The organism is Novosphingobium sp. FKTRR1 (assembly GCF_020404405.1).
Lineage (GTDB): Bacteria > Pseudomonadota > Alphaproteobacteria > Sphingomonadales > Sphingomonadaceae > Novosphingobium.
Map to the genome: position 1 here is coordinate 56,494 of NZ_JAIZDA010000002.1, position 227,914 is coordinate 284,407.

General features: G+C 65.2%; 211 protein-coding genes, 3 tRNA genes, 1 pseudogene and 1 riboswitch (2 of these 216 running past the window's edge). Of the genes and pseudogenes, 101 read left to right on the forward strand and 114 right to left on the reverse strand.

Going from position 1 to position 227,914, the window contains the following annotated elements; all coding sequences use genetic code 11:
- Both LDN95_RS02050 and LDN95_RS02055 read right to left on the reverse strand, forming a co-directional pair.
- On the reverse strand, nt 1-4,384 hold the 5' portion of the coding sequence (locus tag LDN95_RS02050; protein WP_226015967.1) for an autotransporter outer membrane beta-barrel domain-containing protein. It extends 872 nt beyond the left edge of the window; the window shows 4,384 of its 5,256 coding nt (coding positions 1-4,384); it begins with the start codon at nt 4,382-4,384; its stop codon lies beyond the left edge, outside the window.
- Between the two features lie 121 nt (nt 4,385-4,505).
- Nucleotides 4,506-7,730, reverse strand: a complete 3,225-nt coding sequence (locus LDN95_RS02055) for a two-component regulator propeller domain-containing protein (RefSeq protein ID WP_226015968.1) — start codon at nt 7,728-7,730, stop codon at nt 4,506-4,508.
- Between the two features lie 323 nt (nt 7,731-8,053).
- Here LDN95_RS02055 and LDN95_RS02060 point away from each other — a divergent pair, with 323 nt between their 5' ends.
- Nucleotides 8,054-10,390 (forward strand): TonB-dependent receptor, encoded by a 2,337-nt coding sequence (locus LDN95_RS02060; RefSeq protein ID WP_226015969.1) that lies wholly within the window; start codon nt 8,054-8,056, stop codon nt 10,388-10,390.
- A gap of 76 nt (nt 10,391-10,466) precedes the next feature.
- Here the strand turns inward: LDN95_RS02060 and LDN95_RS02065 are convergent, their stop codons facing one another.
- Entirely contained in the window at nt 10,467-11,102 is a 636-nt protein-coding gene (locus tag LDN95_RS02065; RefSeq protein ID WP_226015970.1) for a response regulator transcription factor, read from the reverse strand.
- Between the two features lie 329 nt (nt 11,103-11,431).
- Here LDN95_RS02065 and LDN95_RS02070 point away from each other — a divergent pair, with 329 nt between their 5' ends.
- The 8 genes from LDN95_RS02070 (at nt 11,432) to LDN95_RS02105 (ending at nt 18,320) form a co-directional block, all read left to right on the forward strand.
- Nucleotides 11,432-12,262, forward strand: a complete 831-nt coding sequence (locus LDN95_RS02070; RefSeq protein WP_226016284.1) for an alpha/beta fold hydrolase — start codon at nt 11,432-11,434, stop codon at nt 12,260-12,262.
- 8 nt (nt 12,263-12,270) lie between these two features.
- Nucleotides 12,271-12,753: a DNA starvation/stationary phase protection protein Dps gene (gene dps / locus LDN95_RS02075; protein WP_226015971.1), complete on the forward strand. Its 483-nt coding sequence runs from the start codon at nt 12,271-12,273 to the stop codon at nt 12,751-12,753.
- A gap of 44 nt (nt 12,754-12,797) precedes the next feature.
- Nucleotides 12,798-13,475, forward strand: a complete 678-nt coding sequence (locus tag LDN95_RS02080; RefSeq protein WP_226015972.1) for a hydrolase — start codon at nt 12,798-12,800, stop codon at nt 13,473-13,475.
- A 77-nt stretch (nt 13,476-13,552) separates the two neighbouring features.
- Complete coding sequence (locus tag LDN95_RS02085) at nt 13,553-13,801, forward strand: DUF1427 family protein (RefSeq protein WP_226015973.1); 249 nt, start codon at nt 13,553-13,555, stop codon at nt 13,799-13,801.
- A gap of 101 nt (nt 13,802-13,902) precedes the next feature.
- Nucleotides 13,903-15,750: an amidohydrolase gene (locus LDN95_RS02090; RefSeq protein ID WP_226015974.1), complete on the forward strand. Its 1,848-nt coding sequence runs from the start codon at nt 13,903-13,905 to the stop codon at nt 15,748-15,750.
- Nucleotides 15,747-16,190: a DoxX family protein gene (locus tag LDN95_RS02095; RefSeq protein ID WP_226015975.1), complete on the forward strand. Its 444-nt coding sequence runs from the start codon at nt 15,747-15,749 to the stop codon at nt 16,188-16,190. Before LDN95_RS02090 ends, LDN95_RS02095 begins: the two co-directional genes overlap by 4 nt.
- Nucleotides 16,191-16,219: 29 nt before the next feature.
- Complete coding sequence (locus LDN95_RS02100; protein ID WP_226015976.1) at nt 16,220-16,927, forward strand: YoaK family protein; 708 nt, start codon at nt 16,220-16,222, stop codon at nt 16,925-16,927.
- Nucleotides 16,928-16,994: 67 nt separating this feature from the next.
- Nucleotides 16,995-18,320, forward strand: coding sequence for an alginate export family protein (locus LDN95_RS02105; protein ID WP_226015977.1), 1,326 nt, complete (start codon nt 16,995-16,997; stop codon nt 18,318-18,320).
- Between the two features lie 49 nt (nt 18,321-18,369).
- Here the strand turns inward: LDN95_RS02105 and LDN95_RS02110 are convergent, their stop codons facing one another.
- The 3 genes from LDN95_RS02110 to LDN95_RS02120 form a co-directional block, all read right to left on the reverse strand.
- Nucleotides 18,370-19,434, reverse strand: coding sequence for a PLP-dependent cysteine synthase family protein (locus LDN95_RS02110; RefSeq protein ID WP_226015978.1), 1,065 nt, complete (start codon nt 19,432-19,434; stop codon nt 18,370-18,372).
- 183 nt (nt 19,435-19,617) lie between these two features.
- Nucleotides 19,618-19,704, reverse strand: a tRNA-Leu gene (locus LDN95_RS02115).
- Nucleotides 19,705-19,833: 129 nt separating this feature from the next.
- Entirely contained in the window at nt 19,834-20,664 is an 831-nt protein-coding gene (locus LDN95_RS02120) for an MJ0042-type zinc finger domain-containing protein (RefSeq protein ID WP_226015979.1), read from the reverse strand.
- 155 nt (nt 20,665-20,819) lie between these two features.
- Between LDN95_RS02120 and ftsE the strand changes: the two genes are divergently transcribed.
- The 5 genes from ftsE to LDN95_RS02145 are packed head-to-tail and all read left to right on the forward strand — an operon-like array spanning nt 20,820 to nt 25,136.
- Nucleotides 20,820-21,551: a cell division ATP-binding protein FtsE gene (gene ftsE / locus LDN95_RS02125; protein WP_226016285.1), complete on the forward strand. Its 732-nt coding sequence runs from the start codon at nt 20,820-20,822 to the stop codon at nt 21,549-21,551.
- Nucleotides 21,548-22,522, forward strand: coding sequence for a cell division protein FtsX (locus LDN95_RS02130; protein WP_370631635.1), 975 nt, complete (start codon nt 21,548-21,550; stop codon nt 22,520-22,522). The genes ftsE and LDN95_RS02130 overlap by 4 nt, the downstream gene beginning before the upstream one ends.
- A gap of 12 nt (nt 22,523-22,534) precedes the next feature.
- Entirely contained in the window at nt 22,535-23,089 is a 555-nt protein-coding gene (locus LDN95_RS02135) for a YdcF family protein (protein ID WP_226015980.1), read from the forward strand.
- On the forward strand, nt 23,077-23,829 hold the full coding sequence (locus tag LDN95_RS02140; protein WP_226015981.1) for a 1-acyl-sn-glycerol-3-phosphate acyltransferase: 753 nt from the start codon (nt 23,077-23,079) through the stop codon (nt 23,827-23,829). The genes LDN95_RS02135 and LDN95_RS02140 overlap by 13 nt, the downstream gene beginning before the upstream one ends.
- Nucleotides 23,826-25,136 (forward strand): NRAMP family divalent metal transporter, encoded by a 1,311-nt coding sequence (locus LDN95_RS02145; RefSeq protein WP_226015982.1) that lies wholly within the window; start codon nt 23,826-23,828, stop codon nt 25,134-25,136. Before LDN95_RS02140 ends, LDN95_RS02145 begins: the two co-directional genes overlap by 4 nt.
- Nucleotides 25,137-25,151: 15 nt before the next feature.
- Here the strand turns inward: LDN95_RS02145 and LDN95_RS02150 are convergent, their stop codons facing one another.
- The 16 genes from LDN95_RS02150 to LDN95_RS02225 all read right to left on the reverse strand — a co-directional run bounded on the left by LDN95_RS02150 (nt 25,152) and on the right by LDN95_RS02225 (nt 41,370).
- Complete coding sequence (locus LDN95_RS02150; protein ID WP_226015983.1) at nt 25,152-26,084, reverse strand: prephenate/arogenate dehydrogenase family protein; 933 nt, start codon at nt 26,082-26,084, stop codon at nt 25,152-25,154.
- The gene (locus tag LDN95_RS02155; protein ID WP_226015984.1) at nt 26,081-27,217 is read right to left on the reverse strand and encodes a histidinol-phosphate transaminase; all 1,137 of its coding nucleotides are present in this window, start codon (nt 27,215-27,217) and stop codon (nt 26,081-26,083) included. The genes LDN95_RS02150 and LDN95_RS02155 overlap by 4 nt, the downstream gene beginning before the upstream one ends.
- Before the next feature lie 174 nt (nt 27,218-27,391).
- A complete protein-coding gene (locus LDN95_RS02160) occupies nt 27,392-28,804 on the reverse strand; it encodes an ammonium transporter (RefSeq protein ID WP_226015985.1) in 1,413 nt (470 codons plus the stop codon).
- Nucleotides 28,805-28,841: 37 nt separating this feature from the next.
- The gene (locus LDN95_RS02165) at nt 28,842-29,180 is read right to left on the reverse strand and encodes a P-II family nitrogen regulator (RefSeq protein WP_226015986.1); all 339 of its coding nucleotides are present in this window, start codon (nt 29,178-29,180) and stop codon (nt 28,842-28,844) included.
- Between the two features lie 176 nt (nt 29,181-29,356).
- The gene (locus tag LDN95_RS02170) at nt 29,357-30,094 is read right to left on the reverse strand and encodes an endonuclease/exonuclease/phosphatase family protein (RefSeq protein ID WP_226016287.1); all 738 of its coding nucleotides are present in this window, start codon (nt 30,092-30,094) and stop codon (nt 29,357-29,359) included.
- Nucleotides 30,095-30,126: 32 nt separating this feature from the next.
- On the reverse strand, nt 30,127-30,996 hold the full coding sequence (locus tag LDN95_RS02175) for an alpha/beta fold hydrolase (RefSeq protein WP_226015987.1): 870 nt from the start codon (nt 30,994-30,996) through the stop codon (nt 30,127-30,129).
- Between the two features lie 52 nt (nt 30,997-31,048).
- Complete coding sequence (locus LDN95_RS02180) at nt 31,049-32,593, reverse strand: peptide chain release factor 3 (RefSeq protein ID WP_226015988.1); 1,545 nt, start codon at nt 32,591-32,593, stop codon at nt 31,049-31,051.
- A gap of 60 nt (nt 32,594-32,653) precedes the next feature.
- Entirely contained in the window at nt 32,654-32,962 is a 309-nt protein-coding gene (locus LDN95_RS02185; RefSeq protein WP_226015989.1) for a hypothetical protein, read from the reverse strand.
- Entirely contained in the window at nt 32,959-33,840 is an 882-nt protein-coding gene (locus LDN95_RS02190) for an aldose 1-epimerase family protein (protein WP_226015990.1), read from the reverse strand. Before LDN95_RS02190 ends, LDN95_RS02185 begins: the two co-directional genes overlap by 4 nt.
- Nucleotides 33,841-33,908: 68 nt before the next feature.
- Nucleotides 33,909-36,314 carry a phenylalanine--tRNA ligase subunit beta gene (gene pheT, locus LDN95_RS02195; protein WP_226015991.1) on the reverse strand — a complete coding sequence of 802 codons (2,406 nt, stop codon included), beginning with the start codon at nt 36,312-36,314 and terminating at the stop codon, nt 33,909-33,911.
- Nucleotides 36,311-37,399: a phenylalanine--tRNA ligase subunit alpha gene (gene pheS / locus LDN95_RS02200; protein WP_226015992.1), complete on the reverse strand. Its 1,089-nt coding sequence runs from the start codon at nt 37,397-37,399 to the stop codon at nt 36,311-36,313. The genes pheT and pheS overlap by 4 nt, the downstream gene beginning before the upstream one ends.
- 106 nt (nt 37,400-37,505) lie before the next feature.
- Nucleotides 37,506-38,210: a helix-turn-helix domain-containing protein gene (locus LDN95_RS02205; protein ID WP_226015993.1), complete on the reverse strand. Its 705-nt coding sequence runs from the start codon at nt 38,208-38,210 to the stop codon at nt 37,506-37,508.
- Nucleotides 38,211-38,683: 473 nt separating this feature from the next.
- Nucleotides 38,684-39,043, reverse strand: a complete 360-nt coding sequence (gene rplT / locus LDN95_RS02210) for a 50S ribosomal protein L20 (protein ID WP_226015994.1) — start codon at nt 39,041-39,043, stop codon at nt 38,684-38,686.
- Between the two features lie 13 nt (nt 39,044-39,056).
- A complete protein-coding gene (rpmI, locus tag LDN95_RS02215) occupies nt 39,057-39,260 on the reverse strand; it encodes a 50S ribosomal protein L35 (protein ID WP_226015995.1) in 204 nt (67 codons plus the stop codon).
- A gap of 151 nt (nt 39,261-39,411) precedes the next feature.
- Nucleotides 39,412-40,320, reverse strand: a complete 909-nt coding sequence (metA, locus tag LDN95_RS02220) for a homoserine O-succinyltransferase (protein WP_226016288.1) — start codon at nt 40,318-40,320, stop codon at nt 39,412-39,414.
- A 73-nt stretch (nt 40,321-40,393) separates the two neighbouring features.
- A riboswitch (SAM-I-IV-variant riboswitch) is annotated at nt 40,394-40,508 on the reverse strand.
- A gap of 58 nt (nt 40,509-40,566) precedes the next feature.
- On the reverse strand, nt 40,567-41,370 hold the full coding sequence (locus LDN95_RS02225; RefSeq protein WP_226015996.1) for an inositol monophosphatase family protein: 804 nt from the start codon (nt 41,368-41,370) through the stop codon (nt 40,567-40,569).
- Between the two features lie 271 nt (nt 41,371-41,641).
- On the opposite strand from LDN95_RS02225, the gene LDN95_RS02230 reads away from it, so the two are divergent.
- The gene (locus LDN95_RS02230) at nt 41,642-42,586 is read left to right on the forward strand and encodes a helix-turn-helix domain-containing protein (protein ID WP_226015997.1); all 945 of its coding nucleotides are present in this window, start codon (nt 41,642-41,644) and stop codon (nt 42,584-42,586) included.
- 199 nt (nt 42,587-42,785) lie between these two features.
- Nucleotides 42,786-44,879, forward strand: a complete 2,094-nt coding sequence (locus LDN95_RS02235) for a cadherin-like domain-containing protein (RefSeq protein WP_226015998.1) — start codon at nt 42,786-42,788, stop codon at nt 44,877-44,879.
- 66 nt (nt 44,880-44,945) lie between these two features.
- Here LDN95_RS02235 and LDN95_RS02240 read toward each other — a convergent pair whose 3' ends face one another.
- Nucleotides 44,946-45,881, reverse strand: coding sequence for a ribose-phosphate pyrophosphokinase (locus tag LDN95_RS02240; protein WP_226015999.1), 936 nt, complete (start codon nt 45,879-45,881; stop codon nt 44,946-44,948).
- 172 nt (nt 45,882-46,053) lie between these two features.
- Here LDN95_RS02240 and LDN95_RS02245 point away from each other — a divergent pair, with 172 nt between their 5' ends.
- The 3 genes from LDN95_RS02245 to gltX all read left to right on the forward strand — a co-directional run bounded on the left by LDN95_RS02245 (nt 46,054) and on the right by gltX (nt 49,641).
- Nucleotides 46,054-47,721, forward strand: a complete 1,668-nt coding sequence (locus LDN95_RS02245; RefSeq protein WP_226016000.1) for an NAD+ synthase — start codon at nt 46,054-46,056, stop codon at nt 47,719-47,721.
- A gap of 84 nt (nt 47,722-47,805) precedes the next feature.
- The gene (locus LDN95_RS02250; RefSeq protein ID WP_226016001.1) at nt 47,806-48,228 is read left to right on the forward strand and encodes a hypothetical protein; all 423 of its coding nucleotides are present in this window, start codon (nt 47,806-47,808) and stop codon (nt 48,226-48,228) included.
- Nucleotides 48,229-48,294: 66 nt separating this feature from the next.
- On the forward strand, nt 48,295-49,641 hold the full coding sequence (gene gltX / locus LDN95_RS02255; RefSeq protein ID WP_226016002.1) for a glutamate--tRNA ligase: 1,347 nt from the start codon (nt 48,295-48,297) through the stop codon (nt 49,639-49,641).
- A 41-nt stretch (nt 49,642-49,682) separates the two neighbouring features.
- Here the strand turns inward: gltX and LDN95_RS02260 are convergent, their stop codons facing one another.
- From LDN95_RS02260 to LDN95_RS02270, 3 genes are all read right to left on the reverse strand, one after another.
- Nucleotides 49,683-50,243 (reverse strand): YqgE/AlgH family protein, encoded by a 561-nt coding sequence (locus LDN95_RS02260; RefSeq protein ID WP_226016003.1) that lies wholly within the window; start codon nt 50,241-50,243, stop codon nt 49,683-49,685.
- Nucleotides 50,244-50,335: 92 nt separating this feature from the next.
- Complete coding sequence (locus tag LDN95_RS02265) at nt 50,336-53,080, reverse strand: [protein-PII] uridylyltransferase (RefSeq protein WP_226016004.1); 2,745 nt, start codon at nt 53,078-53,080, stop codon at nt 50,336-50,338.
- A 20-nt stretch (nt 53,081-53,100) separates the two neighbouring features.
- Nucleotides 53,101-54,810, reverse strand: coding sequence for a class I adenylate-forming enzyme family protein (locus LDN95_RS02270; RefSeq protein WP_226016289.1), 1,710 nt, complete (start codon nt 54,808-54,810; stop codon nt 53,101-53,103).
- Between the two features lie 151 nt (nt 54,811-54,961).
- Here LDN95_RS02270 and lgt point away from each other — a divergent pair, with 151 nt between their 5' ends.
- The 8 genes from lgt (at nt 54,962) to LDN95_RS02310 (ending at nt 61,487) form a co-directional block, all read left to right on the forward strand.
- Entirely contained in the window at nt 54,962-55,825 is an 864-nt protein-coding gene (gene lgt, locus LDN95_RS02275) for a prolipoprotein diacylglyceryl transferase (protein WP_226016290.1), read from the forward strand.
- Between the two features lie 12 nt (nt 55,826-55,837).
- The gene (locus tag LDN95_RS02280; RefSeq protein WP_226016005.1) at nt 55,838-56,899 is read left to right on the forward strand and encodes a class I SAM-dependent methyltransferase; all 1,062 of its coding nucleotides are present in this window, start codon (nt 55,838-55,840) and stop codon (nt 56,897-56,899) included.
- A gap of 301 nt (nt 56,900-57,200) precedes the next feature.
- The gene (petA, locus tag LDN95_RS02285) at nt 57,201-57,764 is read left to right on the forward strand and encodes a ubiquinol-cytochrome c reductase iron-sulfur subunit (protein ID WP_226016006.1); all 564 of its coding nucleotides are present in this window, start codon (nt 57,201-57,203) and stop codon (nt 57,762-57,764) included.
- An 11-nt stretch (nt 57,765-57,775) separates the two neighbouring features.
- A complete protein-coding gene (locus LDN95_RS02290) occupies nt 57,776-59,065 on the forward strand; it encodes a cytochrome b N-terminal domain-containing protein (RefSeq protein WP_226016007.1) in 1,290 nt (429 codons plus the stop codon).
- A gap of 33 nt (nt 59,066-59,098) precedes the next feature.
- Nucleotides 59,099-59,911 (forward strand): cytochrome c1, encoded by an 813-nt coding sequence (locus LDN95_RS02295; RefSeq protein ID WP_226016008.1) that lies wholly within the window; start codon nt 59,099-59,101, stop codon nt 59,909-59,911.
- 135 nt (nt 59,912-60,046) lie between these two features.
- The gene (locus LDN95_RS02300) at nt 60,047-60,745 is read left to right on the forward strand and encodes a glutathione S-transferase N-terminal domain-containing protein (protein WP_226016009.1); all 699 of its coding nucleotides are present in this window, start codon (nt 60,047-60,049) and stop codon (nt 60,743-60,745) included.
- Entirely contained in the window at nt 60,742-61,374 is a 633-nt protein-coding gene (locus tag LDN95_RS02305; protein ID WP_226016010.1) for a 2-hydroxychromene-2-carboxylate isomerase, read from the forward strand. Before LDN95_RS02300 ends, LDN95_RS02305 begins: the two co-directional genes overlap by 4 nt.
- Before the next feature lie 39 nt (nt 61,375-61,413).
- Nucleotides 61,414-61,487, forward strand: a tRNA-Gly gene (locus LDN95_RS02310).
- Nucleotides 61,488-61,507: 20 nt separating this feature from the next.
- Here the strand turns inward: LDN95_RS02310 and mutM are convergent.
- On the reverse strand, nt 61,508-62,320 hold the full coding sequence (mutM, locus tag LDN95_RS02315; RefSeq protein WP_226016011.1) for a bifunctional DNA-formamidopyrimidine glycosylase/DNA-(apurinic or apyrimidinic site) lyase: 813 nt from the start codon (nt 62,318-62,320) through the stop codon (nt 61,508-61,510).
- A 59-nt stretch (nt 62,321-62,379) separates the two neighbouring features.
- Between mutM and LDN95_RS02320 the strand changes: the two genes are divergently transcribed.
- From LDN95_RS02320 to LDN95_RS02330, 3 genes are read left to right on the forward strand one after another with little or no spacing between them, the layout of a single operon-like run.
- Nucleotides 62,380-63,168, forward strand: coding sequence for a class I SAM-dependent methyltransferase (locus LDN95_RS02320; protein ID WP_226016012.1), 789 nt, complete (start codon nt 62,380-62,382; stop codon nt 63,166-63,168).
- Between the two features lie 13 nt (nt 63,169-63,181).
- Complete coding sequence (gene ubiB / locus LDN95_RS02325) at nt 63,182-64,786, forward strand: 2-polyprenylphenol 6-hydroxylase (protein ID WP_226016013.1); 1,605 nt, start codon at nt 63,182-63,184, stop codon at nt 64,784-64,786.
- On the forward strand, nt 64,783-65,910 hold the full coding sequence (locus LDN95_RS02330; RefSeq protein ID WP_226016014.1) for an acyltransferase: 1,128 nt from the start codon (nt 64,783-64,785) through the stop codon (nt 65,908-65,910). Before ubiB ends, LDN95_RS02330 begins: the two co-directional genes overlap by 4 nt.
- Here LDN95_RS02330 and LDN95_RS02335 read toward each other — a convergent pair.
- Complete coding sequence (locus LDN95_RS02335; protein ID WP_226016015.1) at nt 65,907-66,305, reverse strand: hypothetical protein; 399 nt, start codon at nt 66,303-66,305, stop codon at nt 65,907-65,909. The two genes, LDN95_RS02330 and LDN95_RS02335, sit on opposite strands and share 4 nt — an antisense overlap.
- Before the next feature lie 120 nt (nt 66,306-66,425).
- Here LDN95_RS02335 and coaBC point away from each other — a divergent pair, with 120 nt between their 5' ends.
- Both coaBC and dut read left to right on the forward strand, forming a co-directional pair.
- Nucleotides 66,426-67,622 (forward strand): bifunctional phosphopantothenoylcysteine decarboxylase/phosphopantothenate--cysteine ligase CoaBC, encoded by a 1,197-nt coding sequence (coaBC, locus tag LDN95_RS02340; RefSeq protein ID WP_226016016.1) that lies wholly within the window; start codon nt 66,426-66,428, stop codon nt 67,620-67,622.
- On the forward strand, nt 67,609-68,079 hold the full coding sequence (dut, locus tag LDN95_RS02345; protein WP_226016017.1) for a dUTP diphosphatase: 471 nt from the start codon (nt 67,609-67,611) through the stop codon (nt 68,077-68,079). Before coaBC ends, dut begins: the two co-directional genes overlap by 14 nt.
- A 13-nt stretch (nt 68,080-68,092) precedes the next feature.
- On the opposite strand, the gene purT is transcribed toward dut, so the two are convergent.
- From purT to secB, 5 genes are all read right to left on the reverse strand, one after another.
- Nucleotides 68,093-69,265, reverse strand: a complete 1,173-nt coding sequence (gene purT / locus LDN95_RS02350) for a formate-dependent phosphoribosylglycinamide formyltransferase (protein WP_226016018.1) — start codon at nt 69,263-69,265, stop codon at nt 68,093-68,095.
- Between the two features lie 93 nt (nt 69,266-69,358).
- A complete protein-coding gene (locus tag LDN95_RS02355) occupies nt 69,359-70,033 on the reverse strand; it encodes a DUF4136 domain-containing protein (RefSeq protein ID WP_226016019.1) in 675 nt (224 codons plus the stop codon).
- A 161-nt stretch (nt 70,034-70,194) separates the two neighbouring features.
- Nucleotides 70,195-71,214, reverse strand: coding sequence for a tryptophan--tRNA ligase (gene trpS, locus LDN95_RS02360; RefSeq protein WP_226016020.1), 1,020 nt, complete (start codon nt 71,212-71,214; stop codon nt 70,195-70,197).
- Nucleotides 71,215-71,228: 14 nt separating this feature from the next.
- Nucleotides 71,229-72,806, reverse strand: a complete 1,578-nt coding sequence (murJ, locus tag LDN95_RS02365) for a murein biosynthesis integral membrane protein MurJ (RefSeq protein WP_226016021.1) — start codon at nt 72,804-72,806, stop codon at nt 71,229-71,231.
- Between the two features lie 61 nt (nt 72,807-72,867).
- On the reverse strand, nt 72,868-73,398 hold the full coding sequence (gene secB, locus LDN95_RS02370; protein ID WP_226016022.1) for a protein-export chaperone SecB: 531 nt from the start codon (nt 73,396-73,398) through the stop codon (nt 72,868-72,870).
- Nucleotides 73,399-73,829: 431 nt separating this feature from the next.
- On the opposite strand from secB, the gene LDN95_RS02375 reads away from it, so the two are divergent.
- Genes LDN95_RS02375 through LDN95_RS02385 form a run of 3 tightly spaced genes read left to right on the forward strand, consistent with a single transcriptional unit; the run spans nt 73,830 to nt 76,417 of the window.
- Nucleotides 73,830-74,507 carry a Tim44/TimA family putative adaptor protein gene (locus LDN95_RS02375; RefSeq protein ID WP_226016023.1) on the forward strand — a complete coding sequence of 226 codons (678 nt, stop codon included), beginning with the start codon at nt 73,830-73,832 and terminating at the stop codon, nt 74,505-74,507.
- Between the two features lie 24 nt (nt 74,508-74,531).
- Nucleotides 74,532-75,803, forward strand: a complete 1,272-nt coding sequence (locus LDN95_RS02380; RefSeq protein WP_226016024.1) for a murein transglycosylase A — start codon at nt 74,532-74,534, stop codon at nt 75,801-75,803.
- Nucleotides 75,800-76,417: a Smr/MutS family protein gene (locus tag LDN95_RS02385; protein WP_226016025.1), complete on the forward strand. Its 618-nt coding sequence runs from the start codon at nt 75,800-75,802 to the stop codon at nt 76,415-76,417. Before LDN95_RS02380 ends, LDN95_RS02385 begins: the two co-directional genes overlap by 4 nt.
- On the opposite strand, the gene dapE is transcribed toward LDN95_RS02385, so the two are convergent.
- Entirely contained in the window at nt 76,401-77,540 is a 1,140-nt protein-coding gene (gene dapE, locus LDN95_RS02390) for a succinyl-diaminopimelate desuccinylase (RefSeq protein ID WP_226016026.1), read from the reverse strand. The genes LDN95_RS02385 and dapE overlap by 17 nt on opposite strands.
- Nucleotides 77,533-78,210 (reverse strand): glutathione S-transferase family protein, encoded by a 678-nt coding sequence (locus tag LDN95_RS02395; RefSeq protein ID WP_226016291.1) that lies wholly within the window; start codon nt 78,208-78,210, stop codon nt 77,533-77,535. Before LDN95_RS02395 ends, dapE begins: the two co-directional genes overlap by 8 nt.
- 161 nt (nt 78,211-78,371) lie before the next feature.
- Between LDN95_RS02395 and LDN95_RS02400 the strand changes: the two genes are divergently transcribed.
- A complete protein-coding gene (locus tag LDN95_RS02400; protein ID WP_226016027.1) occupies nt 78,372-80,351 on the forward strand; it encodes a bifunctional diguanylate cyclase/phosphodiesterase in 1,980 nt (659 codons plus the stop codon).
- An 88-nt stretch (nt 80,352-80,439) separates the two neighbouring features.
- Here LDN95_RS02400 and yihA read toward each other — a convergent pair whose 3' ends face one another.
- From yihA to LDN95_RS02435, 7 genes are all read right to left on the reverse strand, one after another.
- Complete coding sequence (gene yihA / locus LDN95_RS02405; RefSeq protein ID WP_226016292.1) at nt 80,440-81,066, reverse strand: ribosome biogenesis GTP-binding protein YihA/YsxC; 627 nt, start codon at nt 81,064-81,066, stop codon at nt 80,440-80,442.
- A 49-nt stretch (nt 81,067-81,115) separates the two neighbouring features.
- Nucleotides 81,116-82,924, reverse strand: coding sequence for a membrane protein insertase YidC (gene yidC / locus LDN95_RS02410; RefSeq protein ID WP_226016028.1), 1,809 nt, complete (start codon nt 82,922-82,924; stop codon nt 81,116-81,118).
- Nucleotides 82,925-83,036: 112 nt separating this feature from the next.
- Nucleotides 83,037-83,249: a membrane protein insertion efficiency factor YidD gene (gene yidD, locus LDN95_RS02415; RefSeq protein ID WP_226016029.1), complete on the reverse strand. Its 213-nt coding sequence runs from the start codon at nt 83,247-83,249 to the stop codon at nt 83,037-83,039.
- A 19-nt stretch (nt 83,250-83,268) separates the two neighbouring features.
- On the reverse strand, nt 83,269-83,655 hold the full coding sequence (gene rnpA / locus LDN95_RS02420; RefSeq protein ID WP_226016030.1) for a ribonuclease P protein component: 387 nt from the start codon (nt 83,653-83,655) through the stop codon (nt 83,269-83,271).
- A gap of 44 nt (nt 83,656-83,699) precedes the next feature.
- The gene (gene rpmH, locus LDN95_RS02425; RefSeq protein ID WP_039336437.1) at nt 83,700-83,834 is read right to left on the reverse strand and encodes a 50S ribosomal protein L34; all 135 of its coding nucleotides are present in this window, start codon (nt 83,832-83,834) and stop codon (nt 83,700-83,702) included.
- A gap of 461 nt (nt 83,835-84,295) precedes the next feature.
- Nucleotides 84,296-85,057 carry a class I SAM-dependent methyltransferase gene (locus LDN95_RS02430; RefSeq protein ID WP_226016031.1) on the reverse strand — a complete coding sequence of 254 codons (762 nt, stop codon included), beginning with the start codon at nt 85,055-85,057 and terminating at the stop codon, nt 84,296-84,298.
- 108 nt (nt 85,058-85,165) lie between these two features.
- Complete coding sequence (locus LDN95_RS02435; protein WP_226016032.1) at nt 85,166-85,945, reverse strand: universal stress protein; 780 nt, start codon at nt 85,943-85,945, stop codon at nt 85,166-85,168.
- A 153-nt stretch (nt 85,946-86,098) separates the two neighbouring features.
- On the opposite strand from LDN95_RS02435, the gene LDN95_RS02440 reads away from it, so the two are divergent.
- Nucleotides 86,099-86,746 carry an HAD-IA family hydrolase gene (locus LDN95_RS02440; RefSeq protein WP_226016033.1) on the forward strand — a complete coding sequence of 216 codons (648 nt, stop codon included), beginning with the start codon at nt 86,099-86,101 and terminating at the stop codon, nt 86,744-86,746.
- Nucleotides 86,747-86,768: 22 nt separating this feature from the next.
- On the opposite strand, the gene LDN95_RS02445 is transcribed toward LDN95_RS02440, so the two are convergent.
- Nucleotides 86,769-87,659: a LysR family transcriptional regulator gene (locus tag LDN95_RS02445; protein WP_226016034.1), complete on the reverse strand. Its 891-nt coding sequence runs from the start codon at nt 87,657-87,659 to the stop codon at nt 86,769-86,771.
- Nucleotides 87,660-87,749: 90 nt separating this feature from the next.
- Here LDN95_RS02445 and LDN95_RS02450 point away from each other — a divergent pair, with 90 nt between their 5' ends.
- The 3 genes from LDN95_RS02450 (at nt 87,750) to LDN95_RS02460 (ending at nt 89,856) form a co-directional block, all read left to right on the forward strand.
- On the forward strand, nt 87,750-88,475 hold the full coding sequence (locus LDN95_RS02450) for a CoA transferase subunit A (protein ID WP_226016035.1): 726 nt from the start codon (nt 87,750-87,752) through the stop codon (nt 88,473-88,475).
- Nucleotides 88,475-89,110: a CoA transferase subunit B gene (locus tag LDN95_RS02455; RefSeq protein WP_226016036.1), complete on the forward strand. Its 636-nt coding sequence runs from the start codon at nt 88,475-88,477 to the stop codon at nt 89,108-89,110. The genes LDN95_RS02450 and LDN95_RS02455 overlap by 1 nt, the downstream gene beginning before the upstream one ends.
- Nucleotides 89,111-89,172: 62 nt before the next feature.
- Nucleotides 89,173-89,856, forward strand: a complete 684-nt coding sequence (locus LDN95_RS02460; RefSeq protein WP_226016037.1) for a glutathione S-transferase family protein — start codon at nt 89,173-89,175, stop codon at nt 89,854-89,856.
- A gap of 28 nt (nt 89,857-89,884) precedes the next feature.
- Here LDN95_RS02460 and LDN95_RS02465 read toward each other — a convergent pair whose 3' ends face one another.
- Both LDN95_RS02465 and LDN95_RS02470 read right to left on the reverse strand, forming a co-directional pair.
- Nucleotides 89,885-90,331, reverse strand: coding sequence for a hypothetical protein (locus tag LDN95_RS02465; RefSeq protein ID WP_226016038.1), 447 nt, complete (start codon nt 90,329-90,331; stop codon nt 89,885-89,887).
- Nucleotides 90,332-90,430: 99 nt separating this feature from the next.
- Entirely contained in the window at nt 90,431-90,739 is a 309-nt protein-coding gene (locus LDN95_RS02470; RefSeq protein WP_226016039.1) for an antibiotic biosynthesis monooxygenase, read from the reverse strand.
- Nucleotides 90,740-90,834: 95 nt separating this feature from the next.
- On the opposite strand from LDN95_RS02470, the gene aroC reads away from it, so the two are divergent.
- A complete protein-coding gene (gene aroC, locus LDN95_RS02475; RefSeq protein ID WP_226016040.1) occupies nt 90,835-91,923 on the forward strand; it encodes a chorismate synthase in 1,089 nt (362 codons plus the stop codon).
- Nucleotides 91,924-91,941: 18 nt separating this feature from the next.
- On the opposite strand, the gene LDN95_RS02480 is transcribed toward aroC, so the two are convergent.
- Nucleotides 91,942-92,715 carry an enoyl-CoA hydratase-related protein gene (locus LDN95_RS02480; RefSeq protein WP_226016041.1) on the reverse strand — a complete coding sequence of 258 codons (774 nt, stop codon included), beginning with the start codon at nt 92,713-92,715 and terminating at the stop codon, nt 91,942-91,944.
- Nucleotides 92,716-92,824: 109 nt separating this feature from the next.
- Here LDN95_RS02480 and LDN95_RS02485 point away from each other — a divergent pair, with 109 nt between their 5' ends.
- Complete coding sequence (locus LDN95_RS02485; RefSeq protein ID WP_226016042.1) at nt 92,825-94,135, forward strand: dicarboxylate/amino acid:cation symporter; 1,311 nt, start codon at nt 92,825-92,827, stop codon at nt 94,133-94,135.
- A gap of 52 nt (nt 94,136-94,187) precedes the next feature.
- Here the strand turns inward: LDN95_RS02485 and LDN95_RS02490 are convergent, their stop codons facing one another.
- The 5 genes from LDN95_RS02490 to LDN95_RS02510 all read right to left on the reverse strand — a co-directional run bounded on the left by LDN95_RS02490 (nt 94,188) and on the right by LDN95_RS02510 (nt 96,795).
- Nucleotides 94,188-94,604 carry a hypothetical protein gene (locus LDN95_RS02490; RefSeq protein WP_226016043.1) on the reverse strand — a complete coding sequence of 139 codons (417 nt, stop codon included), beginning with the start codon at nt 94,602-94,604 and terminating at the stop codon, nt 94,188-94,190.
- Nucleotides 94,601-95,308: an endonuclease III gene (nth, locus tag LDN95_RS02495; protein ID WP_226016044.1), complete on the reverse strand. Its 708-nt coding sequence runs from the start codon at nt 95,306-95,308 to the stop codon at nt 94,601-94,603. The genes LDN95_RS02490 and nth overlap by 4 nt, the downstream gene beginning before the upstream one ends.
- A 10-nt stretch (nt 95,309-95,318) precedes the next feature.
- Nucleotides 95,319-96,047, reverse strand: coding sequence for a 4-hydroxy-tetrahydrodipicolinate reductase (gene dapB, locus LDN95_RS02500; RefSeq protein ID WP_226016045.1), 729 nt, complete (start codon nt 96,045-96,047; stop codon nt 95,319-95,321).
- Between the two features lie 117 nt (nt 96,048-96,164).
- Nucleotides 96,165-96,455 (reverse strand): hypothetical protein, encoded by a 291-nt coding sequence (locus LDN95_RS02505; RefSeq protein WP_226016046.1) that lies wholly within the window; start codon nt 96,453-96,455, stop codon nt 96,165-96,167.
- A gap of 88 nt (nt 96,456-96,543) precedes the next feature.
- The gene (locus tag LDN95_RS02510; protein WP_226016047.1) at nt 96,544-96,795 is read right to left on the reverse strand and encodes a GlsB/YeaQ/YmgE family stress response membrane protein; all 252 of its coding nucleotides are present in this window, start codon (nt 96,793-96,795) and stop codon (nt 96,544-96,546) included.
- 208 nt (nt 96,796-97,003) lie between these two features.
- Between LDN95_RS02510 and LDN95_RS02515 the strand changes: the two genes are divergently transcribed.
- Nucleotides 97,004-98,119, forward strand: coding sequence for an OmpA family protein (locus tag LDN95_RS02515; RefSeq protein ID WP_226016048.1), 1,116 nt, complete (start codon nt 97,004-97,006; stop codon nt 98,117-98,119).
- A gap of 225 nt (nt 98,120-98,344) precedes the next feature.
- Here the strand turns inward: LDN95_RS02515 and LDN95_RS02520 are convergent, their stop codons facing one another.
- Nucleotides 98,345-98,998, reverse strand: a complete 654-nt coding sequence (locus LDN95_RS02520; protein ID WP_226016049.1) for a sigma-70 family RNA polymerase sigma factor — start codon at nt 98,996-98,998, stop codon at nt 98,345-98,347.
- A gap of 369 nt (nt 98,999-99,367) precedes the next feature.
- Here LDN95_RS02520 and LDN95_RS02525 point away from each other — a divergent pair, with 369 nt between their 5' ends.
- Together LDN95_RS02525 and LDN95_RS02530 are read left to right on the forward strand one after the other, a co-directional pair.
- Entirely contained in the window at nt 99,368-100,240 is an 873-nt protein-coding gene (locus LDN95_RS02525; protein WP_226016050.1) for a PhyR family response regulator anti-anti-sigma factor, read from the forward strand.
- 165 nt (nt 100,241-100,405) lie between these two features.
- Nucleotides 100,406-100,585: a NepR family anti-sigma factor gene (locus LDN95_RS02530; RefSeq protein ID WP_226016051.1), complete on the forward strand. Its 180-nt coding sequence runs from the start codon at nt 100,406-100,408 to the stop codon at nt 100,583-100,585.
- 166 nt (nt 100,586-100,751) lie between these two features.
- Here the strand turns inward: LDN95_RS02530 and LDN95_RS02535 are convergent, their stop codons facing one another.
- Complete coding sequence (locus LDN95_RS02535; protein WP_226016052.1) at nt 100,752-100,928, reverse strand: CsbD family protein; 177 nt, start codon at nt 100,926-100,928, stop codon at nt 100,752-100,754.
- A 147-nt stretch (nt 100,929-101,075) separates the two neighbouring features.
- Between LDN95_RS02535 and LDN95_RS02540 the strand changes: the two genes are divergently transcribed.
- The gene (locus LDN95_RS02540) at nt 101,076-101,804 is read left to right on the forward strand and encodes an NAD-dependent deacylase (RefSeq protein ID WP_226016053.1); all 729 of its coding nucleotides are present in this window, start codon (nt 101,076-101,078) and stop codon (nt 101,802-101,804) included.
- Here the strand turns inward: LDN95_RS02540 and LDN95_RS02545 are convergent.
- The 7 genes from LDN95_RS02545 to LDN95_RS02575 all read right to left on the reverse strand — a co-directional run bounded on the left by LDN95_RS02545 (nt 101,793) and on the right by LDN95_RS02575 (nt 110,633).
- On the reverse strand, nt 101,793-102,560 hold the full coding sequence (locus LDN95_RS02545) for a HesA/MoeB/ThiF family protein (protein WP_226016054.1): 768 nt from the start codon (nt 102,558-102,560) through the stop codon (nt 101,793-101,795). The genes LDN95_RS02540 and LDN95_RS02545 overlap by 12 nt on opposite strands.
- Nucleotides 102,561-102,622: 62 nt before the next feature.
- Entirely contained in the window at nt 102,623-104,047 is a 1,425-nt protein-coding gene (gene dnaA, locus LDN95_RS02550) for a chromosomal replication initiator protein DnaA (RefSeq protein WP_226016055.1), read from the reverse strand.
- 539 nt (nt 104,048-104,586) lie between these two features.
- Entirely contained in the window at nt 104,587-104,847 is a 261-nt protein-coding gene (gene rpsT / locus LDN95_RS02555; RefSeq protein WP_226016056.1) for a 30S ribosomal protein S20, read from the reverse strand.
- 173 nt (nt 104,848-105,020) lie between these two features.
- On the reverse strand, nt 105,021-106,433 hold the full coding sequence (locus LDN95_RS02560) for a cytochrome P450 (protein WP_226016057.1): 1,413 nt from the start codon (nt 106,431-106,433) through the stop codon (nt 105,021-105,023).
- 96 nt (nt 106,434-106,529) lie between these two features.
- On the reverse strand, nt 106,530-107,543 hold the full coding sequence (gene hemH, locus LDN95_RS02565; protein ID WP_226016293.1) for a ferrochelatase: 1,014 nt from the start codon (nt 107,541-107,543) through the stop codon (nt 106,530-106,532).
- A 16-nt stretch (nt 107,544-107,559) separates the two neighbouring features.
- Nucleotides 107,560-109,860, reverse strand: coding sequence for a molybdopterin cofactor-binding domain-containing protein (locus LDN95_RS02570; protein WP_226016058.1), 2,301 nt, complete (start codon nt 109,858-109,860; stop codon nt 107,560-107,562).
- 5 nt (nt 109,861-109,865) lie between these two features.
- A complete protein-coding gene (locus LDN95_RS02575) occupies nt 109,866-110,633 on the reverse strand; it encodes an Mrp/NBP35 family ATP-binding protein (protein ID WP_226016294.1) in 768 nt (255 codons plus the stop codon).
- 330 nt (nt 110,634-110,963) lie between these two features.
- Between LDN95_RS02575 and hflK the strand changes: the two genes are divergently transcribed.
- From hflK to LDN95_RS02590, 3 genes are all read left to right on the forward strand, one after another.
- Nucleotides 110,964-112,136: an FtsH protease activity modulator HflK gene (hflK, locus tag LDN95_RS02580; protein WP_226016059.1), complete on the forward strand. Its 1,173-nt coding sequence runs from the start codon at nt 110,964-110,966 to the stop codon at nt 112,134-112,136.
- A gap of 1 nt (nt 112,137) precedes the next feature.
- Nucleotides 112,138-112,992 carry a protease modulator HflC gene (hflC, locus tag LDN95_RS02585; RefSeq protein ID WP_226016060.1) on the forward strand — a complete coding sequence of 285 codons (855 nt, stop codon included), beginning with the start codon at nt 112,138-112,140 and terminating at the stop codon, nt 112,990-112,992.
- 126 nt (nt 112,993-113,118) lie between these two features.
- The gene (locus tag LDN95_RS02590) at nt 113,119-114,675 is read left to right on the forward strand and encodes a Do family serine endopeptidase (RefSeq protein ID WP_226016061.1); all 1,557 of its coding nucleotides are present in this window, start codon (nt 113,119-113,121) and stop codon (nt 114,673-114,675) included.
- Nucleotides 114,676-114,831: 156 nt separating this feature from the next.
- Here LDN95_RS02590 and LDN95_RS02595 read toward each other — a convergent pair whose 3' ends face one another.
- The 6 genes from LDN95_RS02595 to LDN95_RS02620 form a co-directional block, all read right to left on the reverse strand.
- Nucleotides 114,832-114,987 (reverse strand): hypothetical protein, encoded by a 156-nt coding sequence (locus LDN95_RS02595; protein WP_226016062.1) that lies wholly within the window; start codon nt 114,985-114,987, stop codon nt 114,832-114,834.
- A 3-nt stretch (nt 114,988-114,990) separates the two neighbouring features.
- Nucleotides 114,991-116,016, reverse strand: coding sequence for a ribosome small subunit-dependent GTPase A (gene rsgA / locus LDN95_RS02600; protein ID WP_226016063.1), 1,026 nt, complete (start codon nt 116,014-116,016; stop codon nt 114,991-114,993).
- Between the two features lies 1 nt (nt 116,017).
- Entirely contained in the window at nt 116,018-118,147 is a 2,130-nt protein-coding gene (locus LDN95_RS02605; RefSeq protein WP_226016064.1) for a transglycosylase domain-containing protein, read from the reverse strand.
- Between the two features lie 124 nt (nt 118,148-118,271).
- Nucleotides 118,272-118,670: a peptide-methionine (R)-S-oxide reductase MsrB gene (gene msrB / locus LDN95_RS02610; protein ID WP_226016065.1), complete on the reverse strand. Its 399-nt coding sequence runs from the start codon at nt 118,668-118,670 to the stop codon at nt 118,272-118,274.
- Between the two features lie 73 nt (nt 118,671-118,743).
- Nucleotides 118,744-119,427 (reverse strand): hypothetical protein, encoded by a 684-nt coding sequence (locus LDN95_RS02615; RefSeq protein ID WP_226016066.1) that lies wholly within the window; start codon nt 119,425-119,427, stop codon nt 118,744-118,746.
- A gap of 233 nt (nt 119,428-119,660) precedes the next feature.
- A complete protein-coding gene (locus LDN95_RS02620) occupies nt 119,661-120,008 on the reverse strand; it encodes a hypothetical protein (RefSeq protein WP_226016067.1) in 348 nt (115 codons plus the stop codon).
- A gap of 165 nt (nt 120,009-120,173) precedes the next feature.
- On the opposite strand from LDN95_RS02620, the gene LDN95_RS02625 reads away from it, so the two are divergent.
- Nucleotides 120,174-120,665: a helix-turn-helix domain-containing protein gene (locus LDN95_RS02625; protein WP_226016068.1), complete on the forward strand. Its 492-nt coding sequence runs from the start codon at nt 120,174-120,176 to the stop codon at nt 120,663-120,665.
- Between the two features lie 189 nt (nt 120,666-120,854).
- Here LDN95_RS02625 and LDN95_RS02630 read toward each other — a convergent pair whose 3' ends face one another.
- Nucleotides 120,855-121,193, reverse strand: coding sequence for a UrcA family protein (locus LDN95_RS02630; protein ID WP_226016069.1), 339 nt, complete (start codon nt 121,191-121,193; stop codon nt 120,855-120,857).
- A 219-nt stretch (nt 121,194-121,412) separates the two neighbouring features.
- On the opposite strand from LDN95_RS02630, the gene LDN95_RS02635 reads away from it, so the two are divergent.
- Nucleotides 121,413-121,718, forward strand: a complete 306-nt coding sequence (locus LDN95_RS02635; protein WP_226016070.1) for a hypothetical protein — start codon at nt 121,413-121,415, stop codon at nt 121,716-121,718.
- A gap of 91 nt (nt 121,719-121,809) precedes the next feature.
- Complete coding sequence (locus tag LDN95_RS02640) at nt 121,810-122,547, forward strand: metallophosphoesterase (RefSeq protein WP_226016071.1); 738 nt, start codon at nt 121,810-121,812, stop codon at nt 122,545-122,547.
- A gap of 77 nt (nt 122,548-122,624) precedes the next feature.
- Here the strand turns inward: LDN95_RS02640 and LDN95_RS02645 are convergent, their stop codons facing one another.
- On the reverse strand, nt 122,625-123,581 hold the full coding sequence (locus LDN95_RS02645) for a cytochrome c family protein (protein ID WP_226016072.1): 957 nt from the start codon (nt 123,579-123,581) through the stop codon (nt 122,625-122,627).
- A 167-nt stretch (nt 123,582-123,748) separates the two neighbouring features.
- Here LDN95_RS02645 and LDN95_RS02650 point away from each other — a divergent pair, with 167 nt between their 5' ends.
- The 7 genes from LDN95_RS02650 to LDN95_RS02680 all read left to right on the forward strand — a co-directional run bounded on the left by LDN95_RS02650 (nt 123,749) and on the right by LDN95_RS02680 (nt 131,091).
- Nucleotides 123,749-124,639 (forward strand): prephenate dehydratase, encoded by an 891-nt coding sequence (locus LDN95_RS02650; RefSeq protein WP_226016073.1) that lies wholly within the window; start codon nt 123,749-123,751, stop codon nt 124,637-124,639.
- Nucleotides 124,640-124,697: 58 nt separating this feature from the next.
- Entirely contained in the window at nt 124,698-125,369 is a 672-nt protein-coding gene (locus tag LDN95_RS02655; protein WP_226016074.1) for a hypothetical protein, read from the forward strand.
- Nucleotides 125,366-126,688 (forward strand): DUF4350 domain-containing protein, encoded by a 1,323-nt coding sequence (locus LDN95_RS02660; protein ID WP_226016075.1) that lies wholly within the window; start codon nt 125,366-125,368, stop codon nt 126,686-126,688. The genes LDN95_RS02655 and LDN95_RS02660 overlap by 4 nt, the downstream gene beginning before the upstream one ends.
- Nucleotides 126,685-127,641 (forward strand): MoxR family ATPase, encoded by a 957-nt coding sequence (locus LDN95_RS02665; protein WP_226016076.1) that lies wholly within the window; start codon nt 126,685-126,687, stop codon nt 127,639-127,641. The genes LDN95_RS02660 and LDN95_RS02665 overlap by 4 nt, the downstream gene beginning before the upstream one ends.
- Nucleotides 127,642-127,643: 2 nt before the next feature.
- On the forward strand, nt 127,644-128,990 hold the full coding sequence (locus LDN95_RS02670) for a DUF58 domain-containing protein (protein ID WP_370631636.1): 1,347 nt from the start codon (nt 127,644-127,646) through the stop codon (nt 128,988-128,990).
- The gene (locus LDN95_RS02675) at nt 128,987-130,111 is read left to right on the forward strand and encodes a stage II sporulation protein M (RefSeq protein WP_226016077.1); all 1,125 of its coding nucleotides are present in this window, start codon (nt 128,987-128,989) and stop codon (nt 130,109-130,111) included. Before LDN95_RS02670 ends, LDN95_RS02675 begins: the two co-directional genes overlap by 4 nt.
- 86 nt (nt 130,112-130,197) lie before the next feature.
- The gene (locus tag LDN95_RS02680; RefSeq protein WP_226016078.1) at nt 130,198-131,091 is read left to right on the forward strand and encodes an RDD family protein; all 894 of its coding nucleotides are present in this window, start codon (nt 130,198-130,200) and stop codon (nt 131,089-131,091) included.
- A 308-nt stretch (nt 131,092-131,399) separates the two neighbouring features.
- On the opposite strand, the gene LDN95_RS02685 is transcribed toward LDN95_RS02680, so the two are convergent.
- Together LDN95_RS02685 and LDN95_RS02690 are read right to left on the reverse strand one after the other, a co-directional pair.
- Nucleotides 131,400-131,840 carry a hypothetical protein gene (locus LDN95_RS02685; RefSeq protein WP_226016079.1) on the reverse strand — a complete coding sequence of 147 codons (441 nt, stop codon included), beginning with the start codon at nt 131,838-131,840 and terminating at the stop codon, nt 131,400-131,402.
- A gap of 124 nt (nt 131,841-131,964) precedes the next feature.
- Nucleotides 131,965-132,900 carry an isoaspartyl peptidase/L-asparaginase family protein gene (locus tag LDN95_RS02690; protein ID WP_226016080.1) on the reverse strand — a complete coding sequence of 312 codons (936 nt, stop codon included), beginning with the start codon at nt 132,898-132,900 and terminating at the stop codon, nt 131,965-131,967.
- 47 nt (nt 132,901-132,947) lie between these two features.
- Here LDN95_RS02690 and LDN95_RS02695 point away from each other — a divergent pair, with 47 nt between their 5' ends.
- Nucleotides 132,948-133,415: a GNAT family N-acetyltransferase gene (locus LDN95_RS02695; protein ID WP_226016081.1), complete on the forward strand. Its 468-nt coding sequence runs from the start codon at nt 132,948-132,950 to the stop codon at nt 133,413-133,415.
- Here LDN95_RS02695 and LDN95_RS02700 read toward each other — a convergent pair whose 3' ends face one another.
- The 4 genes from LDN95_RS02700 to LDN95_RS02715 form a co-directional block, all read right to left on the reverse strand.
- Nucleotides 133,416-134,288 carry an energy transducer TonB gene (locus LDN95_RS02700; RefSeq protein WP_226016082.1) on the reverse strand — a complete coding sequence of 291 codons (873 nt, stop codon included), beginning with the start codon at nt 134,286-134,288 and terminating at the stop codon, nt 133,416-133,418.
- 92 nt (nt 134,289-134,380) lie between these two features.
- The gene (locus tag LDN95_RS02705; RefSeq protein ID WP_226016083.1) at nt 134,381-135,313 is read right to left on the reverse strand and encodes an electron transfer flavoprotein subunit alpha/FixB family protein; all 933 of its coding nucleotides are present in this window, start codon (nt 135,311-135,313) and stop codon (nt 134,381-134,383) included.
- Nucleotides 135,313-136,059, reverse strand: coding sequence for an electron transfer flavoprotein subunit beta/FixA family protein (locus LDN95_RS02710; RefSeq protein ID WP_226016084.1), 747 nt, complete (start codon nt 136,057-136,059; stop codon nt 135,313-135,315). The genes LDN95_RS02705 and LDN95_RS02710 overlap by 1 nt, the downstream gene beginning before the upstream one ends.
- Before the next feature lie 138 nt (nt 136,060-136,197).
- Nucleotides 136,198-138,219 (reverse strand): acetyl/propionyl/methylcrotonyl-CoA carboxylase subunit alpha, encoded by a 2,022-nt coding sequence (locus LDN95_RS02715; RefSeq protein ID WP_226016085.1) that lies wholly within the window; start codon nt 138,217-138,219, stop codon nt 136,198-136,200.
- Between the two features lie 295 nt (nt 138,220-138,514).
- Here LDN95_RS02715 and LDN95_RS02720 point away from each other — a divergent pair, with 295 nt between their 5' ends.
- Nucleotides 138,515-138,850 carry a GIY-YIG nuclease family protein gene (locus tag LDN95_RS02720; protein ID WP_226016086.1) on the forward strand — a complete coding sequence of 112 codons (336 nt, stop codon included), beginning with the start codon at nt 138,515-138,517 and terminating at the stop codon, nt 138,848-138,850.
- A 35-nt stretch (nt 138,851-138,885) separates the two neighbouring features.
- Here LDN95_RS02720 and scpA read toward each other — a convergent pair whose 3' ends face one another.
- The 4 genes from scpA to LDN95_RS02740 form a co-directional block, all read right to left on the reverse strand.
- Complete coding sequence (gene scpA, locus LDN95_RS02725; RefSeq protein WP_226016087.1) at nt 138,886-141,024, reverse strand: methylmalonyl-CoA mutase; 2,139 nt, start codon at nt 141,022-141,024, stop codon at nt 138,886-138,888.
- 152 nt (nt 141,025-141,176) lie between these two features.
- On the reverse strand, nt 141,177-141,614 hold the full coding sequence (gene mce / locus LDN95_RS02730; protein ID WP_226016088.1) for a methylmalonyl-CoA epimerase: 438 nt from the start codon (nt 141,612-141,614) through the stop codon (nt 141,177-141,179).
- A 1-nt stretch (nt 141,615) separates the two neighbouring features.
- Nucleotides 141,616-142,794, reverse strand: coding sequence for an acetyl-CoA C-acyltransferase family protein (locus LDN95_RS02735; RefSeq protein ID WP_226016089.1), 1,179 nt, complete (start codon nt 142,792-142,794; stop codon nt 141,616-141,618).
- 20 nt (nt 142,795-142,814) lie between these two features.
- Nucleotides 142,815-144,341 (reverse strand): acyl-CoA carboxylase subunit beta, encoded by a 1,527-nt coding sequence (locus tag LDN95_RS02740; RefSeq protein WP_226016090.1) that lies wholly within the window; start codon nt 144,339-144,341, stop codon nt 142,815-142,817.
- Nucleotides 144,342-144,464: 123 nt separating this feature from the next.
- On the opposite strand from LDN95_RS02740, the gene LDN95_RS02745 reads away from it, so the two are divergent.
- Nucleotides 144,465-145,874, forward strand: a complete 1,410-nt coding sequence (locus LDN95_RS02745; RefSeq protein WP_226016091.1) for a short-chain fatty acyl-CoA regulator family protein — start codon at nt 144,465-144,467, stop codon at nt 145,872-145,874.
- A 222-nt stretch (nt 145,875-146,096) separates the two neighbouring features.
- The gene (locus LDN95_RS02750) at nt 146,097-147,347 is read left to right on the forward strand and encodes a CaiB/BaiF CoA-transferase family protein (protein WP_226016092.1); all 1,251 of its coding nucleotides are present in this window, start codon (nt 146,097-146,099) and stop codon (nt 147,345-147,347) included.
- A gap of 44 nt (nt 147,348-147,391) precedes the next feature.
- Here the strand turns inward: LDN95_RS02750 and LDN95_RS02755 are convergent, their stop codons facing one another.
- Nucleotides 147,392-148,630, reverse strand: a complete 1,239-nt coding sequence (locus LDN95_RS02755) for an MFS transporter (protein WP_226016093.1) — start codon at nt 148,628-148,630, stop codon at nt 147,392-147,394.
- 25 nt (nt 148,631-148,655) lie between these two features.
- Nucleotides 148,656-149,705, reverse strand: coding sequence for a LacI family DNA-binding transcriptional regulator (locus LDN95_RS02760; RefSeq protein ID WP_226016094.1), 1,050 nt, complete (start codon nt 149,703-149,705; stop codon nt 148,656-148,658).
- Between the two features lie 91 nt (nt 149,706-149,796).
- On the opposite strand from LDN95_RS02760, the gene LDN95_RS02765 reads away from it, so the two are divergent.
- Nucleotides 149,797-152,358 carry a glycoside hydrolase family 3 protein gene (locus tag LDN95_RS02765; RefSeq protein ID WP_226016095.1) on the forward strand — a complete coding sequence of 854 codons (2,562 nt, stop codon included), beginning with the start codon at nt 149,797-149,799 and terminating at the stop codon, nt 152,356-152,358.
- A 56-nt stretch (nt 152,359-152,414) separates the two neighbouring features.
- A complete protein-coding gene (locus tag LDN95_RS02770; protein ID WP_226016096.1) occupies nt 152,415-155,315 on the forward strand; it encodes a TonB-dependent receptor in 2,901 nt (966 codons plus the stop codon).
- A 90-nt stretch (nt 155,316-155,405) separates the two neighbouring features.
- Here the strand turns inward: LDN95_RS02770 and LDN95_RS02775 are convergent, their stop codons facing one another.
- Nucleotides 155,406-156,410, reverse strand: a complete 1,005-nt coding sequence (locus tag LDN95_RS02775) for a cupin-like domain-containing protein (protein ID WP_226016097.1) — start codon at nt 156,408-156,410, stop codon at nt 155,406-155,408.
- Between the two features lie 67 nt (nt 156,411-156,477).
- Between LDN95_RS02775 and LDN95_RS02780 the strand changes: the two genes are divergently transcribed.
- Nucleotides 156,478-157,212, forward strand: coding sequence for a SapC family protein (locus LDN95_RS02780; RefSeq protein WP_226016098.1), 735 nt, complete (start codon nt 156,478-156,480; stop codon nt 157,210-157,212).
- Nucleotides 157,202-158,725, forward strand: coding sequence for a tryptophan halogenase family protein (locus LDN95_RS02785; RefSeq protein ID WP_226016099.1), 1,524 nt, complete (start codon nt 157,202-157,204; stop codon nt 158,723-158,725). The genes LDN95_RS02780 and LDN95_RS02785 overlap by 11 nt, the downstream gene beginning before the upstream one ends.
- 118 nt (nt 158,726-158,843) lie before the next feature.
- On the opposite strand, the gene sucD is transcribed toward LDN95_RS02785, so the two are convergent.
- Nucleotides 158,844-159,728, reverse strand: a complete 885-nt coding sequence (gene sucD / locus LDN95_RS02790; protein WP_226016100.1) for a succinate--CoA ligase subunit alpha — start codon at nt 159,726-159,728, stop codon at nt 158,844-158,846.
- 3 nt (nt 159,729-159,731) lie between these two features.
- The gene (sucC, locus tag LDN95_RS02795) at nt 159,732-160,931 is read right to left on the reverse strand and encodes an ADP-forming succinate--CoA ligase subunit beta (RefSeq protein ID WP_226016101.1); all 1,200 of its coding nucleotides are present in this window, start codon (nt 160,929-160,931) and stop codon (nt 159,732-159,734) included.
- Nucleotides 160,932-161,167: 236 nt separating this feature from the next.
- Here sucC and LDN95_RS02800 point away from each other — a divergent pair, with 236 nt between their 5' ends.
- A complete protein-coding gene (locus tag LDN95_RS02800) occupies nt 161,168-161,944 on the forward strand; it encodes a 3'(2'),5'-bisphosphate nucleotidase CysQ (RefSeq protein ID WP_226016102.1) in 777 nt (258 codons plus the stop codon).
- Between the two features lie 17 nt (nt 161,945-161,961).
- Here the strand turns inward: LDN95_RS02800 and LDN95_RS02805 are convergent, their stop codons facing one another.
- Both LDN95_RS02805 and LDN95_RS02810 read right to left on the reverse strand, forming a co-directional pair.
- The gene (locus tag LDN95_RS02805; RefSeq protein ID WP_226016103.1) at nt 161,962-162,972 is read right to left on the reverse strand and encodes an aldo/keto reductase; all 1,011 of its coding nucleotides are present in this window, start codon (nt 162,970-162,972) and stop codon (nt 161,962-161,964) included.
- 144 nt (nt 162,973-163,116) lie between these two features.
- A complete protein-coding gene (locus LDN95_RS02810) occupies nt 163,117-163,806 on the reverse strand; it encodes an OmpA family protein (RefSeq protein WP_226016104.1) in 690 nt (229 codons plus the stop codon).
- Between the two features lie 201 nt (nt 163,807-164,007).
- On the opposite strand from LDN95_RS02810, the gene LDN95_RS02815 reads away from it, so the two are divergent.
- Nucleotides 164,008-165,336, forward strand: a complete 1,329-nt coding sequence (locus LDN95_RS02815) for a hemolysin family protein (protein WP_226016296.1) — start codon at nt 164,008-164,010, stop codon at nt 165,334-165,336.
- Between the two features lie 50 nt (nt 165,337-165,386).
- Here the strand turns inward: LDN95_RS02815 and LDN95_RS02820 are convergent, their stop codons facing one another.
- The 4 genes from LDN95_RS02820 to LDN95_RS02835 form a co-directional block, all read right to left on the reverse strand.
- Nucleotides 165,387-165,524 (reverse strand): hypothetical protein, encoded by a 138-nt coding sequence (locus tag LDN95_RS02820; RefSeq protein ID WP_226016105.1) that lies wholly within the window; start codon nt 165,522-165,524, stop codon nt 165,387-165,389.
- 51 nt (nt 165,525-165,575) lie between these two features.
- The gene (locus LDN95_RS02825; RefSeq protein ID WP_226016106.1) at nt 165,576-166,748 is read right to left on the reverse strand and encodes a M14-type cytosolic carboxypeptidase; all 1,173 of its coding nucleotides are present in this window, start codon (nt 166,746-166,748) and stop codon (nt 165,576-165,578) included.
- Nucleotides 166,745-167,362: a DUF4136 domain-containing protein gene (locus LDN95_RS02830; RefSeq protein ID WP_226016107.1), complete on the reverse strand. Its 618-nt coding sequence runs from the start codon at nt 167,360-167,362 to the stop codon at nt 166,745-166,747. The genes LDN95_RS02825 and LDN95_RS02830 overlap by 4 nt, the downstream gene beginning before the upstream one ends.
- A 66-nt stretch (nt 167,363-167,428) precedes the next feature.
- A complete protein-coding gene (locus LDN95_RS02835) occupies nt 167,429-168,157 on the reverse strand; it encodes a DUF4136 domain-containing protein (RefSeq protein WP_226016108.1) in 729 nt (242 codons plus the stop codon).
- A gap of 150 nt (nt 168,158-168,307) precedes the next feature.
- Here LDN95_RS02835 and galE point away from each other — a divergent pair, with 150 nt between their 5' ends.
- From galE to LDN95_RS02850, 3 genes are all read left to right on the forward strand, one after another.
- Nucleotides 168,308-169,342, forward strand: a complete 1,035-nt coding sequence (gene galE, locus LDN95_RS02840; protein ID WP_226016109.1) for a UDP-glucose 4-epimerase GalE — start codon at nt 168,308-168,310, stop codon at nt 169,340-169,342.
- 113 nt (nt 169,343-169,455) lie between these two features.
- On the forward strand, nt 169,456-169,581 hold the full coding sequence (ykgO, locus tag LDN95_RS02845; protein WP_226016110.1) for a type B 50S ribosomal protein L36: 126 nt from the start codon (nt 169,456-169,458) through the stop codon (nt 169,579-169,581).
- Nucleotides 169,582-169,718: 137 nt separating this feature from the next.
- Nucleotides 169,719-170,333, forward strand: a complete 615-nt coding sequence (locus LDN95_RS02850; RefSeq protein WP_226016111.1) for an HAD family phosphatase — start codon at nt 169,719-169,721, stop codon at nt 170,331-170,333.
- An 11-nt stretch (nt 170,334-170,344) separates the two neighbouring features.
- Here the strand turns inward: LDN95_RS02850 and pgeF are convergent, their stop codons facing one another.
- Complete coding sequence (gene pgeF / locus LDN95_RS02855; RefSeq protein WP_226016112.1) at nt 170,345-171,109, reverse strand: peptidoglycan editing factor PgeF; 765 nt, start codon at nt 171,107-171,109, stop codon at nt 170,345-170,347.
- The gene (pepN, locus tag LDN95_RS02860) at nt 171,106-173,718 is read right to left on the reverse strand and encodes an aminopeptidase N (RefSeq protein WP_226016113.1); all 2,613 of its coding nucleotides are present in this window, start codon (nt 173,716-173,718) and stop codon (nt 171,106-171,108) included. The genes pgeF and pepN overlap by 4 nt, the downstream gene beginning before the upstream one ends.
- A 105-nt stretch (nt 173,719-173,823) precedes the next feature.
- On the opposite strand from pepN, the gene LDN95_RS02865 reads away from it, so the two are divergent.
- The gene (locus tag LDN95_RS02865; protein WP_226016114.1) at nt 173,824-174,729 is read left to right on the forward strand and encodes an SDR family NAD(P)-dependent oxidoreductase; all 906 of its coding nucleotides are present in this window, start codon (nt 173,824-173,826) and stop codon (nt 174,727-174,729) included.
- On the opposite strand, the pseudogene LDN95_RS02870 reads toward LDN95_RS02865, so the two are convergent.
- Nucleotides 174,666-175,505: pseudogene (locus LDN95_RS02870) on the reverse strand (DMT family transporter); the annotation flags it as partial. The gene LDN95_RS02865 and the pseudogene LDN95_RS02870 overlap by 64 nt on opposite strands.
- A complete protein-coding gene (locus LDN95_RS02875) occupies nt 175,502-176,518 on the reverse strand; it encodes a low specificity L-threonine aldolase (protein ID WP_226016115.1) in 1,017 nt (338 codons plus the stop codon). The gene LDN95_RS02875 and the pseudogene LDN95_RS02870, both read right to left, overlap by 4 nt.
- Nucleotides 176,519-176,607: 89 nt before the next feature.
- On the opposite strand from LDN95_RS02875, the gene LDN95_RS02880 reads away from it, so the two are divergent.
- Complete coding sequence (locus LDN95_RS02880; RefSeq protein ID WP_226016116.1) at nt 176,608-176,958, forward strand: hypothetical protein; 351 nt, start codon at nt 176,608-176,610, stop codon at nt 176,956-176,958.
- A 74-nt stretch (nt 176,959-177,032) separates the two neighbouring features.
- On the opposite strand, the gene LDN95_RS02885 is transcribed toward LDN95_RS02880, so the two are convergent.
- Nucleotides 177,033-177,107: transfer RNA gene (locus LDN95_RS02885), tRNA-Thr, on the reverse strand.
- Nucleotides 177,108-177,261: 154 nt separating this feature from the next.
- On the opposite strand from LDN95_RS02885, the gene LDN95_RS02890 reads away from it, so the two are divergent.
- The 9 genes from LDN95_RS02890 to LDN95_RS02930 all read left to right on the forward strand — a co-directional run bounded on the left by LDN95_RS02890 (nt 177,262) and on the right by LDN95_RS02930 (nt 185,051).
- Nucleotides 177,262-177,426, forward strand: coding sequence for a hypothetical protein (locus LDN95_RS02890; protein ID WP_226016117.1), 165 nt, complete (start codon nt 177,262-177,264; stop codon nt 177,424-177,426).
- Nucleotides 177,427-177,502: 76 nt separating this feature from the next.
- Nucleotides 177,503-178,189 (forward strand): 2,3-diphosphoglycerate-dependent phosphoglycerate mutase, encoded by a 687-nt coding sequence (gene gpmA, locus LDN95_RS02895; RefSeq protein ID WP_226016118.1) that lies wholly within the window; start codon nt 177,503-177,505, stop codon nt 178,187-178,189.
- A 33-nt stretch (nt 178,190-178,222) separates the two neighbouring features.
- Nucleotides 178,223-178,708 carry a 5-(carboxyamino)imidazole ribonucleotide mutase gene (gene purE / locus LDN95_RS02900; protein WP_226016119.1) on the forward strand — a complete coding sequence of 162 codons (486 nt, stop codon included), beginning with the start codon at nt 178,223-178,225 and terminating at the stop codon, nt 178,706-178,708.
- A gap of 20 nt (nt 178,709-178,728) precedes the next feature.
- Nucleotides 178,729-179,790 carry a 5-(carboxyamino)imidazole ribonucleotide synthase gene (locus LDN95_RS02905; protein WP_226016297.1) on the forward strand — a complete coding sequence of 354 codons (1,062 nt, stop codon included), beginning with the start codon at nt 178,729-178,731 and terminating at the stop codon, nt 179,788-179,790.
- Nucleotides 179,791-180,288, forward strand: a complete 498-nt coding sequence (locus tag LDN95_RS02910; protein WP_226016120.1) for a dihydrofolate reductase — start codon at nt 179,791-179,793, stop codon at nt 180,286-180,288.
- Nucleotides 180,285-181,217, forward strand: coding sequence for a bifunctional riboflavin kinase/FAD synthetase (locus LDN95_RS02915; RefSeq protein WP_226016121.1), 933 nt, complete (start codon nt 180,285-180,287; stop codon nt 181,215-181,217). The genes LDN95_RS02910 and LDN95_RS02915 overlap by 4 nt, the downstream gene beginning before the upstream one ends.
- Nucleotides 181,218-181,258: 41 nt before the next feature.
- Nucleotides 181,259-184,090: an isoleucine--tRNA ligase gene (gene ileS / locus LDN95_RS02920; RefSeq protein ID WP_226016122.1), complete on the forward strand. Its 2,832-nt coding sequence runs from the start codon at nt 181,259-181,261 to the stop codon at nt 184,088-184,090.
- Nucleotides 184,087-184,632 carry a signal peptidase II gene (gene lspA / locus LDN95_RS02925; protein WP_226016123.1) on the forward strand — a complete coding sequence of 182 codons (546 nt, stop codon included), beginning with the start codon at nt 184,087-184,089 and terminating at the stop codon, nt 184,630-184,632. The genes ileS and lspA overlap by 4 nt, the downstream gene beginning before the upstream one ends.
- Nucleotides 184,632-185,051: a DUF3035 domain-containing protein gene (locus LDN95_RS02930; protein WP_226016124.1), complete on the forward strand. Its 420-nt coding sequence runs from the start codon at nt 184,632-184,634 to the stop codon at nt 185,049-185,051. Before lspA ends, LDN95_RS02930 begins: the two co-directional genes overlap by 1 nt.
- A gap of 44 nt (nt 185,052-185,095) precedes the next feature.
- Here the strand turns inward: LDN95_RS02930 and arsC are convergent, their stop codons facing one another.
- The 3 genes from arsC to LDN95_RS02945 are packed head-to-tail and all read right to left on the reverse strand — an operon-like array spanning nt 185,096 to nt 186,776.
- Nucleotides 185,096-185,437, reverse strand: coding sequence for an arsenate reductase (glutaredoxin) (gene arsC / locus LDN95_RS02935; protein ID WP_226016125.1), 342 nt, complete (start codon nt 185,435-185,437; stop codon nt 185,096-185,098).
- 11 nt (nt 185,438-185,448) lie between these two features.
- Nucleotides 185,449-185,958: a (2Fe-2S)-binding protein gene (locus LDN95_RS02940; RefSeq protein WP_226016126.1), complete on the reverse strand. Its 510-nt coding sequence runs from the start codon at nt 185,956-185,958 to the stop codon at nt 185,449-185,451.
- 50 nt (nt 185,959-186,008) lie between these two features.
- Entirely contained in the window at nt 186,009-186,776 is a 768-nt protein-coding gene (locus tag LDN95_RS02945) for a class II aldolase/adducin family protein (RefSeq protein WP_226016127.1), read from the reverse strand.
- Between the two features lie 30 nt (nt 186,777-186,806).
- Between LDN95_RS02945 and LDN95_RS02950 the strand changes: the two genes are divergently transcribed.
- Together LDN95_RS02950 and LDN95_RS02955 are read left to right on the forward strand one after the other, a co-directional pair.
- A complete protein-coding gene (locus LDN95_RS02950) occupies nt 186,807-187,478 on the forward strand; it encodes an SOS response-associated peptidase (RefSeq protein WP_226016128.1) in 672 nt (223 codons plus the stop codon).
- Nucleotides 187,479-187,494: 16 nt separating this feature from the next.
- A complete protein-coding gene (locus LDN95_RS02955; protein ID WP_226016129.1) occupies nt 187,495-188,193 on the forward strand; it encodes a VIT family protein in 699 nt (232 codons plus the stop codon).
- On the opposite strand, the gene panC is transcribed toward LDN95_RS02955, so the two are convergent.
- Entirely contained in the window at nt 188,194-189,102 is a 909-nt protein-coding gene (panC, locus tag LDN95_RS02960) for a pantoate--beta-alanine ligase (protein ID WP_226016130.1), read from the reverse strand.
- Nucleotides 189,103-189,214: 112 nt separating this feature from the next.
- On the opposite strand from panC, the gene LDN95_RS02965 reads away from it, so the two are divergent.
- The 4 genes from LDN95_RS02965 to LDN95_RS02980 are packed head-to-tail and all read left to right on the forward strand — an operon-like array spanning nt 189,215 to nt 194,529.
- A complete protein-coding gene (locus LDN95_RS02965) occupies nt 189,215-190,033 on the forward strand; it encodes a division plane positioning ATPase MipZ (protein WP_226016131.1) in 819 nt (272 codons plus the stop codon).
- Nucleotides 190,030-190,326, forward strand: coding sequence for a molecular chaperone DnaJ (locus tag LDN95_RS02970; protein ID WP_226016132.1), 297 nt, complete (start codon nt 190,030-190,032; stop codon nt 190,324-190,326). The genes LDN95_RS02965 and LDN95_RS02970 overlap by 4 nt, the downstream gene beginning before the upstream one ends.
- A 19-nt stretch (nt 190,327-190,345) precedes the next feature.
- Nucleotides 190,346-192,064, forward strand: a complete 1,719-nt coding sequence (locus LDN95_RS02975) for a phosphomannomutase/phosphoglucomutase (RefSeq protein WP_226016133.1) — start codon at nt 190,346-190,348, stop codon at nt 192,062-192,064.
- Between the two features lie 32 nt (nt 192,065-192,096).
- Nucleotides 192,097-194,529 (forward strand): ligase-associated DNA damage response DEXH box helicase, encoded by a 2,433-nt coding sequence (locus LDN95_RS02980; protein WP_226016134.1) that lies wholly within the window; start codon nt 192,097-192,099, stop codon nt 194,527-194,529.
- 25 nt (nt 194,530-194,554) lie between these two features.
- Here LDN95_RS02980 and LDN95_RS02985 read toward each other — a convergent pair whose 3' ends face one another.
- From LDN95_RS02985 to LDN95_RS02995, 3 genes are all read right to left on the reverse strand, one after another.
- Complete coding sequence (locus tag LDN95_RS02985) at nt 194,555-195,631, reverse strand: acyl-CoA dehydrogenase family protein (RefSeq protein ID WP_226016135.1); 1,077 nt, start codon at nt 195,629-195,631, stop codon at nt 194,555-194,557.
- Nucleotides 195,632-195,680: 49 nt separating this feature from the next.
- Nucleotides 195,681-196,340 (reverse strand): TetR family transcriptional regulator, encoded by a 660-nt coding sequence (locus LDN95_RS02990; protein WP_226016136.1) that lies wholly within the window; start codon nt 196,338-196,340, stop codon nt 195,681-195,683.
- Nucleotides 196,341-196,404: 64 nt separating this feature from the next.
- Entirely contained in the window at nt 196,405-197,106 is a 702-nt protein-coding gene (locus LDN95_RS02995) for a Crp/Fnr family transcriptional regulator (protein ID WP_226016137.1), read from the reverse strand.
- Between the two features lie 84 nt (nt 197,107-197,190).
- Here LDN95_RS02995 and LDN95_RS03000 point away from each other — a divergent pair, with 84 nt between their 5' ends.
- From LDN95_RS03000 to LDN95_RS03015, 4 genes are all read left to right on the forward strand, one after another.
- Nucleotides 197,191-197,664 carry a hypothetical protein gene (locus tag LDN95_RS03000; RefSeq protein WP_226016138.1) on the forward strand — a complete coding sequence of 158 codons (474 nt, stop codon included), beginning with the start codon at nt 197,191-197,193 and terminating at the stop codon, nt 197,662-197,664.
- Nucleotides 197,665-197,940: 276 nt separating this feature from the next.
- Nucleotides 197,941-200,907 carry an adenylate/guanylate cyclase domain-containing protein gene (locus tag LDN95_RS03005; protein WP_226016139.1) on the forward strand — a complete coding sequence of 989 codons (2,967 nt, stop codon included), beginning with the start codon at nt 197,941-197,943 and terminating at the stop codon, nt 200,905-200,907.
- 3 nt (nt 200,908-200,910) lie between these two features.
- The gene (locus tag LDN95_RS03010) at nt 200,911-202,290 is read left to right on the forward strand and encodes a cytochrome P450 (RefSeq protein ID WP_226016140.1); all 1,380 of its coding nucleotides are present in this window, start codon (nt 200,911-200,913) and stop codon (nt 202,288-202,290) included.
- Between the two features lie 18 nt (nt 202,291-202,308).
- On the forward strand, nt 202,309-205,479 hold the full coding sequence (locus tag LDN95_RS03015) for a hypothetical protein (protein ID WP_226016141.1): 3,171 nt from the start codon (nt 202,309-202,311) through the stop codon (nt 205,477-205,479).
- 24 nt (nt 205,480-205,503) lie between these two features.
- On the opposite strand, the gene LDN95_RS03020 is transcribed toward LDN95_RS03015, so the two are convergent.
- The 6 genes from LDN95_RS03020 to LDN95_RS03045 all read right to left on the reverse strand — a co-directional run bounded on the left by LDN95_RS03020 (nt 205,504) and on the right by LDN95_RS03045 (nt 211,039).
- On the reverse strand, nt 205,504-205,788 hold the full coding sequence (locus tag LDN95_RS03020) for a putative quinol monooxygenase (RefSeq protein ID WP_226016142.1): 285 nt from the start codon (nt 205,786-205,788) through the stop codon (nt 205,504-205,506).
- A gap of 94 nt (nt 205,789-205,882) precedes the next feature.
- Nucleotides 205,883-207,454, reverse strand: coding sequence for a TadE/TadG family type IV pilus assembly protein (locus LDN95_RS03025; RefSeq protein WP_226016143.1), 1,572 nt, complete (start codon nt 207,452-207,454; stop codon nt 205,883-205,885).
- The gene (locus LDN95_RS03030; RefSeq protein ID WP_226016144.1) at nt 207,451-208,044 is read right to left on the reverse strand and encodes a TadE/TadG family type IV pilus assembly protein; all 594 of its coding nucleotides are present in this window, start codon (nt 208,042-208,044) and stop codon (nt 207,451-207,453) included. The genes LDN95_RS03025 and LDN95_RS03030 overlap by 4 nt, the downstream gene beginning before the upstream one ends.
- Nucleotides 208,041-208,586 (reverse strand): TadE/TadG family type IV pilus assembly protein, encoded by a 546-nt coding sequence (locus LDN95_RS03035; RefSeq protein ID WP_226016145.1) that lies wholly within the window; start codon nt 208,584-208,586, stop codon nt 208,041-208,043. Before LDN95_RS03035 ends, LDN95_RS03030 begins: the two co-directional genes overlap by 4 nt.
- A 145-nt stretch (nt 208,587-208,731) precedes the next feature.
- A complete protein-coding gene (locus LDN95_RS03040) occupies nt 208,732-209,382 on the reverse strand; it encodes a flavin reductase family protein (RefSeq protein ID WP_226016146.1) in 651 nt (216 codons plus the stop codon).
- A 55-nt stretch (nt 209,383-209,437) separates the two neighbouring features.
- Nucleotides 209,438-211,039 (reverse strand): long-chain-fatty-acid--CoA ligase, encoded by a 1,602-nt coding sequence (locus LDN95_RS03045; RefSeq protein WP_226016147.1) that lies wholly within the window; start codon nt 211,037-211,039, stop codon nt 209,438-209,440.
- Between the two features lie 235 nt (nt 211,040-211,274).
- On the opposite strand from LDN95_RS03045, the gene LDN95_RS03050 reads away from it, so the two are divergent.
- A complete protein-coding gene (locus tag LDN95_RS03050) occupies nt 211,275-212,504 on the forward strand; it encodes an acyl-CoA dehydrogenase family protein (protein WP_226016148.1) in 1,230 nt (409 codons plus the stop codon).
- A 15-nt stretch (nt 212,505-212,519) separates the two neighbouring features.
- Here LDN95_RS03050 and LDN95_RS03055 read toward each other — a convergent pair whose 3' ends face one another.
- On the reverse strand, nt 212,520-213,632 hold the full coding sequence (locus tag LDN95_RS03055; protein ID WP_226016149.1) for a LuxR family transcriptional regulator: 1,113 nt from the start codon (nt 213,630-213,632) through the stop codon (nt 212,520-212,522).
- A gap of 81 nt (nt 213,633-213,713) precedes the next feature.
- Between LDN95_RS03055 and cysD the strand changes: the two genes are divergently transcribed.
- The 3 genes from cysD to LDN95_RS03070 are packed head-to-tail and all read left to right on the forward strand — an operon-like array spanning nt 213,714 to nt 217,341.
- Nucleotides 213,714-214,634, forward strand: a complete 921-nt coding sequence (gene cysD, locus LDN95_RS03060; RefSeq protein WP_226016150.1) for a sulfate adenylyltransferase subunit CysD — start codon at nt 213,714-213,716, stop codon at nt 214,632-214,634.
- On the forward strand, nt 214,634-216,571 hold the full coding sequence (cysN, locus tag LDN95_RS03065) for a sulfate adenylyltransferase subunit CysN (RefSeq protein WP_226016151.1): 1,938 nt from the start codon (nt 214,634-214,636) through the stop codon (nt 216,569-216,571). The genes cysD and cysN overlap by 1 nt, the downstream gene beginning before the upstream one ends.
- Before the next feature lie 14 nt (nt 216,572-216,585).
- Nucleotides 216,586-217,341 (forward strand): 3'(2'),5'-bisphosphate nucleotidase CysQ, encoded by a 756-nt coding sequence (locus LDN95_RS03070; protein ID WP_305082573.1) that lies wholly within the window; start codon nt 216,586-216,588, stop codon nt 217,339-217,341.
- 510 nt (nt 217,342-217,851) lie between these two features.
- On the opposite strand, the gene LDN95_RS03075 is transcribed toward LDN95_RS03070, so the two are convergent.
- From LDN95_RS03075 to LDN95_RS03090, 4 genes are all read right to left on the reverse strand, one after another.
- Nucleotides 217,852-218,295 carry a biopolymer transporter ExbD gene (locus tag LDN95_RS03075; RefSeq protein ID WP_226016153.1) on the reverse strand — a complete coding sequence of 148 codons (444 nt, stop codon included), beginning with the start codon at nt 218,293-218,295 and terminating at the stop codon, nt 217,852-217,854.
- A 74-nt stretch (nt 218,296-218,369) separates the two neighbouring features.
- Entirely contained in the window at nt 218,370-218,897 is a 528-nt protein-coding gene (locus tag LDN95_RS03080; protein WP_226016154.1) for a biopolymer transporter ExbD, read from the reverse strand.
- Between the two features lie 133 nt (nt 218,898-219,030).
- Nucleotides 219,031-219,786, reverse strand: a complete 756-nt coding sequence (locus LDN95_RS03085) for a MotA/TolQ/ExbB proton channel family protein (protein WP_226016155.1) — start codon at nt 219,784-219,786, stop codon at nt 219,031-219,033.
- Between the two features lie 75 nt (nt 219,787-219,861).
- A complete protein-coding gene (locus LDN95_RS03090) occupies nt 219,862-220,521 on the reverse strand; it encodes an energy transducer TonB (protein WP_226016156.1) in 660 nt (219 codons plus the stop codon).
- A 495-nt stretch (nt 220,522-221,016) separates the two neighbouring features.
- Between LDN95_RS03090 and LDN95_RS03095 the strand changes: the two genes are divergently transcribed.
- Both LDN95_RS03095 and LDN95_RS03100 read left to right on the forward strand, forming a co-directional pair.
- Nucleotides 221,017-221,802, forward strand: coding sequence for a hypothetical protein (locus LDN95_RS03095; RefSeq protein WP_226016157.1), 786 nt, complete (start codon nt 221,017-221,019; stop codon nt 221,800-221,802).
- A 120-nt stretch (nt 221,803-221,922) separates the two neighbouring features.
- Nucleotides 221,923-223,239, forward strand: coding sequence for a homoserine dehydrogenase (locus LDN95_RS03100; protein WP_226016158.1), 1,317 nt, complete (start codon nt 221,923-221,925; stop codon nt 223,237-223,239).
- A gap of 59 nt (nt 223,240-223,298) precedes the next feature.
- Here LDN95_RS03100 and LDN95_RS03105 read toward each other — a convergent pair whose 3' ends face one another.
- A complete protein-coding gene (locus tag LDN95_RS03105) occupies nt 223,299-223,712 on the reverse strand; it encodes a hypothetical protein (RefSeq protein WP_226016159.1) in 414 nt (137 codons plus the stop codon).
- A 276-nt stretch (nt 223,713-223,988) separates the two neighbouring features.
- On the opposite strand from LDN95_RS03105, the gene glpX reads away from it, so the two are divergent.
- Nucleotides 223,989-224,990, forward strand: a complete 1,002-nt coding sequence (gene glpX / locus LDN95_RS03110; RefSeq protein WP_370631637.1) for a class II fructose-bisphosphatase — start codon at nt 223,989-223,991, stop codon at nt 224,988-224,990.
- A gap of 85 nt (nt 224,991-225,075) precedes the next feature.
- Nucleotides 225,076-226,224 carry a serine hydrolase gene (locus LDN95_RS03115; protein WP_226016160.1) on the forward strand — a complete coding sequence of 383 codons (1,149 nt, stop codon included), beginning with the start codon at nt 225,076-225,078 and terminating at the stop codon, nt 226,222-226,224.
- A 3-nt stretch (nt 226,225-226,227) separates the two neighbouring features.
- Here the strand turns inward: LDN95_RS03115 and LDN95_RS03120 are convergent, their stop codons facing one another.
- A protein-coding gene (locus tag LDN95_RS03120; protein WP_226016161.1) for a methyl-accepting chemotaxis protein crosses the window boundary here: on the reverse strand, nt 226,228-227,914 show its 3' portion. It continues 116 nt past the right edge of the window; 1,687 of the gene's 1,803 nt are visible here — the last part of the coding sequence; its start codon lies off the right edge, out of view; it ends in the stop codon at nt 226,228-226,230.

Sequence of the window (227,914 nt, forward strand, 5' to 3'; positions counted from 1 at the left end):
CGTTTTCCACGCCAATCTGCAACGCGCTGGCATAAGGTTCAGGGCTGATCCGCCGCAATGCGCCAGCCGACGAGGCGCCTTGTCCATCGACCAGCAGCGGCATGGCCGCCAGCAGTGCTGGCGAAGCGGTTTCCTTGGCGATTGCCGTGTTGAGATAACCCACGATCCCCGCCATCGACGGCGATGCACCGGCAACAGGCGCAAACTGCACCAGCAGATCGACCCCGCTGCCGCGCGTCTTGGCAACCCCGGTCAATCCGATGACCTGGTCGAAGCCGCCGGTCACACCCCCGCTGGCCGATATCAGCGACAGCTTGGTGCCGGGGATCAGCGGGCGGCTGGCGGCGATCGCCAGCGTGCTGCCGGGCTGGATCGCCAGCTTGCCGTTGACCACCAAGCTGTCCGAAACGGTGGGCGCCAGTTCGAACAGGCTGGTCGAACCGCTGGCGAGGGTGACGTCGCCGTACACTGTCATTGTACCGGGCGATGCGCCGGGGCTCAGCGTCCCCTTGACGGTCAATGCGCCGTTGACGACCCCTGCCGAACCGAAGGTGGCACCCGCACCGACGCTGATCGTGCCCGAGGTTATGGTCGATCCGGCAAGGCCGATCAGGCGGCCACCGCCAAGTGTCATCGTGTCGAAGGTACTGGTCCCGGCCAGCGTCGCCAGCCCGCTTGTCTGGTCGTACTGGCCGATACCGCGCACGGTGCCCAGCGCAACCGGCGCCGCAGCGGTGCCACCGGTCACGTGCAGCGTGCTGGCTCCGTCATATACCCTGATATCGCCCGCAAATGCGCCGGCCAGGGTGATAGTGCTGGTCTGCGCGGAAATGCCGATCGAACCGGTCATGTGGCCACTGCTGGCCAGCGAGACATTCTTGCCCCCAAGGAAGACATCGCCGGTGATCGCGCCGGTATTGTTGAACGAAACGGTGCTGTCGCCAGAGGCATAGACCTCAAGCGCCATGCCATCGGCGTACCCCGTGATCGTGCCGCTGTTGGCGAACTGCGCGGTTGTTTGAGCGATCGGACCTGACCCCCAAGACGGCGTCAACCAAGCCTGCACGCCGCCCGCGATGCTGCCGGAGTTGCTGAAGCTGATCGTGGTTGGCGCGTAGCTGTTGATCCGGACCGCGGGCTCGGTCCCATCGTTGGCGATCGTGCCGATGTTGCTCAGGCTTTGCGGCCCCGATCCGAATGTGGTCAACGCGGCCCCTTGGAGCGTCTTGCTGCCGATGGTGCCCGTATTGGCCAGAGACGCCGCATTCAAACCGAGCCAACCGATCAGGCCTGCGTTGGTGAACGACGCCAATTGCGGTTGCGAGGCGTAGTTGTTGAAACTGTACGACGAATTCACCCCACCTGTCGTGTTCACCTTGTTCACGATCGCGCCGCCGCCGAGGACATAAATATCGCTCGAGAGGGTCTTGGCCGCCTGCAAGGTCACCACCGTGTCGGCGCCCAGCGCCTCGGTCGCCTCGGACGTGAAGCCGGTCGGCAAGCTTTCACCAAGCTCGACCGTGGCCGTGCTGCTGCGGCGGTGGACGACCTGATTGACAATGCCGTCGGCAATGATCTGCCCGGTCACGCCAAGCGGCTTGCCGGTTTCGACGAGCCAATTGTAGCCCTTGCCGAACAACAGGTCGCCGTTGATCGTCCCGCCATCGGCCACGTAAATGGCTGCGCCATAGCTGCGCCCATACGGGGAATAGCCCAGATCGACGGAGCCGTTGATCGTCCCGGCATTGTTGAGCGTACCGCCCTGCAAGCTGATCGCCGTGCCAACGCCGCTGATCACGCCCGACGCCAGATTGCTGACGGTCGGGGTACCATAACCATAAAGCGTTGATGTGATCGCCGGTCCATTGGAGCCTGACAAAGTGCCGCTGTTCACCACGCTTGCGTTGCCCAGCAACGCAATCGCCGCGATATCGCTGTTGATCGAGCCCGAGTTGGTCACCGTCTGGCGTATGAGGAACGATCCTGCGACAATGCCATAGGCGCCCTTGCCGACAATCTGGCCGGTATTGGTGATCGAAGCACCGCCGCTGACGACCGTCGATGGCGAGTAGTAATTGCTGCCGAAATCAAGGCTGATCGTGCCGTTGTTGGTCAGCGTGTCATTCTCACCCAGCGACAGCCCGTTGAAATAGGCCTCACCGCCATCCGATCGAGCAGCGCTGAGGGTGCCGTTGTTAACGATCGCAAGGGTTCCAACTGCCGAACTGTAACCTCCAACGCTGACCAGCCCCCGAACGCTTAATGGGGCATCGTCGGTCGTGTCGATGGTGCCGCTGATCGTGATCGCGCCGCTGCCGGCCAAAGTCACGGTGGACCCGATGTGGCCGCTACCCGACAGGGCAAGGCTGGCACCATCCTGCAGTTCGAAACCGAGCGCGGAAAAGCCGCTTGGCGCAATGGTGGTGGTGCTGGCGTTGCCCGCAACACTGTAGATCAGCGCGGAATTGTTGGCGAACACGGAGCCGTTTATGCCGGCAAAGCCGGTGCCAGAACCCAGTTTGGTGATCAACCGGTCGCCCGCGCCAAGTGTCAGGTTGCCGTTGAGCGTGCCGCCATCCTCGGCAATAAAGGTTGAACCACCGCCGTAGTAGTAAGAGGTGGTGGCAATGTTCACATCGCCATTGATCGTTCCGGCATTCTTCACCGTCCCAGCGCCGAATCCGGAATTGGTCGTGATGGCATTGATACCGCCCGAAACGATGCCGCCTGCGCGATTGTCGAGCGTGCCGTGGAGTTCCACTCCGGATACGCCGCCCGTGATCGTGCCGGTATTCTCAAGCAAACCGCCAACGACCGCTCCGATGGTACCACCCTCGATCGTGCCGCTGTTGCTGCTCGAAAAGCAGGAGCACGAAATGCCGAGATTGAGCGCGGTGCCATCGGCCGAACGGATCGTACCGCTGTTGGTGAACCCGGAATTGCCCAGGAAAACCGATACGGCCGTGCCAGTGCCGCTCGCCTCGATCGTGCCGTTGTTGATGAAGCCAAAACCGGCGGACGAGACCACGCTATCGCTGCCGGTGCGGATCGTGCCGTCGTTTGTGAATTGGGAATAGCCGCCCAAGACCAGCTTCACGCCATCAAGCGTCGTCTTGTTGATCAGGGTGCCACTGCTGGTGATGGTCGCAACGCCGCCGAATCCGGCCCCCAGCGTGACCTTTCCGTCACCTTTCAGGTACAAAGTCTGGAAATTGGTGGGCAGAGCCAACGGGCGGTCAAGTGTTACGTCGACCGGAGTGTTCAGTTGCAGCGTATTGGTGCCGCCGCCGCCGTTGATCGAGCCGTTGATCCCGGTGACGATGGCGCCATCGACATAGTTGGCAAAAAGGAGGTCATTGCTGCTCCCGAAACTGACATTGCCGTTGATAGTGCCCTGCGTCGAATCGATCGAACTTGCTTCGTTGTAGGCGCTACCTCCGATGACGATATCGCCGGTGATGGTGCCCTTGTTGGTGAGGTACAGCGCCGTGTTCGCGTTGATTGCACCAGTACCGGCAATCGTGCCGCCTGCTTCGTTGGTGATACCGAAATACGATCCAGAGATTGCCACGCCCCCGCCGCTGTTGGAGATCGTGCCTCGGTTGGTCATGGACAGGTTTAAGTTGCCCGTGCGGATGGTGCCATCCGCCGAGGCCGAGGTGATCGTTCCGCCGTTGTCGATGGTGACGCCATTGAAGCTGTCGGTCGAAGCCACGATCGCGCCGAGCGTGCCGCCGTCGATGATCCCCTCGTTGGTCAGGCCGTCGATCCTGCCCTGAATCGCCCCGATCGTGCCAGTGGCCCGGTTGGTGATCTGCGAGAAATAGGACTTGCTGTCGGCGATCAGGGCTGGTCCCGTGGTGCCGCTGATGGACCCGGCATTGTCGATGCGGGCGATGGCCGGACCGTAATAGTTGCCGGACGTCTGGCTCAGGCTGATCGCTTGCGCACCAGCAATGCGGCCGGTTGCACTTACCTTGATATCCGCCGTCGTCCCGCTGAAATCGTAGTAATATGGCCCCAACGAGCCAGCCGATACCGCAATTGCGGCAGTGGTGTCGGCCAGGATCGCGCCATCGACCGTCAGCGTGGCCGTGCGCCCATAAATGCCTTGCGGCACCGGGATCGACACAATCACGCTTGGCGCAGCGCTGCTCGACAGGGTCGCGTCGCCCACCACCGACAGGGTTGCGCCATTGTCCAGAAGCGATTGCTGGCCGGTAGTCGCGTCGGTGCAGGTCGTGGCCGGTGCCGCGCCGGACACGTCCGTTACGCAGTCGGCATAAGCGTGCGGCGCCAGACCAAAAGCGATTGCCGCCATACAAACGCGCATCGCGGTGCCGGTCTTGAACCGGACCGCACCCAGATTGTTCGCAACTATCACAAGGCCCCCTGTATATCGCACTCCTTCAACAACGGGGCTTGCCGATTGTCTATAGCGGGGCCGGAGTGAAAGTCATTTTGGATCAGATTTTTAAGGCGCGCGGCTAGCGGCATGACAAAGGTCAGTACGGCGGATTGCGTGCGCGCCGTTTGTCTTGACCGAATGGCTTGCCGATCCGCAGCCTGTCGAAGCAGAGACGCTGCCAGATACGGCAATACCATCGCGGTATTGCAGCGTCGGGATAGGCAATCGCACCCGGCACGACGATTTCGACGATCGTGCCTGACGGCGTCCGCCGCCCCAGCGTGAACCGCGCGCCGATGGTCGAGGACCGCTCGCGCATGCCGACCAGCCCGAAGTGCCCATCGCGCCTTCCCATTGCAAGGACGTGCTCAGCAATGCCGACGCCATCGTCCTCGATCAGCAGGTGCAGGTGGGTCGCAGCATAGACCACGGTCACATCGATAAGCGTGCCTTGCGCATGCCTCACCGCGTTGCGGATGGCTTCCGCGCCGATTTTCGCCAGTTCTTCGGCGATCTCGGGATTGACCGCACGGGCCTCCCCCCGCGTCAGGATACGAACGCTGAAGCCGTCGCTTTGGGCAATGTGGAGGGCAATCGCGTGAAGCATCTTGACGAGGTCTTCGCCGAGTTCGATCGATCGCAGATCCTGCACACGGTTGCGGCCCTCGATCAGCGCATCGTCACCGCGTTTCATCGCGCTTTCCAGCTTTTCACGCGCGGGCTGATCGTCCGGTATCGTGTCGGCAACCGACTGGAACAGCAGCATCAGGCCCTGGAATCCCTGAAGCAACGTGTCGTGCAATTCGCGCGCGATCCGTTCGCGCTCGGACAGCCGCGCTTCGTGCTGCGTACGCAGGCGCGCCGATAGCTGGGCCAGCCGCAACGAATAGGCCAGCCACAGCAAGAGCCCCACTGCCAGCGCACACAGGGCCATGAACAAACGCGATTGAACGAATGTCGGTGCGATCACGAAGGTGAAGGTTGCACCTCTGGTGTTCCAGACGCCGTCGCTGTTGGCCGCGATCACGTGGAAACTGTAAGTTCCCGGACCAAGCCGGGTGTAGAATGCCTGCCTGCGGTTGCCGGCATCGACCCAGTCGGGATCGATGCCTTCCAGCTTGTAACGGAAACGGACCCGTTCCGGGATCGACAGGCTGAGCGCGGTGAACTCGATCTCGATGTTCGACGTACCAGCAGCCAGCCTCAGATCGGGCCGCGCCGGATACCTGCGCTCGTCGGCGGTGAGTGAATCGATGACCACATTGGGCGCCAAGGGATTGTGGAACAGGTTGTTGGGATCGATCCAGACCAGCCCGTTGCCCGTGGTGAACCAGACCCGGCCGGTCGCATCGGCTGCCACGCTGCTGCCATAGACCGCACCGTATGGGGCCCCCGGCAAGCCGTCGCGCGAATCCATCAGTTCGAATTGCAGACGTTTCGGGTCGGAATGCGCAAGCGCGTTTTCGAACGAGCTGGTGCGCGCCCGCAAGATGCCTGCCTGCGTGAAGATCCACGTGCTGCCATCGGCGGTATTGGCGATACCCGTCACGCCAGACAGGGCCGGAACGTTGGCCGCACGCAGTGCGTGAAATGCGCCGCCCTTGAAGCTGCCGACGCCGTTCTCGCCCCCGATCACCACGCCGCTTCCCTGCGGCTGGATGAAGGTCACGTCGCCGATGTTCAAGCCGTTGTGCGAGAAGTCGTCGGTCTTGCCGTCTTTCACCCGAAAAAGGCCGCCGCCGGAATAGCGGATCCACATGCTGCCGTCCGGGTCGGGGATCAGCACGCCGGTTGCCCCGACCTTGGATTCAAGCGGGAACCGCCGCCATGCGTTCTGCGACCGGCTGAAAACGCCATGCACGAACGTGGAGATCCACAGCGTGCCCCTGGCATCGTAGGCGGCCGAATAGACGGCTTTTCCCTCGACTTCATCGGGCAGGGCCACTGGCGCGGCCAGTTTGCGGCCGAGCAGTTGCTGGATGCCGTCCTGCGTGATCAGCCAGACCGAGCCGTCGCGGTTGCCGGTGAACATGCCGCGCAAGCGCCCGACGTTTGCCACATAGCGCTCGGGGTCTTGTCCGGGCCTGATCCGGTACAGCGCTTGCGTGCCATCGACCGCGCGACTGGCCGTGCCGGACCAGCCGGTATAGGCGAATATCTGCTTCCCGGCAGCGCCGACGAAACGGGCGCGAAAGCCCGCCGGGACAAGCGTTTCGGTCACGATATTGGCCGGGCGGAAGCGATCCAGCCCAAGGCTGGTGCCTATCCAGATGTTTCCTTCCCGATCTTCGAACAGCGTATGGACGAGGTCGGAGGACAAGCCGTTGGTGGCGACCGAGGGGCCATGGCTGTCGGCGCCCTGATCCAGCATGGTCGCACCAAGGACGGTGCGCACCCGCCTGAGGCCTCCCCCGCCGACACTGCTGCACCACAATGTGCCATCCCGATCGAGCAGGATCGGCCCCTCGATCGCCTTTGGCAGCACCAGACCGGGATTGGCGGAGGGCGGACCGGTCGTCCGAACCCGCGCAAGGTCGGGCATCGGGTAAAGGTGGGCCGCGCGCGTGTCCGTCGTCCACAATCGACCATCGGGCGTGGTGGTGAAGCCCTCGGGCCCACCCACGTAGCCCGCTGCACGTTCGAACCGCTGCTGGCCGGGCTTGAGGTAGAACATGCCACCAAGGTTCTTGGACCAGACGACACCGTCCCGCGCCACCCCGAACGACCAGACACCCCCGCTGCCTTCGCTGAACGAAAAGCCGAAGCTGCCCTGAACGATGACCCACTGCTTGCCGTCAAATCGCAGGATGTTGTCAGGCGTCGATGCCCAGACCGTCTTGTCCGGACCGACCGCGAAAGCGTGGACGCTGGTCGAATTGCGTGAATTGATCCGATAGTTCGTCACTTCCCCGTCGTGCAGATAGGAAATTACCCCGACAGGACGCTCATAACCGATCCACAGCCCCCCCGATGCCGTGGCGGCTAGCGCATGGATACTGGGACTGGGCAGCTTTTCGGCGGCGATCCGTTCGACACGCACCCCGTCGAAGCGATAGAGGCCGTTGACCGAACCCAGCCACAGATAGCCATCGGGGGTCTGCGTGATCGCCCAGATATTGGCGGGCATGCCATCGGCGATGGTCCATGACGTATGGTGGAACTGCGCGATGCTGCGGGTCGGATCGAGCGACAGCGCAGGCGGCGCAAGTAGCAGGCCGAAAAGGCAGACAACAACGAGCATCGCACGCCGAACGCGCGAGGGTTCGCGCCGACTCGCGACGCTGTTCAGGTCAGCGGGCAGGCGGATCGGCGAACGCTTCATCTGTCGCAAGAATGCCTTCCAACGTCCGGAAACACCAGGCGGCGCGGATGCGGGCCCCACACCCGTGGTTGAGCCTTAATCGCGATCAGGCGTGGCGTCGTGGGGAAATTCCACTACAAGCCGCAAGGCGGCGCAGATCGGGGTGTGCGGGGTCTGGGGTGGCAAGCAAGAGTGGACCTTCGTTGAGCCTGCGCACGCGCGCCTTGCGCAGCCTCGGCCTTCGCCGGGCAGCCCTCACCCTTGGGCTCGCTGTTTGGTTTCAACCGGCCACGTGCTTCGCCACGACACCTGCGCAGGCCATCAACGACGGTGGCGGGGACCGGTTGCCCGCAACCGCGGCCGACCCAGCCGACATTCTGGTCACCGCGAACAAGCGCCCCGAGCGCAAACAGGACGTGCCCATGTCGGTGTGGGCACTGTCGGCGCAGCAGCTTGAGCGCGCGCAAGTGCGCGACTTTGACGACCTTGTGCGGGCAGAGCCGTCGCTGACAATCACCAAGACCACCCAGCCGGGCAACAACAGCATCAACATCAGGGGCGTGGGGACGTACGCTTTCTCGATCGCGACCCGCTCCAGCGTCTCGGTGATTGTCGACGACGTGCCACAGGCGTTTCAGGCGCAAGCTTTCCGCGAACTTGCTGACGTCAGCGCGATCGAAGTGCTGCGAGGCCCGCAGAGCACCTTGTTCGGCACTTCGGCGACCGCCGGTGTCATCGCGATCACGACCGCCTCGCCGACCACGACGCTGTCCGCAGGCAGCCGCTTGGGCCTGACGACCGATGCGGAATGGCGGGCAAGCGCCTTCGTCTCGGGACCGCTCGCGCCCGATGTGCTGTTCCGCATATCGGTCAGCGGCAACGACTACCGGGGCAACTTGTACAACGTCTACACAAGGCACTGGGTCAACGGTCAATCCGGTGTCGATGGACGCGCCAAGCTCGTCTGGAATGCCTCCGACACATTCACCATCACCGCTGCGGCGCATCACGACCGATCGCATTCGAGCTGCTGCACCGCGGCCTTTCAGGCGCTGTCGCCGGGGGTCAGGTTCGGCACCTTCGGCGGGGTGCGCGTTCCCCAGAGCGCAATCCTGAACGGCATCACACCGGGCGCCGACAATCGCCGGATTTCGGCCGATATCGATCCGCAAGGCGATGCCACGGAAAACGGTGCAAGCCTGAAGGCCGAATGGACGCGCGCGGGCTACACGCTCACCGCGATCAGCGGCTTGGCCGACTATCGGCTCGATGACCTTCAGGATACCGATGGAACCGCGTTCGACTGGGGACCAGACGGAGCCAACGTCGCCGGTGCAATCGCTGGCGGATCGGCCAATGGCGGCTGGTTCAAGGTTCGCGCGACAACGCAGGAACTGCGGCTCACCTCACTAGGCACGGCACGCTTGCGCTTCGTCGCGGGCCTGTTCCATGGCCAAACCCGCGCGCAGCGCTCGTTCGTCCGGGGCAGCAATTCGCTGGGGCAATATGGATCGCTGACGAGCGTGCCGCCGACCACATCGGCCTATTCCAGCTACGTCGCGCAGGCGCTGGATACCAATTACGCCCTGTTTGCAAATTCGACGTTCGACCTTGCCAAACGGTACGCCATCGTTGCCGGGCTTCGGCTCAACCGTGACACCATCAGCTACCGCCTGACCGATCGCTTTGCCGGCGTCAGCTACGGCGTTCCCGGCTGTTCGACCGTCACACCGAGCGGCTTGAGGGTATCGACCTGCAACACGTTCGATGCATTGTCCGGTCGTTTGGCCCTCGAGTACCGACCATCACCCGCTGTCATGATCTTCGCCGGCTATGACCGCGGCTACAAGGGCGCGGCATACGACCTCACCAGCACCTACACCACGCGCACGTTGGTCACCCAGCCCGGCCCGTACAAGGGCTATCCGATCGCCGACGTCGTCGCGGCAAGGCAACCGGTCCGTCCCGAAACCGTCGATGCGCTCCAGTTCGGCTGGAAAAGCAGGATCTTCGACCGCCTGATCTGGAACGTGACGCTGTACACCGAGACGTTCCACGACTTTCAGGCGCAAAGCCGCGACGAGCTAACCCGGCAGAACATCCTCAACAGCATCGCCCGCGTGACGACCAAGGGCGCCGAGATGGAATTCGCGGCCGACCTGGCGCCCGCTTTCACCTTGCAGGCTTGGGGCACCTATAACGATGCCCGCATCCGGATATTCCCCGATGCGCCGTGCTTTTCCAACCAGACGGCCGCGCTCGGCTGCATTGCTGGTCAGCAGGATCTGGCGGGCAAGCGTCTGCCGAATGCGCCCCGATGGAAGTTCAGCCTGAGCGCGACGCACGACGAGCGCATCGCCGACGATCTTGCCCTCACCCTGATCGCGAACTGGGTTTGGCAATCACCGATCGTCGAAAGCCTGCTGCAGGATCCGAATTCGGTCCAACCCGCCTATGGCCTGCTCGGGCTCGGCATCGACCTGCACAGCGCGCGCAAGAGCCTGCGCATCTATTGCTCCAACCTGCTTGACCAAAGCTACGCCCTGAACCGGGGCCGCGACGGGAACTGGAACATCAACCCCTACGGCGCTGCGGCAGGGCCGCTCAGCGATGCGACGAAGTGGACGCCGGGCCGCGACAGCAGCCGCTATGTCAGGGCCGAGTTCGCCTTGCGCTTCTGAACCGGCACTTGACGCCCTTAGGTGGCGTGGACAAATTCCGCGTGGCCTCATGGAAGGTGTCCACGCAGCCCAGCGCTTAAAGGTCGATGATCCCGCGTTTGGCCGCCGTCGTCACCGCGTGGGTCCGGTCGCTGACGTTGAGCTTGGCGAAGATGCTCTTGATGTTCGACTTGACCGTTTCTTCCGCGACGCCGAGCTTCCACGCCACCTGCTTGTTGGCATGGCCGCCCGCAATCATCCGCAACACCTCGATCTCGCGCGGGGTAAGCGGGTCTTCGATCGCATGGAGTGCGATTTCCTGCGCCACCTCGGGATGCAGGTGCCGTTGGCCGCGATGAACCGCGCGGATGGCGTTGAGCAATTCACGCCGCAAGCTGCTCTTCAGCAGGAAACCCACTGCCCCGGCGCGCATCGCGGCCAGCGCCTTGGCATCCCCTGAATACGTCGTCAGGATGATGATGCGCGCCTCTGGATGGCGCGCCCTGATCGCTTCGACCGCCTCGACCCCGTTCATCTCGGGCATGCGCAGATCCATCAGCACCACGTCGGGGCGCAAGGTATCGAACAGGCTTACCGCGTCGATGCCGGTGGCAGCCTCGCCCACGACGACCATGTCTGCCTGCACACCGATCACCGCCGCCACGCCTTCGCGCAGGATCGGGTGATCGTCGGCGATCAGGATGCGGATCGGGCCTGCGCTTTCAGCGAACATGCGAAACCAGCCCCTTGGCAGACCGAAACCAGCGGCTTTCCCGCCATACCCTCGCCATGACCAAGGTTACCACGCGCACGATGCCAATGGTAGCCACTCGAAATCGGGCCCCATTATACCCCCATCCGGGTGTTCCGCCCAAGGCCGCCCCGGACCATTGTCATCCGGCATTTTCAGGGGGCCGAGACATGACCGACAACCCACCGCCAGGCCTGACGGGCACGATCGTTCGTCGGGAATTCCTGGCGGCAGGCACGCTGGCAGCGATGGCCACTGCCCTGCCGAGCGCAGCACTTTCGCACGCCACATCACCTTCAGGAGACCGCACGATGGGCACGATCACGACCAAGGACGGCACCGAGATCTTCTATAAGGACTGGGGGCCCAAGGACGCCCAGCCGATCGTGTTCCACCACGGCTGGCCGCTGAGCGCGGACGACTGGGACAACCAGATGATGTTCTTCGCGCTGCAGGGCTTTCGCGTCGTCGCGCATGACCGGCGCGGGCATGGCCGTTCGACCCAGACCGCCACCGGCAACGAGATGGACACGTATGCCGCCGATGTGGCGGCGCTGGTCGAACACCTTGACCTGCGGGGCGCGGTCCACGTCGGCCATTCGACCGGCGGCGGCGAAGTGGCGCACTATGCCGCCCGCGCCCGGCCAGGCCGCGTCGCCAAGGCGGTGCTGATCGGGGCCGTGCCGCCGATCATGCTCAAGACCGCGGCCAATCCGGGGGGCCTGCCGATCGAAGTGTTCGACGGCTTTCGCACGGCGCTCGTCGCCAATCGCGCGCAGTTCTTCCTCGACGTGCCGAGCGGCCCGTTCTTCGGCTTCAACCGGCCCGGCGCCAAAGTCAGCCAAGGCCTGATCGAGAACTGGTGGCGCCAGGGCATGATGGGCGGCGCCAAGGCGCACTACGACTGCATCAAGGCCTTTTCGGAAACCGACTTCACCGAAGACCTGAAGGCCATCGATGTACCGGTGCTGATCATGCACGGCGAGGACGACCAGATCGTGCCGATCGCCGATTCCGCGCATCTGGCCATCAAGCTGGTCAGGAAGGGTACGCTCAAGACCTACCCCGGCCTGCCCCACGGCATGGCCTCGACCCATCCGGACATCATCAACCGCGACCTGCTCGCGTTCATCAAGGCGTGATGGCGACGATGACCTACACCAGCCGCAACGACCTGTCCGACCACATCCGCAAGCAAGCCTCTGCCCTGCTGCAGGCGCGCCTGTCCGATGCGCTAGACCTTGAGGCGCAGGCCAAGCAGGCCCACTGGAACGTCAAGGGGCCGCACTTCCTGCAGTTGCACGAGCTGTTCGACCGCGTTCACGACGAGATCGAGCAGTTCGTCGACCTGCTGGCCGAGCGTATCACGGCGCTTGGCCATATTGCCGATGGCCGGGTGACGACCACCGCCAGCGCGACCACGCTCTATGGCTATCCGCTGGAAGCACAAGGCGGCGCGGCGCATTGTCAGGCGCTCGCCGCCAGCCTCGGCGCGTTCGGCAAGCTTGTGCGCGCGGCGATCGATCAGGCGGACTCCATCGGCGATGCCGATACCGCCGACTTGTTCACGCAGCTTTCGCGCGAAACCGACAAGCAGTTGTGGTTCGTCGAAGCCCACCTGCAAGCACACTGACCCCCCATTTATTGACGCCCCATTTGTTGACGAGGAGAGATCCCATGTCCTTCCGATCCCAGAAACTGATCAATGCCGACGATACCCTGTTCATCTTCATCGATCACCAGCCGCAGATGGCCTTTGGCGTCACCAGCATCGACCGCCAGTTGCTGAAGAACAACACCGTGGCGCTGGCCAAGGCCGCCAAGCTGTTCGGCGTGCCGACGATCCTGACCGCCGTCGAAACCGAATCCTTTTCCGGCTACATCTGGCCCGAACTGCTCGACGTGGTGCAGCAAAAGCCGATCGAGCGCACATCGATGAACAGTTGGGATTCCGACGAACTGGTCGCCACCGTCAAGGCGAGCGGCAAGAAGAAACTGGTGCTCGCCGCGCTGTGGACCGAAGCCTGCCTGCTGTTCCCCACTTTGTGCGCGATCGAGGAAGGGTTCGAGATCTATATCGTCACCGATGCGTCGGGAGGCACCTCGCCAGAGGCGCACGATGCAGCAGTGCGGCGCATGGAACAGGCGGGCGCACATTCGCTGACCACGATCAATGCCTTGCTCGAACTGCAGCGCGACTGGGCCCACCGCGATACGTACAACGGTGTCATGGACATCGTGCGCGAACATCTGGGCGCTTACGGCATGGGCGTCGATTACGCCTATACCATGGTGCACAAGGCGCCGCAGCGTGGCGCATTCCCGCACGAAGCGCCGCACCCCGCCGGGCATTGATCCGATCAGCTCCGTGCACCCTTGAGCCGGGGGTGGACGGGGCTCTGCCCGTTCCCGGCCGGGAAGACCTCCTGCCCATGAAACCCTACCTCATCGCGCTGGGTGTCGGTCTGCTGGTCGGCGGCATCTACAGCCTGCTGGGCGTGCGATCCCCCGCACCCCCCGCTATCGCATTGCTCGGTCTGCTTGGCATGTTGCTGGGCGAACAGGCGGTGCCCATCGCGAAGCGGATCGTTTCAGGGCAGGAGGTCGTTGGCTTCTGGCGCCAGACGTGTGCCGAGCGTGTTACCGGCGTGGCGGCCAAGGCGCCGGACAAGCCGCGATGAACCCGACCCGCCGCGCCGCGTTGACAGGTGTGGCCAGCGCGGCGGCATTTGCCGTCTTGCCAAGGCGCGGCTCTGCCACGACCGATCGAAGGACATATCCGATGAGCGACGAACTTGTGATCGTGAATGCCCGGATCACCACGCTCGACCGCGAGAACCCCGTCGCGCAGGCGGTGGCGATCCGTGACGGCCGGTTTCTGGTTGTCGGCAACGAAGCAGAGGCCCGCGCCGCAGCGCCGCAGGCGCCGGTCATCGATGCCAACGGTCGGCGCATGATCCCCGGCCTGATCGACAGCCACATGCACGTGATCCGCGGTGGGTTGAACTTCAACATGGAACTGCGCTGGGATGGCGTGCCCTCGCTGGCCGACGCCATGGCCATGCTCAAGGCGCAGGTCGACCGCACGCCCGCGCCGCAGTGGGTGCGCGTGGTCGGCGGCTTCACCGAGCATCAGTTTGCCGAAAAGCGCCTGCCGACCTTGGCCGAATTGAATGCCGTCGCGCCCGATACGCCGGTGTTCATCCTCCACTTGTATGATCGCGCTTTGCTCAACGCCGCCGCATTGCGCGTGGTCGGCTATGGCAAGGACACGCCCGACCCGCCCGGTGGCGAGATCGTGCGCGATGCAGCGGGCAACCCCACCGGCCTGCTGCTGGCACAGCCCAACGCCACGATCCTGTACAGCACGCTGGCCAAGGGCCCGAAGCTGCCCGAGGATTACCAGATCAACTCCACCCGCCATTTCATGCGCGAGATCAACGGCCTTGGCGTGACCAGCGTGATCGATGCGGGCGGCGGCTTCCAGAACTATCCGGATGATTACCGCGTGATCGAAAAGCTGCATGAGGACCGTCAGTTGACCGTGCGCATCAGCTACAACCTGTTCACGCAAAAGCCGAAGGAGGAACTCGCCGACTTTGCCGGATGGGTGAAGCAGGTCAGCCCCGGACAGGGCGACGATACCTATCGCCACAACGGCGCGGGCGAAATGCTGGTCTATTCGGCGGCGGACTTCGAGGATTTCCGTGTGGCCCGGCCCGACATGCCGCCATCGATGGAAGGCGACCTTGAACCGGTCATCCGCCTGCTGGCCGAACACCGCTGGCCTTGGCGCTTGCACGCCACCTATGACCAGACGATCGACCGCGCGCTCGATGTCTATGAGAAGGTCAACCGCGACATCCCGCTGCAGGGGATCAACTGGTTCTTCGACCATGCCGAGACGATCAGCGAGCGCAACATCGACCGCATCGCCGCGCTGGGTGGAGGCATCGCGATCCAGCATCGCATGGCCTATCAGGGCGAATACTTCGTCGAACGCTATGGCCACCGCGCGGCCGAACGCACCCCGCCCATCGCCCGGATGATCGCCGCCGGGATACCGGTCGGCGCGGGCACCGACGCCACGCGGGTGGCAAGCTACAACCCGTGGGTTTCGCTGTCGTGGCTGGTCACCGGCCGGACTGTCGGCGGCCTGTCGCTTTACCCGGGCGCAAATCGCGTCAGCCGTGAAAAGGCGCTGGCCCTGTGGACCCACGAGAACACCTGGTTCTCCAGTGAAACCGGCAAGAAGGGACGGATCAAGGCGGGCCAACTAGCCGATCTGGCGCTGCTGTCGGCCGATTATTTCACCGTGCCCGAGCACGATATCGTGCATATTCGCGCGGTTTTGACCCTGCTGGGCGGGCGCGTTGTGCATGGCGATGGCGATTATCGCCCGCTCGCGCCCGAACTGCCCGCCCCCATGCCCGACTGGTCGCCGGTCCGTCGCTTTGGCGGGTATCATCAAGACCCACAGGCGACCGCCCGGCTTGCCGCCGCCTGTGGCTGCGCCTCGGCCTGCGCGGTGCACGGCCACGATCATGCGGCGGCGCTTGGCAGCGCGCCGGTGGCAAGCGACGTCCAGACGTTCTGGGGCGCGTTGGGCTGCGGATGCTGGGCGGTATGAGCGGGACTGGAGCCACCGAGCGCGAACCGCGCCTGATCCACGCCGTGCTCGACTGGCCGCCAACGTGGTTCATCGCGCGCCTGCTGCTGGTGGGAGCCTATCTTGTCGGGGCGCTGGCCAAGCTGTCCGACTGGCCCGCCGCCGTGGCCGAACAGGCACATTTCGGCATGAGCCCGCCTGCGCTGTGGGCTGCGATCACGATTGCGGTCGAACTGATCGGGCCGCTGCTGATCCTTGCCGGGCGCTTCGTCTGGCTTGGCGCGGGAATGCTCGGGGTGTTCACGTTCCTTGCGGCGTTTCTCGCCAACGATTTCTGGACGATGGCGGGTCAGGAGCGATTTGCTGCTACAAATGCGTTCTTCGAACACATCGGTCTTGTCGGCGGGTTCGTGCTCGCCGCGCTGGTGGCAGAGCACGCCCGCCGCGAAGGGCGTTTGTGACCATTCCGACGCAGCGGAGCGACATGCCCATGGCCCAGCCCGTTCTCGCCAACCCGGCACCGGCGCCGCTGGTGTGGCTGCTGTTGCTGCTGTCGGCCACCACCGGCATGGTCGATGCGGCCAGCATCCTTGGCATGGGCAAGGTGTTTACCGCGAACATGACCGGCAATGTCGTGTTTCTCGGCTTTGCCGCTGCCGGTACACCCGGCTTCGTGCCCCTGCCCTATCTGCTGGCGCTGGGCGCATTCATGCTTGGCGCGGTTACTGCGGGCCGGATCGGTCGTGCCTCGCGACTGCGCAAGCTGCACCATCAACTGATGGTCGCGGCCGTGATCGAAAGCGGATTGCTCGCGCTGGCCGGGTTGTTTGCGCTGTCGACCGCCTTCTCTGCGGGCGAGGCCGAGGCCCGCGTGTTGCCGATGATCGCCTTGACCGCCGGTGCCATGGGATTTCGCAACGCGACCGTCCGGCAGTTGAAGGTGCCCGACCTCACCACCACCGTGCTGACCCTGACGATCACCGGCATCGCCGCCGATGCGCACAGGGCAGAAGGGGCGGCGCCGGTCATGCGGACGCGATTGGGCGCCGTGGCGATGGTTCTGGCCGGTGCGACATTTGGCGCGGTCCTGTTCGCCAGGTTCGGCATGGCTGCGACGTTGTTCACTACTGCCGCCATCGTTCTGCTGGGCACGCTGGCCTTTGCCAGGCATCCGCACATCATCGCATGGCAGCGGTGATGATCCGGTGATGACCTGCCTTCGACGCATAACGGCAAGGGCCGCGGGCATAGCGCTACTGGGCCTTGTGTTCGCTCAGCCAGCTTCCGCCCAGTCCATCGCCCGCACCAACCAGCGCTATGACGAGGATTGGACGGCGCTTTCGGGCAAAGCCGATACCGGTTGGCAGAGGCTGAAGTTCCTGCCGCTCGATTCCGCCGGAGATGCCAGCATCACGCTCGGGATCGAAGCGCGGGCCCGCTACGAAGGCTTCGAGAACCCTGGCTGGGGTGCGACTCCCGACGATGGCTACCTGTGGCTGCGGTTGATGCCGCTTGCCGACGTCCATGTCGGGCCCGCGCGCGTGTTCGTCCAGCCGATCGCGGGCTATGCGCGCGGAGTGGCTGGCGGCAATGGCCCGGCCGACCAGACCGGCATCGACCTGCTGCAGGGCTTTGGCGAATGGCGGTTTGCACTGGGCAAGGAAAGCGCGCTGACCGTGCGCGGGGGGCGTGAATTGGTGGCGCTCGGGTCCGAACGTCTGGTCGGCTTGCGCTATGGCCCCAACATTCCGCAGGCCTTCGATGGCGCACGCGCCACCATCACGCACAAGGCGCTGAAGGTCGATCTGCTGCACCTGCGCCCGGTGCAGGTCGGACAACGGGATTTCGACGATCGCACATCCGACACCCGGCAACTCGATGCCATTTATGCCACCTGGTCGACCGCCCGGAATGTCGCTTTCGACGCCTACGTACTGGATTACCGCAACAGCGCTGCGCGCTTCGGTGGCGCTGCCGGGGTTGAACGGCGCAGCACGCTGGGCGTTCGCGCATTCGGCAGGGAGGGCAGATTCGCCTGGAACTGGGAGGCCATGGTGCAGCGCGGGCATTTCGCCGGGCAGCGCATCCGGGCATGGTCGCTGGCCACGGAAACCTCGGTCGCGTTTCCCGCAGCGCGCCTCAAGCCCCGCCTGCGGCTGCGCGCCAACTATGCCAGCGGCGACCGCAAGGCGGGTGACGGCACGCTGGGGACGTTCAACGCGATGTTCCCCAAGGGCAAGTACTTCGGCGAACTTTCCCCGATCGGCCCGCGCAACATCATCAACCTGCATCCGGGGCTCGATATATCGCTGGGCAAGAGCGTGAGTGTGGAGATCGCCGGGGTGGCCTTCTGGCGGGCCGCGCTGGCAGACGGGGTCTATGACGTACCCGGACAGGAAATCCGCAGCGCCGGTGGCAGCACGGCCCGGCACATCGGCGATCAGGTCGAATTGAGCGCAAGCTGGAAGGCAAGCGACACGCTATCGTTTGCTGCATCGCTGTCGCTGTTCCGGGCCGGAGCCTTCCTGCGCGAAACCGGTGCAGCCCGCCCCATCCACATGGCGGGGCTCGAAACCATGCTGAAGTTCTGAGCCAGCCGGCCGACGCTTGCTCACGAGATGCGGAATCTGTCCACGCCGTCTAATACATCCCGTCGCGCAGGAAGCCCGCCATCCGCGCCTCGGCTTGGCGGTCGGCGAGGCCCTGCGCCTCAAGCCAGCCGTCGTTGAAATAGGTCGAGGCATAGCGCTCGCCGCCATCACACAAGATGGTGACGATCGAGCCGGATTGTCCGCACGCCGCCAGTTCTACGGCAAGCCGCGCCACGGCAACCAGATTGGTGCCGGTCGATCCGCCCACACGGCGCCCCAGATGCACCGAAAGCGCGCGCGCGGCGGCAATCGATGCGGCATCCTCGACCACTTCCATCCGGTCGATCACGGTGGGCACGAAGCTGGGCTCGACGCGGGGACGGCCGATGCCCTCGACGCGGCAGGGCACGCCGCTGGCCGTGGTGACGGCCGGGTTGGTCCAATGGCGGTGGAACACCGATCCGGCCGGATCGGCCACGCAGATGCGCGTTGCGTGGCAGTGATAGCGCACATACCGGCCCAACGTGGCCGACGTGCCGCCGGTACCCGCGCCGGTCACGATCCAGGTGGGTATGGGCGTCGGTTCGCGCGCCATCTGGGCAAAGATGCTTTCGGCGATGTTGTTGTTGCCGCGCCAGTCTGTCGCCCGCTCGGCATAGGTGAACTGGTCCATGTAATGGCCGCCCAGGTCCTCCGCCAGCCGGGCCGCCTCGCCATAGACTTGTCCGCCATCAGCGACCTTGTGACACCGCCCACCGAGCGCCTCGATGGCCGCGATCTTCTCGCAAGCGGTACTGGCAGGCACCACGGCGACGAAGGGCAGGCCCAGCATACGTGCGAAATAGGCTTCTGACACGGCGGTGGAGCCCGAGGATGCCTCGACGATGGTCATGCCTTGCGCAATCCAGCCGTTGCACAGCGCATAAAGGAACAGCGAGCGGGCCAAGCGGTGCTTGAGACTGCCGGTGGGGTGGCTGCTTTCGTCCTTGAGATAGATGGCGATCGCAGCCAGCGCGGGCAACGACAGCGGGATCAGGTGCGTGTCGGCGCTGCGGTTGTAATCCGCCTCGATCCGACCGATCGCCCAGTTCAGCCAGTCCCGGTTCTCGGTCATTGCGCGACAGTCCTCGTCTGTTGAAAGTCCGGTACGATTGCCGCCAATCGCGGAGACAGGCCATTCCGGGCAAACAGATAAACGTCAAAACCGGTGCTGCCAGCCCCCAGTCGGCACAAACCGACCCAACGCGGGCCACCGATCCGCAAGGTGCCCCCCAAGGGGGTGATTTTCAGGACTGTTTGGTGCGGTCGAGAAGACTCGAACTTCCACGGGCTTTCGCCCACAACGACCTCAACGTTGCGCGTCTACCAGTTCCGCCACGACCGCAAATCGTACGGGCTGCGCACCGCTTGGTGGCGACCCGTCGGGGTAGGAGCGGGCCCCTAGCAAAGGACTAATGACAGCGCAACCGTCTGGACTCGTTTTTTCGCGGGATCTACGCCGCGTGCAGGCAAGTCACTCGGGCTTCCAGCCGATTTCGGCAAAGCGCGCGCTGGTCGGAACGTCGGTGACCGCCTCGTTGATGGTCACGCTTTCACCCGGACGCAGCGTGTCCTTGGGCGGGTTGACGTTCCAAGTATAGACGACGCGGTCCTTGGCATCGCGCAGCACGATCAGGATCGGCGGCACGTCCTTCACGTTCTTGCCGACGTTGGTCACCGTTCCGCTCGCCCCGAAATAGGCGGTGCCATTGGGCAGCGTGCGCCGGTCCTGCCGATCGGCCGGGAACGACAGGACCAATTCGGGCTGGGTCGGCCCGAACGTGGGGCGCGCCACGGGCAGCCAGTCGGGCAGGCCCAGCCAGGCGACCAGGCCGATCAGCAGCGCGACCAGCACCGCAAAGCTGGCCGATGCGATCGTCCAGATCTTGAGCATGTTGCGGCGGGGGCGGAACGGCGGTTCATGCGCAAAGCTGGACCGATCCTCTTCGAACATGCCCGGCGCGGGTGTCGGGCGCGGTTGCTCTGCGCGAAACACCGGCACGACTGGTGGCGCTGGCGGGAGTGGCGCAGGCTCGGCAACAGGCGCAACGACCGGTACCTCTGTCGCCGGGGTCGCAGCAGCGGGTGCAGGTGCCGGTGGCGCTTCCGGTGGCGGCACGACAGGTGCCGAAACAGCAGAGCCTGCTGCACTGGCAGGGGCCGGATCAGGCCGGTTCGGCAATTCGGCGCCATACTGGAACCAGCTATGCCGACACTTGGCGCAACGAACGGTTCGCCCGTCCACGCCGATCGCATTGTCGGGAACGACATAGCGCGTGGAACATGCAGGGCAGGCGATGATCATGTATCGGCGTTAAACAGCGTGTGTCGCCATGAAACAATAGCCACGCAGGTGGAGAAGTGTCGGACCGCCCTTTTTTCCACATGCATTGATGCGTATAGCCCGACATGAAGCGCAAAACCGGGATTACCTGCCAGTTCCATGACTCTGCCGCCAGCATGAACCAGCCTGATCCCGAGATCGTGCATTTCGACAATGTCGGCCTGCGCTATGGCACCGACCGCGAGGTGTTGAGCGATGTCTCGTTCACGCTCTACCCGGGGCGGTTCTATTTCCTGACCGGCGCATCGGGTGCCGGCAAGACCAGTCTGCTCAAACTGCTGTACCTGTCGCAGCGACCATCGCGCGGACTTATCCGCATGTTCGGAACAGATGCCATCACCCTGCCGCGCGACCGGCTTCCCGGTTTCCGCCGCCGTCTTGGCGTGGTGTTTCAGGATTTCCGTCTCGTGCCGCACTTGTCGGCATTCGACAACGTGGCGCTGCCGTTGCGCGTGGCCGGGGTGAGCGAGCGCGATATCGCCCGTCCGGTTGCCGACATGCTCGACTGGGTGGGCCTTGGCGACCGGCGCCACGCCCGGCCCGCCACGCTTTCGGGCGGTGAGCAGCAGCGCGTGGCCATCGCCCGCGCGGTGATCGCCCGGCCCGACATCCTGATCGCGGACGAGCCGACCGGCAACGTCGATCCCGACATGGCGATCAAGCTGTTGCGCCTGTTCGAAAGCATGAACCGGCTGGGCACTACCGTGGTTGTCGCCACGCACGACCTGCATCTGATTTCGAGTATCCAGGATTCGCTGATCATGCGGCTGGACAAAGGGCGCCTGCACGATCCTACTGGCGCGCTGCGCTATCCTCCGCGGCGCAGCGGACCGGCAGGTCAGCCATGAACGCCCCCGCCGACGAACCCGCAACCAGGTGGCCCGCAACCAAGTGGCCCGCAACCAAGTGGATCACGCGTCTGCCGTTCGCCCGCACGCGTGAGGCCGATGCCCGGCTATTGCCGGTGGTCCAGTTTGCCGGGCCGATGCCCTGGGTGATCGCCATCATGATCGCGTTGACCGTGGTCGCCGCGGCCAGCGCGCTGGCCTTGCGCAATGCCGCGCAATCGGCGCGCAGCGAACTTGAGGGCGGCGTTACGGTGCAGATCGTCTTCGCCGAGCCCGACGCGCGCAACCGTCAGGCCGACGCGGCATTGGCAGCTCTGCAGCACGATGGCGCCGTGCGCTCGGCGCGACGCGTGGCGCAGGACGAATTGAACACGCTGGTCGAACCCTGGTTGGGGACGCGCGCGGGTGACGATCTGGATGCCCTGCCGATCCCGGCGCTGATCGACGTGCGACTGGATGGCACGGCAACGCCCGCCCGGCTCGCCGCGCTGCGCACCGCCTTGCAAAAGGTGGCGCCATCGGCCCGGATCGACGCGCAGGCGGCATGGCTGGTGCCGGTATTCCGGGCCATGGCCGCGCTGCAATGGCTGGCGGCAGGGCTGATCGCGCTGCTGGCTTCGGCCACGGTGTTTGCGGTGCTGCTGGCATCGCGCAATGCACTTGGCAACCACCGCGACACGATCGAGATCGTGCACATGCTGGGTGGCACCGATCACCAGATCGCGCGGGTCTTTCAACGCAGCATGGCGATCGACGCAGCGGCAGGCGGCGTGCTGGGGCTGCTTGCCGGACTGATCGCCATCGCCGCGCTGGGCAACCAGTTCGCCGCGCTGGGATCGGGAATGACCGCCGCTGCCGTGCTGGGCTGGAGCGACTGGCTGCTGATTGCCGGAATACCGGTTCTGGGCACCGTGCTTTCGGTGTTGACCGCAAGGCTCTCGGTCCTCGCCGCGCTGCGTCGCTTGCTGTAGACAGGTTGCGTGTTGTCAAAACCACCCGGCCTCTTTCGTCGCATCGCTTCGGCCATCTTGCTGGTCTGGGCGTTGGGATTCCTGTGGTTCGCGCTGGCTTTGCCGCACCCCGCAGGCACGATCAAGACCGATGCCGTGGTCGTGGTGACCGGGGCGGTTGGCCGTATTCCGCGCGCCATCGCCGTGCTGCGCGCGGGCGATTCGCACCGCCTGCTGGTGTCCGGTGTCGCCAGCGAAGTGCGACCGGCCGAATTTGCCGCTGAGTACCGCGTCGATCCCGCACTGATGGCGTGCTGCATCACGCTTGGCTACGAATCATTCGACACCCGCACCAACGGGCTGGAAGCGTCCCACTGGATCACGCGCAACCATGTCGGATCGGTGCGACTGGTGACGACCGACTGGCATATGCGCCGCGCGGCCTTCGACCTGACCGTGGCTGGCCCGCGGGGGCTGGTAATTGTGGAGGACGCGGTGCCCTCGCAGCCAAGTTTGAAGATCCTGTTCCTGGAATACCACAAGTTGCTAGCCCGGGTGATCGCATGGAGCCTGGGATGGAAACGATGAACCCGATGCTGGCCTCGCCGACGAGCGCGGCTGTGCCTGCGCCGATCGACCGCCCGCCGACAGTGCGCGAAGTGGTCGGCAGCCTGATGTTTTACGGCGCATTCTATCTGGGTTCGATCGTGTTCGTGCTGGCAGGCTGCGTGGTGCTGCCGTTCCGCACGCATGCATTGCAGGCCGTGGCCAAGGGCTGGAGCCGCTGGCACGCCGGATGCTGCCGCGCCCTGCTGGGCATCCGAATCGAGCAAGGCCAGCTCCCCGCCCGCTCGGACGTGCTTTATGCGATCCGGCACGAATCGTTCTTCGAGGCGATCGACCTGCCCGCACGTTTTTCCCGCCCGGTCATCTTCGCCAAGGAGGAATTGTTGCGCATTCCCCTGTGGGGAGTGGTGGCGCGCCGCTTCGGCCTGATCGGTGTGGACCGCAGCGCTGGCGCCAGCGCGCTGAGGTCGATGGTGCGGCAGGCGCGTGAGCGTGCCAAGGGCCGACCGCTGATCATCTTTCCCGAAGGTACCCGCGTGCGCCATGATCGCCCTGCCCCGTTGCAGGCCGGGTTTGCCGGGCTTTACAAGCTGCTGGGCCTGCCGGTGGTTCCGGTTTCGGTGCACAGCGGCGCGCTTTACCACCGTCGCTGGAAGCGGGCCGGAACGATCCGCTATGTCGCCGGGCCGGAGATCCCCCCCGGCCTGCCCCGCGCCGAACTTGAAGCGCGTGTGCTGGCCGTCATCGCCCCGCAAGCATGACAAACCGGCACCACGCTGGCCACCCTCACCCGCATGGCACGGACCCCGACGAACCGGTGCAGGGCGACCGCTCGTTGCTGGCGGTGCTCGGCCCCGGTCTGGTCACGGGCGCGGCCGATGACGACCCCAGCGGAATCGGCACTTATAGTCAGGTCGGCGCTCAATTCGGCTATTCACTGGCCTGGGCGATGCTGTTCGGCTTCCCGCTGCTCGCTTCGATTCAGGCGATCTGCGCGCGCATCGGCGCCACCACCGGGCGGGGCATCGCGCACAATCTGAAGCGGCACTACAGCCCGTGGGTGCTGCGCATGGTCGTCGCGCTGCTGGTGGTCGCCAATGTCATCAACATCGGTGCTGACCTTGGCGCGATGGCGGCGGCATTGCACTTGTTGATCCCGGTGCCGATCGCGGCCTTCACCGTCGTGTTCGCCCTGGTCAGCATCGCCGCCGAAGTGCTGCTGCCCTACAATCGCTATGCCAACGTGCTCAAATGGACCACGCTTTCGCTGTTCGCCTATCCGCTGGTGTTGTTCGTGGCGCATGTGCCCTGGCCCGAAGTGGCCCGCGGGGTACTGTTGCCCAGCTTCAGCTTCGACCACGATCACGCCATGGGTCTGGTCGCGATGTTCGGCACGACGATCAGCCCCTACCTGTTTTTCTGGCAATCGGGGCAGGAAGTCGAAGAGCAGCGCCGCCGCCACACCAAGCCGCTGCACGTCAGCCCGCGTCGGTACGTGACCAGCGAATTGCGCCGCATCCGCACCGACACGCTGGTCGGCATGGGCATATCCAACCTGACCGCGCAGGCCATCGTCATCGCTACGGCGGCAACGCTGCACGTCCACGGCATCACCCAGATCACCTCAGCCGATCAGGCGGCCAGTGCGCTGCGCCCGGTGGCCGGGGACTTTGCCTTTGCCCTGTTCGCGCTGGGCATCATCGGCACCGGCCTGCTGGCCGTGCCGGTGCTGGCCGGCTCTGCCGCCTACGTCATCAGCGAGGCATTCGGCTGGACCGAGGGCCTTGACCGGCCAGCACGCGAGGCCCGCGCGTTCTATGGCACGATCGCGCTGGCCACGCTGGGCGGGCTGTTGATCAATTTCATGCCGATCGACCCGATGACGGCGCTCTACTGGTCGGCAGTGGTCAACGGCCTGCTGGCCCCGCCGGTGATGGTGGTGACGATGCTGATCGCGCGGAACAAGGCCATCATGGGCAACCTTGTCATCGGCCGGGGCCTGATGATCGGCGGCTGGCTGTCGACCGCCGTGATGGCGGCCGTAGCGCTGCTGTTCCTGTTCGCCTGACCGCGCGGAAAGGCCTCAGGCAGGCTTGTCCGCGCCGGCGTGATCGCTGCGCCCGAAGTCGGGCCGCGCATCATCCTGACCCATCGCGATGATCCCCCGGCGGATAGCGCGGGTGCGGGTGAAGTGATCGAACAGCGTCTCGCCATCGCCCTTGCGGATCGCTTTTTGCAATTCGGTCAGGTCTTCGGTGAAGCGCTGGAGCATTTCCAGCACGGCCTCCCGGTTGGACAGGAACACATCGCGCCACATCGTCGGATCTGACGCGGCGATGCGGGTAAAATCGCGGAACCCGCCTGCCGAGAACTTGATCACTTCGCTCTGGGTCACTTGTTCAAGGTCGGAGGCAGTGCCGACGATAGTGTAGGCGATCAGGTGCGGCAGATGGCTGGTCACCGCCAGCACGCGGTCGTGGTGCTCGGCATCCATCGTCTCGACCCGGGCACCAAGCGCTTCCCAAAAGCCGACAAGCCGCGCCAACGCCGCCGGATCGACTCCCTCTGGTGGGGTAACGATACACCAGCGGTTGCGGAACAGCGTGGCAAAGCCTGCATCCGGCCCGCTTTGCTCGGTACCCGCGACCGGGTGCGCCGGGATCACCACATGGTCGGGCAGCGCTTCGGCCAGTGCGCGCGCAACGCTTGCCTTGCTGGACCCGACGTCGGTGACGATCGCGCCTGCCGGAAGGTCTCCGGCCAAGGCCGTCGCGGCGGCACCCATCGCCCCCACCGGCACGCACAGCACCAGCAGATCAGCCGCGCGCACCGCATCGCCCGCCGTTTCGGCGACGGTATCGACCAGCCCGATAGCGCGCGCGCGAGCGCGCACCTGGGGATCGGCATCGAAGCCAGTGGTCACCGCATCGGGCAAACAGGCGGCGATCGCGCGCGCCACCGACCCGCCGAGCAGGCCCAGGCCGATCACCGCGATGCGAGAGAACGGAGCGGTCATCGCGCCGTCTCAACCATCTGGCCCAGCGCGAGGGCGATTTCGTCCATTTGCGCCTGCGTGCCGATGGTGATCCGCACACCATGTGGCAGCCCTTGGCCGGGCAACCAGCGGGTGATGTATCCGCGTTCGGCCAGCCCATGATAGGCCGCCTCACCCGTCAGCGCTCCTTCGAACAGGACCAGCACGAAGTTGGCTTCCGACGGAACCGGCCGTACGCCGCGGTTGCCCAACTGGCGCAGCGCCGCGACAAAGTTTTCGCGCACGGCCGTGTTGTGATCGCGTGAATGCGTGACGAAAGCCTGGTCATTGATAGCCGCCAAGGCCGTCGCCTGTGCGCTGTTGCTCAGGTTGAAAGGGCCGCGCAAGCGATTGAGTACCTCGATCAGCTCGGGCGCTCCGGTGCCCCAGCCCACCCGTTCGCCCGCGAGGCCATAGGCCTTGGAAAAAGTCCGCGTTACCAGCACGTTCGCGTGCTTTGCCGCGAGTTCCAGAGCACCGTCATCGTCTTCGGGCGCGACATATTCGGCATAGGCCTGATCGATGACCAGCAGCACGTCCTGCGGCAGACCGGCGTGCAGCCGGGCAAGTTCTGATCGTGGCGTGTAGCGGCCCGTCGGGTTGTTGGGGTTTGCCACGAAGACAACTTTGGTGCGTTTGTTGACGAGCCCGAGCAAGGCGTCGACATCGGTGCCATAGTCGGCATCGGGTGCTGTGACCGGCGTCGCCCCGCAGCGCCGCGCCGCGATATCGTACAGCGAAAAGCCATAGCGCACGTACAGCACTTCGTCGCCCGGACCGGCAAAGGCACTGGCCGAGACGGTCAACAGCTCGCCCGATCCGGTGCCGCACACGATCCGGGCCGGTTCGATCCCGTGCACGGCGCCGATCGCGGCGCGCAAGGCGGTGCTGTCGGGATCGGGATACAAGGCGGGAACCACCGCATGGCTGCGGGCGGCAAGGGCTGCCGGGCTGGTGCCCAGCGGATTTTCGTTTGCCGACAGCTTGATCAACGGACGCCCGTCCGCCCCGACAGACTTGCCCGGCACATAAGCATGGATCGCCTGAATCCAGGGCTTGGGCGTGGGGCGGTCAGCGACGCTGCTGGTGGAGGCGGGTACGTTGCGATCAGTCATGGTGCGCGCGCCTTAGCCGGGTTGTGCGGCCGTGGAAACACCGTCTTGCGGACACAAAAAAGGGCCGGAAGCGGGCTAGCGCTTCCGGCCTCAGTCCGTTCGCAGGAGGAACGTGGTCTGGCGGGTGGGGTGAGAGGGAGAGGATCAGCCCCGCCCCGCCAAGCTCGGGTATTCTTAGTAGTTGTAGGCGCGTTCGCCGTGTTCGGTGATGTCGAGGCCTTCGCGCTCGGCTTCTTCGGTCGGACGCAGACCGATGGTCTTGTCGATGGCGAAGAGCAGAACCGCAGTGACCACACCCGACCACACCAGCGTGATGCCGACCGCTTCAAGCTGCGTCTGCAACTGGACGATCGTATCCCAGGCACCAGCCTTGGACGGGAATACGGTGTAGTCGATCCAGCCCTGACCGCCGAGCGCCGGGTCGGCAACAATGCCGGTGGCGATGGCGCCGGTGATGCCACCGATGCAGTGCACGCCGAACACGTCGAGCGTATCGTCATACTTCAGCTTGTTCTTCACCGTGGTGACGAAGAAGAAGCACAGCGGCGAAACGATCAGGCCCAGCACGATCGAGGTCATCGGCGCACCGTAACCCGAAGCAGGGGTGATCGCGACGAGACCGGCGACGGCACCCGATGCAGCACCGAGCATCGAAGGCTTGCCATGCACGATCTGTTCGATGATCGCCCAGCTGACCGCAGCGGCGCACGTGGCGAGCATGGTGTTGACGAAGGCAACCGCGGCAACGCCGTTGGCTTCAAGGTTGGAACCGGCGTTGAAGCCGAACCAGCCCACCCACAGCAGCGAGGCGCCGATCATGGTCATGGTCAGCGAGTGCGGCGGGGTGGCGTCCTTGCCGAAGCCGACGCGCTTGCCGATGATCAGGCAGCCGACGAGGCCAGCGATACCGGCGTTGATGTGCACCACGGTGCCACCAGCGAAGTCCAGCGCGCCCTTGCCATACAGGAAGCCGGCGTCCGCCGTGTTCGACGACAGGAAGTCCGGGCCAGCCCAGTACCACACCATGTGCGCGATCGGGTAGTACGCGAACGTCGACCACAGCACGGTGAAGATGATCAGCGGGGTGAACTTGATGCGTTCCGCGAACGAGCCGATGAACAGCGCCGGGGTAATCATGGCGAAGGTCATCTGGAACACGAAGTAGCTGAGTTCGGGGATGTAGACGTTGTTCGAGAACGTCGCCGAATACGTCCCGCTGGTCACGCCGGCCAGCAGCGCCTTCGAGAAGCCGCCGATGAACGGCGAGCCGCCAGTGAAGGCCAGCGAATAGCCGTACGTGGCCCACAGCAGGCCCGTGACCGACACGATCATGAACACCTGCATCAGCACGCTGAGCATGTTCTTGGTGCGCACAAGGCCGCCGTAGAACAGCGCGAGGCCCGGCACGCTCATCATGAGCACGAGGACCGACGATACCAGCATCCAGGTGGTATCGCCCTTGTTGACCATGGTTGCCTGCGCGGCAACGTCGGGCGCCTTGACCAGCGCGGCCTGGGCGAAAGCGGTCGAAGCGGCACCGAGCGTCAGCCCCAGCCCCGCAACACCACCGATCATCTTTCGGATCATTTGGGTTCCCTTCATGTCGGAAGTCACAGCCTGACGATCACAGCGCGGTATCGCCGGTTTCGCCGGTGCGGATACGGGTGGCGGACGCAAGATCGAGAACGAAGATCTTGCCGTCGCCGATCGCTTCGGTGCTGGCGGTCTGCTGGATGGTTTCGATGATCTGCGGCGCAAGGTCATCGCTTGCGGCGATCTCGATCTTCACCTTGGGCAGCATGTTCGTGGTGTATTCGGCGCCGCGATAGATTTCGGTCTGACCTTTCTGTCGACCAAAACCCTTCACTTCCGACACCGTCATCCCGGCAACGCCCAGAGCCGACAGCGCTTCACGCACTTCGTCGAGCTTGAACGGCTTGATGATGGCGATGATGAATTTCATTCATGCCCCCTTTCACGACCATTTCCCACCGGACGACCCGCCGGGCTTAAATGATCAATGCAAAGTACATGCCATATTCGTATTGCACCGAAATCCGTGGTTAACCGGAACAAAAGACTCGCAAGCAAAGGGATTTGCGCTCGAATCTTGTGCAGGTTTCTCGAATTGCCTATTTTTTAGGCAGAAGAAGTGCTCGCCGGTGCGCCATGTCGTGCGCCATTCAGGACGAGCCGCGCCCACACCGGCAGGTGATCGGATGCCTGTCTTGCCAGTGCGCTGTCGTGCACTCCGCAACCGGCCACGCCCCAACCATCGCTCACCACGATCCGGTCGAGCATGCCCAACGGGCGGCGCGCGGGAAAGCTGCGGCCCGGCGCCAGAACATGGTAATGCGGCGCAAACGCCGCGAGCGCACCACCGCGCGCCGACCATTCGTTCAGGTCTCCCATTAGCACGCCCGGCAGCGGCTCCTGCCCTTCGGTCATATGCGAACAGATCGTCCGCACTTGCTGGCGGCGCCTAAGCCCCGACAGGTCAAGATGCATGCCCGCCACACGCCAACGGTACCCGGCGTGCGCCAGTGTGGCGCAGACCGCACCCCGTGGCTCCAGCGTGGGCAGGTGCGGGGTGCTGACCCCTTCGACCGTGATCGAGCGGCGGACTAGCAGGACATTGCCGTGCCAGCCCAGGCTTTGCGGGCGATGGCGCGGCGCGACTGGCACCCACGGACTGCGGTCTGCCAGCAACGCGGACGAGAGCACCGCCGCCCGTGCTCCGAAGCGGCGATCGGCTTCCTGCAAGGCGATGATGTCAGCATCCAGTTCGTGAAGGACCGCAAGGATGCGCTCGGGATCGCGCCGCCGGTCGGCCCCCACACCCTTGTGGATGTTATAGCTGGCGAAAGTCAGGTCCAGCGACGCTGCCGATACAGCGCCACCCGCGCCGATCAGAGGAAATCCTTCAAAGTGGCGATGAAGCGATCGAACTGGTCATGATGCAACCAGTGGCCGGCATCGGCGAATTCGATCACTTTGGCGGTGTTGAAATGCTTGATCTGACCGTCGCGCTCGGGGTTGCCTGCCCACGAATCCGCACCATTGAGCAACAGCGTTGGGCAGGTGATCGAGCCCCACAACTCGTGCTTGCGCTCGCTGGAAATGTCATAGGGGTGGTCGATGTGGACGTACGGATCGAACTTCCAGGTGAACGTCCCATCCTCGTTGCGATTGATGCCGTGCGTGGTCAGATGCCGCGCCTGCACGTCGGTGAGATAGGGGTTTTCCGACTTCATGCGCGCATAGGCATCCTGCAAGGTCGGGTAGCGGCGCGGCAGGCGGCCTGCGGCCTTGCGCTTGTCGGCGATGTAATCGCGGATGCGGCGGCCGAACGGCACGTCCTTCATCCGCAATTCCCATTCGGGCGTCGGGAAAATGCCCTCGATCGCCACAAGCTTGCGCACATCTTCGGGAAACAGTCCGGCATAGCGCAGCGAGGCATTGGCTCCCCACGAATGCGAGACGATGGTCACCGGCGCAAGGTTGAGCTGATGCACCAGCTGCGCGATGTCATAGACCAGATCCATGGTGCGGTAGTTGCCGTCCGACACCCACTCGCTGTCGCCATGGCCGCGATGATCAAGCGCGATGACGTGCCAGTCATCGCGCAGCGCTTCTGCCGTCCAGTCCCAACTGCGGCAATGGTCGCGCCCGCCGTGAACCAGCAGCAGCGGCGGTTTGTCGGCATTGCCCCAATCGACGTAGTGGAGCCGCAGCCGTTGCGAAGTGAAGGTGTTCGAAGTCGGGCCAAGCAAAGTCATGATGCTGTCCTGCCGCACCTGCGAACGCGAGGCAAGACCGGCGTTTGCCGAATCAGCGTTCCTTGGTTGCGCTGAACGCCAATTCCGGATTGCGTTCCTGCTGATAACTTACATCCCAGGCTGATCGCGCCATGAACACCGGATCGCCGTCACGGTCCTTGGCCAGATTCGACAAGTTGAAGTCGGCAAAGTTTTTCAGCGCCGCATCGGTCCCCTTGAGCCACCGCGCGGTGTCGAACGGCGATGCCTCTAGCACGGCTTCGACCTTGTACTCCGCCTCAAGCCGCGAAATCAGCACATCGAGCTGCAATTGCCCGACCACGCCGACGATCCACTGGCTGCCGATTTCCGGGTAGAATACCTGAATCACGCCCTCTTCCGACAAGTCGTCCAGCGCCTTGCGCAATTGCTTGGTCTTGGTCGGATCCTTCAGCGCGACCCGGCGCAGGATTTCGGGCGCGAAGTTGGGCAGGCCGACGAAGCGCACGTCGTTGCGCTCGGACAGCGTATCGCCCACGCGCAAGGTGCCGTGGTTGGGAATGCCGATGATGTCGCCCGCCTCTGCGGTGTCGGCAATCTCGCGGTCCTGCGCAAAGAACAGGATCGGCGAATGCACTGCGATCGGCTTGCCCAGCCCCGACGGCACCAGCTTCATGCCGCGGCGGAACGTGCCTGAAACCATCCGCATGAACGCGATCCGGTCGCGGTGCTGCGGGTCCATGTTGGCCTGCACCTTGAACACGAAGCCGGTCACGTCGGCGCGCGAAGGCTCGATCGTGCCCTGATCGCTGGCTTGCGGACGCGGAGGCGGGGCAAACCGCGCGATCGCGTCGATCATTTCGGCCACGCCGAAGTTCTTGAGCGCCGATCCGAAAAAGACCGGGGTCAGATCGCCGTTGCGATAGGCTTCAAGGTCAAATTCGGGATAGCCCGCACGGCCAAGTTCGATTTCCTCGGCAATATCATCGGGAATGGCGCCTGCGCTGCTGTCAGCCGCATCGCGCTTGCCCAGATATTCGCGGCTGTCGCCCTCTGGCCGCGCGATGGTGTTGGTGGCGAAGTCGAGCACACCCTCGAACACGCCGCCCATGCCGATCGGCCACGACATCGGCGCCACGTCGAGCGCCAGCGCATCGGCCACTTCGTCCAGCGTTTCGAAAACGGCCCGCCCTTCGCGGTCGACCTTGTTGACGAAAGTGATGATCGGCACCGAGCGCAACCGGCACACCTCGAACAGCTTGCGGGTCTGCGGCTCGATACCCTTGGCTGCGTCAATCACCATGATCGCCGAATCGACCGCGGTCAGCGTGCGATAGGTGTCCTCGGAAAAGTCCTCGTGGCCCGGTGTATCGAGCAGGTTGAAGACGATCCCGTCCTTCTGGAAAGTCATCACCGAGGAGGTGACCGAGATGCCGCGCTGCTGCTCGATCTTCATCCAGTCGGACCGCGCCCGCCGCGCCTGCCCCCGCGCCTTGACTTCGCCCGCCAAGTGGATCGCGCCGCCTTGCAACAGCAGCTTTTCGGTCAGCGTGGTCTTGCCCGCGTCGGGGTGCGAGATGATGGCAAAGGTGCGGCGATTGGAAACAGCTTCGGACATGGTGAGCGCCCTAGCCGCAGGGGCGCCGCACGTCCATGGGCACGTCCATCGCCAGATGCGTCAGACTGCACCGCCAAGGCATGCCTTGAGCGCAGCGGCTTCGGCCCCGCTCATCGGGCGCCTGCCCGCCGTCAGCAGATCGACACGGCGCGCCTTGCCCAGATCATGGACCAGCACTCTGGCGCCGCCATCCTTTGGCAGCCGCCCGGCAAAGCAGTGCTCCAACTGCGCGGCCGGCACCGCAGAGCGCGCGTAAAGAATGCCGCGCATCGCAGAATCGTGGTGAAGCGCGCCGAACAGCCAGGCCCCGCCGAACAAGGCAAGCACTGCGCCGGTCAGCAAGGCCCAGTTGCGCTGTGGCCCGCTCACGCTCCACGCACCGTGACGGACAGCGCGAAGCGGCGGCTTGCTCCCGGTGCCAGCGTGATCACGCCAGGCTTGGTACTGAACTCGTCGGCGAAGCCCTCCGGGTCGGCGTGCCCGGCCCATGGCTCGATGCAGATGTAGCGTGCGCCTGGCACCTGCCACAGGCCCAGATCGGGCGTATCGGGAAATTCCAGATCAAGCCATGCCCCGCCGTCTGCACCATACGACAGCGCACGGCTGTTCAGTCCGGCCCAGATCAGTGCGTCGGCGGTAAACAGCGATTCATCCAGCGCCAATTCGCGGCCGACGACCGGCGTCGGCTCGCTCGCCGCGCGCAGCAAGCCGGTTGCGGGCGTGACCCGGCGCACGTCCTGCGGCTCGGCTTGGGCAAACACCAGCTTGTGCGCGGCCTTGTCCGCCCCGCCGGGCAGCGGCCAGGCGAACGCCGGATGATAGCCGATGCTGAACGGCAGCGGGTCGGTGCCCGGATTGGTCACCGTCGCCACCGTGTGCAACGTCGCCCCGTCGAGCCGAAAGGCCAGCGCCAGCTTGAACGCAAAGGGAAAGACCGCGTGTGTGGCGTCGCTGTCGGACAGGCCGAACAGCGCGAAGTCATCCTCGGCCACCAGCACGTCGAAATTGCTGCGCCTGGCAAAGCCATGGCGCGGCAGCGGATATTCCGCGCCATCGACCAATAGCCGGTCCCCCGCCAGCGAACCGACGATGGGGAACAACAGCGGCGCATGCCCACCCCAGAACGCCGGGTCGGCGTCGGTCATGTATTGCGCGCCTGCCGCATCGGTCAGCGACCACAGTTCGGCGCCCAACGGGTTGATCTGCGCTGTCAGCGCCCCCGACGAAATCGTGATCAGGTCGGTCATGGTATCCCTTGGCAGTGCAGCGAGCAGCCTGTCTGGCCCTCATGCTGCACTGCGTCAAGGGATGGCCTTCACCCGCGCAAGGTGGCGCCCTGCTTGGCCGCTGCGGCAACGACCTTGTCGGCGATCGCCTTCAGCGCGGCATCGTCATAGCTTTTGTCGACGGGCTGGAGCGTGACCTCGATCGCCAGCGACTTGTGGCCTTCGGGCACGCCTGCTCCACGGAAATCGTCGAACACGCGCGCGGCCACGATGTTGGCCTTGTCCGCGCCCTTCACGCTGCGCAGCAGGTCGCCCGCAGCCAGCGTAATAGGCACGAGGAACGCGAAGTCGCGCGTTACCGCCTGCAGTGCGGGCGGCGCGAAGTGCGGCCGCGCAAAGCCGCTCTGCCCCTTCTTGGCCGGGATTCGATCAAGGAACAGTTCGACCACCGCCACCGGGCCATCAAGATCGAACGCCCGCGCCGTGGCCGGGTGCAGCATGCCGAAGCGCGCCAGCACCGTCTTGGGGCCAAGCCGCAGCGTGGCCGACTGGCCGGGATGGAACTGCGCCCCGGCCTCACCCATCACTTGCAGGTTTTCGACAGGTGCACCGGCCTCGGCCAGCAGCGCCAGCGCTTCGGCCTTGGCATCGAACGCGTCGAAGGTCACCGCCTTGCCCGATTTCCAGCCGCGCGCGATCTTGTCGCCCGCCAGCACCACGCCAAGGCTCAGTCGCTCGTCGCTGGCTCCGGCTTCGCCGCGCAAATAGCGGCGTCCGACCTCGAACAGTCGCACCGACGATGCCCCACGATCAAGGTTGCGCCGCGTCGCGCTGAGCAGTCCCGGCAGCAACGACGGGCGCATCGCCTTCAGGTCTTCGCTGATCGGGTTCGCCAGCACCCATGGAGTCTCGCTGCCATCGGCGAAGGCAGCCGCCTCGGCCTCGGGCAGGAACGACCAGGTAATCGCTTCGTGCAGCCCTCGCGCGGCAGCCGAGCGGCGCACGCGCCGCTCCAGCGTCTGCACCGGGGTCGCCGTCGGCCGGGCCACGCCGTCGGCGCGCGGCAGCGGCGTGGAAGGCACCGCATCAAGGCCATAGACCCGGATGACTTCCTCAACCAGGTCGGGCGCGCCGTCGATGTCGGGTCGCCAGCCGGGAATGGTCACGGTCCACGGCGCATGCACCGCCGCTTCCACGCCAAAGCCGAGCGCGCGCAGGATGCGCCGCTGTTCGGAATCGGCCACGTCCACGCCGCCCAGGCGACTGGTCAACGAAGGCTCGTACGACAAGACCTTGGCTGCGACCGGCGGTTGCCCGGCGCGCACTACTTCGCTCGCCTCGCCGCCGCAGATCTCCAGGATCAGCGCGGTCAGCAGATCGAGCCCGGTGTCGAGGAACGCGGGGTCCACGCCGCGCTCGAACCGGCCGCGCGCATCGCTGGTCAGCGACAGCGCCTGCCCGGTGCGGGCGATCGTGGCCGGATCGAAATAGGCCACCTCCAGCAGCACATCGGTGGTCGTGTCCGAACAGCCCGAATGTTCACTCCCCATGATCCCGGCGATGTCATGCACGCCTGAATCGTCGGCGATCACCGTCATGAACGGCTGCAGGGCATAGTCACGCCCGTTGAGCGCGACGACGCTTTCGCCCTCTGCTGCCTTGCGCGCCACGACCGCGCCGTTCAGCGTGGCAAGGTCATAGGCATGGGCCGGACGGCCATAGCCGAGCATCACGTAGTTGGTAATGTCCACGAGCGCCGAGATCGGCCGCTGGCCGGCGCTCTTGAGCGCATCCTGCAACCACTGCGGGCTGGCACCGTTGGTCACGCCCCTAATGACCCGGCCATAGAAAGCCGGACAACCCGCCGGATCATCCGTGCGGATTTCCACCGGGCAAGCGAAACTGCCGGGCACATGCTCCACGGCAACCGGCTTGAGCACGCCAAGTCCGGCAGCGGCAAGATCGCGCGCGATGCCATAAACGCCCATGCAATCGGGCCGGTTGGGAGTGATCGACACGTCGAACACCGGGTCCGACCCCAGATAATCGGCAAAGCTTGCGCCGATGGGGGCATCGGCGGGCAATTCGATGATCCCGTCGTGCTCCTCACCCAGCCCGAGTTCGCGGGTCGAACACATCATGCCGTTGGATTCGACGCCGCGCACCGCCGCCACTTTCAGCGTCATGCCATTGGCCGGAACGACCGCGCCGGGCACCCCCAGAACGCCGACAAGGCCAGCGCGCGCGTTAGGCGCCCCGCAGACTACTTGCAGCGGTGCGCCGTCTCCGAGGTCAACCGACAGCACTTGCAGCTTGTCGGCCTGCGGGTGTTTGTCGGCCGTCAGCACGCGGGCCACGCGGAACTTCGTCAGCGCGGCAGAGGTGTCCTCCACGCCTTCGATCTCAAGGCCCAGCGCGGTAAGCTTGCGCGCGATCTCGTCGGTGGCCGCTTGCGTATCGAGGTACTGCTTCAGCCAGGACAATGCGAACTTCATGCCCGTGCTCCCACGCCGCCAGAGAGGGTGGGCACATCAAGTGCCGCGAAACCATAGTGGCCGAGCCAGCGGGCATCGCCATCGAAGAACGCGCGCAGATCGTCCATCCCGTACTTCAGCATGGCCAGCCGATCGACCCCGGTGCCAAAGGCAAAACCTTGCCATTCATCGGGATCGAGCCCGCCGAACGCGATGACCTTGCGGTTGACCATGCCGCTGCCCAGCACTTCCATCCAGCCGCCATCGGCGGCATCGCCATCACCGCCGACAACCCTCTTGCCGTTGACCAGGGTGTAGCCGACGTCCACCTCGACCGATGGTTCGGTGAACGGGAAATAGCTGGGGCGCAGGCGCAGCACGATGTCGTCGCGCTCGAAAAAGGCTTTGAGAAAGGTTTCGAGCGTCCACTTGAGGTGGCCCAGATGGATGCCCTTGTCGATGACAAGGCCTTCGATCTGGTGGAACATCGGCGTGTGCGTGGCGTCGCTGTCCGACCGATAGACCCGGCCCGGCGCGATGATCCGCAAAGGCGCGCCTTGCTTCAGCATCGCGCGGATCTGCACCGGCGAAGTATGCGTGCGCAGCAGCATCGAGCGCCCTTCGGCGTCCTTGTCGGGGAAATAGAAGGTGTCGTGCATCGCTCGCGCAGGATGCGTTTCGGGCATGTTGAGCGCGGTGAAGTTGTGCCAGTCGTCCTCGATTTCCGGCCCGCTGGCGACGGCAAAGCCCATGTCGGCGAAGATTTCGGCCAGTTCGTCCATCACCTGACTGATCGGATGGACACTGCCGCGCAGCGCCTCGGACGCGGGCAGCGACAGGTCGACCGTCTCGGCCGCGAGACGGGCATCCAGCGCCGCAGCTTCAAGGCTTGCCTTGCGCTCTGCCAGCGCGGCAGTCACGCTTTCGCGCGCGGCGTGGATCTTGGGGCCCTCGCTTTGGCGTAGGTCCGGGGTCATCGCGCCCAGCGTCTTGAGCAGGGCAGAGACCCAGCCCTGCTTGCCAAGCGCGGACACACGGATCGCCTCGACCAAGTCGGGCGTATCGGCCGCCGCAATCGCGGCAAGGGTCTGTTCAAGCTGTTCCATCGGGGATGCGCGCTAGCGCCAAACGCCAGCGAATCCAAGTGGCCGCAATCCCGGTTGCCCGAATCCGTGGCGCGGATCGATCAGGCGCGATCGGCGAACCGGGTCATCAGTGATCGACCGAAGTGGCCTGACCCGCTGTCGGCAAATGCAGCGCCTGCACCGCCGCACCGGCAGCCTGATGGCGCGCGCGCATCACTTCGGACAGTACCGGCTTGGGCATCGCGGCATAATCGGTCGGACTCATCCCCATGAAACGGTGGAAATCCCGCACGAACTGTGCCTGATCGTGATACTGGCCATCGATCGCATCGATCCACAACGACGTGGGATCCAGCATGTACTGCGCCAGACTGCGCATGAAGCGCTGGCGCCGCAGCAGCAAACGGGGCGTGAACCCGAAGTACCGGTTGCACAGCCGCTCAAGCGTATGTGGCGCAACGCCTGCCGCTTCGCCAAGCGCCGCGACGCTGGCGTTGGCCGGATCGACCAGGGCTGCATGGATGGCAGCGATGCGCGGCTCGTCTGGGCCCGGCTCGCCAAGGCGTCGTTCGAAATGATCCTCGATCCGGGCAAGCTCGGCTGCCGCGTCGGGATGCGCCCCGAACAACCCTTTGATCAATGGCACGAACGGTGACAGCACCGACGCGGCAAGGGGATCGGCCTGCTTGTCGGCAAAATCGCCAGCGGCTGCATCGACAAACCGCGCCCAACCCAGCGGCAGCAGACCAATGCCCCAGATGCGCGTAGTCCCGGTGGCGAAACGGACGGCGCGGCTGGTCGGGCCGGTGAAGATGGCCGGCAGGTCCGCCATCGGCGCCTCTCCGGCAACGTCGGAATCGGGAAAGTCACCATCGAACAAGCGCAAGTTGGCCCATTCAGGCTGCAGGCGATCCGTGACCCGTAGGCCTTTTGCGACCGTGAGCGTGGTGAGATAAAATGTCGTGAAAAACGGGCGCAGCGCGACCGGTGGAACATGAAATTGAACCTCGACGGTACAATCGCCCGTCACCATCTTGCCCCCTTTTGCGACCCCTTAGCTCCGGCATAACCCGCGTAGCCGACAAGGCAAGCGGCAATAAGGGCGAACCGTATTGGCGAGAGCGGGGATAAATGGCGCTCATGCAGATTGCCGACAGCAAGCTACTGAAACGACAATGCAAGCGGCGCAATCATGCGCTTGGCGGTTTGACGCTTGCTGCGCAGCCGCCACGAAAAAGGGCGTCGACCTTGCAGCCGACGCCCGTTTTTCTGCCTGAGCCCACACGAAGCTCAAAGCGTGACCGTTCAGGCCGGCAATGCTGCCTTCGCCTGAGCGATGATGGCGGTGAACACGCCGCCTTCGTTCATGGCAAGGTCGGCAAGCGACTTGCGGTCCAGTTCGATCCCGGCCAGCTTGGTGCCGTGGATGAACTGCGAATAAGTCAGGCCCTCGGCGCGAACCGCAGCGTTGATACGCTGGATCCACAGACCACGGAACGAGCGCTTCTTGACCTTGCGGTCGCGATACGCATATTGTCCGGCCTTTTCAACGGCCTGACGGGCGATACGGATGGTGTTCTTGCGACGGCCACGATAGCCCTTCGCCTGATCCAAAATCCGCTTGTGCTTGGCACGGGTGGTAACACCACGCTTGATACGGCTCATAAGTCAGCGCTCCTCAGTTCAGCCCGTAGGGCGCCCACTTCTTGATCACCCGCGCATCTGCATCGGAGATCACGTCAGTGCCGCGGTTCTGGCGGATGTACTTGCCGTTGTGGCTGATCAGGCGGTGACGCTTGCCGGCAACGCCGTGCTTCACTTTGCCAGAGGCCGTGAGCTTGAAGCGCTTTTTGACGCCGCTCTTGGTCTTCATCTTGGGCATTTTGGTCTCCTTGACTCAGGTACGTCCGACAAGCCGTGGCAGCCCTTGATGGCCAGGCGAGTCATCCGAATCCGTACCGGTGAAGCGGGGCGCATAGGGATGGTCGCCGCTAAAGGCAAGCTTTGATGCCCGCCCGCCTCTCGATTGGCCCTCACCCCCGGCCGATGTCGTTCAGATCGAACGGGGTGGTCTGGTAGACCTGGTTGATCCAGTTGCCGAACAGCAAGTGGCCGTGTCCGCGCCAGGTGTTGACCGGCTCGGCCTGCGGGTCATCGCCGGGGAAATAGTGGCGCGGCACATATTGCCCTTCGTCGCGGGCGTACTCGCGGGCCAGCGTCAGCGTGTCATATTCCAGATGGTTCAGCATGTGCAGGGCACGCGACGATGGGTCGTCGACAAGGCAAAGGCCCGACTCGTCGCTTTGCGCCAGCACCGCCAGACCGCGTCCTGCGGGCAAATCCTCGGCGCGCAGTTCGCTCCATCGCGAGACGGGCACGTCGAAGCGATCGGGAAGCCCACGGGTCCAAACCGATCCGGGCTGGCAATTGCGGTGGGGAAACACCCCCGATGCCTTGTCGGCCAGCGCATGCTTGGGCACGCCATGAAAGTGATGAAGCGCGGCCATCGCCCCCCAGCACAGCGTCAGCGTATGGTTCACATTCGTCTGTGACCAGTCAAGAATGCGCCGCAACTCGTCCCAATAGCCGACATCTTCGTAGGGTAGCGTCTCCACGGGGGCGCCGGTGATGATCAGCCCGTCGAACTTCTCGGCCACGACATCGCACCACGGGCGATAGAACGCAGCGATATGCCCAGCGGCCGTGTTCTTGCTGACATGGTCGGAAATGCGCAGCAGTTCGAGATCGATCTGCAACGGTGTGGCCCCCAGCAGACGCGCGATCTGCGTCTCGGTGGTGATCTTGTCGGGCATAAGGTTGAGCAGCGCGATCCGCAGTGGCCGGATGTCCTGACGGCCCGCCTCGGTCTCGCTCATCACGATAACACCCTCGGCTTCGAGGGTGCGGCGGGCGGGCAGCGTATCGGAAATGCGAATCGGCACGGCGGCGGTCTTTCCAGAGCATGCGGCCACCGGACGGATGGCACGCGCCGCACAATCGACACGGGAAGGGACGAGGGCTCCGCTTGGTTGCCGCTTCGGCCACATCCCCTCCGGTGCGGAAGGCGCCACCTTGCCCGGAAACCGGCAGGTTGGCGTCGGGGATCGCTCCCCAACTCTTGATGCTGCCGACGAATTAGGCGCAGTGCAGCCAGATTGCAACCGTGCCCGCTACGCCATCTACCCGTTTCAATGCCCGCAGGCGAGCGCCTCGATCACATCGTCGAGACGGGCCGGGTCACCCAGCGCGATGACGTGGCCGCTCGATCCCTGCCGCAGCGGATCGCCGTTCCAATCGGCCATTGTGCCGCCCGCGCCTTCGACGATCGGCACCAATGCCGCCCAATCATGCAGCTTCAGGTTCGATTCGCACACCACATCAAGGTGCCCACTGGCGAGCATGGCATAGTTGTAGCAGTCGCCGCCCATGACCATGCGCTTGTGATCGGTCTGCGCGGCCAGCGCCATGAAGTGCTCGCCATCGTGGTTGCTGAAGTAGTGCGGACCGGTGGTGGCGATGGCCGCCTCTGCCAGCGCCGGACAGGCGCGGGTACGCACCGGCTGACCGTTGAACAGGGTCGGACGCCCTGCCGCGCCGACCCAGCGTTCACGCAGGATCGGCTGGTCGATCACGCCCAGCACCGGAAAGCCCTCGACCACCAGCGCGATCAGCGTGCCGAACAGCGGCCGCCCAGCGACAAAGCCGGTGGTACCGTCGATCGGATCGAGTACCCATGTCCTCCCCGAAGTGCCCAAGGTGGTGCCGAATTCCTCGCCGATCACGCCGTCGTTCGGTGCCTCGACCGCCAGAACCGCGCGCATCGCCTCTTCGGCGGCGCGATCCGCAAGTGTCACCGGCGTGGCGTCGCCCTTGCGCTCGGCAGTCACCTTGCGGAAATGGGGCCGGATGGCGGCACCGGCGGCTTCGGCGAGGCGCTCGGCCAGGGCGATGTCGGCATCAAGCTGGGTGCGAGAAGGTGTGGGAGAGGTCATGCCGGCAGCATTGGCCCGACCGTCTGCACCGGTCAAGCGCTCCTGACGGTAAGGCGACACAGCCACCCAGCCAGGCCACGGCCGCCCCCCTGCGAATGGCCGCTCATGGGCCAAACCATGCCATGCCCGCCCCGAACGAACCGCAACGGCCCGGCGAACCGGGCAAGTCTGTGATGAATGGTTCGTCTTTCGCGTGACGAGGCGCACAGTTATTGGCGCCGCCTTGCCCTACCCAGATAGCATAACCGGGGCGGGCAACAGGGGCTTGGACATGTACAAGATCAGCAGACCGGGCATTGACCGGTCGATCGCGTCCGCAAGCGGAGCAACCCGTGACGGCCAGCCACTTTCCTATAACCGCGCGCCGTCCGGTGACCTCGCCCCTTGGGTTGCGCGGTGCTATGTCACCATCGTAGATGCGCCCGCAAACCACCACCTGTCCTGCGGCCTGTTCAACGACACGGCCTGCCTGCGCATCCAGTTGCGTGGCAAATGGACCGCACAGACCGCTGATGGCGTCGAGCAGATGGAACAGGCCGCGCTTTATTTCGGGCCGCACTCCCGCCGCATGCCGATCAGCGTGACCGGCAGTTTCATCAGCGTCGGCGCTTCGCTGCGGCCGGGCGCGGCGCACGCGCTCGGCGGTGCGGCCACGAGCGAACACGTCGATCGACTGACCCCGATCGAGGCGTTGGGGCTGTTTTCCGAACGCTGGCTGCGCCTGTTCGATCCCGCCGCCGATGCTGAAAGCTGGATTCAGGCCATGGAGCATGAATTGCGCCGCCAGTTCGTTCGGCGCGGCGCGGCAGAACCGGACCCCTTTGTCGGGAAACTCGAGGCCGCCGCCTTTGTCGATCCCACGATCAGCGTGAAGCGCTTTGCCGATGAAGCCGGGATCGAGCAGCGGCGGTTGGAGCGACTGGTCAAGCGCGACTTCGGACTGACGCCCAAGCAGGTCTTGCGCCGCGCTCGCGCGCTCGACATGGCCAGCCACCTGCGCGGAGTGGCCGACCGCGAAGAGGCCGAATCGTTGGCGCTGCGCTATTATGACCAGAGCCACCTGATCCGCGATTTCGGTGCACTTTTCGGCATGAGTCCGCGCCAATTCGTTGAGCGCTCGCAACCCTTGCTCACCCTTGGGCTTGAAACGCGCCAATCCTGCCGCCTCGAAATGCTCGAAAGGCTGGCACCCGGTGACATTCGCCCCTGGCAATAAGGTCTCTGCGGTTCGCCCATACTGAGATTTACTCAGTCGCTTACCCGAAATATCTGCGCGAATGTAACGCAGCTTACGCGGAACTCTGACTAATTCTCTCCCGGAGTGGGCTTCAAGCCAGCACAATCAGCAAGTGACCCACCTCGCCTTTCGCAACCAGGTGGTGGAGCTGGCTGATCCATCATCGGGGGTAATGACCATGGCGAATCACAATCCTGCCCTGACCGGCACGTTGGCGATCCTGCCGCACGCGACCGCCGGGCACAGCTATTTCATCTCGAACGCAACGCTGCTTGCCGGGGTCACAGACCCCGACGTCGGCCAGACACTGTTCCCGGGCAACCTCATCGCTCCCAATTGCTGGGTCACGAACACCGGAGACGGCTGGTTGTTCGTCCCTGCCGAAACCTTCACCGGCCCGGTCAGCTTCACTTATGCGGTGACGGATGCCAATGGCGGCGCGCTGGTACTTTCGCAGTCCTTCACGGTCGATACACCAACCGCCCCGGCCCCGCACTTGGTGCTGTCGGGCACGCACACCGTCGCCGAAAACAGCGCCGAAGGCACGGTCATCGGCACCGTCTCGAATGCGGGCGCAGCCGTCGCGGGGCTGACATACTCGTTGCTTGACAACAACGGCGGCACGTATGTCATCAACCACCTGACCGGCGTGGTGACCATCGGTGCCGGTGCTGCCGAGATCATCGGCGGGCCCAACGGCGGTGCGCTCGACGGCAACCGACTCGACTATGAATCATTCCCGCACCAGCAAATCGTGGTGGTCGCGACCGCAGCCGACGGCACCAAGTATTACAACGTCATCGGCATCGACCTGACCAATGTGTTCGAGAACCACCAGCTTGAATTCGGCCCCGGCAACGACACCTTTACCGCGCCCAATGATGAGAACTGGCGCCTGCTTGGCCAAGGCGGCACCGACACGCTGACCGGCGCAGGCGGCAACGACACCTTCTATGGCGGCACCGGCAATGACACCATGGTTGGCGGCGGCGGCAACGACACGTTCGAGATCGGCAGGCGTGCCGGCTTCGACAGCATCGACGGCGGCACCGGCACCGACACGATCAAGGCGGTCGAGGACAATGTCGCGATCGGCCTGACCACGTTTACCGGGATCGAGGCGATCACCGCCGACGGCCATGCCGGGGTTACGATTTCGGGCACCATGAATGCCGACACGCTGGACTTTACAGGCGTGACGCTGACCGGAATCGCCGCCATCCTTGGCAGCAAGGGTGCCGACACCATCACCGGCAGTGCGGGCGACGACACCATCGTTGGCGGTTATGGCGACGACGTGCTGGCCGGTGGGCAAGGCAACGACACCTTCCTGATCGGGGCGTCCGCGGGCAAGGACAGCATCGACGGCGGTGCAGGCACCGACACGATCAAGGCCACCGCCGACAACCTCAAGCTGAGCTTCAGCGCGCTGAACTCGATCGAGGCGATCACCGCCGACGGCCATTCGGGGATCAAGATTGTCGGGACCAGCGGCGCAGACACCCTCGATTTCAGCGCCACCACGCTGACCGGGATCGTGTCGATCGAAGGCGGTGCGGGCGCCGACACCATCACCGGCAGCGCGGGCAACGACACCATCGTCGGCGGCACCGGCATCGACGCGCTGAACGGCGGACAGGGCAACGATACTTTCCTCGTCGCGCTGGGTGCTGGCGCTGACAGTTACAACGGCGGCGCCGGCACCGACACGATCAAGGCGGCCGTCGACAACGTCAACCTCTCGTTTACCTCGCTCACCTCGATCGAGGCGATCAGCGCGGATGGCCATTCCGGCGTCACCATCGTCGGCAGCACGCTGGCCGACACGATCGATCTGACCGGCATCACGCTGACCGGCATCGCCGCGATCACCGGTGGCATGGGCGATGACACGATCAAGGGCAGCGCGGGCAACGACACGATCATCGGCGGCGCCGGCGCCGATACGCTGACCGGCAACGGTGGCAGCGACACGTTCGCGTTCACGGCGGTGTCGTCCAGCCTCACCGGCGTGAAAGCCGATCACGTCACCGACTTTGCGACCGGCGACAAGATCGACCTGTCGGCCATCGATGCGGATGCGGTCACCGCTGGCGTGCAGCACTTCAGCTTCATCGGCACGGCCGATTTCACAGGTCTTGGTCAGTTGCGACTGGGAACCGACGGCGGCCATGCGGCGTTGTACGGCAATACCGTCGGCAGCCTGAAGGCCGACTTCGAGATCGTGCTCGACAACAATGCGACGATCCACTTGGCCGACCTGGTGCTTTGACCGGTCAGCCGCGCGGGGGGCGAGCCGTCTGGCCGGCCGTCCCCCTGCGCTTCATGTGTTAAACGCTCAGTCGAACAGGCTCGAAACCGAGCTTTCGTCGGCGATGCGCCGGATGGCTTCGCCGATCAGCGGGGCGATCGTCATCACGCGGATGCGGTTCGAATCGCGCGTCGCCTCGGTCGGCAGGATGGTGTCGGTGATCACCAGTTCCTTCAGCGCCGAATTGGTGACGCGGGCCACCGCGCCGCCCGACAGGACGCCGTGCGTGATGTAGGCGGCAACGCCCTTGGCCCCGGCATCCATCAGCGCTTGCGCCGCGTTGCACAGCGTACCGCCCGAATCGATGATGTCGTCGATCAGGATGCACATGCGGCCCTTGACCTCACCGATGATGTTCATCACCTCGCTCTGGCCGGGCCGGTCGCGACGCTTGTCGACGATCGCAAGCGGCGCATTGTCGAGCCGCTTGGCCAGCGCGCGGGCACGCACCACGCCGCCGACGTCGGGCGAGACGACCATCAGCTTTTCCGCACCATATCGCGTCTGGATGTCCGCCGCCATGACCGGCGCAGCAAACAGGTTGTCGGTCGGAATGTCGAAGAAGCCCTGAATCTGCCCGGCGTGCAAGTCCACCGCCAGCACGCGGTCGGCGCCTGCGGTGGTGATCAGGTTGGCCACCAGCTTGGCCGAGATCGGTGTGCGTGGCCCCGGCTTGCGGTCCTGCCGGGCATAGCCGAAGTACGGCACCACTGCGGTGATCCGCCGGGCCGACGCGCGGCGCAGCGCATCGATGCAGATCAGCAGCTCCAGCAAGTTGTCGTTGGCCGGATAGCTCGTCGACTGGACGATGAACACGTCCTCGCCACGAACGTTCTCGTAGATTTCGACGAACACCTCTTCATCGGCAAACCGGCGGACCGATGCCTCGGTCAGCGGGGTTTCGAGATAGGCGGCGATGGCACGGGCGAGCGGCAAGTTGCCGTTGCCGGACATGATCTTCATGAGGCTTTCCGAGTCCCTAGCATGGCAAGCTCTGACGCGCGCCTTAGCCCAAGATGACAGCTTTGCAACCTTGCGCGATGGCACTGTCCACCGACGTGACACTTGCACCTTTCCCGCATGGGCGGAAAACCACCCCTTGATGCGGCGCGAACTTGGCTCCAAGTGTCGGGTCATGGCCGACAAACTCATCATCACGCTCGCGCAGTTGAATCAGAACGTCGGCGATCTGGCCGCGAACGTGGCAGGCATGCTCGCCGCACGCGCCGCTTCGCCGCACAGCGACCTGATCGTGTATCCGGAAATGCAGTTGATCGGCTACCCGCCCGAGGATCTGATCCAGAAACCGGCGCTGATCGAGCGCGCCGCCGCTGAACTGCACAAGCTGGCGGCGGTCACCGCCGACGGCGGGCCAGCCATGCTGGTGGGATCGGTGTTCGTGCGCGACGGCGCGCTGCACAATGGCGTTGCCCTGCTCGAAGGCGGGCGGGTGGCGGCGACCCGCTTCAAGCACGAATTGCCCAACTTCGGCACGTTCGATGAAAAGCGCTATTTCCTGCCCGGCCCTTTGCCAGAACCGGTGCTGTTCAAGGGCGCGATGCTGGGTCTGCCGATCTGCGAGGACATCTGGCACCCCGACGTCTGCCGCCATCTGGCGCAACTGGGCGCGGAAATTTTCGTCTGCATCAACGGCAGCCCCTACGAGATCGACAAGGACGTGCTGCGGATCGACGGCGTGGCCAAGCGCCGTGCGATCGATACCGGCATCCCGCTGATCTACCTCAACCGCGTGGGCGGGCAGGACGAGGTGGTTCACGATGGCGCCAGCTTCGTCGTCGGCCCCGAAGGCGCGCTGTGGGTGCAGATGCCCGACTGGGAAGAGGCGATCGAAGACACGGTGTGGCGCCGTGTGGCATCGGGCAGCGGCCACCGCTGGCGGTGCGAGGCGGGCGCGGTCGCCGAAACCACCGAGCACCCCGAGGACATCTATTGCGCCATGGTGCTGGCCTTGCGCGACTATGTCGACAAGAACCGCTTTCCCGGCGTGGTGCTGGGGCTGTCGGGCGGCATCGACTCCGCGATCTGCGCGGCCATCGCGGTCGATGCGCTGGGGGCGGAGCGGGTGTGGTGCGTGATGATGCCCAGCCGCTACACCAGCGAGGAAAGCCTTGAGGACGCCGCAGGCTGCGCCGAACTGTTGGGCGTGCGGCTCGACACGATCCCGATCGCGCCTGCCATCGACGGCTTTGCCGACATGCTCGCCCCGGTCTTTGCCGGGCGCGAGCCCGACCTGACCGAGGAAAACCTCCAGTCACGCATTCGCGGCACTACTCTGATGGCGCTGTCGAACAAGTTCGGGCCGATGCTGGTGACCACCGGCAACAAAAGCGAGATGAGCGTCGGCTATGCCACGATCTATGGCGACATGAACGGCGGCTACAACCCGATCAAGGACGCCTACAAGACCACCGTCTTTGCCATTTCGGCTTGGCGCAACACAAAGAAGCCCAAGATCGGCCTTGGCCCCGATGGTCCGGTCATGCCGCAGCGGGTGATCACCAAGCCGCCCAGCGCCGAATTGCGCCCCGACCAGAAGGATTCGGATTCGCTGCCCGATTACCCGGTACTCGATGCGGTCCTGCTTGGGCTTGTGGAGCACGAAAAGAGCGTCGACCAGATCGTGGCCGAAGGCTTCGATCGCGCCACCGTGGTGCGGGTGGAGCGCCTGCTGAACCTCGCCGAATACAAGCGGCGTCAGGCCCCGCCGGGCGTCAAGCTGGGCAGCCGCAACTTCGGCCGCGACCGGCGCTATCCGATCACCAACGGGTTCAGGACCGCCTAGCCGGGTTTTTGCGAGCGATTCTCATTGACGCAGGCGTGGAGCGCCCATAACTTGCGAATCGTTCGCAACAAAGGAGCCCCGCCGATGCCCGCTGCCTTGGACCATGCCGCCGCCACCATCGCCGCGTTGGGCCGTTCGCCAGACTTGCGCGCGCTGTCGCTCGTTGGCGTAAAAGTGATTACCGCACTGCGCCTGTGCGCGCTGGCAGAGCGCGACGGGCTGGACCCGGCCCCCGATCTGGCGCGGCGTTTTCACAATCTGGAGGCGGCCTTTGCCGTGGTCGATCTGGCGCAGACGATGGCGCGGGTGTGGCCCGAACCGATCATGGTCAACCGCCCGTGTTGCCTGTGCCTGTCGCCGGACGAAGCGACACTGGCCAACATGCTCCGCGCCGCCGCACGCGCCGATCGTGCAGGGTTCGGCGATGCGATGGCCGGCTTCATCCGCGCCGACCGGCATGAGGCGCTGTGGAACGCCTGTGTGCATGTGATAGCGCTGCTGGCCTGATCGTTCGGTTCTGCGACCCGATGCGGTTGGCCTTGCCGCACCGGCCACCGCCGCTATTAGGCAGGCATGACCGAACCCAGCCAAACCGTCGTCACCCGTTTCGCCCCATCACCCACGGGTCGCTTGCACGTCGGCAACATCCGCACGGCGCTGCACAACTGGCTGCTGGCCAAGCGGCACGGCGGGCGATTTCTGCTGCGCATCGACGATACCGATGCCGCGCGCAGCAAGGAAGAACATGTCGAGGCGATCCGCGCCGATCTGAACTGGCTGGGCCTGATCCCTGAAAGCGAAGTGCGCCAGTCGCAACGCTTCGCGCTGTATGAAACGCGCTTTGCCGAACTGGTCGCCGCAGGGCGCATCTACCCTTGCTATGAAACCGCGCAGGAGCTTGATCTGCGGCGCAAGGTGCTGCTGGGGCGGGGCCTGCCGCCGATCTATGACCGTGCCGCCCTGAACCTGACCGAGGCGGAGCGGGCCGAGAAGGAAGCGGCCGGGACTGCCCCGCACTGGCGCTTCCTGCTCGACCACGACACACCGATCACGTGGGAGGACGGCATCCGGGGCACCCAGCATTTCGATGCGCGCCAGATGTCCGATCCGGTGATCCGCCGTGCCGATGGTTCGTGGCTCTATATGTTTCCCTCGGCCATCGACGACGTGGACATGGCCGTCACCGACGTGCTGCGTGGCGAGGATCACGTCTCCAACACTGCCACGCAAGTGCAAATGTTCGCCGCGCTGGGCGCGACCGCCCCGCGCTTCGCCCACGCGGCGCTGCTGACCGGAGCAGAGGGCAAACTGTCCAAGCGCCTCGGTTCGCTGGGTGTCGAGGACTTGCGTGCCGAAGGAATCGAGCCCGAGGCACTGGTTGCGCTCCTTGCCCGGCTGGGCACGTCCGATCCGGTCGATGCCGCGCTCGATGCCGATGCGCTGGCCGCCAGCTTCGACCTGTCGCGCTTTGGCCGCGCGCCCGCGCGATTTGACGAAGCCGAATTGGCACGCGTCAACGCCACCGTGGTCCACCACCTGCCCTTCGCTCGCGTGGCGCACCTGCTGCCCGCAGGCATGGGCGAAGCGGCGTGGGAGGCGATCCGCCCCAACCTGTCGCACATCGGTGAGGCGGCGGAATGGTGGCAGGTCATCACCGGCCCGGTCACACCACCCGCGTTTGACGACGAAACCCGCGCTTTCCTGAATCAGGCCGCCACCGTGGCCGCCGGACTCGATTGGGGCGCCGATCCGTGGAGCGCGCTGACCACGTCGCTGAAGGAGGCCACCGGCCGCAAGGGCAAGGCGCTGTTCCTGCCGCTGCGTCAGGCGCTGACCGCCATGGACCACGGCCCCGACATGAAAACGCTACTGCCGCTGATCGACAAGCACGAGGCGGTGGCGCGGCTGGTTCAGGACTAAGACCCCTACCCCCGTCTCGGCGGGGGCCGGATTGCCCGCTCTCAAGCCCTGCCGGTCTGGGCCACCAGGTGACTGGGGTCGATGCCTTCGGCGCGCCAGGTGGCGGCCCAGCGGGCTTCGGTCGGCGTATCGAACAGGATCGCGCTGCGTCCTTCGGCGGCAAACCAGCCGTGCTGGCGCATTTCGCCTTCGAGCTGCCCGCCGCCCCACCCGGCATAGCCGAGCGACACCAGATAGCGCGACGGCCCCGTCCCCGCCGCGATCGCGCGCAGCACATCGAGCGAGGCGGTCAGCGCACCCAACGGGTTGACCGTCATCGTGCCCGCTCCGCCCCAATCGTTCGAATGCAGCACGAATCCGCGCGATTGCTCGACGGGACCGCCGTTGAGCACCGGCACATCGCGCGCAACGCCCGGATCGATGCCGACATCCTCAAGCAAGCCGTGCAGCGTCAGCGTGTCGCGCTGATGGCCGATGCCGATGCCCAGTGCGCCGTTTTCATCGTGCATGCACATCGCCAGCACTGCACGATCAAAGCGGGCGTCGCCCATGCCGGGCATGGCGAGCAGGATTCGCCCCGAAAGGTATTGCGCTTGCATCATCCCCTTGAACATAGGGGAGCGGATGGCCGCTGCCTAGCACTGCGGACACAAGGGCAGCGGGCATTCAACAGCGCGGCACCCCGACCATCCGCCTAGGCGGCAATGCGCGCGCCGCGATCCTCCGCTGCCTCGACCAGTCGACGCTCGATAGCGCGCAGGCGGCCATCGCCGGTCACCTTCTCGCCCAACAAGTCGGTGACGTAAAAGGTGTCGACCGCGCGTTCGCCATACGTCGCGACATGCGCCGAATGGACGATCAGCCGCGAATCGAACATCGCCCGGCCCAAGCGGCTGAGCAGGGCAGGACGATCGCGCGCACCGACCTCGATCACCGTGAAACGGTTCGAAGCCTTGTTGTCGAAGATCACGATCGGCTGCACCTCGAACGCGTCGGACCGCGCGCGCACAGGCGGACGCTCGGCCAGTTGCGGCAGCAGGCGGACCTGATTGGCCAGCGTCTCGGCGATCGCGTTCTTGAGCCGCTGGATCTGCGAGGCTTCCTTGAGCGGGCGGCCAAGTGGATCCTGCACCAGAAAGTTGTCGACCGCGAGGCCGTTGCGCGCGGTGTGAATGCGCGCGTCGATGATGTTGCCGCCGGCCAGGTGGATGCCCCCGGCGATGCGATAAAACAGGCCAGGATGGTCGGTGGCCAGCACCGACACCAGCGTTGCCCCGCGCGCCGGATACCACAGCGCATCGACGCTGAGCGGTTCGCCCAGCGCGCTGTCCATGTGCTGCAGGTTGAGCGCGATGATGTCCTCTGGCTCGGCGATCCAATAGGCGTCGCCCAACTGGCGACCGACCGTGCCGATCAGCACGTCGCGCTCCTTCAGCAGCCCGCCAACCGCCTTCTTCTTTGCCGCGATCCGTTCGGCCCGGCCATGCTGCTTGTGGCCCAAGCGCAGCATTTCTTCGGCCGCGACGAACAGATCGCCCAGCAACTGGCGCTTCCACGAATTCCAGATGCCCGGCCCCACCGCGCGAATGTCGACCACGGTCAGCAGCAGCAGCAGCCGCAGCCGCTCCTGACTTTGCACCACGTTCACGAAGTCGGCGATGGTCTTGTAATCGGCCAGATCGCGCTTGAACGCGGTTGCGCTCATCAACAGGTGATGCCGCACCAGCCAGGCGACCATCTCGGTTTCGGCTGCGCTCATCCCCAGCCGCGGACACAGCTTCATCGCCACTTCGGCGCCCAGCACCGAATGGTCGCCGCCCCGGCCCTTGGCGATGTCGTGCAGCAAAGTAGCGACATAAAGCACCCGGCGCGAGGCGACCTTGGCGATCACTTCGGTGGCGAGCGGGTGCTGGTCGCTTTCGACACCCTTTTCGATCTGCGCGAGCAGACCAATGGCGCGAATGGTGTGCTCGTCCACCGTGTAGTGGTGGTACATATCGAACTGCATTTGCGCCACGACCCGCGCAAAATCGGGCACGAAGCGCCCGAAGACGCCCGTCTCGCTCATCCAGCGCAGCACCGTTTCGGGGTTGTGTCGACTGGTCAGCAGATCGAGGAACAACTGGTTGGCTCGCGGATCCTTGCGCAAGGCGGCATCGACCAGCGCGGCATCGCGCCGGGCCTGCCGCGCAGCATCGGGGTGAATCTCCATCCCCTCACGATCGGCCACGACGAACAGTTCGATCAGGCGCACCGGATCCTTGGCGAAGAAGTCGTCGCCATCGACGCCCAGCCTGCCCGCCACCACCGGGAACTCCCCGATCTTGCGCTTGCGCCGGGCCTTGAGCTTGGCGAAGAAGCCTTGCCGGTCCTTGGCGAATTGCTCATCGAGCTGGGCAAGGAACACGCCGGTGAGCGAGCCAACCTGATTGGCCTGCAGGAAGAAAAACTGCATGAAGCGTTCGACCGCGCTTTTGCCCGGCCGGTCGGCAAAGTTCATGCGCAGCGCCACCTCGCGCTGAAGGTCGAACGTCAGCCGATCCTCGGCCCGGTTGGTGATCGTGTGCAGGTGACAGCGCACCGCCCAGAAGAAGTTCTCGGCGCGGCGGAATGCACGATACTCGACCGCGCTGAGCAGGCCGACGTCGACCAGTTCGCTGGGATCGCGCACTTTGTGGATGTACTTGCCGATCCAGTAGAGCGTGTGCAGATCGCGCAGCCCCCCCTTGCCTTCCTTGACGTTGGGCTCGACGACGTAACGGCTGTCGCCCAGCCGCTTGTGCCGGTCGTTGCGCTCGCCCAGCTTCTCGGCGACGAACTGCCGCTCGCTACCGGCCACGACTTCAAGCCAGAAGCGGCGCGAGCCTTCTTCATAGAGGTCGCGGTCGCCCCACACATAGCGCCCTTCCAGCAGCGCAGTACGGATCGTCAGATCCGACTTGGCCATGCGCACCAGATCGTCGAGCGAGCGGCTGGAATGGCCGACCTTGAGCCCCAGATCCCACAGGAAATAGAGCATCGCCTCGATCACCTGCTCGCACCACGAGGTGGCCTTGATCGGCGTAACGAAGGCGATATCGACGTCCGAATGCGGCGCCATTTCGCCCCGGCCATAGCCGCCGACGGCGACGATCGCGATGCGTTCTCCGGTCGACCGGTTCGACGCGCGATAGACGTTGCCCACGACGTAATCGTGGATCACCCGCACCAGCTGGTCGACCAGAAACGACTGGCCCTGTGCGCATTCGTAGCCTTGCGACGGCCGTGTCTTGAGCCGCCTTGCCAGTTCCGTGCGCCCGGCAGTCAGCGCCCCGCGCAGCAGCTCGACCACCACCGGACGGGCCTTGTCACGGTGCTCGGCCACCGCTGCGGAAATCTGTTCGGCCAGTGCGCGCCGATCGATAATCGCGCGCTGGTTGGCAATCCTGGGGAGAGTCATGCCAACGCTTTAGCGCAGGTTCACTTTACAGTCTCTGTCCATTCCTGGCGGTAACGTTCCCGCAACGCCCTTTTGTCCACCTTTTCGGTGCCAAGGCGCGGCAGAGCCTCATCCACTTCCCAGAACTTCACCGGAATCTTGAACGGCGCGATGTGCGCCTGCAGGAATGCGCGCAGTTCGTCGGCGTGGACCGCGCTGCCCGGCTTGGTCAGGAACACCGCCGCCGGCACTTCGCCGTAGGTTTCGTCAGGCAGACCGAACACGCTCGCTTCGGCCACGGCCGGATGGGCATAGATCGCGCTTTCGACCTCGATGCAGCTGATGTTCTCGCCGCCGCGGATGATGATGTCCTTCTTGCGGTCGACGATGAACAGGTAGCCTTCGGGATCGAGATAGCCAAGGTCTCCGGTGCGGAAATAGCCGTCGGGCATGATCGCGGCGGCGGTCGCCTCGGGATTGTTCCAGTAGCCGAGGAAATTGGCGACCGAGCGGATCGCCACTTCGCCGATATCGCCCTGCGGCAGGGCGTTGCCATCGTCATCGAGGATGGCAAGATCGACCAGCGGGCGCGACGCCGCGCCGGTGCTGCCGGGCTTGGCCATGTAGTTTTCGTTGAAGTTGCCGCAGCCCACGCCGTTGGTTTCGGTCAGGCCATAGCCGATGATCGGGAACGCATGAGGCAGCGCCTTGCGCAGGCGGTCGACATGCTCGATCGGGCGCGGCGAACCGCCAGCGGCAAAGGTGACACAACTTGTCAGGTCGTACTTGTCGTGATCGGGATGCGTGGCGATCTGAAAGCTCATCAGCGGCACGCCAACGAAATAGGTCACCCGCTCGCGCTCGATCAGCTTCATCGCCTCCACCGCGTCCCACTTGGCCATCAGCACCAGTTTGCGGCCAAGCGCGAACGACTGCAGGAACACCGGAACCTCACCGGTGACATGGAACAGCGGCACGTTGAGCAGCGCGATCGGTTGCGATCCTTCACCCGGCGCCTCCCCCCGCTCGGTCAGCAAGGTCAGCACCATGACGCTGGTGGCGATGTAGTTGAAAGTGCCTTGCACCACCCCGCGGTGGTTCGAGTAGGCGCCCTTCGACGCGCCGGTCGAGCCCGAGGTGTAAAGCACGGTCGCCAGATCGTCGCCGGTCAGTTCGGGCAGCGCGGTATCGGCACCGCCGCCCTTGGCGGTGAGCGCGGCCAGACCGATAGCAGGCTCGCAATCATGAAGCAGCGGCAGCACTTCGGCGCCGTGGTGCAACCCGGCGAGCCGCTCGGCCCGCTGCGGATCGGCGATCACGAAGCGGCAGCCGACAAGGTCGACACCGTGCTGGAGTTCCTCGCCCGACCACCAGCCGTTGAGCAGCACTGCGCAGCCACCGGCCATCAGCACGCCCATGTAGGCCACCGCCCAGTTGAGCGAATTGCGCGCGGCGATGCCGACGCGTTCGCCCTTCTGCAGGCCGTGTCCTTCGACCAGCCCCCCCGCCACCACGCGGGCAGCGGCATACGTCTGCGCGAAGGTGTAGCGCAGCGGTCCATCGACGATGAACTCCTTGTCGCCCTGCACCGCGCAGAAGTAGGCAAAATAGGCAGGCAGGCTGGGCGGCGCTGCGTCAATGATCGGCAGATCGCGGTCAAATGCGCGGAACGGGCGAGTCTCGAACATGCCGCCTGCCCCCTGCAGGCTGTCCATGATCCGCGAAAGGTCCGTGTCGAGCTGGGTCTGCATGGCTGGCATCACTCTCCGTTACACCCCTTTTGGGGTTTGCCTTAAGGCTTTGCCCTGTGCCAGTAAGGCGCCCGCACGGCCGCCCCGCTCCGGTGGTACAGGTCCAATTCCACACCGAAACCGTCAGGGAGTTCGGCGCTTGCTGTCACTTATGGCTACGGCCTCGGTCGATTTTCATCAACCACTTAATTGGGCCGATCTGGGCTTGTCCCCGATCGCGCTCGATCTCGGCTTCTTCACGATCAAGTGGTACTCGCTGGCGTACCTCGTCGGCATCATTCTGGGCTATGTCCATCTTTTGCGGATGATCCGCCAGCCCGGAGCGCCGCTCGGTCAGCGCCATGCCGACGACCTGTTCTTCTATGCCACGCTGGGAATCATCGTCGGTGGCAGGCTGGGCTATGCGGCGTTTTATGCGCCCGAACTGTTCGTGCATCCGGCCGACCTGCTGAAGCTGTGGCAGGGCGGGATGAGCTTCCATGGCGGATTGATCGGCACCGCCGCCGCGATCGGCTTCGTGTCGTGGCGCAACCGCCTCGATTTCCTGCGCGTGTGCGACTACATCGCGCCCTGCGCGCCGCTCGGCCTGTTCTTCGGCCGTTGCGCCAACTTCGTGAATGGCGAGCTGTGGGGCCGCACCACCGATGCGCATCTGCCCTGGGTCATGGTGTTCCCCGGTGCCGGACCGATGCCCCGCCATCCCAGCCAGCTTTACGAAGCCCTGCTCGAAGGACTGCTGCTCGGCCTCGTCCTGTTCGCCGTGTTCTGGCGGACCCGCGCACGCTGGCGTCCGGGCGTACTGACCGGCGTGTTCGCGCTGGGCTATGGTCTGGCCCGCTTCACCGTCGAGTTCTTCCGCGAACCCGACGCGCAATTGCACGACTTTGCCCTGCGCACCGGACTTTCGATGGGCCAGTGGCTGACCGTGCCGATGATGGCGCTGGGGCTGGCTTTGCTGGCGCGCGCCCTGACGCGTCCACCGCTGGCGGTCACCGTGCAATCGCTGCCGGATTGAAGGCACCACCAATTGCCCGCCGCTGCTCCCAAAGATGACTTGCGTGCCCGCTTTGCCCGACTGATCGCCACCTCGGGGCCGATCAGCATCGCGCATTACATCGCCGAATCGAACGCCCGCTATTACGCGTCGCGCGATCCGCTGGGGGTGACGGGAGACTTCACCACCGCGCCCGAGATCAGCCAGATGTTCGGCGAGATGGTCGGCGTTTGGCTGGCGGACATCTGGCAGCGCGCCGGAGGTCCGGCTCCGGTCGCCTATGTCGAACTCGGCCCGGGACGCGGCACGCTCGCCCGCGATGCACTGCGCGTGATGGAGCGTATCGGCCTTGTGCCGCAAGTCCACCTTGTCGAAGGCAGCCCGGCCCTGCGCGCGGTGCAGGCCATGCTTGTGCCGCAAGCACAGTGGCATGACGACTTGTCCACCTTGCCCGATGACCTGCCGCTGCTGGTGGTCGCCAACGAATTCCTCGACGCCCTACCGGTGCGGCAACTGGTGCGCACCGCAAACGGCTGGCGCGAACGGATGGTCGGCTGGGATGGCGAACGGCTGCTTCCAGTGGCAGGCGACCGCCCGATGGATGCCGCCATCCCGCCCGAACTTGCCGACCTTGCCGATGGCGCGATCGTGGAGACCAGCCCCGCCGCGGCCACCGTTACAGGCGAAATCGCCCGTCGCCTTGCCGCGCAGGGCGGAGCCGCGTTGCTGATTGATTACGGCCATGCGCAACCGCGCATCGGCAGCACCTTGCAGGCAGTGCGCGCCCATGCCGGAGTCGATCCGTTTGCCCATCCGGGCGAGGCGGACCTGACTGCGCACGTCGACTTTGCGGCGCTTGTTCCGATAGTGGGGCAGTTCGGTTCGCGTTGGCTTGGCACGGTCGCTCAGGGCGCCTGGCTGCAAGCGATGGGAATCGAACAACGTGCGCAAGCGCTCGCCAGCCGTTTTCCAAGCCAGGCAGAAGCCGTCGCTGCGGGGCTGCAACGACTGGTTGCACCCGATGCCATGGGAGATCTGTTCAAGGTGATGGGCCTTGCCGCGCCGCCTTGGCCCGACGGCGCCGGATTCGCTTGAGTCCAAACCACGCGGAAACCTGTTGTTTCCCAAGCCTTTTGCGAGTGCCTCGCAGCCTTCGGATGCGCTTTGCCGTCCTTGTGCATGGAGCGCCTTCGCTAGGGCAAAATGCCTGTTGGCAAAGCGGCGGATTTGCGTCTATCTGGCCCGCGAACTGGGGTCGGCTGTCCTTGATTTGCGATGGATCGACCCTGCGGCGTCCGGTATGCCCGCAAGGGATATGTACCGAGCTCGTCGATCAGGGGGCACGTTAAACCGCGTCCGGCTCCCCGGGCGCGGTGTCAGCAAGCAGGGATTTTAAATGGCTGAAGAGGCGATCATCGATCCGGCGCACGAAAGTGGCGAAGGCGTTCGCCGTCGCGATTTCATCAATATCGCGGCAGTGAGCTTTGCGGGAGCGGGCGGCATTGCCGTGCTCGTCCCGCTGATTTCGCAAATGGCCCCTTCGGCCGACGTGCTGGCCGAAAGCTCCACCGAAATCGACATTTCGGCGATCCAGCCGGGTCAGGCGATCAAGGCCGTGTGGCGCAAGCAACCGGTGTTCGTGCGCAATCTCACCGCGCCCGAAATCAAGGAAGCCGATGCGGTGCCCGTGGCCTCGCTGCGCGACCCGCAAAGCCTGTCTGACCGGACCAAGGCGGGCAAAACCAACTGGCTGATCACGATGGGTGTCTGCACCCATCTCGGCTGCGTGCCGCTGGGCGCTGGCGAAGGCGAAGTGAAGGGCGAGTTCGGCGGATATTTCTGCCCCTGCCACGGATCGGTCTACGATACCGCCGCACGCATCCGCAAAGGCCCGGCACCGAAGAACCTTGAGGTGCCCCCCTATGAATTCACTTCCGACACTGTCGTGAAGATCGGCTGAGGACTGACACGATGAGCTTTCCCTGGGCGAAAGAGTATAACCCGAGCCAGCCGTTCATGGTGTGGCTTGACGAGAAGCTGCCGCTGCCGCGCTTTGTCTACAATGCGATCGGCGCGGGCTATCCGGTTCCCCGCAACCTCAACTACATGTGGAACTTCGGCATTCTCGCCGGGTTCGCGCTGGTGCTGCAGATCGTCACCGGGGTCATCCTGGCGATGCATTATGCCGCCAACGCCGGCGTGGCGTTCGACAGCGTCGAACACATCATGCGCGACGTGAACTGGGGCTGGGCGCTGCGCTATGCCCACGCCAACGGTGCCTCGGCATTCTTCGTGGTGGTTTACACCCACATCTTCCGCGGCTTCTTCTACTCGTCGTACAAGGCCCCGCGCGAGATGATCTGGCTGCTGGGCGTGGTCATCTTCCTGCTGATGATGGCAACCGCTTTCATGGGCTATGTTCTGCCTTGGGGCCAGATGAGCTTCTGGGGCGCCAAGGTCATCACCGGCCTGTTCTCGGCCATTCCGCTGATCGGTGAGCCGCTGCAGCAGTGGCTGCTTGGTGGCTTCGCTCCCGACAACGCTGCGCTCAACCGCTTCTTCAGCCTGCACTTCCTGCTGCCGTTCGTGATCTTGGGTGTCATCATCCTGCACGTCTGGGCGCTGCACATCCCCGGATCGTCCAACCCGACCGGCGTGGAAGTGAAGACGGAATCGGACACCGTGCCGTTCCATCCTTACTACACCGCCAAGGACGGCTTCGGGCTCGGCCTGTTCCTGCTGATCTACTTCGCGGTGGTGTTCTTTGCGCCTAACGCGCTGGGTCACCCGGACAACTACATCGCGGCCAACCCGCTGTCGACGCCGGCCCACATCGTGCCCGAATGGTACTTCTGGCCATTCTACGCGATCCTGCGCGCCTTCACCGCGGACTTCTTCTTCATCCCGGCCAAGCTGATGGGCGTGCTGGCGATGTTCAGCGCGATCCTCGTGTGGTTCTTCCTGCCCTGGCTGGACACCTCGCCGGTGCGTTCGGGCCACTACCGCCCGCTGTTCCGCAAGTTCTTCTACCTCATCGTCATCGACGTGCTGGTGCTGGGCTATTGCGGTGGTTCGCCGGCCGAAACCAAGTACGTGCTGATCTCGCAGATCGGCGCGACGTATTACTTCCTTCACTTCCTGGTGATCTTGCCGATCGTTTCCTCGATCGAAAAGCCCGCGCCGCTGCCGTTCTCGATCACCGAGTCCGTGCTGGGCAAGGACGAAGGCGCCGTGCTCACCGCCAACCCTGCTGCTGCCTGAGCGCGCGCAAGCGATAGAAAGAAAGAGAACCCCATGGTCCGTCTTTTTGGCCCTCTGGTCGGCTTGTTCTTCGCCGTCGCCCTGCTGTGGTCGTTCGGTGTCGGCCTGGTTCAGGCGATCCGCGAACCCGAAGCTGCCACCGCGATCCAGCTGTTTCACAAGGCTCCCGAAGAAGCCGACTTCTCCTTCAACGGGGTATTCGGCAAGTTCGAACGGCCGCAGTTGCAGCGTGGCTTCCAGATCTACCAGCAGGTCTGCGCCAACTGCCACTCGCTCAAGCAGGTTGCTTTCCGCGACCTCGCCGCGCTTGGTTATAACGAAGCCGAAGTGAAGGCGATCGCCAAGAACTGGCCGACCAAGGCCAAGACTTTCGATCCCAAGACCGGCGATGCGGGCGAACGGGCGAATACCCCGGCCGATCACTTCCCGCCCGTGTACTATGCCGGTACCGGCAACCCGCCCGATCTGTCGCTGATCACCAAGGCACGCCACGAAGGACCGGAATACGTCGCTTCGCTGCTTCAGGGCTACACCGAACAACCGGCTGCGCTGCTCAAGCAATTCCCGGATGCCAAGACCCCGGAAGGGCTGCACTACAACCCCTACTTCGCCAACCTGAACATCGCGATGCCGCCGCCGCTGACCGATGATGCGGTGACCTACAGCGATGGCACCAAGGCCACGCTGAAGCAGGAATCGGAAGACGTCGCCGCGTTCCTGACCTGGACCGCCGAGCCCAAGCTCGAAAAGCGTCGCCAGACCGGTTGGGCCGTGGTTGGCTTCCTGCTCGTCGCCACTGTTCTGGCCTACCTCGCCAAGAAGAACGTCTGGGCAAACGCCCACTGATCGGTTCACCTCGGCGCAGACCAACAGAAAGGCCACCGGCGACGGTGGCCTTTCTTGTATCCGCCTCAGACACACCGCAGGCCCTTGCCGACAGAGCCCGGCTGTGCTCCCATCCGCAATGGGAGAGCAAACGGCATGATCGAACTGTATACCGCACCCACGCCGAACGGGTGGAAGATTTCCATCATGCTCGAGGAATGCGGGTTGCCCTACCGCACCCACTGGGTAGACATCGGCAAAGGCGAACAGTTCGCGCCTGAATTTCTGGCAATCAGTCCCAACAATCGCATCCCGGCCATTGTCGACAGCGATCCGGTCGATGGCGGCGTTCCGGTGTCAGTGTTCGAAACCGGCGCGATCCTGCTCTACCTTGCCGATAAGACAGGGCAATTCATCCCCGCCGATCTGCGCGGCCGCACGCTGGTGCTCGAATGGCTGGCATGGCAGATTGCCGGACTCGGCCCGATGCTGGGGCAGCACGGCCATTTCGCGCTCTATGCGCCCGAGCGCTTGCCCTACCCCACCGAGCGATACCGGCACGAGACGCTGCGCCTATACGGTGTGCTCGACCGGCGGTTGACGGGGCGAGAATACATCGCCGCCGAAGAGTACACGATCGCCGACATTGCCTGCTGGCCATGGGTCCGTACATGGAAGGCACAGGGCGTACCCTTGGCCGACTTCCCGGCAGTACAAGCGTGGTACGACCGGCTCAAGCTGCGTGACGGTCTGCGGCGTGGCGTCGCCCTTGGCGCAGACCGCGTTCGCCGCCGCCCGCAAGACGATGCCGAAGCGGCGCGGACCTTGTTCGGCTTTCATAAGGATCAGGCATGACCGTGACTGTGGAGTTCTTCTTCGACCTGTCCTCGCCTTGGACCTACCTCGCGTTCAATAACCTGCAACCGATCGCGGCGGAGACCGACGCCGAAGTTCGCTGGCGCCCGTTCCTGGTCGGTGGAGTATTCAATGCGGTCAACCCGCGCGTCTACGCCATGCGCGCAGATCCCGATCAGACCGCAATGAACCGCAGCTTCGGCTGGTTGAAGGAATGGGCCCGCCTTGCCGGACTGCCGCTGAACTTTCCCTCACCCCACCACCCGGTCAAGTCGGTGCTGGCGATGCGCTGCTGCTGCGCGCTTGAAGATGATCAGCAAGCCCTGTTCCACTTTGCGGACGCCGCCTTCACCGCCTATTTTGCCGAGGCGCGCAACATCGACGATCCCGCCGTGCTCGCGCAGGTTGCCGATGCGCTAGGCCTCGATGGCGCCGCGCTGATCGAACGCGCCGGTCAGCCTGCGGCCAAGGACCGCTTGCGCGCCAATACCGACGAAGCCATCGCGCGCGGTGCGTTTGGTTCGCCGACGATCATTGTTGGCGGCAAGCACCTGTATTTCGGGAACGATCAGTTGCCGCTCGTACGCCAGCGCATCGCGGAATCGGTCAAAATCGCAAACGAGAGTTGACGCGAACCGCCCAGCCGTGGCAATCGCGCACAATCACGAGCGGGTATAGCTTAGTGGTAAAGTCCCAGCCTTCCAAGCTGGTCATGCGGGTTCGATTCCCGCTACCCGCTCCACTTCCTCTTAAATTGAACCTTCAGCGCTGGCACTTGCGGCAGAAGAAGGTCGAGCGCCCGCCTTGGACGACGCGCTCGACAGCGCCACCGCAAGCGCATTGCTCGCCCTCGCGCCCGTAGACGCGCCAGTCCTTGGCGAAATAGCCCAGTTCGCCGTCGGGGCGGGCATAGTCGCGCAAGGTCGATCCGCCCGCCGCGATCGATTCTTCCAGCACATCGCGGATCTGAGGTACCAGCCGGTTGAGCGCAGCGCGGCTGACTTTGCCCGCCTCGCGCTCGGGATGGATTCCGGCCCGATGCAGCGCCTCGCACACATAGATGTTGCCAAGCCCCGCCACGATGCGCTGGTCGAGCAACAACAGCTTGATCGCGGCAACCCGGTCCTTGAATGCGGTGGCCAGATGCGCGGATGTGAGGCCCGGACCCAGCGGTTCTGGCCCCAAGGCGGCAAACGCGGGCCATTGATCCAGCAGCGGCGTGTCGACAAGATCGACCGAGCCGAACCGGCGCGCATCGTTGAGTGCCAGCACGTGGCCGCGTCCTGTCTCCAGCACCAGATGGTCGTGCTTTTCGATGGCGGTCGGATCGATTCGCCAGCGCCCCGACATGCCCAGATGAAAGATCATGGTCGCATCGCGGTCGGTATGGATGAGCCCGTACTTGGCACGGCGCGACAGCCCGGTGACGCGCGCGCCGATCAGCACTTGCGCGAGGTCAGGCGGAAACGGGCGGCGCAGATCGGCGCGGTTGACGGCAACGCCGGTCAGCACGTCGTCCTGCAAGACGCCGGCAAGGCCGCGGACGGTGGTTTCTACCTCTGGCAGTTCGGGCATGGTGCACTGACCCCTATCAGGCTTTGCGGTGCGGGCAATTCCTCACTAAAGGCCGGATGATGACCGCCACAGCAAGCGCGCCCTCGGGCGAATCCACCGGCACACCCCACGACCTCGGCCCGCAGACCGTCTCGTTCGGGTATGAAGAGGTTCCCGCCGCAGAGAAGGAAGCGCGCGTCGGCGCGGTATTCTCCAGCGTGGCGCGCAAGTACGACGTGATGAACGATGCCATGTCGGTCGGCATGCACCGGTTGTGGAAGGACCGCTTCGTGGCGCGGGTCAAGCCGCGCGGTGGCGAGACGATCCTCGACATGGCCGGCGGCACCGGCGACATCGCATTCCGCATGGCCAAGGCGGGCGCCGCGATCACGGTGTCCGACATCAATCAGGACATGCTCGACGTCGGTATCGAACGCGCCGAAAAGCGCGGGATCGAAGGGCTTTCGTGGTCGCGCCAGAACGCCGAGGAACTGTCGTTTTCGGACCGCACCTTCGATGCCTACACCATCGCGTTCGGCATCCGCAACGTGACCCATATCGACCGCGCGCTGGCCGAGGCGCATCGCGTGCTCAGGTTCGGCGGGCGGTTCTTCTGCCTTGAATTTTCGACCACCGAATGGCCGGGTTTCGCGCAAGTCTATGACGCCTATTCGCACCATCTGGTGCCACGCATCGGCAAGGCGATCGCCGGTGATGCTGATTCGTATCGCTATCTGATCGAATCGATCCGCCGCTTTCCGCCGATGCCGCAGTTCGAGGCGATGATCCGCGACGCCGGGTTCCGTCGCACCCGGGTGGAGCCGATTCTGGGCGGTCTGGTCGCGATCCATTCGGGCTGGAAGGTCTGATCGGCACCGCGCCATGACTTTGCCCGCAACCCATATCCGCCGCTTGCTCGGCTGGGGCCGCATTCTTGGGCGTTACGGCGCCCTGCGCGGTATCGAAAATGACCGCAACACCCCCGCGGCCGTCCGGCGGCTGTGCCGGATCGCCCGATTCGGCGCGCGCCAGTCGGTGGTGCCCGATTATGCCGGAGCCTTCCGCGCGATCGGGCCAGCCGCGATCAAGCTGGGCCAGACGCTGGCCACCCGCCCCGATCTGGTGGGCGAGGAAGCCGCGCGCAACTTGCTGTCGTTGCAGGACAAGCTGCCCCCGGTGCCGTTCGCGCTGATCCGCGCCGAGATCGAGGGCAGCTTCGAGCGCCCGCTCGAAAGCCTGTTCAACCACTTCGAGGAAGAGCCCGTTGGCGCCGCCTCGGTCGCGCAGGTCCACCGCGCGGTGACGACCGAGGGCCGCAAGGTTGCGGTCAAGGTGCTACGTCCCGGTGTGCGCGAGAAGTTCGCGCGCGACATCGATACCTACGAATGGGCCGCCGCGCACCTTGAGGCGTTGGGCGGCGAGGCATCGCGGTTGCGTCCACGCATGGTCATCGCCAACTTCAAGCGCTGGTCGATGCGCGAGCTGGACTTGCGACGCGAAGCTGCATCGGCCTCGGAACTGGCCGACCTGATGCGCGCCTATCCCGGATACCGTGTGCCGGGGATCGACTGGGACCGCACCAACGGCCGGGTGATGACCCTCGACTGGATCGACGGGGTCAAGATCAGCGAAGTCGGCGCGCTGACCGCGATGGGCATCGACCGCAAGGAACTGGCCGGGCGGCTGGTACTCGCCTTTCTGACGCAGGCCATCAGCGGCGGTTATTTCCATGCCGACATGCACCAGGGCAACCTGTTCGTCGAAGCCGACGGCACGATCGTGGCGATCGATTTCGGGATCATGGGCCGGATCGACCGCCGCGCCCGGCAATGGCTGGCCGAAATCCTCTATGGCCTGACCACCGGCAACTACCGCCGCGTGGCCGAGATCCATTTCGAAGCGCAATACGTGCCGAGCTACCACTCGGTCGAGGAATTCGCCACGGCCTTGCGCGCGGTGGGCGAGCCGATGCGCGGCCGTCCGGTCAGCGAGCTGTCGGTCGGGCAAATGCTCGACGGACTGTTCGCGATCACCCGCGATTTCGACATGCAGACCCAGCCGCACTTGCTGCTGCTGCAAAAGACCATGGTGATGGTCGAAGGCATCGCTACCCAACTCGACCCGCAGATCAACATGTGGGACGTGGCCGCACCCTTCGTGCGCAACTGGATCCGCGATGAACTGGGCCCCGAAGCCGCGATTGCCGAACGCATCAAGACCGACACCGCCACGCTGCTGCGCGTGCCCGATCTGATTCGCCGCATCGAGGATCGCTTCCCGGCCAAGGGCGGCGCTCCCGAAGCCCCGCCGCTGCCCGAGATCGAGCTGTTGTGGGAGCGCAAGCGCAAAGGACGGGGCTGGGCGGGCTATCTGGCCGCCGCATTGGCCGGCGCGGCGCTTCTGGCCTTGGGGCAGGCCACGCTGGGTCACCATGGGCATCATCGCTGGGACCACCCAGACTTGCCGATGCAGGCAAACGAACAGTGACATCCGCGCCACGTGCCAAGCCGTTGCCGGGCCTGCGTCTGGGCAAGCGCCATTTCAACGCGCTCGACATTTCGCGGCTGTTGGCGGCCTGCCTCGTGCTGTTCTGGCATTACCAGCACTTCTTCGTGCCGCCGGTCGACTTCCAGTTCCATGTCCGCCGCTCGGCCGTCTCGCCGCTCTATCATCAACTGGCCTGGGCCTATGACTACGGGCACGTGGCCGTGCAGTATTTCTGGGCGGTTTCGGGCTTCGTGTTCGCCCATGTCTACCTTGCCGACCCTGCCGCCAACAGCCGCTTCTGGATCGCGCGGGTGGCGCGGCTGTGGCCGCTGCACTTGCTGACGCTGGTGCTGGTTGCCGCGCTGCAGGCGACTTATGGCGGCATTCACGGCACCGACTTCATCTACCATACGCAGGACTGGAAGCACTTTCTGTTGAGCCTGCCGCTGGCCCAGTATTGGGGCTGGCAGGACAACCAGTCGTACAATGGCCCGTCCTGGTCGCTCTCGACCGAGGTACTGGCCTATGGCGCATTCTGGCTGCTGCTGCCCGCGCTGCGCCGCGCGCCGTTGCTGTTGTCGCTGCCGATCGCTGCAGGCATGTTGTGGCTGTTCTTCAGCGGCGCGCCGGACCAGCCGGTCCTGACCTGCATCGGTTATTTCTTTGCCGGTGCTGCCGTCTACGGCGCAGCGCTGCGTGGCTGGCTACGCTTGCCGGTGCTGTGCGTGGCAGGCGTGGGACTGGTCTTTGCCGCTTGGTATCTGTCGCATTACACGCGCCACTGGCTTGAATCGGCCACTTTGGCGGGCACGTTCGGCATGCTGTTCCTGACATTGGCGATCGACCTTGCCGACCGTAACGATCTGCTGCGCGCAGGCCGCCAGTTGGGCGATGCGTCCTACGGCGTCTATCTGTGGCATTTTCCGCTGCAACTGGCGCTGGTGCTGCTCATCGACGCCACGCTGGGCAGCCGTGCCATTGCGCGTCAACCGGCGTTCATGCTGTTCTTCGTGGCGCTGTCGGTGGTGGTCGGCTTCGCCTCGAACCGCTGGATCGAACGGCCCGCGCAACGCGGCGTGCTGAAACTGGCGCAGCGCTGGCGTGACAAAGCCGGAGCCGCCTAACCCGCGATTTCCTCGATCCTGTGGTGCGGCAACAGCCGCCAGGCGGTGCCCAGCAGAATCACGTGGAACGCCTCCACCGTCATCGCGAACGGCCAGCCGGGATAAGCCCCACTGACCGCCAGATCGACCGCACGGCCAAGGAACGACACGCCGAACAGCAGTGTCGGCACCAGCAGCAGGTCGCCATTGCGCCGCCATGCGCCCCACATCATGCAGAACGCCGCCACGCCGAAGAACGAGGTGAAATCGGCGCGGATCGTCGAGGTACCGATCTGTGCGATGGCCGCCACCCCCAGTCCACGCCCGGCGTCGGCCGGGCCGATCAGGAACGTCAGCGCCAGGAACAGGTCGAACAGCCCTGCCAGAAAGATCAATGCCGTAAGGATGAAACGCATGGGCCCTCTCCGTGATTTTGCGCAGAGTGCCCTATGCCTTCCCCATGCGCAAAGAGATTGCGCGACGAGATCGGCCGAGGGGGATTGCGCTGCGCTTCCACCCCATGCACAAGCGCCAGCATGGACAGCCCCAAGCGTATCCTGCTGATCGTCGGCGGCGGTATCGCCGCGTACAAGGCCTGCGAACTCGTCCGCCTGATCCGCAAGGGCGGCGCGCAAGTGACTTGCGTGCTGACCGAATCGGGCGCGCGCTTCGTCACCGCAATGACGCTGGCGGCGCTGAGCGAGAACCCCGTTCACACCACGCTGTGGGATCTCAAGAACGAGGTCGAGATGGGCCATATCCAGCTTTCGCGGCAGGCCGATCTGGTGGTCGTGTGCCCGGCCACTGCCGATTTGCTGGCGCGGATGGCGGGCGGCCATGCCGATGATCTGGCCACCACGCTGCTGCTCGCCACCGACAAGCCGGTGCTGGCCGTCCCCGCCATGAACGTGCGGATGTGGCAGCATCCCGCCACCATACGCAACGTCGCTACGCTGCGCGGCGACGGTGTCACCGTGATGGCGCCCGACGAAGGCGCGATGGCTTGTGGCGAGTTCGGCCCCGGCCGCCTGCCCGAGCCTGAGGCGATCTGGGCGGAAATCCAGCGCCAGTTGGGCCATCATCACCCAAAGCGTCTGGCTGGCAAGCACGTGCTGGTCACCGCCGGGCCGACGCATGAACCAATTGACCCGGTGCGCTACATCGCCAACCGGTCGAGCGGGAAGCAGGGCTTTGCGATTGCTGCCGCCGCCGCTGCGGCTGGCGCGCGGGTCACGCTGGTCGCAGGGCCGGTCACGCTGCCGACCCCGCCCGGCGTCACCCGTGTGGATGTGGAATCCGCGCGCGAGATGGCCGCCGCGGTCGATGCCGCGCTGCCGGCCGACGTGGCGGTGATGGTCGCCGCCGTGGCCGACTGGCGCGCCGCCGACTGCACCGGGCAAAAGCGGAAGAAGGACGGGTCGGGCCAAGTTCCGCCGCTCGAACTGGTCGAGAACCCCGACATTCTGGCAGGGCTCGGCCATTCAGCGCGCAAGCCTGCACTGCTGGTCGGCTTCGCGGCCGAGACCGAGCACGTCATCGCCCATGCGCAGGCCAAGCTGGGGCGCAAGAGCGCGGACTGGATCGTCGCCAATGACGTATCCGGCGACGTAATGGGTGGCGAGCGCAACGCCGTGCACATTGTCAGCGCCAGCGGTGTCGAAAGCCTGCCCGAAGGGCCCAAGCACGCGGTCGCTGCCGCGCTGGTCGAAAGGATTGCCGATGCACTCGCCTGATCCCGTGTCCTTGCGCGTCAAGCGTCTGCCCCACGGTGAAGGGCTGCCGCTGCCAGCCTATGCCACGGCAGGCGCCGCCGGGATGGATGTGGTCGCGGCCGAGGACGTGGACCTTGCGCCGGGTGTGCGCCATGCCGTGGCCACAGGCCTCGCTCTGGCCATCCCGCACGGGTTCGAGGTGCAAGTGCGCCCGCGCTCAGGGCTGGCGCTCAAGCACGGCATCACCGTGCCCAACACCCCGGGCACGATCGATTCGGACTATCGCGGCGAGTTGAAAGTCATCCTCATCAACCACGGCACCGATGTGTTCGCGGTGCGCCGTGGCGACCGTGTGGCGCAACTGGTGCTCGCGCCCGTCACCATCGGGACTTGGCTGGAGGTCGATGAACTCGACAGCACCGCGCGCGGCGAAGGCGGCTTCGGCTCTACCGGAGGCCTCTCCGCCCTGCCGGGGTAAGCAGCCGTCGGGATTAATCCGGGTAAACGATCCGCAATTTCCCCGCCACTTCTGCCGCAATCTTGCGCGCCTCGTCCGATGTTGCGGCACGGGCCAAGGCGACACCCATGCGGCGGTAGGGCCGCGTCACCGGCTTGGCGAAAATGCGCACGTCGACGGCTTCGCCCGACACACTGAGCGCCTCGGCCAACCCTTCAACGTGGAAATCGGCGGCATGGCGGTCGGCCAGGACGACGGCGGAGGCGCTGGGGCCGCGCAAGGTGATTTCTGCAGGGATCGGCAGGCCAAGGATGGCACGGGCGTGCAAGTCGAACTCGGTCAGGTCTTGCGAGAGCAGCGTCACCATGCCGGTGTCATGCGGACGGGGCGAGAGTTCGGAGAAGATCACTTCATCGCCGCGCACAAAGAATTCGACGCCGAACAGGCCATAGCCGCCCAGATCGTCAACCACCTTGCGCGCCATGGCTTGCGCATCGGCGATCGCCTGATCCGACATCGGCGTCGGCTGCCACGATTCCTGATAGTCACCGCGCTCCTGGCGGTGCCCGATCGCCGGACAGAACGAAACGCCGCCCCGGTGGCGCACGGTCAGCAGCGTGATCTCGTAGTCGAAGGCGATGAATTCCTCGACGATTACGCGCCGACGGTCGCCGCGCATGTTGGCCACGGCATAGTCCCACGCAGCTTCGAGCCCGTCGGCGTCGCGCACCGTGCTCTGCCCTTTGCCCGATGACGACATGACCGGCTTGATCACGCAGGGAAAGCCGGTGTGCGCGGCACCTTCGCGCACTTCGTCGAGGCTTTCGGCATAGCGGTAGCGCGAAGTGCGCAAGCCCAGATCGACGGCGGCGACTTCGCGGATGCGGTCGCGGTTCATCGTCATGATCGTGGCGCGGGCAGAGGGCACGACGTTGAAGCCCTGCGCCTCGAACTCGGCGAGCACTTCGGTGCGGATCGCCTCGACCTCGGGCACGATCAGGTCGGGCTGAACTTCGGCGATGGTGGCCGCCAGCGCTTGCGCGTCGAGCATCGAGAATACGCGGCGGTCGTCGGCCACCTGCATGGCAGGCGCATTGTCATAGGCATCGCAGGCCGTGACATGGCAACCCAACCGCTTGGCCGAGATGACGAATTCGCGACCCAGCTCGCCCGAGCCAAGCAGAAGGATGCGTGCGGTAAAGGCCATGGCGGCGGCACTCCGATAGCGGATGATGCGGGCCGCTTTGCCCTGCCCGGCTGCGCATGGTCAACCGGACAGGGGCGATTTTGGTTGAAAGTGTTACTTCTTCTTTTCAGGCGGAACCGAGATCTTGATCGTCTCGCCGCTCTTGCCCGGGAAGTTGGTGAACATCGCCTCGACCAGATTGGGCACGAGGTAAGGCAGACGGTTCGAGGTCGATGCCGCCTCGGCCTTGCCTTCGAACAGGCGCTGGCCATCGGCGTGGCGCTCGATCTTCACCTCGATGCCGCTGGTATAGACGGTCACCACATCGACGCTGTTGCCGAAGCCCGGACCACGGAACCACGGATCGTACCAGCCCCAGCCCCAGCCGTGGCGGCCATAGAATCCGGGCCGGCCATAAAAGCCGCCATAACCGGGGCCATACCAGCCGCCCCAGTAAGGATCGGCAGGACCGGTGGCCTGAACGCGGTCACGTCCCTTGTCGACGCCATAGTCGAACTTGACCAGCAGGTCGGCGGTCTGCGGATTGCCGGGAACGTAGCCGACCTTCTGCAACTGCGCGGCGACAAGGCTGGCGTATTGCGAGAATTCGAGGCCACCGGCATTGTGCGGGTCATCGGCGACGACGGCAAAGGTCTGACCCGCAGGCGCCGGCAGTTCACGCTGGAAGCGCGAGACGCGGGCGTCGAACGCAGTGGCGCAGGCCGACAGGGACAGCAACAGGGGAACTGCAAGGGCAATAAAGCGATGACGCTTGGGCGCATTGGTCATTCTTGGCGACTCCTCATGGCGGCCCATCCATGTCCCCGTAAAGACAAGCCTTACCGATCTGGTAACACGCCTTCGGCGTAGGAGCGAGGGGGTGAACGGACGTTGAATGAACGCGCCGTCCACCGAAAACCTTCTGCCCCCCGGCTAATTCTGCCGCAAATTCAGCCGCGCACCAGCCCCAGCGCTGCATAAGTGGCGTTGAGCGTCGGGATGGCAAGTTCGCGCGCCTTGTCCGCACCCTTGCGCAGAATTGCATCCAGCGCGGTACGATCTTCGCGCAAGTCGCGATAGCGCGCGGCCATCGGCGCAAGCTGTTCGACCAGCAGTTCGGCCAGCGCGGGCTTGAACGCGCCGAAGCCCTGCCCGCCGAACCGGGCGAGGATATCGTCCACGCTTTCACCCGACATCGCCGAGTAGATGCCCACCAGATTGCGCGCTTCGGCCCGGCCATCAAGCCCCGCCGCTTCGGACGGGATCGGCTCGGGGTCGGTCTTGGCCTTCTTCACCTTTTGCAGGATCATGTCGGCATCGTCGGTCAGGTTGATGCGGCTCATGTCCGAGGGGTCGGATTTGCTCATCTTGGCGCTGCCATCGCGCAGGCTCATGATCCGGGCGGCCTGCGGCGGGATGATCGGATCAGGCAGGGTGAACACCGGCGCATCTTCGGACGCGAAGTCGTTGTTGAACTTCTGCGCGATGTCGCGCGCCAGTTCGAGATGCTGCTTCTGATCCTCGCCCACCGGAACATGGGTGGCCTGATAGAGCAGCACGTCGGCGGCCTGCAGCACCGGGTAGGTGTAAAGCGCCACTGAAGCGCCTTCGCGGTTCTTGCCTGCCTTGTCCTTCCACTGCGTCATGCGGTTGAGCCAGCCGGTGCGCGCAGTGCCGTTGAGCAGCCATTGCAGTTCGGCGTGGGCGGGCACTTGCGCCTGATTGAACAGGATCGAGCGGTCGGGGTCGATCCCGCACGAGACCAGCGCGGCAACCATCTCGCGCGTGTTGGCCGCCAGATCGGCAGGCACATGCGGCATCGAGATGGCGTGAAGGTCGGCCAGAAAATACAGGCAGGTACCGCCCTTGGCGGTCCATTCGTCCTGCATCGCCACCCAGTTGCGGATCGCCCCGAGGTAGTTGCCAAGGTGGAGATTGCCGGTGGGCTGGATGCCGGAAACGATACGCATGGGACTGCTATGCCTTAGCCTTGAGTGGTGCGCCTGCGTCGCACGAGAAGCCGCAGGTCATCCTGCGAAAACGCGCCGAGCAGGACGGTGGCGAGGCCATAGACCACCATTCCGGCCGAGACCAGCGCCACCAGCGCGGCAAACCGCACCGGCCAGCTGCCGTGGACATAGGGGGTCAACACGCCTTGGGTCAGCCACAGCACGCCGCCCATGGCCAGCGCCGCCAGCGCCAGCCGGGGCGCCCGCCGCCGCAGTTGTGCGTCCGCCACGAAATGCCCGCGCTTGACCAGCGTGGCGTACAGCAGGCCGACGTTGACGCTCGACGCGATCGCGGTGGCCAGCGGTGGCCCGATGTGCTGCAACGGCACGATCAGCAGCAGGTTGCCAACCAGGTTCACCACCATCGACACGGTGGCATAGCGAACAGGCGTTTTGGTGTCCTGCCGCGCATAAAAACCGGGCGTCAGCACTTTGACCAGAATATAGCTGGGCAGGCCGATCGAAAACGCGGCCAGCGCCTGCGCCGTGAAGTGCGTGTCCGCTGGCGTGTAGCGGCCATAGCCGAACAATGCGGCCGCGATCGGCTCGCCGCACAGCACCAGCGCCATCGTGGCAGGCAGCGTCAGCAGCAGCGCCAGTTCCATGCCACGGTTCTGCGTTTCCATCGCCGCCGCATCCTCGCCCGCACCCAACTGGCGCGAGATCGTCGGCAACAGCACGGTGCCAAGGCCGATGCCGATCAGCCCCAGCGGCAACTGGTTCAGCCGGTCGGCCATGTAGATGTACGTGACCGAGCCATGCGCCAGCAGTGAGGCGGCCAGCGCGGTCGAAATGACCAGATTGATCTGCACCGCTCCGGCACCGGCAGCGGCGGGCCAGATCAGCGCCAGCAGCCGCTTCACGTCGGGGTTGAGGCGCGGGCGCCGCAGCTTCAGGCTTACCCCGTTGCGGCGGCAGGCCAGCGCCAGCCAGAGCAGCTGCAGCGCGCCCGAAACCGACACCGCGATCGCCTGATTGCGCGCGGTGACGAGCGGATCGGTATTGTGGAACAGCAAAAGCGCAGCGATCAGCGTCAGGTTGAGCAGGATCGGAGCGGCAGCGTTGACCCAGAACTTATGCAGCGAATTGAGGATGCCGCCGAACAGCGAGACCAGACTGATCAGCATCAAGTAGGGGATCGTCAGCCGCGACAGCGTGACCGCAAACGCGAACTGATCGTGGCTGACGCCGTTGAACTTGCCTGACAGCAACAGCGTGACCGGCCAGGCAAAGATCTCAAGCAGCAGCGTCATGACCAGAAGCACCGGCAGCAGCACCGCCAGCGCCTGTTCGGCAAAGTCGAGCCCCTCGGGCAGTCCGCGCCCTTCGGGATCGCCCACCTTGCGGTTGAACATCGGGATGAAGGCCGAGGCGAACGCGCCTTCGGCGAACAGCGCGCGGAACATGTTGGGCAGCCGAAACGCGACCAGAAACGCGTCAGAGGCGAATGAGGCACCGATGTAGCGCGCGAACAGGCTGTCGCGCACCAGCCCCAGCACGCGGCTGGCCAGCGTCAGCCCGCCGATCGTGCCGGTCGCTTTCAGAAGATTCATCGTCGAGTCCCCGAAGCGAACGGCATGATCGGATGGGTCAGCAGGTCAGGCCGTCAGAAAATCAGGCCTGTCCGGCGACGCCGGAGGCCAGCTCGTCGGCCGCCTGCTGCTGCAACTGGGCCAGATACAGACCGTTGAAATCGATCGGTTCGAGCATCAGCGGCGCATAACCTGCATCGCGCACGGCATCGGCGATGATGCGGCGGGCGAACGGGAACACCAGACGCGGCGCTTCGGCAAACAGGAACGGGTGCGCCTGATCGTCGGGCACGTTGCGCATCGCGATCAGAGCGCCATAGGCCAGCTCAACGATATACGCGATGCCCGAGGGCGCGCGCGCGGTGACGGTGACCTTCAGCTCGATCTCGTGCACATCGGGGCCCAGCGTGCGCGCGCCGATGTTGAAATCGACCGCGACTTCGGGGGTCTCGGTCCACTGATAGCTGTCAGGCGCATTCGGGTTCTCGACCGAAAGATCCTTCACATACTGCGAGACCAAGCCGATCGCGGGCGCCGTATCTTCGCCGTTCGGCACAGGGCCGACCGGCTGATCGAGGTTGAGATCGGTGATGATGTTGCCTTCGTCGGCCATTGCAGGTGCTTTCCTGACGAGATGGTTGCGTGGGTGCGCTTTGCGCGTGATCGGCGCCAACGCGTTATGGATTGGCGCGGCGCCTAGCAGGTGCAGCCGGTGGCGGCAATCGTGCGTTGCCCACCTTGGGCCGACCTTGGGCCGACCTTGGGCCGACCTTGGGCACTACGGGCATCCACCCCGTTCGGAGTGCGGTTCATCGCAGCGCCCCCGGAATGTGCCCCCAAGGGCATGGTGAAAAACCCCTGAGAATGCCAACAAGGGTTCATCCATGCGTTGTTCATTTGTAAATCGTACTTATTTGTTGCAGTGTATGAAGCTGCCTGAGGGACTCCGGCAAGACGACCTCGGCAAGATTATACCGGTCCGCGCGGGCGAAGGGGTAACCCCGAATTCCGCCAACCGACACCATCGTTGCGGGATGATTGCTTGTGGTTGTTGAGATTGTGATCCTGGCGATGATCGCGGCCTTTCTGGGCCTGCGGCTCTACGCCGTGCTCGGCCGTCGTCCCGAACAGAACGAGGAACCAGTGCGCGGGCGGGTGGAACAACCCGACCCTGCAGCCGCCCCTCGCCCGCTGCAACCACGCCTTGCCGAAAATCCCGCCCAACCGCCACGTCCGATCGCCATCCCGGCAGAAGCCACAGGGTTCGAGCAGGAAGCCGAGGCGGGCGTGCGCGCCATCATCGGTGCCGACCGCCGCTTCGATGTCAGCCTGTTCCTCATCGGCGCCAAGAGCGCTTATGGCATGGTGCTCGAAGCGTTCTGGCGCGGCGACAAGGACGCGCTGGGCCAGTTGTGCGATGCCGACGTGTTCGAAAGCTTTGCCGCCGCCATTGACGCGCGAGTCGCTGCGGGCGAGCAGCTCGATTCGCGGCTTATCCGCATCGAGGAAGCGAAAATCGTTGCGGCAAGGTTCGATGCACCGATCGCGCTCGTCACCGTGCGCTTCGTGGCAGACATCGCCTCGATCACGCGCGACGCCAATGGTGTGCTGATCGCCGGATCGCTCAACGATGCCATCGAGTCGCGTGACTTGTGGACCTTCCGCCGCGACCTCACCTCGCGCGATCCCGACTGGGTGCTCGACGAAACCGACGAAGGTTGAAGTCGGCAAGAGGCTGAAACCAGCATGCCGCCCGCGCGTGGTCCCGTCGCAAGCGCGCACATTGCAATTTGTCTGCTGTTGCTGGCCGCGCTTGCCGCCTGTGGGCAACTGATACCGCCCGCTGGCCCCGGGCCTGCCACGCCGGCTCGTCCTGCGCCCGGCTACCCCACACAAGTTCGCCCGTCTGCGCCACCAGTGCTGCGCAACGCAGTGCTGGCAGGGGTCACTCCCGGCCCTTCGGTTGCCAGCCTGCGGTTGAGCCCGAGCAATGCGCAGACCAGCTTGGCCGCCTTTGCAGCCTCGTGCCCCCGGCTGATCCGGCGTGGCGATACAAGCGGACTGACCCGCGCGGATGACTGGACCGGCCCCTGTACCGCCGCCGCAACCTGGCTGGCGAGCGACGCAGCAACCTTCTTCGCAACCTGGTTCGAAACCGCGCAAGTTGCCGATGGCACGACTTACGTTACCGGTTATTTCGAACCCGAAATCAGCGGCGTCCGCACACGCCAGCCGGGTTTCGATGTGCCGATCTATCGCTTGCCGCCCGATCTTGTGCGCGCGCGGATTGGCGATGCCCCGCCCAACCCTGACGGCACACAGCCGCTGGGGCGCTATGATGCCAACGGCGCCTTCACGCCCTATTGGGATCGCGGCCAGATCGCCGATGGCGCGCTCGCCGGACAAGGCCTCGAGATCGGCTGGGCGGCCGATCCGGCAGAGCTGTTCTTTCTGCAAGTGCAGGGATCGGGCCGCTTGCGCGCGCCCGACGGCACGATCATGCGGATCGGCTATGCCGGTGAAAACGGCTGGAGCTACACCGGCATCGGTCAGGTCATGCGCCAGCAAGGTCTGATCGGCACCGGCCCCGGACAATACCCCGGATCGATGCAGGGCATCCTGCGCTATATCCGCGAACATCCGGTGGAAGGCCGCGCGCTGATGCGCACCAACCGCGCCTATGTGTTCTTCCGCGATACTACCGGCAACAACGCCGCCGCAGGGCCGGTCGGCGCGCTGAGCGTACCTGTCACCCCGCGTGTGACGCTGGCCGCAGACCCAGCGTTCGTGCCGCTCGGCGCGCCGGTCTGGCTCGCCACCGACAACCCCGCCGTGCAAGGCCTGTGGGTGGCGCAGGATACCGGCGGCGCGATCAAGGGGGCCAACCGCTTCGACAGCTTCTGGGGCAGCGGCACCGAAGCGCGCACCGTGGCCGGCGGCATGAGCGCACACGGCCGTGCGCTGCTGCTGTTGCCGCGCGGGGTGCTTGCCCGCCTTGCCGGACAAGTCGGCCGATGACTCCGCCAAGGCCGCACGGGCGCGTCCCGCAAGGTTTGAGCGCGGACGAAGCCGCACTGTGGCGCAAGGTGACTGAAACCGTCACGCCGCTACATCGTCCGCACTTTGCCAAGCCACCATCTGCAGCGAACCCGGCCCCGTCGCTATCGCCGCCCGTACCGGTATCGATGGCCGAAGCGTTGCAACCACGCCCGCCGCGCGGCCGCATCCCGCCACCGCGCCCGGCGCCCACCCCTCCGCCCGCGCCGCCGCGCCCGCTTTCCGCGCAGGGGCTGGACGGCAGTTGGGATCGCAAGCTCGCGCGCGGGATCGTCGAGCCCGACGTGACGATCGACCTGCACGGCATGAACCTCGACACCGCGCATGCCCGGCTCGGCGCCGGTCTGACCCAGGCGCTGGCGATGGGCGCGCGGGTCATCCTGCTCATCGCGGGCAAGCCGCGCCCGGTCGACGAACACGACTTGCGCGGGCAGCGGCGCGGGGCGATCCGCGCCAAGTTGCTCGACTGGCTGGCCCACAGCAGCCACGCCAGCCGGATCGCCGCCGTGCGGGGCGCCCATCCGCGCCATGGCGGTGCGGGCGCGGTCTACATCGTGCTCAGGAAAGCGCGCTGAGCGCGATGCGGCCGTAAATCCGGGTCAGCACGTGCAAATCGGCGATGGACACCGCCTCGTCGGTCTTGTGCATCGTGGCGTTGCACAGGCCGAATTCGATCACCGGGCACAGCGCACGCAGGAACCGCGCGTCCGAGGTGCCGCCGGTGGTCGACAGTTCGGGCACCAGCCCGGTTTCCGCTTCCACCGCGGCGCTGACCAGCGCCGAGAAATCGCCCGGCAAGGTGACGAAGCTTTCGCCCGAGATCACCGCGCGCACCTGCGTGCCATGGCGTGCCGCGATGGCGGTGACCCGGTCGACCAGCCCCTGTCCGGTGTGCAGATCGTTGAAGCGGATCGACAACCGCGCGCGCGCCTGCGCCGGGATCACGTTGGTCGCCGGATTGCCGACGGTGATGTCGGTGACTTCCAGATTGGACGGCTGGAACCATTCGCTACCCTGATCGAGCACCAGCGCATCAAGTTCCGCCAGCAGCGCCACCAGTCGCGGGATCGGATTGTCGGCAAGGTGCGGATAGGCCACGTGGCCTTGCGCGCCATCTGCGGTCAGCCACAGGTTGACCGAGCCGCGACGGCCGATCTTGACCATATCGCCCAACCGCGCGACCGAAGTCGGCTCGCCCACCAGACACAAGTCGGGCAGCGCGCCAACCGCGCGGGCATGTTCGATCAGCGGCACCGTGCCGAACCGCGCAGGGCCTTCCTCGTCGCCGGTAATCAGGAAGCTGATCGTGCCCGCCTCGGCCGGAATTTGCGCAACAGCGGCCACCATCGCCGCGATCGAACCCTTCATGTCGACCGCGCCGCGGCCATAAAGCAGTTCGCCACGCCGTTCCGGACCGAACGGAGCGCTGCTCCAGCCCTCGCCCGGAGGCACCACATCAAGGTGCCCGGCAAAGGCGAAATGGCGACTGCCCGCAGGCCCGCTGCGCAGCGCGAACAGGTTTTCGACCGGCCCGTCGGGCGCTTCGCCCGCCACGAAGCGATGCACCGCAAAGCCCAATGGTTGCAACATCGCCTCAAGACAGTCGAACACCGCGCCGGTGGCAGGCGTCACGCTGGGGCAGGCGATGAGTTGTTCGGCCAGTTCGACCGGATCGAGACAAATCGTGGGCTCAGACATGAACGGTCGCCAGTTCCGGTGTGTCGAAGCTGGCAATTGTCCAGCTTTCCTGTGCCGCGCCCGCAACCCACGCACGCAGCCAGTCATGCTCCCACAGCGCCTCGGCATAGGCGCGGGCGAAACCGGGCAACGGCACCTGATAGGACAGGAACCGCGCGACAACCGGTGCAAACGCGATATCGGCTGCGCCGAAGCTGCCGAACAGGAACGGGCCGCCAGCGCCAAAGCGCGAGCGCGCCTCTGCCCAAAGCGACAGGACGCGTACAATGTCGGCTTGTACCGCATCGGGCAAAGACACCTCCGCGTGATGGCGCAAATTCATCGGCAGATGGCTGCGCAGCGCGGTGAAGCCGGAATGCATCTCGGCCACCATCGAGCGCGCCAGAGCCCTTGCCGAGCCATCGCGCGGCCAGAACCGGTCGCGGCCGACGGTGTCTGCCAGATGCTCCAGAATGGCTAGACTGTCCCAGACCACCGCATCGCCATCCCACAGCACCGGGACTTTGCCGGCAGATGGCTGCAGCAGCGGATGGGCGCGCTTGGTTTCCTCCCAACCCGGACCGTACAGCGGCATCACCGTGGTGGTAAACGGCAGGCCCGATTGGCGGCAGGCCAGCCAAGCACGCAACGACCAGCTTGAATATGTCCGGTTACCGATGACGAGGTGCAGCACGCTGTTTTCCTTCTGCCAAGGCTGGCGCGCCTAAACGTTCATGATCAGGCTGTCGAGGCTGAACCGCAAGCGATCGGTTAACCCGCTCGGCCGACTCCGTAACTTTACAGATGGCGCGCTAGGGCCATGCAAGGCTGATCGACGCTAAGCCAACCGCAATGCCCTTTGCGTCGGCCTTTGCCCCATCTGCCCTGACACCCACCGATCAGGCACGCGACATCGCTTTGGCGCAATACGCCAATCTGCGACGGCAAATTCCGCCGCTTTACATCGTGTTGATGCTCAACGCCGGGGCGCTGGCCTTTGCCTATATCGGCGTTGCGCCAAGGCTGCTGACCATGCTGATTCCGGGCGTGCTCATCGCCGCCTGCATCGTCCGGCTGATCCAATGGATGATGCGCGAGGACAAGGCGCTGCACGATATCGATGCAGCGCTTGGCCAGATGCGCCGGACCGAGATCCTTGCAGGAGTCGTATCGGTCGGGTTCACGTTCTGGGCATTGGCGCTCGATCAGTACGGCAATGCGTTCCAGCACAGTCATGTCGCGGTGTTTCTGGCGATCACCGTGATGGGCTGCATCTTTTGCCTGACCTACTTGCCGCGGGCCGCCCACATCGTCTGCGTGATCGTGTTCGGTGCGTTCCTGATCCACTATCTGCTGGTGGGCAATTTCGAGGCCACCTCGATCGCGATCAATGTCGGTCTGGTCGGTGCGGTCGTGCTCAAGGTCTTGCGCGATTCGTTCATCGCCTTTGTCCAGTTGCAGCAATCCCAGCGCGCTTTGGTGGAGGAGCGCGCGCAGGCCCAGCTGCTTGGCGAAGAGAACGCGCGCCTTGCCCATTCCGATCCGCTGACCCAGTTGCCCAATCGCCGCTACTTCTTCGCCAGGCTCGATGCCGTGTTGGCGCGTGCCCGCCCCGAAGATGTATTCTGTATCGGGGTGCTCGATCTCGACCGGTTCAAGCCGGTCAACGACTCGCTCGGCCACGCGCAGGGCGATCGGTTGCTGCAAGAGATCGGCGCGCGGTTGCAGCGCGCCTGCGGCCCCGAGGTGACGATAGCCCGATTGGGTGGCGACGAGTTCGGCATTATCGTCGAGGCCGATATCGAAGGCGCACAAGCCATCGGCCAGTCACTGTGCGACTTGATTCAGGTGCCGGTGAATTTGCGCGATTCGCAGGTTTCGGTCGGGTGTTCGGGCGGCCTTGCCGCCTGGCCCGATGCCGGGCAGACCGCGCACGACCTGTTCGATCGCGCCGACTTCGCACTCTATCACGCCAAGAAGCGGGCACGCGGCAGTTGCGCGCGTTTTTCGACCGAACTCGAACACATGATCCGATCGGAGCAGGCGCTGGAAAGCGCGCTGCAAACCGCCAACCTCGGCGAAGAAATCGCGCTGGTCTACCAGCCGATCGTGGATTCCCGGTCGTTGGAGCCTGTCGCCGTTGAAGCTTTGGCGCGCTGGACGTCGCCCGCGCTCGGCCCGGTGCCCGCAGAAATGCTGTTTGCCACGGCCGAGCGTCTGGGCATTGCCCGCACGATCACCCTGACGCTGTTCGACAAGGCGCTGGAAGCCTGCGCATCGCTGCCGTCGTCGATCCGGCTGTCGTTCAATCTGGCCGCGCCCGACATTGCCGATGCCGAGACGATATCAACCCTGCTCGCGCGCATAGCCACTTCGGGCATCGACGCACGGCGGTTGACGTTCGAGATCACCGAGACATCGCTGATCGAGGATTTCGACACCGCGCGGGCAGCGCTGGAAAAGCTGCGCACCTGCGGGGTCGAACTGGCGCTCGATGACTTCGGCACCGGATATTCCAGCCTCAGTTCGCTGCACCTGCTGCCGCTCAGCACCGTCAAGATCGACCGCAGCTTTGCCACAAGGCTGGACGATCCGGTCGGCCGACGGCTGGTCAACGCGATCCGCAACCTTGCGCGTTCGCTCAATCTCGATTGCGTGTTCGAGGGCATCGAGACCGACATGCAGCTGATGGAAGCGACGCTGGCCGGTTTCAACTTCGTGCAAGGATACCTGATCGCGCGCCCCGGTGCGCTGGCCGATGTGCTGGACTTGCAACTGTTGTCCGGCCCCGGTCCGCAGCGACGCCACGCAGGAGGCTACAACCGCCCGTAACGAAGCAGATTTCGCCCATCAAACACTGGCCATCAGACTTGGCCAGTAAGGCTAGGCCAGTCAGGCTAGGCCAGTCAGGCTAGGCCCGTCAGACTTCGGCGTCTTCCAGCACGGCGGCACGCAGTTCGGCAATGCCCATGCCCTTGTCCGCCGAGGTGACGTGGATGTGCGGGAACGCGGCGGTATGCTTGCGCGCGGCCGCTTCGGTCGCGACGCGCACTTCGGCCAGTTCCTCGGCGCGGATCTTGTCTGCTTTGGTCAGCACCAGCCGATAGCCCACGGCTGCCTCGTCGAGCATCTGCATCATCTCGGTGTCGACCGGTTTGATGCCATGGCGCGAATCGATCAGCACCAGCGTGCGCTTGAGCACCACGCGGCCGCGCAGAAAGTCGCGCACCAGCCGACGCCATTGCTCGACCACCTTGGGCGGGGCCTTGGCAAAGCCATAGCCGGGCATGTCGACCAGCCGGAACTGCGTCGGCGTGCCGACTTCGAACCAGTTCAGTTCTTGCGTCCGCCCCGGCGTCACCGAGGTGCGGGCGATCGACTTGCGCCCGGTGAGCGCGTTGATCAGCGACGATTTGCCGACGTTGGAACGACCGGCAAAGGCGATCTCCGGCTCGGCCGGATCGGGCAGGTGCTGCAGCGACGGCGCCGACTTGAGGAACTCGACGCGGCCCGAAAACAGGGCGCGCGCGCGTTCCTCCAGCGCCATCAGGCGAACGGCTTCTTCATCGGGTCCGACTTTGCTCAACGAATCATGCTCACCGCTTGGGGCTCTTGGCTGGGCCCTTGGTCTTGATATCGCGCGCCACCGACCGGTCGATGTTCTGCTGATCCTTGGCGGCTTGCGCCTTCAACTGCGGATGGCGTGCATAAAGGTAGCGCTGCTGGCCGATGGTCAGCAAGTTCGACGTGATCCAGTAGATCAGCAGCCCGGCCGCAAACGGGGCCATCACGAACATCATCATCCACGGCATGATCGCCATGACCTGCTGCTGCGCGGGGTCCATCGCGGCGGGTTGCAGCTTGAACTGCAGCCACATCGTGGTGCCCAGCGCGATCGCCAGCACGCCGATGCCGAGAAAGCCGGGCGGGTCGAACGGCAACAGCCCGAACAGATTGAGGATGTGCAGCGGATCGGGCGCGGACAAGTCCTTGATCCACAGGATGAAGGGCTGGTGACGCATCTCGATGGTCAGCACCAGCACCTTGTACAAGGCGAAGAACACCGGGATCTGTAGGAAGATCGGCAGGCATCCGGCCAGCGGATTGACGCCTTCCTGCTTGTACAGCGCCATGATCTCGCGCTGCTGGGTTTCCTTGTCATCCTTGTAGCGTTCCTGGATGACCTTCATCTTGGGCTGGATGGCCTTCATCGCGGCCATCGACTTGAACTGGCGCTGGGCCACCGGGAACATCATCCCGCGCACGATCAGCGTCAGCAGGATGATGGCGAGGCCGAAGTTCTTGACCGAACGGAACAGCGAATCGAGCAGCCAGAAGATCGGCTTTTCGAACCAGCGGAACCAGCCCCAGTCGATCGACAGCGACAGGTTGGTCACGCCCTGCTTCTCGTACGCCTCAAGAACCGCGTTCTCTTTGGCCCCGGCGAACAGGCGCACGCTCTGTCCGGCGGTCTGCCCCGGCGCGACGCTGACCGATGGCCAGACCAGATCGGCGCGGAACAGCCCGTCACCAAGAGCGCGGTAATCGCCCTGCGCCTTGATCTTGCCATCGGGAATCAGCGCCGACAGCCAGTAGATGTCGGTAAAACCGATCCAGTTCGGCGCTCCGGCCGGGCTGACTTGTCCGGTTGCGGCCACGTCCTTGTAATTGGTGGCGAACGAGACGGTGCCGTCAAACGCGCCAAGCGGACCGGAATGGAGCGTCCAGGTGTCGATGCTTGCGGTCTTTTCGGTGCGCTTGACCAGCGCGAAGGGCTTGACCGTGATCGCGGCGGCGCCCGCGTTGCGCACGCCTTGCGTAGCGGTGATCAGGTAATTGTCATCGATCGCATAGCGGATCGTGAACGTCTGCCCAGTCGGGTTGGACCAGCTAAGCGTCACCGGCGTTTGCGGCGTCAGCTTGCGGCCATCGGCCTGCCACAGCGTGTCGGCGGTCGGTGCCTGAACGCCATTCTCACCCACCCAGCCGATCTGGGCGAAGTGCTGCGCCGGGGTGCCGGCAGGCGAGAACAGCCGCACCGGCGCGCTGTCCTTGGCGATCGATTCGCGGTGGCGCGCCAGCAGCAGGTCATCGACCAGACCGCCGGCCAGATTGATCGAACCCTTGAGACCCGGCGCATCGATGGCGACGCGGTTGGGCGAGGCCAGTTCCTGCTTCAGATCGCGCGCTTCGAGCGCCATGTCGGCCGGAGCCTGCAATCCGCCTTCGCGGGTGGGCTTGGCCGGCGCGGCATCGGCGACCGGCGTGGCCGAGTTGGGCGAAGTGGATGCAGCAACCACCGGCCGCACCGGCTGGGGATAGAAATAGTGCAGCCCCGCGTTCCAACCGATGAGGATGACCCCCATCAGCACCACGGCCCAGATCAGGTTGCGCTGGTTTTCCACTCTGCCTCGCGTTCGTTGGTCACTATCGGCCGTTGGTCACTATCGGCGTCGGACTATGCCGGGAAAGAAAATGGCCGAAAAGCAGAACGCCCCCGGACCATCACCACATGCGTCAGGGCACCGGATCATAGCCGTGCCCGCCCCATGGGTGGCAGCGCAATAGCCGCTTCACCGCCAACCAGCCACCCTTAATCGCACCATGCCGCTCCAGCGCTTCGATCGCATATTGCGAACAACTCGGGGCATAGCGGCAGGATGGCGGCAGCACGCGCGACGGGCCGAGTTGCCAGCCGCGCGCAATCAGAATGAGCACGCGCTTGATCATGCGCCGCAACCGGCCAGAGTCATTTGCGCGGCCCGCGCGGGTGGCGGCGCGGCGGATCGCCCTTGCCGGCGGCGGCGCGGCTCAACGCCTGAACCAGTTCGCTGCGCAACAGGGCAAAGTCCCGCTCGACCCCGCCTTCGCGGCCGATCATCACGTGGTCCGCACCGGCCAGACCGCTGTGGGGCAGAATCTCGCGCAGCAAGGCCCGAAACCGACGTTTCATGCGGTTGCGAACAACCGCGTTGCCGATCTTCTTGGTGACGGTCACGCCAAAGCGCAACGAGCCGTCCGCCCGATCACGAGGGTTGACCAGCAAGACAAATCCGGGCCTTGCGACCCGGATTCCGCGGTTTGCAGCCAGGAAATCCGCGCGCTTGGCAATGATCGACAGCGCGCCCCGGAGCATGTCCGGGGTTGCTGCGTCATCGACTGGCGCGCCAGCAGGCTCGCTCAGGCCGACAGCTTCTTGCGACCGCGTGCACGGCGGGCGGCAAGAACCTTGCGACCGCCGACGGTGGCGGTGCGGGCGCGGAAGCCGTGACGGCGGGCGCGAACAAGGTTGCTGGGCTGGAAGGTGCGCTTCATTGTGAAATCTCTTCGGTTCGAATCGATGATGGCGTCCCGCACCCTGAGGCGTCAGGAAACCGGAAACAGGGCGTGGCCGTTACGCGAGGCGCCGCCCAACGTCAAGGGATTCGCCGCATTGCGCGCCGAACCGCGCCTGATTGCGACCCGCACCCGCCAGTTTCCCCGGCCCTGGGCAAAAAAAGGGCCCGACCGTTGCCGGCCGGGCCTTTGAAAGTTTGGGAGAGGATGCCTGAAAGGCAGGTTCTAAGTGCCTTGAACCCCGCAATATTGCAAGTGCGAAATGAAGATTCGTTCTTGCAAAAAATGCAACTACGGCACCAACCTGCGGTTTTCCGCCCCTTATTTCCCAACCATCCGACGCGCTTTCCTGAAACGCCGAAGAGGCAAACCATTGCGCACAATTCCAGCGGTTGCGTCGCAACAAATCCCTGTCCGGCTTGGAGCTGCCACCGTGACGCCTAAAGCGGACGGCGGAACTTCAGCACGAACCGATCGGTCTTGCCGCGCACCGATGCGTCGAAAATGGGCAGCGTATGGGGATCGTCGCTGCGCGCCAGAACCGCGCTTTCGCCATCGAACACGAAGCCCGCCTGCGCCATGTCGGCGCGAACCCGCGCCGGGTCGATGCGGTGCAACTGCCCGGCCACCACACGTGGATCACCCGCAGGCCCCGCATGATCGATGATGATCACGCTGCCGCCGGGTTTCAGCGCGGCAAACCAGTTGGCCAGCACGCGGGGCACCTCGCGGTGGGGATAATCGTACTTTTCCGATTCCCAATAGAGATCGTGATATTCGAAGTTGGCAAATATCGCGTCCAGACTGGCCGGCGCCAACGCTTGCGCCAAGGGTGGCACCGCAAGGACGCGCAAGGCCGGGTGCGCCTTCAGCGCCGGTTCCCATTCATCCGCCTTCCAGCGCGAGCCGTTGACCACGGCATAGACCCGGCCCTTGGGCCCGACCACGTCGGCCAGCATCGCCGAATAGTAACCACCGCCCCAGTCGGCGATCACCTGACCGGGTTTGAAGGCGGCGAAGGCCAGGATTTGCGCGGGCTTGCGCCCTTCATCCAGAGCCCGGTCGGCCTCGCTGCGGGTCTTGTCCGCCACGGCAGCCGCGATCGGATCGGGGCTGGCGCCACCGCTGCCGCGCGCAGGAGCATCGACCGGAATGGCCAGACCAGCCACGGCAAGCATGAACAGAACAGCAGATCGCTTCATGAAATCCCCCTCGTTGGCACGGCTAGCGGCAAGGATGCTGACTGCTCTTGCCGCTGCCCCGCCGAGGAGGTCGATGATAACGCCGCTTCTGTTCGGCGAACAGAACCTTCAATGTGCGAGGAACAGCGGCAATTGCGCCGTGTCGAGCAGTTCGCGCGATACACCGCCCAGCAGCAATTCACGCAGGCGGCTCTTGCCGAACAGGCCCATCACCACCAACCCGGCGCCAAGGCCGCTGGCCTGATCGGCGATCGTGTGCGCAATCGAACCGTTCCGCTCGACCTCGTGGCATTCGGCGTGAATCCCGTGGCGCGAAAGGTACTCGGCCGCATCGCCGGCCGGGTAGCTGTCGGCCTTTTCCCGTACCGTCAGCAAGTGGACGCTGGCGGCCCGCTGCAGCAGTGGCACCGCCGCGCGCAAGGCGGCGGCCGCTTCCTGGCCGCCATCCCAGCTTACCAGCACCGGCACGTTCAGCTCCAGCAACGGCTTGCCGCTGGGCAGCGCCAGCACCGGACTGCGGGTGCCCAGCGCGATTTCCTCGAGCGCCGGGTCTTCCAGACTGGTCACGATCAGATCGGCAAAGCGAGAGGCCGCCGCAATGCCCGATGCCCGCCCTTCATCGACGACGACGACATCGAACGCCACATCCTGTCGGGCCAGCCGCACGTCGAGATCGGTGGCCAGCTTTTCGTCGGATTCGCGTACCTGGTTGATCGCTTCGGCGGTGATCGCAGCGCCACCGAACGGTTCCCACAGCGCCAGTTCGGCAAAGGGCGTGGCGATCTGGAAAGTGGCGTGGCCATCGAATTCGCGGGCCAGCGCCAGCGCGGTTTCGACGCGATCGTCCAGCGTGACGGACTTGTCGGCGGTAACGAGAATGGAGCGCATGGGGATCCTCCTTGTTCAGGCTTCCCCGCCTTCATTCCTCTTACCACCCGGCGCTGCCATGATCCAAGTCAATTCCACCTGCCGGGAATCGCGGCTTGCCCGCCTTAACCGTGCCGTTAAGACGGTGCCCGATAGTGAAGCGAGAGGGTGACGATGGCATTTGCGGCGGTGATTTTCGACTTCGGCGGCGTGATCACGTCGTCTCCGTTCGAGGCGTTCAACCGGCTTGAGGCCGAACGTGGCTTGCCGCAGAATTTCGTGCGCCGAATCAACGCAACCAACCCTGACAGCAACGCATGGGCGCTGTTCGAGCGCGCCGAAATCGACGCGGCCCGATTCGATGCACTGTTCGCCGAAGAAGCCCGCGCCCACGGACATCATCTGGAAGGCAGCGCCGTATTGGCGGTGCTGGCAGGCGCTGTCCGCCCGGCGATGATCCGCGCGCTCGACCAACTGGCAGCGGCCGGATACCGGCTCGGCTGCATCACCAACAACGTGCCGACCGGCCATGGCGCGGGCATGGCGCGCAGCAGCGACCGAGCAGACGAGATGGAGCAGATCTTCGCCCGCTTCGAACACGTGATCGAAAGCAGCAAGGCCGGGGTGCGCAAGCCCGATCCGCGCATCTACACGATGATGTGCGCGCACCTCGGCCTTGCCCCGGCACAATGCGTCTATCTCGATGATCTGGGCATCAACTGCAAACCCGCCGCAGCGCTGGGCATGCACGCGATCAAGGTGACCAGCGGCGAACAGGCACTGACCGACCTGTCGGCGGTGCTGGGGCTGGCGCTGGGCTGAACCACCCTGAACCCCGGCGCGCTCAGCCCTGCGCTATCTGTGCCGGATCGATCTGGAGCGCACCGGCGCGGCGGAACAGTTCAAGGATCAGCGGGTCGCGCTCGGTGGCACGGATCGCGGCCTCGAAACGGATCGTGCGCACCGGGCGCGGCAGCACTTCGGTCAGATCGCCTGCCGCCAGCAACCGGCGTACCATCGTTTCGGGCAGCAAGGCGGCACCTGTTCCGGCGCGCACGATGTCGATCAGCGTGCGCACGTTGTCGCACGTGCCGATCCGGCGCCGCTCGATGCCATGGGCAGCGAGGCTTTCGACCGCCGCACCATGTAGCGGCGAGTTTTCGGGCAAGGCCCACACCGGAATGTCCCGGTCAAATCCGCCCGCCGCAACCGTCGCCGGACTTGCCGCCCAAACAAGCGCGACCGAACCGATCGGCGCGGTGCGGATGCCCGGTGCCGCGACCGGCCCGGCCAGAAATGCCAGATCGCTGCGCCCGGCGAGCAATTGCTGAAGCATCCGCGCGGTCAGATCGAGTTCGAGTTCGAGCGTCACCCCCGGCAGATCGCGTTCAACATCGCGGACAAAGCCCGGAAGGCAACTGGCCGCCGCGATCTCGCCCGAGCCGACGCGGACCACGCCGGTCGCCCCGGCAAAGTCGCTCGCCTTGAACAGCGCCGCTTCGAACCCCGCCCACAGCGGCTCGAAATCCCTGACCAGATCGCGCCCGCGCGTGGTCAGCACCATGCCGCGCCCCTCGCGCCGGAACAGCGCGACGCCTAGTTGCTCCTCGATCTCGCGCACGCGGGCCGAAATCGCGGGCTGCGTGGTGTTGAGCCGCTCTGCCGCAGCGCGGAACGTACCCAGCCGCGCGATCCACGACAGCGTTTCAAGGTGGTAGATGGCCAGTCGTTTCATAGCCAACTCTTATCATATAGGATAAAAAACAAACGCTATTTTCAATGTATGGATTGGCTTACGCTGCCTGCATTCCACTGGGAGGGATTGATGGCCGGAAAGCTTTATCCTGATGCCGCAGCCGCGCTCGACGGGCTGTTGCGCGACGGGCTGCTGATTGCGTGCGGGGGCTTTGGCCTGTGCGGGGTGCCCGAGCGGCTGCTTGATGCGGTGCGCGATTCGGGCGTCACCGGCCTGACCTTTGCCAGCAACAACGCCGGCATCGACAACGAAGGTATCGGCAAGCTGCTGCGTACGCGGCAGGTGAAGAAGATGATCTCGTCCTACGTGGGCGAGAACAAGGAATTCGAGCGGCAGTACCTGTCGGGCGAGCTTGAGGTGGAATTCTGCCCGCAAGGCACGCTGGCCGAGCGGATGCGCGCAGGCGGCGCGGGCATTCCCGGCTTCTACACCAAGACCGGCGTCGGCACGTTGGTGGCCGAGGGCAAGGAAGTAAAAGCATTCGACGGACAGGACTACATCCTCGAACGCGGCATCTTTGCCGATCTCGCGCTGGTCAAGGCGTGGAAGGCGGACGAGACCGGCAACGTCGTGTTCCGCAAGACCGCGCGCAACTTCAACGTGCCTGCCGCCACGTGCGGCAAGGTCTGCGTGGTCGAGGTGGAGGAAATCGTGCCCGTTGGCAGCCTCGATCCCGATGCGATCCACTTGCCGGGCGTCTACGTCCAACGGCTGGTGCTGGGTGCGCCTTATGACAAGAAGATCGAATTCCGAACGGTCAGAGAGCGAATTGGTCGCGAAACGGAGGCAGTGTAATGGGCTGGACCCGCGATGACATGGCCGCCCGCGCCGCGCGCGAATTGCAGGATGGCTTCTATGTGAACCTTGGCATCGGCATCCCGACGCTGGTGGCCAACCACATTCCCGCCGGGATGACGGTGACGCTTCAAAGCGAAAACGGCATGCTGGGGATCGGCCCGTTCCCCTTTGCCGGGGAAGAGGACGCCGACCTGATCAATGCTGGCAAGCAGACGATCAGCGAGCTGCCGCAATCGGCCTATTTCGACAGCGCGCAGAGCTTTGCGATGATCCGCGGCGGGCATATCGACCTGACCGTGCTGGGCGCGATGGAAGTGGCCGAAAACGGCGACATCGCCAACTGGATGGTGCCCGGCAAGATGATCAAGGGCATGGGCGGCGCGATGGACCTTGTCGCCGGGGTCAAGAAGATCATCGTGGTGATGGAGCACTGCGCCAAGGACGGCAGCCCCAAGTTCATCCCCGCCTGCACCCTGCCGCTGACCGGGCGCGATGTGGTCGACATGGTCATCACCGACCTGGCCGTGTTCGCGCGGGCCGATCATTCGTCACCCTTCCGCCTGATCGAGCTTGCGCCCGGCGTGACGGCAGACGAAGTAAAGGCGAAGACGACCGCGCATTACGAGGTTTGAGACGGGGACGCGCGGCCCCCGCCACGCCAAGGCATACGGCCAAGGCATAAGGAAGGCCGCGCATGACTTACACGCTGATCACCGCCAACCGGAACTATTCGAGCTGGTCGCTGCGCCCCTGGCTGCTGATGAAGGCGCTGAACATTGCGTTCACCGACCGGCTCGAACCCTTCACCAAGCCGGTGAACTATGACGAGTTCCGTGCCTTTTCCCCCACCGGACAGGTGCCCGCGCTGATCGATGGTGAGGCCACGATCTGGGATTCGCTGGGCATCACGCTGTACCTGGCCGACCGGCACGAAGGCGTGTGGCCGACAGATCCCGCCGCGCGCGCCTTTGCCCAATGCGTGGTCGCCGAAATGCACGGCGGCTTTTCCGCACTCCGCAACGACTGCACGATGAACGTCGGCGTGCGGGTAAAGCCGCGCCCCTTGCGCGACGCGCTGGTGCGCGACGTGGCACGCATCCGCGAGATCTTCGAGACCGGCCTTGCCCGCTTCGGCGGACCTTGGCTGGCGGGCGATAGCTTCACCGCCGCCGACGCGTTCTATGCCCCTGTCGCCTATCGCGTGCGCACCTATGGCCTTGATGTGGGCAAGGGGCAGGCGTGGGTCGATGCCGTGCTCGCCCACCCCGCCGCGCTGGAATGGGAAGCCGCCGCGCTGGCCGAATCATGGCGCGAGGAAAGCCACGAGGCCGATCTTGCCGCCTGTGGCGAAATCATCGCCGATTACCGGGTCGGGTGAAGGAGAAGCAATTCGCTCAACGTGGACGTTAGATTGCGGGTGCCCCCGGCTTCTTACGTAGGGTGCTAGGCTGGGATTTCGTACACGCCAAAGCTTGATGCCCCCATCTGCCTACAGAAGAAATCAATGCCATAGACATACCTATTCCACTTGTAACAAGACTTAGGACAACCAACCCCATTGTAAGTTTCTGAAAAAATCCATGAGATTGCCAAGCTGCTGAAGCACCGGACTTCATATGATTTGCATAGCTAAGTTGAGAAAAGTATCCTGAGGCAAATGCGCAAACGGAACAAAGAGCTCCGATACCAAAAAGCACGACGGCAAGAGCATATTTATCACCACCCCCTCCCTGTGAGGTAAGCGCAATTAGCGCAGTTGCAGCCCCGCCGTTCAAAATGAACAAATTTTTCAGGCCTTCAACAGCGATCTGAACGGCCAGTTCAAAATGGTGATCGCTGCTGTCACTTGCCATCGGATGCTCCTCAAAAATCGAATAAGCTAAACGTGGCTTTCCACCTCGAAATTAGTCAATTGAAAAGTCTCTATCCACTGGCAAGCTGGCTAAAAATGCTCAGCCCTCGCGCCCGAAGCGATGCACCCGCGTCGGGGTTCCGGCGAACAGGGTGTAGCTCTCGTAGTAGTCGCTGCGCCCCCGACCCTGCACCTCGGCGTGGTCGGACTGCCGCCGCCAGTCATGCGCGGCGGCCTCGCTCTCCCATTCGGACAGGGCGATGACCTCGCCATCGGCGGCGGTGTAGCTCTTGAACGACAGGAAGCCGGGCTGCGCGCGGGCCAAGGCCTCCATCGCATCGGCATCGGCGCCATAGGCTGCGGCATCGATGTCGGCCCGTTTGCGGTTGCGAAAGACGACAAGGTACATGGGCTGAACTCCGGTATGCCTGGCGCCCAGCCCATGCAGGACCGGGCACGGGCTGGGCAATGGACTTTTTGCCCCGGTTGCGACATGGCGCAGCCATGAGCTTCAATTCCTTTGGCCACGTCTTCCGTTTCACCACCTGGGGCGAAAGCCACGGGCCTGCGCTGGGCGCGGTCGTCGACGGGTGCCCGCCCGGACTGCCGCTGAGCGAAGCGGACATCCAGCCCTTTCTGGACGCGCGCCGCCCCGGCACCTCGCGCTTCACCACGCAGCGGCAGGAACCCGATCAGGTGAAGATCCTGTCGGGCGTGTTTGAAGGCCAAGATGGCATCCAGCGGACCACAGGCACGCCGATCAGCCTGATGATCGAGAACGTCGACCAGCGGTCCAAGGACTATGGCGACGTGGCCAAAGCCTATCGCCCCGGCCATGCCGACTATGCCTATGACGCCAAGTACGGTTTCCGCGACTATCGCGGCGGCGGACGATCGAGCGCGCGCGAAACCGCCGCGCGCGTGGCAGCGGGCGCAGTGGCGCGGCTGGCGATCCCCGAGGTCAGCATCTTGGCATGGGTCAGCGCGATTGGCGGCGACGCCATCGATCCGGCCAACTTCGACGCCGCCGAAATCGGCAACAACCCGTTCTTCTGCCCCGATGCCAAAGCGGCGGCGCGCTGGGAAGAACTGGTCGACACGGCACGCAAGGCCGGGTCGTCGCTGGGCGCGGTTGTCGAATGCATTGCCACCGGGGTTCCCGCCGGGTGGGGAGCGCCGCTTTATGCCAAGCTCGACGCCGAACTGGCGCACGCGATGATGGGCATCAACGCGGTCAAGGGCGTGGAAATCGGCGATGGCTTTGCCGCCGCCGCCAATTCCGGCGAAGGCAATGCCGATCCGATGCGACCCGGAAACGAAGGCGTGCCGATCTTCACCGCCAACCACGCGGGCGGCATCGCCGGGGGCATCTCCACCGGCCAGCCGGTCAGTGTGCGGGTGGCGTTCAAGCCGACCAGTTCGATCCTCACTCCCATGCCCACGATCACCCGAGACGGTGAGGCGACCGACCTGTTCACCAAGGGCCGCCACGATCCGTGCGTGGGCATTCGCGGCGTGCCGGTGGTCGAGGCGATGATGGCGCTCGTGCTGGCCGACCAGAAGCTGCTGCACCGCGCCCAGACCGGAAGGTAGGTAGCGGTCCCGCCTGAATCAGCGCCCCTGCCACACTGGCGGGCGCTTTTCGGCAAAGGCGGTCGGCCCTTCGCGCGCATCATCGCTGGCACGCCATGCGGCAAACGCGGGATAGCTTTCTTGCGCAGCCATGGCGGCGGCCACGCCCGGCTCGTCCAGCCCGCGCATCACTGCCTGCTTTGACGCGCGGATCGACAGCGGCGCGCCCTTCAGGATGGTTTCCACCCAGCGCTCGGTCGCCGCTGCCAGTTCGGCATCGGGCACGACTTGTGTCACGAAGCCAAGCCGTTCGCCTTCGCGCGCATCGACCGGCTCGGCCGACAGGATCATCCCCATCGCGCGCTTCAGCCCGATCTGCCGCGCCAAGCGGTGCAGCCCGCCCCCCAGCGCGACCGCACCGACGCGCGGTTCGGGCAGGCCGAAGCGCGCGCTCTCGGCGGCAATGATCAGATCGCAGGCCAGCGCCACCTCGAACCCGCCGCCCAGCGCCAGTCCGTTGACCGCCGCGACGATCGGCTTGTCGCAATCGAAGCGCTCGATCAGCCCGGCATAGCCATGCGCCGGATAGGGCCGATGCCCTTCGGCCACCACGGCTTTCAGATCGCTGCCCGCACAGAACGCGCGGCCCTGTCCGGTGATCACGGCGAGCCACTGGTCATCGTCGGCGGCAAAGGCGTTGAACGCGGCTTCCAGTTCGGCGTGCATCTGCGCGTTGATGGCGTTCAACTGCTGCGGCCGGGCCAGCTCGATCCGCGTGACGTGGCCGTCCTGTTGCACGGTGATATGCTGCATCTGCCTTGTGCCTCTCCTGTCGCGCGCCGGACCTTCTTGGGGCGTCCGTTGCCGAGACGGGTCATGCCAGCTAGGTTGCGCGCCGACAACCGTATGGGGAACCCGCACCGTGGCGAAACGCCTGACGTATTACATTCTGATCGCCATGGTTGCAGGCATCGCGCTGGGCCACCTGCTGCACCAAAGCTACCCCGCCGACAGCAAGGTGCTGGCGCAGATTGCCGACGTTCTCAAGCTCTTGCCCGAGGTGTTCCTGCACCTGATCAAGATGATCATCGCGCCGCTGATTCTGGCGACGCTGGTGACCGGGATCGCCAGCATGGGCGACAGCAGCGCGCTGGGCCGGATCGGCGGCCGGGCGCTCGGCTGGTTCATCACCGCCAGCCTGATCTCGATCGGGCTGGGGCTGGTGCTGGTCAACTTCTTCCAGCCCGGCCACGGCTTGCAGTTCACCGCCGCTGCGCCGGTGGGCGATCTGGCCACCGCCGACTTCACCTTGCGCCACTTCGTGCTGGAGATCTTCCCGACCAGCGTGTTCGAGGCGATGGGCAAGAACAATGTCCTGCAGATCCTGGTATTTTCGCTGTTTGCGGGCGTGGCGCTGTCGGCGATCGGCGATGAGGGCAAGCCGCTGGTCCGCGCGGCCGAGGCGCTGGCCACGCTGATGCTGACGATCACCGGCTATGTGATGAAGGCCGCGCCGCTCGCGGTGTTCGGCGCGCTGGGATCGGTGGTCGCGACCAAGGGTCTGGGCATCGTCGTGACGTATGGCGTGTTCGTGTCCGAGTTCTATTTCGGGCTGCTGCTGCTGTGGGTACTGCTGTTCAGTGCGGGTTTCGTGTTCCTCGGCAGGCGTGCATTCCTGCTGGCGCGGTACATCCGCGAGCCGGTGCTGCTGGCGTTCTCGACCGCCAGTTCGGAAAGCGCGCTGCCCAAGCTGTTTGAACAGCTTGACCGGTTCGGCGTACCGCGCCGCATTTCGGGCTTCGTCCTGCCGCTGGGCTATTCGTTCAACCTTGACGGGTCGATGATGTACACCAGCTTTGCCACGCTGTTCATCGCGCAGGCTTATAACATTCATCTGTCGGCGGGGCAGCAGGTCGCCATGCTGCTGACGCTGATGATCACGTCAAAGGGCATTGCCGGGGTGCCGCGCGCCAGCCTGGTGGTCATCGCCGCCACGCTGACCCAGTTCGGCCTGCCGGTGGAAGGCGTCGCACTGCTGCTGGGGGTGGACACCTTCCTCGACATGGGGCGCACCGCCACCAACGTCGTCGGCAACGCGATGGCCACCGCCGTGATCACCCGCTGGGAGGGCATGCTCCAGCCGCCGCTCGATCCCGACGCCGATGTGCCGCTGCCCCCGCACGATACCCCCGAACAGGGCCGCAAGGGGCTCAACCTCGATCCTGGCGTTTGAACCGACCTCGGCGTACGCGGGGGGCGCAGGGCCCGAGGCGCGGCGCGCGGAGTTACTTGGCCAGTTCGACCGGCTGGAACTGGCCAAGTCCGCACGACCCGCGCGGGGCGCCACCGCCGCCTTGCTGGATCACCGTGATGATGTCGGTGCTGCACAGTTGCGATAGCGAGGTGGCATAGGAAAACGCGCGTTCGAACCCCAGCCCCGAACAGCGGTTGGGCAGGTTGACGCGGTACCATTTCCTCACGCCGACGCGGAAGTCGATGGTCCAGTCGTCGCGCACCCGGCTTTCGCTGATCTGGCCGAGCGAAATGCAACTGACCGGGGCGCCGGTCGGGCGCGCGGCGGGCACATCGGCGCGGTGGCCATCGTTGCCAGCGGCTGAGGTACCGCCGGTTGCGGCAGCGCATGCGCCGGTCAACAGCAATGCGGCGGTGATCGAAACGAGCGCGGTGGGCCTGATCGTCATGGCTTGCTCTCCTTGCCCGCGCCACCGGGTTTGCGGCGAGTCGCAGGCGCTGGTTTGGGTTTTGCCCCCTTCTCGACGATCTTCGCCTTGTAACCGCAAAGGTCAACCACCCCGCAGTGCCAGCATTCGGGGCTGCGCGCCTTGCAGATATAGCGGCCATGCAGGATCAGCCAGTGATGCGCGCCGACGCGAAAGGGCTGCGGCACCTTCTTTTCAAGCTGCTTTTCCACCGCCAGCGGGGTCTTGCCCTTGGCCAGCCCCGTGCGATTGCCGACGCGGAAGATGTGGGTGTCGACGGCAAACGTCTCTTCGCCAAAGGCGCAATTGAGCACGACATTGGCGGTCTTGCGGCCGACGCCGGGCAGCGCGGTCAGCGCATCGCGATCGGCGGGCACTTCACCGCCATGTTCGCGCACGAGGATCTCGGCCATGGCGATCACGTTCTTCGCCTTGGAGTTGAACAAGCCGATGGTCTTGATGTGCGCCTTCAGCCCCTCCTCGCCCAGATCGAGCATCTGTTGCGGGGTCTGCACCAGCGCGAACAGCTTGCGCGTCGCCTTGTTGACGCCAACGTCGGTCGCCTGCGCCGACAGCGTTACGGCAACCAGCAACTGGTAGACGTTGCCATATTCCAGCTCGGTCTGCGGATCGGGATTGGCCTCGGCCAGCCGCTGGAAAAACGCGAAGATGTCGGCGCGGGTCATGCTGCGGCGCTCAAAGATCGAGCACCTCGGCCATGGTGTAGCGCCCCGGCGCCTTGCCCAGCAGCCAGCCCGCCGCGCGCACTGCACCGCGCGCGAAGATACCACGGTTCTCGGCCAGATGCGAAAGGCTGATGCGTTCGTTGTCGGCAAGGAAATAGACGGTGTGATCGCCCGAGACCGAACCGCCGCGCAGGCTGGCAAAGCCGATGGCGCCTTCCTCGCGCGCACCGGTCACGCCATCGCGTCCGCGCTGCTCGACCTCGCGCAGCGACACGCCGCGCCCCTTGGCCGCCGCCTCGCCCAGCAGCAGCGCGGTGCCCGACGGCGCATCCACCTTCTTGCGATGATGGGTCTCGACGATCTCGATGTCCCAGTCCTCGCCCAGCCGCGCGGCGGCTTCGTGCACCAGATGGGCAAGCAGGGTAACGCCAAGCGAGGTGTTGCCGGTCTGCAGCACCGGAATGCTTACCGCCGCCGCATCGATCAGCCAGTGGTGACGCTCTTCCAGTCCGGTGGTGCCGACCACGATGGGTATGCCCGCGTGGATGGCGGCATCGAGGCTGTTCTCCAGCCCGGCGGGGGCCGAAAAATCGACCAGCACATCGGCGGTGGTAGCAAGAGCGGCAGGATCGTCACCCTTGTCCACGCCACCGGCATAGACGTGGCCAGCGGCCACGATGGCTTCCTGAAGCGCCTGGCCCATCCGTCCCTGGCTGCCCACCACTCCGATTCGTGCCACGTGTCCTGTCCCTTGCCCGGGCGCGGCCCCGCGAAGGAATCCGCACAATGCATCTGTCTCAGGGCCAAGTCCTTGCGGCACAATTGCGCCGCTGCCAAGGGGGTGGCGCGGCAGAAGTCAGTCCTTGAGCGCCTCGCCCACCTTGTGCGCCTTTTCATCGACCTTGGCGGCCGCCTTGTCGGTGGCCAGCTTGGCGTCGCGCAGTGCCTGTTCGCCGGTGGCCTTGATGCTTTTGGCGGCATGATCGGCTGCATCGCCCAGCGCCTGCCCACCGGTGGCAAGGTCGGTACTGGCCGCATCGGCTTCGACATCGGCGCGGCGTTCGGCCGATGTGTCGGGCGACTTGCTGCAAGCCGCCAGCGGCAGCAGCAGCACTGCACCCAACATCAGGAAGGGGATCGGTTTCATGTGCAGTCTCCTGGGGGGGCGGCATCATGGCGATCCGCTCCCGATGTTGCCTGATGGTGCCTGATGTTGCTGATCGGCGGGTGCCGGTTCAGCGCAGCGTGCCGCGACGGAACAGGTTGGCCACCGCCAGCAGCAGCACAGCGCCGATCAGCGAGACCGCGAAGGTGTTCACGGTCAGCGGGCCGTTGTTGATGCTGCCATGCGAAAAGATCAGGCCGCCGATGAACGCGCCGGCGATGCCGACCACGATGTTGCCCAGAATGCCATAGCTCTCGCGCATGATAAGGCCTGCCAGCGCGCCGACGACGGCCCCGATGACCAACCACAGAATGATACCCATCTTGCAACTCCTCTCTTTGTCCTGCGGGATAAACCGGGCACTTGCGCAGTTGTTCCGAGCGCCGATCGCGGCGGGGCACGATTTATTCGCCCGCACCCGGAACCTTGACGAAACCTTTTGCCCGCTCATGACTTCTCTGCGGTGACGGCCGGTCGCTTTGTCTTCCCCCGCCGAAGCGATCGGCCGCACCTGAGGAGGAATTTCCAACATGAGAAAACTGTTTCTTGCCGTGGCCCTTGCCACGACAGCGCTGGGCGCGACCGCCCATGCCGAAGGCGCCGGACCCTATGTCACCGTCGAAGGTGGTGTGGTCCTGCATGACAAGGCCAAGGTCTATGGTCCGTCCGACACTTTCGAACGGCTCGACCGGTTCAAGACCGGCTGGGAAGCCGGCGGCGCGCTGGGCTATGATTTCGGGGGCTTTCGCCTTGAAGCCGAAGGCTTCTACAACCGCGCCTACCTGAAAAGTCAGGATCGCGCCCCGTCGGTGATCGCACCGTTCGGCTATGTCGACGGATCGAATGGCCTGCGCGGACGGACCACCACGGTCGCCGCGATGGCCAACGCCTTGTTCAGCGTCGGCAAGGTCGGCGGCGTCAAGCTCTATGCCGGTGGCGGCGCCGGCTGGGCGCGGACCTCGCTCAAGGAAGACCTGCCCGGTGCCGATCCGGTGCGCGGCCGTTCCAACGGGTTTGCCTGGCAGGCCCTGGCCGGCCTGACCGCGCCGATCAGCGACCACATCGACCTTGGCGTCAAGTATCGCTACTTCCGCCCCGACAATGCCGACAAGTTCTATCGCGGCACCGGTTTCGAACAGACCGCCAAGCTGCGCTCGCACTCGGTGCTGGCAACGCTGACGTACAACTTCGGCGGCCCCAAGGTCGAGCCCATCGAAGAACCGGTCGCAGCACCGCCGCCGCCCCCGCCGCCTCCGCCGCCTGCTCCGCCGCCGCCCCCGCCGCCTGCAGTGGTGTGCAACACCGGTCCGTACATCGTGTTCTTCGACTGGAACAAGTCGGACGTCACCGCCGAGGCTGCTACCATCCTCGACAATGCCGTCACGGCTTATGGCAACTGCGCCAGCGTGCCGATCATGGTCGCAGGTTATGCCGACGCTTCGGGCAGCAAGACCTACAACGTCGCGCTGTCGAACCGTCGTGCGGACGAAGTGCGCGGTTATCTGACCTCGCATGGGGTCACGGGTTCGGCCATCACCACCAAGGGCTTTGGTGAGGACAACCAGCGGGTGCCCACCGCCGACGGTGTGCGCGAATTGCAGAACCGCCGCGTCGAGATCACTTATGGTCCGGGCGCAGGGATGTAATTCCCGACGCACCAAGACTGCAAAGCCTTACGTCGAGGGGGGGCCGGAGCGATCCGGACCCCCTTTTCGTTGTTCGCACTTTTCGCCGTTCAGGTGTGGCGATGGCAGCGGCGTTTGCAGCAGCGCCGTTTGCCAGAAAAAAGCCCCGGAAACGCTTGGCGGCGTTTCCGGGGCTGATCGTCATTCGATCGTGGGGTCATCGTCGCCCTGATCGGGCGACGAATTTCAGGCTGCAGCGACCTGCGTCAGGTCGTAGTTGCTGGCGACTTCGTGCAACTGGGCGAAGAAGGCGTCGAGCACTTCGCCTTCGAGCACGAAGTTGTGCCGGTTGTCGGGCATCACCCCGTTTTCGAGCATGGCCGACATCGTGGCGCGGGCGCGGGCGATCCGGCTCTTGACGGTCCCCAATGCAACCCCGCAGATGTCGGCAATATCTTCATAGCTGACATTGCCCACGGCCATCAGCACCAGCACTTCGCGCTGGGCGGCCGGCAACGTGCCAAGCGCGCGCAATACGTCGGTGGCCTCGATCCGGCTTTCCTGGCCGCCGCTGGTGACCAGAATCCGTTCGGCCACCGCTTCGTCATATTCACCGACGAAGCGGTTGCGCCGGACCAGCCCGTAATAGTGGTTGCGCAAGATGGTGAAGGTCCAGGCGCGAAAGCTGCTGTCGGCGACATAGCGGTCGCGCGCGGCCCACGCCTTCATCAGCGTTTCCTGCACCAGATCGTCGGCGCGATCGCGACAGCCGCACAGCGACCGGCCAAAGGCGCGCAAGTGCGGGATCGAATCGGTCAAAAGCTGATGGAACTCGGCATCGGACACACGCTGGTGGGGCGGAAAGTCGTCGTCGGGCATGTTCGTGGAATCGACGGTCATGATATCCTCCGCGTAGACGTACGTTACTCGCCAATGGTCCCGAAAACAAAAGGTTCCGTACGGCACCCGACTTATTTCGCCCTATCGCGGTCGTTTCAGTCGAAACGGTCGCGGCGTACGGCCAAGCGCATCGGCGAAGTGAAAATCGCCGCGAAAATATTTGCACCGGCCCGGAACAAAACCGCCGCTCGGCCACATAGCTAAGGTGGGTTCCGGCATGGCCCCGGGTCTTGCCGCTGACGAACTTGTCCGGCCATCTAACCGGCCCGGCCCGTCGATTTATCAAGGGGGTAACGTCGTGACAGTGTATGGCAAAGTGGCGGCCCGGACAAAGGCTGAAACACCGACCTTGCTGGGGATCACGCGATCATGATGACTGCTGCGACAACACCGACCGCACCGACTACTCCGCTGCCGGGGTCAGGACCGCTGACCGGCACGGGTGCGGTGAACGCGCCGGTCACGCCAAACGACCGGCTGACGGCGGCGTTGCCCTTGCTGCGACGCTATGCGCGGGCGGTGGCCGGGTCGCAGGCCTCGGGCGACGCCTTTGTGCGCGCCACGCTCGAAGCCGCGCTGGCCGATCCGGCGATGCTGGCACAGATCACCGCCAGTCCGGTCGGACTTTATACCGCCTTCACCAAAGTGTGGACGTCGGGGCACGAGACCACCGCCGACCACACCGCCGAGCCGACGCAGCGCCATGGCTCGCAGCTTGAACGCATCCCTTCGCGCCAGCGCCAGGCGCTGTTGCTCAACCAGCTCGAAGAGTTTCCGATCGCCGACACCGCCGCGATTCTGGGGCTTGAAGAAGCCGAAGCGCAGCGGCTGGTCGATGCCGCTCTGGTCGAACTGGCGGGCGACCGCATCGCCAGCTTGCTGATCATCGAGGACGAGCCGCTGATTTCCAGCCACATCGCGATGATCATCGAGGAAGCCGGGCACACCGTGGCCGCAACCGCCACCACTGCCGCCGAAGCACGCGCCGCATTCGACAGTTTCCGCCCCGACCTTGTGCTGTCCGACGTGCAACTGGCCGATGGCAGCACCGGGATCGAGGCGGTCGACGCCATCCTCAGGATCAGCCCGGTGCCGGTGATCTTCATTACCTCGTTCCCCGAGATGCTGCTGACCGGCGAGCGCCCCGAGCCGGTGTTCCTGATCAGCAAGCCGTTCCGCGAAGAAACGCTCAAGACCGCCATCAGCCAGGCGCTGTTCTTCGGCGGAAACTATGGGCGTTGAACGGTCCAAAAAGGGTGCGATTGCGCACAAAATCCCGATGGAACCGATAGGTTTTGCAAACGTTCTTGGTTATGAACGGCTCCTGTACTCCGGCAGGAGCGCGGCGCCGGGCAGCCTTTCCCCGGTGCCTTGCCCGGCCCGCAGTCATTTCTGGATAGTCGCCCCGTGTCCGAGAACCAATCGCCCTTCTCCCGGCCCGAGCCTTCGGCGGTGACACCGCAAGGCCCCAGGCCGCCCCATTGGGCCGAAGACATCCGCAAGTTCTATGACGACGCGGCCAAAGAACCGGTACCGGAAGATTTCCGCGCGCTGATGGAACAACTCGCCCGCCAGATCCAGAAATAGGCTCGGTCGGGAAACACGGATCTGCGTCAGCGCGGCGCAGATCCTTTCGATTGGGCGCTTTGCGGCCACCAAGCAAAAGGGCCCCGCCGTTCCCGGCAGGGCCTTTTCACTTTTCCGGAACGGCAATCGGGCACCTGCTTCGCGCAACGCCCGACACCTTCGGGCGTCACTCGCCCAGCGCGGCCTTGGCCTTGCCGGCGGCGGTCTGCGCCTTGCCCTTGAGGTCTTGCACCGCGCCCTTGGCGGTCAGTTCGGCGTCGCCGGTTTCCTTGCCGATGGCTTCCTTGGCCTTGCCGATGGCCGAATTGGCCGCACCGGCCAGGCGATCCGAGGTCGAACCCATGATCTGTCTCCTTCATCTGGTTGTGCCGAAGCGCGTCGCTTCAACTGACCAACGATCGCCACGGCTCGCGGTTCCCGCGGTTTGCGACGAACCGTGCCCCATCGGCGGGCTTGCGATGGACCATGTCCGCCGGATAGACCTCGGGCCATGACCATCAGCGGCAACATCGTGATCCTGACCGGCGCAGGCGTCAGCGCCGAAAGCGGCATCGACACCTTCCGCGCGGGCGCCAACGGTGGCCCAAGCCTGTGGGAGCAGCACCGGGTGGAGGATGTCGCGACGCCCGAAGCCTTTGCCCGCGATCCCGAGCTGGTGTTGCGGTTCTATGACATGCGCCGCGCCGCCATCCAGACCAAGCAGCCGAACGCCGCGCACATTGCGCTGGCCCGGCTGGAGCGTGAATGGCCGGTGCGGTCGGGCGGCGGCTCCGTGCTGATCGTCACGCAAAACGTCGATGACCTGCATGAGCGCGGTGGGGCGACCAACGTGCTGCACATGCATGGCGAGCATCTGAGCGCTTGGTGCACGGCGTGCGACACCCGCCACCGCTGGACCGGCGCGCTGATCGAGCGGCCGCCCTGCCCGGCGTGCGGCGCGCCCGCGCTGCGCCCCGACATCGTGTGGTTCGGCGAAGTGCCCTATCGCATGGAGGACATCTATCAGGCGCTGGCGCAGGCCAGCCTGTTCGTGTCGATCGGCACTTCGGGCGCGGTCTATCCGGCGGCAGGCTTCGTGCGGACCGCGCGCGAACTGGGCTTGCAGACGCTCGAACTCAACCTCGAACGCTCGCAAGGTTCGGCCTGGTTTCACGAGACGCGGCTGGGTCCGGCCACCGCTACCGTGTCAGGTTGGGTGGAAGGCCTGTTAGAGCGCTGATCGGCAACCCGAGCACTCCGGGTCCGCCGCGATGCGCATCGTGCGCAGAGCGGGCTTGAGGCCGTCGAGCACGTGCAGCTGGCCCCATTGCGGATCGCCCAGCGTCGCCGCGCCCTCCAGCAGCACCCGCAGCGCGTGCATCGCGGCAAACGTGCCGACCATGCCCACCATCGCCCCCAGCACGCCCAGATCGGCGCAAGTGTCGCAATCTTCGGCGTCGAAGGCATCGCCGACGAAACAGCGGTAGCAGGAATGCGCCTCGCGATGCCCGGCGAAGTTGGCGACCTGCCCCTGAAACCGGCCGAGCGCCGCACTGGTCAAGGGGATGCCCGCCGCCACGCAGGCGTCCGAGACCGCCAGCCGGGTGGCGAAGTTGTCGCAGCCATCGAGTACGACATCCGCCCCGGCGATCAGGCTGCGCGCGGTGTTGCGGGTGACGCGGGTGTCATGCGCGGTCACCACCAGCGCCGGGTCGAACCGGCGCACCCAATCCGCTGCCGCTGCGGCTTTCGAGCGGCCGATGTCGGCGGGAGTGAAGATGGTCTGGCGCTGCAGGTTCGACGCCTCGATCACGTCATCATCGATCAGCGTCAGGCGCCCTATGCCCGCCCCGGAAAGATATTGCAGCGCCGGGCTGCCGATGCCGCCAAGCCCGACCAGCACCACGTGGCTGGCGACCAGCCGCGCCTGCCCCGCCCCGCCCACTTCGGGCAGGACGATGTGGCGGGCGAAGCGGTCAAGGCGGTCAGGTGTCATGCCAGCCAGTTAGGAAGCGGTGGCCGAAAATGCGAGGGCAATCGCCCTCAAGGATACAGGCGTCAGTCTTCCAGCTGGCGCAGCAGGGTGCGCACGTCGCCGTCCATGTCGGCGTCGCGGGTGCGCAGTTCCTCGATCAGGCGGACCGCGTGGATCACCGTCGAATGGTCGCGGCCACCGAACTTGCGGCCGATCTCGGGGTAGCTGCGCGGGGTCAGCACTTTGGCAAGATACATTGCCACCTGCCGGGGGCGCACCACCGCGCGCGCGCGGCGCTTGCTGGCCATCTCGGTGCGGTCGACGCGGTAGAACTGGCAGACCGTGCGCTGGATTTCATCGATGGTGATGCGGCGGCGGTTGGCCGACAAGATGTCGGTGAGCTGTTCTTCGGCCAGTTGCAACGACACTGGTTGCCCGGTGAGCTGGGCATAGGCGATCAGCTTGTTGAGCCCGCCGACCAGTTCGCGCACGTTGCGGTTGATGGTGCGCGCCAGAAAGTCGATCACATCGGCCGGCACATGGGTGCTGGCAAAGCGACCGAGCCGGTGTTCGAGGATCTTGCGGCGCAAGTCGATGTCGGCCGGCTGAATATCGGCGACAAGGCCCATCGACAGGCGCGAGAGCAGCCGCTGTTCCACGCCGTCGAGCGCCTGCGGGGCACGGTCGGCGGCAACCACCAGCCGCTTGCCCGCACTCAGCAGCGCGTCGATGGTGTGGAGGAATTCCTCCTGCGTGCTCGACTTGCCGATGATGAACTGGATGTCGTCGACCAGCAGCAGATCGAACCCGCGCAACCGCGCCTTGAACTCGATCATCTCGTTCTGGCGCATGGCCTGCACGAACTCGATCATGAAGCGTTCGGCCGAGCAGTAGAAGATCCGCGCGCCCGGCCGCGCCGCGGCATAGGCATGGCCGATGGCGTGCAGCAGGTGCGTCTTGCCCTGCCCGGTCGAGGCCTTGAGATAGAGCGGGGCAAACTGCGGGGTTTCGAGCGCGGCCATGCGTTGCGCCGCGTTGACCGCCAGCACGTTGCCCGTGCCGGACACGAATTCGGGGAACGTCAGCGAAGGATCGAGCCCGCTGGCTTGCGGATCGGTTGCCAGCGGTGCCGGAGCCGCCACCGCCGCGTTGCCGGCACCCGATGCGACCGTGCTGCCGCCACCAAGGCGCAGTTCGGGCATGGCACGGCGACGGGGATGCACGGTGATCCGCACTTGCCGCACTTCGGCGCGCGCGATCTTCCATGCGAGGCTGAGCCGGTCGGCAAAGCGGTCTGCCACCCAGTTGGCCGAAAACTCGGTAGGCAGGAACAAGTCGAGCGTGCCGGTGTCCTTGCAGAATGCACCAAGCTGGATCGGCTTGATCCACTGGCTGTGGAGCTGCGAGCCCAGATCCTTCTTCAGCCCCTGGCTGATGTCGGCCCAGTCGGCCGCCAGATCGAGTGCTTCCTGATCGTCGGTCGGTGCATTGTCACGGGCAGTTGCCATTTCGCGTCCCTTGCGGGTGGCTGCGGGATCAAGGCCGGCTTTCGCCGGTCCACGCCCATTCACACCACCGCTGAATTCGTCCAGTTTCACGCGTTACGGTCCCGTTACCCCGATGCCACCGATCAGCCGACCGACGGCACAAACTCTTCCTTGCCGAAAAGCGCTGCAAAGCGCCCTTCCGGCTTCGACCCGATCCATTTTCATGACCCCCAGCGGCCACGCAGCCTTCCGTTGAAGAAGAGGCGAACGAAGCCGGGAACCCATCTGTATTGGCTGAGCCGCAAGATTCGCAAGCAATGGATTTTAAAAAAACTGAAATAATCCGGCTTGACTCAGCAAGACTGCGGTTCCCGCATAATTTCATTGTTTTTATTGGATTTTTTTGAATTTTGACAACCGAATCGCGATGTTTCCGTGACTTGGCCATTCGGGGTGTGACAGATTTGAGCCATAAACGACAAAGCGGCCGACGTGTGATACGTCGGCCGCCTTAGTTCTGTTACGCTTGATGCTGGTCCCTCCGCGAACGGAGGCGGGTCTCAGAGCGAGGCGACTCGCTTCGAGAGACGCGACAGCTTGCGCGAAACGGTGTTCTTGTGGAGCACGCCACGGGCCACGCCACGCGCGAGTTCAGGCTGTGCAGCCTTCAGCGCTTCGGCGGCTTCCGCCTTGTCGCCACCGGCGAGCGCGGTCTCGACCTTCTTCACGAAGGTGCGGATGCGCGAAAGACGGTTACCATTGATTTCGGCGCGACGTTCGTTGCGACGGATGCGCTTGCGGGCTTGCGGCGTATTGGCCATGTCTGTCCTGTTTTCTGTCCTCTGCCGGGCCGCGTCAGCAGCCCGATCGATCGGTGTGGTTTGCTCGACAAAGGCGGGCAAACCCGCCGGAAAGCGCGGCCCTTAGCGGTGGAGGGGCGAATCGTCAACAGATTCGACAGCTCCACCGCAAGGGTGGATCATTATCTGACCGATCAGGCAATGCGCTGCAACGTCAGCCGCAGGCCATCGCGCGGCTTGGGGATCGGCCATGCCTGCCAGCGCGGCGCATACCCCGGCTCAGCCGTGATCCGATAGCGGGTGAGGATGTGGTTGACCAGAATGCGCGTCTGCATCGTGGCAAAGTGCAGCCCCAGACACATGTGCGCGCCGCCGCCGAACGGCACCCAGGCGTACTTGTGCCGCGCCGCCACTTTGTCGGCGGTAAAGCGCGTGGGATCGAAACGTTCGGGATCGGGCCACAAGGCCGGGTCGGCGTGGACCGAGGCGGGGCTGATCCCCACGGTCGTGCCTGCCGGGATGCGATAGCCGCCGAAGGTAAAGTCGCGCAGGGCCCGGCGCGGCAACGAAGGCACCGGCGGCATGATTCGCAGCGCCTCCTTGAAGGCGAGTTCGGTCAGTTCGAGCTTGCCCAGATCGTCATAGCCGATCGCCCGGGCATCGCCGCCTGCCACCGCGCGACATTCGGCGCGCAGCCGTTCCTGCCAGTCCTGATCCTGCGCCAGATGCCAGAACAGCGTGGTGGCCGAACTGGTGATGGTGTCGTGCGCGGCCATCATCAGAAAGATCATGTGGTCGACCACCAGATCTTCGGCCAGCAACTGTCCATCGTCGCGCGTGGCCAGCGCGAACTGGCTGAACATGTCCTGCCCCGGCGATGCCCGCCGCTCGCGCACCAGCCGGGTAAAGTACTCGACCATGAAGCGCCGCCCGGCGACGCCCCGACCCATCGCGGTGAACGGCAAGGGACGGCGAATCGGCGCGACCGCAGCCTGCACCATGTCGACGAACGCGCGGTTGAGCTTGTCCGCCTCAGGCCCGAACGGCAGGCCGAGGAAGCTGGTGGCCGCAGTCTGCAGCGTCAGCGCCTTGATCGCGTTGTAGAAGCGGATCGGGGTTTGCGCCGCACCGGGCTGCCCCCATGCTTCGACCCCGCGCGCGATATCGGCGTCGAGTTGTCCGGCATAGGCGCGCATCGGCCCCGGCTTGAACGCGATCGACAGGGCGCGCCGGTCAAGCCGGTGCGAATCGTGGTCCATCAGCATCAGCCCGCGCGGGAACAGCAGGTTGAGCAGCGGCCCCCAGCCCTGTTCGCTGGAAAACAGCTTGTCGCGGTCGAACAGCACCAGTTCGTTGGCATCGGGCCCGATCAGCGTCACCCCGCGCCGGCCAAAGCTTTTCGCGCGATAGATCCGGCCGTGGGTGCGCTCCATCCGGCTGCCGAAGCCCAGCGGATCGGACAGTTGCATGAACGTGGTGCCGACCAGCGGCCAGCCATCCTCGCCGGGGATGTGATCGAGCGCGGCATCGCCGGGATGCCCGGTCCAGTGCGGATTGCCGCGTTCGTTCTGAATTTCCGCTGGCGCGGCTGGAGCCAGGCTGGCCATGACACGTCATCTCCCGGGGTGTTGTTAATCGCCCGATTAATGACACATATGTCAGCAGCACGTAAAGCCCTCACTGGTGCCTTTGCGCAAAGCCCCTCAGAGCCACCCCGCCAGTTCGCGCCGGACCAGATGTTCGAGCATGTCCATCCCCTCGTCCCCGGTGTTGAGACAAGCGAGCGCGGCAAAGTGCGTGCCACCGGCGCCAAGGAACTCCTCCTTGCCGCGAATCGCCAGTTCTTCCAGCGTTTCAAGGCAATCGGCCGAAAAGCCGGGCGCTGCGATGGCCAGCTTGCGCGTTCCGGCGCGGGCCTGTTCGACCAGCACCGCATCGGTCGCCGGTTCCAGCCACTTGGCCCGGCCAAAGCGCGACTGGAAGCTCGTGATCACCCGCAGCGACGGGTGGCTGGCGGCAAACGCCTCGCCCACCAGCCGCGCGGTCTTGCGGCAGTGGCAGTGGTACGGATCGCCCAGATGCAGCGTCCGTTCGGGCATGCCGTGAAAGCTGAGCAGCAGCGCCTCGGGCTCGAAATCGAGCGCCGCGATCTGGCGGGCAAGATCGCGGTGCAGAGCGGCGATGGCCACCGGATCATCGTGATAGGGCGGCAGCGTGCGCAATGCGGGCAGGCGGCGGCGGCTGGCGATCCACGCGGCCAGCCCGTCGAGCGCGCTGGCCGTCGTCGCCGCCGAGTACTGCGGATAGAGCGGGGCGAACAGGATGCGCTCGCACCCGGCGGCCAGCAGCGCGTCCAGCTCGATCGCGATCGCCGGGCTTTGATAGCGCATGGCATGGCGCACCACGGCGGCATCGCCCAGCCGCGCCTGCAAGGCGACAGCCTGCGCGGCGGTGATGGCAGCCAAGGGCGAACCATCGGGCGTCCACACCTGAGAATACGCGTGTGCCGACTTCTTGGGCCGGGTGTTGAGGATGATCCCGCGCAAGATCGGCTGCCACAGCAGCCAAGGTATCTCGACCACGCGGCGGTCGGACAGGAATTCGCCCAGATAGCGCTTCACCGACGGCGCATCGGGCGCGTCGGGTGTGCCCAGATTGACGAGCAGCACGCCCAGCTTGCCGGTGGCTATCTGCGGGTGATCGGCGGGACGTTCCATCATGGCCTTTCGGGCGTCACAGCCCTTCGGAAAGCAGCGGCAGGCGGCGGAACCGCACTCCGGTTGCGGAAAACAGGGCGTTGGCGATGGCAGGCGCTGCGGCAACCATGCCGAGTTCGCCGGGATCGAACGGGTGTTCGCTGCTGTCGGCAAATGCAACATCGACCTTCGGGCAATCGGCCAGCAAGGGCAGGCCCAGCGCGGCCACTCTCCCCGCCTGTGGCACCCCGCGCTGCCACTGCGTCGTGCCGCCAACCGCGAGCGCCAGCCCGGCCACCAGCGCGCCTTCCACTTGCTGGCGGGCGATGTCGGCGTTGATGATGCGGCCGATGTCGCAATAGGCCGAGAGCCGCTCCACCCGTACCGCATCGGCCTCTTGCCGGGCGGTGGCGACAACCGCGACGAAACCGCTGCGCAGCCCTTGCGCGGTGCGCAAGTCCATGCGGTGACAGGCGATGCCCTGCCCCGAGGCATCGCGCCCGCCGCCCCATTCGGCCAGCCGGGCAACGCCTTGCAGGCACGCCGCCAGACGCGGTTGCCCCGACAGCAGCCCGATGCGGAACGCCAGCGGCTCGACGCCCGCAAACTGCGCGCATTCATCGATGAAGCATTCGGTCAGGTAGGCACCTACCGCATGGGCGTTGCCGCGCTGGCGCCCGCTCGGCAGCGACAGGTCAACCGGCACATGCTCGACCGCGCGCTCGGGAATGGCATAGAATGGCAGCGCGCCTTCGCAGGCCATGGCATCGACCCGGCCCCGCGCGGTGGCCAGCGCGGCAGGTGCGGACTTGCCATCCAGCAAGCGCGCAGCCGCCTCGATCGCGCTGGCCGGTTGCGCCAGCCGCGCCCGCCAGCCCAGCAGCAACCGCCGTTCGGGACCGAAAGCGGCCGCCATCTGTGCGGCAACCGGCGCGCGGGGAAAACCGGCGAGCGTTTCCTGCCAGCGCGACCACATGAGCTGGACCGGCCGCTTGACCGCCTTGGCCAGAATGGCGGCCTGTTCGGCCACCCGCACGTCGAGCCGCGCATCGAAGCTGCCGCCGGCGTGCAAGGGATAGATCACCACATCGCCGCGCGACAGGCCAAGCGCGCGAGCCGCCGCCATGGCCGCCTGATCGGGCGCCTGTGTGGCGAGCCACAGCTCCAGCCGCCCGTGTGTCAGCCGCGCCGTGGCCGTGGCGGTTTCCAGCGGCACGCACTGCGCCGGTTCGATGTCGTAGCGCGCGCTGAGCGAAGGCTTTTGCAGCAAGGCGGCGGGATCACCGACGGCGGCAACGGTGGTGGCATCGCCCCGGCGCAGCGCCCGGTCGAGCGCGGCCTCCATCGCGCCGCTGTCGACCACCCGGCCCTTCGCGCGAAAGCGCGGGTCCATCGCCGTCAGCGCCTTGTCGGCGGCGTACCAGGTGGTGCCAAGCGCGGCCAGCCAGCGCTCGGCGTTGACCACTTCGACCACGCCGGGAACGCTTGCGGCGGCAGCCCGATCGAAGCTGGCAAGCACCGCATCGCCCTGCGGCGGCTGCGCGATGGCGGCATGGAGCATCCCCGGCAGGCGCACGTCGCCGGCAAACACGAAACTGCCATCGACTTTGGCCGGAAGGTCGAGCCGGGCAAAACGCGGCAAGGCCCCGGGCGCCAGAGCGGCGCCGCCTTCACGCGCGGGCTCGGCGCGCAGCACCGGCGGGTCGGGCGGGGTTATCGCGCGCGCCTCAGGCAGAAGCTCGGCGAACGTGGCGCTCTGCGTGCCGTGGCTGATGCGATGGTCGCGCGCCTCGCACGTCTCCCAGCCAACGCCCCAGCGCGCGGCGGCGGCTTGCGTCAGTTGCGCGCGCAAAGCGGCAGCGGCGGCGCGCAAGGGCGCCTCGAACGCGGCCAAGGCGGTGCCGTCGGCGGTCATGGTGAAGGGCGTACGCTCCGCCGTGCGCTGCGCCAGCGTGCCGGTCGGATCGGCGGCGAGCCCTCCGGCCAGCGAATCGAGTCCGTACGGCAGCCATAACGGCGCCCAGTGCGCGGCCAGTACGGCGTCGGCATAGAATGGCCCGGGCGGCGCCGATTCAACTCCGATCCGGGTGCGATCGGCACCCAGTTCGACCGCCACGATCTGCGCGCACAAGGTGGTGATGCCCTGTCCCATCTCGCACACTGGCACCGCCACGGTGACCGCGCCATCGGCAGCGATCCGGACGAAACCATCGACCACAAGTTCATCGGACCCGGCCTGCAACGGCGCGGCATAGCGGTGCGGCCACAAGGCAAAGGCGGCAACCAGCGCCCCGGCCGCGCCTGTGCCGACCAGCACGCTGCGCCGGGTGCGTTCCACCGCGATCAGCCGACCGCGTCGAGCGCTGCCAGCACCGCGCGGGCGATGGCGGTATACGCGTCGGCCAGCGGACCGGTTCCGGCAGCCGGGGGATCACCCGCATCGCTCTGACGGCGGATCGCGATATCCAGCGGCACCCGGCCCAAGAAGGCGATGCCGCGCTCGCGCGCCGCCGCCTCGGCCCCGCCATGGCCGAACGGATCGCTCTGTTCGCCGCAATGGGGGCAGATATAGCCGGCCATGTTCTCGACCAGCCCGAGCAAGGGCACCTGTCCCTGTTCGAACAGGCCGATGGCGCGGGTGGCATCCATCAGCGCCAGATCCTGCGGAGTGGAGACGATTACCGCGCCTGCCGGTTTATACTTCTGCAGCATCGTCAGTTGCAGGTCGCCGGTGCCGGGCGGCAGATCGACCACCAGCAGTTCGGCATCGCCCCACTGCGCATCGATCAACTGGCCGAGCGCGTTGCCCGCCATCGGTCCGCGCCAGGCGATGGCTTGTCCGGGCTGGACCAGATGGCCCATCGACAGCATCGGCACCCCGAACGGGCTTTGCACCGGGATCAGTTGCTTGCCTTCGGATTCGGGACGGCGACCTTCGGTGGCGAGCAGGCGCGGCTGCGATGGACCATAGATATCGGCATCGACCAGCCCGACCTTGCGACCCGAACGTGCCAGCGCGACCGCCAGATTGGCCGACAGCGTCGATTTGCCGACCCCGCCCTTGCCCGAACCGACCGCGATGATGCGGCGCTGCACGCGGTCGGCGGTCATCGCCACGCGTACGTCGGCGGCGCCTGCCTTGCGGGCGGCATCGCGCAAGGCAACTTCCAGCCGGTCGCGCGCGGCGCGGTCCAGCCCGCCGACCTCGACAACAAGGCTGACGATATCCCCGGCGTCGCCGGTCAGCCGCAGTGCCTGCAACCGGCCCTGTGCCACCGCCTCAAGTGCTTGCTTCAGCGCGGTTTCATCCACCTTCACACCATCCGTCCCGTCAACATCGAAGCCATTGTGGAGCAAATGCCCCATCGGGCGGCTCCCTAGCAGAGGAATTTTGGCAGGGTGACCCTGTTTTTAACCGCCAAGCCTTCCTATAACCCTCTCATGATTGATTTTGGCGACCGGATCTCGCGCATCCGCCCGGCCCTTGCCGGCCTCCTGCCCTCATCCGGCCTGTTCCGCTCGTCCCGACGAGGGGATGAGGCAGCGCCGGTACTGGACATGGCCGAGGGGGATGGCGACAAAGCCTCTGGCAACGACCGGCCCGGCGACAAGCCCGGCCCGCGCAATCCCTGGCAACCGCAAGCGGGCGCGGGCGACAACCGTCGTCCTCCGGCGATCGAGGACATCTTCCGCAAGCGCGGTGGCGGCGGCGGCGGTGGCGGCTTTCCCGGCGGTCCCCAGTTTCGTATACCCCAAGGGCTGGCCGGAACCTCGTGGGCCTCGCTCGCGGTCGGCGCAGTGGTGCTGCTATGGCTGGGCACGACGATGGTCCACCGCATCAGCCCGCAGGAAAAGGGTGTGGTCACCACGTTCGGCTCCTATACCCGGCTGATCGATTCAGGCATGGCCTTGACCCTGCCCTGGCCGATCCAGTCGGTCTCGACCGAGGACGTGACCTCGATCCGTCGCGAATCGATCCCCGAAGGCGATGGCGAAAAGCTGATGCTGACCGGCGATCAGAATCTGGTCGATCTGACCTATCTTGTGCGCTGGAGCATCAAGGATCTGAAGCTTTACAAGTTCCAGCTTGCCGACCCTGACCAGACCGTGCGCGAAGTGGCCGAAGCGGCGATGCGCCAGTCCATTGCCGAAGTGCAGCTGAACGATGCCATGGGTTCGGGCCGCGCCACGATCGAACAGCAAGTGCGCGAACGGATGCAGCGCGTGCTCGATGCCTATCGCGCGGGCGTGACCATTCAGGGGGTCGAAATCAAGAAGACCGATCCGCCGACCAAGGTGGTCGATGCCTTCAAGGAAGTGCTGGCCGCCCAGCAGGAAGCGCAAAGCGAGATCAACCGGGCCGAAGCCTGGGCGCAGCAGCTTACCGCCAGCGCGCAGGGCGAAGCCGCCAGCTTCGACAAGGTCTATGCCCAGTACAAGCTGGCGCCCGAAGTGACCCGCCGCCGCATGTATTACGAAACGATGGAGCGGGTGCTGAGCCAGACCGACAAGGTGATCGTCGAGGCGCCGGGAACCGTGCCGTTCCTGCCGCTGCCGCAGATGATGCAACAGCAGGCTTCGCCGCCACCTGCCAAACCGCAGGAGGGCCGCTGACATGCCGACCGTGCTTGAGGAAATCTGGCAGCGCTACCGGCTGCTGATCGTCGCTGTCGCGGCGCTCGCGATCGTGCTGTCGAGCTGCGTCACCGTGGTGGACGAAACCGAACAGGCGGTGATCGTGCGGCTGGGCGATCCCAACCGCGTGGTCAACCGCTTCCGCCCGAACACCGATTTCGGCAAGACCGGGGCAGGCCTCGTCTGGCGCATCCCGTTCTTCGAACAAGTCGTCCGCATCGACAAGCGCGTGCTCGACGTGTCGCTGGAACGCCAGCAGGTGACCAGCGCCGACCAGCGCCGGCTTGAAGTCGATGCCTTTGCCCGTTTCCGCGTGATCGACCCGGTCAAGATGTACCAGACCGCCGGGACTGTCGACCGCGTGTCCGAACAGTTGCAGCCGATCCTCAACTCGGTGCTGCGGCAGGAACTGGGCAAGCGCACGTTCGGCTCGCTGCTGACCGCCGATCGCGGACAGGCCATGGCCAACATCCGCAGGGGGCTGGACCGCGAAGCGCGCGAATATGGCGCACAAGTGATCGACGTGCGGATCAAGCGCGCCGACCTGCCCGACGGCGCGCCGCTGGAAAGCGCGTTCACCCGCATGGCCACCGCGCGCCAGCAGGAAGCCGCGACCATCCGCGCGCAAGGCCAGAAGGCCGGGCAGATCATCCGCGCACAGGCGCAGGCCAGCGCGTCCAAGACTTATGCCGACAGCTTCGGCAAGGATCCGCAGTTCTACGATTTCTATCGGGCGATGCAGAGCTACGACAAGACGTTCGCGCAGAAGGGCTCGCAGACCTCGATCATCCTGTCACCCGACAACGATTACCTGCGCCAGTTCCGCGGCAAATGAGTATCGGCGGATGATCCGGCAGCGCGCCATTCAAACACCATTCAGGCGCGCTGGGGTGAATCCGCCAACGGGACAGGCAGCGGTAGCGATACCGCCCACATTGTTTTGCAAAGAGGACTAGGCCACGTGCGATATGCTTACGGAGTGACTTCGGCGCTGCTCCTCGCCGGCAGTGCGCTGACGCTGGTGACGGGGCTTCCCGCCGGTGCCCAGGTGGCACAAAACGAAACGGCTCAGATCCAGGCCATCGTGCCCCGCTCGGGCGCGCCCGCCAGCTTTGCCGACCTGACGCAGCAGTTGCAGCCCGCGGTGGTCAACATCTCGACCCGCCAGCGGGTCAAGGTGCAGCCGCAGAACCCCTTTGCCGGCACCCCGTTCGGCGATCTGTTCGGCGGCGGTCAGGGTGCGCCCGGCGGTCAGGGCGGCCAGACGCGTGAGGCGCAGTCGCTCGGCTCGGGCTTCGTCATCTCGGCCGACGGCTATGTCGTCACCAACAACCACGTGATCACCGCCGACGGGCAGGGTGAGGTCGAATCGATCACCGTGACGATGACCGACGGCACCGACTATCCCGCCAAGCTGGTAGGCAAGGACGCCGCATCGGACCTTGCCGTGCTCAAGATCTCCAGCCCCAAGCCGCTGCCGTTCGTGCGCTTCGGCGATTCGAGCCACGCCCGCGTCGGCGACTGGGTCATCGCCATCGGCAACCCGTTCGGACTTGGCGGCACGGTGACGCAGGGCATCATCTCTGCGGTGTACCGCAACACCGGTTCGGGCTCGGCCTATGACCGTTACCTGCAGACCGACGCGTCGATCAACCGGGGCAACTCGGGCGGGCCGATGTTCGACATGAAGGGCAACGTGATCGGCATCAACAACGCGATCTTCTCGCCCACCGGCGGCAGCGTCGGCATCGGCTTTGCCATCCCTGCCGAAATCGCCGCGCCGATCGTCGAAAAGCTCAAGAACGGCCAGGCCATCCAGCGCGGCTATCTGGGCGTGCGCATCCAGCCGCTGTCGGACGATCTGGCCGCCTCGCTGGGTCTTGCCAAGAAGCGTGGCGAGTTCATCCAGTCGGTCGAACCCGGTCAGGGCGCGGCCAAGGCCGGTCTGCAGCCGGGCGACGTGGTCACCCGCGTCGATGGCAAGGACGTGTCACCCGAACAGACGCTGTCGTTCCTCGTCGCCAACACCGCGCCGGGCAAGTCGATCCCGATCGAAGTGGTCCGCGACGGCAAGCGGCTGACGCTGAACGCGCTGGTCGGCAAGCGGCCCAGCGAGGAAGAGCTGGCCAAGCAGCAGACTTTCGACCCCGATCAGCCGGGTGATGAGGATGACAACGGCTTTGCCAAGCCGGGCGCCAACAAGCCTTCGGGCCCGATCGTGCAGCAGGCGCTGGGCGTTGCCGCGATTCCGATCACCGCGCAGATCGCCCGCCAGCTTGGCGTCAGCGAGGACATCAAGGGCGTGGTCATCACTGCCGTCGATGGTTCGGGCGATGCCGCCGCCAAGGGGCTGCAACGCGGCGACATCATCCTGTCGGCCAACTACAAGCCGGTGACCACCGCCGCCGAGCTTGAAGCCGTGGTCAAGCAGGCCAAGGCCGAAAACCGCGAAGCCGTGCTGCTGCGCATCCAGCGCCGCGGCCAGCCGCCACTTTACATGCCGGTCCGCCTGCGCTGAGCCAGCCCGAAGCTGGCATGACAAAAAGGCCGGCGCGCTCAAGGGCGTGTCGGCCTTTTTTGGTGGCTGGACGATGGCCCCCCGCTACCAACCCCGAACGGATCGGTTGGCCGGCGGCTAGAAAAAAGAGCGCCAGCGCCCGGACAATAAGTGACCCTACCCCGCCTTCTTCGCCTTGTGCGCGGCGAGCAGGCCGTCGAGTTCCTCGATCCGCAGGCGCTCGGGCGTGCCCTTGGGCAGGCCTTTGAGGCGGCAGGCAGCCCACAGGCTCTTGCGTTCGGCTTCCAGCGCCTTGAGGTACAGATCAGCCATCGGTCACTTCCCTTTTCTTGCAGCGGGGCGGGCGCGGGCGCGACGCTGAGCCAGCGCGCCGGTGTTGGTGTCATCTTCGAGCGTGAGCTTGGTCCAGCGCTGCAAGCGATCGGCCGTCAGCGTGCCGGCCGCCAGCGCATCGCGGATCGCGCAGTCCGGTTCGGCCACGTGGGTGCAGTTGGTGAACCGGCAGTCGAGCGTCAACGCCACGATGTCATCGAACACCTCGGCAAGCCCGGTCGCCGTATCGGACAACTGGAACTCGCGCATTCCCGGCGTATCCATCAGCCAGCCGCCCCGATCCAGCCGGTGCATTTCGCGCACGGTGGTGGTGTGGCGGCCCTTGCCGTCCTGTTCGCGAACGGCCTGGGTCAGGATCGAGTCCGATCCGCGCAAGGTGTTGACCAGCGTCGATTTGCCCACCCCCGACGAGCCCAGTAGCGCCACCGTCTGGCCCTTGCCGCACAGTGCCGCCAGCCGGGCGACGCTGGCGGGATCGCGCGCGTTGACGCATTCGACCTGCAGGCCGGGCTCCAGCGCCTGCGCGGCGTCGCGGAACCGTTCGGGCGTGTCGGCAAGATCGATCTTGGTCAGCACGACCACCGGCCGCACCCCCACCTCGCGCGCCAGCACCAGATAGCGCTCCAGCCGCGCCACGTTGAAATCCTGATTGCACGACGCAACGATGAACAGCGTGTCGACATTGGCCGCGACCAGTTGCAGCGCCCGGTCGTGCCCCGGCGCGCGCCGCTTGAACAGGCTGGCCCGGTCAAGAATGCGGACGGGTTCGTGGCTGGCGCGGTCGATCAGCAGCCAATCGCCGACCGTTGGGCGATCTTCCTCGCCGGTGGAGGACGCCAGATGCGAGGGCACCATGCCTTCGAGGTCAGCGCCCGCCACCGCCAGCATGCCGCGATGCACCGCCATCACCCGGACCGGGAGGCAAGTCAGTTCGTCCTGCGCCGAAACCTGCGCGCTGAAGTGCGCGGTGTATCCAAGGTCGTCGAGGGTGGGGTGGAGCGCGTCCATCTCAGTTCGGATGTTGCGTTGCCCCCTGCGGCCGGGTGCGCGGCGCGGGCTGGCCCTGTCGCCCTGTCGCACGGTCAAGAAAGTCGTCGTTGGCCGCAGCTGGTCCGGGCGCATTGCCCGCATCGGGCACGATCACTTCGCCGGTGACGGGATCGCGCTGCTCGGCTTGCGGCTGTGAACGCGCGCCGGGCTGAACGATATCGCCGTTGGGATCGACGAAGAAGTAGTCGTTGGGATTGGCCTGACGTGCTTCATCATCGGGTTCAAGCTGCCATTGCGGCAGTTGCAGCTGGGTATCGAACTGCTCGACCGGACGCTTGGCAGTGACCGCCTTCATGTACGTGGCAAAGGCGCGCGCAGGCGCCGTACCGCCCTGCAAGCCGGGCACGGCGTGGGCATCGTCGCGTCCCATCCACACCCCGGTGGTGATGCCGCTGGAAAAGCCGAGGAACCAGCCGTCCTTGTTCGAACTGGTGGTGCCGGTCTTGCCTGCCACCGGACGGCCGATCTGCGCGGCGCGGCCGGTGCCGATGTTGACCGCGGTCTGCATCAGGTCGGTCATCTGCGCCGCGACATATTCGGGCACCAGTTGCTGCGCCGGATCGGGCTTGTGGCTGTAGAGCACTTCGCCGTCGTTGTTGGTGATCTTGCGGATGCCATAGGGCATGACGACGCGGCCCTTGGCCTGCACTTCGGCAAAGGCGCGGACCATGTCGATCACCCGCACATCGCTTGACCCCAGCACCATCGAGGGCAGCGTATTGATCGGCGTAGTGATGCCGAACCGCCGCGCCATGCTGGCCACGGCCGGGAAGCCGACCTCGCTGCCCAGTTGTGCGGCAACGGTGTTCTTGGAATAGGCAAAGGCGGTGCGCACGTCGATCTCGCCCGCATATGTCCCGCCCGAATTGCGCGGGCTCCAGCCCTGGATGGTCACGGGTTCGTCGCGCACTTTGTCCTCAGGCTTGTAACCCCGTTCGAGCGCGGCGAGATAGACGAACAGCTTCCACGCCGAGCCCGGCTGGCGCACCGCATTGGTCGCACGGTTGTAGTTGCTGGTGACGTAGTCGGTGCCGCCGATCATCGCCAATACCGCGCCATCGCGATCGACGCTGACCAGAGCGCCTTGCGCGTCCTTGGGCACATGGGTCTGGATCGCGTCGGTGGCGGCGTGTTGCGCGGCAGGATCGAGCGTGGTCCACACCTCGATCGGCTGATCGTTGTCGGGCAGCAGCAGATCAAGCTGCGGCAGCACCCAGTCGGTGAAATAGCGCGCAGAGTTCTGGCCCTGCTCCTTCGCCAGCTTCACGCCCTTCAGATCGACCGCTGCGGCCTCGGCCGGGGTCAGCGCGCCGGCGTCCTGCATCGTTTGCACGACGACCGCGGCGCGATCGACCGCCGCTTGCGCATCGGCGGTGGGTGAATAGTGCGACGGTGCCTTGACCAGCCCGGCGATGATCGCCGCCTCGCCCAGACTCAACTGCTCGCCCGAATGGCCGAAAAACTTGCGCGCGGCCGAATCGACGCCATAGGCGCCGCCGCCGAAATAGACCTTGTTGAGATAGAGTTCGAGGATCTGGCCCTTGCTGAACCGGGTTTCCAGCGCCAGCGCCAGCACCGCCTCGCGGATCTTGCGGTCGAACGTGCGGCTGTTGTTGAGGAAGATGTTGCGCGCCAATTGCTGCGTGATCGTCGAGCCGCCCTGCCGCCAGTGGCCGCGTTCGAACCGCACCATGACCGAACGCGCGATGCCGATCGGGTCGACCCCCCAGTGATCGCGGAACCGCCGGTCTTCGACCGAGATCATCGCGTCCTGCATGGCGCGCGGGATGCGCTCGATCGGGATCCACTTGCCATAACTCGGCCCGAGTGTGACGATTTCCGAGCCATCGGCTGCGCGTACGACGATGGTTTGCCCGGTCTGGGTCGACTTCAGCCGTTCGAAGCCCGGCAAGGACCGTGCGGTGACCAGCACCGCCGCGCCCACGCCGAGCGCAGCCAGCAGCAGCACCGCGCCGCTCCATACCGCAATGCGGCGGAGCCAGCGGCCAAGGAACGACTGCCCTTTCGGCTCATCGCGCCTCGGTTCATCGCGCCTGTCGGGGCGGCGGGAAGTGTCCCGTCTGGCCATCGCTGTTCAATCGTTCCCTAGTTGCGCGTGCGGCACCATGCCGCGCGGAAGCGCAGGTCGCGCCGCCCAAACGGGCCTGTGCATAGGCTATTTGGAATGGAGGGTTAACCGCGAACTTGCGCGCTCAATCTTTTGGGGAAAAATCGAGCGAGGCGCTGTTCATGCAATAGCGCAAACCGGTGGGCTGCGGCCCATCGGGGAACACGTGGCCCAGATGCCCGTCACACCGCGCGCAACGCGCCTCGATCCGCACCATTCCGTGCGACACGTCGCGATGTTCTTCCACCGCGTCGGCGGCCACCGGAGCGTAGAAGCTTGGCCAGCCCGAGCCGCTGTCATACTTGGTGTCAGAGGTGAACAGCGGCGCCCCGCAACCGGCGCAATGGTATTCGCCGGTCTGCTTGTTGCGTTCGTACTTGCCGGTGAAGGCTCGCTCGGTACCGGCCTGACGCAGGATCTGATACTGCTCGGGGCTCAAACGTTCGCGCCATTCGGCATCGGTCAGGTTCAGCTTGTCGGTCATCAGCGAGATCTCCTTGGCCGATGATATGGGAACCGGTGGCCCGGGTGCAATCACCAAGCTGGCGGCGCACTCGTCAATTTTGCGATTTTTCCGCAGCGGCGCCCAGCGCGGTGCAATGGTCGAAATCATAGCGGTCGAGCCCGTCGCCCGATCCTTCCTTGATATCACGGGCCAAGGCGGCCTGCGTCGCGACCAGCCCCGCATCGGCCTGCTGCGGCGTCTGCCCGGCGTCCAATGCCAAGCGCCGCGCCCGTCCGGCCAGAACCGCACCCAACTGGTCGAGCGCGCGCGCCGCAGCGGTGTCACCCTCGCTGGCGCGCACATCAGCCGCACCAAGCGTGGCAAGTGCGGCGCATTGGGCCACATCGGGCACGATCAGCGGAGCGATGGCAGCATCGAGCCGTGGCTGGCAACGGCCAAATGCGGCGACCATCGCCGCATCGGGATTGGCCGCACCCGCCTTGCGCTGGGCCAGCGCCTCGGCGGCTAGCGCGTCGCGAACCTGCTCCTGGCTTTGGCCGGTTGCCGCGACCAGACGGTTGCCAATCAGCGCGAAATAGCGGCGACCCCGGTTGGCCATCGGCGGCAGCGCAAGCGCGCGGCGGTTACCCCGGTCCTGTTCGGCCGCGACGATGGCGATCGTGGCGGCGCAGCGCAGGTCCGCTGCGGGATCTGGCGCGGCGCCGCGCGCAGGAAGGTTGACCGGAGCTTGGGTATCGGCCGGAACGGCAAGCGCCAGCACGGCAAATGCAGACAATGTGCGAAACATGGAAAGTGTCTAGGCGCATGGCGCCACGCCGTCACCGTTGTTCGCGCGCACCTCTGGCAAAAAGGTGCTCCCGACAAGACCGGGGCCACAAGACCGGCGGTACAAAAAATGGGCTGCAAAGGGACCAGGGAAGGCCCTTTGCAGCCCGTTCAGTCGCAGCGTAGCCTGGAGTGCAGGGTCGTGGCGTCAGGGCTTACGCTGGAAAAAAACCGCGTACGGCATCAACCCTTGGTGCCGTTGCAGCGGGCAAGGTCTTCAGCCGCAATATCGCCCTGCGGCGTGGCGAAGTGCGTCACCGGGCCCAGCGAGCGGACCAGCCGCGCACAGACCACCGCCGGGCGCGAGGTACCGCGCGGGGCGGTGCATTCGGCACCGGCGCAATGCCACAGCAGTTCGTCATGAATCACCGTCTTGGGTGCAGCCAGCGGGGTCGCGAGCGCGGCGGTGTAATAGCTGGTACCTTCGGCATGGACTGGCATGGCGGTCATGGCAAAGCCGGTGGCCGACAGCACAAGCGCCAAGGCAGCAGGCAGGATCTGGCGCAGCGCGCCGGTTTGATTGACGTTCATGGTACTTCCCCTGTGCAAGCAACACGAAATCAGACATGGGTGGAAGCCCGAAGACATTCCTGGAGAGGATGCGATTTCCGTTGCGAATCGATACCTATCCGATTAGGTTGCAGGTTGCAACTAGAAACTTACATTGTCCTCGCAACTGGAGTACGGTGACGCACCATGAACAAGATGCACGAACCGCTCGCGGAAATCGCCCAATGCGGGCTCCCTCTGGCGCTTGAGGCAATGGGTGAGCGCTGGTCGTTCATGATCTTACGCGCCTCGTTCAATGGCGTTCGCCATTTCGAGGACTTCCTCGACGTGCTGGGCATCGCCCGCAACATCTTGTCCAACCGCCTGTCGCGGCTGGTCGAGGCGGGCATCCTCAAGCGCGAACATTGCGCCGATGATCGTCGGCGCATCGAATATCGGTTGACTCCCAAAGGCTTCGATCTGCTGCCGGCGATGCTGGCGCTGCGCCAATGGGGCGAAAAATGGGCGCTGGGAGTGCCGGCCAATCCGGTGCTGTGCGACACGCGCGACAACCGCCCGATCGCGCCGATCACCATCCGCGCGCACGATGATCGGGTGTTGGGCTCGCAGGATCTGACCTGGCGCGATCTGGGTGATGTAACCCCGGCCAGCGCCGAATCCGTGCGACTGGTGCGCTGATCCTCTGATTGCGGCGCGGCCTCGCTCAATCTGCGAGGCGAATCAGCGGTAGCAATCGTCGGCAAGTGCGAACCCGGGGGCACGGGGACTGGCTGTGATCGTCCCCCCGGGTCCGGCCCACCAGCACCGTGGGGCGGATGCTGATGGGGTTGGCGTTGGTTCGGCGGCTCGACACCGCGAACAATGTCATCAACGGCGGCTCAGCACCTTGCGATATTGCGCCGAGGCGAGCGTCTGCTGGGCAGTGCCGAGGGCGCGGGTGTAGCACTTGCGCGCATTCAGTTCCTCGCTGAGCGGCATGGGGCCGAACGAGGCGCCGCATACCTTGCGCGCAGCCTGGCGCAGGCGGGCATCGAGCTGGTCCTGACCCTGCGCGCTGGCAAGGTTGAGATCACCATAGCGCACTTCGATCGAGGCGACTTCGACACCGGTTGCCGGTTCGGCGGCGTGTGCAGCGGGAGCGACCAGAGCGATCGGCGCGATGAGGGCGGCAACGAGGCTGGCAGTGAAGATCGACTTGCGGTTCATGGCAGGGCCTTTCGGACAAGGAGGGTGAAACAAGAATGCGGCAACTTCTGACTGTCGGGGGCGGCAATTCGTTGCCGTCTGAACATTGTGCTACGCGCCATTAAACTGAAGTTCACCCTTGCATCGACAAGCCCTTATCTTGGGCCGACCAGACGTTAAGCATGGCGACGAACCGCCTTGTCTATCCGCTGAACGACAGGAACCACCCTTTTTACCGCGATGACAGCGATCGGGATGCGGCCTAACCTGCCTGTGATTATGGCGTTCTTTGTCATCTTTCTGCTTGGTGTCGCCAACTTCGCGATGCACGGCGCCGTGCTGGCCAATGCCCATCCGCTGTCGGGACCGGCTGCGTGGTTTCGCAACCGATTCAACCGGCGCATGTCGCTCGGGCTGGAGTTTGCGATGCTGCTGGTTGGCTTGGTACTGGTGGCAAATGAGCAATGCTGGGCAGCTTTTGCCTACATCGGTTATTCCGGATTGAATGCTGTTTCGGCGTGGTTAATCCTTTACCGCCAAATGTGACGCCCAAGGTAACTCCAAGTGTGCCTGCACCGCGGTTGCAAAAGTGCAGCACCCTGTCACTAGACGGCGTGGAAGGAACCTTGGCTCACCGATGACTCGCCTGTTTCACGTCAGCGATCCGCATTTCGGAATGGAAGACCGCCGCGCACTGGCGTGGTTTGCCGAAGCCGTTGCGCGCGAGCGCCCTAGTGGCATCGCGCTGACCGGCGATCTGACGATGCGCGCCCGCGCCAGCGAATATGCTGCCGCCCGCGCGTGGATTGCCGCGTTGGCAGCCCCCACCGCAATCGACGTGGGCAACCACGATCTGCCCTATTTCAACCTGATCGAGCGCTTCACCGCCCCCTATCGCCGCTTTCTGGGACTGGAAGGGGCAGCCGAACGACCGGTGACGCTGCCCGGAGTGGCGCTGGTTTCGATGCCCACCACGGCACGCGCGCAATGGCGGCTCAACTGGTCGAAGGGCCATGTCGCCCCGCGCAATCTTGCCCGCGCACTCGCCACGATCGATGCGTTGCCTTCCGGCACCCGCGCCATCGTCACCTGCCATCACCCGCTGGTCGAAGCCGGAACGCGCGGCAAGGCGCTGACTCGTGGCGGCGCCCATGCGCTTGACGAACTGGCGCGCCGCAACGTGCTCGCCGTGCTGTCAGGGCACGTCCACGATCCGTTCGACCTGCTCCATGAAACCGCGAACGGCCCGATTCGCATGATCGGTGCGGGTACGCTGTCGCTGCGGCTGCGTTCGACCCCGCCCAGCTACAACGTGCTGACGATCGACGATGACGGGCTTGCGCTCGACGTGCGGATGCTGCCTGAACCGACCTGATCCGCCAGGAACCCATTAGCAAACAGAAAAGGGCGCCCGTTGCGGGGCGCCCTTTTCCTTGTTCGAAGGTTGAAACCTTACTTCGCGGCCGCAGCCGGGGCCGCAGCGGGCGCACCAAGCTGGAGTTTGCCGCCCTGCGCGTTGAGGTAAGCGATCACGTCGGCGCGCTGCTTGGCATCGGTCAGACCGGCGAAGGTCATCTTGGTGCCCGCAGCGAACTTGGCGGGGCCAGCAAGCCACTGGTCGAGCGTTGCGGCATCCCACACGCCCTTGTGCGCCTTCAGCCCGTCGGAGAACGCGAAACCGCCGCGCCCTTCGGCGATGGCATCACCGGCAACGCCGTACAGGTTCGGGCCAATCCCATTGGCTCCGCCGTTTTCGATGGAGTGGCAGGCCTTGCACTTGGCAAAGACCTTTTCGCCCGAAGCCGCATCGCCAACGATGACGGCAGCCGGGGTCGCGCCAGCAGGAGCAGCCCCGGCAGCGGGAACCGCTTCAGGCGCGGGCAACGGCAGGTTCGAACCCTTGGAATTGAGATAGAGGATCACGGCAGCGCGATCTTCGGGGCTGGCAAGACCGGCGAACGACATCTTGGTGCCGTCGGCAAACTTCTTGGGGTTGGTCAGCCATTCGTCAAGCGAGGCAAAATCCCACTTGCCGCCCTTGGCCTTGAGCGAGTCAGAGAACGCGAAACCGCCGCGACCTTGCGCCATGGCTTCACCGACAACGGCGTACAGGTTGGGGCCGATACCATTGGCCGCGCCCTGATCGATCGTGTGGCAGGCCTTGCACTTGGCAAAGATGGCTTCGCCCTTGGCCACGTCGGCAGTGGCCAGACGGTTGGCGATCGGCAGGACTGCCGCAGCAGCGCCAGCGCCGCCTTCGGCTTCCACGCCTTCAATGGCATAGCCAGGCTTTTCAGGCCGTTCAGGCTTGTCGGCGCTGAAATAGTGGCTCGAAATGCTCGAAAGCCCAAGCGCCACGATCCCGCCGAACAGTGTCCAACCTGCGATGGTATTGAAACGGTCGTCCATTCCTTGCCCCATGCTGCGCCCCGCCGGCACCCACCGACCCCGCGCCTTCTTGACCGTCGCTCTAGTCAGCCCCCTGCCCGCGCGCAAGTGCGTTTGCAGCCCTATCGCTGCACCGGTGCCGAAAGCTGCTTGCCGGGGCGCTGCGGGGGCCCTAATCGCTCGCGCCCATGCAAAGCTATCCCGCACCCGCGCTCGCCCTTGTTCAGGCGCTGTCCGAAGCCGCCGCCGCCGATCCGGTGCACGCGGTCGCGTTTCAGGGCGCTCCGGGCGCGAACTCGCACCGCGCCGCGCTGGAGGCCGTGCCCGATGGCGCACCACTGCCGTGCTTTTCGTTCGAGGATGCGCTCGATGCGGTCAAGGACGGGCGTGCGGGCCTTGCCATCATCCCTATCGAGAATTCGCAGCACGGCCGCGTTGCCGACATCCATTTCCTGCTGCCCGAATCCGGCCTGTCGATCGTGGGCGAGCATTTCATGCCGATCCACGCCTGCCTGATGGGGCTGGGCGATGGGCCGTTCACCGCTGCCTATAGCCACCCGCAGGCGCTCGGCCAGTCGCGACATTATCTGCGCGCACGCGGGATCGTGCCGTTGAGCCATGCCGACACCGCCGGTGCCGCCGCGCATGTCGCCGAACTGGGCGATCCGGCCATCGCCGCTCTGGCCCCGAAGATCGCCGCCGAGCTTTATGGCCTGAAGATCGTGGCCGAAAATGTCGAGGATGCGCCCGACAACACCACCCGCTTCGTGCTGCTTTCCCGCACGCCGCTGGACCCGGCCACCATCGCCGGTCCCGCCATCACGACCTTCGTGTTCGAAGTACGCAACATTCCCGGCGCGCTGTACAAGGCGCTGGGCGCCTTTGCCACCAATGCGCTGAACATGACCAAGCTGGAAAGCTATCAGCAAGGCGCCAGCTTTGCCGCGACCCGGTTCTATTGCGATGTGGTGGGCAAGCCGGGTGAGCCGGGACTGGATCGCGCGCTTGATGAGCTGCGCTTTTTCGCCACCGACGTGCGCGTGCTGGGCACCTATCCGCTGGGCCGCGAGCGCGGCTGACGCCAATGTCGAGGCGCTCCGGCTTGCGGCCCGCCCGACAACGTGCGACGAGGTGCGCGTGGGGACAGCAGGCGGACCGGTGACGGCTCATTCCGGGGCTCAATCAGCCGAACAGGCATGGCGCGCGGCGCGTGACCTGGGCGATATCCAGTTCGCACCCGCCCCGCCCGACCCGGTGATTCCTCCCAATCCGCCGCCCGAATGGTTGCTGAAGACGCTTGAGTTCATCGGCAAGCTGCTCAAACCGCTCGGCCAGTTGCTGGGCCGCGGGTGGAGCGTTATCGAACTGCTGCTGCTGGCAGGCGCCGTGATCGGTATCGCGTGGATTGCGTGGACCTTGCTGTGGCCGCTGTGGCGCGATCGTGCCCAACGCCGCCGCACCCCTGCGCCGGAGTGGGCGCCGACGCGCGAAGCGGCGCTGGCCCTGCTCGAAGATGCCGACCGATTGGCCGCCGAAGGCCGCTTTGGCGAGGCGGCGCACTTGCTCTTGCAGCGAAGCGTCCACCAGATCGCCAGCGCGAGGCCCGACTGGCTTTCCCCTTCCAGCACCGCGCGTGAGATCGCCACTTTGGGCGCGCTGCCCGCCGCCGCCCGCACCGCCTTTGCGGTGATCGCGCGCGAGGTGGAGCGCAGTCTGTTCGCGCTGCAGGGACTGTCGGCCGAGGACTGGACCCGCGCGCGCGCCGCCTACGCCGACTTCGCGTTGCAGCGGCTGGGCACTACGGCATGAGCGGCGGCCCCTCGCCCTTCGCGCGCGGCACGCTGATCGGCATGGTGCTGATCGGACTGCTGGCATTCGTGGCACTGCTCTATGCGCTGGGCAATCAGGGCGGGCCGCTCAACAACGGCGGCGGCCATGCCGGTGGGCGCGGGCTCAACGGCTATGCCGCGCTGGCCGCCATGCTCGAAGCCGACGGCATGCAAGTGCAGCGCATCCGTTCCAAGCAGGCGCTGGCACAACCGGGCCTGCTGGTCCTGACCCCGCCCGCCGACGCCGATGGCAGCAAGATCGCGCAGATCGTCGAAGCGCGGCGGCGGATCGGGCCGACGCTGGTGGTCACCCCCAAATGGCTGGTGCTGCCGGTGAACCGCAAGAACTGGTTCGACCCGCAACGGCGCAAAGGCTGGACCCGCACCGCCGGCACGGACGCGCCCGAGTGGAAAGGCTTTGCCGACAACGTTACCGTCAGCATCGGCCGCGCCGCCGACAAGGGCCTCTGGCAAAGCGTCGACAAGAGCACAGGTACAGGCTCAGGTACAGGTACTGGCACAGGCACACAATCCGGCCACCTGCCCGCACCGGCCACAGTCGAGACCGGCAGCGGCAAGGGGCTGATCCCGCTGGTCACCACGGCGGACGGACGCATGCTGGCCGCCTATGCCGAAGATGCCGGGGCCTATCCCGCACTCGATTCCTGGGCCAACATGCAAGGCGGTGAGGACACCGACCTCTATCCGCTGGTCTATGTGTTCGAGCCCGACTTGCTCGACAACTGGGGCATGGCCGACCGGGCGACCGGGCTGCTGGCCTATCGCCTGATCATGGCCAGTGCGATGACGCGCACCCAGCCGGTGATGTTCGATCTGACGCTCAACGGCCTTGGCGCCAATCGCAACCTGCTGACGCTTGCGTTCGAACCGCCGTTCTTGGCGGCAACGCTGTGCCTGCTGCTGGCGCTTGTAGCGGTGGTGTGGCGCGCGTTCCTGCCGTTCGGCCCACGCCTGATCCGCGCGCGCGAGATCGCGGCGGGCAAGACCGCGCTGGTCGGTACGAGCGCGGCGCTGGTCCGCCGTGCAGGGCGGTTGCACCTGATCGCCGCCCCTTATGCCGACGCGTCGCGCGAACGGCTGGTGCTGGCGCTGGGCCTACCGCGCGGTCGATTGCGCACCCAGTCCGAAACCGCGATCGATGCTGCCCAAGCCAGACGCGGCATCCCCGGTCCACGGTATTCCGATCTTGCCGCGGCGCTGCGCGCGGCGCGCCACCCGCACGATCTGGCCCGCAGTGCCCGTGCCTTGCAGAATCTTGAAAAGGAACTGGTGCGATGACGCTCGACGATGTGCGCGATCTGGCAGGTGCGATCCGCGCCGAAGTGGCCAAGGCGGTGGTGGGTCAGGACGCGGTGGTCGATCACCTGCTGACCGCGCTGTTCGCCGGTGGGCACGTGCTGCTCGAAGGGCCTCCGGGCACGGCCAAGACTTTCCTTGCCCAGACTTTCGCCACCGCGCTCGGGCTCGATTACGGCCGCATCCAGTTCACGCCCGACCTGATGCCGGGGGACATTCTGGGGTCGAACCTGTTCAACTTCCAGACCAGCCAGTTCACCCTGACACGCGGGCCGATCTTCCACGAGCTGCTGCTGGCGGACGAGATCAACCGCACCCCGCCAAAGACGCAGGCCGCGCTGCTTGAAGCGATGCAGGAGCGCCGGGTGACGCTCGATGGCGCGGTCCACGCACTCTCCGACCGTTTCATGGTCGTGGCCACGCAAAACCCGATCGAAAGCCAGGGTGTCTATCCGCTGCCCGAAGCGCAATTGGACCGCTTCCTGTTCAAGCTGCTGGTGCCCTACCCCTCGGTGGCCGAAGAAGCGCAGATCATTGCCCGCTATGGTCAGGGACGCGGGGCGCCCCGTCCGGCCGATCTGGGCGTCGTCGCGGTGGCCGATGCTTCGCGGATCGCTGCGGCCAATGCTGCCATCGCGCAAGTGACGCTGTCGGACAGCGTGGTCGACTATGTCGTGCGGCTGGTGCGCGCCACGCGCGAAAGCCCCGATCTGGTGAGTGGTGCCTCGCCCCGCGCCGGGGTCGTGCTGGCCGGAGCCGCCCGCGCCCGCGCCGCACTCGATGGCCGCGACTATGTGCTGCCCGATGATGTAAAGGCGCTCGCGCTTGCCGCGCTGCGGCACCGCATGCTGCTCTCGCCCGCCGCCGAGATCGAGGGACGCGAGGTCGAAGCGATCGTCAGCGGGCTGATCGAGCGGACCGAGGCGCCGCGCTGAGCGTGGCAATCCGCCTGCGCCTTCAGGCCATCCCGGCCTTTCTGCCAGCGCCGCGCGCGGTGCTGGCGCTGGCATTGGCCGCGCCCGCGGCATTGGTGCTGGCAGCGTTCGCGCCAGGCCTGTGGATCGTGGCCCCGGCACTGGGCGGCGCGCTGAGCGTGCTGGTGCTGCTCGATGCGCTGTTTGCCGGAACGCTGGCCGACTTGCGCGTGATCGTGCCGGCCGATGCCGAAGTGGGCGAACCGCTGCGGATGAGCGTGCTGGCCGAACTTGCCCGCGCCGGTGCCCGTGCGCGACCGGTCGTGGCGTTGGCGCTCGATCCGCGCCTGCTGAAAGGCGGACGGCTTGAACTGGCGTTGCAACCAACGCCCGGTGGCTGGCAGGGCAACGCCGAACTGCGCCCGCTGTTGCGCGGCACCGCTGCGGTCAGCCGCGTGTGGCTGCGCTGGCGCGGGCCGCTGGGACTGGCCGAACGGATGGTCGCGCGCCCGCTCGACCTGACGATCCGCGTGCGCCCCTCGCTTGCGCCGCTGCGCAGCCCGGCGCTGCAACTGTTCCTGCGCGATTCGAGTTTCGGCCTCGTCGCGCGGCGCATCCGCGGCGAAGGCACCGAGTTCGAGGCGCTGGCCGATTACGAGCCCGGCATGGATCGGCGACGGATCGACTGGAAGTCCTCGGCCCGCCACGCCCGGCTTTTCGCGCGCGAATACGAAACCGAACGCAACAACCAGATCGTGTTCGCCTTCGATTGCGGTCAGGCCATGTGCGAGCCGGTGGCCGGAGTCTCGCGGCTTGACCGGGCGATCACCGCCGGACTGACGACCGCGTGGGTCGCGTTGAAGGCGCAGGACCGCATCGCGCTGTTCGGCTTTGCCGCGCGGCCGCAAGTGCTCACCCCGTTCATTACCGCCTCGCGCGATTTTGCCCGGCTGCAGCAGGCCGCCGCCAGTCTTGACTACCGCGCCGAGGAACCCAACTTCACACTGGCCATTGCCACCCTGACCGCGCGGTTGCAGCGCCGCTCGCTGGTGGTGATCTTCTCGGAATTCACCGACCCGACCAGCGCCGAAATGATGATCGAGACGGTGCGCCGTCTGGTCGACAGGCACGTCGTGGTCTTCGTGGTGCTGGCCGATGCCGAGCTGACCGGCCTTGCCGGCGCGACCGTCGACAGCGTTCATGACGCGGCCATGGCGGTGGCGGCTGGCAGCCTGCAGCGCCAGCGCGCGCTGGTTCTGCAACGGCTGCGCCATCTGGGGGTACGGGTTATCGAAGCCCCATACGACGTTGTCGGCACGCGGCTGCTCGACACCTATCTGGCCATCAAGCGCGAAGGGGCGATCGGATGAGCACGACTGAAGGCTCGTCTGCAAGCTCGTTGGCCGGAACGCTGGCAGGATCGCTTTCCGGCACCGTCTCGGGCTGGTTCGGCCGCTCGCGCGCGGCTGCCGTGGCCGATATCGAGACCGCAGCACTGCGCTCCGACCGCTTCCGTCTGGCGCGCGAGGGCGACTGGCAACGGCTGGAGGCCATCGTCGCGCGGATCGAGCGCGGACGGCTGCGCGGCCTGTCGGACGACGATCTGCTGGCGCTGCCCGTGCTGTATCGCACCGTGGCATCCAGTCTTGCAATCGCGCGCGAAACCTCGCTCGATCAGGCGACGCTCGCTTATCTTGAAGCGCTCGTGCAGCGCGCATGGTTCGTCGTCTATGGCCCGCGCGAAGGACTGGGCGCATGGGTCCGGCGCTTCTTCGGCGGTGGCTGGGGAGCATCGGTCCGCGCGCTGGGCAGCGACGTGCTGATCGCATTGGCACTGATGGTGGCCGGAACGATCGCGGGCTACCTGCTCGTAGCGGGCAATGCCGACTGGTACTATGCGCTCGTCCCCGGCAGCGATGGCGACGCCCGTGTCCCCGGCGCCAGCCGCGCCGCGCTGTTGGCCACCCTGTTCGGCCAGCAGAAGCAGGAAGGCCTGTCGATCTTCGCCGCCTATCTGTTCAGCAACAACGCGCAAGTATCGATCCTTGCCTTCGCGCTCGGGTTCGCGTTCGGCCTGCCCTCGATCCTGCTGCTGGTCCACAACACCGCGATGCTCGGCGCGCTGTTGTGGCTCTACCATGGGCAAGGGCTGGACCTCGAAATCGTCGGCTGGCTGTCGGTTCACGGCACGACCGAGCTGTTCGCGATCCTGCTGGCAGGCGCCAGCGGCATCCACATCGGCCGCGCGATGGCCTTTCCCGGCGATCGCTCGGTACTCGACGCTGCGGCGCAGGCCGGACGGCGCACCGCGCAAGTGATGGTCGGCGTCGTGTTGATGCTCATCGTCGCTGCGCTTCTGGAAGGATTTGCGCGGCAACTGCTCGATTCCACCGCCTCGCGGCTGATCGTCGGCGGGTTCATGCTGGTGTTCTGGATCGGTTATTTCTTCGCCTGGCGGCGCGACCGGCTGCCGCTGGGAGAGGACCGCTGATGGCATGGTTCGCGTTTCGCCGGGCCCGCACAGGTGCGGACCCCGCGCCCCGACACCAGTGGACACCCTCTGACCGGCGGCTGCGGATGATCCTGACGCCCGAGGGCGTCAGCGTGCCGCTGATTGTTGCCTCGCGCGGCGCGCGTGCGGCGGCCCTGCTGATCGACCTGTTCCTGATCTCCGCGACGATGATTGCCACCACGCTGCTGCTGATCTGGCTGGGCGCGGGAATGTCGACAATCCGCGATGCGAACAAGGAATCGGCGCTGGGCCGCGCGATTCAGGCGCTGATCGTGTTGTGGTTCATCGCGATGTTCCTGTTCCGCAACGTGTGGTTCATCTGGTTCGAGCTTGGCCCGCGCGGCGCCACGCCGGGCAAGCGCATCGTCGGCATCCGCGTCGCCGGGCGCGCCTCCGATGGTGGCGGCGGACGGCTGACGACCGAGGCGGTGATCGCGCGCAACCTGCTGCGCGACATCGAATTGCTGCTGCCGCTGACGTTCATCATCGGCGCGGTTTCGGCGGGAACCGATGTGGAACTGGCCGGTTGGGCGGGCGCACTATGGTTCGCCATCTTTGCGCTGTTCCCGTTCTTCAACCGCGACGGGCTGCGCTGCGGCGACGTGATCGCGGGAACCTGGGTGGTCGAGGCACCCCGCCGCAAGCTGGCGCAAGCGCTGTCGGTCAGCGCAGCGGCCACCGCTGGCCGCAGCACCACCACCGGCGCGCAGTACCACTTTGCCGAGGCTGAACTGGCGATCTATGGCGAATACGAGTTGCAGGTTCTCGAACAAGTGCTGCGCGACAACCGCCCCGAAGCGCTGGCCGAGGTGGCGGCGGCGATCTGTCGCAAGATCGGCTGGAACGCGGGCAGCGGCGACGAACGTGCCTTTCTCGACGCTTATTACACCCAGCTACGGGCCCGACTGGAAAGCGGCATGCGGTTCGGCAAGCGCAAGGCCAGCAAGTTCGACGGGTGAATGAAACGGGGCCGCGCAACCGCAACGGCCCCGGCAATCTAGGTCGTAAACTCATAAATGGCGCCTTCGAGGCACCCGAACGGCGAAGATATCGGACGGAAGCGACCGCCGGGAAGGCTGGTTGCCTTTCCAAGGTTGCTTTCGTTCGAGATCGAAGCCGTTCGGGTGTCCCTTCGGGATTTGACCAAAACGGCCCATTGCAGCGTCGGAAAGGCTTGAGATATCGACATATCCCTGCGCCTTCCCTCCTTGCACTGAGCCGTTTTGCCTCAAACCTCGAAGGCGCGATTTATGAGTTTACGACCTAGTCAGTTACGCCATTTCCATGAACGCAACAGTGTCGAGCCCATCTGATGGCGGTACTTCGCCCGCTCGGCCGACGCCGCTTCCATCTGCGCATTGGTCGACTGCATGAAGTCGTTGTAGGCCTTTTGCCGCTTTTCACCCTCTGCGGGGTCTTCGAACCGGGCAAAGCGCGTGATCAGGTAGTAATCGGGTTCGCCCGGCCGCTTGAACTCGTTGCTGAGGATCTCGTAGCCGGTGATCCAGCCCTGCTTGACGGCAAAGTCCTGACCCTTGCGCCAGATTCCGGCAAGATGGTTGATGTAGTCAAGGTCATGACCATCATCGACCGAAATCATTGACACCGAGACGTAGTCACCCGGAACAACCGGAATTTCCTGCGCGTGGAGCGGGGCAGCAAACACAAGTACAAGGGCCGCTGTGGCAGCCAGACGAATGCGCTTCATCATCAGATCTCCCGAAAATCGGGGCGCGGCTTTTACCGTGCCCTCTGGCTTGTTGCCTCGATGCCGGTCGACCCACATGCTCTTACATCGAGCACGCTTAAGTTGCTCGTCTTGCCCGGTACTGTCAATCGAGCGCGAAGATCGCGACCTCGCGCCGTCCGGTGCTGTCGCTGCGCGCGCGGAACATGCCCGGCGTGGTCAGCGCGAACACCGTCTCGCCCGCAGGCGTCACCATGATGATCCCGCCGACGCCGCCCATCGCGCCGACTTCGGCCAGCACCGCATCGGTCGCCGCTTGCGCGCCTTGCCCGCCAAGCCTGATCCGCGCGCAGATCTCGTGCGCCACCCCGGCGCGGATGAACTGCTCGCCCGAGCCGGTACAACTGACCGCCGCCGCCCGGTCATCGGCATAGGTACCTGCGCCGATCAGCGGCGAATCGCCGATCCGGCCCCAGCGCTTGCCCGTCAGCCCGCCGGTAGAGGTTGCTGCGGCAACATGGCCTGCCTGATCGCGCGCGACCGCACCGACCGTGCCGTACTTCAAGCCTGCATCGAACCAGCCGGACTTTTGCGCCTTCAGCTCCTCCAGTTGGCGGAGCCGTTCGGGCGTGGCGAACCACGCCGGATCGATCGGATCGATCCCGTGGTCGGCGGCGAATTCCTCCGCCCCCGCGCCGCTGAGGAACACGTGCGGCCCGGCTTCCATAACCGTACGCGCCAGTTGCACCGGGTTGCGGATGCGGGTGAGTCCGGAAACGGCCCCGGCTGCGCGACTGGCTCCGTCCATGATCGCGGCGTCAAGCTCATTGGTGCCGTGGTAGGTAAACACCGCGCCGCGACCGGCGTTGAAGTGCGGATCATCCTCAAGCACCGCGACCGCCGCCGCTACGGCCGCAACCGCGCTGCCGCCTGTGCGCAGCACTGCCTCACCCGCTTCGAGAGCGGCCGACAGCCCGGCCTCGTGCACGGCCACGGCGGCGGCGTCCATCGTTTCGGGGGTCATCGCGCCGGCCCCGCCATGGATGGCGATGGCCCATTGCTGGGGGGTTGTTTCCTGCATGGCACTGGCGATAGCAGATGGCGCCGGTTTTTGAAGGGTGCCCCCACATGCGCGATGGATTGACGATTACCGAGGACGATCTGGCGGGCGACGACATCCGCGATCTGGTGGCACTGCACCTTTCCGGAATGCATGCCGAAAGCCCCGCCTGCAAAGTCAACGCCCTGCCTCTCGACAAGCTGCGCCAGCCCGGCGTCACGTTCTACGTCGCGCGGGTGGATGGTGAGTTGGCGGCGATGGGCGCGCTCAAGCACTTGTCGGCCACCCACGGCGAACTGAAATCGATGCGCGCCGCCCCGAACTGGCGCGGCAGGGGCGTGGGCGAGGCGATGCTTGTGCACCTGCTAAGCGTCGCCCGTGAACGCGGCTATACCCGCGTCAGCCTTGAAACCGGACGAACCGAGGCGTTTGCGCCCGCCGTGACGCTCTACAAGAAGCACGGCTTCGTCGAATGCGCGGCCTTCGGCGACTATGTGGTGGACGATTTCAGCCAGTGTTTGTCGCTGGCGTTGTGATTATCTCGACGCCATCCACCGCACCGCATTCCGATAGTAGCTTGCGATGGGCTGTCCATCCTCACCGATCGCCGGTTTGAATTGCGCACGGGCCAACAGCAGTTTGCATGTCAGATCCTTCAACGCAGGCGATTTGGTGGCCAGCTGAATGTGGCATGCCGTTGCCTTGCCTGTTGCATCGACCAGCAGGCGGAAATTGACCCACGCGCTCTCGCCCTTCGAAAGTGCGGCGGACGGGTAGTCGTTACTGGTAACCCAGTTCCCCGGCTTGCCCAAAGGTACCGGGGCGGAGCGTCGCCGCTCCTGCTGTGCCGGATTCAAACCCCACGCCTTTACCAAATCCCCGGTGCATTGGCGCAGGGCCTCCATCGGTGCCTTGAACGAGCCGGTTTTCAGCAAAAGATGCGTAATCCGCATGCGAATCTCAAATTCGCTGGTCGCGGCCTCTTGCTCTGCGGTCGGACCAGAACCTTTCGCGTCATGATAGGTGCGATTGAGCAAATCCAGTTCGCCCAGCATGAGCATCGGAACCTTGTCTGGCCCGATATTTCCGGACACCGCTTCGTCTTTCTTCACGAGCGGGCGGTCCGGCCCAAAGCCGAAGGTCACCGGCTGATACAGATTACCATCCCCGGCCAACGATTTCCCGATCACGCGCGCATCCACTGTGCGATCGGGCGCGAAGGACTCCAGAACTAGCAGAACCTGCTTCGCATCCGTGCCGAACGGTCGAGCGAGCCGACAACTGTCTTCGGAATAGTCCAGATTCCACGGGGCCGATGGCTCAAGCACCAAGGGCTCGGCCTGTGCCGACACGGCAGGCGCAATCGCAATCAGGAACAGGAACAGGCTGCGCAGATACCGGTGAAGCATCCGATTATCCTATCGCGCCGATCCCGCTCCGCAACGCAAAAAGGCCCCGCTTGCGCAGGGCCTTTTCACATATGTTTATATCGGAATGACCGTCAAAGCTTGCCGGTCAGTTCCGGCACCAGCGTGAACAAGTCGCCGACCAGACCGATATCGGCGACCTGGAAGATCGGGGCGTCTTCGTCCTTGTTTATGGCGATGATGGTCTTGCTGTCCTTCATCCCCGCAAGGTGCTGGATCGCGCCCGAGATGCCGACCGCAACGTAGATTTCCGGCGCAACGATCTTGCCGGTCTGGCCGACCTGATAGTCGTTGGGCACGTAGCCTGCGTCAACCGCGGCACGGCTGGCGCCGATGGCGGCGCCGAGCTTGTCGGCCAGCGGCGTGATCGTGGCGGCGAACGTGTCCGCATCCTTCAGCGCACGACCACCCGAAACGATGATCTTGGCGGAGGTGAGTTCCGGACGCTCGCTCTTGGCGATTTCCGAGCCGAGGAAAGTCGACAGGCCCGAATCCGCGCCCGCCGCAATCGCTTCGACAGCGGCGCTGCCGCCGGTGGCTTCGGCCTTGGCAAAGGCGGTGCCGCGCACGGTGATCACCAGCTTGGCATCGGTGCTTTCGACCGTGGCGATAGCGTTGCCGGCATAGATCGGACGGGTGAAGGTCTTGGGCCCTTCGACCGAGAGAATGTCCGAAATCTGCGCGACGTCGAGCAGCGCGGCAACGCGCGGCGCCACGTTCTTGCCGGTGGTGGTGGCGGGCGCAACGAAGGCGTCATAGCCTGCCAGCAGGCCCGCGATCAGCGGCGCGACGTTTTCGGCCAGCGCATTGGCATAAGCCGCGTCGTCCGCCGTCAGCACCTTGGACACACCGGCGATCTGCGCAGCGGCAGCCGCCACGCCATCGACGCCCGCGCCTGCGACCAGCGCGGTCACATCGCCCAGCGCTGCGGCGGCGGTAACGGCCGAAAGCGTCGCATCCTTGACGACGGCGCCATCATGTTCGACCCAAACGAGTACGTTTGCCATCAGGCTACTCCCAGTTCCTTGAGCTTGGCGACGAGCGTGTCGACGTCAGGCACCTTGATGCCGGCGCTGCGCACGGGCGGTTCGCTGACCTTGAGCGTCTTGAGACGGGTGGTGGTGTCCACGCCGTAATCGGCCGGGGTCTTGTTCGCGAGCGGCTTGCTCTTGGCCTTCATGATGTTGGGCAGCGACGCATAACGCGGCTCGTTCAGGCGCAAGTCGGCGGTGATGATCGCGGGCAGCGCCAGCTTCACCGTTTCCAGACCGCCATCGACTTCGCGCTTCACGATGACCGAATCGCCATCGACGCTGATCTCGTTGGCAAAGGTGCCCTGCGGGCGCCCCAGCAGTGCGGCGATCATCTGACCGGTCTGGTTCGAATCGTCGTCGATCGCCTGCTTGCCGGTGATGATCAGGCCGGGCTGTTCCTCGTCCGCGATCGCCTTGACGATCTTGGCGACGGCCAGCGGCTCGACTTCATCGTCGGTCAGCACCAGGATGGCGCGGTCCGCACCCATGGCGAGCGCGGTACGCAGCGTTTCCTGCGCCTTTTGCGGGCCCACCGACACTGCCACGATCTCGGTCACCACGCCTTTTTCCTTCAGGCGAATGGCTTCCTCGACCGCGATTTCGTCGAACGGGTTCATGCTCATCTTGACGTTCGCGAGATCGACCCCCGTGCCATCCGCCTTCACGCGCGGCTTCACGTTGTAGTCGATCACGCGCTTCACCGTGACCAAGGCTTTCATCGTTTCCGGGCCTTTCTGTAAACTGCTGCTCGGCGCATAATTCGCGCTTACGTAAACGTCAACCGACTCAAGAGGCAATCGTCTTGCGCCGGTGTGGTTGCCCGACGGGTCGTAACCCGCCGGGCCGCCCTCTCCAACTCATTCAAGTTCAAGAATGATCGCGTCAACCGCCAGGCTTTCCCCGGCTTTTGCATTCACCGCCTTGATCTTGCCCGACTTTTCGGCGCGCAAAATGTTTTCCATTTTCATTGCTTCTACCACTGCCAGCGGCTGCCCGGCCTCAACCGCATCGCCTTCCCTGACGTGCAGCGCCACCAGCAGGCCCGGCATCGGGCAGATCAGGTACTTCGAAAGATCGGGCGGGATCTTTTCGATCATGTGTCGGGTCAGCCCGGCCAGCCGCGCTTCGAGCACCTGAACGGTGTGAATCGCGCCGCGCGTGGTCAGCTTGAACCCGGCGCGAAACAAGTCGACCTTGACGCTGAGCGGCTTGCCGTCGACTTCGGCGTGCACCATCCGGTCGCCGGGGGTGTATTCCATCGCCAAGCCGATGACCGCGCCATCGACGCTGACCTCGTCCTCCGACAGTTCCACTTGATAGGTCACGTCATCGATCTTGACCGCCCAATCGGACGGTGGCCGCAATCTGCCACCAAGCTGGTCGTCGATGCGCCGCGCCCGGTCGGCCCGCGCGGTGGCGAGGAACCCGGCGATGGCCGCCAGCGTGCGCTTCAACTCGTCAGAGGTGGCCGCGCCATGGAATCCTTCGGGATATTCCTCGGCAATGAAGCCGGTGGTCAGGTTGCCCGAACGGAAGCGCGGGTGCTGCATGATCGCGCTGACGAAATCGATGTTGTGGCCCAGCCCCTCGATCTCGAACGCGTCGAGCGCCTCGACCTGCTTGTCGGCGGCCTCGTCGCGCGTGGCACCCCAGGTGATCAGCTTGGCGATCATCGGGTCATAGAACATGCTGACTTCGCCGCCTTCATAGACGCCATCGTCCACCCGCACGCCATCGACGCCACGGCGACCGTTCTCGGCGCCATCGTCTTCCCAGCCATCGACCGGCGGCTGATAGCGGATCAGACGCCCGGTGGAGGGCAGGAAGCCGCGATAGGGGTCTTCGGCATAGACGCGGTTCTCGATCGCCCAGCCGTCGATCTTCACGTCGTCCTGCGTGAAGGCCAGTTTCTCGCCATAGGCGACGCGGATCATCTGTTCGACCAGATCGATGCCGGTGATCGCTTCGGTAACCGGGTGTTCCACCTGCAGACGGGTGTTCATTTCAAGGAAATAGAACGATTCGCCGCTGGGGTCCGCGCCCGAGACGATCAGTTCGACCGTGCCCGCCGAGTAATAGCCGACTGCGCGGCTGAGCGCGACGCACTGCTCGCCCATCGCCTTGCGCATCTTGGGCGTGACGAACGGCGAAGGCGCTTCTTCGACCACCTTCTGGTGGCGGCGCTGGATGCTGCATTCACGCTCGTTGAGGTAGAGGATGTTGCCGTGCTTGTCGCCGAGGATCTGAATCTCGATGTGGCGCGGGTTGAGGATGAACTTCTCGATGAACACGCGGTCATCGCCGAACGAGTTCAGCCCCTCGCGCTTCACGGCTTCAAAGCCTTCGCGCACGTCCTTTTCGGTGTAGGCAAGGCGCATGCCCTTGCCGCCGCCGCCGGCCGAGGCTTTCATCATCACCGGATAGCCGATCTCGTCCGAGATGCGCACGGCATGCTCGGTATCCTCGATCTCGCCGACGAAACCAGGGACAACGTTGACGCCCGCAGCCTTGGCCAGCTTCTTCGATTCGATCTTGTCGCCCATCGCGGCGATGGCGTTCACGGGGGGGCCGATGAAAGCGATGTTCTCGGCGGCCAAGGCTTCGGCAAACGAGGTGCGTTCGGACAGGAAGCCATAGCCGGGATGGACCGCTTCGGCCCCGGTCTGCTTGCAGGCCGCGATGATCTTGTCCGCGATCAGGTACGACTGCGCGGCGGGCGAGGGGCCGATATGCACCGCCTCATCCGCCATCTGCACGAAGGGCGCACGCGCATCGGCGTCAGAATAGACCGCCACGGTCTTGATGCCCATCCGGCGCGCGGTCTTGATCACGCGGCAGGCAATTTCGCCACGGTTGGCGATGAGGATTTTCTTGAACATCAGTTCACCTTATCTCGAAAGCGCATACCAAAGGCTCACCACAAGCGTGCTCGGCCCAATGTAAAGTTCAGCCAAAACTTGAGCGGTTCGTCTCGTCGATGACTGCGGCCACCGTCAGAGCCCTGCAACACGCCGAGCCACAGAGCCTGAGTCAATTTCAGGCCCATGCCTATCGACCAGACCCAAGCGACGACTTTCCAACCATCCAGCTCGCTTCCAGTCATATGAACGGCCGCCAAAATTGACCGTCACCCTGAACTTGTTTCAGGGTCCATCTTTCGGCAAACACGGAGCCATGCGGGACGAGCGCCAGCCTTGCGTCTACATCCTTGCGAGCCAGCCGCGTGGGACGCTCTACATCGGCGTCACGTCCAACCTCATCGCGCGCTTGTGGCAGCACCGCGAAGGGACGACACCCGGCTTCACCAGCAAACACGGCGTCAACCGGCTGGTCTACTTCGAACGGTTCGACCACATGGAACCGGCGATCCTGCGCGAGAAGCAGCTCAAGCGATGGCACCGCCAATGGAAGATCAACCTGATCGAAAGCGCCAACCCAGATTGGCATGACCTTGCCCCGGGGCTTGGGCTTGGCCCGATTGCTCCGCGCAGGCCGAGCCATGGACCCTGAAACAAGTTCAGGGTGACGGATTGAGGAGTGGGCCGTCACTCCGCCGCGTCCAGTTCGCTGCCCAGTGGCGGCATGTTGTGACCAAGCAGACGCAGCATGTCGGCTGCGCATTCCACCACGTTCGAACCCGGGCCATAGATGCCCTGCACCCCGGCTTCGCGCAGGAAATCATAGTCCTGCGGCGGGATCACGCCGCCGGCCACGACCTTGATGTCGGGGCGACCTGCGGCCTTGAGGTGGCCGATCAGTTCGGGGACCAGCGTCTTGTGCCCGGCGGCCAGCGACGAAGCGCCAACCGCATCGACGCCGTTGTCGAGCGCCAGCTTGGCTGCTTCCTCGGGCGTCTGGAACAAAGGCCCGCTGGTAACGTCAAAGCCCATGTCGCTGAACGCGCTGGCGATGACATTGGCACCACGATCGTGGCCATCCTGCCCCATCTTGGCCACCAGCATGCGCGGGCGGCGGCCAAGGCGGCGGGTCACGGCCTCGACGCCATCCAGCACCTGCTGATAGCGCGAGTCGCCAGCATAGGCCGCGCCATAGATGCCCTTGACCGGAGTGGGGAAGGTGCCGTGGCGGCCGAATACCGCCTCCATCGCGTCCGAGATTTCACCCAGCGTTGCGCGCTGGCGGGCCGCTTCGACCGCGAGTTCGAGCAGGTTTCCGGTGCCTTTGGCACCTTCGGTCAGCGCGGCCAGCGCAGCGCGGCACTTGGCCTCGTCACGGTTTTCGCGCACCCACTTCAGCCGTGCAATCTGGCCCTGACGGACCTTGTCGTTGTCGACTTCCAGTGTTTCGAGCAGGTCTTCGCTGGCAAGACGGTACTTGTTGACGCCGACGATCACGTCATCGCCCTTGTCCACCCGCGCTTGCCGTCCGGCAGCGGCTTCCTCGATCATCGCCTTGGGCCAGCCAGCCGCCACGGCCTTGGCCATGCCGCCATCAGCCTCGACGCGCTCGATGATTTCCCACGCCTTGTCGACCAGTTCCTGAGTCAGCGCCTCGATGTAGTACGACCCGCCCAGCGGATCGACCACCTTGGTCATGCCGGTTTCTTCCTGGATCACGATCTGGGTGTTGCGGGCGATGCGCGCGGAAAAGTCGGTCGGCAGCGCGATGGCTTCGTCGAGCGCGTTGGTGTGGAGCGACTGCGTGCCGCCCAGCATCGCCGCCATCGCCTCGATCGTGGTGCGGATCACGTTGTTGTAGGGGTCTTGCTCCTGCAGCGACACGCCCGAAGTCTGGCAGTGAGTGCGCAGCATCTTGGAGCGTTCGTCCTGCGCACCCAGATTGGTCATCACGCGGTGCCACAGCACGCGCGCGGCGCGCAGCTTGGCCACTTCCATGAAGAAGTTCATGCCGATGGCGAAGAAGAAGCTCAGCCGCCCGGCGAACTTGTCGATATCGAGGCCCGAGGCCACGCCGTACTTCACGTATTCCTGACCATCGGCGATGGTGAAGGCCAGTTCCTGAACCTGCGTCGCGCCCGCTTCCTGCATGTGATAGCCGGAAATCGAGATCGAGTTGAACTTGGGCATCTCGCGGCTGGTGTAGCCGAAGATGTCCGAGATGATCCGCATGCTGGGTTCGGGCGGGTAGATATAGGTGTTGCGGACCATGAACTCCTTGAGGATGTCGTTCTGGATGGTCCCGTCGAGCAGCTTGCGATCGACACCCTGCTCCTCGCCCGCCACGATGAAGAACGCGAGGATCGGGATAACCGCGCCGTTCATGGTCATCGACACGCTCATCTGATCGAGCGGAATCCCGTCGAACAGGATCTTCATGTCCTCGACGCTGTCGATCGCCACGCCCGCCTTGCCGACATCGCCGACCACGCGCGGGTGGTCGCTGTCATAGCCGCGGTGCGTGGCGAGGTCGAAAGCGACCGACAGACCCTTCTGCCCCGCAGCCAGATTGCGGCGGTAGAAGGCGTTCGATTCCTCGGCGGTGGAGAACCCGGCGTACTGGCGGATGGTCCAGGGGCGCCCGGCATACATGCTGGCGCGCACCCCGCGCGTGAACGGCGCATAGCCCGGCAGGCCGGGGTCAACGGTCACGTCCTCTGCGGTGTAAAGCGGCTTCACGGCAATGCCTTCGGGCGTGTGCCAGGTCAGGTCTTTACCTTTGACCTCCTTGGCCGCCGCTTTCTGCCAGTCTTCCAGATTCGCCATGCTTCACCTCTTTGCCCTCCCCCCATCAGGGGTGAGGATGCGAAGGTCGGGCGCGATTGCGCCTGACCGAAGTTGGAGAGAGGCCTTGGGCGCTGCCTTGCGCGAGCCCCGCTCCCGACCCTCCTCCCCCTGACGGGGAGAGGGCTTTGAATTCAATGCGCGCCCTTGGGCGTTTCCATGATTTCGGTCAGTTGCCCGCCCATGTCCTTGGGGTGGACGAAGAAGATCAGGGTGCCGTGGGCGCCGATGCGCGGCTCGCCCAATACCTTCTTGCCCTTGGCCTCGAACCAGGCCTTGGCTTCATGAATGTCGGGCACTTCGTAGCAAATGTGGTGCTGACCCCCGAGCGGGTTCTTCTGGAGCCACTTGCCCACCGCGCTGTCGGCCACAGTAGGTTGCAACAGCTCGATCTGGGTGCCTGCGGTCCCGTTCTCACCCGGCGTGTTGACGAAGCACACCCGCACCTGCTGGCTTTCCAGCACGAACGGTTCGGTGATGTCCTGCGCGCCCATCACATCGCGATAATAGGCGATCGCGGCATCGAGATCTGGCGTGGCGACGCCGATGTGGTTGAGCCTTCCCAGTTTCATCTCAGACCCTTTCGATGACCATGGCGATACCCTGCCCGCCGCCGATGCACATGGTGATCAGGCCATAAGTGCCGCCGGTGCGGTGCAGTTCGTAGGCAGTCTTGATCGTCAGGATCGCGCCGGTTGCGCCGATGGGATGGCCCAGCGAAATGCCCGAGCCGTTGGGGTTGGTCTTGGCCGGATCGAAGCCCAGTTCCTTGGCCACGCCGCATGCCTGCGCCGCGAACGCCTCGTTGCTCTCGATCACGTCGATCTGGTCGAGTGTCAGCCCTGCCCGCTTGAGCGCGATTGGCACGGCCTTGACCGGGCCCAACCCCATCACGTTGGGTTCGACCCCCGCATGGCCCCACGCAAGGATCCTGGCGAGCGGCTTCAACCCGTGTTCGGCCACCGCCTTGCCGCTGGCCAGCACGACCGCGCCGGCGCCATCGTTGATGCCGCTGGCGTTGCCGGCGGTGACGCTGCCGTCCTTCTTGAACACCGGACGCAGGCCCGCCATCGCCTCGACGCTGGCATCGGCGCGGACGTGTTCGTCGGTGTCGAACACGGTTACACCCTTGCGGGTCTTGACCTCCACAGGAACGATCTGGTCCTTGAAGTACCCGGCGGCAATGGCGGCGGCGGCGCGCTTGTGGCTTTCCACGGCCAGCGCATCCTGCGCTTCGCGGGTGATATCCAGCCGCTCAGCGATGTTCTCGGCGGTCACGCCCATGTGGATGTTCTCGAACGGATCGTGCAGCGCGCCCAGCATGGCGTCCATCAGCACCTGATCGCCCATCTTCTGCCCGTTGCGCGCGGTCAGGATCATGTGCGGCGCGTTCGACATGACTTCGGCGCCGCCGCCGATGGCGATGTCCTGTTCGCCCAGCGCAATGCCCTGCGCCGCCGAGATGATCGCCTGAAGGCCCGACCCGCACAGCCGGTTGACGTTCATCGCTGGCGCCTCGATCGGAATGCCCGCGTTCACCGCAGCCACGCGGCTGACATAGGCGTCCTTGGGCTGCGTCGGTACCACGGTCCCGATCACCACGTTCTCGACCTTGTCCGCGCTGATCCCGGCGCGGGCGATCGCCTCCTTGATCACGATGGTGCCAAGGTCGGCCGGGCGGAACGAAGCCAGCGAGCCGCCGAACGTGCCGATGGCCGTGCGCGCGCCTGAAACGATGAAAATGTCGGTCATGACCTGTCCTTGCGACCCGCTTACAGCGGAATGTTGTCGTGCTTCTTCCACGGGTTTTCGAGGCTCTTGTTGCGCAGCTTGCGCAAGCCCAGCGCGATGCGGCGGCGGGTCGAGTGCGGGTGGATCACCTCATCGACAAAGCCCTTGCTGGCCGCCACGAACGGATTGGCGAAGCGGTCCTCGTATTCCTTGGTCTTGACCGCCTGTTCTTCGGTGGAAAGGCCGCGGAAGATGATCTCCACCGCGCCCTTCGCGCCCATCACCGCGATTTCGGCGGTCGGCCAGGCGTAGTTGAGGTCGCCGCGCAAGTGTTTCGACGCCATCACGTCGTAGGCGCCGCCATAGGCCTTGCGCGTAATCACGGTGATCTTGGGCACGGTCGCCTCGGCATAGGCGAACAGCAGCTTGGCGCCGTGCTTGATGATGCCGTTGTGCTCTTGCGCGGTGCCCGGCAGGAAGCCCGGCACATCGACGAAGGTCACGATCGGGATCTCGAACGCATCGCAGAAGCGCACGAACCGCGCCGCCTTCTTGGAACTGTTGATGTCGAGCACGCCTGCCAGCACCAGCGGCTGGTTGGCGACGATGCCCACGGTCTTGCCCTCGATCCGGCCAAAGCCGATCAGGATGTTGCCAGCATGCTTGGGCTGAATTTCGAAGAAATCGCCCTCGTCCACCACCTTGCGGATGACTTCGTGCATGTCATAGGGCTGCGCGGCCGACGCCGGGATCAGCGTGTCGAGGCTCGGCTCCAGCCGGTCCCACGCATCGCTGGTGGGCCGTTCGGGCACGCCCGACTGGTTGGACAGCGGCAGGTAGTCGAAGAATTCGCGCGCCAGCAGCAGCGCCTCGATATCGTTTTCGCACGCCAGATCGGCAACCGAGGTCTTGGTGGTGTGCGTAACCGCGCCGCCCAGTTCCTCTTGCGTGACGACCTCGTTGGTCACCGTCTTGACCACGTCGGGACCGGTGACGAACATGTAGCTGCTGTCCTTCACCATGAAGATGAAGTCGGTCATCGCAGGCGAATAGACCGCACCGCCAGCGCAAGGCCCCATGATGAGGCTGAGCTGTGGCACCACGCCGCTGGCGTTGACGTTGCGCTGGAAGATTTCGGCATAGCCGCCAAGGCTGGCCACGCCTTCCTGAATGCGCGCGCCACCGCTGTCGTTCAACCCGATCACCGGCGCACCGACCTTTAGCGCGGTGTCCATGATCTTGCAGATCTTCATCGCGTGGCGTTCCGAAACGGCGCCGCCGAACACGGTGAAATCCTGCGAAAAGACAAAGACCAGACGGCCGTTGATGGTGCCGCTGCCGGTGACCACGCCATCGCCGGGGATGGTGGTTTCGGGCATCCCGAAATCGACGCAATTGTGCTCGACATAGGCATCGACTTCTTCGAAGCTGCCTTCATCGAGCAGCACTTCGAGCCGTTCGCGCGCGGTCAGTTTGCCCTTGGCATGCTGCGCATCGATGCGGCGCTGGCCGCCACCCATATGCGCCGCCTCACGACGCTTTTCCATCTCGGCAATGTTTGCGGACATCCTGTCGCCCTTTTTCGCCCCAAGCGGGGTCATAACTGCCCTGCACTGGCTTAACACACCGGGCCTGTCCAATGTTAATCTGCAAATTTGCAAACCTCAACTTTGCAAACTAGACTGCAGAATATGGCGACCCGACGGATCTTTGCAGGTGAAACGTTGCGCGCGCTGCGCCAGCGGCGCGCGCTGCGCCAGGCCGAGATGGCGCAAGTGTTGGGGATCAGCGCGTCGTACCTCTCGCAGCTCGAAAACGACGAACGGCACCTGACGCCGACACTGACCGATGCGCTCCATGCCGCCTTCCCCCTCGACTGGGCCGATCTAGCCCCGCAAGCCGCCGACGATGCCGCCGAAGCGTTGCGCGCCGCGTTGGCCGATCCGCTGGTCGACGCCAGCCTGCCGGGCGAACAAGTGGAGCGGCTGGCGCGGCAATTTCCGGCTTTCGCCCGCGCGTTCGTGGCGCTGCACGAACAGCACGCGCGCAGCCGCCAGCGGCTGGAAATGCTCGACGAGGCGATCGGCGCGAACCTTGCCGCAGGCGGCCGCCTGCCGTGGGAGGAAGTGCGCGACTGGTTCCATCTGGCCAACAACTACGTCGATCTGGTCGACCGCGGCGCCGAGGCGCTGGCCGAACAGATTGCCGGTAGCGAAGCCTCGCCTCGCGTCCGTTCGATGCAGGCCTGGCTGCGTGCCAATGGTGTCCGTGTGGACTGGGTCAGCGGCGGCCCGATGCGCCATTACAACGCCGACACGCGGCGGCTGCAGCTCGATTCGGCCCAGCCGATCGAGTCCGGCCGGTTCCAGTTGGCTTATCAGGTGGCCGCACTGGCGCTGTCCGACCAGATCGCCGCCATCGTGGCACAAGCGCCGCTGCAGACCGATGCGGCGCGCCACCTGCTGACGGTGGGGCTGGGCAACTACGCCGCTGGCGCGCTGCTGATGCCGTACGAGCGCTTTCGCACCGCTGCGCGCGGCCTGCGCCACGATATCGACCGGTTGCGCCAGCAGTTCCACACCAGCTTCGAGCAATGCTGCCACCGTCTGTCGACGCTGCAACGCCCGCAGGCGCGCGGGGTGCCGGTGTTCTTTTGTCGCGTGGACATGGCCGGGAACATCACCAAGCGCCATTCCGCCACGCGGCTGCAGTTCGGCCGCTATGGCGGGGCCTGCCCCTTGTGGGTGGTACACGAGGCCGTCGCCATCCCCGACCGCATCCACGTGCAACTGGCCGAAATGCCCGACGGCGTGCGCTATGTCTCGATCGCCAAGGGCTTGGTCAAGCCGTCGGGCAGCTACTACCGCCCGCCGCGCCGCTATGCCGTGGCGTTGGGGTGCGAGGCCGCGCTGGCCGACGAATTCGTCTATGCCGACGCGCTCAACCTGAAAAGCGATGAAGCGGTGGCGCGAATCGGGGCCTCGTGCCGCATCTGCCCGCGCGACTCGTGCGACCAGCGCGCTTTTCCGCCCAGCGACAAGGCAATCGACGTCGATCCGAGCCAGCGCGATCTCGTCCCCTACCAGATCGTCGAGCGTTGAATTGTCCAGCGCTGCCAGTTTGCCGGGGAAGATCAAAGGGAAACCGCGAATCCGACTGCCCTTTGTGACATTTGCAACCAATGCGTACAATTTCGCACTTGCAAAACATCATGGTGCGATGCACAAAGGTGACGCCTTTCAGGCATCCTCTCCCAAACTTTCCGGGCCGGTCCATTGGATCGGCCCTTTTTTTGTGTCCGCTGGCACGATACCGCCGGGACCATGACACAAGACACCATCGCTCCATCCCCCACAGGTCCGCTTGCGGGCCTTCGCGTGCTCGATCTGTCGCGGGTGCTGGCCGGGCCGTGGTGTTCGCAGATCATGGGCGATCTGGGGGCCGAGGTGATCAAGGTCGAACAGCCGGGACAAGGCGACGATACCCGCCGCTGGGGTCCGCCGTTCCTTGACGACGGGTCGAACGATTCGGCCTATTACTTGTGCGCCAACCGCAACAAGCGCTCGATCGCGATCGATATCGCCCAGCCCGAGGGCGCCGCGCTGGTGCGCCGCATGGCCGCAGACGCCGACATCGTGATCGAGAACTTCCGCGTCGGCGCGCTGGCCAAGTACGGCCTCGACTACGCTGCTCTTTCGGCGATCAATCCGGCGCTGATCTATTGCTCGATCACCGGCTTCGGCCAGACCGGACCGATGAAGGACACCGGCGGCTACGACTTTCTGGTGCAGGGAATGAGCGGATTGATGAGCGTGACCGGCCGCCCCGATGGCGAACCGGGCGCGGGGCCGCTCAAGGTCGGTCTGCCGGTGAGCGACCTGCAGACCGGCCTTTACGCTGCGATCAGCGTGCTCGCCGCGCTCAACCACCGCCACCGCACCGGAGAGGGTCAGCACATCGACCTTGCCCTGCTCGACGCGCAAGTGGCGCTGCTGGCCAACCAGTCATCGGGCTGGCTCAACGGTGGCGTTGCGCCGGTTAGGCTGGGCAACCAGCACGCCGCCGTGGTGCCGTATCAGGACTTCGCCTGCGCCGATGGCGATGTGCTGGTGGCGCTTGGCAACGATCGCCAGTTCCGCCAGTTCATGACGTTGCTGGACCGCGCCGATCTGGCGACCGATCCGCGCTTCGCAACAAGCCCGTTGCGCAGCGCCAACCGTGCGGTGCTGCTGGCCGAGATGGGTGCCACGATCGCGCAATGGCAGGCCGCCGACCTGATCGCGGCGATGCAGGCCGCGGGGCTTCCGGGGGGCAAGGTCAATTCCATCCCCGAAGCGCTGGCGCACCCGCAGATCGCCGCGCGCGAACTGATCCACACCCTTCCCCGGCAGGATGGCACCGAGGTCGGCTTCACCGGCTTTCCGGCCAAGCTCTCGGCCAGCCCCGCCAGTTACCGCCACGCCCCGCCGCGTTCGGGCGAGGATACCCGCGCGGTGCTGGGCGATGTGCTGGGGCTTGATGAGGCCGAGATCGAGCGCTTGCTGGCAGGCGGCGTGGTGGCCGACCGGTTGTAAGCTTCAGGGCCCGAATTTCAGGGCCCGAATTTCAGGCCCGCGTTTCAGGACGAAGGCTTGCTCGCTACCCTGATCGCTGCCGCCAGCGCTGCCGCCAGCACGCAACCGGCAGCGCAGGCCAGCAGCAGGCGCGGCATCCCGGCGTCGAGCGCGGTCTGCTTCGTTGCTTCCAGTGCCAGACCGGCGGTGACGATGGCGGGGAACGTGTTCGACAGGTTCATGATCCCCAGCAGCCGCCCGCGTGACGGAGAAAGGGCAACCATTTCAGCCACGAACGCGGCCTCGACCGAAAAGAACGCGGCGAGCGACAAGTGGAACAACGCAAAGCCCGCCGCCAGTACCGGCCAGTCGGGCGCCAGCGCCATTCCCGCCAGCGCGGCAGCGGCAGTCAGCGCGCTCGCGATCAGCAGCTTGCGCCGATCCGCCAGCAGGTCCGAGACATGGCCGATGACGACGGCCCCGCCGCATGCCGCCAGTCCGGCTCCCAGCGAGAGCCAGCCGACGACCGCATCGGCCCGAAACCCGCGCATGACCATCGCCCCATGGAGCAGATAGGCCACATAGGAATAAAGGTAGTTGGTCAGCAGGACCGCGCCCAGTTGCAGCAGAAACCGCGACCCCCATGCCAGTGCGATGTTGCGGACGGGAAGAGGCGCGGGGTGAGACGCAGACGCAGGCAGGGGCACATATCCAGCTGGAATCGCGCGCCGCTCAACGGTGCCGAACGGCCACAACACCAGCAAGGGCAGGACGCAGCCGACGATGAGCGCAGCGGTCGCCACGAACCCGCTCAGCCCGTCGGTCGGCGCGGCCCACGCGATCAGGGCGACCGAGCCGCTGGCAATCGGCTGCCCGCAATTGAGCAGGCCCGCGATGCGGCCCTTGCGGTTGTCGGGAATGTGGTCGGCAATCAGCGCGCCGATCGGTGCGAACAGCAGATTGACCGCGATCTGGAACGCGATCACGCCCGTTGCCAGCACCATGGGCGCATGCGCCAGCGCCAGCAGTACATAGCTGGCCATCAGGCAGGCCAACCCTGCGCCGATCGCCTGACGCCGGTTGCCGGTGCGCGCCAAGGCGCGGTCGCTGGCATGACCAGCGGCGATATTGGCCAGACTGGCGGTGATCCCGCCGACCAGTACCAGCGCGCTGAGCAAGTGCTCGCCGCCGCCACCGGGCAGGCCAAGCGCCACCACCCGGCGCGGCAACAGCAGCACCAGAAACGGCATGAACGAGATATTGGCGCCGATATAGGCGAGCACATAAAGCGCTTCGCCCGGCACCAATCGGCGATCCGGCTTCACAGCGCTAGGCGCGCGGCGCGGCGGTGCTGGCGCGCACGACGAATTCGTAGGGCAGTTCGAAGGCGCCAAGCCCTTCTTCGCCACGGCTGATGGCGATCAACTGGGCGCAGGCCTTGCCGATCATCGCTGCGGTCGGCTGGCGAATGGCGGTGAGCGGTGGCACGCTGAGCCGCACAGCAGGCGTGTCCTCGAAGCTGACGACCGACAGATCGTCGGGCACACGCAAGCCGCGACTGGCGGCGACGTGCAGCGCGGCAAAGGCCATCTTGTCGTTGTCGGCGATGATCGCGGTCGGTGGTTCGGGTGAATCGAGCATCGCTTCGAGCACGCCGACCGCCATGTCGAAATAGAAATTGCCCGCGCCGACCTGGCCCGCCGCAGGAGGCAGACCGGCCTCGTCCAGCGCCGCCTCGAACGCACTGCGGCGCTGTTGCGATGGCCCGTAACTGGGCGGCCCGGCGAGGAAGCCGATGCGCCGGTGACCAAGCGCCAGCAGGTGCGCGGTCACTTCGCGCATCGCTCCGGCATCGTCCATGAACACATCGACATGCGCCCCGCCTTCGCGATGGCCAAGCCGCGCGCTGGCAATGCCCTGCCGCTCGAACCAGCCGACCAGCGCGGGGTTGTCGCAATGGGGTGGGGTCAGGATCACGCCGTCGGGACGCAACGAGCCGACCACTCGGGAAATCTGCGGGATGGTGGAATCGCTGTCGGTGTCGATGAGTTCGAGCACGATGTGATAGGAATGGCGCTCGCACTCGCTCATCCCGCCGTACAGCATCTGATCGACCCAGTCGTTGCCCCGGCCCGATTGCCAGTTCTCGAATGTTCGCGCCCGGTCGTTGATCGACAGGATCAGATAGGACCGCGCACCCCCCATGCGTCGCGCCGAGATGTTGGGGACATAGCCCAGCCGCTCGACGATCGCCTCGATCCGCTGGCGCACGGCGGGCTTCACGTTGGGGCCGTTGTTGATCACGCGCGATACCGTCTGACGCGACACCCCGGCGGCCGCAGCGACATCCTCGATCGTGACTTTTACGCGCTTCTGCATCGTATCCCCTTTGGGCACGGTTATTCACGGAACCTTGCTGCACCACAAGAACTTTGGGAACGCTCACAAAATGAATTGTGAACGTTCATAATTGGCGCTATCGGCATTCCAGCAGGATGATTCGCCCCACCAGTGGGCAACATGGGAGAACGTGATGGAGGGGCATGGCAGCCGCTGGCGGATGGTACGCGGATCGTTGCTGCGCCATCTTTGCCTTGCCGCCCTGGCACTGCCGGGCGTGGCCCCAGCACTGGCTCAGGCTCAGGCCGTCGCGCCCACCGCGGCCACCACAAGCGGAACTGTGCCGTCCTTGGCCAATCCGGCGCTCGAGCGCCGCATCACCGAACTGCTCGGGCGCATGTCGATCGCGCACAAGGTGGCGCAACTGGTCGAGCCCGACATCGGCGCGATCACCCCTGACGACATGCGCCGCTATCGCTTTGGCACCATCCTGAACGGCGGCAACAGTGGTCCGGGCGGCAATGACAAGGCGCTGGCTCCGGCATGGTTGGCGCTGGCCGACGCCATGTACCGCGCAGGGACTGAGCCGCTGCCTGATGGCGAGCCGGTGATCCCACCGTTCTGGGGCACCGATGCGGTCCACGGCCACAACAACATCATCGGCGCCACGTTGTTCCCGCACAATGTCGCGCTGGGCGCGGCGCGCGACCCCGACCTTGTGCGGCGGATCGGTGCCGCCACCGCGGTCGAGATCGCCACCACCGGCATCGACTGGGCGTTCGCGCCGACGCTGGCGGTGGTGACCGACACGCGCTGGGGCCGCTCGTACGAAGGCTATTCGGAAGATCCAGACATCGTCACCGCGCTGGGCGTGGCCGAAGTCGAGGGCCTGCAGGGCATTCCCGGAACCCCCACCTTCCTTGACCAGCATCACGTGCTGGCCAGCATCAAGCACTTCCTTGCCGACGGCGGCACCGGCGGTGTCGATCAGGGTGACACCCGCGGCGACCTGAACACGATCATCGCCACCCACGGCAAGGCCTATGGTCCCGCCATCAGGGCTGGTGCGCAGACGGTCATGGCGTCGTTCTCGGGCATCAATGGCGAGAAGATGCATGGCAACCGTGCCCTGCTGACCGGCCTGCTGCGCGAGAAGCTCGGCTTTGACGGCCTGCTGGTGGGCGACTGGAACGCGCATGGTCAGGTGCCGGGCTGCAGCAACACCGATTGCCCCAAGTCGTTGCTCGCCGGGCTCGACGTGTTCATGGTCCCCAACGACTGGCGCGGCCTGTACGACACGCTGCTGCGGCAGGTGAACGACGGCACGATCCCGCTGACCCGGCTGGACGAGGCGGTCGGTCGCATCTTGCGGGTGAAGCTGCGCGATGGCCTGTTCGACAAGCCTGCCCCTGCCGCGCGCGAGCTGGCCGGGCACTGGGACCAGCTCGGATCTCCCGCCCACCGCGCCTTGGCGCGCGAGGCAGTGGCCAAGTCGCTGGTACTGCTCAAGAACGATGGCGTGCTGCCGATCCGCGCATCGGCCCATATCGCGATTGCCGGCCGCGCCGCCGATCAGATCGCACAGAGCGCCGGAGGCTGGACGATCACCTGGCAGGGCGGCGGCGATCTGACCAACCGCGAGTTTCCGGGCGCCACCTCGATCCAGGCCGGCCTTGTCGCCGCGATGCAGGCGGGCGGTGGCAGCGCCACGCCGACCATCGATGGAACCTTCACGGCCAAGCCCGACGCCGCGATCGTGGTGTTCGGCGAACAGCCTTATGCCGAATTCGTCGGCGACCGTCCCGACCACGCCCTGCACGATGAGGAAGGGCTGGCACTGCTGCGCAAGTTCAAGGCGGCGCATGTGCCGACCGTCGCCGTGCTGCTGTCGGGCCGCCCGCTGTGGATGAACCGCGAACTGGCCACCGCCGACGCGTTTGTCGCCGCATGGCTGCCGGGCAGCGAAGGCGCCGGGCTGGCCGACGTGCTGATCGGCGACGCCAAGGGCAAGCCGCGTCAGGACTTTACCGGACGGCTGGGTTTCCGCTGGCCCGCACTGTGCGACACCAACCAGAAGGCGTTGTTCCCGCTGGGCTTTGGCGGCAGCTATGCCCACCGCCCGGCCCCGCTGCCAATGCTTGACCAGACTTGTGCGGCGCTGACCGCAAGCGCCGCCGGGACGGTCGAGATCTTCCACAAGCGTCTGGCGGGCGGTGTCGAGGCTGCAATCCGCGAAGGCACCGAGGAAGTGCCCTTGCACGGTTTTGTCGGCACAGGCCCGCACGACGCCTTGCGCGTGCTCGGTTTCGATTACGCCGCGCAGGAAGACGCCCGCCAGTTGATCTGGAAGAGCGCGGCCGAACTGCGCTTCACCTGGCCCGTCGCCGCAAACCCCACCAAGGGCAGCGGCCCGGCCGAAATCGTGCTGCGCTACACCATCGATCAGGCACCGCACGGCAAAGTCGTGCTGCGCGGCGATTGCGCGGACTGCGGCACCGGCGTCGATCTGGTGCCGACGCTGACCGCAGCGGCCGGGCGCGGATGGCAGAACGTGCGCATTCCGCTCGCCTGCCTTGGCGGCAACACAAGCGGCGGGATGAGTCTGGCGGTCGATGGACCGCTGGAGATGAAGATCGCCACCATCGAACTGCGCCCGGGCGGGCAGGCAGGAAGCTGCACCGGGCCGCAATAGGCCCGGCGCACAAGGCAAGTAGCCAAGAACAATGGTTTTTTGACAGGAGGGTGTTCATGAGGACCAATTTCAAGACAGCAACGTCGCTGGCGGGTATCGCCATCGCACTGGCTTGCGGCCCCACGGTCGCGCAGGCCCAGGTCGCATCGACCGCAGCAGCCCCGGCCGAGGAAACCGACGCAATCGTCGTCACCGGCCTGCGCAAGTCGCTTGCCGATTCGGTCAACATCAAGCGCAACACGCAAGGCGTGGTCGATGCGATCACGTCCGAAGACATCGGCAAGCTGCCCGATACCAACCTTGCTGAATCGATCCAGCGCATCCCCGGCGTGTCGATCGACCGTGCCAACAACGAAGGTTCGCGCGTGACGGTTCGTGGCTTCGGCCCCGAATTCAACCTCGTCACGCTCAACGGCCGTTCGATGCCGGGCAGCGGCGTCAACGGCACGCGCTCGTTCGACTTCGCCAACATCTCGGCAGACGGCGTTTCGGGCATCGACGTGTTCAAGACCGGTCGCGCCGACGTGGCGTCGGGTGGCATCGGCTCGACGATCGACATCCACACCGCACGTCCGTTCGACTTCAAGGACTTCAAGGCCTCGCTGCAAGCCAAGGCGACCGACGACACCTCGAAGTCGGGCTTCCACCTGACCCCGGAAGTGTCGGGTCTGGTCAGCAACACCTTCGCCGATGGTCGCATCGGGCTGCTGCTCAACGGTTCGTACTCCGAGCGCGACAGTCAGTTGCAGTCGGCCTACACGCGCGGCTGGCTCGACAACGTCGATCTGGGCACCGCCAAGGTCGTCAACAACAACAAGAACCCCTCGGGCAACTACTGGGCACCGCAGGACGCCAACTGGGCGGTCGAAAACCACCACCGCACCCGCCTGAACGGTCAGGCCGTGCTGCAGTTCAAGCCGACCGACACGCTCGTCGGCACGATCGACTACACGTATGCCCTGTACAAGGACCACGCGCTCAAGAACAGCTTCGGCGCATGGTTCGGCTATGGCGGCAGCCTGACCAGCGCCACGATCGACGGCAACGGCACGATGACCAACCTGGTCGATGCCGGGTCCGACCTTTCGTACACCGGCACTGCCGACAACCAGCGCAACGAGCTGAGCTCGCTCGGCGGCAACCTCAAGTGGCAGCCGCTCGACAACCTGACGATCGTTGCCGACGGCCACCATTCGGTCAACACCTCGACCGACGACGCGCAATTCTACATCGTCGGGCAGGACCAGAACTACTCGATCGACAAGATCTTCGATTCGACCAAGACCGGTATCCCGACCACGACGTGGACCTTCAAGTCCCCGCACAACGTCGGCAATCTCGACACCTCGTTGATCACGCCGCTGTTCGGCCAGCACAACTTCAACCGCCAGCGCACCGCTGTGGATGAAGGACGTCTCGAAACCGAATGGCGCAACAACGGCGACAGCGGGCTGCGCGCGATCAAGGTCGGCGTCGATTACAAGAGCACGCAGACTGCGTTCACCGTCTATAACAGCGGCAACATCTCGAACGGGTATTACGACCCCCGGCTCGATGGCAAGCTGCCGTCCTCGCTGTTCACCAAGGTCAGCTCCTCGTCGATCCTCAGCGGTCTGTCGGGCGGCGGCAAGGACATTCTGGTCCCCTACTTCTACAGCTTCGACCCGCTCGCCGTGTCGCAGGCGCTGGCCGGACTGCCCAACTACAACGGCACCGGTCCCGCTCCTTCGTATCCGGCTGGCTACGGTTATGGCACCGTGCCGACCACCGACAACCTGATCAAGGAACGCACCTTCGCCGGTTATGCGCAGTTGCAGTTCGATGGCGAATTCAACTCGATGCGCTTCAAGGCGCAGGCGGGCGTGCGCTACGAACACACCAGCGTCACCGCAGCCAGCCTGCAGCAAACGCCGGTTTCGGTCACCTGGAACAATCCGACCGAGTTCCAGACCCAGTTCCAGCCCGGCGCGCAAGTCTATACCGTCAAGAAGTCGTATGACGACTTCCTGCCGAGCATCGACGCCAGCCTGCAGATCACCTCGAAGCTGATCGCCCGCGCATCGTACAGCAAGACGATCACGCGGTCCGACCTGAACTCACTGGTGTCGACCCAGGTGGTCAATGCCAACCCGCACGTGGGCAACCGCACGATTTCGGCGGGCAACCCTGGCCTCCTGCCCTACACCTCGCAGAACTTCGACCTGACGTTCGAATACTACATCAAGAACAACAGCTACTTCTCGGTGAACTTTTTCACCAAGCAGGTGTCGAACTTCCTGACGCAGACCACCACCACCACCACGCTGCCGGGTCTGACCGACGCCTCGCTGGGCGCCATCGCCCAGAAGGCGACAGCCGAAGTGCTGGCCGCAGGTCAGCAGGCATCTGCGCAAAACGTCTTTGCGCAGATGGTGGCCGATACCGGCAAGTCAGCGTTCGTCGGCCAGCCGGGCGACCCGCTGATCGTCTGGCAGATCACCCAGCCGAGCAACGCCAACACGGTCAACATCCATGGCTTCGAAATCGCAGGCCAATATGTGTTCGGCGATACCGGGTTCGGGGTGCAGGCCAACGTGTCGTTGCCCGCAGGCGGAGCGCGCTACAACAACGCCCAGACCGGTATCCAGTTCGCGCTGCCCGGCCTGAGCAAGTCGTACAACCTCGTCGCCTTCTACGAAAAGCACGGCTTCCAGACCCGTCTGGCATGGACCCATCGCGGTGCATTCCTGTCGGCGCTCTCGCAGCCGCTCTACGCCAACGAGCCGACCTATACCGCCTCGTATGGCCAGCTTGACGGCAGCGCCAGCTATGACGTGACGCCGCAGGCAACCGTGTTCGTCGATGCGGTCAACATCCTGGGTGCGCACCAGAACCAGTACGGGCGCTACTCGAACCAGTTCGTCTTTGCCGCCAAGGGCTATGGACGATACCAGGCCGGTCTGCGCGTCAAGTTCTGACGCGCCACGCCTGAACCTGACCGGAGCCGCCGCTTCCCTCCCTCCTCCCTCGAAGGATGAGGCGGCTCCGGACTTGGTTGAAGTTCCAGTTCAGACTTGCGATCGGGAGAGGAGGTCGCGCAGATGGGCCGCGTTGCCTCGGGTCAGATCGCCCAACACGCCGCGCGCGGGCACCGGCAGGTGCTCGGCAGCCGGGCCATTGGCCTCGAACACCAGGTTGTCGAACACCACCTTCCAGCTATCGCGCTGGCCCTTGGGCAAGTCGCGCAGGCTCAGCAGGGCATGGAGCAGGGCGGTCATCGGCGAGCCGAACCAGCCCGGCACATCGCGCCACCAGGTGTTGACCATCACGTTCACCGGACCCAGCGATTCGACCCCGTGCCACCACAGCGTGGGAATGTAGATCGCATCCCCCGGCTCCAGCGTGGCGACCAGCGCCTGTTCCTGCGCTTCGCGATAGCGGGGAAAGCGCGCGAAGTCGGGCTCGCGGATGTCGACCAGACTGATCGGCTGTCCGGCCGGGGTCAGGTCGAGCGGACCGACGTACAGATTGGGGAACTGCTCGATCGGGAACAGCGTGAAGCGGCGCCGTCCGGTTACCACGCAGGCGATGTTCTCGACATTGTCGAAGTGCGGCGCGGTCAGCGTATGGTTGCCGATCCACAGCGATTGCAGGAACTGGCTGGCCGAGATGAAGCCGTCGAGCCGGTGCGTTTGGGCAAAGCCCGGGAAGAAGCCCCCCAGCGCCAGCGATCCGGCGAACAGCGCGGTCGGCGCGGGACTCTGCGCCTCATGCCGCAACCGCGCGACGAACTCGGCAAAGCTTGCCTGTTCGTGGCGGTAGTTGAAGGCGGTACAGTCGGGTACATAGAAGAACCGCCCGCGCCATTCAGGATCGCAGGCAAAATAGGGGATGGGCATGCCTGAGGCCGTGGCGACAAGATGGTCGAGCAAGTCATCGGCACTGTCGGCGCCAAGTTTCACCACCGGCCATTCGGAGACCAGTCCTTTCAGGACGGCAGGCCGGGCAGCAGGCTTGATCTCTTCGGCAAATATTTCGGGCGTAACGTGACTGTATTCTGGAATATTCTTCATAATATTCTCGTTCGCGACACATATTTTTCAAAAGCCTATTTGCACTTCAATCGTGGGTCAACTCGGAATGACTGATTTCGTTTCACTGGATTTTGCGCAACACAAGTTGCTGCGGCTGGCCAACCGGCACGGCGCCGAGCTTGGCGACGCGCTGGGCATGGTCGGCGCAGTCCCGACCGAAATCCCCGCGCTGGCGGCCTCTTATCCGCTGTTCTTCCGCAAGGCGCCGGGCAGCGGGCGCTTTGAACTGGCGGCCATGCTGGGCTTCACCGCGACGCAGAACCTGTTCCTCGATGGCGAGCGCTGGGATGCGGGTTATGTCCCGCTGGCCTTGCGCTGCGAACCCTTTGCCGTGGGGCAAAGCGCCGCCACGCCCGATCGCAACACACTGCTGATCGACCTCGACAGCCCGCGCCTGACGCGCAGCGATGGCGATGTGCTGTTCTTTTCCGATGGCCGTCCATCCGAACGGCTGCAGGCGATCGTCGATGCACTCGAAGCACTCGTCACCGGCGCGCAAGTGGGGCGCGACTATGCCACAGCGCTTGAAACGCTCGACCTGATCGAGCCGGTCGATGTGCGGGTGGAGGCAGAAGATGGCCCGCCGCTGACCCTGTCGGGCCTCTACACCATCGCGCAAGACCGCCTGAACGCGCTGCCCGACGCCGCGCTGCTCGACCTGCGGGCGTGCGGTTTCCTGCCGTGGATCTATCAGCAGGCGGCTTCGGTGGGGCAGATCGCCAACCTAATCGTCCGCCGCGACCGAATCCGCGCCACGCTGCGAGCCAGCCATGGCGCCTGATCGCGCGCGCTCGGTCGTCATCGTCGGCGGCGGCACCGCGGGCTGGCTGACAGCGGGAATTCTGGCCGCGCGGCGCGGGGACGACAACCTGACGGTCACGGTGGTCGAATCGCCGGGCGTACCGATCCTGGGCGTGGGCGAAGGCACCTGGCCGACGATCCGCCGGACGCTGCAGACGCTGGGCGTACGCGAAGCGGACTTCCTGCGCGCCTGCGATGCCACCTTCAAGCAAGGCTCGCGCTTTGTCGGCTGGCGCAACGGCACACCCGCTGCGCCGCACGCCTACACCCACCCGTTCACCCTTCCCCACCGCTTCGGCGAGGTCGATCTGGCTGCGGCGTGGCTGGCGCAGGCGGCGCCCGACGGCGCCGGATTTGACGAGGCGGTCTGCTTCCAGACAGCGCTTTGCCGCCTTGCCCTGTCGCCCAAGGCGCGGTCGAGTGCGGAGTATGACGGGCTGGGCAACTATGCCTACCACTTCGACGCGGGCAAGGTCGCCACCTTCCTCAAGGCACATTGCACCGAAAAGCTGGGCGTGCGCTACATCCCCGACGATATCACCGGCTGCACGCAGGATGCCGAAGGGGCTATCACCGCGCTGCACACCGCCAACAACGGGCCGCTTGAGGGCGATTTCTTCATCGATTGCAGCGGCGGCCATGGCGTGCTGATCGACAAGGTCTATCATGTGCCGATGGTCGAATGCCGCGACGTGTTGTTCGTCGACCGCGCGCTGGCGATTCAGGTGCCCTATGACAGCGCCGACGCGCCGATCGCCTCGGTCACGCTGGCCACGGCGCAGGCGGCGGGCTGGATCTGGGACATCGGCCTGACCACCCGACGCGGCGTCGGTTATGTCCATTCCAGCGCCCATGCCTCACAGGACGAAGCCATCGCGACGCTGGACGCCTATGTCCGCGCGATTTCGGGCAAGGGCTTGCCGGGTACCCCGCGCTCCATCGCCATCAATGCGGGCTACCGCAGTCGCTTCTGGGTGCACAATTGCGCGACAGTGGGGGTGTCCTCGGGCTTTGTCGAGCCGCTGGAGGCATCGAGCATCGCAATGATCGAGCTGTCGGCCAACCATCTGGCCGATAACCTGGCCTTCGAACGCGATGCGATGGCAGCCGAGGCGCATCGGTTCAACACCATGCTGGATCAGGTCTGGCGCGATGCGATCGACTTCCTCAAGCTGCACTATGCGTTGAGCGATCGGCCCGAACCGTTCTGGGCCGCCAATCGCGCATCAGCATCGTGGCCGCCATCGCTGCGCGACAAGCTGCAGATTTGGCAGCACCGGCCCCCCGCCGCGAGCGATTTTCCGCACGCTTTCCAGTTGTTCGGCCCGGCGAGCTATCAGTACGTACTCTATGGCATGGCCGACCGCGCCGCGCTCGCCGGTGGGACTGCAGCGGCAGCGGCGGAACTGGCCGAAGTGCAGGCGTTGACCGCCCGCCTGACGCGGATGCTGGCGCCCCACCGCGATTCGATCGGGGCCATCGTCGCCGCCTGATCCGGCGTACGACGTATGAGGAGCGGCGAGCGGCGCCCAGCGGGGGCGTAGCCACGAAAAAGGGCCGGAAGGTTTCCCCTCCGGCCCGTTTTTCTTTCCGGCAAAGCGTAGTGAGGGATCAGCCCTTCAGCACTTCTGCCAGCGTTTCGCCGAGCAGCGACGGCGAAGGGGAAACGCGGATGCCCGCTGCTTCCATCGCCGCGATCTTGTCTTCGGCGCCGCCCTGGCCGCCCGAAACGATCGCGCCAGCGTGGCCCATGCGGCGTCCCGGAGGCGCCGTGCGACCGGCGATGAAACCGGCCATCGGCTTGCTGCGACCGCGCTTGGCTTCGTCCTTGAGGAACTGCGCCGCTTCTTCTTCGGCACTGCCGCCGATTTCACCGATCATGATGATCGACTTGGTTTCATCGTCAGCCAGGAACAGTTCCAGCACGTCGATGAAGTTGGTGCCGTTGACCGGGTCACCACCGATGCCGACAGCCGTGGTCTGGCCAAGGCCGATGGCCGAGGTCTGGAACACCGCTTCATACGTCAGCGTGCCCGAGCGCGATACGACGCCGACCGAACCCTGCTTGAAGATGCTGCCCGGCATGATGCCGATCTTGCATTCATTCGGAGTCAGCACGCCGGGGCAGTTCGGGCCGATCAGGCGCGACTTGGAACCCTGCAAGGCGCGCTTGACGCGGACCATATCGAGCACCGGGATACCTTCGGTGATCGCCACGATCAGTTCGATCTGCGCGTCGATCGCTTCGAGGATCGAGTCTGCCGCGAATGGCGGCGGAACGTAGATCACGCTGGCGGTGGCGCCGGTGGCATGGGCGGCTTCGGCAACGGTGTCATAGATCGGCAGGCCAAGCAGGCTTTCACCGCCCTTGCCCGGCGTGACGCCGGCCACCATCTGGGTGCCGTAAGCCAGCGCCTGTTCGGTGTGGAACTTGCCGGTGTTGCCGGTCATCCCCTGGGTGATGACCTTGGTGTTCTTGTTGATCAGGATCGACATGGTTCAGGCAACCTTCTGAACTTCGGCGACGATCTTCTTGGCCGCATCGCCAAGGTCGTTCGCGGGAACGATGGGGAGACCGGAATTGGCGAGGATGTCCTTGCCCTGCTGCACATTGGTGCCTTCCAGACGCACGACCAGCGGAACCGACAGGTTCACTTCCTTCGCCGCGGCAACGATGCCGTCAGCGATGATATCGCACTTCATGATCCCGCCGAAGATGTTGACCAGAATGCCCTTAACCGACGGATCGGACAGGATGATCTTGAACGCTGCGGTGACCTTTTCCTTGGTGGCGCCGCCACCGACGTCAAGGAAGTTGGCAGGGAACATGCCGTTCAGCTTGATGATGTCCATCGTCGCCATGGCAAGCCCGGCGCCGTTGACCATGCAGCCGATGTCGCCATCGAGCTTGATGTAGGCCAGGTCATACTTGCTGGCTTCGATTTCGGCCGGGTCTTCCTCGGTCTCGTCGCGCAGGGCAACGACATCGGGGTGCCGGTAGAGCGCGTTCGAATCGAAGCTCATCTTGGCGTCGAGCACCAGCAACTGGCCATCGGTGGTTTCGACCAGCGGGTTGATTTCGAGCATCGAGGCGTCGAGCGCGACGAATGCTTCGTACAGCTGCTTCGAAATCTTCTGCGCCTGCTTGTTGAGGTCACCCGACAGCTTGAGCGCGAAGGCAACCGCGCGGCCATGGTGCGGCTGGAAGCCCTGCGCCGGATCGATCACGATGGTGCTGATCTTTTCGGGCGTGGAGTGGGCCACTTCCTCGATGTCCATGCCGCCTTCGGTCGAGACGATCAGGGCCACCCGGCCGGTGCCGCGATCGACGACCAGCGACAGGTAGTATTCCTTGGCGATGTCGACACCGTCGGTCACGTACAGGCGGTTGACCTGCTTGCCCGCATCACCGGTCTGGATAGTGACGAGCGTGTTGCCGAGCATTTCCTGCGCGTGCGATGCGACTTCGTCGATCGACTTGGCAAGACGGACACCGCCCTTGGCATCGGGACCGAGTTCCTTGAACTTGCCCTTGCCGCGGCCACCCGCGTGGATCTGCGCCTTGACGACATAGATCGGTCCGGGAAGCTGCTTGGCTGCAGCAACCGCTTCTTCGACGGTCAACGCGGGAATGCCCGCTGGAATGCTGACGCCATACTTGGCGAGCAGTTCCTTGGCCTGATACTCATGAACGTTCATGCAGATTCCCCGCTGTGACAGAGTGGGAGGAAAGCGCCGGACAGAGGGGACCGCCCGGAGAGTCCCGCCGCCTAAAGCACAGGCAATCCCGCTTGAAAAGCCTTTCAATGGTCCGGCTAAGGCAAAGGTGAGGGCGATGGCTCCGGTTTCGCGCATACGAATGAGCGACAGATGCCCCGAACCCCGAACAAAGGTGGCACTTGCAAGCTTGCCCGCCAGAGCGCATCGCCCGGCAGATGATCGATTACCAGCGCCTTTCGGACATCGTGCGCGAAGCAGGGCGCATGGCGCTGGCGCTGTGGCCGGGCCATGGCCACGCACCGAAAGTGTGGGACAAGTTGCCCGGAAACCCGGTGAGCGAAGCCGACATCGCGGTCGACAGCTTCCTCAAACGCGAACTGCATGCACTGCTGCCCAGCGCGGGCTGGCTGTCCGAGGAAACCGTCGATCACCCCGAGCGGCTTGAGCGCGGCCTGTGCTGGCTGGTCGATCCGATCGACGGGACACGCGATTTCGTGCGCGGCCGCCCCGGTTGGTGCATTTCGGTGGCACTGGTCAGCGCCGGACGGCCATTGATCGGCATGCTCGATGCCCCGGCGCGCGGCGAATTCTGGCTCGCCACCGCCGGACAGGGCGCCAGCCGCAACGGCCAGCCGATCCACGCCAGCGATCGCACCACGCTTGCCGGAGCGCGGGTGCCTGCCGATTCGCTGCCCGGGCCCGACAGCGATCTGGTGATTGTGGACAAGCCCAACTCGATCGCGCTGCGCATCGCCATGGTTGCCGCGAACGAGGCCGATTTGCTGGCGACGCTGCGCTGGGGCTATGAATGGGATATCGCCGCCGCTGCGCTGATCGCGCGCGAGGCGGGTGCATCCGCCAGCGATGCTTTTGGCCAGCCGCTCGATTACAACAAGCGCGATCCGCGCGCGTTCGGCCTGCTTGTTACGGCCCCCGCCATCCACGCCGCTGCGGTCGAGCGTCTGGCCGACAGGGCGGCAAAGCTGGCCTGAACGCCCGCCAGCAGGGCTCAGGCCGCAGCGAAGTCCTCGGTGTCGATGGTTGCCTGCATCGCCTTGCCATAACGGTGCCCGGCAACGGTCTGGTGGTTGATCAGCGCGTCGACAGCCGCGGCGACTTCGGCAGGGATCGCCCAGTCGCTGCGGGCAAGGTTCTCTTCCAGATGATCGATCCGCGCGGTGCCGGGAATGGCCACGACATGCTCTCCCCGGCCAACGACCCAGCCGAGTGCCAGTTGTGCGGGCGTGACCCCGGCGTCCACGGCAATCTGCGCAAAGCCGGCTACGAGCGCGCGGTTGGCCGGGAAATTTTCGTCCTGAAAGCGCGGCATCGCGCGGCGAATGTCGGTTGTCGGCATGGCTGCCACATCCAACGCCGGATCGGCCAGCAACCCACGTCCGACCGGTGAGAACGCGACGAATGTGATGCCCAGTTCACGGGTTGCTTCCAGGACCGCGATCTCGGGATTGCGGGTCATCGGCGAGTATTCGGTCTGCAGCGCCGCGACCGGGTGCTCGGCATGCGCGCGGCGGACCGTTTCGGCCGACATTTCCGACAGGCCGATACCGCCGATCTTGCCTTCCTTCACCAGCCGCCCAAGCTCACCGACCGATTCCTCGATCGGCACGGTGAAATCGCGCCGGTGCAGATAGTACAAATCGATGAAGTCGGTCTGCAGCAGCCGCAGCGAAGTTTCGAGCGCGCCACGGATGGTTTCGGGCTTGCAGTCGATCCGCCGCTTGGCGCCATCGACGATGATGCCGGTCTTGCTGGCAAGGAAGAACTTGTCGCGACGGCCTTTCAGCGTTTTGCCGATCAGCGTTTCGTTATGCCCGTCGCCATAGATCCGCGCGGTATCGAGATGGTCGTAGCCCAGATCGATGGCATGATCGAGCAGGCGCGCGCCGTCCTCGTCCGAGGGCGGAGTGCCATAGGCCCAGCTCAAAGACATGCAGCCAAGTCCGACCGGCTTGACCGCACGGCCAGCGATGGAACGGGGAGAAACGGGCGTCTGGGTCATCGTCACGAGCCTTCCGATTGCAGTGGACCGATGCCGTCCGGCGCGGCCCGCGTCAACCGGCGCAACGGACGCACGCATGAAAACAGCGGCCGGTGGATCGCTCCACCGGCCGCCATGATTCAGGTCGTGTCTGGCAAAGTCTTGTTACTGGCCGCGAGCGCGCGCCACGTCGTCCTGCGTCACCGGCACGATCTTGATCTCGACGCGACGGTTGGCCGAGCGACCCTCCACCGTGTCGTTCGAGGCGACAGGTTGGGTCTTGCCGTAACCAGTGCTGCGGATGCGCTGCGGAGCGATCCCGCGCGAGGACAGGTAATCGGCCACGGCGCGCGCGCGGTTTTCGGACAGGGTCTGGTTATAGGCGTCAGAGCCGGTCGAATCGGTGTGGCCGTACACATCGACCAGCGAGTTGGGATACTTCACCAGCGATTGCGCCACGCGGTCGAGCGTGTCGCGGAACGTCGGCTTGATCAGCGTGCTGTCGGTATCGAAGGTCACGCCATTGGGCAGGTTTACCAAAATCGCCTGACCGTTGTCGGTCGGGGTCACGTCGACGCCCGAGCCAGCGGTCTGCTCCTTCAGTTCGCGGATCTGCTTGTCCATGGTGTAGCCGACCGCCGCCCCGGCGATGCCGCCGATGCCGGCGCCGATGATGCGCCCGGTGCCACCGCCGATCAGACCACCCAGCAGGATGCCCGCCAGAGCGCCGCCGCCAGCACCAAGTGCGGTGCGCGAAACCTTCTGTTGGCCGGTGTTGGGATCGGTCACGCAGGCCGACAGGCTGACAAGCGACACGGCGCACAGGCTTGAAACGATAACGCGACGGATCTTCATCACAGGTTCCCCTAAATCTGCGGCACCGCTCGGACCGCACGGTCTATCGACAGTGGTACGCGTGGTGCCTCAAGTCGTTCCATTTCGCCACCCCTGGCTTAACCGCACCAGAACGCGCCCGCGCCCAAGTCCGCCAGCCCTAGTCCAAAGCGGACCTTGTCCGCTTCGCTTGCGGACGGAAACGTGCTAGCGGCTGTTGTCGTGACACCGTTTCCCTGGCCAGATACCCTCGTCATCGTTGGTCTCGTCGTACTCAACGGCCTGTTTTCCATGTCGGAACTGGCGATCGTCTCAGCGCGTCCTGCGCGGCTGAAGGTGCTTGCCGAGGCCGGATCGACCAGCGCGAAAGTGGCGTTGCAACTGGCTTCAGATCCCGGAAAATTCCTTTCGACCGTGCAGACCGGCATCACCCTCGTCGGCGTGATCGCCGGTGCTTATTCGGGATCGAGTCTTGGCGGACCGGTCGGCGAACGGCTGGCCGCGCTTGGCGTGCCCGCGCGCTTTGCCGACAACGCCGGATTCGCGCTGGTCATCGCGGTGACCACGTACCTCAGTCTTGTGGTCGGCGAACTGGTGCCCAAGCAGGTGGCCTTGCGCGCGGCCGAACCGATCGCGCTCGTCGCCGCGCAGCCGATGCGGTTTCTGGCGCAGGCCACGGCTCCCGTGGTGTGGAGCCTGAACCAGTCGTCCAAGCTGTTGCTGCGCTTGCTGGGGCTGCATCGCGGCAGCGAGCAGGAAGTCACTGCCGAAGAACTGCAGATGATGTTCGCAGAGGCCACGCGGTCCGGCGTCATCGAGGAAGAAGAGCGCGCGCTGATGACTAGCGTGATGCGCCTGGCCGACCGTCCGGTGCGCGAGGTGATGACCCCCCGTACCGAGCTCCACTGGATCGAGGCGACAGCGAGCGAGGCCGATTTGCGCGCCGCCATCGCCGACAGCCCGCATTCGCTGCTGCTGGTGGCCGACGAAACACCCGACCACATCGTCGGCGTGGTCAAAGTGCGCGAAGTGCTCGCCGAGCTGCTGCGCGTGGGTCATGCCGACCTGCTGCAATTGATGCGCAAGCCGGTGATATTGCCCGACCACCTCGACACCATGGACGCGCTGCGGATGATCCAGCAGGCCGAAGTGGCGCTGGCACTGGTCCATGATGAATACGGCCATCTTGACGGGATCGTCACCGCCGCCGACTTGCTGTCGGCGATTGCAGGCACGTTCGTGTCGCACAGCGACGATGGCGATGGCCCGATGATCACCGAGCGCGAAGATGGCTCGCTGTTGCTCTCGGGTGCCCTGCCAGCCGACGCCATGGCCAGCCGCATCGACATCGACCTGCCCGAAACGCGCGATTACGCTACCGCCGCCGGGTTCGTTCTGTCGGTTCTGCGCAAGCTGCCGGTCGAAGGCGAACACTTCGTCGAACAGGGCTGGCGCTTCGAAGTGGTCGACATGGACGGGCGCAAGATCGACAAGCTGCTGGTCGCCCGGGCCAAACCGCAGCCGACTGTGACCGCGCACGCAGACGCCTGAATGGCGCGTGCGACGGTATTGCACTCGGCCCGCGGTGCAGCCTTGTCAGATCAGAACGGAAGCGCTTTGCCGGCAAGGATCAGCGCAAGCGCGCAGCCAACAACCAGCCCACTGCGCACCGCAGCGCGCGCCAGCACGGGCATGGACCGGCCATCCAGACCGAGTTCGACAAGGGTGCGCGGGTGCATCATCGCGCCTTCGATGCACCCGCCACTCCTAAGAAACGGTAAAGCGTGGGCTCAGTCGGACGAACCGAGCCATTCCCACAGCGCCGCCAGACAATCGCGACCCAGCAGCGCACTGCGTTCGGGGCTCCACCCATGCTCGGCACAAGGCAGATCGTCGTTGTCTTTGAACGGCATTTCCAGCGTCATCGCCACCGCGCCGAAACGTTCGGCCACCTGATTGGTCGACATCGAGAGGTTGGCGGTGCCGGGGCGTGCTTCGGGATAGCCGCGCCGCGTCTGAAAATCGGGGGTCCGCCGCTCCAGAATCGCACGGTAGCGGCGATAGGCGGCGCCTTGCGCCTCGGTCCACGACGGGATGCCCTCGAAACCTGCGACGAACACGTGGGGGATCGCCTCATCACCATGCACGTCGATGGCAAAGTCCACGCCGGTGGCGTCCATCGCGTTGCGGATGGCCAGCACTTCGGGCGAGCGTTCGGCAGTGGGGGAGTGCCATTCGCGGTTGAGGTTCACGCCCGCCGCGTTGGTGCGCAGGTGGCCACGTATCGATCCGTCGGGGTTAGCATTGGGCACCACGTGAAAGCGGCACGTCTGGCGCAGGCTGCGCGCGTGCGGGTCGGCTGGATCGGTCAGCATCGCCAAGGCGCCGTCCATCCACCACTCGGCCATCGATTCGCCGGGGTGCTGGCGGGCATAGAGCCACACTTGCCTTGACCCTTCGCCCAGTTCCAGACAGTCGATCGGCCGACCGTCCAGACTATGCCCGAGCACGCGATGCGACACACCGGGGCTGGCTGCGGTACGCGACACCAGATCGTTGTGCCGTTCGAGCGAATAGGGCGCGAAATAGGCAAACCACGCGGTGTCCGCCGCCGGGGTATGGCGGATGGTCAGCGTGCCGCCGTCCTCGCTTGCGTCCCACTGGGTCGTCGTACGGCGCCAGACCTGCCGATCCTCGGACACGGCGGCACGATAGCCCGGCCAGCCACCGGGATAGGCCGAAGCGCCAAGTCCGGTGATCTTCAGCTCAAGTTCGCGGCCCGCTGCCCCGCTGACGCGGAAATGGAACCATTGGAAGAAGTCCGACCCATGGTCCTTGCGGATCTTGAGCCGGGCGGCGCTGCCCAAAATCGACAACACTGCGATATTGCCACTGTCAAACGCGGCATCGATTCGGATCGAAGGGACAACAACGGGCGAAGGGTTCATGGTGGTTTCGGTCATTTCACGCTGATAGTCGCGCCCGAGGTACCGGGGAAGCCTGCGAACAGGGCATGGGCAAGACGCGGAGCTGCGGCAGCCACCTGCACTTGCGGTGACTTGGCTGATTCGCGGGCCTCGGCGCGCCCTTCCCACAAGGCTTTGCCGGTCGCGCGCTCGCGCAGCGTCACCGCCAGGCGTTGCCACACGATCTGCCGCGGGCCGCCGCCGAAGCTGAAGCCCAGCCCCAGTCCGACGCCCGAATGATAGCCTCCGGTCGATCCGCCTACCCCGACAGAGACCGGCTCACGGCGCTGCGCCCCGGTCTGGGCTGTCTCGCTTTCAAAGCGCACTTCGGCCACGATGTCCGCCGCATTGGGCGTCGCCGCGCCAAAGCCCAGCGCCGCCAGTTCGCGCGCGACGGCTTCAAGCCAGACCTGCGTTTCCAGATTGGCGGGGTCGATGCCCGGCCCCGCGCTCAGCGTGACCGCGCCATGTCCCAACGCGCCAAGCGATTCGGGCGTATGGAAGCGGGTGACCGCAACCGGAGCGGCCCGGACCGGCGCAACAGGAACCATAATGGCGGCGGTCGCCAGAATGACGCCGAGAAGGCCCGAAGGAATCGAACGTTTGGTCATGCCGCGAATGTGGGCGCTCAAACCGCTTGCGGCAATATCCCGAATTGCGCCCGCAATCGCTTCAGATCAGCGGCTGGCGAGCGGCACGATCTGACCTTCGGGGAATTTCGCAAACAAGGCGGCGGCCAACCGGGCGGCAACGGCCCCGTTGTCCAAGCCTACGTCGCCTTCGCGCGATTGTCCTTCGGCGCGGCCTTCCCAAAGCACTTTGCCGGTGGCCTTGTCGCGTATGCGAACATCCAGCCGAGTCGCCACGATCGCCTTCTTGGGCTTGGTGAAATCGAGCGCCAGCGCCATGCCGAAGCCGGTGCCGCGATTGCTGACGGTGGTGCTGACCTCGCCGCTCACCGGCTTGTGTGGCGCTTCTTCGGGCACCACCGTCTCGTGACTGACACCCACTTGCGCGATCTGCCCCGGATCGGCGGCAGTCGCCGTGTCATAGCCGCGCCGGGCCAGTTCATCGACCACGGCGGCCTCATAGACCGGCAGCTTCCATTCTTCTTCTGCGCCATCATCGGCGGCGATGACGATGCGCCCCCTGCCCAGCGCATCGCCCGCATCGGCTGCGCGCCAGGCATCGACGCTGATCTTCTTCGAAGGCTCGGCACTGGTGCGCGCGCCACCGGCCCGCCCGCCATCGCGCGGGTCGCCCCAACGATCGCCGCCGCCCCGGCTCCAGCCGCCCGGACCATCCCAACCCGGCATGCCTTGCGCATGCGCTTGCCCGACCGGAATGCAGGCAAGGCCGATGATGGCCGATATCACGGAGGCGAAGATGGGTTGGCGGCGGATCATGCTGATGGTCTTTCCTGTCGCGCGCGGGGCTTGGGTGGCTCCTGCGCGGGCGGTGCTGTCATTGCACTGAACGGATGGGATTGCGATTCCCTCCATCGACCGGGGTGCTAGGTGTGCTGCTGCAATGCAGCAGGGGGGGTGATTCGCGCGATGGCCAGTGGTTCGACAAGTCCGGCTTCCGTCCAGAAAGGGCCGGTGCTGGTCACCGGCGGAGCCGGGTATATCGGCAGCCACGCCGTACTTGCGCTTAAAGATGCCGGCTGGCCGGTGGCGGTGATCGACAATCTGGTCACCGGCTTCCGCTTTGCCGTGCCCGAAGGCGTAGCCTTTTATCATGGCGACATCTCTGACGAAGCGCTGCTGGCCAGGATCTTTGCCGAACAGGGCACGCAGGCGATCATGCACTTTGCCGGATCGGTGGTCGTGCCAGAATCGGTGGTCGACCCGCTCAAGTACTATCGCAACAACACCGGCAACACCCGCACGCTGATCGCGGCGGCGGTGGCAGGCGGCGTACCGCACTTCATCTTCAGCTCCACTGCCGCCACTTATGGGATACCCGAAGTCTCGCCGGTGACCGAGGATACGGCGCAACGTCCGATCAACCCCTATGGCATGTCCAAACTGATGAGCGAGTACATGCTGGCCGACACCGCGCGGGCGCATCCCATCAATTATGGCGCGCTGCGTTATTTCAATGTCGCCGGCGCCGATCCGCAAGGGCGCACCGGCCAGTCCACCGCCGGGGCCACCCACCTTATCAAGGTTGCGGTAGAGGCGGCGCTGGGCAAGCGCGACGGCGTTTCGGTGTTCGGCACCGACTTCGCCACGCCCGACGGTACCGGAGTGCGCGACTACATCCACGTCTCCGACCTCGCCCGCGCGCACGTTCTGGCGCTTGAGGCGCTGATTGCCGAGCCAAGCCGCTCGATGACCTTCAACTGCGGGTATGGCCGGGGCTTTTCGGTGCTTGAGGTGCTCGATGCGGTCGATCGCGTCACCAACCGCAAGATCGAGCGCAGGCTTGAGGCGCGGCGTGCGGGTGACCCCGATTCGCTGATTTCCGACAACCGCCGCATCCGCGCCGCGCTGCCGTGGGTGCCGCAATATGCCGACCTTGACACCATTGTGGCCCACGCGCTGGCATGGGAGCGGCGCCTGACCGAGATTCTGGGTAAGGAATGAGCTACTGTCTGGGCCATGGGTATCCTGCGCACATGGTTGACTTTGCCCGGGGCCGCCATTAACGGCCCACCTTCAGTTTCGCGCCCGGTCGTGTTCGGGCAAAGGGATTCGTCATGAAGATTCGCAACAGCCTGAAGTCGCTCAAGGACCGCCACCGCGAAAACCGCGTGATCCGTCGCCGTGGGCGCACCTATGTCATCAACAAGACCCAGAAGCGCTTCAAGGCCCGCCAGGGCTGATCTGGTCGGCTGCGCCTTGGCGTAGCCGCCGGTGCTTCGGTTTCCTCGTCACAGAGGATCGGTGCCCCCGCCCAACAGCGGGGGTTTTACCGTTTGTACTTTGGCGAACCGGTCCCAGCGAACTGGAGCGACGCGCGATGGAACGGCAAGTTGACGCGGTTGTCTGGGACATCGGTCGGGTGCTGGTGCACTGGTCGATTCGCGCGCTTTACGACACGCTGATCCCCGATCCGGCGCAGCGCGACTGGTTTCTGGCGCACGTCATCACCGAAGCGTGGCACCTGCAGCACGACACCGGCGTTCCGCTCGATGCGATGATCGAGGAACGGGTGACCGCTTTTCCGCAGTATCGCGCGCTGATCGAAGCCTATCGCAGCCGCTGGCTGGAAACGCTGCCCGGGCCGATTGCGGAAAACCTAGCGCTGATTCGCCGTCTCGCCGCGCGGGGCGTTCCGCAATTCGCGATCACCAACTTCGGCGTCGACACCTGGGCGATGTTCCGTCCGACTTTCCCGATTCTCGACTTGCTCGACGACATCGTGGTGTCCGGCGTCGAACGGCTGGTCAAACCCGATCCGGCGATTTTTGCGCTGGCGGCAAGGCGATTCGGCCATGCGCCCGACCGGATGATCTTCATCGACGACAACGTCGCCAATATCGCCGCCGCCCAGGCGCTGGGCTGGCAGGTGTTCCACTTCACCGGCGATGCGCTTGCGTTGGAAGCCGAACTGACCCGGCTGAGCGCACTTTAATCAGGCCAAACTCACCTCAACCCGATCAGCGAGATCTGGCGGCCATAGCCCGGCTCGCCGCGATGGGTGGCACGGCGGAACGAAAAGAACTGGCTCTCCTGCGCGTAAGTATCCTCGCCCAGCATCGCCACCGTGCCGATGCCTGCCGCCTGCAACCGCGCGGCGACATAGCCTTCCAGATCGAACCATGCATGGCCGGGTTTGCCGGTGCGGAAGAAGCGCTCGTTCTGCGGCGCGGCCTCGCTGAAGCGCCGCTCGAAAGCGTCATCCACTTCGTAGCTTTTCTGCGCGATGCACGGGCCGACGACGGCAGCGATGCGCGCCCGCTGCGCCCCCAGCGCCTCCATCGCCGCGATGGTGGCGTCGGTTACTCCGGTGAACGCCCCTTTCCAGCCGGCGTGCGCCGCGCCGACCACGCCGGCATGGGCATCGTGGAACAGCACCGGGGCGCAATCGGCGGTCAGCACGCCCAGCAACAGCCCCGGCCTGTCGGTCACCAGCGCATCGGCGCGGGGACGGTCGGCATCGGCCCAAGGCAAGTCCACGGTGACGACCTCGGCTGAATGGATCTGGTAACAGGTCAGCAGACCCGCGCCCGGCAGCACTGCCTCGCCCGCGCGGCGGCGGTTCTCGGCGGTATGAACGGGGTCGTCCTCGCTATAGCTGACGTTTAGCCCGGCATGGATGCCGGTGCTGACGCCACCCTTGCGCCCCAGAAACCCATGCGCCGCCCCGGCCAGCGCCGGATGGGTCAGCGCTTCGACCGGCGCGCTCATCCCTCCAGGCTCTTGCTCACCTGTTCGCGCACATCGCGTGACAGGCCGGGCAGCGCGGCGATGCGTTCCAGTTCGGCGCGCATCAGCGCGGCGCGCGCCGGTTCGATCTTGCGCCAGCGTCCCAACGAGGGGACGAAGCGCGCCGCGATGCTGCCGTTGATCGGATCGAGCGTCGCGATCAGATCGCCGATGATGCGATAGCCCGACCCGTCGGCAGCGTGGAAGGCGCCAAGGTTGGCAGCAAAGGCCATGTAGAGCGAGCGCACCCGGTTGGGATTGGTCAGCGTGAAGTCCGCATGATTGGCCAGCGCGCGCACTTGCCCGATGACATCGCGGTGTAGCGATCCGGCCTGCAACGAGAACCACTTGTCGATCACCAGCATGTTGCCTGCAAAGCGCGTCTGGAAGTCCGCCAGCGCCGCGCCGCGTTCGGGCCGGTCGAGCCCGCACAGCACCATCAGCGCGCCTTGCCGGTCGGTCATGTTGTCGGCTGCATCGTATTGCGCCTTGGCCCGTGCGGCCGCTTCGGCCGGATCGGCAGGGGCAAGATAGACCAGCGCCTGCGTCTTGAGCTTGCGCGCGCCCCGCGCCTCGGCGTCGAGGCTGAACGGCACCGCGCTGGTGCGGTCATGCAGCGCAATCCATTCATCGCGCAAGGCAGCGCCCAGCCAGCCCTTCAACGCCTCGCGCTCGTTGCGGATCGCCACCGGATCGACTTGCGCGATCTGCTCGGCCAGATAGCCTTCGCCGGGCAGGATCACCAGTTCGCCGCGCATCAGGTCATCCAGCGCCAGGTCGGTCAGCACCGCGTGGAACGCTCCGACGATCGCGGCACGCCCGGCTGTCCGGTCGGCCTCGGTCAGTTCGCCCTTCACCGCCGCCACCAGATGCTGCACGACGAGTTGCTGCATCGCCTCGTACCGCGCGAACGGATCGTCATCGTGCGCGGCAAGGAACACGAGGTCGTCGTTGGTTGTCGGATTGGCAATCGCCACCGGGGCGGAAAAGCCGCGATTGATCGACAGCACCGGGGCTTGCGCAAACCCGGTGAAGGTAAAGCTTTGCTCCGTCTCGGTCAGCACCAGCAGATGTTCGCCGCCATGGGTGCCGGTGGCGCGGTCGAACAAGGCGGTGCGCAACGGGATCACCATCGGCAGCTTGTCGGGCTGGCCCGGCGTCGAAGGCACCGTCTGGCGCAGCGTGAGCGTGACCGTATCGCTTGCGTGCGCCAGCGCCACGTCGACGCGGGGCGTGCCGGCCTGTTCATACCAGCGGCGGAACTGAGCAAGGTCGAGCCCGGTGCCATCCTCGATCGCGCGCACGAAATCCTCGCAGGTGGCGGCCTCGCCATCGTGGCGGTCGAAGTACAGGTCGGTACCCGCACGGAACCGTTCGGGGCCAGCCAGCACGGTCATCATGCGGATCACCTCGGCGCCTTTGTTGTAGACGGTCGCGGTGTAGAAGTTGCTGATTTCCTGATAGGAATCGGGCCGAATCGGATGCGCGAGCGGGCCCGAATCTTCGGGAAACTGGGCTGCGCGCAGCACCCTCACATCCTCGATCCGCTTCACCGGCGCGCTGCCGCGATCGGCGCTGAACTGCTGGTCACGCAGCACGGTGAAGCCTTCCTTCAGGCTCAACTGGAACCAGTCGCGGCAGGTCACGCGGTTGCCCGACCAGTTATGGAAGTACTCGTGTGCGACCACGCCTTCGACCGCGTCATAGTCGCCGTCGGTGGCGGTTTCGGGATCGGCGAGGATGTAGCGCGTGTTGAATACGTTGAGCCCCTTGTTCTCCATCGCCCCGGCATTGAAATCGGACACAGCGACGATGTTGAACAAGTCGAGGTCGTATTCCCGACCATAGACCTGCTCGTCCCACGCCATCGAGGCGATGAGGCTGCGCATGGCGTGGCCGGTGCGGCTTTCGTCGCCAGCGCGGACATAGATGGCAAGGTCCACCTTGCGGCCCGAACGCGTTGTAAAGCTGTCGCGCGTGGCGACCAGATCGCCCGCAACCAGCGCGAACAAGTACGAAGGCTTGGGCCAGGGATCGAACCACTGGGCCCAATGAGTGCCGCCCGGTCCGGTCCCTTGCGCCACCGGATTGCCGTTCGACAGCAGTACCGGGAAATCGGCGGCGCTGCCGCTCATCCGTACGGTGTAGACGCTGAGTACGTCGGGCCGGTCCGGGAAGAAGGTGATGCGCCGGAACCCTTCTGCCTCGCACTGGGTGCACAGCATGCCCGAACTGGCATAGAGACCCGAAAGCTGGGTGTTGGCGACCGGGTTGAGCGCGGTCTCGATTGTCACGACATGGGCATCGGCGGGGAGCGCGATCACCAGATCGTGGCCGTCCATTTCCCAATCGTTGTGCGACTTGCCATCGACCAGCACCGTGCGCGCGGCGATGCCATCGCCGTTGAGCCGCAGCGGGGCACCCGCCTGCCCGGCCGGGTTGCGCGCCACCGTCAGATCGGCGCGGACGCGCGTGGCATCGAGCGACAGCGCGAAATCGAGCGCGATTTCGGGCACCAGCCAGTCGGGCGCGCGGTAATCGCTGCGCAAGATCACGGAGGGCACGGCGGGCGGGTTGGACAGATCGTTCATGCCCCCGTCTTAGGCTGCGCAAGCGCTGGCGAAAACGGCAAACTTTGCTTGACACAAAGCAAGGCGGACGATCACCGCCACAGCCTGGCGACAAGGAAGCGGCGCATGAACCTGTTCATCTTCGGCATGGGCTATAGCGCGCAAGTGCTGGCGCACCGTTTGCGGGCGCAAGGCTGGAGCGTCGACGGCACCGGGCGCGGCGGCGAGATCGACTTTGCCGACCGAGCAGGGGTTGCAGCCGCGCTGGCACAGGCCACGCACGTGCTGTCATCGGTGCCGCCCGCTCGCACCGGCGGCGATCCGGTGCTCGATGCCTATGCCGAACTCATCGGCAAGGCTCCGGCCATGTGGATCGGCTATCTTTCCTCGACCGGGGTCTATGGCGATACCGGCGGGGCGTGGGTGGACGAAAGCGCCCCTATCGGACACGGACGCCGCAGCGCGCGCGCCGCAGCCGATCTGGACTGGCAGGCGCTGGATGCAAGGGTCCGCGTGTTCCGCCTGCCCGGCATCTACGGCCCCGGACGCAGCGCGCTTGACCGCGTGCGGCAGGGCGTGGCGCACCGCATCGCGCTGCCCGATCAGGTGTTCAGCCGGGTTCACGTGGACGATATCGCGAGCGGGGTGATCGCCTCGTTCGAGCGCGGGCCGGCGGGGGTCTACAATCTGGCCGACGAGGCACCGTGCAGCCAGAACGCGGTGATCGAGGAAGCGGCGCGGCTGCTGGGCATGGCCCCACCGCCATTGCTGACGCTCGAGCAGGCGAACCTCTCGCCAATGGCCCGCGCGTTCTATGCCGAAAACCGACGCGTAGCGAACGGCAAGGCCGCGCGCCTACTCGGCTGGCGGCTGCGCTTCCCGACTTATCGCGCGGGCTTGCGCGCCCTCAACGCCAGCACCAGCCCGACCAGCGCCAGCGCGGCTCCGGCCACGGTCAGCGGCGACCAGCGGAACCCTTCGAACAGCGTCGAAAGACCCATCGCCACCACCGGCACCAGCACCCCGTTATAGGCCGCGCGCCCCGGCCCCAGTTCGCGCAGCAACAGGTTGTAGAGCGGGAAGGTGAGTACCGAACCGAACAGCGCCAGATAGGCGACGCTCAACCCATAGCGCGCGGTCCATTCGAACACTGGCGGGCCCGAGAGTATCCACGCCAGCGCAAAGTCCGCCAGCGCGCCCAGCAGCAGCGCCCACGCCAGCAGCACGAAGGCCGAGACGCCGCGCAAGGCGGGACTTGCCTGCAGGACATTGCCCAGCGACGCGCAGGCCAGCGCCAGCAGCACGAGCCCAGCGCCCAGCGGCACATTGCCCCCTTGTGGCGCCACGCGGTATTCGTGGAGCATCAACAACGCGATCCCCAGCAAGGCCACCGCCGAGCCGCCCAGAAAGCCGCGCGTGATCGGCTGGCCCAGCAGCAGCCGCGCCAGCACCGCGTTGGGAACCATCAGCAGCGCGAAGATCACCGCGACCAGCCCCGATGTCAGATAGCCTTCCGCGCGGTAGACGAACTGGAAGTTGCAACAGAATGTCGCCACGCCGATCACTGCCGCCAGTCGCACCACCGCCCAGCCCGGCCAAAGCCGCTCGCGCCGGACAAGGGCCAAGGCGAACATGCCGATCGTCGCCCCGGCAAAGCGCCAGGTCACCGACCAACTTGGCGGAACCGTACCCAACTGACCCTTGATCACCAGCCAGGTCGAGCCCCAGATCAACGCGGTCAAAAGGAACGGCAGCGCGATCCGCGCCTCAAGGAACGAGGCGCTGCCGGGCGGTTGTGAACCCTTCACAAGGCAGCGATGGCACGGGCCAGCGCAGCGACATGCGTCGCATCGCTGTTCCAGGCGGTGACGAAACGCGCCGCCCCGGCAGCGCCAGCGGGCGCCGGCCAATCATAGAAATCAAAACCCTGTGCTTGCAGAGCGGCCTGCTCGGCAGACGACAGAACGACGAAGATCTCGTTCGCCTCGACCGGGTGGATCAGTCGTTGGCCGCAAGCATCCGCGATTTCGGCGGCGGTGGCATTGGCAGCGCGAGCATTGGCCAGCCACAGTTCATCGTCGAGCATCGCCAGAATCTGCGCCGCCAGATAGCGCCCTTTCGATTGCAGATGCCCCGCCCGTTTGCGCCGATAGCGCACCACATCGTGCAGCCCGTCGGCAAAGAACACGATCGCCTCTGCCCCCAGCCCGCCGTTCTTGACGAAACCGAAGCTCAGCGCCGAGACGCCCGCCTCCACCGTCACCGCCGCCGGACTGACGCCAAGGTGCGCCACCGCATTGGCGAAGCGCGCGCCATCCATGTGCAGGCCAAGACCCCGGGCCTGTGCCAGCGCACCGATCGCGGCGACTTCGGCGGGGGTATAGACCCGGCCATATTCGCTGGCCTGCGTGATCGAAATTGCGTGCGGTTGCACCTGATGCACATCGCGGCGGATCGGATCGATCACGCGGGCGATAGCGTCCGGGGTCAGCTTCGCGCCATCTCCGTCGGCCAGCAGCAGCTTGGCGCCGTGGGTGAAGAAACCGGGCGCACCGCCTTCGTCCACCTCGATATGCGCCTCGCGGTGGCAAACGACACCGCCATGCGGGGGCACCATCGCCGACAGTGCAAGGCAATTGGCCGCCGTGCCCGTTGCCACCCACAGCGCAGTGCATTCGGTCCCGAACAGCGCCGAGAACGCGGCATCGAGCTGGCGCGACAGCGCATCGCCATCATAAGCGGTGTCGGGCACATCGGCGGCCTGCATCGCGGCCCACACGCGGGGGTGGACGGCGGCGGCATTGTCGGAGAAGAACTTCATGGCGCGCATGCATGAAAGGCCGCACGGCAGCGGTCAAGCGGCGCTGATGAACGACTGACTTGCAGCCCCAATCAGGCTATGCTGATTTGATGACGCAGTTTCTGTCCCTGCTAACGGCATTTGGCCTCGGATCGATCATCACCGCGCTTGTTCAGGCATTTCTGGCGAGAAGTTCCCAAAAGGACGAACGAGCCTTTCGGGAGAAGCAAGCCGCCTATATCGGGCTGCTTGAAGCCTTTCACAAGGCCGCAGTTGAAGGCTCACCTGAAGCAGGAAACGCCTTCGTTTATTGGCAGATGCGTTGCGACCTTGTGGCTACGACTTCGGTCCGAGGCGCAATTCGCCTGATCGTCGAAACCAACGATGACCGACCGGCGCGGGAAGTAGCAATCGAAGCCATGAAAGCAGCGATGCGAGCTGATTTGGGAATCAGTGATTAGAACACTCACAAGAGCCTGAAGTGCCATCCCGACTGATCTGGCAAGAACATCGCGGGACCGGCCCCTTGCGGAAATGGTGCTGCTGGGGAGGATTGAACTCCCGACCTCAGCCTTACCAAGGATGCGCTCTACCACTGAGCTACAGCAGCACACCATTTCCGCTAGTGCCCTCCGGTCAAGCAGACCGGCGGCGGGCAGGGGCGCGCTTTGGCGGCGAGGCCTGCCTTTGTCAAGCGCCGGAATCGCTGCTTGGCAAATCATCAGCCCCTTGCAGGCAGCAGCGGGGGGCGGCAATGCAGCATGATGACCAAGCCTGACACTCCCCTTTCGCGCGCGGATCGGCTGGCGGCGCGGTTGCGCGACAACCTCCACCGGCGCAAGGCGCAAGCCCGCGCAATCGACCAGCGCCCGGATTCGCCAGCACTTCAGGCCAAAAGCGACCTTTCCAAACCCGAGGACGAGCGCTAGGGGCCTCGTTTTCCGGTCATTCCATTCCGACCGTCCAACATCCCGTTGCCATCATCTAGTTGAGGGAACCGCCACGATGCCCCGCCTGATCCTGATCCGCCACGGCCAATCGCAATGGAACCTCGAAAACCGCTTCACCGGCTGGTGGGACGTGGACGTGACCGAAAAGGGCGCGGCAGAGGCATTTGCGGCGGGCCAGTTGCTCAAGGACAAGGGCGTGCTGCCAACGGTGGCGTTCACCTCGTTGCAGACCCGCGCGATCAAGACGCTGCATCTGGCGCTTGAAGCGGCCGGGCGGCTATGGATTGCCGAGGACAAGGACTGGCGCCTGAACGAGCGTCACTATGGTGGGCTGACCGGGCTGGACAAGGCCGAAACCGCGGCCAAGCACGGCGACGATCAGGTCAAGGTGTGGCGCCGCAGCTTCGACATTCCGCCGCCGCCGCTGGAAGCGGGCAGCGCATTCGATCTGGCCAGCGACCCGCGCTATGCCGGGATCTCGGTTCCCGCGACCGAAAGCCTGAAAGACACGATCGCGCGCGTGTTGCCCGCCTATGAGGAAAAGATCGCGCCTGCGCTGCGCGCCGGGGAAACCGTGATCGTGTCGGCGCACGGCAACTCGCTGCGCGCGCTGGTCAAGCACCTGTCGGGCATTTCCGACGACGATATCACCGGGCTGGAAATCCCCACCGGCCAGCCGATCGTCTACGAACTCGATGCCGATCTGGCCGAGATCGAGCGCTACTATCTGTCGGAACGCTGAGCGCGGGCGGACGACTGCAAAGAGGACCATCGGATGAGCGATACGCCGCAAGTGGCCATCATCATGGGCAGCCAGTCGGACTGGGAAACCATGAAGAACGCCTCTGCCGTGCTGGAGCGGCTGGGCGTGGCACATGACACGCGCATCGTTTCGGCGCACCGTACGCCCGACCGGCTGGTGGCCTTTGCCAAAAGCGCCCACGAAGAGGGGTTCAAGGTGATCATCGCCGGGGCCGGTGGCGCGGCCCACCTGCCCGGCATGGTCGCGGCGATGACGCACCTGCCGGTGCTGGGCGTGCCAGTCGAATCCAAGGCGCTGAAGGGCATGGATTCGCTGCTGTCGATCGTGCAGATGCCCGGCGGCATTCCGGTGGGCACGCTGGCCATCGGCGTTCCGGGCGCAACCAATGCCGGCATTCTTGCGGCATCGATTCTGGCCACCGGCGATGCCGCGCTGGCCGAACGGCTGATCGCGTTTCGCACCGCGCAGACCGATTCGGTCGCCGAACGGCCGTCCTGAGGTCCGGCATGATCGCACAGATGATTCCTCCGGGTGAAACCATCGGCATCCTGGGTGGCGGTCAACTGGGCCGGATGATGGCGCTTGCCGCCGCAACGCTGGGCTATCGCTGCCATGTCTTCGCGCCCGAAGCCGATCCGATCGCGGCCGATGTCTGCGCCGCCTTCACGCAGGGAGACTTTGCCGACGAAGCGGCGCTGTCGGCTTTTGCCGCGCATTGCGCGGTAGTAACCTACGAATTCGAGAACGTGGCCGCAGCGCCGCTCGCAGCGATCCTGCCGCATGCGCCGCTTTACCCACCGGCGCACGCGCTCGAAGTGGCCCAAGACCGCGCCAGCGAGAAGGCGTTCGTCGAGCAACTCGGCGGCCGTCCGGCACCATGGGCGACGGTCGATTCGCCCGACGATCTGGCCGCCGCCATCGCGCGAATCGGCACGCCCGGCATCCTCAAGACCCGGCGCGATGGCTATGATGGCAAGGGCCAGTGGCGGATCATGACCCCCGCCGATGCCGAAGCGCTCGATTGGCCCACCGCCACGCCGCTGGTCTACGAAGGGTTCGTCACCTTCGATGCTGAATTTTCGGTGATTCTGGTGCGGACCGCCAGCGGCGAAGTGCGCTTCTGGGACAGCGCCGAGAACGTGCACAAGAACGGCATCCTCGACCGCTCGACCATTCCTGCCTCGCCCGCCATTGCCGCGCACATCCCCGCCGCGCGGGCGCTGGCCGCCAAGCTGGCCGAGGCGCTCGACTATGTCGGCGTGCTGACTTGCGAGTTCTTTGCCACCGCGCAAGGCCCGGTGTTCAACGAAATGGCGCCGCGTGTCCACAATTCAGGGCACTGGACGATCGAAGGCGCGCTGACCAGCCAGTTCGAGAACCACATCCGCGCCATCTGCGGCTTGCCGCTGGGCGCGACCGCGCTCGCGTGCAAGGGGGCGGTGATGGACAACCTCATCGGCGATGACGCGCACGACTGGCCCGCCATCCTGTCCGACCCGGCCAACCACCTCCACTTGTATGGCAAGGCGGCGGTCCGCCCCGGCCGCAAGATGGGCCATGTCACGCGGCTGGTGCTGTAGATGGTGCCACAGATCGTGCTGATCCTTGCGCGGGCCAGCAATGGCGTGATCGGTCGCGACGGTGCGCTGCCGTGGCACCTTCCCGCAGACCTCAAGCGGTTCAAGGCGCTGACCATGGGCAAACCCATGATCATGGGGCGCAAGACCTTCGACAGCTTTCCCGCGCCACTTCCCGGCCGCCGTCATATCGTGCTGACCCGCGATGCCGGCTGGAACCGTCCGGGCGCCGAGGTCGTCCACGATGTCGAGCAGGCGCTGGCGCTGGTCGATGACCCGAACGGCGAGGTCGCGGTGATCGGCGGGGCAGAGATCTATCGCCTCTTCGGGCCGCTTGCACATCGCATCGAACTGACAGAAGTCCACGCGGACATGGCCGGTGACACTTTTCTGGACGCCCCCGATGCGGGCCTGTGGTACGAAAGCGCGCGTGACGATCACCCCGCCGCCGACGGGCGCCCGGCCTTCAGCTTCGTGACGCTGGAGCGGCGGGCATCATGATTCGGCTCGATTCGCGCGAACGTACGCCCGATGCCTTGCGCGGCGCGGTCATCGCGCTGGGCAACTTCGACGGCTTTCACCTTGGCCATCAGGCGGTGGCGGGCGAAGCGGTACGCCGTGCGCGGGACGAAGGGCGTCCGGCGATCATCGCCACGTTCGACCCTCACCCCGTCCGCCACTTCGACCCGGCCGCAGCGCCGTTCCGGCTGACCACGCTCGACCAGCGCGAGGAACTCTTCGCCGAGGCCGGAGCCGATGCCATGCTGGTGTTCCACTTCGATGCCGACCTTGCCGCGACCAGCGCCGACGATTTCGTCCGCGCGCTGTTGATCGAACGGCTGGGCGCGGCGGCGGTGGTCACCGGCGAGGACTTCACGTTTGGCCACAAGCGCGGTGGCAACGTATCCGTATTGGCGCAAGTCGGCGCGCAAAACGGTCTTGCCGCGCACGCCGTCGGCCCGGTGATCGCACGGAACGAGGTCGTATCCTCCAGCCGCATCCGCACCGCGCTGCAAGCGGGCGATTGCGCCACGGCTGCGCGATTGATGACCCGGCCTTTTGCGGTGCGCGGGATCGTCCAGCATGGTGACAAAGTCGGCCGGACGATCAATTTTCCTACCGCCAATCTGGATATGGTCGACTACTTGCGCCCGCGTTACGGAATCTATGCCGTTACCGGACGGCTGCCCGATGGGCGCGTGTTGCAGGGTGCCGCGAACATCGGAATCCGCCCAACATTTGATCCGCCCAAGGAGCTGCTTGAGCCGCATTTCTTTGATTTTTCAGAAGATTTGTACGGCCAGTCGATCGAAGTCGCGTTTCACCATTTCCTGCGGCCAGAGGCCAAGTTCGACAGCCTTGACGCGCTTGTGGCGCAGATAGAGCGCGATTGCGCCCAAGCAAAGCGGTTGTTGTTAGCCACGCCCTGAGGCTTTCCCCCAGCCGCGCTTTGCTCTAACGACCGACGGCCATGACTGAACAGCGCGATTACCGATCGACCGTCTTCCTGCCGAAGACCGATTTCCCGATGAAGGCCGGCCTCCCGCAAAAGGAGCCAGGCATCCTTGCGCGCTGGCAGGAGATCGACCTGTATCGCCGCCTGCGCGATGCCCGCGCCGGTCGCGAAAAGTTCATCCTCCACGATGGCCCGCCTTATGCCAACGGCGACATGCACATCGGCCATGCGCTGAACCATATCCTCAAGGACATGGTCGTGCGCACGCAAAGCCTGCTGGGCAAGGACGCGCCCTATGTGCCCGGCTGGGACTGCCATGGCCTGCCGATCGAGTGGAAGGTCGAGGAAGAATACCGCAAGAAAAAGAAGAACAAGGATGAGGTTCCCCCGCGCGAATTCCGCGCCGAATGCCGCGCCTATGCGCGCAAATGGGTGGACATTCAGCGGGACCAGCTCAAGCGGCTGGGCATCAATGCCGATTGGGACAACCCCTATCTGACGATGGACTTCGCCGCCGAGGCGACGATCGTCGGTGAACTGCTGAAATTCGCCACCACCGGGCTGCTCTATCGCGGGGCCAAGCCGGTGATGTGGAGCCCGGTCGAAAAGACTGCGCTGGCCGAAGCCGAAGTCGAGTACGAGGACATCACCTCGACCCAGATCGACGTCGCCTTCGAACTTGTCGATGTGCCCGACACTCCTGAACTTGCGGGCGTGAAGGCAGTGATCTGGACAACCACGCCGTGGACGATCCCGGTGAACCAGGCGCTCGCCTATGGTCCGGCGATCGATTACCACGCGATCGAGATGAAGGGCGGCGACCACGCCGGCGAAAAGTTCCTGATCGCCGAACCGCTGATCGAGGATTTCGTCAAGCGCGCTGGCGGCAACGGCTTCAAGGTTCTGATGTGGATGAAGGGCGCAGCGCTTGAAGGCGCTACCGCCCGCCACCCGATGCACCATCTGGGCGGGTTCTACGCCACGCCGCGCCCGCTGCTTTCGGGCGAATTCGTCACCACTGATTCGGGCACCGGGCTGGTCCACATGGCGCCCGACCATGGCGAGGACGACTTCCTGCTATGTCGCAGCCACGGCATCGAACCCGTGTTCGCGGTCGAGGGTGATGGCAAGTACCGCGCCGAATGGGGCTGGCTGGGCGGTGAAGGCAGCGTCATCAATCCCAAGTTCAACGCGCCTGACGGGCCGATCTGCACCGCCTTGCGCGAAGCGGGCGGCCTGATCGCGGCCAGCGCCGACTTCCGCCATTCCTATCCCCATTCCTGGCGATCCAAGGCCAAGGTCATCTATCGCTGCACGCCGCAATGGTTCGTGCCGATGGACAAGGAGCTGTCGGTCAAGCGTACTGGCCCCGGCTCGGAGTTCGACGACTTGTTCCCGCCGACGCTGCGCACTGCCGCCAAGGATGCCATCGGCGCCACCCGCTTCGTGCCCGAAAAGGGGCGCAACCGCATCGGCGCGATGGTCGAAGGGCGTCCCGACTGGGTGCTCAGCCGCCAGCGCGCGTGGGGCGTGCCGATCACGCTGTTCGTCGACCGCCGGACGCAGGCGTTCCTGACCGACCCTGCGGTGAATGCGCGGATCATCGCCGCCATTAACGAGGAAGGCGTCGATGCTTGGTCGGATGAGCGCGCGCAGGAATTCCTCGGCAACGACTACAGCGCCGACGATTTCGAACGCGTGACCGACATTCTCGACGTGTGGTTCGATTCGGGTTCGACCCACGCCTTCGTGCTGGAAAGCGGCCGCTGGCCCGATCTGGTGCGGCCCGAAGGATATGAAGGCCCGCCCGCCGACCTTTATCTTGAAGGCAGCGACCAGCATCGCGGCTGGTTCCAGTCGTCGTTGCTCGAATCGTGCGCCACGCGCGGCCATGCGCCGTACAAGGCGGTTCTGACCCACGGCTTCACCATGGATGCCAAGGGCATGAAGATGTCCAAGTCGCTGGGCAACACGATCAGCCCGATCGACCTGATGCGCGACTATGGCGCCGATATCCTGCGTTTGTGGGCGTTGTCGGTCGATTTCACCGAGGACCACCGCATCGGCAAGGAAATCCTTGCCGGGGTGGCCGACCAGTATCGCAAGTTGCGCAACACCTTCCGCTACCTGCTGGGCGCACTCGACGGGTTCACCGAGGACGAGCGGGTGGCCGACGTGGCCAACCTGCCCGAACTCGAACGCTATGTGCTGGTCCTGCTCGAAAGGCTCGACGGCACGCTGCGGCAGGCCGTGGCCGACTTCGATTTCAACACCTACGTCCGCGCACTGACCGAGTTCTGCAACGAGGATCTGTCGGCGTTCTTCTTCGATATCCGCAAGGACAGCCTCTATTGCGACGCATCGGGCGATGCCACGCGCCGCGCCTATCGTACCGTGCTCGACACGCTGTTCCATGCGCTGATCCGCTATGCCGCGCCGGTGCTGGTGTTCACCGCCGAGGAAGTGTGGCAATCGCGCTTCACCGGCAGCGACAGTGTGCACCTGACCGAATGGCCGGTGCTTCCCGCATCGGTGGTCGACGAGGACCGCTGGGCGGCGTTGCGCGCACTGCGCCAACAAGTGAACGAAGCAATCGAGCCGCTGCGCCGCGAAAAGGTGCTGGGTTCGGGGCTTGAAGCCACCGTTTCGGTGCCCGCCAATGCGCCGGACGCCGATCTGGCCGAGTTGTTCATCACCGCGACAGTTGTGCGCGGCCATGGTGACGCTGTGACCGTCACCCGAACCACCGACCACAAATGCGGCCGTTGCTGGCGCCACTTGCCCGACGTGGTCGAGGATGGCGCGCTGTGCGGGCGCTGCACCGCCGTAGTGGAGACTCAGGCGTGAGCGCTGACCACGGCCGAGGTGAATGGCTGACCCGCAATCGCCTGATCGCGTTCGGCGTCGCGCTGATCGTGTTTGCGATCGATCGCGGGGTGAAGGCGCTGCTGATGGGTCCGGTGGACTTGCGCAACACCATCGCCATTCCGATCCTGCCCGTCTTCGACTTGCGCTACACCCAGAACTTCGGCGTCTCGCTGGGCATGTTCGCGGCCACTTCGTCAGAGATGCGGCTGGCGCTGCTGGCGGTGACAGGGGCAATCGCGCTGGGCGTTGTCGTGTGGATGCTGCGCGAAAGGCTGCTGGGCGATCTGCTTGGCCTGGCGCTGGTGCTGGGCGGTGCATTGGGCAACATCTATGACCGCTTCATCCGTGGCTATGTGATCGACTATGCCGATCTGCACTTCGGCGAATGGCGTCCATTCCTGATCTTCAACATTGCCGATGCCGCAATCACGTTCGGCGTGCTGATACTCCTTGCCCGATCGCTGCTTTCGCGCGAAAAGCCCGGCGATGCGGGCCAACCTGCCTCCACGGAGACCATTTGATGCGTAAAGTCGCCGCCCTCTGCCTGCTCGCCACTTCTGCGAGCCTGCTTGCCTCGTGCGGCGCGGGCGGTTCGCTGTTCAACCGCGCCCGCCCCGATGAATTCGCGGTCACCCGTCAGGCTCCGCTGGTGGTGCCGCCCGACTTCGCCTTGGCCCCGCCCAACCCCGGCGCGCCGCGTCCGCAGGACGTCGATTCCAGCCGTCAGGCGCTCGATGCGCTATTCGGCGGTCCCGCTCCGCGCAGCGCCGTGGAATCCGATACTCTCGGTCGTGCCGGCGCTTCGGCGACCGGGATTCGCAGCACGGTCGGTGATCCCAAAACGCGCACTGTGGCCAAGGGTTCGGGCCTGCAGACCATCCTCGCCGCCCCGCAAGGTGACGGTGCCGAGGCACAGGCCAACATCCCCACTCAGGGATGATATCGGGCAGGCGGGGCTGACCGGCCCCGCCGCCGCATTCCTACTTACAGAATTTCGAGCACGCGCTCTTTCGGGCGGCACAAACGCACGCCCTTTGCGGTTTCGACCAGCGGGCGCTCGATCAGCTTGGGCGCGGCGACCATCGCGGCCAACACGCTGGCATCATCGGCTTCGGGCAAGCCGCGCTCGACCGCATCGGTGCCCTTCACGCGCAGCCCCTGCTGCGGCGTGATCCCCGCGTCGGCATAGAGCTGCGCCAGTTTTGCCGCGGTCGGCGGGGTTTTCAGATACTCGATCACGGTCACGTCCGCGCCTGCTTCGTGCAGCAGGGCCAGCGTGTTGCGCGATGTACCGCATCCGGGATTGTGCCAGATCGTGGCCTTCATCGAATCGTTCCTTACAGGACAGGTGTGGTTGAAACAGCCGGTGCGGGAAGCGGTATGCCGCGTTCCTCGCCGCGCAGGATGCGTCCGGCCCGCTCGATCGTGCGCATCAGCCGGGGATAGACTCCGCAGCGGCACACGTTGGTAATGGCGGCGGTGATGTCGGCCTCGGTCGGGCTGGCGTTGCGCGCCAGCAAGGCGGCCGCAGCCATCACCAGACCCGGAGTGCAAAAGCCACACTGGATCGCCTGCTCGGCCACGAAAGCCTGCTGTACCGGATGGCTGCGGTCGCTCGACAGCCCCTCGATCGTGGTAACATTGCGTCCCTCGGCCTCGGCCAAGCGCAACGTGCAGCTGGGCATCGCCTGCCCGTCGACGATCACGGTGCAGGCTCCGCATTCGCCGGTGCCACACCCGTACTTGGTGCCGGTCAGGTTGGCCGCGTCGCGCAATGCCCACAACAACGGCGTGTCACCCGGCAGACGCAGTTCGATGGGCTGGTTGTTCACAGTCAGGCGCGCCATCGGACTTTGCTAGCCCGATGGCGCGGGAAACGCGAGCCTCGCCTTCGTGACTATTCGCGCCAGCTGCGATCGATCCGGTCGATCTTGCGTGTCCAAGCGGCAAAGTCGGTCTCACCCGGACGCGATCCGGGCACCTGCACCTCGCGCAAGTCGCGCTGGTGGATGGCCACGACCTCGTCGGAAATGCGGATCGGTGGCCGCCCTGTGGCCAACGTGGCGAGCTGGATCTCGCACGCGCGTTGCAGCGCCCACTGCTGGATGAACATCGATTCGAGAGTCGGCGCCAAGACCACCGGACCATGGTTGCGCAGCATCAGGATGTTCTTGTCGCCAAGGTTGGCCAGCAACCGCTCGCCTTCTTCGGCCCGCACGGTGACGCCTTCGAAATCGTGATAGGCCAGCCGCCCGATGAAGTTGCAGGCATAGAAGTTGATCGGCATCAGCCCTTCTTCCATGCTGCACACCGCCATCGTTGCCGTCGTGTGGACATGCGCGATGGCGTGCGCCCAGGGCAGATGCCGGTGGAAATAGCCGTGTTGGGTGAAGCCCGCCTTGTTCACCGGATACTTCGAGGCGCCGATGTTGTTGCCCTCGATGTCGATCTTCACCAGATTGCTGGCGCAGACTTCGGAATAGAGCAGGCCATAGGGATTGATCAGAAACGCCCCATCCTCATCAGGCACCTTGAGCGAGATGTGGTTGTAGACCGATTCGGACCAGCCCAGCAGGTCATAGATGCGGTAACACGCCGCCAGTTGCAGCCGGGCTTGCCATTCGGCATCGCTGCAACCGATATTGGGACGAATCTGGGTAGCCATGGTGCCCTCTCCAACAGGCGATCAGTGGTTATGTGCAACTTGTACCGCATGACCGGCAGCGCGCAAGCGATCGCGCAATTGTTCGCCACCGAAACCGGTGGGAGCAACCTGCCCGCGTTCCCGGCCCTCTATCCCGAGGCGCAGGCCCCGGTGATCGTGGCCCGCGATGGAGTGCGCCAGCTCGACATGATGCAGTGGGGCTGGCCTGCGTTCGGCGAGGTGAAGCGCCCGGTGACCAACGTGCGCAACCTTGCCTCGCCGTTCTGGCGCAGCGCGCTGGCCGATCCGGCGAGGCGCTGCCTGGTGCCGGTCAGCGCGTTCTGTGAATGGTCGCAAGCGCCCGATCCGCTGACCCGGCGCAAACGCCAGCACTGGTTTGCGCTGACCGACAACTCCGCTAGCGCGGGAGGGCACGGAACCGAAACCGGGGATGATCCGTTGTTCGCCTTTGCCGGGCTGTGGCGCCCTACCGCAGAGGGGCCGCGCTTTGCCTTCCTGACGTGTGAAGCCAATGCGCTTGTCGGCCGCGTCCACCCCAAGGCGATGCCGGTCATCCTGCGCCCCGGCGATGACACCGACCGCTGGCTGAACGCTGACGGACCGACAGCCGCGGCGCTGCAACGCCCCTTTCCCGATACGCTGATGCGTGAACTCGAACACCCCGCAACCATCGCTTCGCCCGTTCAGGGTACACTTCTTTGACGAAGGACAATCGACAATGGCCCGCACTCACAAGGAAAAGCATCTTGTCGAACGGATCGGCTGGTTGCGGGCGGCCGTACTTGGCGCGAACGACGGCATCCTGTCGACCTCCAGCCTGATCCTGGGCGTGGCCATTGCCACCCCGGAGCGCGACGCCATCCTGTTGACCGGCGTCGCCGGACTGGTGGCGGGGGCGATGTCGATGGCGGCCGGCGAATTCGTCTCGGTCAGCTCGCAAGCCGATACCGAGGCCGCCGACATCAGGCGAGAATCACGCGAATTGGCGACGATGCCGGGTGCCGAACAGGAAGAACTTGCCGCGATCTATCGCAAGCGCGGACTTGACCCTCAACTGGCCGAGCAGGTCGCGGTGCAAATGACGGCAAAAGATCCGCTGGAAGCGCACTTGCGTGACGAATTGGGGCTGGTCGAACACCTGGCGGCCAATCCGGTGCAGGCCGGTTTGTCCTCGGCCGCGTCTTTTGCGGTGGGCGCGGCGCAACCGCTGCTGGTGGTGGCGCTGGTGCCGGTTGCCGCGCTACTCTGGGCGATCCCCGTATCATCGCTGCTGTTCCTTGCCGGGCTGGGCGCGGTGGGAGCACAAGTCGGCGGAGCGCCGGTCGTCAAGGCGGTGCTGCGCGTGGTGATCTGGGGCGCGGTGGCGATGGGCATCACCGCCGGGATCGGCCACCTGTTCGGAACGACCGTGGCCTGATCAGCCCTGAGCGGTGAAAACGGGCTCCACGGCCATGTTGTCGAGCAGCCGTGCCTTGCCGATGTGCGCGGCGACCAGCAGCCGCGCAGGCCTCCCCACGTCATGGCGCGCCAGCTCGACAAGCGTTTCGGCATCGCGCAAGTCGGCATAATCCACCTTGTGGAACCCGGCATCGCGCAACTGTTCGCGCAAGTCGGCCAGCACCGGCCCGGCATCCTCGCCGCGAACGATCCGATCGATCGCGCCTGCCATTCCCCGGTTGAGTGCGCCCGCGGCAATCCGCTGATCGGCCGAAAGGTATTTGTTGCGGCTGCTCATCGCCAGTCCGTCCGCCTCGCGCACGGTCGGCACGCCGATGATCGCCTCGGCACGGGGATGCGCAAGGTCAAGGTCGCGCGCGCAGCGGCGGATGATCGCCAGTTGCTGCCAGTCCTTCTCGCCAAAGAAGGCCATGTCGGGCTGCACCTGGTTGAACAGCTTGGTCACCACCGTTGCCACGCCATCGAAGTGACCCGGCCGCGCGGTGCCGCACAGCATGGCGTCCAGTCCGCCGACCGACACCGTCGTGGCGAACCCGGCGGGGTACATCTGCTCGACCGTTGGCGCCCACAACAGATCGGCACCGGCCGCGCGTAACAATCGTGCATCGGCTTCAAGCTGGCGGGGATAGGCGTCAAGATCCTCGTTCGGGCCGAATTGCAGCGGGTTGACGAAGATTGACACGACCACGTGATCGGCCCGCGCCTTCGCCGCCCGAACCAGCGCGATATGGCCATCGTGGAGCGCCCCCATGGTCGGCACCAACGCCACGGTGCGGGGACCATCCGCATTGGCATTGCCGGGTTTTCCCCCGTTTTTGAGCGCCGCCACGGCAACGCGCAGCGTGTCCAGTCGAGAGATGGTTTGCACCTGAGCGGCCACTCCTTTAAGCCTGAGATCAGTCCCGGCGCGCCTGCCCTAGCCTTGCCCCTGCACGGCTTCAAGCGCGCGCTTAAACCATACTGACAAGTGAGAAGTCCCTGTGTCGACCGGCCCACACCGCATCGTCTTCGCCAACGAGAAGGGCGGCACCGGCAAGTCGACAACGGCGGTGCATGTCGCCATCGCGCTGGCCTATCGCGGTGCGCGCGTGGCGGCCATCGATCTGGATTCGCGCCAGCGCACGTTGCACCGCTATCTGGAAAACCGCGCCGAGACGAGCCGCCGCCGCGCCATCGATCTGCCCAATGCGGAATTCGCCGTCTATGGTGGCGAAAGCATCGAGGAACTGGACGCGCTGGTCGAGGACATGGGGTCGCGCGCCGATTTCATCGTGTTCGACACTCCCGGCCGCGACGATCTGTTGGCCCGGCATGTAGCCACGCGCGCCGACACGCTGGTCACCCCGCTCAACGACAGCTTCGTCGATTTCGATCTGATCGGTCAGGTCGATGCCGAAACCTTCAAGGTGCGCCGTCTGTCGTTCTATGCCGAACTGATCTGGGAAGCGCGCAAGAAGCGGGCGATGACCTCCATCCGCGAGGCACGGCGCGAAATGGACTGGGTCGTGGTGCGCAACCGCACCGGTTACACCGAAGCGCGCAACCAGCGCCGCATCGATCAGGCGCTGACCGAGCTGTCCAAGCGTGTCGGCTTTCGCATTGCCAGCGGCTTGTCCGAACGCGTGATCTATCGCGAACTGTTCCCCAGCGGGCTGACCCTGCTCGACAAGGGCCATCTGGGCGAATTGGGCACCAGCCATCTGGTGGCGCGGCAGGAATTGCGCACGCTGGTGGCGGGGCTGAACCTGCCTGCGCAATCCACGTTGCCCGGCCCGGTCGATCTTGAAGGGGTCGCATGATCCGCCTGATCGAACTGGCGCTGCTCGGCTGTCTGGCGGTACGCCTGCTATCGGGTCGCTGGCCATGGGAACTGTGGCGCGATGACGAGCGCAAACGCGTGGAGCGCAAGGCCCGCAGCCTGCTGGGCGTGACGGTTGAGGCTGGGCGCGAAGATATCATCGACGCCCACCGCCGCCTGATCACGCAAGTCCACCCCGATCGCGGGGGCAGCAACGAAGCCGTACACGAAGCCAATGCCGCACGCGACGTGCTGCTGGCCCGGCTGGGCGCCCGCAACGCCCCGCGCGCCTGACGCATCGGCCCGCAACCCCATGCCGGGCCACCACTTTCACCCCAGCCTGCTGCGCGAATACGATATTCGCGGCGTGTTCGGCGAAACGCTGTTCGTCGAGGATGCCTGGGCCATCGGCCGCAGCTTTGCCGCGATCCTTGCGCGCGATAAGGCATCAGCCGAGACGCCATCGCCAGACGGAACGCCACCCGATGAAACGGCGTCCGATGAAGCCCCCTTTTGGGTCGCGGTCGGCTACGACGGCCGTTTGAGTTCGCCCGCGTTGGAGGCTGCGCTGGTCGAAGGATTGCGCGCAGGCGGGGTCAACGTCGTACGGATCGGGCTTGGCCCCACGCCGATGCTCTATTTCGCCGAAGCGGAACTGGGCTCAGGAGCGCAAGAAGCAGGACCGTTCGATTCCAAGGCACGCGGTTCCAACAGCGTACAATCAGAGCCTGCGCCCTCAAAAACGGCGGCCTCGGGAACGCCGGACCTCGCGGAAGCCGGGTCGGACGCGCGGGCAGCGGCTCGGCCAATATCGGCAGTCACGGCAAGGCACCACGTCGGCCCGGCAACCGCCGGACTTGGGGCCACAGGGCCATCCGTGCTGGACTTGGCAGCGCTAAAACAGGTGCCAGCCAAAAAGGTGATAGGCGGCATTCAGGTAACCGGCAGCCACAATCCCGGCGATCACAACGGCTTCAAGATAGTGCGGGCGGGGCGTCCGTTCTTCGGTCCAGACATACTCGATCTCGGCCATGTCGCCCGAACCGGAGACTGGGGCCCCGCCGACAGTGGCAACGTGACCGAAATCGCCGTGATCGACGCTTACGTGGAGCGACTGGTGCAGGGGTTGGGCGATGCCGAACGTACCGCGCTGAGCGGATTGCGGATCGCCTGGGATGGCGGTAACGGCGCCGCCGGCCCGGTCATCGAGCGGCTGGTCCGCCAATTGCCCGGCCAACACACGCTGCTGTTTACCGTTGTCGATGGACATTTTCCCAATCACCACCCCGATCCGTCTGAGGCATCCAATCTTGACGATCTTCAACGTGCTGTCGCGCAAGGACGTCTCGATTTCGGACTGGCTTTCGACGGCGATGGCGATCGACTGGGTGTGGTCGATTCCAAAGGGCGCATCCTGTGGGGGGATCAAATCCTGCTGATCGCGGCGCAAGACGTGTTGGCAAAGTACCCCGGAGCCGGGGTCATTGCCGATATCAAGGCGAGCAAGACCCTGTTCGACGCCGTCGCGCAGATGGGCGGCGTGCCCGAAATGTGGAAAACCGGCCATTCGCACATCAAGTCCAGAATGAAACAATCTGGCGCACTTCTGGGCGGCGAGATGACCGGCCACTTGTTCTTTGCCGACGACTACTACGGGTTTGACGATGCCCTGTACGGCGCGGTGCGGATGCTGGCGGCCACGGCGCGGCTGGGCCGGTCGCTCACGCAGTTGCGCGATGCCATGCCAGAGCCGTTCAGCACACCCGAACTGCGCTTCGTCGTGGCAGAGGAGCGCAAGTTCGCGGTGATCGACGAAGTGCTCGTCCAGCTTCAGGCGGAAGGGGCGGACTTCGTGGCCATCGACGGCGCGCGCGTGACCACACCCGATGGCTGGTGGCTGCTGCGCGCCTCGAACACGCAGGCCATGCTCACTGCCCGCGCCGAGAGCGACACGCCTGAGGGGCTGGAGCGACTGTTGGCGACGATCGACGCGCGCCTCGCTGCCTGCGGAATTGTCCGCACGCGCACCTAGGTTCGCACCCAAAAGCGCTTATGTAAGGGGGAATGACCGTTCCCCCCGAAATCACCGGCTGGTTCGCGGGCCGTGGCTGGCAGGTGCGCCGCCACCAGACAGGAATGCTGGCAGCGGCCGATGCGGGGCAGCATGCGCTGCTCGTTGCCGATACCGGCGCGGGCAAAACGCTGGCCGGGTTCCTGCCGACGCTGGCGGCGTTCACGCCTTCGCGCCTGAACGGAGAACCTGCGCCCGAAGGGCTGCACACGCTCTATGTCTCGCCCCTGAAGGCACTGGCGCACGACGTACAGCGCAACCTGCTGGCCCCGATCGAGGAACTGGGCCTGCCGATCCGCGTGGAAACCCGCAGCGGGGACACCCCCTCCGACCGCAAGGCGCGCCAGCGGGTGCGTCCGCCGCATGTGTTGCTGACCACGCCCGAATCGCTCTCGCTGCTGCTCAGCTATCCCGAAAGCGCTGACTTGTTTGCAGGGCTGCAACGCATCGTTATCGACGAAGTCCATGCCTTTGCCACGGGCAAGCGAGGCGATCTGCTGGCGCTCGCATTGTCCCGCCTGCAAGCGATCAGCCCCGGCCTGCAACGCGCGGCGTTGTCGGCGACAGTCGCTGATCCGCAAGCGTTCCGTGCGTGGCTGGCACCATGGGGCGACCTTGATTCGGTGGCGCTCGTCGAAGGCGAGAGCGGCGCTGCGCCCGAGCTTGAAATCCTGTTGCCCGAAGGGCAGCGCGTGCCGTGGGGTGGCCATGCGGCGGCATGGGCGGTGCCGCAGTTGTATCAGGCGATTCGCGACAACCGCACCACGCTGATCTTCACCAACACGCGCTTTCTGGCCGAATACATCTTCCAACTGCTGTGGGAGGCGAACGACGACACCCTGCCGATCGGCATTCATCACGGCTCGCTGAGCAAGGAGGCGCGCCGCAAGGTCGAAGGCGCGATGGCACGTGGCGAGTTGCGCGCGCTGGTCTGCACCGCCAGTCTGGACCTCGGCGTCGATTGGGGCGATGTCGACCTTGTGGTGCAGATGGGTGCGCCCAAGGGTTCCTCGCGCCTGTTGCAACGGATCGGCCGCGCCAATCACCGGCTCGATTGCCCCAGTCGCGCGTTACTGGCGCCGGGCAACCGCTTCGAGTTTCTGGAAGCCACCGCCGCGCAGGATGCGGTGCGCGAAGGCCAACGCGATGGCGAAGACTTCCGCCCCGGCGCGCTCGACGTGCTGGCCCAGCACGTGATGGCCTGCGCCTGCGCCGGACCGTTCGGCGAAGCGGACCTCTTGGCACAAGTCCGCTCGTCGCTGGCCTATAGCTGGGTGGATGAGGCGGTATGGACCCGCGTGCTCGAATTCGTGGCGACCGGCGGCTACGCCCTGCGCGCCTATGACAAGTTCCGCCGGATCGTGCGGAATGCCGATGGAACATGGCGACTGACGCACCCCGAACAGGCCGCCCGGCATCGGCTCAATGCCGGGATCATCATCGATTCCGAAATGCTGGAAGTCCGCTTTCGCAACGGTCGTTCGCTGGGCCGGGTGGAGGAGGACTTCGGCGCTGGCCTGAAGCCCGGCGACACCTTCCGCTTTGCCGGGCTGGACCTTGAGGTCGAGGGTTTGCGCGATCTGGAGCTGATCGTGCGCGCGGCCAAGAAGGCGGGGCAGATCCCCAGCTACAACGGAGCGCGCATGCCGTTGACCACGCATCTGGCCGACCGGGTGCGCGGGCTGATCGCCGACCGCGCAGGCTGGGGCCGCTTTCCCGACGATGTGCGCGAATGGCTGGAAGTGCAGGACTGGCGCAGCCGCCTGCCCGGTCCCGGCGAACTGCTGGTCGAAAGCTTCCCCCATCGCGACCGCGAATACACCGTGTATTACACGTTCGAGGGGTGGAACGCGAACCAGTCGCTGGGCATGCTGATCACCCGGCGGATGGAAGCCGCGGGGCTTGGCCCGTTGGGCTTCGTTGCCAACGATTACTCGCTCGGAATCTGGGGCCTGAAGGCGGTGGACGATCCCGCAGCGCTGCTCAGCCCGGAAATCCTCACCGCCGAATTCGTTGAATGGGTGCAGAATTCCTATCTGCTGCGCCGCGCGTTCCGCGAAGTGGCGGTGATCGGCGGGCTGGTGGAGCGCCAGCACCCCGGCAAGCGCAAGACCGGACGGCAAGTCACCTTCTCGACCGACCTGATCTATGACGTGTTGCGCAAATACGAACCCGACCACGTGCTGATCGAGGCGGCCTGGGCCGACGCGCGCACACGGATGACCGATGTCGGTCGCCTGGGCGCGCTGCTCGACCGCGCTGCCGCGCAACTGGTCCATGTCCGGCTCGACCGGGTGACCCCGCTGGCGGTGCCGGTGATGGTCATGATCGGGCGCGAGACGATGCCGCAAGGCGCCGCCGACGATGACTTGCTGGAGGAGGCAGAAACGCTGGCCGCAGCGGCGATGCGACCGACGCGGGGTTGATCCCGCGCCCGCCGTTCAAGCCCGATTATGCGACCTTCAGCGCCACATAGCGCGCCAGATGGCGGTCGGCGTCGCCGAACTGGTTCTCGATGGCGGTGGTGCGCCGGAAGTAGTGGCCCACGCGCAGTTCCTCGGTCATGCCCATGGCGCCGTGCAATTGCACCGCCTGCTGGCCGACAAAGCGCACCGCGTCACCGATGGTGGTCTTGGCCGCCGAGATCACGGCCGGATCGCGCGGCTTGAGCGCGGCAAGCAGCGCAGCGGCGGCGGCCTGTTCGATCTGCATCCGCATGTCGACCATGCGGTGCTGCAACACCTGAAACGACGAAAGCGTCTGGCCGAACTGCTTGCGCTGGCGGGTATAATCGATGGTATCGGCCAGCAGCGTGCGCATCAGCCCGACCGCTTCGGCGCAGAGGGCGGCGGTGGCGGCATCGACTGCCAACACCAGCGCAGCGGCAACCGCATCGCCCACCGCCAGCAACTCGCCAGGCTGGCCGTCGAGCACCAGATCGGCAGCAGGGTGATCGTCGATCAGGCGATAGGTCGTGAGCGCGAGCGGGCCAGTCAGGCGGAAAATCGCCGGACCCTGCGTGGTCTGTGCTGTGACGAGCACCGTGTCGGCCTCAGCCGCCCAGCGCACCGCGCGCTTGGTGCCGGTCAACGTCCAGCCGCCACTTGCGCCTTGTTCGGCCGTGGTGCGCAACGACAGCGGTTCGCCCCGGCTTTGCGCTTCTTCCCAAGCCAGCACGGCCAGAGCTTCGCCCTTGGCGATAGCCTGACCCAGCGCATCGTGTCCCCCCAGTTCGGTCAGCAGTGTGCCGACCAGCACCGCGCTGTCGATGTAGGGCAGCGGGGCCAGCGCGGCACCGGCTGCCTCCATCACCACCATGTGCGCTGGCGCGCCGCCGCCAAAGCCGCCCAGACTTTCGGGCAGGCCCGCCCCGGCCACCGCCAGCGCGCCCTGAAATTCATCCCAGAATGCGCGCTGCGCCATACCGCCACGCAAGGCGCGACGTCTGTCGAACGGCAGATGCTGAGCCAGCCAGCCCGACACCGAGTCCGCCAGCAGACGCAGATCATCATCGAGTTCAAGGTTCACGCCGCACTCTCCCACACCGATTAGTTATCAGGTGTGATAGCGAGTAACGCTACAGAAGCAAGCCTCGCATCAGCGTGTCGACCGTATGATCGCGATAGCGCTCATGCAGTTCTGGATCGGCGAAGGGCTTTCCGCCGAATACCGCCGACAACGTGAAGCGGTTGGAATACAGTCCATCCGCCGCTCCTACGGTGTTGAAATAGAACAACTTGGGATCGACCGCGCGGAACTCGCCGGCGGCCACTCCCGCATCAATGATCCGCGCTTGCGCATTGGCGATCGGCTGCAGCAGTTCCTCAGCGATATGGCGCACCCGATCAGGCCCCGCCTCGCGCACCATCACCTGGATAAGCCGGTTGAGGTAGGGGATCTGGTAATAGGTATCGAGGATGCCGCGCAGGTGGATGCGCATCCGCTCGGTCGGGGTCACCTCGAGCGCGAACAATCGTTCAAGCTGGTGGATGCGGCGATAGACGTCGCGATCGAGCAACGCGAACAGCAACCCTTCCTTGCTGCCGAAGAAGTACCGGATCATCGCATGATTGACCCCGGCGCGGGTGGCGATGTCGACGATCCCGATCTCGACCGTATCAAGCTCGCGCATCAGGGCGCTGGCGGCATCGAGCAATGCGTCGCGGCTGTTTTCGCGCCCGGCCTTCGGCGTGGAACGGGCAACGGGGCTGCGAAGGGACGGGCGTGACTGGTTCATCGACTACCTAGTTCCGCTTGCGCCGGGCAAAAGCAAGCCGAAAGCCTTAAACCGCTCCGATCGCTCAGATTGACGGTGCGTGCGCATCCAGCCGCGCGACAAGGCGTTCGAGCGAGGGCACGACGATCTGCCGGCCCTTGCGCGCGATCAGGCCGCGCTCGGTCAACAAGGTCATTTCGCGGGTCACGGTTTCGCGGTTGGTGCCGATTCGCGCGGCCAATTCGGCCTGCGTTGGCGGGCGGGCGATGATCGCACTGTCATCGTCTGCAGGCTGTTCATTGGCCAGCCGCAGCAGTTCGGCGATCAGACGAGACCCCACCGACATGTTCGACAGCTCGAACACCTTGCTCGTCAGATAGCGCACCTGCTGTGACAATTGCTGGGTGATCCAGCGCGCGATCTCAGGCGTCGTTTCGATCAGGCTCAGGAACGTTGCGCCGGGAATCAGCGCCAGACGGCTGGCTTCGGCCGCAACCACGTCGGCCGAGCGGACATGGCCATCGATCGCGGCGAGTTCGCCAAAGATCTCGTCCGGCCCGATCGAGCGCAACACCGTCTCACGCCCCTGCGGCGATATCAGCGATACCGACAGCCGTCCTTCGAGCACCAGAAACACGTCATTTGCGGGCAAACCGACCGAGAGGACGATCTGCCCCTTGCGCACCCGCAGGATGCGCGCGTTGTCGAGCAGGATGGCGCGCACGTCGGTTGATACCGGCGCGACGCTGGTTGCGACCACGGAACTTGACAAAGCATCGATCTGCACGACCGCCACGCTAGCGAACGTGATGAAAATCACAAGTTCAACGTGTCCTGGCCGACCGACAAACCGCTCCAAAGCGGTAATACGGTGGCGATGACGTTCATGACGCCGAATCCGGTAGCCGCTTCGCACTACAAGATCTGTCGGACAGGCCCGGGGGGTCTTGCCGTGGAGGTCATTCCTTTGGGCAATGCTGTCCTGTTTCCCTCGCTCTCGATCATTGCGCCGGGCGAAAGCACGCCGGTACGGCGCGAGGACAATGCTGGGGTCGCCCGTTTCCTGCTTGCGGCTGATCAGGTCGAGCGCATGCTCGCTGCGCCGGGACTCGACCGATCGCCTTATCTCGGGCTGTTGTGCGACGCTTTCCTTTCGGTCAACGCCGATGATCGTGTGTGGGGCTATGCCTTGCGGATCAACCGCAGTGGTGTCGTTCTGCCGATCCACGATGCCGATGGTGTGGCGATCGAGACCGACGAAGCGGGTTTCTCGCAATGCGTTCTGCAACACTTTCCCGCTCACAAGGGGGTGGCGCGTGGGCATGACATACTTTGCCTGGTCTGACACCAAGACCTCGGTGGGGTCAGCGCGGTCAGGGGCCGCGCGAGCCGAAAGGCGGCATCGCCGGTATCGCCGATCCGGCAAAATAGTCCACCACGCGAAGGCTATAGTGCGCTATGCTGATACAAGCCCCGCCCGGTTCCGGCAACCTGTCCGGCTCCGGCAAGGGGCAACGTGTCGCGTTGTAATAGCGTGTCGTGTCGCAATAACGCGCGATCCCTGGGCCGGGATTCGCGATGCAGCGCTGGAAGGGGGCTTCCGGCAGGGGATGGAGCACCGGTGAAACGCGGTTCGGATCAGGCACACCCGGCAATCGCGGGTGAACAGGTCCGGTTCGCGACAATCCTGTTTGCCGACATCGTCGGTTCGACCCGGCTACTCGGCGCGCTCGATCCCGAGGATGTACGCGATGTGCTCGACCGCGCGCTGCGTATCGTCAAGGATGCCATTCACGCGATGGGCGGTCTGGTCCTGCGGGTACAAGGCGATGGTGTGATGGCGGTGTTCGGCTTCCGGCCGGCGGTCGAGGACCATGCGCTGCGCGCGGCGCTGGCCGGTCGCCAGATCGTCGAAGAAATGCGCCATGGGCTGTTGGGCATCGTGCCATCGCCCAGCGTGCGCGTGGGCATCCATTCCGGATTGGTCCTGCTGCGCTGGCAGGAAAACGATTTCGGCACGATGCTGGACGTGGTCGGTCATGCGGCCAACGTGGCGGGGCAGGTCGAACGGCGCGCTGGCGAAAACGGCGTGGCGATCAGCGCCACCACGCTCGACCTGATCGGTGAAGCGTGTGAAGTGCATCCGATCGAGGCCATCTCGATCAGCGAGACTGCCGCCCCGCTGACGGTGTTCGATCTGAGGCAGATCGACATGGCGCGCGGCGATCAGGTCAATGTGAAGGGTTCGGCCCGCCATCCGCTGATCGGGCGCGAAACAGCGATGGCCGCGCTGAACGATCTGGTCGGCAATGTCGCGCGCGGTAACGGTCAGGCGCTGGCGATCGTCGGCGATGCCGGCATGGGCAAGAGCCGGCTGCTGGCCGAGACCGCCGAGGTCGCCGAAGCGCAGGGCGCGCGGTTCGTCACCGTGCGCGGCAGCGAACTGACCGGGGACGTGCCGTTCGGCTGCCTTGCGCCGACGATGCGCCATTTGATCGAGCTGTTGGGGCGCGACAACTCCGACATCGCGCTCGAAGCCAGATTGACCCATGACGAGGCGGAATGCCTTGCCGGGCTGGCTGCGGGCAACCAGACATGGCTGAGCAGCGCCTCGCCGGGTGAGCGTAGACGGATAGCCATTGCCACCGCCCGCACCGTGCTGCGCATGGTCGCGCGCGAGATGCCGCTGGTGGTGCTGGCCGACGATTTTCAGTACATTGATGGCGAAACGCAGGATCTGTTGCGCAGTCTGGCTGCGGCAGTGCGGCTTTCGGGGCTGGGGTTGGTTCTGGCGTCGCGCCCGGCACCGGACCTGTTCCTCGACGATGTCGTCGAGCAGACCATCGGCCTCGGCAACCTGTCGCCCGATCAGGCGCTTGTCCTGATCACCCGGATCGCGGGGGAGCGGGCCTTGTTGCCCGAACTGGTCGAGGAAATCGCCAATCGGTCTGCCGGATTGCCGTTGGCCGTCACCGAGTTCACCACGGCGGCGATGCTGCGTTCGGTCGATGCTCGCCAGCGTGGGGACGAACCCCTGCCCTCGCGGCTGGAAAGCCTGTTCACCCTGCGGCTCGATGGGCTGGAAGGCGAGGCCGCGAGGCTAGCCTATCTGTGTGCGGCGCTGGGGCCGACGATCTCGAACGAGCGACTGCACCGGATCGGGTCGGCACTGCTGAACAATGTCGACGAAGCGATCGCCCGGCTGGTCGAGCACCGCATTCTGGTATTCGACCACCTCAGCCAGGCGCGCTTCACCCACCAGTTGTTGCAAGAGGCGGCCTATCGCACTTTGTCGCGGGTTGAGCGTCGCGCCTTGCACGCCTCAATCTACGCCGAATTGGCCTCCGACAGCGCCGTTTACGGGCCATCCGATGCCACGCAGGCCGAGCTTGCAGCCCATGCCGAGCGCGCCGACCTGTTGTCCGAAGCGTTGCGCCACTTGTGGAAGGCCTGCGGGCAAGCGGTGGCACTGGCCGCTATCGAATCGATTCCGCGGCTTTACGAAAGGGCTTGCACACTCGCCGACCGCCTTGGCGGTACCGAAGGTATCCGCCAGCGCGCGCGCTTTGCGCTGCTTGCCTTCGATGCCCTTCAGCAATTGTCGCAGGAACAGGTCACGCGCCCCGACATGGAAGCTGTGGCGCGAGGCGACTTCGATATGGGTTCCGATCAGCGCACGATCGCGCGGATCAACATGGCACTGCTCGACTGGATCAACGGCGCGCCAAGGCTTGCGCGCGGCTGGCTCGATCAGGCGGAAGCCGATCTGGCTCAAGATTTCAGCATGCCGCGCCGGGTCTATGCCGATATCACCGGCACCTATATCGCGTATTCGCTGGCAGAGCCTGATGACGCGCTCGATCGGGTCCGCCGACTTACCGAGGGTTTGCGCGGTGGTCATGCTGCCGAAACGTTCGGGGCGGTGGTGGTGATCCCGCATATCCTCGCCCTGTCGTTCGGCGGGTGGTATGCCGCCGACCTCGGGCAGACGGAACTGGCGCAGGCGTGGATCGACGAAGCGCTGGCGATCTCCTACGCCCATCAGCACAACTATTCGCGCCTGCTGGCAGATCTGGCGAACGGATTTCAGCATTACCGTTCGGGCAGGATCGATATCGCGCTGGACATCCTGACCAAGGCGCACGACCATTGCCTGCGTCACCGCTTCCTGGGGTTTGAGCCGGCAGCGGTCAGCTGGCTGGCCTTGTGCCTGATCGAAACGGGTGACATCGGTGAAGCGCAGCGCGTCCTCGATGCCTCGATTGCGCGCGGCAATTTCCTGCGGATCCGCACGTCGGCGACATATTACCACTATGAAGCGCGCACCCGGCTGGCCCTGACGCTGGGCCATCACGAGGTGGCGCTCGATCTGTCTGCGCAAGCGCTGGCACACTGTCGCGATTGCGGCGAAGCGATGCACCTGCATCACGCCCGCGTCCTGCGCGAGGAAGTGCTGCTAGCCACCGGGACGGCCCAGCCGCACGAGCGCGAGCGCGAACAGGCCGAGCTGATGCAGGCGCTGACAGAGCTCGGGCTGGTGCCGCTCCAACGCAAGCTGGCCGCATTGCAACTGGTGCCGGGAGCCTGATCGATGACAACTGCGGACGCCATCGCAAAAGCCGTTACCGCACTTGCGGCCGATGGCGCCCCGCCGTTGCAGCGCGCGCCCGAACTCGAAATGAAAAACGCACCGAGCGTGCGGGTGTTCGTGGCCGCACACCACGCCGCGATCAATGCGATCCTGTGCGACGAGGAGCGGTTCTCGCTACGCCACTACGATGAATTGCTGGCGCAAGTGGCTGGGCCTACCCGCTATCTGGTGGGCGAAAACGATGATGCCCGCAAACTGCGCCTGCGCCTGCTCCACGCGGCGCAAGGACACGTCGATGCCGTGCGCAGACCGGCGGCCGTGCCGAACGATCCGCTGCCCCCCAACCTTGCGCTGGGTTATCGCGATTTCATCGCCACCATCGCGCGGGACGAGGCTTCGCGCATCCTCAAGGTGCTGGCGGTTCGCGGACAGACCGGCAGTCCGGTCAACTTCGCGCGCGAATACGCCTTCCTGCTGGCCTATCGCATGGCGCGGCGGGTGGTCGGCGTATCCGGCCCGGACAAGGCGCCGCTGCTGGTGTGGCTGATGATCGCCTACCGCAACTGGACCCAAGCTGGCCCCAAGGTCAGCCTGAAGGGCGAAGCAGGCACGGCCACCACGATGCTCGCCCTGCTCCACCCGCTGTTCGGGCACGTGTTCGGCACCGTGGTGAAAAGCACTGCCGTGATGCGCGCAATCACCGCCAACACGGCGAGGCACGCGCTGGCCAGCTTCGACCTTGCACTCGACAAGCCGCATCTCGCCCCACCCCAAAGCCTGCTGGCCGGACTGCATGCGGTACGTGGGCAGTTTCCCGAAGTGTCGGATGAGCACTACCGGGTTCAGAGCCGCAGCGTGTTGTTCGAACTGGCGGGTGCGCTGGTGTTGATAGTGGGCAAGTCGTTGGGTGAGATCGCAGGGTTTGCCGTATCGCCGCAGGGCCATGCCGCCGGGATCGACTGGCCCGGGCTGGTCGAGCGGCTTGCCGTCGATGATCCCACCCGCACCAGCCATGACGCCGTGATCAACGAGATGCTGCGCCTTGGCAGCAGCAGCCAACTGGTGCGCACGGTGCGCAACGACTGCACGTGGCAGGGCGTTGCGCTCAACGCCGGCGATCGCGTGCTGTTGCATATCGACCAAGCCTCGCACGATCCGGCCGCGTTTGCCCAGCCCGAGCGCTTCGCGCCCGCGCCCGACCGCCCGTACATCACGTCGGGTCCGCTGCAGGGGCCACACGTCTGCTATGGCCGGGCGATCGCTTGGACGATCATGCGCGAAGCCATCGTGGCCACGCGCGGGCAGATCGACCCGGTAAAAGGCGCCAGCCTTTCCGCTTTTCTTGCCCTGCCCGACAATCTGGCTTTCACCGCCGCCTGATCGAAAGACCCCCCGGCCATGACTGTTGCGCAGGATTTCGTCACGATCGTCATCCCGTTCACCGACGATACCGCGTGGTCGCCGCTACGGATGGCCGACGTCGAGCGGGTGCTGTATCGCCTCGGCAATCCGGCCGAAGTCGACATTGCAAAGCGGCTCGACGGTACCGGGATCATCCACTTCCTCAGCATCAATGTGATTGCGCCCGAACGCGAGGGCACGGCGCCGCACCTGCTGATCGAGGCCACGGTCGATGGTGCCGCACAAGATGCCGTACCGGCGATTGCCGAGGCGCTGGGCGATGCTTTGCTCCCCGCGTTGCGCATCGTCACCGGCGTGACCGATGCCGATGCGGTGCCCGACCTGCTGCGGCACCACGCCTCCAGCATCACGTCGAACCCGCTGCGTCTGCCGCGTCAAGTCATCGGACTGCCTTTTTGCGGCACCCCGGGGGTGAGCGTAGCGGCGATTCGCGACAACCAGCGCGTCGTCGATGCAGCGCGCGACCTGATCGCCCGCGAGTGCCTGCGCCAGCCTTCGGCCGATGCACAAGCCCTGCTCGGTCATGTCGCGGCGAACCTGCCCAGTCCCGAACAGGCGATCGTCTGCCAACCGCAGCCCGAACTGGCCTTCGTCGACCGACCGGACGCGCCATGGCGCGATCCCGCGCTGACATCCTGGGGACTTGCCACCTTCTGGCGGATCGCCTGCTATCACCGGCTGCTGCTTTTGGCGCTGCTGGGGGTGCCTTACGCGCTGCTCGTGGCGCTGCTGCGGTCGGGCGGTGCCGGGCTCGGAACTGCGTTTGCCGCCGCATTGGTGCCCGCACTGATCGCGGCAGGAGCGGTCGTCGGGCTGTTCGTCTGGCTGCTGCGCCGCGACGAGCTGGCCAATACCCCGATCGATACCACGCCCGATCCGCACGCCATCGCCGCCATGCTCGCGCGCGAGAATGAGCCCGGCGTGGTCCAGAACCACATGATCAGCGTCACCCGCTTGCGCCCCGCAGCGATCCGCCGCCTGTCACTTTCCGTTGCGTTCAAGGCAGTGGCGACGCTGATCGGCACGCAGTTGATGCGTCCGGGGTTTCTCAGTTCGATCGGCACGATCCACGCTGCGCGTTGGGTGGTGCTGCCGGGAACCCGCCAATTGGTGTTCCTCAGCAATTTCGATGGTAGCTGGGAGAGCTATCTCGAGGATTTCATCAAGAAGGCATCGGAAGGCGTCAGCGCGGTATGGAGCAACGCGATCGGCTTTCCCGCCACGCGGCTGCTGTTCATGGGCGGCGCTGCCGATGGCGATCGGATGAAGCGATTTGCCCGCAATTCGATGCAACCGACCGCGTTCTGGTACTCGGCCTATCCCGGCCTGACCTGCGGCGCGATCCGCAAGCACGCGATGATCGTGTCCGGGTTGCGCCATGCCGCGCGGATGGCTCCGGTGCCTGCCGATGCCCAAGCCTGGCTCGACCTCATCGGCGCCGTCCCCCGCCCTGCTGAAGCGCTGCAGTATGCCGAGATTCAGGCGATTGCCTTTGGCGGACTGCGGCACCATCCGCGCAGCCGCATGATCGCGCTCGACTTCGGCGCGCCCCAAGCGACCGATGTCGGCAACGGCCATCCCTATGCGCATGTCCAACGCTGGCTGGCCGATCTTCATGCGCACGACCTGATCCTGTTCGGCGACCGGCCCGTTCCGTCGCTTGTCGCCAACATCGCGTTTTCGGCAGCGGGACTTGCACGGCTCGGCCTCGATGCTGAGGTTGACGGAGCCGCACAAGGCTTCCCCGGCGTGTTTGCCAGTGGCATGGTCTCGGACGGACGCCGTCGCGCGCTCGGCGATCCCGAGGCGCTGCAATGGTCCGATGCCAGTGTTCACGCGGTCCTGCTGCTGTATGCGCGCCCGCCCGCCGACAGCAGCGATGCCGGGGCAGATCTTGCTGCCAAGACCGCCTTCGATGCCGAAGTCGCGCGCGCCGAACATTTCGGCCTTGCGGTGCGGGCCAGCCTCGACACCGGGCTGACGACGTTTGACGCCGCCAAATTCGCCAAGGACTGGCGCAACAGCGCCCTGCCGGACACTGCCGCCGCGCCGAACAAGGACGATGGCGCCGACGATCAGGACAATGCCGACGGGCTGACGGTCGAACCATTCGGTTTCGTCGATGGCGTATCGCAACCGCAAGTGCGCGGTTTTCCGGGGCGCAACGGCGCTGGCGACCCGATTCATGCGGTGGAGCCCGGTGAATTCATCCTCGGCTATACCGACAATCTGGGTTTCTATCCGCCCTCGCCGCTGGTGACGCGCTCGCTTGCCAGCATCGGCATGGCGCCCGAGGTGCTGCTCGATGCACCGGCCGCGCACCAGCCGACAAGCTTCTGCGATTTCACCGGAGAGGTCGAACCGGCACGCGATTTCGGACGCAACGGCAGCTATCTGGTGATCCGCCAACTGGATCAGGATGTTGCTGCCTTCAATCAACAACTTACCGACAAAGCGGACGCATTGGCCCGGCAGCATGCCGTCGGCAATCCCCATCCGGGCAACCTGCACCGCACCCGCGAATGGATCGCGGCCAAGCTGGTTGGTCGCTGGCGCGATGGCTCACCGCTGATCGAACATCCCATCCAGCCGGTGCTCGATGGGGGACAGACGGCTCTGGCAAGCAATGGCTTCGCGCTTGGCAGCAGTGACCCGCAAGGCCAGCGCTGCCCGTTTGGCGCGCACATCCGCCGCGCCTTCCCGCGTGACAGCCTGTCGCCGGGCGATCCGCTGGGGCTTGCCGTGACCAACCGGCACCGCATCCTGCGACGCGGACGGCCCTATCGCGACGCCGAGGGTAACCCTGCCGGAACGCTGTTCATGTGCCTGAACGCAGACATCGAGCGGCAGTTCGAGTTCGTCCAGCAGACCTGGATCGGATCGCCGACCTTCCATGGACTTGAGGGTGAGCGCGACCCGTTCACGATGCATGTCGGAACAACGCCGATTGCGCCGGGCGGCGACCGGCTGACCATCCCCGGACCTGCCGGGGGTTGCGTGATCGATGGGCTGGCCCGCCATGTAACCGTACGCGGGGGCGGATACTTCTTCCTGCCCGGCCGCCGCGCACTGCGGTTCCTTGGCGGCCAGCCGTGGGCCGAGGCGCAGCGCAACACACCATCCGCTGCGCCAGCATCAGCGGCGTGAAGCGCCGCCGACCGCCAGAGCGATTTACAGATACGTTTCGTAGGTGCCTTCAGGGGGCCCGGCCAGTGCGCCCATGACCCCGGCCAGCGCTTCGGGTGGCAGGCTGCCCAACACCGCCTGATGCGCTTCGACCGAATCCCATTTTTCGATGAACAGGAAGCGGTTGGCGTCGGCATCGTCACGCAGCAGGTCGATGCCGCTGCAACCCGGCTTGGTCAGCACGAGTTCGCGCAATGCGGCCAGCGCGCCAGCCAGCACGTCGCCTTGCCCTTCTGCAGCGGTCATCCTGTAAACGCGGCCCACGGTCATCGCATGTTCTCCCGTCCGGCGGGTCGGGTTGCCCGCTCCACTCCACCAACTGTGGCAACAACCGGCAAAAGGTCAAGCGAGCGGAAGGGCGCGATCAGCGAATCAGGCGGGCGCTTTGAATTGTCAGCGCAAAGAGCGCCGACAATGCGTTCGAAATGTTCTCGTCAGGGCTGACGGTATAGACCAGCGGCGTGCCGTCGGACGAGGTCGACGCGCACGATTGCAACGCGGGCAACACATTGGACAGGTAGGGCGCAACGTTTGCTAGCGACCATGAATCGCCGACCAGAACGTCAGGCAGATACTCTGTGTACAGGATCGCGATCTTGATCCCGCGGTTCTTGATGGTGGTGCATGCGGCCAGATCCGGCGTGCCCAGTTCGCGATTGCGCCGCGAACCGCCGCTCAATTCATCCACCACCCCATCGGTGATCAGCAGCATGACTTCTTGCGGCGTGCCGCCCGGAGCCCCTGATCCGGGGGCGGCCATCACGGAATTCATCGCGGTCAGCGTGTTGCTGAATTCGGTCGCCATGTCATGAATGTTGTTTGAGCTGGTCGGCAGGCCGTTTGCATACCACCAGTCCTGCGTCCCATCGAGATCGGGCACGTTGGCACTGCTCAGGCTGTCGATGTTGGTCATGGAGCCGTACTGGGTCACCGGACCGTTTGCGGACGGATGGGTCCAGTCAAAGGCAAAAAACTGCATCTGATACGCCACCGCGTTGCGGGAGGCTTGATTTTGCGCATATGGAATCAGGTTTTGCGCGGCGAGCGTTTCTTCCCCCACCCGCAGCGTGATGGTCGATGCCGAGGGATAGAGCTTCGTGTAATTGTGCGTCAGCCAGTACCCGTCGGCATAATAGCCGGAAAAGCTCTGATTCTTGTTGCTCAAATCCTTGTAGGTCAGCGTCGAACCCGAGATCTGCGCGTTGGTGCCGATCTTGGTGCCGGTCTTGTCATAGAGCACCTTGGTCGAGGCTTGCAGCGCATAATACAGGCCGTAACCTGCATTGCCCGAGGTGTAATAGCCCGGCGATAGAAAGATGTCGCGCCCGGAGGAATCGCGCACGTTTATGCCGTCGTTGCGCGGATATTGGGCATGGCAGGCAAAAGCGCAGCCTGTCACCTTCTGGATCGCGGCAATTCCGGCCGACGTGGCTGGCAGCAACATCGACGGTGACCGGTCCATCACCAGATAGAAATTGATGTTCGGGGCTTGCGTTGCATAGGCGACGGCGGAACCCGAAAAACCCAGCGAGGCCACGCCAAGGATGCCTCCGAACAGGTTGCGCGATCGCGCGCGGAACCGGACGGTCACGGTCCGACCGAGATTGAGCGCACCCTGATCGTCCACCACCACCGAAACGTCGCTGAGCGGATCATAGCGGACGTTGCGCAACAAACCGGCTTGCCCGTTGAAAACTTGCCTGGCCGCGGCTGCGGCGGCCGCGTTCGCCTGCTGGATGTAGATCGCATCGGTGGCGGCAAGCGCAGCAGCATCGGCCGCTGCAAGCATTTGCGAGCGCGCCATCTCGGCGCGGCCATAATCAATGGCAAAGCCGATCGCGAAGAACGTCGGGATCAGGGCGATCGCGGTCAACACCAGCACGTTGCCCTTCGCGTCGTGCAACAGGCCCCGGACGGTCCGAAACCAGCCCGTCATGACAGGGGCACCTGATCGCTCAGGCGCGGCAGCATGTAGACTTTCGCGTAGAGCGTCGGAGCAGGCATGATGCTCGCCCCGAACAGCGGGGTGTAATTGTAGCGCGTTTCGCCAAGGATGAAGTAGGCACCCGCGCGCGGTGGGCTGGCGGCAGGGTCTGGAATCATCATCGCCGGGGCCAACCCTTTGGGCAAGGCCAGCACGGTGCCTTTGGCCAGGTCGTTGCCATTGCTGGCCTTGCTCCAGATCACTTTGGCATGGCTGGCGTCGATCACCTGTATCTCGCTGACGCGCGAGGCCGAACTTGCCGTCGCGAATGGCGCAAGGACATAAGCGCCGCTGGTCAGGATCTCGGCCAGATCGGTCGCGGTGACGGCGGGATAGCGCGTGGTCATGTCGGTGATCGCGCGGGCGGTGCGGGCGACCTTGCGATTGCAGGCCACCGCATCGTTCAGCACATATGTTCCAGCGTACATCGTCACCAGCAACATCGCGCAGAACGCCAACTCGATCATGGCGGTGCCCGACCGATCAACCAGCAATCGGGCCAGCAATCGGGCAACCTGGCGTTGCAAAGCCCTTCGCGTCATGAATAGCCCTCGGTCTTGGCCACCGATGTCGCGACAAGCAGATGGTGCGATCCGGGCTGGTTGGCGATATCGAACCCGAACACCGAAATGACCGGCCAGTTGTACAACAAGCGCACGACCACGATCGAGCCTTGCGCACCCGGATCGTAGTTGAGCGTCGAGATGACATTGTTGTTCTTGTCATAGACTAGCGTGGGCGCGGCCAGCGTGACCGCGCCGAAGTTGCTGACATGGGTGACATCGACGTACAGGTTGCCGCAGCCGAGCATCGTCGGCAACTGGGTGCAGGCATAGGCCTTGAACTGCTGCTGCGGGGTGGTCGTGAGATTGCCGTTGGCGTCCCTGATTCCGGTGAAACTGGTCTGCGCCTGACCGGTCAGGATATAGCGCCCGCAAGATTCGGCCGCCGTTTCAAGCCCCTGCTGCGCCAGATAGAGCAGAGCAATCTCGAGCGTCGCAATCAGCAGGCCCAGCACGACCGGCGCGGCCAGCGCAAATTCGATCGCGCTGGCGCCACAGGTTTCGCGCGCGAGTCGGCTCATCGTGCACAGCCTTTTTCGACTGCGCAGCCCTGTCACCCCGACTGGCAGACCACACCGCATAGCCGGGCCAGATTGCCCGAATAGGGCTAAGATCAGGCTCAATCTGGCTAGGGAACCATCCTGATTGGCAGGACGGCTGCCGGGTTCAATCGAACCCTTGCGCCTGATCGGGATGGTCGGCGCGCCAGCGGGCCCAGGCGGGGCGATCGACCGAGAACAGGTCGGTCAGCCGCGCATACCAGCCGCCGCCATGGACCCGGCCGACCAGATTCATCGCCGGGGTATCGACACGTAGCCGCACCGGGTCGAGCACCGCATCGTCGATGTGAAAGCGCAGCACTTCGCCCAGAATGATGCGCGTCGCGCCGATCTCGTGGACATGGGCAAGGCGGCATTCCATCGCCACCGGCGCACTTGCGATGCGCGGCGGGGCGACCAGACTCGAGGGCAGCACCGGCAGATCGGCGCCGGCGATCTCGTCAAAGCCAGGCGGTGCGTCGATGGCGGTGAAGTTCATCGCCGCCACGTCGGCCTCGCGCACCAGATTGACCACGAACTCGCCGGTTCGTTCGATGTTGGCTGCGGTATCCTTGGGCGTGCCATCGGGGCGGCGCATGATGCCGATCGCCACTACCGGCGGATCGGCACCCATCATGTTGAAAAAGCTGAACGGAGCGGCGTTGTGCCGCCCCGTCGCATCCTGACTGGTGATCCACGCAATCGGTCGGGGCACGATCACGGCGGCCATCAGCTTGTAGCGTTCGGCCGGGGCGAGTTGGGCAAAGTCGAATTCCATGACCGTCAGCCTGCCTCGTTCTGCACCGCCCGACAAGCGCCCGTATGGCTGCCTTTCAGTTCACCTGCCGCTCGAACCCCTGCCAATAGGGTTCCCGCAGGCTGCGCCGCAGGATCTTGCCCGAGGGGTTGCGTGGCAGCGCGGCGATCACATCGACCGATTTGGGCACTTTGAAACCGGCCAGCCGTTCGCGCGTCCAGTCGATGATCGATTGCGGATCGATCGCATGGCCGGGCCGGGGCACGCAGATTGCCTTGACCGCTTCGCCCCATTTGGCATCGGGCACACCGATCACCGCGACTTCGAGCACATCGGGATGGCCATAAATCGCGCTTTCGATCTGCGCCGGATAGACGTTCTCGCCGCCCGAGATGATCATGTCCTTGATGCGGTCGTGCATGTAGAGATAGCCGTCGGCATCCAGATAGCCCGCATCGCCGGTGGCGATCCAGCCGTCGGCACTCAGCGTGCGCTCGGTCGCCTCGGGCAGTTTCCAATAACCCAGCATGTTGTTGGATGATCGCGTCTGGATCTCGCCGATGGCGTCAGGACCAAGCGCCTGCCCGTCCTCGCCCACGATCCGCACTTCCACGCCGGGCAGCGGCTTGCCGGCCGAACGCATGCGCTGGTTGCCTTGGGCCGAATGGTCCTCGGGTGGCAGCATGCAGATCGTGCCGGTCGTCTCGGTCATGCCATAGGCCTGAATGAACTCGGCGCGGAACATCTCGACGCACTGGCGCAGCAGTTCGAGCGGGATCGGCGAGGCGCCATAGATGATGTACTTCACCCGGCCGAAATCGACGGTGACGCAGTCGGGATGGTTGAGCAGCATCTGCAACGCAGCCGGGACGATGAAGAACCGGGTCACGCCCTTTTGCTCGACCGCATCGAACACGGCACGCGGCTCGAATTCGGCAAGGATCACCGCCGGCAACCCTGCGCCCAGCGCCATAACGCCCAGCCCGGTACCGCCGATGTGGGCGCAAGGCATCGCCACCAGAATCGCTTCGTCATCGGTCATCACCGAATAGGGCTGCTCCTGCCCGATCGCCTGCTTGCGCAAGCCGAACAAGTTCAGATTGGACAGCACTGCACCCTTGGGATTGCCGGTCGTGCCCGAAGTGTAAAGCTGAAGCACCGCCTCGTTTGGACCTGCGCCGACAACGTCTGCGGGGACTACCGCGCCAATCCATTCCCACGCCTGCGCCGCCGTAAAGCTGCGCACCAGCGTTTGGATCGGCGCGAATGTCGGAGCGGCGGCATCGAACCCGTCGCCAAGGAACACCGCCTTGACCTCGGCATTCTCGGCGATCCACGCGGCCTCTGCCGGAGCCAGACGCCAGCCGATCGGCACCATCACCACGCCCGCCCGCGCGGCCGCAAAAAACAGCGCGAAGTACAAGGTGCTGTTCTTGCCGAACCACGCGATGCGATCGCCCTTGCCGATGCCGATCCCGGCCAGCCCGGCGATGATCGCCGCGGTTGTGGTTTCAAGTTCACCGAACGTCAGCCGCGCATCGGGTCCATCGAGCGCCATCCGGTTGGGCCGATCGTCAGCCCAGAAACGGATAAAGCCGTCAAAAGTGAACAAGTGTGCCGTACGCTCTGCGGTGGTCAGCGGTACGGTCGGTATCGGCGCCAGCGTTGTATCGGTCATCGCGTGAATCTCTCCCGAAAATCCATCTAACTTTTGCGGCGCGAGCCCATTGTCGGACCTTGCGCCTTTTTCCGTACGATGCGCCCCGCTCGACGCCTTTGTCCAGCCTGAGGCATGTTGCTGCCTCGCCTTGCCCGCACTGACAGAGGGACTTGCGGAGCTTTCGTCAAGAGGTTAACACAACTGATAACTAAACCGCAAGGCCGCGCGCCTGCTGACAGGGGATGCTGGCAAAATGGATCTCGAATGGACCGCGCAAGACCTCTCCTTTGCCGATGAAGCGCGTCGTTTTTTCGCCGAAGCGCTGACGCCTGAACTGGCCGAGGCCGGACGCTTGATGACCAGCGTCTATGCCGACCATGATCTGGGCATGGCCTGGCAGGAAAAGCTGCATGCCAAGGGCTGGGCCGCGCCGGGCTGGCAGGTGGAGCACGGCGGGCAGGACTGGAGCGATGCGCAGCACTATCTGTTCGAGCGCGAACGGATCATCGCGGGCGCGCCGCCGGTTTCTCCGATGGGCATCCACATGGTCGCCCATGTGATCCAGGCCTTCGGTACGCCGGCGCAAAAGGCGTTTTTCCTGCCCGGCATCCTGTCCGGCGAGGTGTTCTTCTGTCAGGGCTACAGCGAACCGCAATCGGGCTCGGACCTCGCCTCGCTCCAGATGCGCGCCGAATCCGATGGCGACGCATTTGTGCTCAACGGCTCGAAGATCTGGACCACCCATGCCCAGCAGGCGAACTGGATGTTCTGCCTTGTGCGCACCACGCGGGGGTTGAAGCCGCAGCAGGGCATCACCTTCCTGCTGGTCGACATGACCGCGCCGGGCATCGTCGTGCGGCCGCTGGTGATGACCTCGGGCGAGACGGTGCAGAACCAGATCTTCTTCACCGACGTGCGCGTGCCCAAGGCCAATGTCATCGGGCAGGTCGATGATGGCTGGACTGTGGCCAAGTACCTGCTCGATTTCGAGCGTGGCGGACGCGGCTATGCACCGGGGCTGAAGGTACGCGCCGAGCAGTTGCGCGAACATGCCCGTCAGGTCGAAACGCCCACCGGCACGCTGCTCGACGATCCTGTCTTTGCCGCAAGGCTTGGCCGCGCGATGATCCGCATCGACGTGCTCGAAGTGCTCGAGTTCAAGCTGGTCAGCAGCGCCAATGCCGATGGCTCGGTGGGTGCGCTGTCCTCGATGATGAAAGTGCTGGGAACCGAACTGGCGCAGGAGATGACCGAGCTGGCCTACCGCGCGGCGGGGACCACGGGCACGATCTACCAGCCCCATGCCGCGCGACCGGGCGGCGCAGTGCCCGATCACCTGCCCCCGGCCGACGGCAGCTACGTGGGTGAGGCGTGGGAAGCGGTCGCGCCCTTGCGCTATTTCAACGAGCGCGCGGGATCGATCTATGCCGGATCGAACGAGATCCAGCGCAACATTTTGGCCAAGCGGGTGCTTGGGCTCTGATTTGCACCATTCGGCTCACGCCAGCGGGGTAAGCCCGGCCAATACCAGCCGGACCAGATCGGCCTGCCCGCTGGTGGCGGTCTTGGCATAGATCCGCTTGGAATAGTTGCGCGCCGTTTCGCTGGTCAGGCCGAGTGCTTCGCCCGCCTCGATGATACCCTGCCCCGCGCTGATGGCCTGCGCCAGCGCCGCCTCGCGCGGGGACAGCCCGTGTTCCGCAGCCAGCACGGCTGCGCCCGCCGCCGCGCTTTCGCGGCGTTGCAGCCGCAGCGTGCCGATGACCGCCGGGGTCGCAGCCGGTTCGGACAAGTCCAGATCGGCCTTGCGCAGCAACAGATCGCGGCCGGTTCGTTCATCCAGCCGCAACAGGCGGATCGCTCCCGGCTCGGCCTCGGCCAATTCGGCACAGGCGGCATCAAGCGCCCGCGTCGTTTCGGGCAGCAGTTGCAGCCGTCGACCTGGGCGCGGGCCGGGCTCGGGGGTGAAGGCCAAGATCAATTCGGCGACCGGATCGGCCGCCATGACGCGTCCCAAACCATCAAATGCCAGTTGCCCGATGCCCAGCCGCGCCAGCGCACGCTGCGCCATCGTGGCCTGAAGCCGCTGATCGATCAGCGCAACCAGCGTGCGAAGCGCCGCTGCCAGATGCGGTGCGATGCCCGCCAGCGTGGCGACCGCGGCTGCGCTGAAATCCTCGCGCTCGCGCACCAGCAACAGCCATGCGTCCGCTACCCCGCCCGCACTCACCCGCAGCCAGCGGCCGTAGCGGATGCCCATCTCGTCAAGCGCGGCGCGCTGGTGCGCCAGTTGCGCGGGCCTGTCGTAATCGAGCATTTCGTCGAGCGCATAGACCCGTTCGGGCCGCAAGGCGCCGTAAGGATGCAGGCGCAGCGCGTCGAGCCGCCGGAAGTCGAGCGGCGGTTCATGCGCCGCGCGCGGCGCCGCTACGTGGATCACCGACGGCTGTTGCGCCGGTCCGGCATTGGCCAGCGTCAGAATCATGAAGGCGCGCCGGGCATAAGTCCGCGCCACCAGATTGCGCATGAACGCCCCGAACGGCGGGCTTTCGTGAATGCCTTCCACCAGCGGCAGGAAAAGCTCGCGTTGGTCGGCCGATAGAATTGCCATAAGCCTTGCTCCCATATGGGAGATTTCACGTCAAGCGTGGGTCGCAATGGTCCGCTCAGCCGACAGGAAAGAGCGCTACCGATGTCCGACGCCGTAAATCGATCCACCCTGACCCATCTGCAACGGCTTGAGGCCGAGGCAATCCACATCATGCGCGAAGTGGTGGCCGAGGCGAACAACCCGGTCATGCTCTATTCGGTGGGCAAGGACAGCGCGGTCATGCTGCATCTGGCAAGGCTGGCGTTCTATCCCAGCCCGCCGCCGTTCCCGCTGTTGCACGTCGATACCACGTGGAAGTTCCGCGAGATGTACAAGCTGCGCAACCGCATGGCGACCGAAAGCGGCATGGAACTGCTCGTCTATCAGAACCCCGAGGCGGCAGCGCGTGGGATCAACCCGTTCGACCACGGCGCGCTGCATACCGACATGTGGAAGACCGAGGGGCTCAAGCAGGCGCTCGACAAGTGGGACTTTGACGCGGCCTTCGGCGGTGCCCGCCGCGACGAGGAAAAGAGCCGCGCCAAGGAGCGCATCTTCAGCTTCCGCACCGCCAGCCACGGCTGGGATCCCAAGAACCAGCGCCCCGAGTTGTGGAACCTGTACAACGCCCGCAAGGCAAAGGGCGAGAGCATCCGCGTGTTCCCGATCAGCAATTGGACCGAGCTGGACATCTGGCAATACATCCATCTCAACGCCATTCCGATCGTGCCGCTCTATTTTGCCGACGAGCGCCCGACGGTGGAGCGCGACGGCATGTTGTTGATGGTCGACGATGACCGCTTCCCGCTGTTGCCGGGAGAGGAACCGGTAATGCGCTCGATCCGCTTTCGCACGCTGGGCTGCTATCCGCTGACCGGTGCGGTCGAAAGCACGGCCAGAACCTTGCCCGAGGTCATTCAGGAAACGTTGCTGACGACCACGAGCGAACGTCAGGGCCGCGCCATCGACAAGGATTCGGGCGGCGCCGGGATGGAAATCAAGAAGCAGCAGGGGTATTTCTGATGACTGACCTGATCGCCAAGGCAGACCCCGTCTATGTCACCGATGCACTCATCGCCGATGACATCGATGCCTATCTCGACAGCCACCAGCACAAGACGATGCTGCGTTTCATCACCTGCGGATCGGTGGACGATGGCAAGTCTACGCTGATCGGACGGTTGCTGTACGATTCGAAGATGATCTTCGAGGACCAGTTGGCCGCGCTCGAAAGCGACAGCCGCAGGGTTGGCACGCAAGGTCAGGAGATCGATTTCGCGCTGCTGGTCGATGGCCTTGCCGCAGAACGCGAACAGGGCATCACCATCGATGTCGCCTATCGCTTTTTCAACACCGAAAAGCGCAAGTTCATCGTCGCCGATTGCCCCGGTCACGAACAATATACCCGCAACATGATCACAGGGGCGTCCACCGCCGATCTTGCGGTGATTCTTGTCGATGCGCGCAAGGGTGTGTTGGTGCAGACGCGCCGCCACTCCTACCTCACCCACCTGATCGGTATCCGCAACATCGTGCTGGCGGTGAACAAGATGGATCTGGTCGGCTACGATCAGGGCGCTTACGAGGCGATCGTGCGGGACTATACCGAATTTGCGCGCAGCATCGGGATCGAGCGCTTCACTGCATTGCCGATTTCAGGGTTCAAGGGTGACAACATCACCACGCGCTCGGCCAATACGGCGTGGTACCGTGGACCCACCTTGATCGAGCATCTCGAAACCGTCGAAGTCAACACCGCGCGTGACATCGACAAGCCGTTCCGCCTGCCGGTGCAGTGGGTCAACCGCCCCAATCTCGATTTCCGGGGCTTTTCCGGGCTGATCGCTGCCGGCACGGTCAAGCCGGGAGATGCGGTGCGTGTCTTGCCATCGGGCAAGACCAGTACGGTTTCGCGCATCGTCACGATGGACGGTGATCTTGAAGGCGCTGTTGCGGGCCAGTCGGTCACGGTCTGCCTTGCAGACGAGATCGACTGTTCGCGCGGCGACGTGATCGCCTCGGCCGACGCCCCGCCGCAGGCTGCCAACCAGTTCGAATCGACGCTGGTGTGGCTCAGCGACGAGGCGCTGATTCCGGGTCGCGCCTACTGGCTGAAGCTTGCTACCCAGACCGTTTCGGCCACGGTGCAAAGCCCGAAGTACGCGGTCAACGTCAACACACTCGAACATGTGGCGGTCAAGACGCTCGATCTCAACGCCATCGGCGTGGTCGAGCTCACCACCGACAAGCGGTTGGTATTCGAACCCTATGTCGATGATCGCACGCTCGGCGGGTACATCCTGATCGACAAGATTACCAATGCGACGGTTGCTGCCGGCATGCTGCACTTCAGCTTGCGCCGCGCCCAGAACGTGCACTGGCAGGCGCTCGATGTCAGCCGCGATGCACACGCGGCGCTCAAGGGCCAGAAGGCGTCGGTGCTCTGGTTCACGGGCCTCTCGGGATCGGGCAAATCAACGATCGCCAATCTGGTCGAGAAGAAGTTGCACGCGATGGGCAAGCACACCTTCCTGCTCGATGGCGACAATGTCCGCCACGGCCTCAACAAGGATCTGGGCTTTACCGAGGCAGACCGCATCGAAAACATCCGCCGGGTCGGCGAAGTTGCAAGGTTGATGACCGATGCGGGCCTGATCGTCCTGACCGCGTTCATCAGCCCCTTCCGCGCCGAGCGCGAAATGGTTCGGAAGCTGCTGCCGGAGGGCGAGTTTGTCGAAGTGTTCATCGACACCCCGCTCGAGGAGGCCGAGCGCCGCGACGTGAAGGGCCTGTACAAGAAGGCGCGCGCGGGCCAATTGCGCAATTTCACCGGGATCGACAGCCCCTACGAAGCGCCGCTTTCGCCCGAGATCAGGGTCGACACCACACGTGAAAGCCCCGAGGATGCCGCAGAACGCATCGTCGACCGCATCCTCGGCCATTGGATGCCGACCATTTGAGAATGGACTGTACGATGACTGCCAGAACCGACGCCGAGCTAGCTGCCCATCTGGCACAAGTTGCCGGACAGCTGCTTCGCACCGTGCGCCAAAGCGATGTGCTCAGCCTCAAGGCATTGGGCAAGGCCGGTGATGCCACCGCCAATGCGTTTCTTTGCCATGCGCTGCGCGAACAGCGCCCGGACGACGCGCTGCTCTCTGAAGAGGAGAAGGACAATCTGGCGCGCCTTAGCTTCAGCCGGACGTGGATCGTCGACCCGGTCGATGGCACGCGCGAATATGGCGAAGCGCGATCCGATTGGGCCGTCCACGTCGGCCTTGCGATAGACGGCGCGCCGGCGATCGGGGCAGTCGCTCTGCCCGATGCCAACGACGGTGACGGTCTGGTACTGCGCAGCGACGCGCCGATCGCGGTGCCGCCCGCGCCCGCACAACTGCGGATGGTGGTCAGTCGCACCCGCCCGGCACCCGAAGCGGTGGCGGTCGCGCAAGCGCTTGACGCCGAACTGGTGCCAATGGGCAGTGCTGGCGCCAAGACAATGGCGGTCATCCTGGGGCAAGCCGACATCTACCTGCACACCGGCGGCCAGTATGAATGGGACAGCTGCGCTCCAGCGGCGGTTGCCTTGGCGCATGGCCTTCACGCCAGCCGGGTCGATGGCTCACCACTGGTTTACAATCAGGCCGACACTTACCTTCCGGACCTGCTCGTGTGCCGCCAGGAACACGCCGCGCTCGTTCTAGAAACCATGGCGGCACTGGCAGACTGACTGCAGCCGCCGCGAAGCTCGCCTGAGTACCGGCTTGTGGCGTTTGATTGTCTCGCTGCGCCCTCGCACGGGGGCCTGACGGAAGCCGCAATGTGTCCGCCAAGGGTGGCTGCGCAAACCGAAAGCCCCAAAAAAGAAAGGGCCAGCGTTACCGCCAGCCCTGAAAAGTTTGGGAGAGGATGCCTGAAAGGCCATTGTCGAGTGCACCTCCCGGCCGACGTTTGCAATTGCGAACAAAACCTTGGCGGTTGCGTTTAATGCAAGCCAGCTACGCTCCAGCTTTCAACCCCCAGCGGAGGCCAATGCTGATTGAATCCAGCACACCGCGTGCGCGCGTTACAAGTGCTCGATCAAGGCGGTTAGACGCATGACGATGGCTGCTCACCCATCAAAAGCATGAACCAACCAGACGCAAAAAGGGGCGCAACTTTCGCTGCGCCCCTTTTTAGCCTGATTGACAAATCAGACTCGATGAACTCCATCAGCGCGCAAGCACGCTGAGAAATCGTCTTACTGCGCCGCGGACTTGCCGAACACAGCGTAGTTTTCATTCCCGACGAACCCGAACTTCGACACCTTGGAATCGGTGATGATCTTCAGGGTGCGGTTGGCCATCTCGTAGTTGGCAAAGGCTTCGGGCTGGAACTGGAGTTCCGGCTCGACTGCCATCGCCTTGGTCGCCTGAAGCAGCGAGACCAGATTGCCTTCGGTGATCGGCGAGCCGTTCCAGAGCAACTGGTTCTGCTGGGTCAGCACCAGCTTGTTCTTCTCGGGCTTGATCTTGACGTCATTCGTCGGAGGTGTCGCCTGAGGAAGATTCACGTTCACCGAGTGGGTGGCCACGGGAATGGTGATGATGAACATGATGAGGAGCACGAGCATGACGTCGATCAACGGCGTCGTGTTCATCTCCATCATCGGCGAGCCATCGTCCTTGCCGCCGCTCATTGCCATGGGGTGATACTCCTGTTCTCTCGTATGCCCGGCCCGATTGGACCGTTTCGGTTGAATTCAGCCGTCAGGCCGGATCAACCGTTGGGATCGACCGGGGTGGAGATGAAGCCGACCTTGGGATAACCCGCGATCTGCACGCTGTAGATCGCGCCGGCAATGCACTTCCAAGGAACGTGAACGTCACCGCGGATATGCACTTCGGGGATCTTTTCGGGATCCATGTTCGCCGCGCCGCCTTCGTTCTTCACGATGGCGTCAAGCCGCTCATAGGCCTGCTTGGTCAGCTCGGTGTTGTCCACCGGGGTCACGTTGTTGAAGTAAACGCGACATTCGCCACTGGGCGATGACCCTTCATAGCCAGGCTGCTTGGGGCTGCGACCGGCTGCGTCGGTAGCGACGACAGCAAGCAGCAGGTTCTCGACCTTGTCCTGGGTTTCTTCCGATGCCAGGACAGGCACCTTGAGCTTTTCGACGGTCTGGATCGCAACCGGGACCGCGATGAGGAAGATGATCAGCAGCACGAGCATCACGTCCACGAGCGGCGTGGTGTTGATGTCCGACATCGGGCGCTCTTCGCCGCCGCCGCCTACAGACATTGCCATTGGTTACATCCTATTCCGATCTGCGCCGCGGGGAGGAGCCGGGGGAAGACTTGAGACCTTCGCCCCGGCGAAGACCCGGGTGTTTCCGGACAGGATCGGCGGCCACGGCGGCGCCGATCCTGGCGTTGCCTGATTACTTCTTCGGAGCGGCCGGAGCAGCCGGCTTTGCGGCCGGAGCAGCAGCAACTGCGGGCTTCACAGCGCCGTGCGAGGCGATGTTTGCCAGCACGTCGGTGCTGAAGCCGGTGAGCAGTTCGGCGATGCGCTTGTTGCGAGCCTGCAGGAAGTTGTAGGCAAGCACGGCGGGCACAGCGACGAGCAGACCGAGCGCGGTCATGATCAGAGCTTCACCGACCGGACCTGCGACCTTGTCGATCGAGGCCGAACCGGCCAGACCGATGGCGATCAGCGCGCGATAGATGCCGACCACGGTACCGAACAGACCGATGAACGGCGAGGTAGCACCGACGGTTGCGAGGAAGGGCAGACCACCGGCGAGACGCGCGTTGATCGAAGCTTCCGAGCGAGCCAGCGAACCGTGCAGCCAGTCATGGGCTTCCGACGAATCGACCAGCTTGGCGGCCTTTTCCTCAGCGGTGAGGCCGTCATCGACGATCTGGCGCCATGCCGAGTTCTTCTCGAGCTTGGTCACGCCTTCCTTGAGCGAAGGCGCACGCCAGAAAGCGGCGATCGACTTGTACTGACCGGTGATCTTGGCCTGTTCCACGAACTTGGTGAACAGGATGAAGAACGAACCAAACGACATGATGCCGAGGATCGTGACGGTGGCGTAAGAAATGAAACCACCGGCCTGAAGGGCTTCGACGAAGCCAAACTTGTTCTGCGGCGCCGCAGCGGCCGCGGCCTCGGCGAGAGTCTGGATAAGCATTCGGATCTTCCTCTCAAGAATTCAGCAAAGAGCAAAGAAGGGGGGAAACTATGAGCACGGGACAGGCCCGAAGGATCATTCCTTCGGGATCTGCCAACGCACCGAACTGGCGTAGACACCTGCGGTGGGATTACCGTCACCATCCGTCGCCGCGTTGAAGCGGCCACGACGGCGAAGATTGTCACACGTCGCCTGATCGAGATCGGGGCTACCGCTCGACTTGGTGATTTCGCAGTTCGTCACCTTGCCGTCTGTACCGATCGACAAACGGAACCCGGTCACGCCTTCACGCTCTTCGCGCAGGGCACGCGACGGATAGTCGTTCGACGTCACCCACTCGCCAGGACGACCCTTGGCGACTGCAGCCTTCGGCGTGAAACGCGGAGGCGGCGGCGCTGGCGTCGGCGGCAAAGCGACCGGCGGCGGCGGAAGTGGCGTCGGCGGCGGCGGAGCCGCTACCGTCTGGATCTGCGGTGCCGGTGCATTGAAGCTAATCGGCGGCGGCGGCGCCACGATAGGTGGCGGCGGCGGCATATCCGTCTTGGGGGGCGGCGGCGGCGGTGGCGGCGGCTTGTCCTCGTCAATCTTGACGGCCGTAGTCACCTCTTTGATCTTCTTGAAGGCCGAGTACGCGAGGCCAGTGACCAGCGCATAGCCGACAACGACATGAAGAACCGCAACGATGATGAGCGCGGTGATCTTGTTACCGCTCATCTGTTGGTCAGCGTATGCCATTCAGCTCTAACACTCCTGATCTTCCACCCTGGCGCGCGCACCCATGCACACACCATGACAGAGCCACGTACGAAATCACCGTTCCGCACGATAGGCCAATCCAGCGATATCAATCCACCCTGCCGGCAACCCGGTCCGCCGACATCGGGCGCAAGGGTCCCGGCGGCGGCAACGACGGGCGTTTGTTTTTTGAACTGCCCGACGAGGGAGAGCATTAACGCCGAAGCCAAAGCCGCGCAAATGCTTTATCCGCTCCTTTACGATTCCCTGTTCCGATACGGAAATCGGCGCATTGGCGCGGGTTTTGCGCCCGCGCAGGTGTCAACAGGCCCCGCCAGACTACAAGGATTTCTAATGCATCGCATAGCGTTTTGGCCAGTTGCGTTGTCCATGGTGCTTTCATCCGCGTCGAATGCGGTGTGCGCGACCGATGCCGCACCTTCCGCTAACCCTGTGATTCGCGCAGGATTAACGCCGGGTTCAGGACAAGCCGCAGTGCCATCGGCCAATGGCGCACCAACGCTGAAGCCAGCGCTCACGTATGCCGATCTTGTCGATCTGGCGCTTCCGGCCGAATTGGTCACCCGCGCCGAGATCCGCCGCGCAACCCGGCTCAAGCCCGAGCAGGCACCCGATGTTCCGGCAGGCAAAGCGCGGCTCTATGTCGAGGCGGTGACGACCGCGCTGCTGGTCGGGCCGGATCTTGGCGAATCGATCCGTTTCCTTGCCGACGTGCCGCTCGATGCAAAGGGGCGCGTCCCCAAGCTGACCCGGACGCAAGTTCTGGTGCTGGCGCGCACCGTGGCGGGGCGCCCTGGCGAACTGCAGCTGGTGGCGGGCGATGCGATGCTGCCTTGGTCAGCCGATACCGAGACGCGACTGCGCAGCGTGTTGACCGCGCTGCTCGCCCCGGATGCCCCCGCGCGCGTCCTGTCCTTGCGCGAGGCGCTGCACGTGCCCGGGAATCTGGCGGGCGAGGGCGAGACGCAACTGTTCTTTGCCACCGAGGGCGAGCGGCCGATCGCGTTGTCGATTCTGCGCCGCCCCGGTGAGCCGACGCGCTGGGGCGTGAGCTTCAGCGAGATCGTCGATCAGGCGGCCACGCCCCCGGCGCATGACACGCTGGCATGGTATCGGCTGGCCTGTTCGCTACCGCAGTCCCTGAGCGAGCGGGCCAACATCTCTGCCACCGCCAACGATCGACGCATTGCCACCGAGGACTATGCGCTGGTGCTGGCCGATCTGGGTCCGTGCACCCGCAACCGGCCAGGCGCTCACTGAGGCAAGCACGCAAGCCCGCGCACAGGCCAGCGCGCATGGTTGCGGGCGCGCAACGGCTCCCCTAAGGACTTGCGCGCTATACATAAGGCTCGCGCGCGGGCGCGACAGGACAGGAATGACATGAGCGAACCATTGCGCATCGCGCTCGCTGGACTTGGCACGGTGGGCGGCGGGGTGATCCGGCTGATCGAGGCCAACGCCGACCTGATCACGCGCCGCGCCGGGCGCCCGATCGTGATCACCGCGGTCAGCGCCCGCAACCGCAGCAAGAATCGCGGCTATGACCTGGGCGCCTATCACTGGGAGGATGATATGGTCATCCTGGGCGAGCGCGAGGACGTCGATGTCGTGGTCGAACTGGTCGGCGGCGCCGATGGCCCCGCGCTGGCGCTGGCGCGCACCACGTTCGAGGCGGGCAAGGCGCTGGTCACCGCCAACAAGGCGATGATCGCGCACCATGGCATCGAACTGGCGACGCGGGCCGAGGCGGCCAAGTGCGCGTTCAAGTTCGAAGCGGCGGTGGCCGGCGGCATTCCGGTGATCAAGGGCCTGCGCGAAGGCGCGGCTGCCAACGAGATCGCGCGCGTCTATGGCATCCTCAACGGCACCTGCAACTATATCCTGTCGACGATGGAGGACACCGGTCGCGACTTTGCCGACGTGCTGGCAGAGGCTCAGGCCAAGGGCTATGCCGAATCCGACCCGACCTTCGACATCGACGGCATCGATGCCGCGCACAAGCTGTCGATCCTGTCGTCGATCGCGTTCGGTACGGCGGTGGACTTTGCGGGCGTGACCGCCACTGGCATCCGCCGCGTGTTGGCCGCCGACATCGCGCAGGCCGATGCGCTGGGCTATTACATCCGCCTGATCGGGATGGCCGATACCGAGATCGACGCCGAGGGCAACCGTCGCCTGTTCCAGCGGGTTCATCCGCATCTGGTGCACCGCGATCACCCGCTTGCCCATGTCGATGGCGCAACCAATGCGGTGGTGGCCGAAGGCAACTTCGTCGGCCGCCTGCTGTTCCAGGGTGCGGGTGCGGGCGATGGCCCGACCGCGAGCGCGGTGGTCGCCGACCTGATCGACATCGCGCGCGGCGATGTCGGCGCCCCGTTCTCCATCCCCGTGGCAGAACTTGACCGCGCTGCGCCCGCCAGCGCCGGACAGCGGATCAGCAAGGCCTATCTGCGCTTTGCCGTCACCGACCGCCCCGGCGTGCTGGCCGAGATCACCGCCGCGATGCGCGATGCCGGGGTCTCGATCGCCAGCATGATCCAGAAGGGCCGCAACGCGCCCGGTGGCACCGAGCCGGTCTTGGTGTCGATCGTCACGCACGAAGGGCCCGAAAGCGCGATCACCGAAACGCTGCGCCTGTTGGAAGGATCGCCCGCACTGTTCGAACCGCCGCTGGTGATGTACTTGCTCGACGAATAGGAATTGCCAGTCGCGCCAGACTTCGTCTCGCGCCGGGCTTCGTCTCGGGCCGGGCTTCGTCAGGGCGCGCGCATCTCGCCTTTGGCGATCAGATCGGCGTCCGATCCTTCGGGTGCGGGCGGCAGCGCGGCGAAGTCGATCTGCGGCATCACCGGAGGTGGGCACGGCGGCAGGAAACAGCCGGTGATGCTCACCCCGCCGCCATGGCGGATGCCGAACACTTCGGGCGCGCGCGGCAAGCCATCTGCCGTAGCACGGGCCCCATCCAGTTCGCCCGGCAACGGCAAGCGCTGGCGCGCGTTCTCGGGGTTGGTGCCACACACCACGATCGCGCCGTCCGGGCCGGGCTCGTCGCAGCGCGGCTTGTACAAAGGGGTAAGCAGGCGGCGGGCAATTTCGGCCTTGTTGGACGCGGCGTTCTCGGGCTCAGCCTTTTCGGAAACAGTCGGCGGCTGCCCTGCTGCGACCGGCATCGCTGCCGACCCTTGCGCAGACCGCGTAGCCGACGCAGCGCCAGTCTCAACCGAATGGTCATCGCTTTGTGCCATGACAGGCGGCAATGGTGGTATCTGCGCTTGCGCCCAAGCCTGCGGAGTGATCAGGAACACAGCCAAAACTAGAAGCTTACGCGTATCTGCCATGCGCCGGGGGGCACTGCTTGCGGGCGTGATGGGCTCTCTCGACAAGATTGCAATCCACTGGCTAGAGGCCGTGCACATGTCCGCACGTCGCCAACATAGGGAACGACCGTGACCGATACCACCGTCAAGACCGTCGCTTCCCCGGACCCTTCGCATGTGCTCGACCGGGTGCTGGTGCTCGAAATGGTGCGCGTTACCGAGGCCGCGGCGATCGGCGCCTCACGCCTGATCGGTCGCGGCGATGAAAAGGCCGCCGATGCAGCGGCAGTCGAAGCGATGCGAGCGGCGTTCAACGAGCTGGAAATCGACGGCACCATAGTGATCGGCGAAGGCGAACGCGACGAAGCGCCGATGCTGTTCATCGGTGAAAAGGTCGGTGCGGCGCCGGGGACGGGCCCGAAAATCGACATCGCGCTCGATCCGCTGGAAGGCACCACGATCACTGCCAAGGCCGGTCCCAACGCGCTGGCGGTGCTGGCGGTGGCCGAAGAGGGCGGCCTGCTCAACGCGCCCGATGTCTATATGGAAAAGCTGGCGATCGGGCCGGGTTATCCCGAGGGCCTGATCGACCTGAACAAGAGCCCCGCCGACAATGTGCGCGCGGTGGCGGCGGCCAAGGGCGTTGCGCCCGGCGACATCATCGTCTGCGTGCTCGACCGACCACGCCATACCGACCTGATCGCTGCGCTGCGGGCGCTGGGCTGCGGCATCGCGCTGATCCCCGATGGAGACGTGGCCGGTGTGATCGCCGTGACCAACGAGGACACCGGCATCGACATCTACATGGGATCGGGTGGCGCGCCGGAAGGCGTGCTGGCGGCGGCCGCGCTGCGCTGCGTCGGCGGACAGTTCAAGGGCCGCCTGCTGTTCCGCAACGAGAGCGAGCGCGCCCGTGCGCGCAAGTGGGGCATCACCGACCTCAACAAGCAATACGATCTGTCGGAACTGGCCAAGGGCGACTGCATCTTCGCCGCCACCGGCGTCACCGACGGATCGTTGCTGGCAGGCGTCAAGCACCGCAAGGACGGCATCCTGACCACCGAAAGCATCGTCATGCGCGCCAGTTCGGGAACCGTGCGCAGGGTAAAGGGCGAACACCGCCGCCCGTGATCGCACCAGCCCGAACGTAACGAGTCTTGCGTTCGGCAGACGTGCCGTTCACCCTCTCGTCCGAAAACGGAGAGGGAGCAGGACAATGAGCAACGACACCGCATTCATCGCGGCGCTGGAGCGTGCCGATGTGCCGGGCGCGGTCGCGCTGATCACCAACGCAGGCGAAACCACCTATCACCGTGCCATCGGCCTTGCCGATGCGCCGGGCGGCGTGGCGATGCAGCCGGACACGCTGTTCCAAATCGCCTCGATGACCAAGGCGATCGTTTCGACAGCGGCGCTGCAACTGGTCGAGCGCGGTGTGCTTGCCCTCGATGCGCCGCTGGGCGACCTGCTGCCCGAACTTGCCGCACCGCAAGTGCTTGAAGGCTTTGGCGAAGATGGTACCCCGCAACTGCGCCCGGCGCGCACCGCCATCACGTTGCGCCATCTGTTGCTGCACACCTCGGGCTGCGGCTATGTATTCAAGGATGCGGCGCTGCTGCGCTATGTCATGGCCACCGGCATGGCCGCCCCCGGCAGCCGCGCCAGCCTGAACTTGCCGCTGCTGGCCGATCCGGGCGAGCGATGGGAATATGGCGTCAGCACCGACTGGGTCGGACTGGCCATCGAGGCTGCTACCGGCAAGACGCTGGGCGACTATCTGGCAACTGAACTGACCGGGCCGCTGGGCATGGCTGCCACCGCCTTTCGCGGAGCCGACACCATGCCGGCCGACGCCGCCAAAGTGCATCGCCGCGACGGTTCGGGTGGCTTTGCGACGCTTCCGCTGGTTCTGGGCGAGGGCGAATACCACAGCGGCGGCGGCGGATTGACGTCGACTGCAAGCGATTATGCACGGTTCCTGCGGATGGTGTTGAACGGCGGCGAACTGGACGGGGTGCGCGTGCTCTCGCCCGAAACCGCGGACCTTTTGTACCATGACGCCCTTGCGCCGGGCCTTTCGGCGGGCATCATGGGCTCGGCCATGCCCGACCTTGCCGGCCACTACGATCCGCTGCCCGGTCAGCGTGGTGGCTGGACGCTGGGCGGCTTCCTGCACAATGCCGAACCGGTTCCGAACGGCGGGCGTTCGGCGGGCAGCCTGCACTGGGCAGGCATTTTCAACTGTTACTACTGGATCGATCCTGCTCGGCGTCAGGGCGGGCTACTGCTGACGCAACTGGCACCCTTTGGCGACACGGGCGTTCTGGAAGCCTTTGCCGAGTTGCAACGGCTCGCCGCGGCCTGAACCTCAGCCCGAGGCAAGCGCGACGTGCGGCCCCGGCCGCGCGACCTCGTTCACCGAGCTGCGCCGCAGCGTGTCAGGCCGGGCAGCATAGCCCGGTCGGCGCTCGGCATCGCGGGTACGGAAGCCCTTGACCAGCGAGGTCAGGCCATCCGCCTCGTCAAGCAGGCTGCGCGTGGCGGCAGAGGACTGTTCGACCATGGCGGCATTCTGCTGGGTCATCCGGTCCATCTCGGCAACCGCGCGGTTGATCTGTTGCAGGCTGGCCGCCTGGTGCGCGGCTGCCTCGGCCACTTCGCTGATCGCGACATTGATCCCGCTGATCCGCTCGACGATGGCGTTCAGCCGCTCGCCGGTGCGGCCCACCAGAGCAACGCCCGTGCCCACCTGCTGACTGCTGGTGGTGATCAGCGCGGTAATATCGTGCGCGGCGGCGGTGGTGCGCTGGGCCAGCGCGCGCACTTCGCTGGCGACGACGGCAAAGCCCTTGCCCGCCTCGCCCGCGCGCGCAGCCTCGACCCCGGCATTGAGCGCGAGCAGATTGGTCTGGAACGCGATGCCATCGATCACCGCGATGATCTGGCCGATCTCTGACGCCGATTGCTCGATCGCGGCCATCGCCGCCACCGCTTCGCTCACCACAGCGCCGCCGTTGCTCGCTTCCTCATGGGCGTGGGTCATGGCCTGCTGCATGTTGGCTGCGCCGTTTGCCGTCGCTTCGATCGAGCGGGTCACCGCGCTCATCGCGCCAGCGGTTTCGGCCAGACTTCCCGCCTGACGCTCATTGCGTTCGGCAAGATCGGCGGAGGCCGAACGGATCTCGTCGATGCTCGCCCTGACGCTGAGGGCACCGACCCTGACGCTGCGCAGCGCCTCGGCCAAGGCGTCGGTCGCTGCGTTGTAGTCACGGCGCAACCCTTCATAGGCCTCGGGAAAGACCTCGTGGATGCGGTATTCGAGATCCTTGCGAGCAAGGTGGGCGAGCCCGTCTGACAGGGTCAAGACCACGCGGTCCTGATCCTTGGCCTCTTGAATCCGCGCGAGCCCGGCCTGCCGAAACACATCCATTGCCCGCGCCATCATGCCGATTTCATCGTCGCGCTCCATGCCTTCGGGCGGCTGCGCATAGTCGCCTGCTGCCATCACCCGCATCGCCTCGGCCGACTGGCTGAGCGGTTGCAGCACTTTGCCATCGATCAGCCGCGCGGCCTGCCGGATCAGCAGGATGAAGCCGACCGCGAGCGCACCAAGCAGCGCGAGCGCCAGCCCGATGGTGCGCGTGTCCGAAGCGCTGTCTTGCGCCCGCTGTGTGCCAGAAAGGTCGACCAGCTTTTGGACTTGGGCGCGTTGGGCCGCATAGGCCGGGGTCAGCTGACCATCGAACACGGCGTTCATGGCCTCGCGATCTCCGGCTGCCACCGCCGGAAGGAAACGGGTGTCGATCACGTTCCAGAAGTTTTGCGCCATCGCGATCGTGGCGTCGGTGTCGGGACGCATGGTTCCGGGCAAGTCCGCACCCTGCCAATAGGCCAGACGGGCCGCGAACTGCTTGCGCTGCTCTTTCAATGCGGCGATGTGCGGCGCGGCATGGGCCGGATCATCGAGGATGAGCGCTGCCTGCAGATAGGCTTCGACGACGAAGCACGGTGGCGGCAGGATGTCGGCGACCAGTTCGTCCTGCAGCGCGACGCGA

Bases quoted from the DNA above. Each gene is read 5' to 3' on its own strand.
- LDN95_RS02055 (WP_226015968.1), bottom strand. From the start codon at position 7,730: ATGAAGCGTTCGCCGATCCGCCTGCCCGCTGACCTGAACAGCGTCGCG.
- LDN95_RS02065 (WP_226015970.1), bottom strand. From the start codon at position 11,102: ATGTTCGCTGAAAGCGCAGGCCCGATCCGCATCCTGATCGCCGACGAT.
- LDN95_RS02070 (WP_226016284.1), top strand. From the start codon at position 11,432: ATGGGCACGATCACGACCAAGGACGGCACCGAGATCTTCTATAAGGAC.
- dps (WP_226015971.1), top strand. From the start codon at position 12,271: ATGACCTACACCAGCCGCAACGACCTGTCCGACCACATCCGCAAGCAA.
- LDN95_RS02080 (WP_226015972.1), top strand. From the start codon at position 12,798: ATGTCCTTCCGATCCCAGAAACTGATCAATGCCGACGATACCCTGTTC.
- LDN95_RS02085 (WP_226015973.1), top strand. From the start codon at position 13,553: ATGAAACCCTACCTCATCGCGCTGGGTGTCGGTCTGCTGGTCGGCGGC.
- LDN95_RS02090 (WP_226015974.1), top strand. From the start codon at position 13,903: ATGAGCGACGAACTTGTGATCGTGAATGCCCGGATCACCACGCTCGAC.
- LDN95_RS02095 (WP_226015975.1), top strand. From the start codon at position 15,747: ATGAGCGGGACTGGAGCCACCGAGCGCGAACCGCGCCTGATCCACGCC.
- LDN95_RS02100 (WP_226015976.1), top strand. From the start codon at position 16,220: ATGGCCCAGCCCGTTCTCGCCAACCCGGCACCGGCGCCGCTGGTGTGG.
- LDN95_RS02110 (WP_226015978.1), bottom strand. From the start codon at position 19,434: ATGACCGAGAACCGGGACTGGCTGAACTGGGCGATCGGTCGGATCGAG.
- LDN95_RS02120 (WP_226015979.1), bottom strand. From the start codon at position 20,664: ATGATCATCGCCTGCCCTGCATGTTCCACGCGCTATGTCGTTCCCGAC.
- ftsE (WP_226016285.1), top strand. From the start codon at position 20,820: ATGAACCAGCCTGATCCCGAGATCGTGCATTTCGACAATGTCGGCCTG.
- LDN95_RS02130 (WP_370631635.1), top strand. From the start codon at position 21,548: ATGAACGCCCCCGCCGACGAACCCGCAACCAGGTGGCCCGCAACCAAG.
- LDN95_RS02140 (WP_226015981.1), top strand. From the start codon at position 23,077: ATGGAAACGATGAACCCGATGCTGGCCTCGCCGACGAGCGCGGCTGTG.
- LDN95_RS02145 (WP_226015982.1), top strand. From the start codon at position 23,826: ATGACAAACCGGCACCACGCTGGCCACCCTCACCCGCATGGCACGGAC.
- LDN95_RS02150 (WP_226015983.1), bottom strand. From the start codon at position 26,084: ATGACCGCTCCGTTCTCTCGCATCGCGGTGATCGGCCTGGGCCTGCTC.
- LDN95_RS02155 (WP_226015984.1), bottom strand. From the start codon at position 27,217: ATGACTGATCGCAACGTACCCGCCTCCACCAGCAGCGTCGCTGACCGC.
- LDN95_RS02160 (WP_226015985.1), bottom strand. From the start codon at position 28,804: ATGATCCGAAAGATGATCGGTGGTGTTGCGGGGCTGGGGCTGACGCTC.
- LDN95_RS02165 (WP_226015986.1), bottom strand. From the start codon at position 29,180: ATGAAATTCATCATCGCCATCATCAAGCCGTTCAAGCTCGACGAAGTG.
- LDN95_RS02175 (WP_226015987.1), bottom strand. From the start codon at position 30,996: ATGACTTTGCTTGGCCCGACTTCGAACACCTTCACTTCGCAACGGCTG.
- LDN95_RS02180 (WP_226015988.1), bottom strand. From the start codon at position 32,593: ATGTCCGAAGCTGTTTCCAATCGCCGCACCTTTGCCATCATCTCGCAC.
- LDN95_RS02190 (WP_226015990.1), bottom strand. From the start codon at position 33,840: ATGACCGACCTGATCACGATTTCGTCGGGGGCGCTGACAGCGCAGATC.
- pheT (WP_226015991.1), bottom strand. From the start codon at position 36,314: ATGAAGTTCGCATTGTCCTGGCTGAAGCAGTACCTCGATACGCAAGCG.
- pheS (WP_226015992.1), bottom strand. From the start codon at position 37,399: ATGGAACAGCTTGAACAGACCCTTGCCGCGATTGCGGCGGCCGATACG.
- LDN95_RS02205 (WP_226015993.1), bottom strand. From the start codon at position 38,210: ATGGCGGACCTGCCGGCCATCTTCACCGGCCCGACCAGCCGCGCCGTC.
- rplT (WP_226015994.1), bottom strand. From the start codon at position 39,043: ATGAGCCGTATCAAGCGTGGTGTTACCACCCGTGCCAAGCACAAGCGG.
- rpmI (WP_226015995.1), bottom strand. From the start codon at position 39,260: ATGCCCAAGATGAAGACCAAGAGCGGCGTCAAAAAGCGCTTCAAGCTC.
- LDN95_RS02225 (WP_226015996.1), bottom strand. From the start codon at position 41,370: ATGACCTCTCCCACACCTTCTCGCACCCAGCTTGATGCCGACATCGCC.
- LDN95_RS02230 (WP_226015997.1), top strand. From the start codon at position 41,642: ATGTACAAGATCAGCAGACCGGGCATTGACCGGTCGATCGCGTCCGCA.
- LDN95_RS02235 (WP_226015998.1), top strand. From the start codon at position 42,786: ATGGCGAATCACAATCCTGCCCTGACCGGCACGTTGGCGATCCTGCCG.
- LDN95_RS02240 (WP_226015999.1), bottom strand. From the start codon at position 45,881: ATGAAGATCATGTCCGGCAACGGCAACTTGCCGCTCGCCCGTGCCATC.
- LDN95_RS02245 (WP_226016000.1), top strand. From the start codon at position 46,054: ATGGCCGACAAACTCATCATCACGCTCGCGCAGTTGAATCAGAACGTC.
- LDN95_RS02250 (WP_226016001.1), top strand. From the start codon at position 47,806: ATGCCCGCTGCCTTGGACCATGCCGCCGCCACCATCGCCGCGTTGGGC.
- gltX (WP_226016002.1), top strand. From the start codon at position 48,295: ATGACCGAACCCAGCCAAACCGTCGTCACCCGTTTCGCCCCATCACCC.
- LDN95_RS02260 (WP_226016003.1), bottom strand. From the start codon at position 50,243: ATGATGCAAGCGCAATACCTTTCGGGGCGAATCCTGCTCGCCATGCCC.
- LDN95_RS02265 (WP_226016004.1), bottom strand. From the start codon at position 53,080: ATGACTCTCCCCAGGATTGCCAACCAGCGCGCGATTATCGATCGGCGC.
- LDN95_RS02270 (WP_226016289.1), bottom strand. From the start codon at position 54,810: ATGCAGACCCAGCTCGACACGGACCTTTCGCGGATCATGGACAGCCTG.
- lgt (WP_226016290.1), top strand. From the start codon at position 54,962: ATGGCTACGGCCTCGGTCGATTTTCATCAACCACTTAATTGGGCCGAT.
- petA (WP_226016006.1), top strand. From the start codon at position 57,201: ATGGCTGAAGAGGCGATCATCGATCCGGCGCACGAAAGTGGCGAAGGC.
- LDN95_RS02290 (WP_226016007.1), top strand. From the start codon at position 57,776: ATGAGCTTTCCCTGGGCGAAAGAGTATAACCCGAGCCAGCCGTTCATG.
- LDN95_RS02295 (WP_226016008.1), top strand. From the start codon at position 59,099: ATGGTCCGTCTTTTTGGCCCTCTGGTCGGCTTGTTCTTCGCCGTCGCC.
- LDN95_RS02300 (WP_226016009.1), top strand. From the start codon at position 60,047: ATGATCGAACTGTATACCGCACCCACGCCGAACGGGTGGAAGATTTCC.
- LDN95_RS02305 (WP_226016010.1), top strand. From the start codon at position 60,742: ATGACCGTGACTGTGGAGTTCTTCTTCGACCTGTCCTCGCCTTGGACC.
- mutM (WP_226016011.1), bottom strand. From the start codon at position 62,320: ATGCCCGAACTGCCAGAGGTAGAAACCACCGTCCGCGGCCTTGCCGGC.
- LDN95_RS02320 (WP_226016012.1), top strand. From the start codon at position 62,380: ATGACCGCCACAGCAAGCGCGCCCTCGGGCGAATCCACCGGCACACCC.
- ubiB (WP_226016013.1), top strand. From the start codon at position 63,182: ATGACTTTGCCCGCAACCCATATCCGCCGCTTGCTCGGCTGGGGCCGC.
- LDN95_RS02335 (WP_226016015.1), bottom strand. From the start codon at position 66,305: ATGCGTTTCATCCTTACGGCATTGATCTTTCTGGCAGGGCTGTTCGAC.
- coaBC (WP_226016016.1), top strand. From the start codon at position 66,426: ATGGACAGCCCCAAGCGTATCCTGCTGATCGTCGGCGGCGGTATCGCC.
- dut (WP_226016017.1), top strand. From the start codon at position 67,609: ATGCACTCGCCTGATCCCGTGTCCTTGCGCGTCAAGCGTCTGCCCCAC.
- purT (WP_226016018.1), bottom strand. From the start codon at position 69,265: ATGGCCTTTACCGCACGCATCCTTCTGCTTGGCTCGGGCGAGCTGGGT.
- LDN95_RS02355 (WP_226016019.1), bottom strand. From the start codon at position 70,033: ATGACCAATGCGCCCAAGCGTCATCGCTTTATTGCCCTTGCAGTTCCC.
- trpS (WP_226016020.1), bottom strand. From the start codon at position 71,214: ATGCGTATCGTTTCCGGCATCCAGCCCACCGGCAATCTCCACCTTGGC.
- murJ (WP_226016021.1), bottom strand. From the start codon at position 72,806: ATGAATCTTCTGAAAGCGACCGGCACGATCGGCGGGCTGACGCTGGCC.
- secB (WP_226016022.1), bottom strand. From the start codon at position 73,398: ATGGCCGACGAAGGCAACATCATCACCGATCTCAACCTCGATCAGCCG.
- LDN95_RS02380 (WP_226016024.1), top strand. From the start codon at position 74,532: ATGCCGCCCGCGCGTGGTCCCGTCGCAAGCGCGCACATTGCAATTTGT.
- LDN95_RS02385 (WP_226016025.1), top strand. From the start codon at position 75,800: ATGACTCCGCCAAGGCCGCACGGGCGCGTCCCGCAAGGTTTGAGCGCG.
- dapE (WP_226016026.1), bottom strand. From the start codon at position 77,540: ATGTCTGAGCCCACGATTTGTCTCGATCCGGTCGAACTGGCCGAACAA.
- LDN95_RS02400 (WP_226016027.1), top strand. From the start codon at position 78,372: ATGCCCTTTGCGTCGGCCTTTGCCCCATCTGCCCTGACACCCACCGAT.
- yihA (WP_226016292.1), bottom strand. From the start codon at position 81,066: ATGGCGCTGGAGGAACGCGCGCGCGCCCTGTTTTCGGGCCGCGTCGAG.
- yidD (WP_226016029.1), bottom strand. From the start codon at position 83,249: ATGATCAAGCGCGTGCTCATTCTGATTGCGCGCGGCTGGCAACTCGGC.
- rnpA (WP_226016030.1), bottom strand. From the start codon at position 83,655: ATGCTCCGGGGCGCGCTGTCGATCATTGCCAAGCGCGCGGATTTCCTG.
- rpmH (WP_039336437.1), bottom strand. From the start codon at position 83,834: ATGAAGCGCACCTTCCAGCCCAGCAACCTTGTTCGCGCCCGCCGTCAC.
- LDN95_RS02430 (WP_226016031.1), bottom strand. From the start codon at position 85,057: ATGAAGCGATCTGCTGTTCTGTTCATGCTTGCCGTGGCTGGTCTGGCC.
- LDN95_RS02435 (WP_226016032.1), bottom strand. From the start codon at position 85,945: ATGCGCTCCATTCTCGTTACCGCCGACAAGTCCGTCACGCTGGACGAT.
- LDN95_RS02440 (WP_226016033.1), top strand. From the start codon at position 86,099: ATGGCATTTGCGGCGGTGATTTTCGACTTCGGCGGCGTGATCACGTCG.
- LDN95_RS02445 (WP_226016034.1), bottom strand. From the start codon at position 87,659: ATGAAACGACTGGCCATCTACCACCTTGAAACGCTGTCGTGGATCGCG.
- LDN95_RS02450 (WP_226016035.1), top strand. From the start codon at position 87,750: ATGGCCGGAAAGCTTTATCCTGATGCCGCAGCCGCGCTCGACGGGCTG.
- LDN95_RS02455 (WP_226016036.1), top strand. From the start codon at position 88,475: ATGGGCTGGACCCGCGATGACATGGCCGCCCGCGCCGCGCGCGAATTG.
- LDN95_RS02460 (WP_226016037.1), top strand. From the start codon at position 89,173: ATGACTTACACGCTGATCACCGCCAACCGGAACTATTCGAGCTGGTCG.
- LDN95_RS02465 (WP_226016038.1), bottom strand. From the start codon at position 90,331: ATGGCAAGTGACAGCAGCGATCACCATTTTGAACTGGCCGTTCAGATC.
- LDN95_RS02470 (WP_226016039.1), bottom strand. From the start codon at position 90,739: ATGTACCTTGTCGTCTTTCGCAACCGCAAACGGGCCGACATCGATGCC.
- aroC (WP_226016040.1), top strand. From the start codon at position 90,835: ATGAGCTTCAATTCCTTTGGCCACGTCTTCCGTTTCACCACCTGGGGC.
- LDN95_RS02480 (WP_226016041.1), bottom strand. From the start codon at position 92,715: ATGCAGCATATCACCGTGCAACAGGACGGCCACGTCACGCGGATCGAG.
- LDN95_RS02490 (WP_226016043.1), bottom strand. From the start codon at position 94,604: ATGACGATCAGGCCCACCGCGCTCGTTTCGATCACCGCCGCATTGCTG.
- nth (WP_226016044.1), bottom strand. From the start codon at position 95,308: ATGACCCGCGCCGACATCTTCGCGTTTTTCCAGCGGCTGGCCGAGGCC.
- LDN95_RS02505 (WP_226016046.1), bottom strand. From the start codon at position 96,455: ATGAAACCGATCCCCTTCCTGATGTTGGGTGCAGTGCTGCTGCTGCCG.
- LDN95_RS02510 (WP_226016047.1), bottom strand. From the start codon at position 96,795: ATGGGTATCATTCTGTGGTTGGTCATCGGGGCCGTCGTCGGCGCGCTG.
- LDN95_RS02515 (WP_226016048.1), top strand. From the start codon at position 97,004: ATGAGAAAACTGTTTCTTGCCGTGGCCCTTGCCACGACAGCGCTGGGC.
- LDN95_RS02520 (WP_226016049.1), bottom strand. From the start codon at position 98,998: ATGACCGTCGATTCCACGAACATGCCCGACGACGACTTTCCGCCCCAC.
- LDN95_RS02525 (WP_226016050.1), top strand. From the start codon at position 99,368: ATGATGACTGCTGCGACAACACCGACCGCACCGACTACTCCGCTGCCG.
- LDN95_RS02535 (WP_226016052.1), bottom strand. From the start codon at position 100,928: ATGGGTTCGACCTCGGATCGCCTGGCCGGTGCGGCCAATTCGGCCATC.
- LDN95_RS02540 (WP_226016053.1), top strand. From the start codon at position 101,076: ATGACCATCAGCGGCAACATCGTGATCCTGACCGGCGCAGGCGTCAGC.
- LDN95_RS02545 (WP_226016054.1), bottom strand. From the start codon at position 102,560: ATGACACCTGACCGCCTTGACCGCTTCGCCCGCCACATCGTCCTGCCC.
- dnaA (WP_226016055.1), bottom strand. From the start codon at position 104,047: ATGGCAACTGCCCGTGACAATGCACCGACCGACGATCAGGAAGCACTC.
- rpsT (WP_226016056.1), bottom strand. From the start codon at position 104,847: ATGGCCAATACGCCGCAAGCCCGCAAGCGCATCCGTCGCAACGAACGT.
- LDN95_RS02560 (WP_226016057.1), bottom strand. From the start codon at position 106,433: ATGGCCAGCCTGGCTCCAGCCGCGCCAGCGGAAATTCAGAACGAACGC.
- hemH (WP_226016293.1), bottom strand. From the start codon at position 107,543: ATGGAACGTCCCGCCGATCACCCGCAGATAGCCACCGGCAAGCTGGGC.
- LDN95_RS02575 (WP_226016294.1), bottom strand. From the start codon at position 110,633: ATGACCGCCGACCGCGTGCAGCGCCGCATCATCGCGGTCGGTTCGGGC.
- hflK (WP_226016059.1), top strand. From the start codon at position 110,964: ATGATTGATTTTGGCGACCGGATCTCGCGCATCCGCCCGGCCCTTGCC.
- hflC (WP_226016060.1), top strand. From the start codon at position 112,138: ATGCCGACCGTGCTTGAGGAAATCTGGCAGCGCTACCGGCTGCTGATC.
- LDN95_RS02595 (WP_226016062.1), bottom strand. From the start codon at position 114,987: ATGGCTGATCTGTACCTCAAGGCGCTGGAAGCCGAACGCAAGAGCCTG.
- rsgA (WP_226016063.1), bottom strand. From the start codon at position 116,016: ATGGACGCGCTCCACCCCACCCTCGACGACCTTGGATACACCGCGCAC.
- LDN95_RS02605 (WP_226016064.1), bottom strand. From the start codon at position 118,147: ATGGCCAGACGGGACACTTCCCGCCGCCCCGACAGGCGCGATGAACCG.
- msrB (WP_226016065.1), bottom strand. From the start codon at position 118,670: ATGACCGACAAGCTGAACCTGACCGATGCCGAATGGCGCGAACGTTTG.
- LDN95_RS02620 (WP_226016067.1), bottom strand. From the start codon at position 120,008: ATGAACGTCAATCAAACCGGCGCGCTGCGCCAGATCCTGCCTGCTGCC.
- LDN95_RS02625 (WP_226016068.1), top strand. From the start codon at position 120,174: ATGAACAAGATGCACGAACCGCTCGCGGAAATCGCCCAATGCGGGCTC.
- LDN95_RS02630 (WP_226016069.1), bottom strand. From the start codon at position 121,193: ATGAACCGCAAGTCGATCTTCACTGCCAGCCTCGTTGCCGCCCTCATC.
- LDN95_RS02635 (WP_226016070.1), top strand. From the start codon at position 121,413: ATGACAGCGATCGGGATGCGGCCTAACCTGCCTGTGATTATGGCGTTC.
- LDN95_RS02640 (WP_226016071.1), top strand. From the start codon at position 121,810: ATGACTCGCCTGTTTCACGTCAGCGATCCGCATTTCGGAATGGAAGAC.
- LDN95_RS02645 (WP_226016072.1), bottom strand. From the start codon at position 123,581: ATGGACGACCGTTTCAATACCATCGCAGGTTGGACACTGTTCGGCGGG.
- LDN95_RS02650 (WP_226016073.1), top strand. From the start codon at position 123,749: ATGCAAAGCTATCCCGCACCCGCGCTCGCCCTTGTTCAGGCGCTGTCC.
- LDN95_RS02660 (WP_226016075.1), top strand. From the start codon at position 125,366: ATGAGCGGCGGCCCCTCGCCCTTCGCGCGCGGCACGCTGATCGGCATG.
- LDN95_RS02665 (WP_226016076.1), top strand. From the start codon at position 126,685: ATGACGCTCGACGATGTGCGCGATCTGGCAGGTGCGATCCGCGCCGAA.
- LDN95_RS02675 (WP_226016077.1), top strand. From the start codon at position 128,987: ATGAGCACGACTGAAGGCTCGTCTGCAAGCTCGTTGGCCGGAACGCTG.
- LDN95_RS02680 (WP_226016078.1), top strand. From the start codon at position 130,198: ATGATCCTGACGCCCGAGGGCGTCAGCGTGCCGCTGATTGTTGCCTCG.
- LDN95_RS02685 (WP_226016079.1), bottom strand. From the start codon at position 131,840: ATGAAGCGCATTCGTCTGGCTGCCACAGCGGCCCTTGTACTTGTGTTT.
- LDN95_RS02690 (WP_226016080.1), bottom strand. From the start codon at position 132,900: ATGCAGGAAACAACCCCCCAGCAATGGGCCATCGCCATCCATGGCGGG.
- LDN95_RS02695 (WP_226016081.1), top strand. From the start codon at position 132,948: ATGCGCGATGGATTGACGATTACCGAGGACGATCTGGCGGGCGACGAC.
- LDN95_RS02700 (WP_226016082.1), bottom strand. From the start codon at position 134,288: ATGCTTCACCGGTATCTGCGCAGCCTGTTCCTGTTCCTGATTGCGATT.
- LDN95_RS02705 (WP_226016083.1), bottom strand. From the start codon at position 135,313: ATGGCAAACGTACTCGTTTGGGTCGAACATGATGGCGCCGTCGTCAAG.
- LDN95_RS02710 (WP_226016084.1), bottom strand. From the start codon at position 136,059: ATGAAAGCCTTGGTCACGGTGAAGCGCGTGATCGACTACAACGTGAAG.
- LDN95_RS02715 (WP_226016085.1), bottom strand. From the start codon at position 138,219: ATGTTCAAGAAAATCCTCATCGCCAACCGTGGCGAAATTGCCTGCCGC.
- LDN95_RS02720 (WP_226016086.1), top strand. From the start codon at position 138,515: ATGCGGGACGAGCGCCAGCCTTGCGTCTACATCCTTGCGAGCCAGCCG.
- scpA (WP_226016087.1), bottom strand. From the start codon at position 141,024: ATGGCGAATCTGGAAGACTGGCAGAAAGCGGCGGCCAAGGAGGTCAAA.
- mce (WP_226016088.1), bottom strand. From the start codon at position 141,614: ATGAAACTGGGAAGGCTCAACCACATCGGCGTCGCCACGCCAGATCTC.
- LDN95_RS02735 (WP_226016089.1), bottom strand. From the start codon at position 142,794: ATGACCGACATTTTCATCGTTTCAGGCGCGCGCACGGCCATCGGCACG.
- LDN95_RS02740 (WP_226016090.1), bottom strand. From the start codon at position 144,341: ATGTCCGCAAACATTGCCGAGATGGAAAAGCGTCGTGAGGCGGCGCAT.
- LDN95_RS02745 (WP_226016091.1), top strand. From the start codon at position 144,465: ATGGCGACCCGACGGATCTTTGCAGGTGAAACGTTGCGCGCGCTGCGC.
- LDN95_RS02750 (WP_226016092.1), top strand. From the start codon at position 146,097: ATGACACAAGACACCATCGCTCCATCCCCCACAGGTCCGCTTGCGGGC.
- LDN95_RS02760 (WP_226016094.1), bottom strand. From the start codon at position 149,705: ATGCAGAAGCGCGTAAAAGTCACGATCGAGGATGTCGCTGCGGCCGCC.
- LDN95_RS02770 (WP_226016096.1), top strand. From the start codon at position 152,415: ATGAGGACCAATTTCAAGACAGCAACGTCGCTGGCGGGTATCGCCATC.
- LDN95_RS02775 (WP_226016097.1), bottom strand. From the start codon at position 156,410: ATGAAGAATATTCCAGAATACAGTCACGTTACGCCCGAAATATTTGCC.
- LDN95_RS02780 (WP_226016098.1), top strand. From the start codon at position 156,478: ATGACTGATTTCGTTTCACTGGATTTTGCGCAACACAAGTTGCTGCGG.
- LDN95_RS02785 (WP_226016099.1), top strand. From the start codon at position 157,202: ATGGCGCCTGATCGCGCGCGCTCGGTCGTCATCGTCGGCGGCGGCACC.
- sucD (WP_226016100.1), bottom strand. From the start codon at position 159,728: ATGTCGATCCTGATCAACAAGAACACCAAGGTCATCACCCAGGGGATG.
- sucC (WP_226016101.1), bottom strand. From the start codon at position 160,931: ATGAACGTTCATGAGTATCAGGCCAAGGAACTGCTCGCCAAGTATGGC.
- LDN95_RS02800 (WP_226016102.1), top strand. From the start codon at position 161,168: ATGATCGATTACCAGCGCCTTTCGGACATCGTGCGCGAAGCAGGGCGC.
- LDN95_RS02805 (WP_226016103.1), bottom strand. From the start codon at position 162,972: ATGACCCAGACGCCCGTTTCTCCCCGTTCCATCGCTGGCCGTGCGGTC.
- LDN95_RS02810 (WP_226016104.1), bottom strand. From the start codon at position 163,806: ATGAAGATCCGTCGCGTTATCGTTTCAAGCCTGTGCGCCGTGTCGCTT.
- LDN95_RS02820 (WP_226016105.1), bottom strand. From the start codon at position 165,524: ATGCACCCGCGCACCCTTGTCGAACTCGGTCTGGATGGCCGGTCCATG.
- LDN95_RS02825 (WP_226016106.1), bottom strand. From the start codon at position 166,748: ATGACCGAAACCACCATGAACCCTTCGCCCGTTGTTGTCCCTTCGATC.
- LDN95_RS02830 (WP_226016107.1), bottom strand. From the start codon at position 167,362: ATGACCAAACGTTCGATTCCTTCGGGCCTTCTCGGCGTCATTCTGGCG.
- LDN95_RS02835 (WP_226016108.1), bottom strand. From the start codon at position 168,157: ATGATCCGCCGCCAACCCATCTTCGCCTCCGTGATATCGGCCATCATC.
- galE (WP_226016109.1), top strand. From the start codon at position 168,308: ATGGCCAGTGGTTCGACAAGTCCGGCTTCCGTCCAGAAAGGGCCGGTG.
- ykgO (WP_226016110.1), top strand. From the start codon at position 169,456: ATGAAGATTCGCAACAGCCTGAAGTCGCTCAAGGACCGCCACCGCGAA.
- LDN95_RS02850 (WP_226016111.1), top strand. From the start codon at position 169,719: ATGGAACGGCAAGTTGACGCGGTTGTCTGGGACATCGGTCGGGTGCTG.
- pgeF (WP_226016112.1), bottom strand. From the start codon at position 171,109: ATGAGCGCGCCGGTCGAAGCGCTGACCCATCCGGCGCTGGCCGGGGCG.
- pepN (WP_226016113.1), bottom strand. From the start codon at position 173,718: ATGAACGATCTGTCCAACCCGCCCGCCGTGCCCTCCGTGATCTTGCGC.
- LDN95_RS02865 (WP_226016114.1), top strand. From the start codon at position 173,824: ATGAACCTGTTCATCTTCGGCATGGGCTATAGCGCGCAAGTGCTGGCG.
- LDN95_RS02875 (WP_226016115.1), bottom strand. From the start codon at position 176,518: ATGAAGTTCTTCTCCGACAATGCCGCCGCCGTCCACCCCCGCGTGTGG.
- LDN95_RS02880 (WP_226016116.1), top strand. From the start codon at position 176,608: ATGACGCAGTTTCTGTCCCTGCTAACGGCATTTGGCCTCGGATCGATC.
- LDN95_RS02890 (WP_226016117.1), top strand. From the start codon at position 177,262: ATGACCAAGCCTGACACTCCCCTTTCGCGCGCGGATCGGCTGGCGGCG.
- gpmA (WP_226016118.1), top strand. From the start codon at position 177,503: ATGCCCCGCCTGATCCTGATCCGCCACGGCCAATCGCAATGGAACCTC.
- purE (WP_226016119.1), top strand. From the start codon at position 178,223: ATGAGCGATACGCCGCAAGTGGCCATCATCATGGGCAGCCAGTCGGAC.
- LDN95_RS02905 (WP_226016297.1), top strand. From the start codon at position 178,729: ATGATTCCTCCGGGTGAAACCATCGGCATCCTGGGTGGCGGTCAACTG.
- LDN95_RS02910 (WP_226016120.1), top strand. From the start codon at position 179,791: ATGGTGCCACAGATCGTGCTGATCCTTGCGCGGGCCAGCAATGGCGTG.
- LDN95_RS02915 (WP_226016121.1), top strand. From the start codon at position 180,285: ATGATTCGGCTCGATTCGCGCGAACGTACGCCCGATGCCTTGCGCGGC.
- ileS (WP_226016122.1), top strand. From the start codon at position 181,259: ATGACTGAACAGCGCGATTACCGATCGACCGTCTTCCTGCCGAAGACC.
- LDN95_RS02930 (WP_226016124.1), top strand. From the start codon at position 184,632: ATGCGTAAAGTCGCCGCCCTCTGCCTGCTCGCCACTTCTGCGAGCCTG.
- arsC (WP_226016125.1), bottom strand. From the start codon at position 185,437: ATGAAGGCCACGATCTGGCACAATCCCGGATGCGGTACATCGCGCAAC.
- LDN95_RS02940 (WP_226016126.1), bottom strand. From the start codon at position 185,958: ATGGCGCGCCTGACTGTGAACAACCAGCCCATCGAACTGCGTCTGCCG.
- LDN95_RS02945 (WP_226016127.1), bottom strand. From the start codon at position 186,776: ATGGCTACCCAGATTCGTCCCAATATCGGTTGCAGCGATGCCGAATGG.
- LDN95_RS02950 (WP_226016128.1), top strand. From the start codon at position 186,807: ATGTGCAACTTGTACCGCATGACCGGCAGCGCGCAAGCGATCGCGCAA.
- LDN95_RS02955 (WP_226016129.1), top strand. From the start codon at position 187,495: ATGGCCCGCACTCACAAGGAAAAGCATCTTGTCGAACGGATCGGCTGG.
- LDN95_RS02970 (WP_226016132.1), top strand. From the start codon at position 190,030: ATGATCCGCCTGATCGAACTGGCGCTGCTCGGCTGTCTGGCGGTACGC.
- LDN95_RS02975 (WP_226016133.1), top strand. From the start codon at position 190,346: ATGCCGGGCCACCACTTTCACCCCAGCCTGCTGCGCGAATACGATATT.
- LDN95_RS02980 (WP_226016134.1), top strand. From the start codon at position 192,097: ATGACCGTTCCCCCCGAAATCACCGGCTGGTTCGCGGGCCGTGGCTGG.
- LDN95_RS02990 (WP_226016136.1), bottom strand. From the start codon at position 196,340: ATGAACCAGTCACGCCCGTCCCTTCGCAGCCCCGTTGCCCGTTCCACG.
- LDN95_RS03010 (WP_226016140.1), top strand. From the start codon at position 200,911: ATGACAACTGCGGACGCCATCGCAAAAGCCGTTACCGCACTTGCGGCC.
- LDN95_RS03015 (WP_226016141.1), top strand. From the start codon at position 202,309: ATGACTGTTGCGCAGGATTTCGTCACGATCGTCATCCCGTTCACCGAC.
- LDN95_RS03020 (WP_226016142.1), bottom strand. From the start codon at position 205,788: ATGACCGTGGGCCGCGTTTACAGGATGACCGCTGCAGAAGGGCAAGGC.
- LDN95_RS03025 (WP_226016143.1), bottom strand. From the start codon at position 207,454: ATGACGGGCTGGTTTCGGACCGTCCGGGGCCTGTTGCACGACGCGAAG.
- LDN95_RS03030 (WP_226016144.1), bottom strand. From the start codon at position 208,044: ATGACGCGAAGGGCTTTGCAACGCCAGGTTGCCCGATTGCTGGCCCGA.
- LDN95_RS03035 (WP_226016145.1), bottom strand. From the start codon at position 208,586: ATGAGCCGACTCGCGCGCGAAACCTGTGGCGCCAGCGCGATCGAATTT.
- LDN95_RS03040 (WP_226016146.1), bottom strand. From the start codon at position 209,382: ATGGAATTCGACTTTGCCCAACTCGCCCCGGCCGAACGCTACAAGCTG.
- LDN95_RS03045 (WP_226016147.1), bottom strand. From the start codon at position 211,039: ATGACCGATACAACGCTGGCGCCGATACCGACCGTACCGCTGACCACC.
- LDN95_RS03050 (WP_226016148.1), top strand. From the start codon at position 211,275: ATGGATCTCGAATGGACCGCGCAAGACCTCTCCTTTGCCGATGAAGCG.
- LDN95_RS03055 (WP_226016149.1), bottom strand. From the start codon at position 213,632: ATGGCAATTCTATCGGCCGACCAACGCGAGCTTTTCCTGCCGCTGGTG.
- cysD (WP_226016150.1), top strand. From the start codon at position 213,714: ATGTCCGACGCCGTAAATCGATCCACCCTGACCCATCTGCAACGGCTT.
- cysN (WP_226016151.1), top strand. From the start codon at position 214,634: ATGACTGACCTGATCGCCAAGGCAGACCCCGTCTATGTCACCGATGCA.
- LDN95_RS03070 (WP_305082573.1), top strand. From the start codon at position 216,586: ATGACTGCCAGAACCGACGCCGAGCTAGCTGCCCATCTGGCACAAGTT.
- LDN95_RS03075 (WP_226016153.1), bottom strand. From the start codon at position 218,295: ATGGCAATGAGCGGCGGCAAGGACGATGGCTCGCCGATGATGGAGATG.
- LDN95_RS03080 (WP_226016154.1), bottom strand. From the start codon at position 218,897: ATGGCAATGTCTGTAGGCGGCGGCGGCGAAGAGCGCCCGATGTCGGAC.
- LDN95_RS03085 (WP_226016155.1), bottom strand. From the start codon at position 219,786: ATGCTTATCCAGACTCTCGCCGAGGCCGCGGCCGCTGCGGCGCCGCAG.
- LDN95_RS03090 (WP_226016156.1), bottom strand. From the start codon at position 220,521: ATGGCATACGCTGACCAACAGATGAGCGGTAACAAGATCACCGCGCTC.
- LDN95_RS03100 (WP_226016158.1), top strand. From the start codon at position 221,923: ATGAGCGAACCATTGCGCATCGCGCTCGCTGGACTTGGCACGGTGGGC.
- LDN95_RS03105 (WP_226016159.1), bottom strand. From the start codon at position 223,712: ATGCCGGTCGCAGCAGGGCAGCCGCCGACTGTTTCCGAAAAGGCTGAG.
- LDN95_RS03115 (WP_226016160.1), top strand. From the start codon at position 225,076: ATGAGCAACGACACCGCATTCATCGCGGCGCTGGAGCGTGCCGATGTG.